This window comes from Rhodoferax sp. P1_F3 (assembly GCF_056405715.1).
Map to the genome: position 1 here is coordinate 109,191 of NZ_JBFUBO010000005.1, position 167,048 is coordinate 276,238.

158 protein-coding genes, 19 tRNA genes and 4 pseudogenes (1 of these 181 only partly in view) are annotated in these 167,048 nt (G+C 60.6%); 119 read left to right on the forward strand and 62 right to left on the reverse strand.

What is annotated here, in order from left to right:
- From rpsE to AC1DZ5_RS10000, 21 genes are all read left to right on the forward strand, one after another.
- Positions 1 to 152, forward strand: partial view of a 30S ribosomal protein S5 gene (gene rpsE, locus AC1DZ5_RS09900; RefSeq protein WP_310340927.1) — the final stretch only. Its footprint begins 373 nt before the window's first position; 152 of the gene's 525 nt are visible here — the last part of the coding sequence; its start codon lies off the left edge, out of view; its stop codon occupies positions 150 to 152.
- A gap of 14 nt (positions 153 to 166) precedes the next feature.
- Positions 167 to 349 (forward strand): 50S ribosomal protein L30, encoded by a 183-nt coding sequence (gene rpmD, locus AC1DZ5_RS09905; protein WP_310340925.1) that lies wholly within the window; start codon positions 167 to 169, stop codon positions 347 to 349.
- A 10-nt stretch (positions 350 to 359) separates the two neighbouring features.
- A complete protein-coding gene (gene rplO / locus AC1DZ5_RS09910; RefSeq protein WP_477888555.1) occupies positions 360 to 791 on the forward strand; it encodes a 50S ribosomal protein L15 in 432 nt (143 codons plus the stop codon).
- A gap of 24 nt (positions 792 to 815) precedes the next feature.
- Positions 816 to 2,126 carry a preprotein translocase subunit SecY gene (gene secY / locus AC1DZ5_RS09915; RefSeq protein ID WP_477888557.1) on the forward strand — a complete coding sequence of 437 codons (1,311 nt, stop codon included), beginning with the start codon at positions 816 to 818 and terminating at the stop codon, positions 2,124 to 2,126.
- A gap of 117 nt (positions 2,127 to 2,243) precedes the next feature.
- Positions 2,244 to 2,357, forward strand: coding sequence for a 50S ribosomal protein L36 (gene rpmJ, locus AC1DZ5_RS09920; RefSeq protein ID WP_012348927.1), 114 nt, complete (start codon positions 2,244 to 2,246; stop codon positions 2,355 to 2,357).
- A gap of 24 nt (positions 2,358 to 2,381) precedes the next feature.
- Positions 2,382 to 2,747: a 30S ribosomal protein S13 gene (gene rpsM / locus AC1DZ5_RS09925; protein ID WP_105259338.1), complete on the forward strand. Its 366-nt coding sequence runs from the start codon at positions 2,382 to 2,384 to the stop codon at positions 2,745 to 2,747.
- A gap of 19 nt (positions 2,748 to 2,766) precedes the next feature.
- Positions 2,767 to 3,171, forward strand: a complete 405-nt coding sequence (gene rpsK, locus AC1DZ5_RS09930; protein ID WP_029706489.1) for a 30S ribosomal protein S11 — start codon at positions 2,767 to 2,769, stop codon at positions 3,169 to 3,171.
- Positions 3,172 to 3,253: 82 nt separating this feature from the next.
- Positions 3,254 to 3,877, forward strand: a complete 624-nt coding sequence (rpsD, locus tag AC1DZ5_RS09935; RefSeq protein WP_310340891.1) for a 30S ribosomal protein S4 — start codon at positions 3,254 to 3,256, stop codon at positions 3,875 to 3,877.
- Positions 3,878 to 3,981: 104 nt separating this feature from the next.
- Positions 3,982 to 4,971 carry a DNA-directed RNA polymerase subunit alpha gene (locus AC1DZ5_RS09940; RefSeq protein WP_310340888.1) on the forward strand — a complete coding sequence of 330 codons (990 nt, stop codon included), beginning with the start codon at positions 3,982 to 3,984 and terminating at the stop codon, positions 4,969 to 4,971.
- A gap of 107 nt (positions 4,972 to 5,078) precedes the next feature.
- A complete protein-coding gene (gene rplQ / locus AC1DZ5_RS09945) occupies positions 5,079 to 5,474 on the forward strand; it encodes a 50S ribosomal protein L17 (RefSeq protein ID WP_477888562.1) in 396 nt (131 codons plus the stop codon).
- 22 nt (positions 5,475 to 5,496) lie between these two features.
- A tRNA-Met gene (locus AC1DZ5_RS09950) sits at positions 5,497 to 5,573 on the forward strand.
- A gap of 128 nt (positions 5,574 to 5,701) precedes the next feature.
- Positions 5,702 to 6,490: a plasmid replication/partition related protein gene (locus tag AC1DZ5_RS09955; RefSeq protein WP_477888564.1), complete on the forward strand. Its 789-nt coding sequence runs from the start codon at positions 5,702 to 5,704 to the stop codon at positions 6,488 to 6,490.
- A 230-nt stretch (positions 6,491 to 6,720) separates the two neighbouring features.
- Positions 6,721 to 7,893, forward strand: coding sequence for an ABC transporter substrate-binding protein (locus AC1DZ5_RS09960; protein WP_477888566.1), 1,173 nt, complete (start codon positions 6,721 to 6,723; stop codon positions 7,891 to 7,893).
- A 106-nt stretch (positions 7,894 to 7,999) separates the two neighbouring features.
- Positions 8,000 to 8,875, forward strand: a complete 876-nt coding sequence (locus AC1DZ5_RS09965) for a branched-chain amino acid ABC transporter permease (RefSeq protein WP_477888568.1) — start codon at positions 8,000 to 8,002, stop codon at positions 8,873 to 8,875.
- Complete coding sequence (locus AC1DZ5_RS09970; RefSeq protein ID WP_477888570.1) at positions 8,872 to 9,849, forward strand: branched-chain amino acid ABC transporter permease; 978 nt, start codon at positions 8,872 to 8,874, stop codon at positions 9,847 to 9,849. The genes AC1DZ5_RS09965 and AC1DZ5_RS09970 overlap by 4 nt, the downstream gene beginning before the upstream one ends.
- On the forward strand, positions 9,846 to 10,649 hold the full coding sequence (locus tag AC1DZ5_RS09975; RefSeq protein WP_477888572.1) for an ABC transporter ATP-binding protein: 804 nt from the start codon (positions 9,846 to 9,848) through the stop codon (positions 10,647 to 10,649). Before AC1DZ5_RS09970 ends, AC1DZ5_RS09975 begins: the two co-directional genes overlap by 4 nt.
- Entirely contained in the window at positions 10,642 to 11,367 is a 726-nt protein-coding gene (locus AC1DZ5_RS09980) for an ABC transporter ATP-binding protein (RefSeq protein WP_477888574.1), read from the forward strand. The genes AC1DZ5_RS09975 and AC1DZ5_RS09980 overlap by 8 nt, the downstream gene beginning before the upstream one ends.
- Positions 11,368 to 11,425: 58 nt before the next feature.
- Complete coding sequence (locus tag AC1DZ5_RS09985; protein WP_477888576.1) at positions 11,426 to 12,406, forward strand: Bug family tripartite tricarboxylate transporter substrate binding protein; 981 nt, start codon at positions 11,426 to 11,428, stop codon at positions 12,404 to 12,406.
- Between the two features lie 23 nt (positions 12,407 to 12,429).
- Positions 12,430 to 13,326, forward strand: a complete 897-nt coding sequence (locus AC1DZ5_RS09990; RefSeq protein ID WP_477888846.1) for an NAD(P)-dependent oxidoreductase — start codon at positions 12,430 to 12,432, stop codon at positions 13,324 to 13,326.
- A 40-nt stretch (positions 13,327 to 13,366) separates the two neighbouring features.
- Positions 13,367 to 14,323 carry an AEC family transporter gene (locus AC1DZ5_RS09995; RefSeq protein WP_477888578.1) on the forward strand — a complete coding sequence of 319 codons (957 nt, stop codon included), beginning with the start codon at positions 13,367 to 13,369 and terminating at the stop codon, positions 14,321 to 14,323.
- A 455-nt stretch (positions 14,324 to 14,778) separates the two neighbouring features.
- On the forward strand, positions 14,779 to 16,872 hold the full coding sequence (locus AC1DZ5_RS10000; protein WP_477888580.1) for a hypothetical protein: 2,094 nt from the start codon (positions 14,779 to 14,781) through the stop codon (positions 16,870 to 16,872).
- A gap of 205 nt (positions 16,873 to 17,077) precedes the next feature.
- Here the strand turns inward: AC1DZ5_RS10000 and AC1DZ5_RS10005 are convergent, their stop codons facing one another.
- The 3 genes from AC1DZ5_RS10005 to AC1DZ5_RS10015 form a co-directional block, all read right to left on the reverse strand.
- Positions 17,078 to 18,004 (reverse strand): Shedu immune nuclease family protein, encoded by a 927-nt coding sequence (locus AC1DZ5_RS10005; protein WP_477888582.1) that lies wholly within the window; start codon positions 18,002 to 18,004, stop codon positions 17,078 to 17,080.
- Positions 18,005 to 18,404: 400 nt separating this feature from the next.
- A complete protein-coding gene (locus AC1DZ5_RS10010; RefSeq protein ID WP_477888584.1) occupies positions 18,405 to 19,406 on the reverse strand; it encodes a Bug family tripartite tricarboxylate transporter substrate binding protein in 1,002 nt (333 codons plus the stop codon).
- Positions 19,407 to 19,512: 106 nt separating this feature from the next.
- Positions 19,513 to 20,430, reverse strand: coding sequence for a LysR family transcriptional regulator (locus tag AC1DZ5_RS10015; protein ID WP_477888586.1), 918 nt, complete (start codon positions 20,428 to 20,430; stop codon positions 19,513 to 19,515).
- A 125-nt stretch (positions 20,431 to 20,555) separates the two neighbouring features.
- Between AC1DZ5_RS10015 and AC1DZ5_RS10020 the strand changes: the two genes are divergently transcribed.
- The 8 genes from AC1DZ5_RS10020 to AC1DZ5_RS10055 all read left to right on the forward strand — a co-directional run bounded on the left by AC1DZ5_RS10020 (position 20,556) and on the right by AC1DZ5_RS10055 (position 26,773).
- A complete protein-coding gene (locus tag AC1DZ5_RS10020) occupies positions 20,556 to 21,266 on the forward strand; it encodes a substrate-binding domain-containing protein (RefSeq protein ID WP_477888589.1) in 711 nt (236 codons plus the stop codon).
- A 31-nt stretch (positions 21,267 to 21,297) separates the two neighbouring features.
- Positions 21,298 to 22,326, forward strand: a complete 1,029-nt coding sequence (locus tag AC1DZ5_RS10025) for an amidohydrolase family protein (RefSeq protein ID WP_477888591.1) — start codon at positions 21,298 to 21,300, stop codon at positions 22,324 to 22,326.
- 2 nt (positions 22,327 to 22,328) lie between these two features.
- The gene (gene ligK / locus AC1DZ5_RS10030; protein WP_477888593.1) at positions 22,329 to 23,012 is read left to right on the forward strand and encodes a 4-carboxy-4-hydroxy-2-oxoadipate aldolase/oxaloacetate decarboxylase; all 684 of its coding nucleotides are present in this window, start codon (positions 22,329 to 22,331) and stop codon (positions 23,010 to 23,012) included.
- A 10-nt stretch (positions 23,013 to 23,022) separates the two neighbouring features.
- Positions 23,023 to 23,949 (forward strand): amidohydrolase family protein, encoded by a 927-nt coding sequence (locus AC1DZ5_RS10035; RefSeq protein ID WP_477888595.1) that lies wholly within the window; start codon positions 23,023 to 23,025, stop codon positions 23,947 to 23,949.
- Between the two features lies 1 nt (position 23,950).
- Positions 23,951 to 24,400: a protocatechuate 4,5-dioxygenase subunit alpha gene (gene ligA, locus AC1DZ5_RS10040; RefSeq protein WP_477888597.1), complete on the forward strand. Its 450-nt coding sequence runs from the start codon at positions 23,951 to 23,953 to the stop codon at positions 24,398 to 24,400.
- Positions 24,401 to 24,405: 5 nt separating this feature from the next.
- The gene (locus tag AC1DZ5_RS10045; RefSeq protein WP_477888599.1) at positions 24,406 to 25,272 is read left to right on the forward strand and encodes a class III extradiol dioxygenase subunit beta; all 867 of its coding nucleotides are present in this window, start codon (positions 24,406 to 24,408) and stop codon (positions 25,270 to 25,272) included.
- A gap of 1 nt (position 25,273) precedes the next feature.
- Entirely contained in the window at positions 25,274 to 26,236 is a 963-nt protein-coding gene (locus tag AC1DZ5_RS10050) for a Gfo/Idh/MocA family oxidoreductase (protein WP_477888601.1), read from the forward strand.
- A 69-nt stretch (positions 26,237 to 26,305) separates the two neighbouring features.
- Positions 26,306 to 26,773: a DUF2721 domain-containing protein gene (locus AC1DZ5_RS10055; protein WP_477888603.1), complete on the forward strand. Its 468-nt coding sequence runs from the start codon at positions 26,306 to 26,308 to the stop codon at positions 26,771 to 26,773.
- Between the two features lie 7 nt (positions 26,774 to 26,780).
- On the opposite strand, the gene AC1DZ5_RS10060 is transcribed toward AC1DZ5_RS10055, so the two are convergent.
- Positions 26,781 to 28,859, reverse strand: a complete 2,079-nt coding sequence (locus AC1DZ5_RS10060) for a molybdopterin-containing oxidoreductase family protein (RefSeq protein WP_477888605.1) — start codon at positions 28,857 to 28,859, stop codon at positions 26,781 to 26,783.
- A gap of 77 nt (positions 28,860 to 28,936) precedes the next feature.
- Here AC1DZ5_RS10060 and AC1DZ5_RS10065 point away from each other — a divergent pair, with 77 nt between their 5' ends.
- Together AC1DZ5_RS10065 and AC1DZ5_RS10070 are read left to right on the forward strand one after the other, a co-directional pair.
- On the forward strand, positions 28,937 to 30,130 hold the full coding sequence (locus AC1DZ5_RS10065; protein WP_477888607.1) for a M20 aminoacylase family protein: 1,194 nt from the start codon (positions 28,937 to 28,939) through the stop codon (positions 30,128 to 30,130).
- Positions 30,131 to 30,169: 39 nt separating this feature from the next.
- Complete coding sequence (locus AC1DZ5_RS10070) at positions 30,170 to 30,781, forward strand: hypothetical protein (RefSeq protein WP_477888609.1); 612 nt, start codon at positions 30,170 to 30,172, stop codon at positions 30,779 to 30,781.
- 8 nt (positions 30,782 to 30,789) lie between these two features.
- On the opposite strand, the gene AC1DZ5_RS10075 is transcribed toward AC1DZ5_RS10070, so the two are convergent.
- From AC1DZ5_RS10075 to AC1DZ5_RS10085, 3 genes and pseudogenes are all read right to left on the reverse strand, one after another.
- Positions 30,790 to 31,569, reverse strand: a complete 780-nt coding sequence (locus AC1DZ5_RS10075) for a type III pantothenate kinase (RefSeq protein ID WP_477888611.1) — start codon at positions 31,567 to 31,569, stop codon at positions 30,790 to 30,792.
- A 45-nt stretch (positions 31,570 to 31,614) separates the two neighbouring features.
- Positions 31,615 to 32,052, reverse strand: coding sequence for a rhodanese-like domain-containing protein (locus AC1DZ5_RS10080; RefSeq protein ID WP_477888848.1), 438 nt, complete (start codon positions 32,050 to 32,052; stop codon positions 31,615 to 31,617).
- A 174-nt stretch (positions 32,053 to 32,226) separates the two neighbouring features.
- A pseudogene (locus AC1DZ5_RS10085) lies at positions 32,227 to 32,727 on the reverse strand (MBL fold metallo-hydrolase); the annotation flags it as partial.
- Positions 32,728 to 32,906: 179 nt separating this feature from the next.
- On the opposite strand from AC1DZ5_RS10085, the gene icmF reads away from it, so the two are divergent.
- Entirely contained in the window at positions 32,907 to 36,200 is a 3,294-nt protein-coding gene (gene icmF, locus AC1DZ5_RS10090; RefSeq protein ID WP_477888613.1) for a fused isobutyryl-CoA mutase/GTPase IcmF, read from the forward strand.
- 15 nt (positions 36,201 to 36,215) lie between these two features.
- On the opposite strand, the gene AC1DZ5_RS10095 is transcribed toward icmF, so the two are convergent.
- Positions 36,216 to 37,088: an arginase family protein gene (locus tag AC1DZ5_RS10095; RefSeq protein WP_477888615.1), complete on the reverse strand. Its 873-nt coding sequence runs from the start codon at positions 37,086 to 37,088 to the stop codon at positions 36,216 to 36,218.
- A 131-nt stretch (positions 37,089 to 37,219) separates the two neighbouring features.
- Between AC1DZ5_RS10095 and AC1DZ5_RS10100 the strand changes: the two genes are divergently transcribed.
- On the forward strand, positions 37,220 to 40,363 hold the full coding sequence (locus AC1DZ5_RS10100) for an EAL domain-containing protein (RefSeq protein WP_477888617.1): 3,144 nt from the start codon (positions 37,220 to 37,222) through the stop codon (positions 40,361 to 40,363).
- Positions 40,364 to 40,383: 20 nt separating this feature from the next.
- On the opposite strand, the gene AC1DZ5_RS10105 is transcribed toward AC1DZ5_RS10100, so the two are convergent.
- The 13 genes from AC1DZ5_RS10105 to AC1DZ5_RS10165 all read right to left on the reverse strand — a co-directional run bounded on the left by AC1DZ5_RS10105 (position 40,384) and on the right by AC1DZ5_RS10165 (position 50,325).
- Positions 40,384 to 41,580: a glycerophosphodiester phosphodiesterase gene (locus AC1DZ5_RS10105; RefSeq protein ID WP_477888619.1), complete on the reverse strand. Its 1,197-nt coding sequence runs from the start codon at positions 41,578 to 41,580 to the stop codon at positions 40,384 to 40,386.
- Between the two features lie 161 nt (positions 41,581 to 41,741).
- A complete protein-coding gene (locus AC1DZ5_RS10110; protein WP_477888621.1) occupies positions 41,742 to 42,605 on the reverse strand; it encodes an alpha/beta hydrolase in 864 nt (287 codons plus the stop codon).
- A 49-nt stretch (positions 42,606 to 42,654) separates the two neighbouring features.
- Positions 42,655 to 42,891, reverse strand: a complete 237-nt coding sequence (locus AC1DZ5_RS10115; protein ID WP_310340801.1) for a hypothetical protein — start codon at positions 42,889 to 42,891, stop codon at positions 42,655 to 42,657.
- Positions 42,892 to 43,009: 118 nt separating this feature from the next.
- Positions 43,010 to 44,404, reverse strand: coding sequence for an ATP-dependent RNA helicase DbpA (gene dbpA, locus AC1DZ5_RS10120; RefSeq protein ID WP_477888624.1), 1,395 nt, complete (start codon positions 44,402 to 44,404; stop codon positions 43,010 to 43,012).
- Positions 44,405 to 44,496: 92 nt separating this feature from the next.
- The gene (locus AC1DZ5_RS10125) at positions 44,497 to 44,856 is read right to left on the reverse strand and encodes a DUF5329 family protein (protein WP_477888626.1); all 360 of its coding nucleotides are present in this window, start codon (positions 44,854 to 44,856) and stop codon (positions 44,497 to 44,499) included.
- A 29-nt stretch (positions 44,857 to 44,885) separates the two neighbouring features.
- The gene (locus tag AC1DZ5_RS10130; protein WP_477888628.1) at positions 44,886 to 45,212 is read right to left on the reverse strand and encodes an EthD family reductase; all 327 of its coding nucleotides are present in this window, start codon (positions 45,210 to 45,212) and stop codon (positions 44,886 to 44,888) included.
- A 197-nt stretch (positions 45,213 to 45,409) separates the two neighbouring features.
- Positions 45,410 to 46,081 carry a hypothetical protein gene (locus AC1DZ5_RS10135; RefSeq protein WP_477888630.1) on the reverse strand — a complete coding sequence of 224 codons (672 nt, stop codon included), beginning with the start codon at positions 46,079 to 46,081 and terminating at the stop codon, positions 45,410 to 45,412.
- A 136-nt stretch (positions 46,082 to 46,217) separates the two neighbouring features.
- Positions 46,218 to 46,445: a hypothetical protein gene (locus AC1DZ5_RS10140; protein WP_477888632.1), complete on the reverse strand. Its 228-nt coding sequence runs from the start codon at positions 46,443 to 46,445 to the stop codon at positions 46,218 to 46,220.
- A 66-nt stretch (positions 46,446 to 46,511) separates the two neighbouring features.
- A complete protein-coding gene (locus AC1DZ5_RS10145; RefSeq protein ID WP_477888634.1) occupies positions 46,512 to 46,832 on the reverse strand; it encodes a hypothetical protein in 321 nt (106 codons plus the stop codon).
- A gap of 525 nt (positions 46,833 to 47,357) precedes the next feature.
- Positions 47,358 to 48,224, reverse strand: a complete 867-nt coding sequence (locus AC1DZ5_RS10150) for a DUF2971 domain-containing protein (RefSeq protein ID WP_477888636.1) — start codon at positions 48,222 to 48,224, stop codon at positions 47,358 to 47,360.
- Positions 48,225 to 48,336: 112 nt separating this feature from the next.
- Complete coding sequence (locus AC1DZ5_RS10155; protein WP_477888638.1) at positions 48,337 to 48,651, reverse strand: hypothetical protein; 315 nt, start codon at positions 48,649 to 48,651, stop codon at positions 48,337 to 48,339.
- 59 nt (positions 48,652 to 48,710) lie between these two features.
- Positions 48,711 to 49,679, reverse strand: coding sequence for a pyridoxamine 5'-phosphate oxidase family protein (locus AC1DZ5_RS10160; RefSeq protein ID WP_477888640.1), 969 nt, complete (start codon positions 49,677 to 49,679; stop codon positions 48,711 to 48,713).
- Between the two features lies 1 nt (position 49,680).
- On the reverse strand, positions 49,681 to 50,325 hold the full coding sequence (locus tag AC1DZ5_RS10165) for a glutathione S-transferase family protein (RefSeq protein WP_477888642.1): 645 nt from the start codon (positions 50,323 to 50,325) through the stop codon (positions 49,681 to 49,683).
- Between the two features lie 108 nt (positions 50,326 to 50,433).
- Here AC1DZ5_RS10165 and AC1DZ5_RS10170 point away from each other — a divergent pair, with 108 nt between their 5' ends.
- Together AC1DZ5_RS10170 and AC1DZ5_RS10175 are read left to right on the forward strand one after the other, a co-directional pair.
- Complete coding sequence (locus AC1DZ5_RS10170; protein WP_477888644.1) at positions 50,434 to 51,324, forward strand: LysR family transcriptional regulator; 891 nt, start codon at positions 50,434 to 50,436, stop codon at positions 51,322 to 51,324.
- 80 nt (positions 51,325 to 51,404) lie between these two features.
- A complete protein-coding gene (locus tag AC1DZ5_RS10175) occupies positions 51,405 to 52,901 on the forward strand; it encodes a M48 family metalloprotease (RefSeq protein ID WP_477888646.1) in 1,497 nt (498 codons plus the stop codon).
- A gap of 6 nt (positions 52,902 to 52,907) precedes the next feature.
- Here the strand turns inward: AC1DZ5_RS10175 and AC1DZ5_RS10180 are convergent, their stop codons facing one another.
- The gene (locus tag AC1DZ5_RS10180; protein ID WP_477888648.1) at positions 52,908 to 53,111 is read right to left on the reverse strand and encodes a putative motility protein; all 204 of its coding nucleotides are present in this window, start codon (positions 53,109 to 53,111) and stop codon (positions 52,908 to 52,910) included.
- A gap of 110 nt (positions 53,112 to 53,221) precedes the next feature.
- Here AC1DZ5_RS10180 and AC1DZ5_RS10185 point away from each other — a divergent pair, with 110 nt between their 5' ends.
- The 3 genes from AC1DZ5_RS10185 (at position 53,222) to AC1DZ5_RS10195 (ending at position 56,386) form a co-directional block, all read left to right on the forward strand.
- Positions 53,222 to 54,364: a M14 family metallopeptidase gene (locus tag AC1DZ5_RS10185; protein ID WP_477888650.1), complete on the forward strand. Its 1,143-nt coding sequence runs from the start codon at positions 53,222 to 53,224 to the stop codon at positions 54,362 to 54,364.
- A gap of 96 nt (positions 54,365 to 54,460) precedes the next feature.
- Positions 54,461 to 55,042: a ferritin-like domain-containing protein gene (locus AC1DZ5_RS10190; protein ID WP_477888652.1), complete on the forward strand. Its 582-nt coding sequence runs from the start codon at positions 54,461 to 54,463 to the stop codon at positions 55,040 to 55,042.
- A gap of 24 nt (positions 55,043 to 55,066) precedes the next feature.
- Complete coding sequence (locus tag AC1DZ5_RS10195) at positions 55,067 to 56,386, forward strand: PQQ-dependent sugar dehydrogenase (protein ID WP_477888654.1); 1,320 nt, start codon at positions 55,067 to 55,069, stop codon at positions 56,384 to 56,386.
- A gap of 9 nt (positions 56,387 to 56,395) precedes the next feature.
- On the opposite strand, the gene AC1DZ5_RS10200 is transcribed toward AC1DZ5_RS10195, so the two are convergent.
- Together AC1DZ5_RS10200 and AC1DZ5_RS10205 are read right to left on the reverse strand one after the other, a co-directional pair.
- The gene (locus AC1DZ5_RS10200; protein WP_477888656.1) at positions 56,396 to 56,923 is read right to left on the reverse strand and encodes a hypothetical protein; all 528 of its coding nucleotides are present in this window, start codon (positions 56,921 to 56,923) and stop codon (positions 56,396 to 56,398) included.
- Positions 56,924 to 57,042: 119 nt separating this feature from the next.
- Complete coding sequence (locus tag AC1DZ5_RS10205; protein WP_477888658.1) at positions 57,043 to 57,486, reverse strand: FKBP-type peptidyl-prolyl cis-trans isomerase; 444 nt, start codon at positions 57,484 to 57,486, stop codon at positions 57,043 to 57,045.
- Positions 57,487 to 57,723: 237 nt separating this feature from the next.
- Here AC1DZ5_RS10205 and AC1DZ5_RS10210 point away from each other — a divergent pair, with 237 nt between their 5' ends.
- Positions 57,724 to 58,299 carry a cytochrome b gene (locus AC1DZ5_RS10210; RefSeq protein WP_477888660.1) on the forward strand — a complete coding sequence of 192 codons (576 nt, stop codon included), beginning with the start codon at positions 57,724 to 57,726 and terminating at the stop codon, positions 58,297 to 58,299.
- A gap of 3 nt (positions 58,300 to 58,302) precedes the next feature.
- Here the strand turns inward: AC1DZ5_RS10210 and AC1DZ5_RS10215 are convergent, their stop codons facing one another.
- From AC1DZ5_RS10215 to AC1DZ5_RS10225, 3 genes are all read right to left on the reverse strand, one after another.
- Positions 58,303 to 58,704: a hypothetical protein gene (locus tag AC1DZ5_RS10215; RefSeq protein WP_477888662.1), complete on the reverse strand. Its 402-nt coding sequence runs from the start codon at positions 58,702 to 58,704 to the stop codon at positions 58,303 to 58,305.
- Between the two features lie 238 nt (positions 58,705 to 58,942).
- Positions 58,943 to 59,584 carry a peptide chain release factor H gene (prfH, locus tag AC1DZ5_RS10220; protein ID WP_477888664.1) on the reverse strand — a complete coding sequence of 214 codons (642 nt, stop codon included), beginning with the start codon at positions 59,582 to 59,584 and terminating at the stop codon, positions 58,943 to 58,945.
- Positions 59,581 to 60,729: an RNA ligase RtcB family protein gene (locus AC1DZ5_RS10225; RefSeq protein WP_477888666.1), complete on the reverse strand. Its 1,149-nt coding sequence runs from the start codon at positions 60,727 to 60,729 to the stop codon at positions 59,581 to 59,583. Before AC1DZ5_RS10225 ends, prfH begins: the two co-directional genes overlap by 4 nt.
- Before the next feature lie 426 nt (positions 60,730 to 61,155).
- Here AC1DZ5_RS10225 and AC1DZ5_RS10230 point away from each other — a divergent pair, with 426 nt between their 5' ends.
- From AC1DZ5_RS10230 to AC1DZ5_RS10245, 4 genes are all read left to right on the forward strand, one after another.
- The gene (locus AC1DZ5_RS10230) at positions 61,156 to 62,505 is read left to right on the forward strand and encodes a vWA domain-containing protein (RefSeq protein WP_477888668.1); all 1,350 of its coding nucleotides are present in this window, start codon (positions 61,156 to 61,158) and stop codon (positions 62,503 to 62,505) included.
- 19 nt (positions 62,506 to 62,524) lie between these two features.
- The gene (locus AC1DZ5_RS10235) at positions 62,525 to 64,168 is read left to right on the forward strand and encodes a sensor histidine kinase (protein WP_477888670.1); all 1,644 of its coding nucleotides are present in this window, start codon (positions 62,525 to 62,527) and stop codon (positions 64,166 to 64,168) included.
- Positions 64,165 to 64,866, forward strand: coding sequence for a response regulator transcription factor (locus AC1DZ5_RS10240; RefSeq protein ID WP_477888672.1), 702 nt, complete (start codon positions 64,165 to 64,167; stop codon positions 64,864 to 64,866). The genes AC1DZ5_RS10235 and AC1DZ5_RS10240 overlap by 4 nt, the downstream gene beginning before the upstream one ends.
- Positions 64,867 to 65,379: 513 nt before the next feature.
- The gene (locus tag AC1DZ5_RS10245) at positions 65,380 to 67,047 is read left to right on the forward strand and encodes a hypothetical protein (RefSeq protein ID WP_477888674.1); all 1,668 of its coding nucleotides are present in this window, start codon (positions 65,380 to 65,382) and stop codon (positions 67,045 to 67,047) included.
- 413 nt (positions 67,048 to 67,460) lie between these two features.
- Here AC1DZ5_RS10245 and AC1DZ5_RS10250 read toward each other — a convergent pair whose 3' ends face one another.
- The 19 genes from AC1DZ5_RS10250 to AC1DZ5_RS10340 all read right to left on the reverse strand — a co-directional run bounded on the left by AC1DZ5_RS10250 (position 67,461) and on the right by AC1DZ5_RS10340 (position 70,234).
- Positions 67,461 to 67,901, reverse strand: a complete 441-nt coding sequence (locus AC1DZ5_RS10250; protein WP_477888676.1) for an HNH endonuclease — start codon at positions 67,899 to 67,901, stop codon at positions 67,461 to 67,463.
- A gap of 240 nt (positions 67,902 to 68,141) precedes the next feature.
- Positions 68,142 to 68,218 (reverse strand) — tRNA-Asp (locus AC1DZ5_RS10255).
- Between the two features lie 18 nt (positions 68,219 to 68,236).
- Positions 68,237 to 68,313: transfer RNA gene (locus AC1DZ5_RS10260), tRNA-Arg, on the reverse strand.
- Between the two features lie 61 nt (positions 68,314 to 68,374).
- A tRNA-Lys gene (locus AC1DZ5_RS10265) sits at positions 68,375 to 68,450 on the reverse strand.
- 418 nt (positions 68,451 to 68,868) lie between these two features.
- Positions 68,869 to 68,954, reverse strand: a tRNA-Leu gene (locus AC1DZ5_RS10270).
- A 6-nt stretch (positions 68,955 to 68,960) separates the two neighbouring features.
- Positions 68,961 to 69,047: transfer RNA gene (locus AC1DZ5_RS10275), tRNA-Ser, on the reverse strand.
- A gap of 6 nt (positions 69,048 to 69,053) precedes the next feature.
- Positions 69,054 to 69,130: transfer RNA gene (locus AC1DZ5_RS10280), tRNA-Thr, on the reverse strand.
- 11 nt (positions 69,131 to 69,141) lie between these two features.
- A tRNA-His gene (locus AC1DZ5_RS10285) sits at positions 69,142 to 69,217 on the reverse strand.
- Positions 69,218 to 69,318: 101 nt separating this feature from the next.
- Positions 69,319 to 69,402, reverse strand: a tRNA-Tyr gene (locus tag AC1DZ5_RS10290).
- A 5-nt stretch (positions 69,403 to 69,407) separates the two neighbouring features.
- A tRNA-Pro gene (locus AC1DZ5_RS10295) sits at positions 69,408 to 69,482 on the reverse strand.
- Between the two features lie 4 nt (positions 69,483 to 69,486).
- Positions 69,487 to 69,562, reverse strand: a tRNA-Asn gene (locus AC1DZ5_RS10300).
- Between the two features lie 7 nt (positions 69,563 to 69,569).
- A tRNA-Arg gene (locus tag AC1DZ5_RS10305) sits at positions 69,570 to 69,647 on the reverse strand.
- Between the two features lie 13 nt (positions 69,648 to 69,660).
- Positions 69,661 to 69,734 (reverse strand) — tRNA-Cys (locus AC1DZ5_RS10310).
- 1 nt (position 69,735) lies between these two features.
- Positions 69,736 to 69,818, reverse strand: a tRNA-Leu gene (locus tag AC1DZ5_RS10315).
- 12 nt (positions 69,819 to 69,830) lie between these two features.
- A tRNA-Gln gene (locus AC1DZ5_RS10320) sits at positions 69,831 to 69,907 on the reverse strand.
- Positions 69,908 to 69,913: 6 nt separating this feature from the next.
- Positions 69,914 to 69,989, reverse strand: a tRNA-Trp gene (locus tag AC1DZ5_RS10325).
- 8 nt (positions 69,990 to 69,997) lie between these two features.
- A tRNA-Glu gene (locus AC1DZ5_RS10330) sits at positions 69,998 to 70,072 on the reverse strand.
- Between the two features lie 4 nt (positions 70,073 to 70,076).
- A tRNA-Met gene (locus AC1DZ5_RS10335) sits at positions 70,077 to 70,154 on the reverse strand.
- 4 nt (positions 70,155 to 70,158) lie between these two features.
- Positions 70,159 to 70,234, reverse strand: a tRNA-Phe gene (locus AC1DZ5_RS10340).
- A 774-nt stretch (positions 70,235 to 71,008) separates the two neighbouring features.
- Here AC1DZ5_RS10340 and AC1DZ5_RS10345 point away from each other — a divergent pair.
- Positions 71,009 to 71,389, forward strand: a complete 381-nt coding sequence (locus AC1DZ5_RS10345; protein ID WP_477888678.1) for a hypothetical protein — start codon at positions 71,009 to 71,011, stop codon at positions 71,387 to 71,389.
- A gap of 274 nt (positions 71,390 to 71,663) precedes the next feature.
- Here AC1DZ5_RS10345 and htpG read toward each other — a convergent pair whose 3' ends face one another.
- Positions 71,664 to 73,646: a molecular chaperone HtpG gene (gene htpG / locus AC1DZ5_RS10350; protein ID WP_477888680.1), complete on the reverse strand. Its 1,983-nt coding sequence runs from the start codon at positions 73,644 to 73,646 to the stop codon at positions 71,664 to 71,666.
- 129 nt (positions 73,647 to 73,775) lie between these two features.
- On the opposite strand from htpG, the gene AC1DZ5_RS10355 reads away from it, so the two are divergent.
- The gene (locus tag AC1DZ5_RS10355) at positions 73,776 to 74,066 is read left to right on the forward strand and encodes a TfoX/Sxy family protein (protein WP_477888682.1); all 291 of its coding nucleotides are present in this window, start codon (positions 73,776 to 73,778) and stop codon (positions 74,064 to 74,066) included.
- An 87-nt stretch (positions 74,067 to 74,153) separates the two neighbouring features.
- Positions 74,154 to 74,348, forward strand: a complete 195-nt coding sequence (locus tag AC1DZ5_RS10360; protein WP_477888684.1) for a hypothetical protein — start codon at positions 74,154 to 74,156, stop codon at positions 74,346 to 74,348.
- On the opposite strand, the gene AC1DZ5_RS10365 is transcribed toward AC1DZ5_RS10360, so the two are convergent.
- On the reverse strand, positions 74,345 to 75,613 hold the full coding sequence (locus tag AC1DZ5_RS10365; RefSeq protein WP_477888686.1) for an esterase/lipase family protein: 1,269 nt from the start codon (positions 75,611 to 75,613) through the stop codon (positions 74,345 to 74,347). The two genes, AC1DZ5_RS10360 and AC1DZ5_RS10365, sit on opposite strands and share 4 nt — an antisense overlap.
- Positions 75,613 to 76,560 carry a pseudouridine synthase gene (locus AC1DZ5_RS10370; protein WP_477888688.1) on the reverse strand — a complete coding sequence of 316 codons (948 nt, stop codon included), beginning with the start codon at positions 76,558 to 76,560 and terminating at the stop codon, positions 75,613 to 75,615. The genes AC1DZ5_RS10365 and AC1DZ5_RS10370 overlap by 1 nt, the downstream gene beginning before the upstream one ends.
- A 170-nt stretch (positions 76,561 to 76,730) precedes the next feature.
- On the opposite strand from AC1DZ5_RS10370, the gene AC1DZ5_RS10375 reads away from it, so the two are divergent.
- Both AC1DZ5_RS10375 and AC1DZ5_RS10380 read left to right on the forward strand, forming a co-directional pair.
- A complete protein-coding gene (locus tag AC1DZ5_RS10375) occupies positions 76,731 to 77,300 on the forward strand; it encodes an NADPH-dependent FMN reductase (RefSeq protein WP_477888690.1) in 570 nt (189 codons plus the stop codon).
- A gap of 5 nt (positions 77,301 to 77,305) precedes the next feature.
- Positions 77,306 to 78,178 carry a transglutaminase-like domain-containing protein gene (locus tag AC1DZ5_RS10380; RefSeq protein ID WP_477888692.1) on the forward strand — a complete coding sequence of 291 codons (873 nt, stop codon included), beginning with the start codon at positions 77,306 to 77,308 and terminating at the stop codon, positions 78,176 to 78,178.
- Positions 78,179 to 78,190: 12 nt separating this feature from the next.
- On the opposite strand, the gene AC1DZ5_RS10385 is transcribed toward AC1DZ5_RS10380, so the two are convergent.
- Positions 78,191 to 78,832 carry an SPOR domain-containing protein gene (locus AC1DZ5_RS10385; protein WP_477888694.1) on the reverse strand — a complete coding sequence of 214 codons (642 nt, stop codon included), beginning with the start codon at positions 78,830 to 78,832 and terminating at the stop codon, positions 78,191 to 78,193.
- Positions 78,833 to 78,998: 166 nt separating this feature from the next.
- Between AC1DZ5_RS10385 and AC1DZ5_RS10390 the strand changes: the two genes are divergently transcribed.
- Positions 78,999 to 80,342, forward strand: coding sequence for a dicarboxylate/amino acid:cation symporter (locus AC1DZ5_RS10390; RefSeq protein ID WP_477888696.1), 1,344 nt, complete (start codon positions 78,999 to 79,001; stop codon positions 80,340 to 80,342).
- 12 nt (positions 80,343 to 80,354) lie between these two features.
- On the opposite strand, the gene AC1DZ5_RS10395 is transcribed toward AC1DZ5_RS10390, so the two are convergent.
- Positions 80,355 to 81,926 (reverse strand): EAL domain-containing protein, encoded by a 1,572-nt coding sequence (locus AC1DZ5_RS10395; protein WP_477888698.1) that lies wholly within the window; start codon positions 81,924 to 81,926, stop codon positions 80,355 to 80,357.
- Between the two features lie 162 nt (positions 81,927 to 82,088).
- Here AC1DZ5_RS10395 and AC1DZ5_RS10400 point away from each other — a divergent pair, with 162 nt between their 5' ends.
- Positions 82,089 to 83,351 carry a protein kinase domain-containing protein gene (locus AC1DZ5_RS10400; protein WP_477888700.1) on the forward strand — a complete coding sequence of 421 codons (1,263 nt, stop codon included), beginning with the start codon at positions 82,089 to 82,091 and terminating at the stop codon, positions 83,349 to 83,351.
- 390 nt (positions 83,352 to 83,741) lie between these two features.
- Here AC1DZ5_RS10400 and AC1DZ5_RS10405 read toward each other — a convergent pair whose 3' ends face one another.
- The 3 genes from AC1DZ5_RS10405 to AC1DZ5_RS10415 form a co-directional block, all read right to left on the reverse strand.
- Positions 83,742 to 84,272 (reverse strand): metal-dependent hydrolase, encoded by a 531-nt coding sequence (locus AC1DZ5_RS10405; protein ID WP_477888702.1) that lies wholly within the window; start codon positions 84,270 to 84,272, stop codon positions 83,742 to 83,744.
- Positions 84,273 to 84,822: 550 nt separating this feature from the next.
- Positions 84,823 to 85,296: a DUF695 domain-containing protein gene (locus AC1DZ5_RS10410; RefSeq protein ID WP_477888704.1), complete on the reverse strand. Its 474-nt coding sequence runs from the start codon at positions 85,294 to 85,296 to the stop codon at positions 84,823 to 84,825.
- A 1,042-nt stretch (positions 85,297 to 86,338) separates the two neighbouring features.
- Positions 86,339 to 87,064, reverse strand: a complete 726-nt coding sequence (locus AC1DZ5_RS10415) for a Crp/Fnr family transcriptional regulator (protein ID WP_477888706.1) — start codon at positions 87,062 to 87,064, stop codon at positions 86,339 to 86,341.
- A 161-nt stretch (positions 87,065 to 87,225) separates the two neighbouring features.
- Between AC1DZ5_RS10415 and AC1DZ5_RS10420 the strand changes: the two genes are divergently transcribed.
- The 8 genes from AC1DZ5_RS10420 to AC1DZ5_RS10455 all read left to right on the forward strand — a co-directional run bounded on the left by AC1DZ5_RS10420 (position 87,226) and on the right by AC1DZ5_RS10455 (position 96,659).
- Complete coding sequence (locus AC1DZ5_RS10420; protein WP_477888708.1) at positions 87,226 to 89,178, forward strand: AMP-dependent synthetase/ligase; 1,953 nt, start codon at positions 87,226 to 87,228, stop codon at positions 89,176 to 89,178.
- Positions 89,175 to 89,957 carry an ABC transporter ATP-binding protein gene (locus AC1DZ5_RS10425; protein WP_477888710.1) on the forward strand — a complete coding sequence of 261 codons (783 nt, stop codon included), beginning with the start codon at positions 89,175 to 89,177 and terminating at the stop codon, positions 89,955 to 89,957. The genes AC1DZ5_RS10420 and AC1DZ5_RS10425 overlap by 4 nt, the downstream gene beginning before the upstream one ends.
- A gap of 12 nt (positions 89,958 to 89,969) precedes the next feature.
- A complete protein-coding gene (locus AC1DZ5_RS10430) occupies positions 89,970 to 90,899 on the forward strand; it encodes a branched-chain amino acid ABC transporter permease (RefSeq protein WP_477888712.1) in 930 nt (309 codons plus the stop codon).
- A 26-nt stretch (positions 90,900 to 90,925) separates the two neighbouring features.
- A complete protein-coding gene (locus tag AC1DZ5_RS10435; RefSeq protein WP_477888714.1) occupies positions 90,926 to 92,002 on the forward strand; it encodes a branched-chain amino acid ABC transporter permease in 1,077 nt (358 codons plus the stop codon).
- Between the two features lie 62 nt (positions 92,003 to 92,064).
- Positions 92,065 to 93,393, forward strand: coding sequence for an ABC transporter substrate-binding protein (locus tag AC1DZ5_RS10440; protein WP_477888716.1), 1,329 nt, complete (start codon positions 92,065 to 92,067; stop codon positions 93,391 to 93,393).
- 134 nt (positions 93,394 to 93,527) lie between these two features.
- Complete coding sequence (locus AC1DZ5_RS10445; protein ID WP_477888718.1) at positions 93,528 to 94,340, forward strand: ABC transporter ATP-binding protein; 813 nt, start codon at positions 93,528 to 93,530, stop codon at positions 94,338 to 94,340.
- Between the two features lie 11 nt (positions 94,341 to 94,351).
- On the forward strand, positions 94,352 to 95,605 hold the full coding sequence (locus AC1DZ5_RS10450; RefSeq protein ID WP_477888720.1) for a phenylacetate--CoA ligase family protein: 1,254 nt from the start codon (positions 94,352 to 94,354) through the stop codon (positions 95,603 to 95,605).
- Between the two features lie 82 nt (positions 95,606 to 95,687).
- A complete protein-coding gene (locus AC1DZ5_RS10455; protein WP_477888722.1) occupies positions 95,688 to 96,659 on the forward strand; it encodes a tripartite tricarboxylate transporter substrate-binding protein in 972 nt (323 codons plus the stop codon).
- Positions 96,660 to 96,698: 39 nt separating this feature from the next.
- Here the strand turns inward: AC1DZ5_RS10455 and AC1DZ5_RS10460 are convergent, their stop codons facing one another.
- Positions 96,699 to 97,034: a DUF1840 domain-containing protein gene (locus tag AC1DZ5_RS10460; RefSeq protein WP_477888723.1), complete on the reverse strand. Its 336-nt coding sequence runs from the start codon at positions 97,032 to 97,034 to the stop codon at positions 96,699 to 96,701.
- Positions 97,035 to 97,108: 74 nt separating this feature from the next.
- On the opposite strand from AC1DZ5_RS10460, the gene AC1DZ5_RS10465 reads away from it, so the two are divergent.
- A complete protein-coding gene (locus AC1DZ5_RS10465; RefSeq protein WP_477888724.1) occupies positions 97,109 to 97,435 on the forward strand; it encodes a polyhydroxyalkanoic acid system family protein in 327 nt (108 codons plus the stop codon).
- 60 nt (positions 97,436 to 97,495) lie between these two features.
- Here AC1DZ5_RS10465 and AC1DZ5_RS10470 read toward each other — a convergent pair whose 3' ends face one another.
- Positions 97,496 to 97,750: an acyl-CoA-binding protein gene (locus AC1DZ5_RS10470; protein ID WP_477888725.1), complete on the reverse strand. Its 255-nt coding sequence runs from the start codon at positions 97,748 to 97,750 to the stop codon at positions 97,496 to 97,498.
- 134 nt (positions 97,751 to 97,884) lie between these two features.
- Here AC1DZ5_RS10470 and AC1DZ5_RS10475 point away from each other — a divergent pair, with 134 nt between their 5' ends.
- Entirely contained in the window at positions 97,885 to 99,438 is a 1,554-nt protein-coding gene (locus AC1DZ5_RS10475) for a wax ester/triacylglycerol synthase family O-acyltransferase (RefSeq protein ID WP_477888726.1), read from the forward strand.
- 25 nt (positions 99,439 to 99,463) lie between these two features.
- On the opposite strand, the gene AC1DZ5_RS10480 is transcribed toward AC1DZ5_RS10475, so the two are convergent.
- The 4 genes from AC1DZ5_RS10480 to AC1DZ5_RS10495 all read right to left on the reverse strand — a co-directional run bounded on the left by AC1DZ5_RS10480 (position 99,464) and on the right by AC1DZ5_RS10495 (position 102,892).
- On the reverse strand, positions 99,464 to 100,237 hold the full coding sequence (locus tag AC1DZ5_RS10480; RefSeq protein ID WP_477888727.1) for a hypothetical protein: 774 nt from the start codon (positions 100,235 to 100,237) through the stop codon (positions 99,464 to 99,466).
- A gap of 11 nt (positions 100,238 to 100,248) precedes the next feature.
- On the reverse strand, positions 100,249 to 100,905 hold the full coding sequence (locus AC1DZ5_RS10485; protein WP_477888728.1) for a TetR/AcrR family transcriptional regulator: 657 nt from the start codon (positions 100,903 to 100,905) through the stop codon (positions 100,249 to 100,251).
- Positions 100,906 to 100,913: 8 nt separating this feature from the next.
- Positions 100,914 to 102,161 carry a patatin-like phospholipase family protein gene (locus tag AC1DZ5_RS10490; protein WP_477888730.1) on the reverse strand — a complete coding sequence of 416 codons (1,248 nt, stop codon included), beginning with the start codon at positions 102,159 to 102,161 and terminating at the stop codon, positions 100,914 to 100,916.
- A 116-nt stretch (positions 102,162 to 102,277) separates the two neighbouring features.
- Positions 102,278 to 102,892, reverse strand: a complete 615-nt coding sequence (locus tag AC1DZ5_RS10495; RefSeq protein WP_477888732.1) for a phasin family protein — start codon at positions 102,890 to 102,892, stop codon at positions 102,278 to 102,280.
- 225 nt (positions 102,893 to 103,117) lie between these two features.
- On the opposite strand from AC1DZ5_RS10495, the gene AC1DZ5_RS10500 reads away from it, so the two are divergent.
- The 59 genes and pseudogenes from AC1DZ5_RS10500 (at position 103,118) to AC1DZ5_RS10790 (ending at position 166,071) form a co-directional block, all read left to right on the forward strand.
- A complete protein-coding gene (locus tag AC1DZ5_RS10500; RefSeq protein ID WP_477888734.1) occupies positions 103,118 to 105,118 on the forward strand; it encodes an SDR family oxidoreductase in 2,001 nt (666 codons plus the stop codon).
- Positions 105,119 to 105,198: 80 nt separating this feature from the next.
- Positions 105,199 to 106,977, forward strand: coding sequence for an ABC transporter ATP-binding protein (locus AC1DZ5_RS10505; protein ID WP_477888735.1), 1,779 nt, complete (start codon positions 105,199 to 105,201; stop codon positions 106,975 to 106,977).
- A gap of 31 nt (positions 106,978 to 107,008) precedes the next feature.
- Entirely contained in the window at positions 107,009 to 108,007 is a 999-nt protein-coding gene (gene pseB / locus AC1DZ5_RS10510) for a UDP-N-acetylglucosamine 4,6-dehydratase (inverting) (protein WP_477888850.1), read from the forward strand.
- A gap of 5 nt (positions 108,008 to 108,012) precedes the next feature.
- Positions 108,013 to 109,173, forward strand: a complete 1,161-nt coding sequence (pseC, locus tag AC1DZ5_RS10515; protein ID WP_477888852.1) for a UDP-4-amino-4,6-dideoxy-N-acetyl-beta-L-altrosamine transaminase — start codon at positions 108,013 to 108,015, stop codon at positions 109,171 to 109,173.
- Positions 109,170 to 109,865 (forward strand): pseudaminic acid cytidylyltransferase, encoded by a 696-nt coding sequence (gene pseF, locus AC1DZ5_RS10520; protein ID WP_477888737.1) that lies wholly within the window; start codon positions 109,170 to 109,172, stop codon positions 109,863 to 109,865. The genes pseC and pseF overlap by 4 nt, the downstream gene beginning before the upstream one ends.
- Entirely contained in the window at positions 109,855 to 110,976 is a 1,122-nt protein-coding gene (gene pseG, locus AC1DZ5_RS10525) for a UDP-2,4-diacetamido-2,4,6-trideoxy-beta-L-altropyranose hydrolase (RefSeq protein WP_477888739.1), read from the forward strand. Before pseF ends, pseG begins: the two co-directional genes overlap by 11 nt.
- Positions 110,951 to 111,601: a formyltransferase family protein gene (locus AC1DZ5_RS10530; RefSeq protein WP_477888741.1), complete on the forward strand. Its 651-nt coding sequence runs from the start codon at positions 110,951 to 110,953 to the stop codon at positions 111,599 to 111,601. Before pseG ends, AC1DZ5_RS10530 begins: the two co-directional genes overlap by 26 nt.
- Positions 111,591 to 112,652, forward strand: a complete 1,062-nt coding sequence (pseI, locus tag AC1DZ5_RS10535) for a pseudaminic acid synthase (protein ID WP_477888743.1) — start codon at positions 111,591 to 111,593, stop codon at positions 112,650 to 112,652. Before AC1DZ5_RS10530 ends, pseI begins: the two co-directional genes overlap by 11 nt.
- A complete protein-coding gene (locus AC1DZ5_RS10540) occupies positions 112,649 to 113,776 on the forward strand; it encodes an N-acetyl sugar amidotransferase (protein WP_477888745.1) in 1,128 nt (375 codons plus the stop codon). Before pseI ends, AC1DZ5_RS10540 begins: the two co-directional genes overlap by 4 nt.
- Entirely contained in the window at positions 113,773 to 114,384 is a 612-nt protein-coding gene (gene hisH, locus AC1DZ5_RS10545) for an imidazole glycerol phosphate synthase subunit HisH (RefSeq protein ID WP_477888747.1), read from the forward strand. The genes AC1DZ5_RS10540 and hisH overlap by 4 nt, the downstream gene beginning before the upstream one ends.
- A complete protein-coding gene (locus tag AC1DZ5_RS10550) occupies positions 114,377 to 115,165 on the forward strand; it encodes a HisA/HisF-related TIM barrel protein (RefSeq protein ID WP_477888749.1) in 789 nt (262 codons plus the stop codon). Before hisH ends, AC1DZ5_RS10550 begins: the two co-directional genes overlap by 8 nt.
- Positions 115,158 to 116,396, forward strand: a complete 1,239-nt coding sequence (locus tag AC1DZ5_RS10555) for an N-acetyl sugar amidotransferase (protein WP_477888751.1) — start codon at positions 115,158 to 115,160, stop codon at positions 116,394 to 116,396. Before AC1DZ5_RS10550 ends, AC1DZ5_RS10555 begins: the two co-directional genes overlap by 8 nt.
- Complete coding sequence (locus AC1DZ5_RS10560) at positions 116,393 to 118,147, forward strand: LIC12162 family transferase (RefSeq protein ID WP_477888753.1); 1,755 nt, start codon at positions 116,393 to 116,395, stop codon at positions 118,145 to 118,147. The genes AC1DZ5_RS10555 and AC1DZ5_RS10560 overlap by 4 nt, the downstream gene beginning before the upstream one ends.
- Positions 118,148 to 118,171: 24 nt before the next feature.
- Positions 118,172 to 119,014 carry an FkbM family methyltransferase gene (locus AC1DZ5_RS10565; RefSeq protein WP_477888755.1) on the forward strand — a complete coding sequence of 281 codons (843 nt, stop codon included), beginning with the start codon at positions 118,172 to 118,174 and terminating at the stop codon, positions 119,012 to 119,014.
- A complete protein-coding gene (locus tag AC1DZ5_RS10570; protein ID WP_477888757.1) occupies positions 119,007 to 120,056 on the forward strand; it encodes a Gfo/Idh/MocA family protein in 1,050 nt (349 codons plus the stop codon). Before AC1DZ5_RS10565 ends, AC1DZ5_RS10570 begins: the two co-directional genes overlap by 8 nt.
- Positions 120,053 to 120,655 (forward strand): SIS domain-containing protein, encoded by a 603-nt coding sequence (locus AC1DZ5_RS10575; protein WP_477888759.1) that lies wholly within the window; start codon positions 120,053 to 120,055, stop codon positions 120,653 to 120,655. Before AC1DZ5_RS10570 ends, AC1DZ5_RS10575 begins: the two co-directional genes overlap by 4 nt.
- Positions 120,656 to 120,662: 7 nt before the next feature.
- On the forward strand, positions 120,663 to 121,388 hold the full coding sequence (locus tag AC1DZ5_RS10580) for an SDR family NAD(P)-dependent oxidoreductase (protein WP_477888761.1): 726 nt from the start codon (positions 120,663 to 120,665) through the stop codon (positions 121,386 to 121,388).
- A complete protein-coding gene (locus tag AC1DZ5_RS10585; protein WP_477888763.1) occupies positions 121,381 to 122,451 on the forward strand; it encodes an AroB-related putative sugar phosphate phospholyase (cyclizing) in 1,071 nt (356 codons plus the stop codon). The genes AC1DZ5_RS10580 and AC1DZ5_RS10585 overlap by 8 nt, the downstream gene beginning before the upstream one ends.
- The gene (locus AC1DZ5_RS10590; RefSeq protein ID WP_477888765.1) at positions 122,448 to 123,416 is read left to right on the forward strand and encodes a phosphoglycerate dehydrogenase; all 969 of its coding nucleotides are present in this window, start codon (positions 122,448 to 122,450) and stop codon (positions 123,414 to 123,416) included. Before AC1DZ5_RS10585 ends, AC1DZ5_RS10590 begins: the two co-directional genes overlap by 4 nt.
- Positions 123,413 to 124,504, forward strand: a complete 1,092-nt coding sequence (locus AC1DZ5_RS10595) for a pyridoxal phosphate-dependent aminotransferase (protein WP_477888767.1) — start codon at positions 123,413 to 123,415, stop codon at positions 124,502 to 124,504. The genes AC1DZ5_RS10590 and AC1DZ5_RS10595 overlap by 4 nt, the downstream gene beginning before the upstream one ends.
- Complete coding sequence (locus tag AC1DZ5_RS10600; RefSeq protein WP_477888769.1) at positions 124,501 to 125,589, forward strand: Gfo/Idh/MocA family protein; 1,089 nt, start codon at positions 124,501 to 124,503, stop codon at positions 125,587 to 125,589. Before AC1DZ5_RS10595 ends, AC1DZ5_RS10600 begins: the two co-directional genes overlap by 4 nt.
- 2 nt (positions 125,590 to 125,591) lie before the next feature.
- Positions 125,592 to 126,287, forward strand: coding sequence for a hypothetical protein (locus AC1DZ5_RS10605; protein ID WP_477888771.1), 696 nt, complete (start codon positions 125,592 to 125,594; stop codon positions 126,285 to 126,287).
- On the forward strand, positions 126,274 to 127,554 hold the full coding sequence (locus AC1DZ5_RS10610) for a hypothetical protein (protein ID WP_477888773.1): 1,281 nt from the start codon (positions 126,274 to 126,276) through the stop codon (positions 127,552 to 127,554). The genes AC1DZ5_RS10605 and AC1DZ5_RS10610 overlap by 14 nt, the downstream gene beginning before the upstream one ends.
- 24 nt (positions 127,555 to 127,578) lie before the next feature.
- Positions 127,579 to 128,352 carry a 3-deoxy-manno-octulosonate cytidylyltransferase gene (locus tag AC1DZ5_RS10615; RefSeq protein WP_477888775.1) on the forward strand — a complete coding sequence of 258 codons (774 nt, stop codon included), beginning with the start codon at positions 127,579 to 127,581 and terminating at the stop codon, positions 128,350 to 128,352.
- A 1-nt stretch (position 128,353) separates the two neighbouring features.
- Positions 128,354 to 129,124, forward strand: coding sequence for a methyltransferase (locus tag AC1DZ5_RS10620; RefSeq protein ID WP_477888777.1), 771 nt, complete (start codon positions 128,354 to 128,356; stop codon positions 129,122 to 129,124).
- A complete protein-coding gene (locus AC1DZ5_RS10625; protein WP_477888779.1) occupies positions 129,121 to 131,016 on the forward strand; it encodes a TIGR04326 family surface carbohydrate biosynthesis protein in 1,896 nt (631 codons plus the stop codon). Before AC1DZ5_RS10620 ends, AC1DZ5_RS10625 begins: the two co-directional genes overlap by 4 nt.
- A 15-nt stretch (positions 131,017 to 131,031) precedes the next feature.
- The gene (gene rfbG, locus AC1DZ5_RS10630) at positions 131,032 to 132,135 is read left to right on the forward strand and encodes a CDP-glucose 4,6-dehydratase (RefSeq protein WP_477888781.1); all 1,104 of its coding nucleotides are present in this window, start codon (positions 131,032 to 131,034) and stop codon (positions 132,133 to 132,135) included.
- Positions 132,123 to 132,551: a dTDP-4-dehydrorhamnose 3,5-epimerase gene (locus AC1DZ5_RS10635; protein ID WP_477888783.1), complete on the forward strand. Its 429-nt coding sequence runs from the start codon at positions 132,123 to 132,125 to the stop codon at positions 132,549 to 132,551. Before rfbG ends, AC1DZ5_RS10635 begins: the two co-directional genes overlap by 13 nt.
- Positions 132,552 to 132,554: 3 nt before the next feature.
- Positions 132,555 to 133,316 (forward strand): glucose-1-phosphate cytidylyltransferase, encoded by a 762-nt coding sequence (gene rfbF / locus AC1DZ5_RS10640; RefSeq protein WP_477888785.1) that lies wholly within the window; start codon positions 132,555 to 132,557, stop codon positions 133,314 to 133,316.
- Positions 133,313 to 134,200: a glycosyltransferase family 2 protein gene (locus AC1DZ5_RS10645; RefSeq protein ID WP_477888787.1), complete on the forward strand. Its 888-nt coding sequence runs from the start codon at positions 133,313 to 133,315 to the stop codon at positions 134,198 to 134,200. Before rfbF ends, AC1DZ5_RS10645 begins: the two co-directional genes overlap by 4 nt.
- Complete coding sequence (locus tag AC1DZ5_RS10650; protein ID WP_477888789.1) at positions 134,197 to 135,282, forward strand: glycosyltransferase family 4 protein; 1,086 nt, start codon at positions 134,197 to 134,199, stop codon at positions 135,280 to 135,282. The genes AC1DZ5_RS10645 and AC1DZ5_RS10650 overlap by 4 nt, the downstream gene beginning before the upstream one ends.
- A complete protein-coding gene (locus AC1DZ5_RS10655; protein ID WP_477888791.1) occupies positions 135,279 to 136,214 on the forward strand; it encodes an NAD-dependent epimerase/dehydratase family protein in 936 nt (311 codons plus the stop codon). The genes AC1DZ5_RS10650 and AC1DZ5_RS10655 overlap by 4 nt, the downstream gene beginning before the upstream one ends.
- A gap of 12 nt (positions 136,215 to 136,226) precedes the next feature.
- Positions 136,227 to 138,170 (forward strand): asparagine synthase (glutamine-hydrolyzing), encoded by a 1,944-nt coding sequence (asnB, locus tag AC1DZ5_RS10660; protein ID WP_477888793.1) that lies wholly within the window; start codon positions 136,227 to 136,229, stop codon positions 138,168 to 138,170.
- A complete protein-coding gene (wecB, locus tag AC1DZ5_RS10665) occupies positions 138,167 to 139,312 on the forward strand; it encodes a non-hydrolyzing UDP-N-acetylglucosamine 2-epimerase (protein WP_477888795.1) in 1,146 nt (381 codons plus the stop codon). Before asnB ends, wecB begins: the two co-directional genes overlap by 4 nt.
- Positions 139,313 to 140,533, forward strand: coding sequence for a UDP-N-acetyl-D-mannosamine dehydrogenase (gene wecC, locus AC1DZ5_RS10670; protein WP_477888797.1), 1,221 nt, complete (start codon positions 139,313 to 139,315; stop codon positions 140,531 to 140,533). It abuts the gene before it with no gap.
- A 17-nt stretch (positions 140,534 to 140,550) separates the two neighbouring features.
- The gene (locus AC1DZ5_RS10675; protein ID WP_477888799.1) at positions 140,551 to 142,704 is read left to right on the forward strand and encodes a bi-domain-containing oxidoreductase; all 2,154 of its coding nucleotides are present in this window, start codon (positions 140,551 to 140,553) and stop codon (positions 142,702 to 142,704) included.
- Positions 142,704 to 144,374 (forward strand): heparinase II/III family protein, encoded by a 1,671-nt coding sequence (locus tag AC1DZ5_RS10680; protein WP_477888801.1) that lies wholly within the window; start codon positions 142,704 to 142,706, stop codon positions 144,372 to 144,374. Before AC1DZ5_RS10675 ends, AC1DZ5_RS10680 begins: the two co-directional genes overlap by 1 nt.
- On the forward strand, positions 144,371 to 145,552 hold the full coding sequence (locus AC1DZ5_RS10685) for a glycosyltransferase family 4 protein (RefSeq protein WP_477888803.1): 1,182 nt from the start codon (positions 144,371 to 144,373) through the stop codon (positions 145,550 to 145,552). Before AC1DZ5_RS10680 ends, AC1DZ5_RS10685 begins: the two co-directional genes overlap by 4 nt.
- Positions 145,549 to 146,502, forward strand: coding sequence for a UDP-glucose 4-epimerase family protein (locus AC1DZ5_RS10690; RefSeq protein WP_477888805.1), 954 nt, complete (start codon positions 145,549 to 145,551; stop codon positions 146,500 to 146,502). The genes AC1DZ5_RS10685 and AC1DZ5_RS10690 overlap by 4 nt, the downstream gene beginning before the upstream one ends.
- On the forward strand, positions 146,499 to 147,059 hold the full coding sequence (locus tag AC1DZ5_RS10695; RefSeq protein ID WP_477888807.1) for a sugar transferase: 561 nt from the start codon (positions 146,499 to 146,501) through the stop codon (positions 147,057 to 147,059). Before AC1DZ5_RS10690 ends, AC1DZ5_RS10695 begins: the two co-directional genes overlap by 4 nt.
- A gap of 41 nt (positions 147,060 to 147,100) precedes the next feature.
- Positions 147,101 to 147,460, forward strand: coding sequence for an H-NS histone family protein (locus AC1DZ5_RS10700; RefSeq protein WP_477888809.1), 360 nt, complete (start codon positions 147,101 to 147,103; stop codon positions 147,458 to 147,460).
- Positions 147,453 to 149,312: a polysaccharide biosynthesis protein gene (locus AC1DZ5_RS10705; protein WP_477888811.1), complete on the forward strand. Its 1,860-nt coding sequence runs from the start codon at positions 147,453 to 147,455 to the stop codon at positions 149,310 to 149,312. The genes AC1DZ5_RS10700 and AC1DZ5_RS10705 overlap by 8 nt, the downstream gene beginning before the upstream one ends.
- A gap of 89 nt (positions 149,313 to 149,401) precedes the next feature.
- A complete protein-coding gene (gene argB / locus AC1DZ5_RS10710) occupies positions 149,402 to 150,301 on the forward strand; it encodes an acetylglutamate kinase (RefSeq protein WP_477888813.1) in 900 nt (299 codons plus the stop codon).
- 60 nt (positions 150,302 to 150,361) lie between these two features.
- The gene (locus tag AC1DZ5_RS10715) at positions 150,362 to 151,048 is read left to right on the forward strand and encodes a response regulator (RefSeq protein ID WP_310340513.1); all 687 of its coding nucleotides are present in this window, start codon (positions 150,362 to 150,364) and stop codon (positions 151,046 to 151,048) included.
- 23 nt (positions 151,049 to 151,071) lie between these two features.
- Complete coding sequence (locus tag AC1DZ5_RS10720; RefSeq protein ID WP_477888855.1) at positions 151,072 to 152,505, forward strand: sensor histidine kinase; 1,434 nt, start codon at positions 151,072 to 151,074, stop codon at positions 152,503 to 152,505.
- 56 nt (positions 152,506 to 152,561) lie between these two features.
- Entirely contained in the window at positions 152,562 to 153,224 is a 663-nt protein-coding gene (gene slmA / locus AC1DZ5_RS10725) for a nucleoid occlusion factor SlmA (protein ID WP_477888816.1), read from the forward strand.
- A 108-nt stretch (positions 153,225 to 153,332) separates the two neighbouring features.
- Positions 153,333 to 154,007 (forward strand): TetR/AcrR family transcriptional regulator, encoded by a 675-nt coding sequence (locus AC1DZ5_RS10730; protein WP_477888818.1) that lies wholly within the window; start codon positions 153,333 to 153,335, stop codon positions 154,005 to 154,007.
- Positions 154,008 to 154,043: 36 nt separating this feature from the next.
- On the forward strand, positions 154,044 to 155,840 hold the full coding sequence (locus AC1DZ5_RS10735; RefSeq protein WP_477888820.1) for an acyl-CoA dehydrogenase C-terminal domain-containing protein: 1,797 nt from the start codon (positions 154,044 to 154,046) through the stop codon (positions 155,838 to 155,840).
- 44 nt (positions 155,841 to 155,884) lie between these two features.
- Entirely contained in the window at positions 155,885 to 156,319 is a 435-nt protein-coding gene (locus AC1DZ5_RS10740) for a DUF2147 domain-containing protein (RefSeq protein WP_477888822.1), read from the forward strand.
- A gap of 18 nt (positions 156,320 to 156,337) precedes the next feature.
- Positions 156,338 to 158,737, forward strand: coding sequence for a 3-hydroxyacyl-CoA dehydrogenase/enoyl-CoA hydratase family protein (locus AC1DZ5_RS10745; protein WP_477888824.1), 2,400 nt, complete (start codon positions 156,338 to 156,340; stop codon positions 158,735 to 158,737).
- Between the two features lies 1 nt (position 158,738).
- On the forward strand, positions 158,739 to 159,233 hold the full coding sequence (locus tag AC1DZ5_RS10750) for a DUF4442 domain-containing protein (RefSeq protein WP_477888826.1): 495 nt from the start codon (positions 158,739 to 158,741) through the stop codon (positions 159,231 to 159,233).
- Positions 159,234 to 159,244: 11 nt separating this feature from the next.
- Positions 159,245 to 160,438 carry an acetyl-CoA C-acyltransferase gene (locus AC1DZ5_RS10755; RefSeq protein WP_477888828.1) on the forward strand — a complete coding sequence of 398 codons (1,194 nt, stop codon included), beginning with the start codon at positions 159,245 to 159,247 and terminating at the stop codon, positions 160,436 to 160,438.
- A gap of 57 nt (positions 160,439 to 160,495) precedes the next feature.
- Positions 160,496 to 161,392 carry an alpha/beta hydrolase family protein gene (locus AC1DZ5_RS10760; protein WP_477888830.1) on the forward strand — a complete coding sequence of 299 codons (897 nt, stop codon included), beginning with the start codon at positions 160,496 to 160,498 and terminating at the stop codon, positions 161,390 to 161,392.
- Positions 161,389 to 162,195: an acyl-CoA thioesterase gene (locus tag AC1DZ5_RS10765; protein WP_477888832.1), complete on the forward strand. Its 807-nt coding sequence runs from the start codon at positions 161,389 to 161,391 to the stop codon at positions 162,193 to 162,195. Before AC1DZ5_RS10760 ends, AC1DZ5_RS10765 begins: the two co-directional genes overlap by 4 nt.
- A 34-nt stretch (positions 162,196 to 162,229) precedes the next feature.
- Complete coding sequence (locus AC1DZ5_RS10770; protein ID WP_477888834.1) at positions 162,230 to 162,994, forward strand: enoyl-CoA hydratase; 765 nt, start codon at positions 162,230 to 162,232, stop codon at positions 162,992 to 162,994.
- 63 nt (positions 162,995 to 163,057) lie between these two features.
- Positions 163,058 to 163,717, forward strand: a complete 660-nt coding sequence (locus tag AC1DZ5_RS10775; protein WP_477888836.1) for a TetR/AcrR family transcriptional regulator — start codon at positions 163,058 to 163,060, stop codon at positions 163,715 to 163,717.
- Positions 163,717 to 164,604, forward strand: a pseudogene (locus AC1DZ5_RS10780) (SDR family oxidoreductase). Before AC1DZ5_RS10775 ends, AC1DZ5_RS10780 begins: the two are co-directional and overlap by 1 nt.
- A gap of 3 nt (positions 164,605 to 164,607) precedes the next feature.
- Positions 164,608 to 165,552 (forward strand): annotated as a pseudogene (locus AC1DZ5_RS10785) (acyl-CoA dehydrogenase family protein).
- A gap of 9 nt (positions 165,553 to 165,561) precedes the next feature.
- Positions 165,562 to 166,071 (forward strand): thioesterase family protein, encoded by a 510-nt coding sequence (locus AC1DZ5_RS10790; protein ID WP_477888838.1) that lies wholly within the window; start codon positions 165,562 to 165,564, stop codon positions 166,069 to 166,071.
- A gap of 67 nt (positions 166,072 to 166,138) precedes the next feature.
- On the opposite strand, the pseudogene AC1DZ5_RS10795 reads toward AC1DZ5_RS10790, so the two are convergent.
- Together AC1DZ5_RS10795 and AC1DZ5_RS10800 are read right to left on the reverse strand one after the other, a co-directional pair.
- Positions 166,139 to 166,252 (reverse strand): annotated as a pseudogene (locus tag AC1DZ5_RS10795) (PEPxxWA-CTERM sorting domain-containing protein); the annotation flags it as partial.
- Positions 166,253 to 166,868: 616 nt separating this feature from the next.
- Positions 166,869 to 167,048: hypothetical protein (locus AC1DZ5_RS10800; RefSeq protein WP_477888840.1), on the reverse strand; the 180-nt coding region annotated here is incomplete at its 5' end.

The window sequence follows — 167,048 nt, forward strand, 5'->3', positions numbered from 1 at the left end:
TGATTGGTATCACTGATATCGTGGCCAAGAGCCACGGATCCAGCAATCCTTACAACATGGTTCGTGCCACGTTGGATGCCCTGTCTGTGTCTACGACACCGTCTCAGGTCGCAGCCAAGCGCGGCAAGACCGTTGAAGAACTCTTCGCTTAATCGAGGATTTCAAGATGACAACACAACAAACCGTGAAAATCCAATTGGTGCGTAGCCCCATTGGAACCAAAGAATCGCATCGCGCCACTGTGCGTGGTCTGGGTCTGCGCAAGCTCAACAGCACCAGTGAGTTGCAAGACACACCGGCTGTGCGCGGAATGATCAACAAGATCAGCTACCTGATCAAAGTGCTCTAAGAGGTTGATGATGGAACTCAATAACATCAAGCCCGCTGACGGTGCTAAGCACGCGAAGCGTCGCGTGGGTCGTGGTATCGGTTCTGGCCTGGGCAAAACTGCTGGCCGTGGACACAAAGGTCAGAAGTCCCGTTCGGGTGGCTACCACAAGGTCGGTTTTGAAGGCGGACAGATGCCTATGCATCGTCGTTTGCCCAAGCGCGGTTTCAAATCGCACTTGCTGAAGTTCAATGCTGAAATCACTTTGACAGCACTGGAAGCTCTGGGTTTGGCAGAAGTCGATCTGTTGACTCTTAAGCAAGCCGGTGCCGTGGGCGAAATCGCCAAAGTGGTGAAAGTTATCAACACCGGAGCTATTGCTAAGGCAGTCAAGCTCACCGGTATTGGTGCAACAGCCGGTGCCAAGGCAGCTATTGAAGCTGCTGGTGGTAGCGTAGCTTAAGTTTTGCGAAGCGAAAGTTAGCACGTGGCAACAAACGCGGCTCAAACAGCAAAGACAGGTAAGTTCGGCGATCTGCGTCGCCGACTTGTGTTCTTGCTGCTCGCTTTGGTGGTGTACCGTTTGGGTGCGCACATCCCGGTGCCTGGCATTGATCCTGCTCAGCTGCAACAGCTGTTCAAAGGTCAGCAAGGCGGCATATTGAGTTTGTTCAATATGTTCTCGGGCGGTGCACTCTCTCGCTTCACGATTTTTGCGCTGGGAATCATGCCGTACATCTCGGCATCGATCATCATGCAGTTGCTCGGTTACGTGCTGCCTGCATTTGAACAGCTGAAAAAAGAAGGTGAAGCTGGGCGTCGTAAGATTACCCAATACACCCGCTATGGCACACTGGGTCTGGCGCTGTTTCAATCGCTGGGCATTGCTATGGCGCTGGAAGCATCGGCTGGTTTGGTGATTGGGCCTGGATTTGGCTTTCGCATGACCACCGTGGTCACGTTGACCGCAGGAACCATGTTTCTGATGTGGTTGGGTGAGCAAATTACCGAGCGTGGTTTGGGCAACGGGATTTCGATCCTGATCTTCGGTGGTATCGCCGCTGGATTGCCGAATGCGGTTGGTGGCTTGCTGGAGCTGGTGCGTACCGGATCCATGAGCATCATCGTGGCCTTGCTGGTGGTGGTCTTGATTGCATTGGTCACTTACTTTGTGGTGTTTGTCGAGCGCGGTCAGCGCAAGATTCTTGTGAATTACGCCAGGCGCCAAGTAGGTAACAAGGTCTATGGTGGCCAGTCTTCGCACTTGCCTCTGAAGTTGAACATGGCAGGTGTGATCCCTCCCATCTTTGCTTCGTCGATCATTCTGTTGCCTGCAACGGTTGCAAATTGGTTCAGCTCTGGTGAGTCGATGCGCTGGTTGAAAGATATCGCCAGCACCTTGAGTCCTGGACAGCCTGTGTATGTGATGCTGTACGCCGCTGCGATTGTGTTCTTCTGCTTCTTCTACACGGCACTGGTATTCAACAGCCGCGAGACTGCAGACAACTTGAAAAAGAGTGGTGCTTTCATCCCCGGGATTCGTCCTGGTGACCAGACGGCCAAATACATCGATAAAATACTGCTCCGCCTGACGTTGGCTGGTGCGATTTACATCACGTTTGTATGTCTCTTGCCCGAGTTTTTGATCTTGAAGTACAACGTCCCGTTTTACTTCGGTGGCACGTCGCTGTTGATTATTGTGGTGGTGACCATGGATTTCATGGCACAAGTTCAGAACTACATGATGTCGCAGCAATACGAGTCACTGCTGAAGAAGGCAAACTTCAAGGCTTCTTGAAGAGAGATGAAGTCGTACGATTAATGTCGTACGTACATGGTGTTTAGAACGAAAGTAACAGCGCATGTTCCGCGCGATTCAAAGTCGGAACGGGGCGAAGAGTTTTAGGAGAGAAATATGAAAGTTTCGGCTTCGGTCAAGAAAATTTGCCGTAACTGCAAAATTATCCGTCGCAAGGGCGTTGTGCGTGTGATCTGTACAGATCCACGTCACAAGCAGCGTCAGGGTTAATTGCAAGAGTTTTAGAGGACGAAAATGGCACGTATCGCTGGCATCAACATTCCGCCGCATCAGCATTCCGAAATTGGCTTGACAGCTATTTTTGGCATCGGTCGCACCCGCGCACGCAAAATTTGCGAAGCTTGTGGCATCGCTTACTCCAAGAAGGTCAAAGACTTGACCGATGGAGACCTGGAAAAAATTCGCGACCAAATCGCGCAATTTACAATCGAAGGTGATTTGCGTCGCGAGACAACCATGAACATCAAGCGTTTGATGGACATTGGCTGCTACCGTGGCTTCCGTCATCGCCGCGGTTTGCCTATGCGCGGTCAGCGCACACGCACCAACGCCCGCACTCGCAAAGGCCCACGTAAGGCTGCTGCGTCCTTGAAGAAATAATAGGGATTGAGATACCACTATGGCAAAAGCTCCCGCCAATAACGCAGCACAACGTGTGCGCAAGAAAGTCCGCAAAAATGTTGCGGACGGTATTGCACACGTGCATGCGTCGTTCAACAACACCATCATTACCATCACCGATCGCCAAGGCAATGCGTTGTCTTGGGCTTCTTCCGGTGGTCAAGGTTTCAAGGGTTCGCGTAAATCCACTCCGTTTGCTGCTCAAGTAGCATCCGAAGTGGCCGGCCGCGCAGCTCTGGAACAAGGTATCAAGAACCTCGACGTCGAGATCAAGGGCCCCGGTCCTGGTCGCGAATCATCGGTTCGTGCCTTGGCAGCACTGGGCATCCGCATCAATATGATTGCTGATGTGACTCCCGTGCCGCACAACGGTTGCCGCCCTCAAAAGCGCCGCCGTATCTAAGTTCTTAACAAGCCCACCGCCGTCAACTTTCGTTGACGGCTCCCGCATTTCTGTGCGGCAGATGACATAAAAGGAAGTTCAAGTGGCACGCTATCTAGGCCCCAAGGCCAAACTCTCCCGCCGCGAAGGCACGGACCTGTTCCTGAAGAGCGCTCGTCGTTCTATCGCTGACAAGGCCAAATTTGATTCCAAACCCGGTCAACATGGCCGCACTTCTGGCGCACGCACTTCCGATTACGGTCTGCAACTGCGTGAAAAGCAGAAGGTCAAACGCATGTACGGCGTGTTGGAGCGTCAGTTCCGCCGTTACTTTGCTGAAGCCGACCGCCGTAAAGGCAACACCGGCGCCAATTTGATGTTCTTGCTGGAATCCCGTCTGGACAATGTGGTGTACCGCATGGGTTTTGGCTCCACACGTGCTGAAGCACGTCAGCTGGTGTCCCACAAAGCGATCACCGTGAACGGCGCCCCCGTGAACATTCCCTCGTACATGGTCAAGGCCGGTGACGTAGTGGGTGTGCGCGACAAGTCCAAGAAGCAGAACCGCATTGTCGAAGCTCTGCAATTGGCACAACAAGTTGGCATGCCAGCTTGGGTGGACGTGAGCATTGACAAAGCTGAAGGTACCTTTAAGTCGGTTCCTGACCGTGACCAATTCGGTGCTGACATCAACGAATCGTTGATCGTCGAACTGTACTCACGCTAATTACAACTGTCGTTGAAATCGTTCCTATATCGCGGGGCACCGCGATATAGGTGCTTCACCAGCCTTACTGACGTAACGAGTCGGGGGTATTGAGAGGAAGTTGCATGCAAAATAATTTGCTGAAGCCCAAGTCCATCAGTGTTGAACAGATCGGTGTAAACCGCGCCAAAGTCGCTCTCGAGCCATTTGAACGTGGCTACGGACACACTCTGGGCAACGCTTTGCGTCGCGTGTTGTTGTCGTCCATGCCTGGATTTGCAGCCACCGAGGTGACGATTGCGGGCGTTCTGCATGAGTACTCGTCGATTGACGGTGTGCAAGAAGATGTGGTCAACATTCTGCTGAATCTGAAGGGTGTGGTTTTCAAACTGCACAACCGTGAAGAAGTGACGTTGAGCCTGCGCAAGGACGTTGAAGGTCTGGTGACGGCCGCCGACATTCAAACGCCCCACGATGTGGAAATCATCAACCCTGACCACGTAATTGCCAATTTGTCGCACGGGGGCAAGCTGGACATGCAAATCAAGGTTGAAAAAGGTCGTGGCTATGTGCCTGGCAGCATGCGCCGTTATGCTGATGAGCCGAACAAGTCCATTGGACGCATCGTTCTGGATGCTTCGTTCTCCCCAGTGAAGCGCGTGAGCTACACCGTGGAAAGCGCGCGCGTTGAACAGCGTACCGACCTGGACAAGCTGGTCGTCGAGATCGAAACCAATGGTGCCGTGTCTGCAGAAGACGCAGTGCGCGCGTCGGCCAAGATCTTGGTGGAACAGTTGGCTGTGTTCGCACAGTTGGAAGGCAGCGAATTGGCTGCGTTCGATTCTCCTGCACCACGTGGCAACACGCAGTTCGATCCAATCTTGCTGCGTCCGGTGGACGAGCTGGAATTGACCGTGCGTTCCGCCAACTGCCTGAAAGCAGAAAACATCTATTACATCGGTGACCTGATTCAGCGCACCGAGAACGAGCTGCTGAAGACCCCTAACCTGGGTCGTAAGTCGCTCAATGAAATCAAGGAAGTGTTGGCCTCTCGCGGTTTGACACTGGGAATGAAGCTAGAAAGCTGGCCTCCTGCCTCCCTGGAAAAGCGCTGATAAGCGCTTTCACCAAAAGCGTTAATTTGAATTGAACCCCGCAGGGGTTCCGTGCCACGGGCAGTACCTGATCCGGCTGCCTGTCTAAAAACTGAAGGAAAACTACCATGCGTCACGGACACGGACTACGTAAACTCAACCGCACAAGCTCTCACCGCTTGGCAATGCTGCGCAATATGATGAACTCGTTGATCGAACACGAAGTCATCAAAACCACGGTCCCCAAGGCCAAGGAACTGCGCCGTGTTGTGGAACCCATGATCACTTTGGCCAAAGAAGCCACTGTGGCCAATCGCCGTCTGGCATTTGACCGTTTGCGTGACCGCGACAGCGTGACCAAGCTGTTCGACGTGCTCGGTCCCCGTTTCAAAGCCCGTCCAGGCGGCTATACCCGCATTCTGAAGATGGGTTACCGCGTGGGTGACAATGCGCCCATGGCTTTGGTCGAGTTGGTGGACCGTGGTGAAGAAGTTGTTGAAACTTCTGCCGCAGTCGAAGCTTAATAGGTTATAATTTAAGTCTTGTCGCGGAGTGGAGCAGCCTGGTAGCTCGTTGGGCTCATAACCCAAAGGTCGTTAGTTCAAATCTAGCCTCCGCAACCAATACAGCAAGCAGCTAATGTTTGCAGCAAACGCCCACTGATGTGGGCGTTTCGCTTTGTGCGACGCCTTTCGCGGGCCACCTGTTGTTGCACGTACTTTCTTCATGTCCCCCTTCTTCTGAATACGCCATGCACATCGTTGTCAATGAAGCCCTGAAAGCCTATATCGATCCGCTGACACCGGAAGAGTATGCGGCGCTGGAGCGCAGCATTTTGGCGGAAGGCTGTCGCGACGCGCTCGTACTGTGGGGTGACGTGCTGGTGGACGGGCACAACCGCTACGGCATTTGCCAGAAACACGGATTGCCCTTCCAGACCTTGCAAAGCAGCCTGTTCCAATCCATGGACGATGTGCACCTCTGGATGATCGATCAGCACTTGGGCCGGCGCAGTGTGTCGGGTTTTCAGCGCGGTGTGTTGGCCTTGCGCAAGCGCGAAATCATCTCTGAGCGCCGCGTCCGCGCATTGGCTGCGGTGTCTGACGCTGATGCGGCGACGAACGAAGGCGCTGTCAGCACTAGCACCGCGCCGCCGGAGCCGCGCCAAAGCCGCGAAGACATTGCCAAGGCCGCCCGCCTGAGCAGCAACCAGGTGGTGATGATCGAAAAGATCCAGAAGCAGGCGGCGCCTGAATTGGTGGCTGCCGTGAAGTCGGGCACCATCTCCATCAACGCCGCCGCCGCTGTGGCCACCTTGCCGGCCGAAGAGCAGGTGGCTGCGGCCACTGCTGGCAAAGACCAGCTCAAGCAAGCCGCCAAGCGCGTGCGCGACGCCAAACGGGCTGCACGGGCCGATCTGTCGGCCGACGCCGATGCCAACCCGACCGACCCCCTGCAGACCTTGCAGCAGCGCGTGGCCGTGCTGGAGGCCGAAAACGCCGACCTGCGCCGGCAATTGGCGCAATTGCAGGGCACCTAAGCGCTAGTGCCCGATTTGCACAGGAACCACGACCGCGTGTGCGGGTGGTGGGCTGCATCACACTGGACGGCGCCTACCGCCCCGAGAAAACTGCAATACCAGCGTAGTTTTTCGATGGGATATTGCAATATGCTATATCAAAGAGTTCGGATTCTCGATTGCACAAGTCCCATTTAGCGGCGATATTGCACCAGTGTGAGATTGCAAAACCCAATAACAGGAGACAGCACATGAACAAGCGTCACTTCCTCCGCGTCACCGCCTTGGCCAGCCTCGCTCTGGTAGCCACCGTGGCCCTCGCGCAGGACAACACCTTCAAGATCGGTCTGATCCTGCCCATGACCGGCCAACAGGCCACCACCGGCCGCCAAATCGAAGCGGCGGCCAAGCTCTACATGGCGCAAAACGGCGACATGGTGGCCGGCAAAAAAGTCCAGCTCATCATCAAGGACGACACCAGCATCCCCGACGTGACCAAGCGCCTGGCGCAAGAGCTGGTGGTGAACGACAAGGTCAACGTGCTGGCTGGTATGGGCATCACGCCTTCCGCCCTGGCCACCGCCGCTATTGCCACCCAGTCCAAGACCCCGCTCGTGGTGATGGCCGCGGCCACCTCCAGCATCACCGAAGCCTCCCCCTATGTGGTGCGCACCAGCTTCACGCTGCCCCAGGCATCGGTGGCATTGGCCGACTGGGCGCCCAAGAACGGCATCAAAAAGGTGGTGACCTTGGTGTCGGATTACGGCCCCGGTATTGATGCAGAGAAGTTCTTCAAGGAACGCCTGACCTTCAATGGCGGGCAGGTGACCGAAGCCCTGCGTGTTCCCCTGCGCAACCCCGACTTCGCGCCCTTCCTGCAGAAGGTGCGTGACCTGAAGCCCGACGCGCTGTTTGTGTTTGTGCCGTCTGGTGCGGGCGCTGCGGTGATGAAGCAGTTCCTGGAGCGCGGCATGGACAAGGCCGGCATCAAGCTCATTGGCACCGGCGACGTGACCGATGACGACCAGTTGAACGACATGGGCGATGGTGCCTTGGGCGTGGTCACCTCGCACCACTATTCCACAGCCCACCCCTCGGCCGTGAACAAGAAGTTTGTCGAAGCTTTCCAGAAAGCCAACAACAACCTGCGCCCCAACTTCATGGCTGTGGGTGGCTACGACGGCATGCGCGTGATCTACGAAGCGCTCAAGGCCACCAAGGGCGCTGGCGGCGGTGACGCCTTGCTGGCCGCCATGAAGGGCCAAATTTTCGAGAGCCCGCGCGGCCCGATGTTCATCGACGCGCAAACCCGCGACGTGGTGCAAAACATCTATCTGCGCAAGGTCGAGAAGAAAGACGGCCAGCTCTACAACATCGAATTCGATGTGATCAAGGACGTGAAGGATCCGGGTAAAAACAAGTAACCCGGCACGCACTCCCAGGCAAAAAAGCGATGGCACTCCCCTCGCTTTTTTGTTGCCCGCGCGCTACCGTAATGCCTCGTTCTGCGAGAGATGGATTGGTAAATTTATGTTGACCCTGCTTTTTGACGGCATCGCCTACGGCATGCTGCTATTCATCCTGGCCGTAGGGCTGGCGGTGACCATGGGCCTGATGAACTTCATCAACTTGGCCCACGGTGCCTTTGCCATGGTGGGCGGCTACATCACCGTGCTGCTCATGCAGCGCCTCAATGTGCCCTTCCTGCTATGCCTGCCAGCGGCCTTTATCGGCGCTGCGTTGCTGGGCGCTGTGCTGGAGCGCACCTTGTACCGCCCGCTGTACCACAAGCCCCACCTGGACCAGGTGTTGTTCTCCATCGGCCTGACCTTCATGGCGGTGGCCGCAGTGGACTACTTTGTGGGCTCCACCCAGCAAATCCTGCAGCTGCCCGAATGGCTCAAGGGCCGCACCGAGCTGGGCGAGGGCGCCTGGATGCTGGGCATGGGCCACTATCGCCTCTTCATCATCGCCGTGTGCGCCGCGCTCACCGTCGCATTGCAATACATCCTCACCAAGACCCGCTTTGGCAGCCGTCTGCGCGCCTCAGTGGACGACCAGCGCGTGGCCGCTGGGTTGGGCATCAATGTGAACGTGGTGTTTCTCTCCACCTTTGCCGTGGGCTCCGGCCTGGCCGGTCTAGGTGGGGCGCTGGGCGCCGACGTGCTGGGCATGGACCCGACCTTTCCCCTCAAGTTCATGATTTACTTTTTGATCGTGGTCGCCGTGGGCGGCACCTCCAGCATCACGGGTCCCTTACTGGCAGCCCTGCTGCTGGGCATTGCCGATGTGGCGGGCAAGTACTACATCCCCAAACTGGGCGCCTTCATCGTCTACAGCCTGATGATTTTGATTCTGGTGTGGCGCCCGCAAGGCCTGTTTGTGCGCAAAGGGGGTAAGGCATGAGCGCCAACATCTTGCTGGCCACACGCCGCTGGCGTTGGTGGGAAGTCGTGCTGTGGGCTGCCGCCCTGGCCTCGCCTTGGCTGCTGTCCACCCACGCGCTCATCATCAACGAGATCGCCGTCGTGGCGCTGTTCGCACTCTCGCTCGACATCATCCTGGGTTACACCGGCATCGTCTCGCTGGGCCACGCCGCCTTCTTTGGCATGGGCGCCTACTCGGCGGCGCTGTTTGCCAAGCTGGTGATGCCCGACCCGCTGGTGGGGCTGGCCGTGGGCGTGGCCACCGCCACCGTGCTGGGCGCTGTGTGCAGCGTGACCATCCTGCGTGGCACCGACCTGACCCGGCTCATGGTCACCCTGGGTGTGGGCCTGATCCTCATGGAGCTGGCCAACAAGCTGGACTGGCTGACGGGTGGTGCCGACGGCCTGCAGGGCGTGGTTATGGGGCCGCTGTTGGGCCGCTTCGAGTTCGACCTGGCGGGCCAAACCGCCGCTTGGTACTCGCTCACCGTGCTGCTCGTCCTGTTTGTACTGGCGCGCCGTTTCGTGGGCTCGCCGTTTGGTGCCACGCTCAAGGCCATCCACGACAACCGCCTGCGCGCCATGGCCATCGGCATTCCCGTGTCGCAGCGCCTGGCCGTGGCCTACACGGTGGCAGCGGGTGCCGCTGGTGCGGCCGGCGCCTTGCTGGCGCAGACCTCGGGCTTTGCCTCGCTGGACGTGTTTGAGTTCCACCGCTCGGCCGATGTGATGCTGGTGCTGGTCATCGGCGGCGTGGGGTGGTTGTACGGTGGTGTGGCTGGCGCGCTGGTCTTCAAGCTGATGCAGGACTTCCTCTCCAACATCACCCCGCAGTACTGGACCTTCTGGATTGGCCTGTTCCTGGTGGTGCTGGTGCTGGTTGGGCGTGAACGCTTGGTGCGGCCTTGGACCTGGTTCTCCCGCAAGAAACCCTCCAGCGGAGGTCACGCATGAGCACGACGATGCAACACGACAACACGGCGAAGACGGTGCTTAGCGCCCAGGGCCTGGTCATGAAATTTGGCGGCATCACCGCCACCAACAACGTCACGCTGGACCTGAAGCAGGGTGCGCGCCACGCACTCATCGGCCCCAACGGTGCGGGCAAGACCACGCTGATCAACCTGCTGACCGGTGTGCTGCAGCCCACATCGGGCCAGATCATCCTGGAAGGCCAGGACATCACCACCCTGGCGCCGCACCAGCGTGTGCGCCGCGGCATGGTGCGCACCTTCCAGATCAACCAGCTGTTTGACACGCTGTCGCCCATGGAGACGCTGGTCATGGTGGTCAGCCAGCACCAAGGCCTGGGTGGCAAGTGGTGGCAGCCGCTGGGCGCATCCAAGCGCGTGACCGAGCGCTGCGAGCAGCTGCTGGAGCAGTTCCACCTGACCAGCGTGATGGCGCAGGAAACCCGGGTGCTGGCCTACGGCAAGCGCCGCCTGCTGGAGATTGCCATTGCACTGGCCTGCGAGCCCCGCGTGCTGCTGCTGGACGAACCCGTGGCCGGTGTGCCGGCCGGTGAGCGCGAAGAGCTGCTGCAAACCGTGGCGGCCCTGCCCGCCGATGTGTCCATCCTTTTGATTGAACATGACATGGATCTGGTCTTCAGCTTTGCCAAGCGCATGACGGTGCTGGTCAACGGCACGGTGCTCACCGAGGGCGACCCGGAGCAGATTGCCAACGACCCGCAGGTCAAGGCGGTGTACCTGGGCCACGCCGAAGGTGAACTCGAAGGAGCCAGCCATGGTTGAGCTGCTTAAAGTCGAGAACCTGTCGGCTGGCTACGGCGAAGCCGTGGTGCTGCATGGCGTGTCCGTCAGCATCAACGAAGGCGAAACCCTGGCGCTGCTGGGGCGCAACGGCACCGGCAAGACCACCTTCATGAATACCCTGGCCGGCGCCACGCGCCAGCACGGTGGCACCATCGCCTTGGGCGGTATGGCGCTGCACAAGCTACCGCAGCACGAGCGTGCCGCCGCCGGCATTGGCTGGGTGCCACAAGAGCGCAACATCTTCAAGTCGCTCACGGTGGATGAGAACCTGACTGCGGTAGCACGCCCCGCGCGGGCGGGCCGCAAGGCGGCCATGTGGACGCCACAGCGCGTGTACGAGCTATTCCCGCGCCTAGCCGAGCGCAAGACCAACCTGGGCACGCAACTGTCGGGTGGAGAGCAGCAGATGCTGGCCGTGGGTCGCGCGCTGGTGCTCAACCCAACGCTGCTGCTGCTGGACGAACCCTGCGAAGGCCTGGCGCCCATCATCGTGCAGGAGCTGCTGCGAGCGATTCGCCGCATCACGCGCGAAGAGGGCCTGAGCGCCATCATCGTAGAGCAGCACCCGCAGGCAATTTTGGCGATCAGTGACACGGCGGCCGTGCTGGACCGCGGCACGGTGGTGTACAGCGGCACGGCCAAGGGGCTGCAGGAACAGCCAGCGCTCTTGGACAAGCTGCTGGGCGTAGCCCGGTAGCACTATGAATTTGATAGCTGGTGGCGCAATGTTTACGGGGGCTACAGGCCTAAAACTTATGAAAACCATGAACCAACTACTTTCATCTGTACTGGCAACGGTGCTGGCTGGCGTGCTGGGTGCGGCCCCCGCGCTGGCCGACACCTTTCCGTCCAAGCCCATCCGCCTGGTGGTTCCGTTTGGGGCCGGTGGCGTAGCCGACCTGACTGCGCGCACCGTGGCGCAGAAGATGTCCGAGTCGCTGGGCCAACCCATCGTGGTAGACAACAAGCCCGGCGCCGGTGGCGTGGTGGCGGGTGACGCCGTGGCCAAGGCCGAGCCCGATGGCTACACGCTGCTGCTGATGTCCAACGGCACCGCGGTGAGCGCGGGCCTGTTCAAGAGCTTGCCGTTTGACGCGCAGCGCGACTTTGCGCCCATCTCCACCATGGGCTACTTCGATCTGGCCGTGCTGGCCTCGCCCAATGCTCCCTACAAGACCATGGCCGACCTGCTGACCTATGCCAAGGCCAACCCCGGCAAGCTGAACGTGGGCACGGTCAACATCGGCAGCACGCAAAACTTGGCCGCCGAGCTGCTCAAGACCCGTGCGGGTGTGGACTTTCTGGTGGTGCCCTTCAACGGCACCCCCGCATTGACCACCGCGCTGCGCGGCGGGCAGATCGACGTAGCGGTGGAAATTCTGGGCCCCATGATGGGCCAGGTGCAGTCCAAGGCCATCCGCGCGCTGGCGGTGCTGAGCGACACGCGCGCCAGCCAGTTGCCCGATGTGCCCACGCTGATGCAAAGCGGCGTGAAGGACTTCGACGTTTCCTCTTGGAACGCACTGGCCGCCCCGGCCAAGACGCCCAAGGACGTGATCGCCCGCCTGAACAAAGAAGTGCAGGCTGCCGTGAATTCGCCCGATGTGAAGAAGAAGCTGTACGAGTTGAACGTGGAAGCCCGTGGCTCCACACCCGAGAAGCTGGGTGAACTGCTGGCCAGCGAGATCAAGCGCTGGGGTGACGTGATCGCCAAGGCTGGCGTACCCAAACTCTAGAGCCAGGGAACAACGCCGTGGCCTTGTCGTTGCAGCATTTGGGGCTGGTGGGCTATGGCGAAGTGGGGCACACCTTTGCCACCGGGCTGCGCTCGCATTTTCAGTCCACCCAGGTGTGGGACCTGAAGTTGGCCCCCGGTACGCCCACGCGCGACGCCCTGCACGCGCAGGCACTGGCGGCGCAACTCAACCCCGTAGATTCATTGCAGGCGGTGTGCGCGCAGAGCGATGTGCTCATGTCCGCGGTCACCGCCTCCAACACGCTGGCCGTGGCGCAGGCCGCAGCCGCGCATTTGCGCCCTGGCACCGTGTTTCTGGACCTTAACTCTGCGTCGCCCGGCACCAAGCAGCAGGCGGCCCAGGTGATCGAGGCCGCCGGTGGCCGCTATGTGGAGGCGGGTGTGATGACTTCGGTGCCGCCCTATGGCATCCGCGTGCCCCTGTTGCTGGGTGGTGCATGGGCGGCCGAGTTGGCGCAGGTGCTGAACGCCATGGGCATGGACGCCAAGGCCGTGGCGCCCGAGATTGGCGTGGCCTCGGCCATCAAGATGTGCCGCAGCGTAATGATCAAGGGCCTGGAGGCGCTGGTGATCGAGAGCTATAGCACCGCGCGCGCCTACGGTGTGGAAGACCATGTGCTGCCCACGCTGGCCGAGACCTTCCCCAGCATTGACTGGGAGACGCAGGGCGCCTACTTTTTCAGCCGCGTGGTGCAGCACGGCCGGCGCCGCGCTGAGGAAATGCGCGAGTGCGCCCGCACCGTGCGCGAAGCTGGCTTTGCGCCCACCATGGCCAGCGCGATTGCCGAGAAACACCAGTGGGTGGCCGACCAGGCCCATGCGGGCGTGTTTTCCGACGTGGCCAAGGGCGCGGCGTGGCAAGACTATGCTGACGCCCTGCTGGCCGCGCGCAAAGTCTGACGGGCACACTCCCTCTTTCCTTATTCTTCTTTAGGTTCCGATGCTCGATATCCTGGCCATCACCGGCCCCATCTACTTGTGCATCGCCGCAGGTTTTCTTGCGACCCGTTTTGGTGTCTTCAGCAAGGCCGACATGCGGGTGCTGGGCAAGTTTGTGCTGAACTTTGCCTTGCCCGCGCTGCTGTTTAGCGCCGTGTCACAGCGCCCGCTGCGCGAGGTTATGCACACGGACTATCTGCTGGCCTATGGCTTGGGCTCGTGCACCATGCTGCTGGGCGGTTACGCCTGGGCGCGCTGGGTGGACAAGGGTGAGAAAACCTACCGCGCCTACTTCGCCATGGGCATGTGCTGCTCCAACAGCGGCTACGTGGGCTACCCCGTGGTCTCGCTCACGCTGGGGGCCATCGCACCCGTAGCGCTGGCGCTGAACATGGTGGTGGAGAACTTGGTGAAGTTGCCCATCCTCATGTCGCTGGCCGACGCCAGTGAAGCCAGTTCCGAGGGTCACCGTCGCAGCGTCTGGCGTGTGCTGGGGGATACGCTACTGGGCCTGCTGCGCACGCCCATGTTGGTGGCCATCCTGGCAGGCTTTGTCTGCTCAATGCTGGAGTGGCATTTGCCCGGCCCGTTTGGCCGCACCGTTACGCTGTTTTCGCAGGCCACCACGGCGGTAGCGCTGTTTGTCATTGGTGGCGCGCTGGTGGGTTTGCGCATGCAGGGCAAGCGCCGCGTGGTCGGCAAGATCGTGATCGGCAAGCTGCTGCTGCACCCGCTGTGCGTGTTCGTCGCGCTCATGTGGGTTGTGCCCATCAGCGACCCACAGTTGCGCACCGCGGCACTGCTGTTTGCCGCCATGCCCATGCTGGGTATCTACCCCATCCTGGCGCAACGCCATGGCCATGAGGACGTGAGTGCTGCAGCCCTTCTGGCGACAACCATCGCTTCGTTCTTCACACTAAATATTCTGCTGTGGGTGTTGAAGCACTACCCGTTGTGAGTTTTTAGACCAGTGATTGCGGTCGCTCGATCCTGTGCTGGTAGACCATGCTCTAAGAGAGCACCTGGTTATTGGCGCACCACCTCTGTGCTTGCTTTGGACCAGAAGAAGTCGTTGAGGAATGTCAGCTATCAGGCCCACCCGTTCTCAATTTCGGTCTCAATACCCCCCGGATGGGGGATACACAATCACAAATTTCTCAGTTATCTTGCTATTTGAAAGATGTACCGTCACTCAGTTGTCAACTTCGACAGAAGCGCTCAGACCTGCATACCGACTTCAGGGAAACCAAATGGCCAGAATATCGAGCACGCTAAACTTTATGGAGCATGTTTTGCTCTATACATTGCGTTAAGCCGCTATGAGCGAAGCTCTATCGGTCCTGTCAATTGAACTGGGGGCGAAGTCGATCTCAAGACTCGAGGTTGCCCGTGATGCGGAATGGCATTTGTGTCATGGGTGAGTTCAAAAAACGAGCTCGCCTTGATATGAAAGCGGAAGGACACATCCCGGGGCCTTTGCAAAAAAAATTCACGCCGCAGCGATGGGAGAAAGCGTTCAAAGAATGCGGCGATCCTGATGATGAGGACCTTGGCCTCTACGTGGCGGCTCTTGCAATTCACGAGAAGCTCTCAGCTATCCGAGCTAACCTAAAGGTCTCGATTTCAGAGGAGCTGACTCCCACAACCAAGCTGCGCTGCTTTGTGGCCGCGGCCAACCACAGTACTCTGCTGGCGTCGAAGAAGGCCAAAGAGGCCATAGCGAAAGCTGCTGAGGAGCGCGCGAAGCGTTCGCTCAAAGGCTTTTCGCTCGAGGAACTCACAGCGGTCAAGCTTACCTTGCTCGGTGGCGCACAAGCATCGCCTGACGCGGTCGTTGAGAGCTTGGTCGATGGGATTGAGATGCCAGTGGGTTTCGTCCTGAGTTCCTCGCCAGACCTAGCGGGGAATCCGAACCTGAAGCAGGTTCGTTGGGTAGATATCGCCATCGAGCTGAATCTCGGAATCTTCTACCGTTTCGCTGAAGACGTTTGGGACGATTGCTTGTGGAACGGGTATAAGTTGCTTGATCAGGACAAGAGACGGTTCTTCTACCCGACTCAGCCTGCCTATCAAAAAGCGCACGTCATGGGAATTGCTAGACGCCGCTCGCTCGCGATGGCGTTCTCAGTAGTCGCGCGTCAGTTTCAGCTCCAGATGGCTGCCGCTGGACTGGCAGTCGATGGCATTCGCGAGGTACGAGAAATTGAGAAAGTAGGTAAGCGCCAGGTGCTGAAGGTGTCAAAGCCTAGAGAACTCACGGAAGCGCAAGACCAACTGATGGCCCTTAGAGCGTATGCTTCCGAGCCCTACTACTCGGAGTTGCTCCAGGAACAGGCGCCGAATCTAAATGGCCTCACCTTGAACGACGTGCTTGCCGCCTGGACGGTTATCTCGAGGGCGTCCAAGCTGCTAATGGAAGCTCTGGATGCCAAAGCCGGCGACGGGAAGGATGACGCACCTCCACAAAGTTGGTTGCCCCAATATGCACCTACCCTTCAGGTCGATGCTCTAGTCGCAGGCCTTCGAGCTGCCGCTGGATTCGGCCCTCAGGCAGCTAGGAGCTTGATTGACTTCCTTACCTACCGAGGCGGACGTGACCGCGAAATCTGGTCACAGCCACTTGTACCGGTGGGCCCATCTACCGTCGCACCAGTCTTCGCAGCCATTTTTGAACCGAATTTGCGTCGCTTGGTAGACATCTGGATGCGCCAGGCCGGAATCGATATGTCAAAGCGAGGTGAAGCGTTTGAAGCGCACATTCGCGCTGTTGTGCAGCAAGCAATCAGCGAATCGAAGCTCCTAAGTGGTCATGCGACGTCCATTTCTGAGGACTATACGTTCACGCCTTCTGGCCAAGGTGGCGTGCAGTTCGATCTGCTGTTCATCCTCGGGACCACGATATTTGTCGTAGAGGCGAAATGCGTTCTTGAGCCCACTGAAGCCAAGGGCGTGGCAATGCACCGCAAAACGGTTATGGAAGCCGCTGACCAAGCGCTCCTGCGCGCGCAGGTGCTCGATGCAAACCGACCCGCGTTCATCGCCGATATGAAGCGGCGCTTCGACATGGTCGTGCCAGATGACTTTAGTCCAGTGCCACTGGTTCTCGTCAGCACGGCCACGCATGTCGGGGTACCAGCGAAAGGCGTCGCCGTTATCGACGAATTCATTCTGGAGCGCTATCTGGCAGGAGAATTGGAGGACTTGGCCGTCCAGGGTTTTGGTTTTGAGGTCGTGGACAGGGCAAAGATCCTGTTCTACACCGATGCCAAGGAAGCAGAGACACGCGCAGCCAAGTACTTCGCGAATCCACCGCAGATGCGCCGTTTCGTTCAAGGTGTAGGAGCGGAGCTCACCCCCCTCCCGGCAGTAGCTGAAGGAGATTGGGAAGGAGCGGTGGTGAGCTTGTCGTGCCACCCAGAAGGCGCGCTTCCGGCTTTCGCCGGGGCCAATGCAGCGGAACTTGGCGGGGGCGCATTGACGGCCCCGAAGCAAGCAACTGAAACATGACACTTTGCATCCAGCGCGCGATTGAACGTTACTCTTTTCCGCTGCCGCCTAGATTGGCCTAGATGTGGAAATCATTTAATGGCTGCATCGGTCCCTAGTTTTAGGTGATGATGACCACTTTGAAGCTCGCATTGGGGCGATCCACCATTGGTTCACAAATACATATGGAATCAGGGGCGATTCTGGGGGAGGATGATTGTCTACTTCAGCTCGAGACTGCGACGATGTGCTTCGCGCGCTCGAATAACTCGTCGAAAGTCAAAATTTCTGGGGTCGTTAGGCTACGTCTAAAGAGCTCAAATGATGAAAACTTATCCTCGTTGATATCCACCTTGCCTTGGAACTCAGAGAGCGAACCGATCAGCAGGAAGGAACGCGGTCTGTAGAGATACAGCCTCTCTCCCGTCCGCTCTCCGGAACTGTGTTTGGGTTCCAGTCTTTCGGTCAATGAATACAGCGCTTTCTGTACGCTCCGCTGCAACTGAGCAATAGCACCTGTCACCTCATCTGACACCTGCCAAGCCTCCGGTCGATAGGGGTCGGCGACCTTTTTCAACAAAGACGTTCTGTGGGTTTTGATTTCACCGAACGACAAACTGCTTACTAGACCCTGCGACTTCAGCAAGGCATCAACCCGTTTGCCGGATGTGGCAATGTCGTATCCTTTGACCACCTGCTCTAGCTTTTGTCCTTCCAGCGGAGAGTTGAGCACGTAGTTGAGACCGTATCCAAGAATCCATGTATTGGTCTCGACGAAGTCCTGCCAGACATCTTCCGGCCGAGCATTTTCCTTTAGATCCTTTTGGCGGTTATCGAAGTAGGTGTCGTTGGTAAGAAGTTTCTCGAAATCCACTAGTGCAAGTTTGCGGCGGTGCAACTCGGTGATGTCTTCAGCTTGAACCTGCGTCAGACGCAGCGCTTGCCCGAGCTTCGGTTCGGCGACAAGCCGCTCGACAACAGAGAGTAGTTCGTCCTTATCCAGTTGGGCCAACGTCCCGCCTTGGCGGAGGAAGTGAGCGACCGCTGTAAGCCCGACATCCTCCAAAGCGAGATACGCAGATTCAGCGCGCTCGAACGCCACGCGCATGTCAACCTGCCTTTGCTCTTCCCACTTGTCGTTCATTCCACCCATGCGCTCGCTCTCCAAATTTCACTGTCTAACTCATTTTGAGTGCTCCTCCAAGTATGTCGGAAATGGCCCCGGCGCGCTGGCTTATCGCCTCCCCCCCTCGCTGATACGTTCATGTCTAGGACACGCGGCTTACCTAGACCATTGAACGATGGCTGCCGAGCGCGGGATTTCGGAAATGCGAGAGTCTGCAGCCGCTGCATTACTGCCTTCCAACAATTAGAGAGGCCATCAACTGGAAACGACCGTTTTCGAGCGCTGATCCTGACCAATTGGACTGCCGCTTTTGGGTCGGGTACCGCCGTTGTCATCGCCTCCCTCAGGCAAGACCTGATATTTAATAAGCGCATGGCAACGAGATGCCACTGGCACCTGAAGTCGCCCGCAATTCAGTGCAATCCGCTCAATCCGCCTTCACCCGCCCATTGCTCAGCACCGGTTTCCACCGCGCGATTTCCCGCACGATGAGCTTGCCAAAGTTCGCCGGCGTGTCGGGCGTGGCGATCGCGCCTTCGGTGTTCAGCCGGGTCTTTAGTTCCGCGCTGTTTAGCGCCAAGTTGATTTGGGTGTTGAGCTTGGCCACGATGTCGGCAGGTGTGCCGGCCGGGGCCACCACGCCGTACCACTGGTCGGCCTCAAAACCGGCAAAACCGGATTCGGCCACCGTGGGTACGTCGGGCAGGGCGTCCATGCGCTTGGGGCTGGAGACGGCCAGCGCCCGCATCTGCCCAGCCTTGACTTGATTGATGACGGCGGGTGCGCCGGTGAACAGCACCTGGATTTGCCCGCCCACCAGATCTGTGACCGCTGGTGCCGTGCCGCGGTAGGGAATGTGCAGTAGCGAGGTGTTGGTTTGCAGCTTGAAGTATTCGGTGGCCAGGTTGGCCGCACTGCCGTTGCCGCCTGAGCAGTAGTTCAGTTGCCCGGGTTTGGCTTTGGCCAGTGCCACCAGTTCCTTCACGTTCTTGGCGGGCACGCTGGGGTGCACCACTAGTACATTGGGCACGCGCGCCACCCAAGCTACGGGCGCAAAGCTCTTGATCGGGTCGTAGGGCAGGTTGGGGTAGAGCGAGGGGTTCACCGCCAATGTGCCGATGTGGCCCATGAGTAGGGTGTAGCCGTCGGCCGCGGCCTTGGCCACCTTGTCCGCGCCGATGGAGCCGCCCGCACCGGGCACGTTGTCAATCACCACGGGTTGGCCCCAGGCCTCGTTGAGCTTTTGGCCTATGGCGCGCGCCAGGATGTCCGTGGAGCCGCCGGGCGTGAAGGGCACGACCAGGCGAATCGGCTTGTTGGGGTAGCTGGCCGCCACACCCTGTGCGCCTGCCATTTGGGCATGAAATAGGCCGCTAGCCCCCGTCAATATTGCGCAGGCAGCTATGAATTTGTGAGTGTTTTTGGACATGCCCCAGTCTCCGTCGTCGGTGTGTTTGGGGCCAGTGTGCGGGGCGGTGCCAGCGCGGGCAAGTCCGCCCCGGCCATACCAGCTATGCCAAAAACAGCGTGGCTGGCTAGCGGTGAATGGCCTTGAGCACTACCTGGCTCACCACGTCCATGGCCTTGCGCTGCGTTTGCGTGGTGGGGCGGCGGGCCGACCACACCAGCATCAGCTGGCTCATGATGCGCGGGCTGTGGATGGCCTGCACGGTAAAGGTTTCGGGGTTGTCGAAGTTGCTCAGCGTGTAGCTGGGTAGCACGGCATGGCCCATGCCTTCCTTCACCAGGTTCAGGATGGCGTTCAGGCCATCCACTTCCAGCAGCACGTCGGGCCGGCGGCCAATGGCCATCATCTCGCCCTCGATGAGGATGCGAAACGCGTTGGGCCGGCTGGGCAGGATCAGCGGCAGGTCGGCCACTTCCTTGAGGCTGATGGCCGGCGCCGCCTTGGTCTTCTTGCCACCGGCGCCGGGCTGCGGGTTGTGCGAGATCAGCGATAGCTCGTCCTCGTCCAGCGTGCTCATCTCCAGCTCGGTACTCTGGCCGGGGTTGTAGAGCACCGCCATGTCCAGGTTGCCCAGGCGCAGGCCTTCGTGCATCTGCACCGAAAAGCCCTCGGTCAGCGTCAGCTGGGCCTGCGGCAAGTGCTCGCGAAACGCCAGCACCAGCGGCACCGTGATGAGCTTGGACAGGCTGGGCGGCAGTCCGATGGAGACCCGCCCGGCCAGCGCACCGCGGGCCGCGCCCAACTCTTCGCGTGTGAGCTGCACCTGGTGCAGGATGCCGCGCCCGTGCTCTAGCAGCAGCTTGCCGGCCTCGGTGGGCACTGCGCCGCGGCCGTTGCGCGTCAGCAGGTTTTGCCGCAGCTCCACCTCCAGCAGGCGAATCTGCCGGCTCAGGGCCGGCTGGGCCACGTCCAGCGAGATGGAGGCGCGCGTAAAGCTGCCCAACTCGGCCACCCGCACAAAGTACTCCAGCTGTTTCAGGTCCATGGCGGCTTTCCAAATTGGGGATGTGGCATCAGCGAATAGCTGCTCGCTGATTATGCCAATTTGAGATAGCTGCTAGTGGGGTGTTTGCCTTATCAAACCCCCGGCCGCAGACCAGAATAGCCACCATGCCAAGCCCTACGTCCTCCCTGCCCGTCACCTTGCGCGGCATCTCGTCCATGGCCACGCGCCAGCTGCTGGCCGAGCTAGCTGCGGCCTATACCGATCGCACCGGCATCGCCATCGCGATTGAGTCGGTGGGTGGCGTGGATGCAGCCAAACGCGTGCAGGCGGGTGAGCCATTCGACGTGGTGTTTTTGGCGTCAGATGCCATCGACAAGCTAGTTGCCGCAGGCCGCGTGCTGGCCGCCAGCAAGGTGGACCTGGTGCACTCCGGCGTAGCTGTGGCCGTGCGTGCTGGCACAGCTACGCCCGACATCGCGTCTGAAGACGCGGTGCGCCATGCCGTGCTGGCTGCCCCTAGCCTCAGCTATTCCACCGGCCCCAGCGGCGTGGCCTTGGCCCAACTGTTCGAGCGCTGGGGCATTGTCGACGCGATCCAGAGCCGCATCGTGCAAGCACCGCCCGGCGTGCCCGTGGGCACGCTGGTCGCCCGCGGCGAAGTGGCCTTGGGCTTTCAACAACTCAGCGAGCTGATTCATGTGGACGGCATTGCCATCGTCGGCGCGCTGCCCGCCGCCATCCAGATCACCACCACGTTTTCAGCCGGTGTTTGCAGCAGTTCCACACATGCAGATGCGGTGCGCGATCTGCTGGCCTTCATGGCCTCGGCAGACGCTGCAGAGGCCAAACAGCGCCAGGGTATGGAACCTGCCTGAGCACCACACACAAGATTCAAGGAGACGCCCCATGATCATCGACTGCCACGGCCACTACACCACCGCGCCCAAGGCGCTGGAGAACTGGCGCAACGCGCAGATTGCCAACCTCAACACGCCCGAGCTGGGCCCCAAGGTAGCCGACCTCAAGATCAGCGACGACGAGCTGCGTGAGACCATTGAGCAGAACCAGCTGCGCCTGATGAAGGAGCGCGGCTCCGACCTCACTATCTTCAGCCCGCGTGCCAGCTTCATGGCCCACCACATTGGTGACTTCAATGTCTCCAGCACCTGGGCCGCCATCTGCAACGAGCTGTGCTTCCGCGTGAGCGAGCTGTTTCCCGACCACTTCATCCCCGCGGCCATGCTGCCGCAAAGCCCGGGTGTGGACCCCGCCACCTGCATCCCCGAACTGGTGAAGTGTGTGGAGCAGTACGGCAACGTGGGCATCAACCTGAACCCGGACCCCAGCGGTGGCCATTGGAATTCGCCGCCCTTGAGCGACAAGCAGTGGTTCCCCATCTACGAGAAGATGGTGGAGTACGACATCCCCGCGATGATCCACGTCAGCACCAGTTGCAACGCCTGCTTCCACACCACCGGCGCCCATTACCTGAACGCCGACACCACGGCCTTCATGCAGTGCCTGACCAGCGACCTGTTCAAGCAGTTCCCCACACTCAAGTTCCTCATCCCCCACGGCGGCGGCGCCGTGCCCTACCACTGGGGCCGTTTCCGTGGCCTGGCGCAAGAACTGAAGAAGCCGCTGCTGGAAGAGCATTTGCTGAACAACATCTACTTCGACACCTGCGTCTACCACCAGCCGGGCATTGATTTGCTCAACACCGTGATTCCGGTTAAGAACGTGTTGTTCGCGTCCGAGATGATTGGCGCGGTGCGCGGTATCGACCCGCAAACCGGCAACTATTACGACGACACCAAGCGCTATATCGAAGCATCAAAGATTTTGAGTGCCGATGACCGCCACCAAATCTACGAAGGCAATGCGCGCCGCGTGTTTCCGCGCCTGGATGCCGCATTGAAAAAGAAGGGGAAATAAGCATGTACGAACTCGGCGTTGTCTACCGCAACATCACCCGCGCTGACCGCTTGGCCACGGACGGCCTGGCCGCGCTGGGATCTGCCACCGTGCACGAAGCCATGGGCCGCGTGGGTCTGCTCAAGCCCTATATACGCCCCATCTATAGCGGGCAGCAAGTGTCTGGCACGGCTGTCACCGTGCTGCTGCAACCCGGCGACAACTGGATGATGCATGTGGCGGCGGAGCAGATCCAGCCCGGCGATATCGTCGTGGCCACGGTCACCGCCGAGTGCACCGACGGTTTTTTTGGCGACCTGCTGGCCACCTCCTTCCAGGCCCGTGGCGCCCGCGCGCTCGTCATCGACGGCGGTGTGCGCGACGTGAAAGAGCTGCAGCGCATGGGCTTTCCGGTGTGGAGCAAGGCCATCAGCAGCAAGGGCACGATCAAGGCAACCCTGGGTTCGGTGAACATTCCCATCGTCTGCGCCGGCATGCTGGTCACGCCAGGCGACGTGATCGTGGCGGACGACGATGGCGTGGTCTGCGTGCCCGCCGCACGTGCCGCCGCCACGCTGGAAGCCGCACAAAAGCGGGAGAGCTTTGAAGGCGAAAAACGCGCGAAGTTGGCCGCGGGCGTGCTGGGGCTGGACATGTACAAGATGCGCGAGCCGCTGGCGGCCGCAGGCTTGAAGTACATCGATTGAGGGCGCAGCAATGAGCAAACCCACTTCAGGTGATTTCACCAAGACCGCTGGCTGGATGGACTGGTATACCGGCCCGGCCAAACCTCAATTCAAGCTGCCCGCAGGCGCGGTGGATGCGCACTGCCATGTGTTTGGCCCTGGTGCGGAATTTCCTTATGCGCCCGAGCGCAAGTACACACCGTGTGATGCCTCCAAGCACCAGCTGTTCGCGCTGCGTGACCACTTGGGTTTTGAGAAAAACGTCATCGTGCAAGCCACCTGCCACGGCGCCGACAACCGCGCCATGGTGGATGCATTGCTGCACAGCAATGGCAAGGCGCGCGGCGTGGCCACGGTCAAGCGCAGCGTGACGGACGAAGAAATTCAGGCCATGCACGATGCCGGTGTGCGCGGTGTGCGTTTCAACTTCGTCAAGCGCTTGGTGGACTTCACGCCCAAGGACGAGTTGATGGAGATTGCGGGCCGCATCGCCAAGTGGGGCTGGCATGTGGTGATCTACTTCGAGGCGGTGGACCTGCCCGAGCTGTGGGACTTCTTCACCGCGCTGCCCACCACGGTGGTGGTGGACCACATGGGCCGCCCGGATGTGTCGCTGCCAGTGGATGGTCCGCAGTTCGCGCTGTTTGAAAAATTCATGCGCGAGCACCAGAATGTGTGGAGCAAGGTGAGCTGCCCCGAACGCCTAAGCGTGACTGGCCCCAAGGCCTTGAACGGCGAACAGAATGCCTACCGCGATGTGATCCCGTTTGCCCGGCGCATCGTCGAGCAGTTCCCCGACCGTGTGCTCTGGGGCACCGACTGGCCACACCCGAATCTGAAAGACCACATGCCCGACGATGGCCTGCTGGTGGACTTTATTCCCCACATCGCGCCCACTGCCGAACTACAACGCAAGCTGCTGGTGGATAACCCCAACCGCCTGTACTGGAAAGACTGATATGTCCCTAGACAAACCCTACCAGGACATTCCTGGCACCACGATTTTTGATGCCGAACAAAGCCGCAAGGGCTACTGGCTCAACCAGTTCTGCATGTCGCTCATGAAGGCTGAAAACCGCGAACGTTTCAAAGCCAACCAGCGCGCTTACCTGGACGAGTGGGCGATGTCGGAGGAGCAAAAGCAATCGGTGCTGGACATGGACTTGAACCGCGCGATCAGCCTGGGCGGCAACATTTATTTCCTGGCCAAGATTGGCGCCACGCATGGCCGCAGCTTCCAGCAGATGGCGGGCAGCATGACCGGCATGACCGAAGAGGAATACCGCGCCATGATGATTGGTGGTGGCCGTTCGGTAGAGGGCAATCGCAAACTCGGTGAAGACGGCACGGCCCAGCCGCACCGCCAACCCCAAGGCCAACATTCCGCCGCTGGTGGCAAGAAAGACTGAACCCCATGGCCAAAATTACCGCCTCTGTATTCACCTCGCATGTGCCCGCCATTGGCGCGGCCATGGACCTGGGCAAGACCCAGGAAGACTATTGGAAGCCCCTGTTCGCGGGCTACGACTATTCCAAGCAGTGGATGAAGGACAACACGCCAGATGTGATCTTTCTGGTCTTCAACGACCACGCCACGGCTTTCAGCCTGGACATGATTCCCACTTTCGCCATTGGCACCGCAGCGGAATACGTCCCGGCCGATGAAGGCTTTGGCCCCCGCCCAGTGCCCAAGGTACAAGGCCACCCGGACCTGGCCGCGCACATTGCGCACTCGGTGATCCAGCAGGACTTTGACCTCACCATCGTCAACAAGATGGATGTGGACCACGGCCTGACCGTGCCGCTATCGCTGATGTGCGGCCAAAAAGACCCGGTGAAAGATGCCTGGCCCTGCCCCGTGATTCCGTTTGCGGTGAACGTGGTGCAGTACCCGGTGCCCAGCGGCCAGCGCTGTTTCAACCTCGGCAAGGCGATTCGCAAAGCTGTAGAGAGCTATGACGAAGACATCAACGTGCACATCTGGGGCACCGGTGGCATGAGTCACCAGCTGCAGGGCGCGCGTGCTGGTCTGATCAACCGCGAGTGGGACAACGCCTGGCTGGACCAGATGATTGCCGACCCCGCTGCCTGTGCGGCTACACCGCATATCGACTACGTGCGCGAAGCGGGCAGTGAAGGCATTGAGCTGGTGATGTGGCTGATCGCGCGCGGCGCCATGGCTGATGTGGCCGGCGGTCCCAAGCCCACGGTCAAGCACCGCTTCTACCATGTGCCTGCCAGCAACACTGCGGTGGGACATTTGATTTTGGAGAACAACTGACATGACAAAAACGATCAAAGTTGCCTTGGCCGGCGCCGGCGCCTTCGGCATCAAGCACCTGGACGGCATCAAGAACATTGACGCTGTCGAGGTTGTCTCTCTGATCAGCCGGGATCTCGACAAAACAAAAGAGGTCGCTGCGAAGTACGGCATTGGCCACGTCACCACCGAGCTGGCGGACAGCCTGGCGCTGCCCGACGTGGATGCCGTCATCCTCTGCACCCCCACGCAGATGCACGCCGAGCAAACCATCGCCTGCCTGAAGGCCGGAAAGCACGTGCAGGTGGAAATCCCCCTGGCCGACAGTTGGGCCGGTGCCGATGCCGTGGTGACCGAACAGAAGAAGAGCGGCCTGGTCGCCATGTGCGGCCACACGCGCCGCTTCAACCCCAGCCACCAGTATGTGAATGAGCAGATCACGGCAGGCAAATTCAACATCCAGCAGATGGATGTGCAGACCTACTTCTTCCGCCGCACCAACACCAACGCTCTAGGCCAGGCCCGCAGCTGGACCGACCACCTGCTGTGGCACCACGCCGCCCACACGGTGGATCTGTTTGCCTACCAGGCGAACAGCCCCATCGTGCAGGCCAACGCCATCCAGGGCCCCATCCATCCGGTGTTGGGCATTGCCATGGACATGAGTATCCAGCTGCGTGCCGCCAACGGCGCCATCTGCACCTTGTCCTTGAGCTTCAACAACGACGGCCCCCTGGGCACCTACTTCCGCTACATCGGCGACACCGCCACTTACCTGGCCCGCTACGACGACCTGTTCACCGGCAAGGAAGAAAAGATTGACGTGAGCCAGGTGGCCGTCAGCATGAACGGCATCGAGCTGCAGGACCGCGAGTTCTTCTCCGCCATCCGCGAAGGCCGCGAACCCAATTCCAGCGTGGGCCGCGTGCTGGACTGCTACCGTGTGCTGCACCAGTTGGAGCAGCAGCTGGCGCAACAGGGCTAAACGCAGACCTACAATGCAACGCCATGCGGGTATTTGCCTGCATGGCGTTTTTCATTGAGGTGTGCATACATGGCTTTCCCCCTGGACCCAGACACGGTTTCCCACGGCATCCAGCTCTCGGTGGCTCCCGTGTTTCTGCTCACCGCGGTGTCGGGCATGATTGGTGCGGTGGCCGGCCGCCTGGCGCGCATCATCGACCGCGCACGCACGGTGGAGCAGCACATCAAGCACCAGACCCACCCCGAGGAAACCGATGCCAACTACTCCGAGTTGGCCGAGCTGCGCACCCGGGGCCTGCTGGCCAATGCCTGCATCGCTTTGCTCACGCTGTGCGGCATCCTGATCGGGATCACCATCATGGTGCTGTTCCTGGGCGAGACGATTGACTTCCCCGGGTTGCGCATTTCCATCTTCACGTTCTTGGGCGGTGTGGGCTGCTTCTTGCTGGCGCTGCTGTGCTTCATGGCCGAAACGCTGATCGCCACGCGCCTGCTGAACTTTGGGAAGAAGGGCGCGCTGCCACAACAGCGGCCATGACAGTGGGCTAGATGCGCTGCACTTCCACCGCGCAGTCGTAGAAGGTGGGCGCCCGGCCCATGTCGGTCAGGCGTTGGCTGGTCAACTCGTTCACATTGGTGCCGTCGCGTCCCAGCTTGCGCCACCACACCCCCAGCCCATTCACCACACCGGGTCGCGCCCGGTCCGACACGCGGGCCACGCATTCGTAGGCACCGCGCGCGTTGAACACGCGCACTACTGCGCCGTCATCAATCTGGCGTACCGCAGCGTCGCTGGCGTGGATTTCCACCAGCGGCTCGCCTTCGATGTCGCGCAGGCTTTTCACGTTCACAAAGGTGGAGTTGAGGAAGTTGCGTGCGGGCGGCGAGATCATGGCCAGCGGGTAGCGCGCATCGGCGCCGGCGGGTTCATAGTTGGGTACAAAGTCGGGTAGGCCATCCTGCCCTTGGCGGGCTAGGCGTTCGCTGAAGAATTCGCACTTGCCGCTGGGCGTGGGGAAGTTGCCTTCGGCAAACGGGGCCTCGGGCACGGGTAGCGGTGCAAAGCCACGGGTGAGCAAAGATTCAAAGTCCACCTTGTCGCCAAAGGCGGTGCGACACAGGCTCTCGTCACTCTCCTCAAATACCGCCTCGGTGTAGCCCATGTGGCGCGCCAGGTCGCGAAAAAAATGGGTATTGGTACGGGCCTCGCCCAGCGGGGCGATGGAGGGGCGGTTTAGCAGGATGTCGGTGTGGCCATAGCTGCTGTGCACATCCCAGTGCTCCAGCTGGGTGGTGGCGGGCAGCACATAGTCGGCGTAGTCGGCCGTGTCGGTGCGGAAGTGTTCCAGCACCACGGTGAACAGGTCTTCGCGCGCAAAGCCCTGCACCACCTTGGTGGAGTCTGGGGCCACGGCCACGGGGTTGCTGTTGTAGACGATGACCGCCTCCACGGCGGGACCAAAGGCCTCGCTGGCAGGGCGTAGCAGGTCGTCGCCAATGGTGCTCATGTTGATGGTGCGCGGCATGCGGCCCGCCAGCAGCTCCGGGCGCTCCAGTGCGGCTTGCTGCACCGGGGCATGGCCCGAGCTGGAGAGCAGCACGCCGCCGGCGCGGTGGTGCCAGGCGCCAATGAGTGCGGGCAGGCAGGCAATGGCACGCACGGCATTGCCACCGCCACGGGTGCGCTGCAGCCCATAGTTCATGCGGATGGCGGCAGGCTTGCCCTGTTTGCCGGCTTCGCCATAGTCACGCGCCAGCGACACCACTTGCTCGGTGGTGATCCCACACACCGCCGCTACCCGCTCGGGCGGCCACTCCAGCGCACGGGTACGCAGGGCGTCCCAGCCCAGCGTGTGCTGGGCAATGTAGTCGTGGTCCAGCCAGTCGTGGGTGATGAGCTGGTGCATCAGCCCCAGCGCCAGTGCGGCATCGGTTCCGGGCAACAGGGCGATGTGCTCGTGGCATTTTTCCGCGGTCTCGGTGCGGCGTGGGTCGATGCAGATCACCTTGGCGCCGTTGCGCTTGGCAGTTTGCACATGGCGCCAGAAATGCACATTGCTGCCAATCGAGTTACTGCCCCAGATCAGGATGAGTTGCGACTCGGCAAAGAACTCGACACGCATGCCCACCTTGTTGCCCAGGGTCTGGTTCAGGGCTTCAGCCCCGGCAGATGCGCAGATGGTGCGGTCCAGGCGCGAGGCGCCCAGCTTGTTGAAGAAGCGGGCCGCCATGCCCTCGCCCTGCACACGGCCCATGGTGCCCGCGTAGCTGTAGGGCAGGATGGCCTCGGCACTGCGGCCACCGCGGTTTGCAATCTGGCCCAGGCGCTGCGCAATGTCAGCCAGCGCGGCCTCCCAGCTCACGGGCTCAAACTGGTCGCTGCCCTTGGGGCCTACGCGGCGCAGCGGTTGCAGCACGCGCTCGGGGTGGTAGGTGCGTTCGGTGTAGCGCGACACCTTGGTGCACAGCGCGCCATTGGTGGCGGGGTGGTCGGCATTACCTTGTACCTTGATGGCAATGCCACCCTGCACGGTGACCACCATGGAGCAGGTGTCGGGGCAGTCGTGGGGGCAGGCGCCCAAGACCTTGGTTTCGGGGGCGGAAGTGGAAATCTCGGGGTGCATGGCTCTACTTTAGCGAGTCTGCTCTGGGCATGCCGCGAGAGCGGTGCACAATTCATCTCCTTGCTGGAGTTTTCACCATGAAGCTGCTCGATCCGATTGTTGCCAACACCCCCCAAATTGCTGCCTTGCGCCGTGATTTGCATGCCCATCCCGAGTTGTGTTTTGAGGAGGCGCGCACCGCCGATCTGGTCGCCGCCAAGCTGACCGAATGGGGCATCCCCGTCCACCGCGGGCTTGGCACTACGGGCGTGGTGGGTATCGTGAAGGCGGGTACCAGCAGCCGCGCGCTGGCGCTGCGGGCCGACATGGATGCGCTGCCCATGCAGGAGTTCAACACCTTTGCCCACACCAGCCAGCACCCCGGCAAGATGCACGCCTGCGGCCATGATGGCCACACCGCCATGCTGTTGGGCGCGGCCCAGTACCTGGCCCAGAACCGCCACTTTGATGGCACGGTGTACCTGGTGTTCCAGCCTGCCGAAGAGGGCGGCGGCGGTGCGCGCGAGATGATCAAGGACGGCCTGTTTGAGCAGTTCCCGGTAGAGGCCGTGTTTGGCATGCACAACTGGCCCGGCATGCGCGCCGGCACCTTTGCCGCCAGCTCAGGGCCGGTCATGGCGTCCAGCAACGAATTCAAGATCACCATCACCGGCAAGGGCGGCCACGCCGCCATGCCACACAACGCCATCGACCCCGTGGTGGTGGCCTGCCAGATGGTGCAGGGCTTCCAGACCATCATCAGCCGCAACATGAAGCCCATCGACGCGGGCGTGATCTCGGTCACCATGATCCATGCCGGAGAAGCCACCAACGTGATCCCCGACCATTGCGAGATGCAGGGCACGGTGCGCACCTTCACGATCGAGGTGCTGGACATGATCGAGCAGCGCATGCGTGACCTGGCCCAGCACACCAGTGCGGCCTTTGGCACCACCTGCGCGTTTGAGTTTGTGCGCAACTACCCGCCCACCATCAACGCACCCAAGGAAGCGGAATTTGCGCGCAAGGTGATGGCCAGCATCGTGGGTGAAGAGAATGTGCTGGTGCAAGAGCCCACTATGGGCGCCGAAGACTTTGCCTACATGCTGCAGGCCAAACCGGGCTGCTACAGCTTCATTGCCAATGGTGATGGTGCCCACCGCGACATGGGCCATGGCGGCGGACCTTGCATGTTGCACAACCCGAGCTACGATTTCAATGATGAATTGCTGCCCTTGGGTGCTACCTACTGGGTGCGGCTGGCCGAACAATGGCTCGCGCCGCAGCCTTGATTTACGTATGATGAACACAAAACGTAACGGGAGGTCAGTATGACCAATTGGAGTGAACTCAGCCCCCGAGAGCATCCGCCTGGTCTGCCCCGTGCGACCCAACGACAGTTGCAGCCGGGCGTGACCCGCTACACCTTTGTCCACGACGATCTGGAGATTGACGATCCCTCGCTGGACATCAGCGGTCGGCACTTTGTGTCACCGCGCGAGTACGGCTTCAGCATTCGCGGCTTTCAGGGCGGCAAGACCGCCTGGGCGCGGGACTTTGCCAACGGCACCATGCTGGTGGTCAATGCAGATGGCCAGTCTCACGTGTTGTCGCCGCGCGGCCCCTCAAGGGTGTTGTTTGTGGCCCGTGATGGCACTTTGCTGCAAGACAGCGGCGCGGCATCGCTGGCGCCGCCGCGCGCCCCTGATCTAGCGACCGTTCGCTTAACGCTGGTCGCTACCGTGGATTTGCAGGGGGAGTCGCCAGAGGCGGCGCGCGCCTTGCTCATGCGCATGGTGGACCGGGCTGTGTTGGCAGGTGCCTTGCCTGGCGAGCCCGATGTGCGCGTGGTGGAGCATGCGTTCGAGGGCAGTGCCGTATTGACCGTGGACAGCAGCCCAAGCTCCACCCACACCGACTTCTCGCAGTTGTTGGACCTCTAGGCCCGGCGCTAGGCCTGCACGGCAGGCTGGTAGCGGCCTTGGGCCATCTGCAGCAGACCATCAAAAATCAGGTTGTCCACCAGCTCGAACGGCCGTGTCATGCTGGGCGCCATCTTCCAGCCCGCGCCACCGGTCATGACGCACTTGGGCTCTGCGCCGCAGTGGGCGCTCACGTGTTGCACCATGCGCTCCACCGCGCCAGCAATGGCGTAGGTGCCGCCGCTGGTCAGCGCATCGCTGGTGTTGGTGGGAAATTCACGCACCTCGCCCGTGGGCACGTGCAGGCCGGCGGTGCCTGATTCGAGTGCGCGCAGCATGATGCCGTGGCCCGGCAGGATCAGCCCGCCCAGAAATTTTCCCTCGGCATCGATCGCCTCCACGGTCACCGCGGTGCCCACCATCACCACCACCATGGGGCGGGCTGCGCCCTGTGCCAGCATGCGGTGGTAGGCGCCAATCATCGCCACCCAGCGGTCGGCACCCAGACGGGTGGGGTGGTCGTAGCCATTGCGCAGGCCGGCTTCCCCCTCGCTGGAGACTACCCACTGCGGGATGACATCCCAGGCGTCCATCTGCTCCTGCACGCGGCGCTTGACCGCGTCACCGGCCACCACGCAGCCCAGCACATGGCGGGGTGCACCCAAGCTGCGCCAGGCACCGTCCCCCAGCTTGTCGATGTTTTCCAGAAACTCGGCGCCCTGGGCCAACAGGGCCGCGCCGGGCTGTGGGCTGGCGTACTGGGCCCACTTGAGGCGGGTGTTGCCGATATCCAGCGCAAGAAATGTCATGGTTTTGTTTTTGTCGAGTTGTCTCTGGGCGGTATTGTGCGGGCTTTAGCCTTGCCGCCAGGGCAGGCCGCGCAATCGCCAACCTCCGCGGTGGCCGCGCTGGGCGTTGGCGTCGGGGTCGCCCTCAAAACCTTCGAGGATGTTGTAGGCCTCCAGGCCCAGCTCGGTGGCGCGTTTGGCCGCAGCAACCGAGCGCACGCCGCTGCGGCACAGCAACACCACTTTCTTGCCGGCGGGCACCGCGGCCTGCAGGCCTGCGTCAAACTGCGGATTCATCGCCATGCCGGGCCACTGCTTCCAGGCCAGGGCCACGGCACCGGGCACAAAGCCCACCCATTCGCGTTCGGCATCGGTACGCACGTCTACCAGCACGGCCTCGCCCGCCTGCCACCAGGCGCAGGCCAGCTCAGCACTCACATCACCTGCATACCCGGCGGCGGCCTGGGCCGCGGTGGCGCCAGCGCTGCCTGCGTCGTGGCGCACGCCCGAGCTCAGGTTGGCGGGCACGGCCTCGTCAATGCGGCGCGGGCGTGGCAGGTTCAGGCTGTCCATGGTGGCCACGAATTCGGCCAGCGTCTTGCCGGCCACGCGGGCATTGCTGGTTTTCTCGGTGCCAATGGTGGTGCGCGTGCGACCTTGGTAATCGTGCGCGGGCCAGACCGTGGTGGCATCCGGCAGCGCAAACAGCACGGTGGTCAGGCTGCGGTACAGGTCTTCGGCGCTGCCGGACTGGAAATCGGTGCGGCCGCAACCGCCAATCAGCAGGGTGTCGCCAGTGAACACATGGTCGCGCCAGGTGAAGCTCATGCTGCCGCTGGTGTGGCCCGGTGTGTGCAGCGCACGGATAGATTCGGCGCCAAAGCTCAGCGTGTCGCCATCGTTCAGCTGCACAGCCGCGGTGCCAATGCCGCAGCCGGCCGGTGCGGCGGTGCGGGCACCCGTGTGCTCGGTCAGCAGGGCCGCGCTGGTGATGTGGTCGGCGTGGGCATGGGTCTCCACCGCCCATTGCAGCTTGAGGCCGTACTGGCGCAGTGTGGCCAGGTCACGCTCCAGCTGCTCGTCCACCGGGTCCACGATCAACGCGTCGCGGCTGACCTCGTCAAACAGGATGTAGGTGTAGGTGCTGGACGCTGGGTCGAAGAGCTGGACGGGTTGCATAGCGGGGTGGGTCAGAGGACAGGTAGCGAGGTGCTACCTGCTTCGCGCCACTGTACTGGATTTGGCGGGTCTAACGGGGACCGGGTAAATGCGTAAGCCTGGGTTGGGGGAAGTGGTTTACAGTTGACGTTTACGTAAACGTCAATTCATCGCTTTCTGCCCTTTTTTGTGAGTGCCTCATGACCGATCTGTCCGCTGACTTCAAGGCCCTGGCCAACTACCGCCCCACGCACAAGGTGCGTTTCGTCACCGCGGCCAGCCTGTTTGACGGGCATGACGCCGCCATCAACATCATGCGGCGCATCCTGCAAGGCATGGGTGCTGAAGTCATCCACCTGGGCCACAACCGCAGCGTGGACGAGGTGGTGACCGCTGCGCTGCAGGAAGACGTGCAGGGCATCGCCATCAGCTCCTACCAGGGCGGCCATGTGGAGTACTTCAAGTACATGGTGGACTTGCTCAAGGCGCGGGGGGGGGCGCACATCCAGGTGTTTGGCGGCGGTGGCGGGGTTATCGTGCCGGCCGAGATCCGCGAGCTGCATGCTTACGGCGTGGCCCGCATCTACAGCCCTGAAGACGGCCAGCGCATGGGCCTTGCCGGCATGATTGGCGAGATGGTGATGCGCTGCGACAAGGACATCACCACGCTGGCGCCCACCGATCTCACCGCTATCCAGGGCCACACCGAGGCCAGCTGGCGCGCCTTGTCCCAGTTGCTCACCGCCATCGAGGCTTCCAAGGTAAATCAGGCGCTAGCCCAGGAGATACGTGCGCAAGCAGCTACTAAAATGATAGCGGTAGTGGGCATTACCGGAACCGGTGGCGCCGGCAAGTCCAGCCTGACCGACGAGCTGATCCGACGTCTGCGGCTGGACCAGAACGACAGCCTGCGTGTGGCGGTCATCTCGATTGATCCGTCGCGTCGCAAGAGCGGTGGTGCGCTGTTGGGTGACCGCATCCGCATGAATGCCATCAGCCCTTGGCAGCAAGGTAGCCGCGTCTTCATGCGCAGCCTGGCCACGCGCGATTTTGGCTCCGAGATCAGCGCCGCCCTGCCCGACGTGATTGCCGCCTGCAAGGTGGCGGGGTTCGACCTGGTGGTGGTGGAAACCTCGGGCATTGGCCAGGGCGATGCGGCCATCGCACCGCTGGTGGACGTACCCGTGTATGTGATGACGCCGGAGTTCGGCGCGGCCAGCCAGCTGGAGAAAATCGACATGCTGGACTTTGCCGAGTTTGTGGCCATCAACAAGTTCGACCGCAAGGGCGCCAGCGATGCGCTGCGCGATGTGTCCAAGCAAGTGCAGCGCAACAAGGAAGCCTGGACCACGCCCGCTGACCAGATGCCCGTGTTCGGCACCATGGCCGCGCGTTTCAATGACGACGGTGTGACCGCGTTGTACCAAGCGCTGCTGCCGCGCCTGCAGGCCTTGGGCGTGCCGCTGAAAGACGGCATGCTGCCCAAGGTAACGGTGCGCCACAGCAGCAACCAGACCCCGGTGGTGCCCGCCGCACGCACGCGCTATCTGGCCGAGATCAGCGACACGGTGCGAGGCTACAAAAAGCGGGCGCGCGAGCAGGCCAAGCTGGCGCGCGAAATCCAGCAGCTGCAGGCGGTGGCCGTCATGCTTAAGGTGGACAAGCCCGACCGTGCGCCCGCCGCCGAGGCGGCGCTGGACCTGGCCGGCCAGCGCAAGGCGCGACAGGACCGCGATGCACGGCAACTGTTGCAGCAGTGGCCCGAGATGCAAAAGGCCTACGCGGGCGATGAGTACGTGGTGAAGATTCGCGACAAGGAAATCCGCACCGCGCTCACCACCAAGAGCCTGAGCGGCACGACCATCCGCAAGGTGGCGCTACCCCAATACGAGGACCACGGTGAAATCCTGAAGTGGTTGATGCTGGACAACGTGCCCGGCAGCTACCCCTACACCGCTGGCACCTTTGCCTTCAAGCGCGAGGGCGAAGACCCCACGCGCATGTTCGCAGGCGAGGGCGATGCCTTCCGCACCAACACCCGCTTCAAGCTGCTAAGCAGCGGCATGGCCGCCAAGCGGCTGAGTACCGCGTTTGACTCGGTCACGCTCTACGGCAACGACCCCGACCCGCGACCCGACATCTACGGCAAGGTGGGCAACAGCGGCGTGAGCATCGCCACGCTGGACGACATGAAGGTGCTGTATGGTGGCTTTGACCTGTGCAGCCCGTCCACGAGCGTGTCCATGACCATCAACGGGCCTGCGCCTTCGATACTCGCCATGTTCATGAACACGGCCATCGACCAAAACATCGAAAAATTCCAGGCCGATAACGGCCGGCAGCCTACAGACACCGAGGTCGCCAAGATCCGCGAATGGGTGCTGGCCAATGTGCGCGGCACCGTGCAGGCTGACATTTTGAAAGAAGACCAGGGCCAGAACACCTGCATCTTCAGCACCGAGTTTTCACTGAAGGTGATGGGCGACATTGCCGAGTACTTTGTGCACCACGACGTGCGCAACTTCTACAGTGTGTCCATTTCCGGGTACCACATTGCCGAGGCCGGAGCCAACCCCATCAGCCAGCTCGCGTTCACCCTGTCCAACGGTTTCACGTTTGTCGAAGCGTACCTTGCCCGCGGCATGCACATCGACGACTTCGCGCCCAACCTAAGCTTCTTCTTCAGCAACGGCATGGACCCCGAATACACCGTGATGGGCCGCGTGGCGCGCCGCATCTGGGCGGTGGCCATGAAGGAGAAATACGGTGCGAATGAACGTTCGCAAAAGCTGAAGTACCACATCCAGACCAGCGGCCGCAGCCTGCACGCGCAAGAGATCCAGTTCAACGACATTCGGACCACGCTGCAGGCACTGATCGCCATCTACGACAACTGCAACAGCCTGCACACCAACGCGTTTGACGAGGCCATCACCACGCCTACCGAAGACAGCGTGCGCCGCGCCATGGCCATACAGCTCATCATCAACCGCGAGTGGGGCCTGGCCAAAAACGAGAACCCGTCACAGGGCGCCTTCATCATTGAAGAGCTGACCGAACTGGTGGAAGAGGCCGTGCTCAAGGAGTTTGAAAGCATTGCCGAGCGTGGCGGTGTGTTGGGTGCCATGGAAACCGGCTACCAGCGCGGCAAGATTCAGGACGAGAGCATGCATTACGAGATGCTCAAGCACACCGGCGAGCTGCCCATCATCGGCGTCAACACCTTCCGCAACCCACATGGCGACCAGGTGATGGAGAAGCTGGAGCTGGCCCGCAGCACGGACGAAGAAAAGCAGAATCAGCTCAAACGCCTGGCCGACTTCCACGCCCGCCATGCGGACGCTGCCCCCGCCATGCTGAAGAAGCTGCAGCAGGCTGTGATCGACAACCAGAACGTGTTCAACGTGTTGATGGACGCCGTGCGCGTCTGCTCGCTGGGCCAAATCACCAGCGCGTTGTTTGAAGTGGGTGGGCAGTACCGGCGCAATATGTAGCGCGGCCCTCAGCCCTTATACGCCGGGGCAGATCTTCGCCAGCAACGGCCCCAGCGCGTCGATAAGGGGTTCGGGCGACGCCTCGGCGTCGGTCTGCGGCCAGCGGGCCTGAAACTCGGCAATCTCCAGGCCCACGACGGGGTTCTTTGCCAGGGTGGACATGGCCTCGTGCAAGTCCGCCAGCGTCAAGCCACCGGGGACCCGATACTCCGTCGGCACGATGTCGGGTTCCAGCACGTCGCAGTCCAGGTGCACATACACCGGGCTGCGTCCGATGGCGGCGGCCAGTCGCGCTGCCAAGCCCTTCCCCGGTGCCACCAAGCGCAGCGCGCCGCTGTCGATCAGGGCTTGCTCCGCGGGGTCGATGTCGCGTGCCCCTACTAACACCACCTGAGCCAGTTGCAGATCGCCCGACAGGCCCGTGTCCCACAGCCCGGCCGCACCCGTCAGCACCAAGCCGCCGAGGTAGCCCGATGTGGAGTTGGACGGCAGGTTGCTGTCCGCATGGGCGTCGAACCAGACGATGCGTGCCTCCGGATGGTGGCGCGCCACCACGGGCAAGGTGGCCACGGCGGCGGCGCATCGGCCCAGCGTGGTGATGGGGGTGGCACCACGCTGCAGGGCGTGGTCCAGCGCCTGGGCCAGGGCGTGCAGCTCCTCGCGCGCAGCGTCCAGTTCCACGTCCCACCGGGCGGCCAGTGGCGTGCGGGGGGTGCCCAACACGTGGGGCTGCAGTGCCAGCCGTTGGGCCAGGGCGTGGCCCATACGCTGCGACCCGGCCATGCCCAGCGGGTTGCGGTCGGCCACCCGCCCCTGGAACACGGTGAGGCAGGCCGCTGCGGCCGAGGTAAGGGGGGCTGGTAGGTGTGCTTGTGAGGGGGCGGGCATGTAGGATTCCTGTGGAGGCCCGGGGATTATCCGGCGGGCTTGCGCCAAGTTGGTGCGCTTATTGCTAGCCCTGGGGGGAGCCCGAAACCCCGCAACGGCGCGGGGCTGCGTGGCTGTTAGGCACACACACCATGTTGTCAAAAATTCCGCTGTGGCTGGGGCGCTTGAGCGTGGGGCGCAAGCTCACCCTCATTTACCTGTTGGACCTGACCGCGGTGATCTACGTCTCGGGCATCCTGATCCACGAGAAGTACCTGGCCATCGACTTTGCGCGCAAGGAAATTGTGGGTGCCAGCTATACCGAGGTGGTGCGCCGCAATCTGATGGGCGTGTTCATCGTGCCGACACCGGCACCTGCGCTGCAGGACTTTGAGGCCATCCGCGCCCAGCACGATGCCGAGCTGAATACTACGGATCCCTCGCAGCGCCTGCAGACCTTGCTGGCCGGCAACGCCGGCACGCGCGAGAAAACCCAGCTGCTGGCCCAGGGTCGCGACCTGCTCACTGTCGTGGGCAACCAGTCCAACCTGATCCTGGACCCGGACCTGGACAGCTACTACGTCATGTCGCTCACAGTGCTGCGCTTTCCCGAGTTGCTGCAGGTGCTGTTTGACACCCGCGACTTCATGCGCAACTGGGGCCAGAACCAGCGCGGCGCCAACCCCACGGCACAGCTGCTGACCCTGGTGGGCCGGCTGGATGCGGTGCTGCAGGGTATGGAGTCGGACTACGCGCAGGCTTGGCTGGCGGGCTCGCCCCAGCTGAAAGGCGCGCTACTGGAAACCCGGCAAAGCCTGCTGCAGGCCGGGCGGGCCTTTGCCGTCACGGTGCAGGCCACGGCACAAGAAAAACCCACGGCGGCCCAGGTGGCCGAGCTGGACCAGGCCTACCAGCAGGCGCTGTCCGCCCTGAACGATGCCTGGCGTGTGGGCGTGGAGCAGTTGCAGGTGCTGCTGGATGCCCGCGTGGACGGGCTGTTCCACCGCATGTGGCTGCACCTGGGCACTGCCTTTTTGCTGCTGGGCTGCATCTTGAGCCTGGTGTACCTGGTGGCCAGCCAGATTGCGCGTCCGCTGCAGGCTCTGGCCCGTGTGGCCGACGAGGTGCGGCGCACCGCCGACTACGCCCACCGCGCCAGCTGGCACAGCCGCGACGAGATTGGCCAACTCTTTACCGCCTTCAACGGCATGCTGGCCCAGCTGGACCGAGACCGCCTGGCCCAGCAGGAGCTAGCGGCCAGCGCCCGCGCGGCCGCAGCGCAGCTGGAGCTGGTGGAGGCCTTCCCGATGCCCATGGTGGTGACGTCCGTGCCCGACCACGAGGTGCTGCACGCCAATGCACCGGCCCAGCCTTGGCTGGGTGGGCAGACCCTGGACCCCTGGCGCACCGGACTGGAGGCGAGCGTGCGTGGCCGCTTCTTCCAGCGCCTGGCCGACTTTGGGGTGGTGGACGAATTCGAGGTGCGCTGGCTGGGCGGCACCATGCCGTCCTGGGCCGTGCTGTCCGCGCGGCGGCTCAAGTTTCAGGGGCGTGATGCCATCCTCACCGCGTTTGCCCCCATCAACAAACTCAAGGTGATGGAGCAGCGCCTGGAGTTGTGGGCCAAGGTGTTTGAGGCGTCCAGCGAGAGCATCATCATCATGGACGAGTCGCGCAAGATCATCAGCGTGAACCGGGCCTTCTGCCGCAGCACGGCGTTCGACTTCTACGAGGTGATAGGGCATGACCTCTCACTGGTGATGGACAGCCCCCAGGACATGCTGTGGTCCGACCTGGAAGACAAAGACGCCTGGCAGGGCGAGGTGCACATCCGCAAGCAGTCGGGCGACACCTACCCGGCATGGCTCATGGTGTCGGCCGTGCACAAGAACGCCACCAGCGGCGAGGTGGTGAACTACATCGGCATTTCCATCGACATCACCGACCGCAAGGCCAAGGAGGAGCGCATCCGCTTCCTGGCGCAGCACGACGTGCTGACCGAGCTGCCCAACCGCTCCCTGTGCCAGCAGCGCCTGGGCGAGGCGCTGGCCCAGGCACGCGTGACCGGCGAGCAGGTGGCCGTGCTGTTCATCGACCTGGACCGCTTCAAGCTCATCAACGACACGCTGGGTCACCACATTGGCGATGGCCTGCTGCGCACCGTGGCGCGGCGTTTGACGAATGCGGTGCGCGCCGACGACACCGTGAGCCGCCTGGGCGGTGATGAGTTTGTGGTGATCTTGCGCCACGTGGTGAGCTACGAGGAACTGGCCGCCATGGTGAACCAGCGGTTGATTCCCGCCATTCGCCAGAGCGCGCTGGTGGACGGCAATGAGCTGACCGTGTCCTGCAGCGTAGGCGTGGCGTTGTACCCGGGCGATGCGACCGACCAGGACGAGCTGATGCGCCGTGCCGACGCCGCCATGTACGAGGCCAAGTCCGCCGGGCGCGACACCGCGCGCTTTTTCTCACCCGAGACTGACCAGCGCGTGCTGGCGCGCCAAACCATGGAAGGCCAGCTGCGCCAGGCGCTGGCGAATGACGAGTTCAGCCTGCACTTTCAGCCGCGCCTGAACGCACGCACGCGCCGCGTGCAGGGCGCGGAAGCCTTGCTGCGCTGGAACAACCCCATGCTGGGCCAGGTGGCGCCCGGGCACTTTATCCACCTGGCAGAAGAGACCGGGCTCATCAAGCCGATTGGCCTGTGGGTGCTGCGCGAGGCCTGCGCCCAGTGGATGGCGCTGGAGGCGCAGGGCGTGTGCAAGGGGCTGGAACTGTCGGTCAACCTCTCGGTGGCGCAGCTGTCCGATCCTGAATTGGTGGGGCAGCTGGAGTTGGTGCTGCGCGCCAGCGGCATACCGCCGCACCAGCTGGAGCTGGAACTGACGGAATCGCAGTTGATGGACAACCCTGGGGCCGCGCAGGCCCAGGTGTCGGCGCTCAAGGCATTGGGTGTGCAAATCGCCATTGACGACTTTGGCACGGGCTATTCCAGCCTGGCCTACCTCAAGCGCTTTGAGATCGACAAGCTCAAGGTGGACCAGTCGTTTGTGCAGAGCATGCTGGACGACAGCGCCGATGCGGCCATCGTGCATGCCGTGATCGCGCTGGGCCACACCCTAGGCCTGAAAGTGGTGGCCGAGGGCGTGGAGAACCTGCCCACCGCCCAGACACTGACCGCGCTGGGCTGCGACGAGCTGCAGGGCTACTGCTTCAGCCGGCCGCAGCCGATCGACGAGTTTGTCGCCTGGCTGCAAGGCCAGGACGACCCACCTAACCGCCGGCGCGGTCGCTAGGCTGCTAAGCCCGCGAAGGCTTATTGCGCCAGCGCTTTGCGCGCGGCCAGGGCTGTGTCGGTGAAGTCGGTGAACACACCGTCCACACCGGTTTTGTAGAACGCGGTGTATTCGGCAGCCGGGTTCTTCTGGTAGTCGGCCGCCAGGCGGCGCGACTCGTTGCGGAAGGTGAAGGGGTGCACAAACAGCCCGGCCTTGTGCGCATCGGCCACCAGGCGCGTGGCGGGCTGGCTGGTGGCGTCGGCGTCGTTGACTTTGCCGTCGCCGTTCACGTCCACGGGCTTACCATCGGCGCCGATAGTGCCTTTGGTGCTGATGATGTAGCGCTTCCAGGGGCCAATGCCATCGGCATAGGTCTTGATCTCGGCCAGGCCTTCAGGTGTCACCATCACATCAAAGTTGCGCTTGTCACCCATGATGGTCCAGTCGTAGGGGCGGTCGCTGGGCAGGGCGAAGGTCACGGCACCCGTGCGCAGGTCCACGTTGTCACCGTCAATCAATTGCACCATCTTGGTCTGCAGGCCCTTGCTCTTCATGTACTTCAGGCTGCTGGGTTCAAACGACTGCACAAAAATGGGTGCGCTCTTGCTGTTCCAGCCGGCCTTGGTGATCAGCGCGATCAGCTGGTCTTCCATGGGCAGGCCCAGGGCAGCAAAGTAGCTGGGGTTCTTGGTTTCGGGGTAGATGGCGATGGTGCGGCCGGTCTTGGCGGACTGGGCCTTGGCCAAGTCGATCACCTCTTGCAGCGTGGGCACCTTGAACTGGCCGTTGAACTGCTGGGGGCGCTCCGCGTCGGTGGAGATGGCGCCCAGGGTCTTGATCTCGGCCAGCGTGAAGTCGTCGCTGAACCAGCCGGTTTGCGTTTCACCGTCCACCTGGATCGTCTTCTTGCGCGATGCAAATTCGGGGTGCTTGGCCACATCGGTGCTCATGGCCAGGTTGGGGTCGTGGCGGGTGATGAGCTGGCGGTCCTTGGTGACCACAATGTCCATTTCGATCACGTCCGCACCCAGCTCAATGGCGCGGGTGTAGGCCTCCAGCGTTTCTTCGGGCAGGTAGCCGGAAGCGCCACGGTGTGCAATCACCAGGGGCAACTGGCCATCCAGCGTGGGCAGGCCACTGCGCTGGCCGGGCGCGGTGCCACAGGCGGACAGACCCAGGGCCAAGAGCAGCGCGGCGCTGGCAGCAGGGTGAAGGCGAAACGGGATCGAAGGCATGCACTACTCCTAGGTAAAGAAGCGGCCGATGCTAGCCATCGATTGTGAAAGTTTCGTGTCAATCCGTTGACGGACGCGTGTTCCGCCTAGACCTGAGTTGCTCCTGTTTTAGGAGCTGCTTGCGCATATTCCACGGGGGCTAGAGCCCCATTTTGTATGTATCAGGTGCGCAACTGCAGGTGCAACCATTGCGCCATCGGGCTGTCGCTGCTCTCCAGCTCGTGCACGATGGTGAAGTGGTCCGCACCCGGCACGGCGCGCAGCTCGGTCGGGTTGCCCAGGGCCTGCGCCGCCGCGTGGTACAGCGCGGACTGGCGTGCAAACTCGCTGCTCTCGGCCCCGCCCCAGGTCACCCAGGTGGGTGTGGGGCAGGCGCGCACATTGGCCGCGGGGGAATAGTGGCGCACCGTGTGTTCGTCCAGCTGGATCATGGGCTGCAGGTAGCTGTAGCGCAATGGTTGCAGGTCGTGCAGGCCGCTGATTAGCACCGCCGCTTTGAGCGGGTCGCGCGGCAGGCCGTAGTCGGTGTCCCACGCGGTTTCCAGGCACATGGCGCTCAGGTGGCCGCCGGCCGAGTGGCCGCCCACGGCCACGCGCGTGGGGTCACCGCCGTACTGGGCGATGTTGCGCAGCGTCCAGGCCACGGCGGCGCGGCACTGGCGCGTGATCTCGGCAATGGTGACAAAGGGGCACAGCGCGTAGTTCACCACCACGGTGGTGATGCCCAGCGGCTGCAGTCCCAGCGCCACGCCGCTGAACTCCTTGGACGACATGGCGCGCCAGTAGCCGCCGTGGATGAAGACGAACACGGGCGCGTTGGGGGCGTCGGCCGGAAAGATGTCCAGCGTCTCGTGCACCGTGGGGCCAAACGGAATGTCGAGGTGGTTCTTCAGCGTGCTGCGCGCCTTGCTGGCCTGCGCCACAAAGTGTTTGCCTGGTGCGGAGGCGTCGGCGAGCGCAATGGAGGGGTTGTACTGCGCATCGATCTGCGCCTGGGTGTCAAAGTCGCGGTAGAGCTTGGGCATGGGGCTTAGGGATAGAAATAAGCCCCATGGTAGCCGCGCAAATGCAGTTTCAGTTCAGCAGGTAGGCGTCGGCCTGGGCTTCCAGGTCTTCGGCGTCGATGGCGGCGTCATAGGCCGCGCGGTTGGCCAGTGCTTCCTTGGTATAGGGAATCAGGGGCTTGTCCAGCGGGCGCAGCTTGTGGCGGCGCAGGCCACGCAGCTGCTGGGAGCGTTCCATGGTCTGCAAAACCAGTTCAGGCTCCATCATCAGGCTGAAGGGGTTGAGGGCGGTGGTGGTGTCGTTCATGGCAGTTCTCCGGTGGGTTCCTTGCGCTGTGCAATGACACTGGCGCTTGGATGAACTGTAGTCACAGTCCCCGTGAACTGGAGTCCGACACGCGCTGTAAAGCGTGTAGGAAAAAACCTTACAACAATCTCGCCCGCACGCTCTTGCCCTTGACCTTGCCGGCGTTAAGTTTGGCGCAGGCTTCGTTGGCAATGCTGCGTTCCACGGCCACAAAGGTACAGTACTCGGTGACGGCAATTTTGCCAATCTGCTCGCGGGTGTAGGCCGGGCCGCCGTCCAGGCTGGTCAGTGCGCCCAGCACGTCGCCGGGACGAATTTTCTCCTTGCGGCCACCGGCAATCTGCACCGTTACCATGGGCGGCAGCAGGCGGCCCAATTTCCCGTTTTCTCCCGTGGGCGCCAGCTCATCGCGCTTGAACCAGACCGACGGCGCGTTCTGGTACTGCTCGATCTTGCCGACCGATCCCATCTCGTTCATGGACACCAGGCTTACCGCCAGGCCGGACTGTCCCGCGCGGCCAGTGCGGCCCACGCGGTGCACATGCACCTCCGCGTCGGGCGTGATGTCCACGTTGATGACCAGGTCCAGCTCTTTCACGTCCAGCCCGCGCGAGGCCACGTCGGTCGCCACCAGCACCGAGCAACTGCGGTTGGCAAACTGCGCCAGCACCTGGTCGCGGTCGCGCTGCTCCAGGTCGCCATGCAGGGCCTGCGCCACAAAGCCCTGGCCCTGCAGCAGCGTCACCAGCTCGTTGCACTGCTGGCGCGTGTTGCAAAAGGCAATGGTGCTGACGGGGCGGAAGTGGTTGAGCAGCAGGCCCACGGTGTCCAGCCGATTGCTCCGTTCCACCTCGTAAAAGCGCTGTTCGATGGTGTTTTCAGCCGCGGGAGCCTTCACCGTGATTTGTTGCGGGTCGCGCATGAACTGCTGGGCCAGCTTGGCAATGCCCTCGGGGTAGGTGGCCGAGAACAGCAGGGTTTGGCGTTCCTTGGGCGTTTGCTTGACCACGGTGGCAATGTCCTCGAAGAAGCCCATGTCCAGCATGCGGTCGGCCTCGTCCAGCACCAGGGTGTTCAGGTTCTCCAGCGAGAGGTATTCGCGCTCCAGCAGGTCCATGATGCGGCCCGGCGTGCCGACCACGATGTGTGCGCCGTTTTCCAGGCTGGCGCGCTGGCCGCGCGTGGCCACGCCACCGCACAGCGTCACCACCTTGATGTTTTCTTCGGCGCGCGCCAGCCGGCGAATCTCCACCGTCACCTGGTCCGCCAGCTCGCGCGTGGGGCACAGCACCATGGCCTGCACGGCAAACCAGCGCGGGTTCAGCTTGGCCAGCAGGGCCAGCGCAAAGGCCGCCGTCTTGCCACTGCCGGTCTTGGCCTGGGCAATCAGGTCTTGCCCAGCCAGTGCTACGGGCAGGCTGGCAGCCTGGATGGGCGTCATGGACTCGTAGCCCAGTTGCTGCAGGTTGGCGAGGGTGGTGGGGGAGAGGGGGAGAGAGGAGAAAGCGGTCATCCCCCGATTATCGGGGCTGGGGTGTGCGGTCGGTTGGCTGGTGGCTCTAGGTGCTATTGTTTTAATAGCTGATCGCGCATATTCCACGTGGGCTAGGGGCCTGTTTCCTGTATAAATAGCCTTGCTGAGGTGAATCTCGCGTGGCTTTCATGGTTTGCCTGCTGCATGCGAAGCTCGAATAAGCATGAGCTGCTTTTGGAAGCAGCCAACTCAATGAACTGCTCGGTGCTTTGAATGCCGTTCTTGCTTTCGATGTATTCGAGTTTGCGCAGGATGTGGTCTTTGGCGTCGGAGGCGCTGTACCAGGATCCATTGCGATCGAATTGGCAGCCAGAAGATTGAAGCCGTGCCATCAACGCGTCGACTTCGGCGCGAATTGGCGCAGGCGTTGGAGACGCATGGGCAAGGCCGGTCAAGAGTCCTAAGGCTAATGTTGCGATGATCTTTTTCATGTCGACGCTGTACGGTTATCGAACCTTGGTCAGACTTCCGAACGCTCTACAACCACCTCACTGAACTGCAGCACAGGTTGTATATCCGTGTAATTGGCTATGTCGCCCCTGATCTCCTGCGCGTGCGGGCCGCGGGCAGCCTGGAAAGCTTCGACAGAAGTGCAGATGAAGTCGCACTTGGCCACGTAAACAGGGTCAGTGCCCGGAGCACCGCCTGCGATGCCCTTGTCCACCGTGTAGTACAGACATGCAGCGCCGAGCCGCTGTTTCACCATTGGCATATGCCTCTCGCGGTAGTAAGCATGGTCGAATCGCGCGCCTGCGGCGTACGGGTACATGACACTGACTTTGATCATCGGGTTTTCTCCTGTTAACGCATGGTAATTGAGCGCCGCAGCCTGTGACGATGACAACGGGCGCTTGTGCCGGGTAGCTGAGGCGCCTGCAGACTGCTTGCGGACATTCTCTGCGCTCCGAAGCAGTCGTTAACGTCTGAATACACCGGCCTGCATGGCTGTTTGCGCAGGTCCGGTGGATTGATGCGTTAGCAGTTTCACCGCTCCTCCCAATGCACTGGGAGGTCCAAAATTTCGTTGTCCTTCCAGGCTGTGACAACGCCAGAAACAAATGTGCCTTTATTGTTCTTGGCGATGTTTAGCGAACTGACGTGGAGACGATAGCCTGGGCCGACCTGCTGCTCAGCTATGGACTTCGCGCGGTCCGCCGATTCACCGCTTAGTAAGAGGGCGATGAAGGTGCCCATGACAATGACCAACCCAACGCCTGCTGCTGCGGGAATGCGCATGTCACGTTGTTTTCTCCCAGCGCTGGCACGGGCGGCTATGACTGGCTCGCGCCCAAGTTCCCTAATTAGCCAAACAAAGAGGCCTAGAACGAACGCCATAAATGTGAACTTAGCAAATGACGTACCCGGATTAAGGCGGAACTGTGTGAGCGTAAGGGCGAAGGGCTGCATGAAGGGCCATGCAATCAGCAATGCAACGAAAGCTGCAAGCATAAAAACAGCGAACCACCGAACTAACGAAGCCGCCCGAAGACTGCCACGCAGCAGAAAGATGCCAGCGAATACCGCAAATATGTTGAAGCTCGACGAATACGAAATGCGGTTGGCAATGCAGTAAATCATCACCGCAATGTCGATCAAGCCGACTACCAACAAGACAGCGCCGACGCGCTTGAGAATAGGAGTGTGCTGTGTATCCATAAGACTGCAAGCGAATAACGTATAGAAATGTCATTGGAGCGTATCAGACTGATACCCAACCGTTAGAAGAATGTATTCGGCCACAGCCCTTGACGCCAACAGACTGAAAGCGGTCGTCTGAAGGTGCTTACCAGGCCTAGTCCTGAAAATCCCACGGAATCTCTTTTTTAAATATGGCAATTGCTTCCTCAATGAGATTGAGGGGCGCTTCGCCCTTGAAAAGCGTTACTGTTCTTGTCTTCTTTGTGTCATCCCTAAAGACTTCCAAAACCATCTCGCCGTCAATCTGGAGTTCAATGCCGATGCCATCACGATCACCCACATCACTTGCAATTGTCCAAGACGACTTTTGAGCTTCGGTCATTAGCAGAATTTCCTCTTTCATTTGAAGGTTGGAACCACGACCCGCTTCCGCCGTGAAATGGCTGAGTCAGAGACATGAAGTGCTATGCCCTTCTGCATCCTTGCCGTGGAGCGCGTAGAAATGTCGCGCCGCCTTTAGACCTTCTTGAGTGCAGGTTTCGCAGATGGGAGAGCCGCGCATACCTACAAAAGTTGGAATCATCGCGCAGTATCCACAGGGCAGTTCGCTAAGGCTTTGGACATCGGCGAACCGCGATGCAATGTAGGCCAGGCAGTTCTCGCAGGCGTAGCCATCAACGCCGTGGGAGGTGGGTCCACCGCAATTTGTGAGCCGCAGTGAGCAATGCCGCATCGCAGATTCTTCAAATGTGACCTTGTGACGTTTCATATGTGCCTATCCGGCGCTAAACGGAGTCGGTTACAGCACAAAGATAGAGAGCACGGCGATTCGACGTTCAAGCTACACCGCCTGAAGTAAGTTCAAATCGAAGTTCGATTTTCGCAATGAGTTCTTGCTCACGTTGCGATAGACCGCATGTGCAATTGGCTAGGTCAAGAACTTCTGGCCCAGTAGCATCAACTGCCGGGCAGTCAGGATCGTGCTCAGCGTAGGAATCAAGAAAAGTTCGCAACTCGCTTATCAAAGGGTCTTCTTGCTTATTCATTCCGCTTTATATTCAATTTTTAGGTGGCCTGCAAACCACTGCTAGACGGCGGCTATCGCAGCGAAGCCGAGGCGTCTACAGACTGATTGCGGTCTTTCGCACTACTCCAAATCAGACCTTAACACCCGCGTTTAAGGGGCGGCAAGCCGCGGAGCAGGTTGACGTCCCTTTGAACAACCAGTTGGGCCATTTTTCGTTAGTACTTATTTGATTGCAATGCACTTGATGTTTCAATCCGTGGCTCACCACTACCACTCTCTGTACGGAATATGACTGTTGTGGGTTACGTTGCTCAGACTAGTGTTGCTCAGGAACATGCTCAAGGAAGAGTGCGAAAGTTCTTCATGCTGAGAGGGGCCCAATGTAATGCTGTCAAAGTACGGTCGTGGCTCTTGCATGGGAATCTCTACGTAGGGCACGAGCAATGACGCGCCGGGTCGAAACTTGACGAGGGGAGATACGTAGCTTGGGAAGTACTCGGAGATGAGTCTCCATTCCTTCTCTTCGGCGAAGGCCTCGTGCTTGAGCAGCGCGAGAACCTGCAGTACATCTCCACGAAAACGCTCTAGAAAATAAAAGTACTCCGTTCCCCTCGGATTTGGCGGTCCCGGAATCGGCCTCTCGTTTCTAAATGTTGTTAGCAGCTTGGCAAACAAGCTGGACAGAATGGCTTGTTGATCGACGTTCCCGTAGACGCATTTAGCAATACGAAATTGAACTCCTGCAATGCGCCGTAGCGTGGTGGGTGAGAATTCGATACTGACGCCCCTCCCGTGAGGTGTGTAGCTGCGCCATTGGCTCAGCAGGGATCGTTCCTCAGAGAGCGAGAAGACAAAGAGGCAGTATTGGTTGCGATAGAAGCTTCGCGTCCAAGATTGAAATTGCTCTGCAAACTCAAATTCTTGCTGAGTCAGGTTGCCAAAAACAAGATTAGGCTCGATAGCAGATTGCAATAGGTCGCAAGCATGAGTGATCTCTTTGGAGTCATTCAAGTAGTAGACATGACTTGCCCAAAGTGAACATGAGCGATCAATCCCTACGAGAGACTCAATGCCCGTGTAGTGATAGAGCGGGCGCTCCAGTGGCGCCGCGAAGAAGTCGTCGAGTTGGCGCATCAGTGTGTCCTGTGAGGCCTAACGAATAATGAATGAAAAAGTCATCGAAATCTTACAAACCGAGCCATGCCGCCAGATGACCGCTTCCGCCGCGTAACGGAAGTGCAGAAGCTCAATCCTGCCAGTGTCCCAGAGGCCCCGCGAACATTCCCAATGGTGCCTGTGCGAAAGCCTTCGCCTTCTCAATCGCATCCTCAAGCCCATGCTTCTCTGCATCCATTTCCTGGAGTCGTTGGTAGGCGGCATCCCGGCCCTTCGCATCCACATCACGTTCCTGCAGTGTCAGCTTGATCGTCTGTTTTTCCGATTGGATGGCGGCCAGGCGTTCGTACAAAGGCTGGAGTCCCGCTTCCACGGGTTGGAGCGACGCGGCGTCAGCCTGGCCCGTGCACAGTGCCACAGTTACGGCGATCAGTCGGAGATTCATGAGCTGGGTTGTAGGTTGCGTTGCGCTGATTCTGGCGCATTGGGCGCTCAAGGCCAATCCTAGTTCCAACTTCCCGTAGCCTCCAGCACCGGCGATAGCTGCGCCTCACCCCACCGCAACGGCAACGCCGCATCAATACGCACCATGCTGCGCACCTGCAGTCGCAGCAACCGCTGCGCGCCCACAAAGCTGTCCAACAGCGCGCCGTCCCAAATGATCTCGGCGTCTACCGCCAGGTGCAGCAAGTCGCCGGTGGCGTAGTCCACCACCAGCAGGCCGGCGCGCGGGTTCACGGCCAGGTTGCCCAGCGTGTTGAAGAAGAAGTTGCCGATGAAGTCGGGCACAGTCAGCGTGTTGCCGTCCACCCGCACAAAGCCGGGTTTACCGCCGCGGTGCGAAACATCCACGCCGTGGGCGGGGCCGCGCTGTTCTAGGTCGGTGCCGGTGTAGGCGGTGGCGATGAAGAAGGTGTCGGTCTGCGTCAGCATCTGGCGTGCAGCCGCGTCCAGGCCTGCGGCGCGGTGTACCACGGGGGGCATGTGGGCCCCGGGCGCCTGATACAGCGGTTCGCGGGCCTGGATGTACTTGGGGCAGTTGCCAAAGCTTTGCTGCACCTGCACCGCAAAGCCGTGGTCGCGCAGCTTGGTCACCACGCCGTTCATGCGGTTGCGCCGGCGCGTGTGCGGTTCAATGCCCAGCAGGCCAATGCGTGCGCCTGGGCGCAGGTTGGCATGCAGCGGGTCGGCCGCCAGCGGCAGGGCTTGTACGGTCAGGGTCTTGTCGTCGGGTGAGGCCACAAACCCCGGTGGCGCGGCCAGCACAGAGGCACAAGGCTGGCCGTCGGCATCCACCGAGCCCACCACGATGAGGGGCAGCTGGGTAAAGAAGCTGCGGTGCTGGTCCGGCATGTGGTCGCGCATGACCACGTTGCCCACGGCGGCCAGCCGCTCGCGCACACCCAGGCGCGCTTGCACGGCCTGTTCGCCCGCGTGAAAGGCCCGTTCAAGGGTGGGCGTGCGCGGGTCCATCTCAGGCGACCTGTTGCAGGGGTGTCTTCACCATGGGCACAAAGCCGGGCAGCGCCTCGATGCGCGCCAGCCAGGCGCGCACCTGGGGGTAGGCGTCCAGCGCCACACGGCCTTCGGGCGCGTGGGCCGTGTAGCTGTAGTTGGCAAGGTCGGCCAGCGTGGGGCGTTCGCCCGCCAGGTAGTTGGTGTGCTGCAGCGTGGCCTCCATCACGGCCAGCAGGCCGTGGGCGCGCTGGATGACTTCTTCTGCCGGAGTGGGGCGTTTGAAAACCGCGATGGCCCGTGCCGTTGCAGCACCTGACGCCAACGGCCCGGCGGCCACCGAGAGCCAGCGCTGCACGGCTGCCGCCTGCACCGGGTCGCGTGGCAGCCAGGCCTCGGGGTTGGGCGCGTAGCGGCTGGCCAGGTAGACCAGGATGGCGTTGGAATCAGTCAGCGTCACGTCTCCGTCTTGAATGACCGGCACCTGCCCAAACGGGTTCAGCTGCAAAAACGCCGGGGCCTTGTGGGCGCCACCGCCCAGGTTCACCTCCACCAGCTCCACAGGTAGGCCCAGCAGCGACAAAAACAGCTCCACCCGGTGGCAGTGGCCCGAAAGGACCATGCGGTGCAGGCGAATGGGAGTGGTGGGGCGTGGAGCTGTCATGGGGGGCTTTCAAAAAAGAAGAAGACAGCGCCATTGTGTTTATTGCCTTGAAATTGATAAATGGCGACAACTGGATTTGACTCATCCGATATCCGGTTTAATACAGGCATGGACAGACTCAAAGCGATGCAAGCGTTCGTGCAGATTGCCGAGGCGGGAAGCCTGACGGCCGCCGCGCGCGCGCTGGAGTCGTCGCTGCCCGCCATGGTGCGCACCTTGGCGGCGCTGGAGGCACACCTGGGCGTGCGCCTGGTGCACCGCACTACGCGGCGCATGTCGCTCACCGAGGAGGGCAAGCACTACCTGGAAAGCTGCCGCCAACTGCTGGGCGCTGTGCAGGAGGCCGAGGCCGCGCTGGTGGCCGACGTCAGCGAGCCCACGGGCCAGCTGCACATCACGGCGCCGGTGATGTTTGGCCAGCTGCACATCACACCCGCCGTCATGCGCTTTGTGCAGCGCTTCCCGCAGGTGCAGTGCAATGTGGTGCTGGCGGACCGCGTGGTGAACCTGCTGGAAGAGGGGCTAGACCTGGGCATCCGCATCGGCATGCTGGAAGACTCGTCGCTGGTGGCGCAGCCTTTGGGGACCCTGCGCCGCGTGGTGGTGGCCAGCCCGCAGTACCTGGCCCAAGTGGGGCGGCCCACACACCCGCGTGATCTGCTGCAGGCCAACTGCATACGCTTTCTGGGCGCCAGCGGCCCGTGGTGGACCTTCCATGCGCAGGGCAAGGCCTTCACCGTGCCGGTCACTGGCAACCTCACCTTCAACCACAATGCCCCCGTGCTGGACGCCTGCCTGGCCGGCATGGGCTTTGGCCTGTTCATCTCGTACCAGGTGGCGCCGCATCTGGCGCAGGGCACGCTTCAGCTGGTGCTGGAAGACTTTGAGCCGCCGCCCCGCCCAATCCACGTGGTGTACCCGCATGCCCGGCTGCTGCCGGCCCGCACGCGGGCTTTCATCGATTTCATCAAGCTGGACTTGAAAGGGCTGGCGCCCTGAAGGCACGGCCCACCGTATTGCACCGCACGGATCAGCCCCGTCAGACCTCTAAGATCTCCCCTTGTTAGAAAGGGAATGCCATGAAACAAAAAATCTCCAGCGCCGTGCTTGCGGCGTTCATGCTCACCAGCTGCGGCACCGCCACCGTCAACCCCGTCACCGGCCAGACCGAGCGCTCGGTGATGAGCGAAGAGGACGAAGTGGCCGAGGGCGCCAAGGGCCATGCAGAAGTGATGAAGGAATACGGCGCCTATGCCAACCCCGCGGTGCAGGCCTATGTGAATGCGCTGGGCCAGAAGCTGGCCGCGCAAAGCCACCGCAGCCAGTTGCAGTGGCACTTCACCGTGCTGGACAGCCCCGAGATCAACGCCTTTGCGCTGCCCGGCGGCTACGTGTATGTGACGCGCGGCATCATGGCCTACCTGGACAGCGAAGCCGACCTGGCCGGTGTGATGGGCCATGAGATTGGCCACGTGACCGCACGCCACGGCGCTCAGCGCGCCACACGCCAGCAGACGGCGGGCCTGGGCGTGTTTGCGGCCACGGTGTTGGGCGCGGTGTTGGAAGGGCAGGGCTTTGGCGGCGCCGGGCAACTGGCCAGCCAGGCCTCGCAAACCGTGGCGGCGGGCTACATCGCGTCCTACGGGCGCGACCAGGAATTGCAGGCCGACGGCCTGGGCGCCGAATACCTGTCGCGCATCCACTACGACCCGCGCAACATGGTGGACGTGATCACCGTGCTGAAGAACCAGGAACGCTTTGCCGCCGACCAGGCCAAGGCCGAAGGCCGCCCGGTGCCCAGCGGCAGCGACTGGCTGGCCTCTCACCCCAGCAACGACCAGCGCCTGCAAACCATCACCGCGCTGGCGGCGCAGTACAAGAGCGATGCGGGTTACGGCGACGAGGGCCGCACCCGCTACCTGAAGGCGCTCTCGGGCATGACCTTTGGCGATAGCGCCAGCCAGGGGCTGGTGCGTGGGCGCAATTTTTACCATGCGCCCCTGGACTTTGCGGTCACCGCGCCCGTGGGCTGGTACATCCAGAACGACAACGAGCAGCTGGCCCTGCTGAACACCGCGCGCGATGCCGCCGTGATCGTGCGCCTAGTGCCACCACAGGCGGGCAAGACGCACACCGAGGTGATCCGCAACGTGCTCAAGCCCACCCAGGGCAAGGTGGAAACCACCACCCTCAACGGCCTGCCCGCCACGCGCTTTGCTGGTACGCGCACTGCCAGCAACGGCCAGTCCCAGGCGCTGGAAGCCACGCTGGTCACCGGCCCCAGCGACCGGATTTATCTGCTGCAAACCAGTGCCAAAGATGCTAACGCCCTGCAGCGCGCCCGTGCCCAGGTGCGCGAGGTGGAGGGCAGCTTTCGGGCCCTCACGGCGCAAGACCGGGCCGCCGCCCGGCCCTGGGGACTGAAGACGGTGCCTTACCCCAAGGGCGGTTTTGCGGAGCTGGCCAAAACATCCCCCATTGCCCGGCCGGAGCAGCAGCTGCGCCTGATCAATGGCTTCTATGGCGGCGGTGAGCCCGCTGTGGGGCAGTTGGTGAAGGTGGTGGACAGCCAGTAAAGCGGCTCAGGCGAAGGTATTGAGCTTGGTGCCTACGCTGCCGCTGGTCGCCAGGGGCGGCATTTGGGGCAGGGCCTGCAGCAGGGTGGCCGCTGACACCGCCTGCATGTCCAGCGCCTTTTTCAGCACCAGGATGTTTACGGCATCCGCCGTGCTGCCTTGGGCGGCGGCGCTGGCGGCTTGCACGGCGGGGGTGCTGGCAATGTTCATGAGAACTCCGGAAATGCAAAGAGCGGTGGATGGTTATCGGCTGCGGGCCGCCCCAACTTGAGGGCGACTTCTACAATGGTCTGACTCCCTGGACCCAACCGCACTGCCCCATGCCCTCCCTCCATATCTCCACCCAGTTTGACTCCGGCGCCATCGACGTGGTGCGCCTGGACAGTCCGCAGGACATCCAGCTGCGCATCCGCAAGGACAGCGCATCCGACTTTGCCCAGTGGTTCCACTTCTGCCTGCATGGCGCGGCCTACCAGCCGGTCACGCTGCGGTTTCTGAACGCATCGGAATGCGCCTACCCCAAGGGCTGGGAGGGCTACCAGGTGCTGGCCAGCCACGACCGCCAGCACTGGAGCCGCATCGACACCCAGTACGACGGCAAGGAGATGACTGCGCGCCTGACGCCCATGGCACAGGCGGTGTATTTCGCCTACTTCGAACCCTATTCGTACGAGCAGCACCTGGACTTGCTGGGCTCGGTCGGCGCCTCGCCCTGGGTGCAGCTGCAGCGCCTGGGCAGCACGGTGCAGGGGCGCGACATGACGCTCTTGCGCATCACCGATGAAGCAGGCGCCACGCCGCTGGAAGACAAAAAGAAGGTCTGGGTGATCGCCCGCCAGCACCCCGGTGAAAGCATGGCCGAGTGGTTTGTGGAAGGTATGCTGGAACGCCTGCTGGACGGTGACGACGCGGTGGCCCGCGTGCTGCTGGACCGCTGTGTGTTTTACGTGGTGCCGAATATGAACCCTGACGGTGCGGTGCTGGGCAACCTGCGCACCAACGCTGCCGGCGCCAACCTGAACCGCGAGTGGGCTGCTCCCACGGCCGACAAATCGCCCGAAGTGCTGCTGGTGCGCCAGGCCATGCTGGACACGGGGGTGGACCTGTGCCTGGACGTGCATGGCGACGAAGGCCTGCCCTACAACTTTGTCGTGGGCTCCGAGGGCACGCCCGGTTACAGCCCACGCGTGGCCGAGCTGGAAGACGCTTTCAAGGCCGTGTGGCTGGCCAGCTGCCCGGATTTTCAGGACGCGGTGAACTACGGCAAAGTGGCGCCAGGCCAGGCCAATATGACGCTGGCCACCAACTGGATCGCCCAGCAGTTCGGCTGCCTGGCCCTGACCATCGAGATGCCTTTTAAAGACAACGCCAACCTGCCCGACGTGCTGAACGGCTGGAGCGGCGAGCGCTCCCGCAAGCTGGGCGCCAGCGTGCTGCAGCCGCTGTTGCAGGTGGGTTTCTAGCGCCGCGTGTGCGACACCGCACAGTACAAGGCCGCCGCCGGCCCCATGCTGAAGACTTTCCTAGGAACGCTAGGGCTACGTCTTGGAGGTGTTGCAATGAGAAAGTCTGATGAAATCGATGTAGGTGCACTGCGTGAGCGCGCGCGCCTTCACATGGAGCAAGGTGCGGTGACCGAGGGCTACACCGCCGACCGTCCCGTGGTGCTGAAAATGCTCAACAGCGCGCTGGCTACCGAGCTGGTGTGCGTACTGCGCTACCGGCGCCACCACTTCATGGCGCGTGGTATCCATTCGCAGGCTGTGGCGACTGAGTTTTTGGCCCATGCCAACGAAGAGCTAAGCCATGCAGACCAGTTGGCCGAGCGCATTGTGCAGCTGGGCGGTGAGCCCGACTTTGCCCCCGACACGCTGCTGGAGCGCAGCCACGCCGAGTACCGGGAGGGCGCTACGCTGGCGGACATGATCCGCGAAAACCTGGTGGCCGAGCGCATCGCCATTGACAGCTACCGCCACTTCATTGGCTACCTGGGCAACCAGGACCCCACTACGCGACGCCTGCTGGAAGCCATTTTGGCGGTGGAAGAAGAACACGCCGATGACCTGTCCGACCTGCTGCAGCATGTGCCGACTGTCCCACCTCCGGTACAGCAGACGCTGGGCCTGCACGCCATCATCTAGTAGCCCATCACCAGACCTACCGCCATGCGCTGCGCCCTGGTCGCCATGGTGTGTGTTGTGGGTGCCGCCCTGGTCGCGTGCGGTGAGACCGCCACTTTGCCGGTGTCTGCCGGAACCGGGCCCCACCCCACACTGCCGCCGCCTGTCCCTACGCTGATACCAACTGTGAACACCGCATTGGCGGTGGGCTGGGCGCCGGGGCAAATGCCCGAGTCTGTGGCAGGAACCCAGGTGCAGGCGTTTGCCAGCGGGCTGGACCATCCGCGCTGGCTGTATGTGTTGCCCAATGGCGATGTGCTGGTGGCCGAGAGCAATGCGCCCGCCAAGCCCGATGCCCACCCCACGTTGCGCGAGAGGATCATGGGGCTGGTGATGCGCCGTGCCGGGGCTGGCGTGCCCAGCGCCAACCGCATCACCCTGTTGCGCGATACCGATGGCGATGGCGTGGCCGATACCCGCACCGTCTTTATCGACGCGCTGCACTCCCCGTTTGGCATGGCGCTGGTGGGCAACACCCTGTATGTGGCCAACACCGATGCGGTGCTGCGCTTTCCCTACGCGCCTGGGGACCTGCAGATCACGGTGCCGGGCGAGAAACTGCTGGACCTGCCCGCAGGGCCCATCAACCACCACTGGACCAAGAACCTCATCCCCAGCGCCAATGGCCAGCGGCTGTACGTGACCGTGGGGTCCAACAGCAACGTGGCCGAGAGCGGCATGGAGGTGGAGGCCGAGCGCGCAGCCATCTGGATGGTGGACCTGCCGGGCGGCGCGCACCGCGTGTTTGCTGCGGGCCTGCGTAACCCTAATGGCCTGGCCTGGGAGCCCAGCACAGGCGCCTTGTGGACCGTGGTCAATGAGCGCGATGAAATTGGCAGCGACCTGGTGCCCGACTACCTGACGCAGGTGGACGACGGAGCCTTCTATGGCTGGCCCTACAGCTACTACGGGCAGGTGGACAGCCGGGTCACGCCACCGCGCCCCGACCTGGTGGCCAGTGCCCGCCTGCCGGACTACGCGCTGGGCCCCCACACGGCGTCGCTGGGGCTGGCGTCTGCCCAGGGCAACCAGTTGTCCGCCGGGTTTGCGCAGGGCATGTTCATTGGCCAGCATGGCTCGTGGAACCGCCGCCCGCACAGCGGCTACAAGGTAATTTTTGTGCCCTTTGACAAGGGCGTGCCATCCGGCCCGCCCCAGGACGTGTTGACCGGTTTTCTGACCGACGACGGCCATGCGCGCGGGCGCCCGGTGGGCGTTGCACTGGACACCCACGGTGCCCTGCTGGTGGCCGACGATGTGGGCAACGTGGTGTGGCGCGTCAGCCGGACCGCAGGGCCCCACTGAGCGCGCGATTTACGCTGGCTGCGACAGGGCGGCCTGGCCTTGGCCCAATAGTGATTGGCTGATCTCTGTGGATGCCTTGGTCCGTTCCGTTTCGCCCTGGGTATGCACCACCAGCACCACGCTGCCGGATTTGATGGCATCCATCACCAGCTCTGAAAATCGGCCCTCTTTGCTGGCAGTGCCGGCCACCGCCCCCACAATGCCGCCCACGCTGGCAAACCACCCCAGCATGGCCAGTGGTGCAATCAGCGGGCTGGCCACAAACAGGGTGATATTGGCCGCCCACAGCAGGGCGGTGCCCACGGCACCCACGCCGGTTCCCACCGCTGTGCCAATGGCACCGTCCACCACCATGTGTTTGAGAATCTCGTCGCTGCCCTCAGTCGCAGATGGGGTGGGCATGTCCTGCAGTATCTCGATGCGGTCTGCAGAAAACCCCAGGCCGACTAGGCGGGCCTGCACGCGCATCGCTTCTTCCCGGGTGGTGTAGAGGGCGGACACCCGATGGTCCGCGCCAGGGTGGGTAGTTGTGTTCATGGGGCACTCCAATCAAAAAATGGGCCGACCCCGGCAGGCACTTGCCCGTGGAGTTCGGCCCATTCTGGAAGGAGTGCTGCTAGGCGTCGGTGCGCCGGCCCACGCACTGCGCGTGTGGCTTACTTGCCGTTGATGCCGAGCAGTTCCACTTCAAACACCAGCGTTGCATTGGGGGGCACCACGCCACCCGCACCGCGCTCGCCATAGGCAATTTGCGGTGGGCAGGTCAGCTTGGCCTTGCCGCCAATCTTTATGCGCTGCACGCCTTCGGTCCAGCACTTGATCACGCCGTTCAGCGGAAACTCGATCGGCTCGCCGCGCTTGTATGAGCTATCGAACTCACGGCCATCGGGGAAGGTGCCGCGGTAGTGCACTTTCACCTTGTCGGTGGCGCTGGGGCTGGCGCCGCTGCCGTCCTTCAGCGAGCGGTACACCAGCCCGGTGCTGCTGACCACGGCGCCGTCTTCCTTGGCGGCGGCCGCGGTGGTGGCGTTTTGCGCCCAAGTGAGAGAGCTGGTGGCCAGGGCCAAAGCCAGGGCGGTGTGTCGCAAAAAGGTGTTCATGTCAGTCAGTGTTGAAGAGTTCATCCAGCTGGCATTGTGTCAGCCTGCGGCCTGCCATCGTTCAGCGCCGCACGCCGTACCACAGCTCGTGCCGGTTCGAGGGCGTTTCCGGTGTTGGCAAGGGGTTGCGCAACTCGATCACCGTGCGTTCATTCAGCCTGGCCTTGCGGACGCGCTCGCCCCAGTCTTAATCGGCGCTTAATCTGGCGGGGCTACATTGGTCTTTTTGGAGGATCCATGCGTATTTCAGAACCTCTGCGCTATGACGCTGTCAGTCGCGCTTTTCACTGGCTCACAGCCATCGCGGTCGTCGCGGCTTTCATCCTGGGGCCTGAACACTTCGGCCGCCAAATGCGTGATGGCCTAGACCCCGCGACCCGATGGGACATCGTGTGGCACGAGTCGCTGGGCCTCTTGGTGTTCTTTATGACACTGCTGCGTTTGCTCTGGATGGCTGCACGCCCCGCGGCGCCCCAGTTTGAAATGGCAGCGTGGATGCAGTGGGCATCCAAGGGCGCGCATCTGGGTTTGTGGGTGCTCATGCTGGCGACACCGTTTACCGCAGTGCTTGCGCTAGGAACCGAAGGGCATCCCCTGACCCTGCTAGGCGGCGTTCGTATTAGCGAGCTGCCATGGACTCAGGCAATCCCCTTGGTGGATACCGTGGACTGGGGCGACGTGCACCAGTTCTTTGGCGACGCCATCCTCTGGCTGGCTGGCCTGCATGCCGTGGCCGCCATCTACCACCACGTGGTGCTCAAAGACGACGTGCTCGCCGCCATGGCGCCCGTTCTGCGCCGCAAAAATCGCTGAAACCTACCGGGCTTGGCGCCGCATGCACAAGGTGCCAATCGCCAGCGCCGAGCCCGCCAGCACTTCAAACCAGATCGTCAGGTTGGTGGCCAGGGTGTGCTCGGAGCACAGGGCCAGCGTGTAGTGCAGCAGGCCGTCGAACCCGCAGGCGCCGTAAGCCATGAGCAGCAGCGCCCCCAGCGCATGCAGCCCCAAGCGGCTCACGATGAGCCCCGCCACCCCCAGGCTGCTGACCGCCAGCCAAGCCCAATACACCGTCTCCCGCGTGATGAAGGCGGGCATGTTGGGGTAGATCGCAATGAACTCCGCGTTGTGCGCAAAGTGCGTCAGGCTGGCGATGAAGTACACCACCAGCAGCAGCCAGACGGGTTTGGGGATGTGGGGGGCGGTGAGGGGTAGGGGCATTTTTATCTAATCTGTGCAGGGTCATTGCTCCAACGAGACGGTTCTTGAAGCATTGCGGGGTGGCATCCGAGATACTCGTGCATGGTTGGAATTTGGCGATTGAGCAGACACAGAATTGTCGTTGCTACATGCAAAAGCCCCACCAGTTTTGCAACGGTGGGGCTTATGTTTGGCACGAATTGCTACTAATTCAGTAGCTGCTAGCGCATATTCCACAGGGCTAGAGGCTGATTTCGTACTAATTGTTCAGCTGTACCTCCACAAACCTGTCGCCCTTGAATACCCGTCCCGCATTGCCCCGCGCCACTCCGTAGTGCTGTAGCCACCGCGCATTGCGGGCGGCGGTGGCTTCCTCGGTTGCCGCACTGGCCAGCTTGTGCGCCAACAGTGCGCGGGCCAGGCGTTTGTTGGCATGCTGGCTGCGCTCGGTCTGCACCTTCACGCTCAGGCCGGTGGGCACGTGCGTGGCGCGCACGGCAGAGTCAGTCTTGTTCACGTGCTGGCCACCGGGGCCGCTGGCACGCAGGGTTTCAAAGCGCAGGTCTTTGTCCTGCAGTGCTTCACTGGCGTTTGGCGCATCGGGCTCAAACACCTCCGCACCTATGAACCAGTTCTTGCGCTTGTGCCCTGCCCGGTAGGGGCTGGGGCAGCTCCACTGCACGCTGCCGCGCCAGCGCAGCGCCACGGCATGGGCCGCGTCGCCTTCCAGCGCCAGCAGCACAGACCGCAGGTTGCCCAATCTGTCACCGGGCACCTCCTCCAGCAGCTCGGCGCTGACGTCTATGTCGGCACATTCCCGCAGCAAGACCTGCAAAGCCTTGCGCACGGCCAGGCAGCATTCTTCCGGGCCGGTGTTGGCTGTCAGTTGTAGCAAGATCATTCGCAGCACTCCCCACGGGTTTTGTAGGTCAGCACCGGCTTGGTCCGCGCCAACAGTTCCACCAACCCGGCGCCCACCAGCGCTTGCACCACGCTGTCGATGCCCTTGTACGCCTGCGGTGCCTCTTCGTAGATGAGCTGCTTGTCGTTGCAGATCACGCGGCTGCCCAGTGCGGTGCGGCCCATCTGCGTGGGAGTCATCAGCTTGAACAAGCGGTCTTTGCAGGCCGAGCGAATCCACTTGCGCCCCGCGCCATGTGCCAGCGACAGCAGCGTGTCGTGGCACAGGCGCGTGGGGCGCACCAGGTAGCTGTAGTCCCCGCGCGAGCCGGGTATCAGCACCGCACCTTGGTCCGATGGCGTGGCGCCCTTGCGGTGCAGCCAGCCCATCTGGCCATGGATGCTGGTGCTGGCCACAAAGTTGTGGTGCACGTCCAGCACACAGCGGCCATCGGCGCGCACATTGGCCAGCAGCCGCTGCGCCACCAGTTGGCGGTTGCAGCGCGCGTAGCGCAGAGCCGCATCGTGCTGCGCCAGATAGTCAGCAGCCTCTGCCGTGTCGGCCTGCAAACCGCGGTGGCCAAAGGCATCCACGTGCTGGCGCAGGATGCGTTCACCCAAACCGCGCGAGCCGCTGTGCACCAACAGCAGCAGGTACTGCTTGTCGATGCCGAGTGCGGCCAGCGCTTCGGGGTCGTGCACCGTGTCTACTTGCTGAAACTCTGCAAAGTGGTTACCACCGCCAATGGTGCCCAGCGAGGCCCCGTGGCCACTGTGTTGCACATCACAGCGCGCCATGGCTTGCGTCACCGCCGCGGTGTCCTCCATGGGGCTATCGATGTTGCTCACGCGCTTTTCCAGCTTGTCGAGCTTGATGGCGCTGGCGCGCAAGTCGGTTTGCCACAGCGCCATGCCGCAGCCAATGTCATTGCCCACCAAAGCGGGGTAGAACTGTTGTGTTGAGAAAAATGCGGCCCCTACTGGATAGCCGCGCCCAGGGTGCAAGTCGGGCATGCCTGCGACGCGTTGCATGCCCTCCAGTTGCGATGTGGTGATGAGCTGCGCGATGGCAGCGTCTTCCATCCACGTAGCGTCAGACGCGACCACACAGGCGCGGTCCGACACGTGTTTGACAAAATTGCCCATTAAAAATCCAGATTCAAAAATCGTTGAAACCGGACCGGGACAGACGCGCGCCGTTGGCACGCTAAAAAAGGCGGGAGAGGCTTAGTTGATAAGCCCCGCCACCGCTGACCCAGCCCACAGGGAGGTCGTGTTCTTTTGCATGTTGTTCTCCTGGTAGGTGGATGAAAGGGTGGGGAGTGCAGTGGTTGCGCGCTGGCTGGATGCCACGGCGAAAACTGCAGGGCGCGACTTTAACGGGAGACGCGGTGTGTGGCAAATGGGCGATGCATTGCTGATGCGTTTATGCGACAGCGCATCTCTTGCAATGGGCTCGCAATACAAACTTTTTACAAATTTCTCAAACTAATCTCACCAGCCATATGCGCATTTTCAAGAAACTGGATTGGCAAATTTCGCACTTACCATCCAATCCTAAGGGGTCTTGAAATGAAAGAAATACTGAGTCGACTGTGCGGCGTGCTGCTGGTGCCTTTGGGCCTAGCGGTGGCATCGGGCGTGCAGGCCAAGTCTATTGACTTTGAAGCACGCTTGGGCACGCCAGTGGTGCAGGCTGGGCGTGCGCAAACTACCTTTCTTAAAGTGGCCTTGACGGGCTTTGAGTTGCAGGCGCAGGGCGATCGACCGCTGGCCAACGTTGCCATCGTCATCGATAAGTCGGGTTCTATGGGCGGGGATCGCATCGAGCGCGCCAAAGAGGCCGCCATCATGGCGGTAAACACCTTGCAGTCCAACGACATCGTCTCCGTGGTGGCCTTTGACAACACGGTGGAAGTGGTCACCCCCGCCACCAAGGTGTCGGACAAAGAGCGCATTGCGCGGGCCATTCGCGGCATCTATGTCAATGGTGGAACGGGCTTGTTTGCCGGTGTGAGCAAAGGCGCCGCAGAGGTGCGCAAGTTTCTGGACAAGAACCGTGTCAACCGTGTCATCTTGCTCTCCGACGGCCAGGCCAACATAGGCCCAAGTTCTCCTGCCGAGTTGGGGCAGCTGGGTGCCGCGCTGGCGCGCCAGGGCATGAGCGTGACCACCATCGGCTTGGGCCGCGACTACAACGAAGACTTGATGACCCAGCTCGCCTCTTACAGTGATGGCAACCACATGTTTGTGGACAACTCACGCGATCTGGCGAGCATCTTTCAGCGCGAGTTTGGTGACGTGGGCTCTGTCGTCGCGCAAGAGGTGGAGGTGACCATTCGTCTCAAACCCGGCATCCGCCCCATTCGCATTCTGGGCCGTGAAGGTGAAATTGCCGATGGCGTGGTGCGCTTGCGCATGAGCCAGCTCTATAGCCAGCAAGAAAAATACGTGGTGCTGGAGGTGGCGGTACCCGCCCGCAAGGCCGGACAAACCATGGACCTGGCCGATGTGGATGTGTCATACCTGAACATGCAGAGCAAATCCACCGAACGCATGAACCGCTCGGTGAACGTCAGCTTTTCCGATTCTGAACAAGCCGTGGCCAGCGCGACCGACAAGAAAACCATGATCTCTGCGGTGCAACAAGTCGCCAACGAAAAGAGCAAAAACGCCCTGCGTTTGCGTGACGAAGGCAAGATAGAAGAAGCCAAAAAGGTCTTGGAAGAAAATAGTAACTACTTGAGCCAGAATGCCGCCAGTCTGGGAAGCGCGGGCGCCCCAGCTCCCGCGTTGCAGGAAATGGAGGCAAGTACCAAAGAGCAAGCCTCCAAGATGGAGTCAAAGGACAGCGCCGAGTGGAAGGCGTCTCGCAAGTCCATCAAGGCTGATCAATACAAGCTGGAAAAACAGCAAAAGTAGCAAAAAAGTAGGAGTAGGTTTGCAAAAGAAGATTGCCGTCATTCTGTTGTTGATTGTGCTGCTGCCAGTGGGGCTGCTTGCATGGCTGGGCCTGCGCATGGCCAACAACGAACAACGGGTGGCGGCAGCGCAGGTGCAAGAACTGGTGCAGTCCCAACTGGGCAACGTGGACGACACCATCAACGCCTACTTCCGCGCGCTGCAAGACGACTGGGTGATTCGCCTCCGAGCGCAGCCGCTCGACACCCAGGCGCTTGCCGCGCTGCCCCAGGAACTGGGTGTGGTGCAGCAAGCGTTTGTGATTGGTGCTGACGGCAAGCGTGTCTATCCCTCACCCACTGCCGCCCTGACTGAGTCAGAAAAACAGTTTGTCCAGCGCACAGCAGCCCTTTGGGACAACCCCGGGTTGCTTACCCAGGGGGCATCGATTGGTGGTGCGGTGGGAAGCGCAAATGCAAATAGTCTTGTGTCCAAACGCTATGGCGCAAGCGCAGCCAGCGCCGATGCGGGGCCTGCGCAGTGGGGCTGGTACACATGGCACTGGAATGCAGAGTTGCACCACATCTTTTGGCTGCGCGATGCGCAGAACCGCCTGGTGGGGGTGGAGCTAGCGCCCGTGGCGCTGGTGGCAGACATCATTGCACTGCTGCCCTCTACCAGTGCGGATGGCTCCCAGGCCAAGAGCAGCACCCGTCTGGTTAATGGCAATGGGCAGGTGGTGTACGAGTGGGGAAGCTACCAGCCCGCCAGTGGCGAAAAGAGTTTGGCCATGCGCCCACTGAGCCACCCCTTGGGCACCTGGAAGCTGGAATACTTTGGCCCCGCGCTGGCCACAGCGGGCGTGGTGAATACGTGGGGCCTGGTGGCCGGCTTGCTGGGGTTGGCCCTTGCGTTGGTAGGCTTGGCCCTGTACCTGTACCGCGAACACACGCGCGAAATGCGCCTGGCCCAACAGCGGGTCAACTTTGTGAACCAGGTGTCGCATGAGCTAAAAACTCCCCTAACCAACATCCGCCTGTATGCAGAGCTGATGGAAGATGAGTTGGACCCTGTGGTGGACGAGCAGGCGGCAGGCGGTAGCAAAGCGCACCGGTACCTGGGCATCATCACCGCCGAGAGCCAACGCCTCTCGCGCTTGATTGCCAACGTGCTCCGCTTGGGGCAACTCCAAAAAGCACAGTTCACGCTGGCCTTGCAACAAGGCGTGGTGGACGAGGTAGTAGCGCGCTGCATTGCCGCATTCCGCCCCGCGCTGGAGGCCAAATCCATCACCGTGCAATGCACAGCGCAGGCGCCGCGCGTGGTCATGTTGGACGCGCAGGCGCTGGAGCAAATTTTGAACAACCTCTTGAGTAACGCCGAGAAATATGCCGCCAGCGGTGGCGCAATTTATATAGAGACCACCCAAACCCAAGGCGTGAGCACCATCGACGTGCGCGACTTGGGCCCAGGCATCCCTGCCAGTGAGTGCGAGCGGGTGTTTGAGCCTTTCTACCGCATCAGCTCCAAGCTGACCGATGGCGTGGCTGGCACCGGCATTGGGCTGGACATTGCCCGCCAGTTGGCCCGCCAGCACGGGGGCGACGTCACCTTGCAAGCTGCGCAGGCCGGCGCGCACTTTCGCGTAACCCTGCGCACCGAGTTTGTGGAGCAGACGCCATGAAAGTATTGATCGCTGAAGACGACCTGCACATTGGCGAGGGCCTGCGCGACGTGGTGGAGGCCGAAGGCTACACCCCCATGCTGGCCAGCGATGGGGAGCAGGCACTGGCACTGTTTCATGCGCAGCGGCCGCAACTGGTGCTGCTGGACATCATGATGCCCAAGCGCGACGGCTACACCGTTTGCCGCGAGATACGGCGCGTGGACAACGACGTGCCCGTGATCTTCATCAGCGCCAAGTCCGAAGAGATAGACCGCGTGCTGGGCCTGGAGCTGGGGGCCGATGACTACATCATGAAACCCTTTGGCGTGCGCGAGGTGGTGGCCCGCATCCGCGCAGTAACGCGCCGCACACTGGCGCGCACGCCCACGCCAGAGCTTGCGACAGATACCGTGCGCATTGGCGACTTGGAGCTGTACCCATCGCAACTGCGCGCCCGCCGGGACGACACGCAAATAGACCTGAGCCTGCGCGACGTCAAAATCTTGCAGCACTTGCTGCAACACAAAGGCAAAGTGGTGGACCGCGACAGCCTGTTTAACCACTGCTGGGGGCGAGACTACTTCCCCAACAGCCGCACACTAGACCAACACATCTCCAAGCTGCGCAAACTCATTGAGCGCGACCCCAAAGCCCCCGCCATCATTGCCACCGTGCATGGAGTGGGCTACCGGTATGACGAGCCGGGGGCTTCTTGAGTTGATGGTTGCTATTGTTTGTATAGCTGCTTGCGAAATATCCACGGGGGCTAGAGGCGGATTTTACTCTGTAGGTTCTGCGAATGGAGTTGGGGCTGTACGACTTAAGCAGGAGGGCTTAAGAGGTAAAAACTCTGCACCACCTAATGTGCGTTTGTGCCAGCTCGTTTTTGTGCTGGGTGGGGTGGCTGTAGTCGACCCGAAGCGGACTTCTGGCATCTCGGATTTATGACGTGGTAGCTGACTTTCGAAGAGGGTTCAATGGACGGGTACGATTGACAGCCGGAATGCAGCGAGTCCAGTCGGTCGTGGCCAAATGATGAACTAGCGGTCTCGGCCACATTGCGGTCGCTGGACATTCATGCGCGGTCTGGCGGATCTCAGATTCAAGGGAAGTTCCGGCGAGTTCCTCGGCGTGGCAGGACTCGGGGACGAATGGCGCAGAGGACAACGACAATAATCGGCCGCGGATCGAAAACTTCCCCGGTATCTACGACCCCAGAGAGGATGCTGATGAGGGAATATTCCGAAGAAGAGATCCAGGATCTTACGGATCGCGTGTTCCTAGCGAGGGAGCAGCTTCAGGCAGGGAAAGTGCACTTTGCAGCGCACCTCGCTGACGATTTCTTTCGCAGCTTCGAAGCAATACGGCTACGCGCGGACGGCAAGGTCGATCCTCGCACCGTGGACGGTCGCATCCGGTCCTTTACGCTTGCAATGGTCGCCATGCGTCAGCGAGAGGACGCCAAGAAGGCCGTGAGCCTCGCCGACATCCAGTCAGCGTATTTTGACTTTCTGTTCCAGCAGTTCGGTGCCTTCTACGAACCGATGATCAAGGCCGGAGGCAATCCCGGTCAAGCTGGGCGATTGATCTCCAACGATCCTAAGCTGGTGGAGAGCTTCATCAAAGGGCTGCCAGAACTCGCTCAGGTCGTCAGGGAGTTCTGGAATTCCATCGCAGATGCTGCGGCGTATCACCTACAAGACGGCACACAGCTGAAGGCGACATTCGCTGGTGATCTGTTCCCGCCATATTGGGAGAACGCCGTTTCGACGGCAGGCCTCTATGTAGACACCATCGTGCTGCCCTGCCCGATCATGCGTATAGCCCCGCTTCTCCATGTGATGCCGCCGAAGGAATTCGTCAGCATCCTCGTTAAGCATACGTTCACTGCAATGGGCTATCGCGAGCTTGCGACAGCTGACATCGCTCCCCCTCTAGCCTTGGTTGTGCCCAACCCCTCGGACTTTGAAGACGATGGCAGGTCCGCCCTTGTGGCGGAATGCGAGCCGCTTACCTGCAAGCATGCGGGCTACCTGTTCGGACGGCAGTTCGAGTCGGTGGAGGACTTGCAGGAGTTCTGCGGGAACCTCCCCACCGTGGAAAGCGTGCTGGCGGAGTTGAAAGGGAAAGATCGGCTGATCTTCGACACAGAGTGGGGAAGCGAACCCAAGGCCCAGCTTGAACATGCGATGAAGGATGCGCTATTCCCGGGACTGGATCCGAAGGTTGCTGGGAATCACGTCTTCAAGGCGTGTCTTGGCCGAATGCCGCAGGCTGTGGCTGCGCAACGGAATGCACGGCATTTCGGAGGCACACCGCTGATCAACGCGGAAACGTCATGGCTGCACTACACCTGGATGCTGGAGTACGAGGGCGCTCCTGTTCGCGGAGACGAGAAGGACCGCACTAGCATGCATGTAGTCAGGGCTTTGATGAGTGAAACAGGGAAAAACTTGGAATGGCTGGGCAACGTTCCCCCTGAAACCATTCTGCAGATCCGCAAGCAAGGACTTGCTGAAGAGGTTCGGGCGATCCTTGGGCACGGCGTGTCTGACCTTGTCGGCATCAACCCCGACAACTATTTCAGAACTGCCGATCAAGTGGTCGAGAACCTTGAGCAGGCGTTTCGCGCCCACCAAAAAGCAATTGCCGAGGCGAGGCTCAAGAAGCTCAAGCTGTTTGGCGTTGATGTGACCCAGTGCGTGGCAACAGGAGGACTGGCGGTGGCGGCTGCCCTAACTGGCAGCGTTGCACTAGGGGTGGCGTCCGGTATCGCCGGCAGCGCTGGATTTGCCAATCTCAAGGACATCAAGACCAAGTTCACCAATATCGTGGCCGAGGACCGGGCTAGAAAGTTCTCTCCCACTGGCCTCCTGTTCCGCCATGTCCGTAGATAGGACTCGTCACCCTTGTCCATGCTCTAAAGCTAGATGGGAGACTGTTTTACTTAGACCGGTTTCTCTTGACTTATCAACTGAGAGTGAGTGCGTTATTCAAAGATCACAGATCTTGGCTAAAAGTTTGCACCATTGATCGACCGTACACCTTTGGCTCACCGCCGATGAAGGCGTTCAACTCATTCGACCGGCTTCGAAACAGCATGATGTACGGCCGTGCACAGACGGCAGCTTTGGTCGAAAGTAGTCGGTCGTGACGATCAACCGCTCGCAGCGGAAGCTGAATTTTCAGCCCCGGCAGAGTGCGCCAGGACGAAGCGTGAAAGTTGCCTCGCCAAAGCCGTCATTGGCTAATGGCGGCACTTGGCCCATTGTGTATTCCCAGGTAGGCCCCCACTATTGCGGGAGAGCCATCAGATCAGTCGCGATCCCTTGGGCACCCTGGCCAGCAACCACTGCATCACGTCAGCCCGAATGTGCCTTGAAGACAAAATGAAGTCCTCGTAAAGACTGGGCACATAGGGTGTGTAAAGCAAGGCCATTCCCGCTTCGTGTGGAAAACGATCTGCCTTGAGGTTGTTGCAGCCACGGCAGGCACTGACCACCGACTGCCAGTTGTCCTGGCCACCACGCGACCGGGGGTGAATGTGCTCACGAGTCAAATCCTCGTGTTTGAACACTGCTCCGCAGTACGCGCAGACATGCCTGTCGCGGGCAAATAGCTTGCGATTGGTCAGGGTCGGAGTGACATCGAACAGGTTGACACTGGCGCATCCCTTGACGGCAATGATGGGGGCCAGATCAATGCGTGACTGCACGCCGCTGGTGGCGTTGACGCCGCCCCGCAGGGTCATACAGGTTTCGCCCACTGTCCAAACCACGTCATCAGTGGCGTAATAGCCAGCCGCACGTTCCGGACTCACCCAGGACTGTGGGACACCTTGCACGTCAAGTTGGAGGATTCTGTTTTGATTCACGATTGCACCTGTGACCGTTTGTGGCCATTTCCTTTCTGAAATCTTGTGATCCCAAGAGGTGTCATGTGTGTGGTACCCACAACAGGAATTGACCCGGTGTCTGAGGTATGGGGAAGGTGGCGACCCGTGGGGGATTCGAACCCCCGACGGCCTCCTAGACAGGGAGGTGCTCTACCAGGCTGAGCTAACGGGCCAAAAATGGATTTTGCGAATGGAGTCCCTGGCCAGGCTCAAACTGGCGACCTCAACCTTCGGAGGGTTGCGCTCTATCCGATTGAGCTACGGGGACGCGATGGATTTCAAATTGCAAAACGCATTCCGAAACCATTGGCTTTGGAATTCACTTTGCGTGGTGGGCGTTCCGAGGTTCGAACTCGGCACCATCCGGTTAAAAGCCGGGTGCTCTACCAAATGAGCTAAACGCCCTTCATTAACTTTCTCCAGGCGACGCAACGCCTTGTTTGTCTTCGCGTGTGCGCCAGCCTTCTTGAATTTGGCCGCCGCGACGAAAGGGTTGCGCGGGGCCGAAGGTTTTCGTGTCTTCGATTTCATGGAAGCTCCTGGTGTATTGGTGAGGTATGAGCTTCGGCCGCACAGCTCCAATGAGCCGGCGCCGATACTCAACAGCCTGTCTTGCACAGGCTTGTCGGGTTGCGTCCGATGCCCCCCTCGCGGCTATCTTGTCTGGGGGACCGCGTCTATGGCCATGGGCTCAGCTTCCACGCCGCCTATCGGTGGCGACTGCAGTTGCTGCACGGCATAGTTCCTGGCTTTGTGGTCTACGGGGCCAGGTCGACCCGTGCATGCAACGCCATGACCAGCAGGCGTTGCAATTCTTGACATTTGGTACCCAAGGCCGGGTTTGAACCGGCACGCCGCAATGGCAGCAGATTTTGAGTCTGCCGTGTCTTCCGATTCCACCACTCGGGCATTGCTTGGCGGAAGGTATCAGGATCGAACTGATGGACCCCTTGCGGAGCCACGGCTTAGCAAGCCGCTGCATTGCCACTCTGCCAACCTTCCAACGTGTGGTGCCCAAGGAGACGTTTCGAACGCTCGACCTACCGCTTACAAGGCGGTTGCTCTTCCTGCTGAGCTACATGGGCAAACATGGTGTTGGGGTGACTGATGGGATTCGAACCCACGCATACCGCGGTCACAGCGCGGGACCTTTACCACTTGGCTACAGTCACCACTAAATAGGGATCGGGCAACGGTGCGTCTTCCCCGCGCGGCACCAGATGCCGCTCGCACTGATGACCCGTCGGCGTCCCGGCAGATCCGTTGCTCGAATTGGTGGACGCTGCTGGATTCGAACCAGCGTGCAGTTACGAGCGGATTTACAGTCCGCCACCTTCGGCCTCTCGGTCAAACGTCCAAAATTGGTCCGTGATGGGTGAATCGAACACCCGACGTCCTGCTCCCAAAGCAGGCGACATGCCACTTGCCTAATCACGGAAATTGGCTCCCCAGGCTGGTCTCGAACCAACGACATCCGCATTAACAGTGCGGCGCTCTACCAACTGAGCTACTGGGAATTGAAATTGGAGCGCCCAGCACGATTCGAACGTGCGACCCCTTGCTTCGTAGGCAAGTGCTCTGGTCCAGCTGAGCTATGGGCGCGAAATTGGATAACTGGAATGCGCGACTGGAATCGAACCAGCCTATTTCGGGTTGCAGCCGAACGCCAGGCCACTTGGCTACGCGCATATGGTCCCCCAGGCGAGATTCGAACTCGCAAGAGCCCTGCTTCTAAGGCAGGTAGGTGTGCCGGTTTCCATTAGCCACCGGGGGTAAAACTGAATCTGGCAGAGGGTGGACGATTCGAACGTCCGAATGTCGCGGTCAAAGCGCGATGCCGTAGGCCACTTGGCTAACCCCCCATGTGATGGCATCCCGAGAAGGCTTCGAACCCTCAACCTCTGGTTTTGGAGACCAGCGCTCTGCCCATTGAGCTATCGAGATACTGAAACTGGTATCGCATAGGGGATTCGAACCCCTCTTCGCAGGATGAAAGCCTGCTGACCTCACCAGAAGTCGAATGCGACAGGATGGTTGCAGGGGCCAGATTTGAACTGGCGATCTCAAGGTTATGAGCCTTGCGAGTTAACCGGGCTTCTCTACCCTGCGAATGTGGTGGATCGGGAAGGGTTTGAACCTTCGACGCCTGCGCCTTCAACGCAGCGCTCTACCCACTGAGCTACCAATCCAAAAACCTATTTCGACAATGCTCACAACGCACCACCCGCGTACGTTGCACCAACCACCCCGTGCGAGGCGCTGGCACATCAGGCCGAGTTCCGTGCATGGGTTGCCCCATGCCGAGCAGGAACTGCGCAACGGCCTTGTTTGCAAACACTGTCGAAATAGGTCGAGGACGCACACGCATTACCCATCAGGCAGACCTAACGGATCCCCGCAACTATTTCACTGGCACCGGCACAACCTTGCATGCGCAAAGTTGCGTTGGTCCCGATACCAGACATGACACCAACTTGTTAAAGATCACTTGCCACTGCGTCGATGCGCTGTTGGCATGGCCACATGGAGTGGCCCAGAAAGAAAAAAACCCGGTTCTCTTGCGAGAAACCGGGTTGCTTGTAGGCAAACGGGAGTTAGCTACACGCTACCTCCGCCCGGTTGGAACGAATTCTCAAAATCACTCCCGACGGAAGTGGTTTTGGCAATTGCGCTCGTTGAATGATTCAGGGACCATGTGCCCAGTCGTTGCTCTCGCTGATATGTGGGCAAGCCACAGGGATTCGAAGCGCGCAGGACCGCACCGCAGCCAATGGGGCTGTGTGTGAGGTGGGGTGCGGTTCTTGCGATCACGATGGTCTCTTTTGCGGTTGGTTTCGAAAAATGGGTTTCAGGTTAAACGCATGCACTTTTGCCTGCGATGGGATGAAGTGTAAATGTTTTTTACTTTTCGGCGCAAGTGAAAAGTAAAACTTTTTTACTGTTGTTGTAAAATTGCAAATCTCATGATCGCAAACATTCGACTCCGCAACCTTCTCTCCCTGCACCAGGTTTTTGTGCAGGAGCGTGTTTCAAAGGGGGAACCGCTTGCTGGTTTGGAGGGTGGCTTTGCCACATCGCTGGAAGTCTCGCTGAGCATGTGGAGCCAGATCAAGTCTGGCCGGACGGTGGGCGACAAGCTAGCACGACAGTTTGAATCGAAGCGATCAAAGCCTGCAGGATGGTTGGATCAAGAGCACCCAGAGACGGCCGCAGACCCCGCTGAAGAGAAGTTCATTGCCATGTGCCGCGTTGCCTGGACGAATGCGGACCGTGCTGGGCGAGCCGAGCTCAAGCGAATAATCGGTGCGACCAAAGACAACACCTCGAAGATGCAGGCCTCTTGAGTGGAAAATGCCAGATATCAGACAAGAAGGCTAAGCCATCACCCACTGGCGTGGTAGCGCTAAGGGCCGACGAGCATTGCTTGAAAGCAGTCACACGCCAATGGGCGCACTTGGGCCACTTCAGCCGCTCTCTCTCCCATAGCCCCAACAAAAAGCCCCGCCAGTCTTGCGACTGCGGGGCTTTCTTTATGAGTCATTTGCTACGAATTCGGTAGCTGCTTGCGCATATTCCACGCGGGCTAGAGGCCGATTTAACCTCTAAACCCCTCGCGCATCACACCAGCAAGGCATTCACCCGCTTCACATACGCTGCCGGGTCCGCAGGCAGTCCGCCTTCGGCCAGCAGGGCCTGGTCAAACAGGATGTGGGCCAGGTCGTTGAAGTGCACCGAGCCGTCCAGCTTTTTCACCAGCGCGTGTTCGGCGTTCACTTCCAGCACGGGCTTCACTTCGGGCGCGGCCTGGCCAGCTTGTTTCAGCATGCGGGCCAGTTGGGTGCTCATGCCGTGGTCTTGCACCACCAGGCAGGCGGGGCTGTCGACCAGGCGGGTGGTCACGCGCACGTCTTCGGCCTTGTCCTTCAGTGCTTCCTTCAGCTTGGCCAGCAGGGGCTTGAAGGCTTCGGCGGCCTCTTCGGCGGCCTTCTTCTCGGCTTCGTCTTGCAGGCTGCCCAGGTCTACGGCGCCCTTGGCGACGGATTGCATGGGGGTGCCGTCGAAGTCGTGCAGGTAGTTCAGCGCCCACTCGTCCACGCGGTCGGTCATCAAGAGCACTTCGATGCCCTTCTTCTTGAACACTTCGAGTTGCGGGCTGTTCTTGGCGGCGGCCGCGTTGTCGGCGGTGATGTAGTAGATGGCCTCTTGGCCTTCTTTCATGCGCGCCTTGTAGTCGGCCAGCGACACGCTCACGCTGTCGGTGGTGCTGGATGCAAAGCGCAGCAGCTTGGACAGGCGCTCCTTGTTGGCAAAGTCTTCGCCCAGGCCTTCTTTCAGCACCGCGCCAAACTCTGCGTAGAACTTGCTGTACTTGCCGACGTTGGCTTTGTCTTCTTCAGACACCACATCGGTCACGCCATCAGCGCCCGCTTCGGGCAACTTGTCGTGTTTGGCCAAATCTTCCAGCATGCCCAAGACGCGCTTGGTGCAGCCTTCGCGGATGGCCTTCACGTCGCGGCTCTCTTGCAGCAGCTCGCGGCTCACGTTCAGGGGCAGATCGGCAGAGTCCACCACGCCCTTCACAAAGCGCAGGTAGGTGGGGAGCAGGGCTTCGGCGTCGTCCATGATGAACACGCGCTTGACGTACAGCTTCACACCGGCGGACTTTTCGCGGTTGTACAGGTCCATCGGCGCCTTGCCGGGGATGTACAGCAGCTGGGTGTATTCGGTGCTGCCTTCCACGCGGTTGTGCGTGTGGGCCAGCGGCGCTTCAAAGTCGTGGCTGATCTGTTTGTAGAAGTCGTCGTACTGCTCTTGGCTGATGTCCTTCTTGGCGCGCGACCAGATGGCGTTGGCCTTGTTCACCGTTTCCCATTCGCCGGTCTTGACCATGGCGCCGGGCTGGCGGCCACCGTTTTCGTCAGACGGGTTGATCAGCTCGCCGTCTTTCCACTCTTCCTTTTCCATCTGGATGGGCAGGCTGATGTGGTCGGAGTACTTGTTGATGATGCCCTTGACCTTCCAGGCCTGGGCGTAGTCTTGTGCATCGTCGCGCAGGTGCAGGATGACGCTGGTGCCGCGTGCTTCGCGGGTGATGCTTTCCACCTCAAACGCACCGCCACCGCTGGCGCCACCGTCGCTGACCCAGCGTACGGCTTGGTCAGCGGGCAGGCCGGCACGGCGCGATTCCACGGTGATCTTGTCGGCCACGATGAAGCCGGAGTAGAAGCCCACGCCGAACTGGCCGATCAGGTTGCTGTCCGCCTTCTGGTCGCCGGTCAGCTTGGAAACAAAGTCCTTGGTACCGCTCTTGGCAATGGTGCCCAGGTTGTCGATGGCTTCTTGTTGGCTCAGACCAATGCCGTTGTCGGTGATGGTCAGCGTCTTGGCGTCCTTGTCAAAGGTGACCTTGACCTTCAGTTCGGCGTCGTTTTCGTACAGGCCGCTGTTGTTGATGGCCTCAAAACGCAGCTTGTCGCAGGCGTCCGACGCGTTGGAGATCAGCTCGCGCAGAAAAATCTCTTTGTTGGAGTACAGCGAGTGGGTCACCAGGTGCAGTAGCTGCGCCACTTCGGCCTGGAAATTCATGGTTTGCTTGGTCATAGATAGGTCTCTGAGTCTCAATAAAACGGTTCGCGCGCCAGTCAGGCGGTCCCTATGGCGCGAGCAACCTTCAATTATGGGCGAGGCCGGGAGTTTTCAAGACGGGGGTGTTTTGGCTACATTGGCCCTATGCAAATAGCTGGCTCGATTGCAACGCTACCCAACCTAGGCCCCAAGTCCCAACAGATGCTGGCGCGGGCGGGCATTCACACCCTGGCTGACTTGCAGTCGTTGGGGGCCGTGGCAGCTTATGTGCAGACCAAGCGTTCCGGAGCCCGTGTCAGCCTGAACCTGCTGTGGGCGCTGGAGGGCGCTATTTCCGGTCTGCATTGGCAAGACGTGGCCCGTGACCACCGCACCAGCCTGCTGCTGGCGCTGGAAGATTGCGAACGGGGCGCCAATACGGCTAAAGGCGAGTAGCGCTGAGGGGCTTGCCGCCAAGTCTTCCCTTGCGTGGGCGTTGGCGCTACATTGCCCAAAAATGCATGCAGGGAAGAAACCAACACTATGAAACCGGACCAGCCTTCCAGTCGCAAGCCCTTTGACGGCTTGCTGGACCCTTTGCCCGTGCCCGATGTGACCGAGAGCGATACCGACACGGCCTGGGGTCTGTGGGAGGCCAGTGTGGACGGATTGGTGGAGGGCTATGAGCCCACCCTGCCCGCGGGCCTGGACGGCGAACCACTACCCGACAAACGCTAAATAGACACCGCACCTGGCGTCAGCCAGGCCAGCAACTGCGTGGTCACCTCGGGCCGGTGCAGCAGTTCCATATGGTTCATGCGGTAGGCAATGCACTGGTTCGGCTTGGCAAACACCAGGGTGCGCTTGGCATCATTGTGCAGGCCCAGCGCGCTGCGCAGCGGCACCAGGCCATCGCCCAGCAGCCGGTCGGCCAGCGCGCCGCGCTGGCTGGCAGTGGTGGCGGCCAGGGTGTAGCAGGTCACGCCCTCGGGCAGTGGCACGGGCACCCGGCGGTCCGGCCCGCGCTGAAAACGGTTGCGACCCTGCCAGTCTTGCGGGCTGACAAAGCCATAACGCAGGTCGGTGATGCCGGCGCTGCGCAACTGACCCAGCTTGGCAAACGGGCGCGAATAGGGCGTGGCGCCCAGAATCACGTCCACCCAGTTGCCCGCACGTTCCAGTGGCGCGCCATGGTGCGGGGTGCCCAGAAAAACGATGTTCTTCAACACCTGCAGCCACGCAGGTCGGTTCTCGCGCACCTGCTGCACCGCGCTGCGCGTGATCAAGCCCCCCATGCTGTGCGTCAGCACGGTGATCTCGGTCACCGGCACGGGCCAGTGGGCCACCAGTTGGTCCAGCTCTGCTGCCAGCGCCGCGCCGTTGTCGGAGGTATGCAGGCCGCTGTTGTAGCGCACGTACACCGGGGTGTAGCCCAGCGCGGCCAGGGCGGTGGCGTGGCTGCGCACTTCACCACTCGCCGTGGTGTGGGTCCACTGCAGGTCATTCATGCACAGGCCGTGGAGGATGAGCAGCAGCTTGCCGCCGACCGTGGCGGCCGCGGGTAGCGTGGCTGGCTTGGTCCAGTCCAGCGCCTGGCCCGCGTGGCGTAATTGCATGCGGGTGGCCAGCGGGTTGCCACTGGTGGCCAAGCGGTCGCCCAGCACGCCGTTGAGCGCGGCCAGCACGGCCTCGCGCCGTGGGGTCTCGGGCGATGCGGCATCGGCCGCGTCCAGCAGCGGCTGCAGCCGGCCCAAGATGGCCTCGGCGCCGCTTCCCACCAGCTGGGTCACGCCCTGCACGGTTTGGTAAATCAGGCCCGTCAGGCCGCGCGTGGTGCCGGCCGTTTTGCCGCCCGGCACGCCCATGCTGCCCCAGACCGACTGGTGCACACCCTCGGCCATGCGGGCCACGCCACGGGTGGCCTGGGTGGCCAGTTGCACCACGCCGCGCAGGTCAGTTGCGCGAAAGTGCTGCAGTGCCTTGGGGCGGGGGGGCAAGGCCATCAGAACTTTTCGTGCGGCTGCAGGTAGCGCCACTGGCCCACGGGCAGGTTGCCCAGCATGACCTTGCCCACACGCACGCGCTTGAGGCCCACCACGCGCAGGCCCACCAGCTCGCACATGCGGCGGATCTGGCGCTTCTTGCCCTCGGTCAGCACAAAGCGCAGTTGCTCGGGGTTTTGCCACTCCACTTTGGCGGGCTTCAGGGCCTGGTCGTCCAGGCGCAGGCCGTGGCGCAGCAGGCGCAGCTTCTCAGGCGGAAACACGCTTTGCACATCGCTGCTCACCGGGTCGTCGTCGTCAATGCGGCTGAGCTGCTGTACTTTGCCACCATACGTGGCAGCAGGCGAGTTGGCCGCCGCGCTGTTGGCCACGCCGGTATAGACCACGCGCACCAAATATTCCTTTTCCATCACCGAGTCTTCGCCAATCAGCTGGCGCGCCACGCGGCCGTCTTGCGTCAGCACCAAGAGGCCGGTGGAATCAATGTCCAACCGGCCGGCCGGTACCAGGCTTTTGAGCTGGCTGCCGTGGAAGAAGAAGCGGGCGTTGTCCTCGGCCCAGCGGTTTTGCGGCTGGATGAGGGTGATGGCGGGCTCGTGCCCGTCTTCGGCCTGGCCGCTGACGATGCCAATGGGCTTGTTCAGCAGGATGGTGACCTGGTTGGCCTGCTGGCCCTGGGCCTGTTTGTCGATCTCGATGCGCACGCCGGGCAGCACCTGCATGCCCATTTCGGCCACCTTGCCGTTCACTTTGACCCAGCCTTTGCCAATCCACTCATCGGCTTCGCGGCGCGAGGCCATGCCCAGCTCGGCCATGCGTTTGTTCAGGCGCACGGTGCCGCCTGCACCCTGGGCGGCGGTGTTGGTCTGGCCCGCGGGAATGGCGGCGCGCGCCGGTGGTGGCGCGGCGCGGCGGAAGGTGGGGGCGGGCGGTTTTTGGTCGGTCATGGGTGCTATGTTTTTAGGAGCTGCTTGCGCATATTTTACGGGGGCTGGGTGCCAATTTGTTTCCTAAATTGCCGCCACGGCCAACGACAGGGCTAGTGGCCGTTCTGTGCGCTTGCGAACGGTGACGGGCTGCTGGGAAGCGCAGCATGGGTGTTTTGAGGAGTAAACCCATGAGCCTTTACCGTATCGCCGTGTTGGTCGGCAGTCTTCGCCGTGACTCTTTCAACCGCAAGCTGGCCAGCGCCGTGGCCTTGCTGGCGCCCCCTGAATTTACGTTCCAGCAGCTGGCCCTGGACGACCTGCCGCTCTACAACCAGGACGATGACGGCAACCAGGCCGCCTCCGTCAAGCGGCTCAAGGACGACATCAAGAGCGCCAACGGGCTGCTGTTTGTCACACCGGAGTACAACCGATCCATCCCCGGCGTGCTGAAGAACGCGATTGACCATGCCTCGCGCCCCTACGGCCAGAGCGCGTGGGCCGGCAAGCCAGCCGGTGTCCTGGGCATCTCTGTCGGGGCCATCGGCACGGCGCTGGCGCAGCAGCACCTGCGCAACATCCTGGCCTACCTGGATGTGCCCACCATGGGCCAGCCCGAGGCGTTTCTGCACGCCAAGGACGACTTCTTTGACAGCGACGGCAAGATTGGCCACGCCAGCCTGGAGTTCATGCAGGACTGGATGGACCGCTATGTCGTCTGGGTGAAGAAGCAAGCCGACGAACAACCCACCAATGGGTAGCCGCCATGCTGCTGTCTCTGGAACTTGGCTCCTACTCCCCGGCAGGTGAGGCGAACACCGGGCTGCAGATTCGTGTGGGCTTTGAGATGGAGTACCGGTGCCCCGCGCCCACGCCCATGCTGCTGGCGCTCAGCATCCACTACACGCGTGCCGGCGACCTGATCATTCCAGACCTGCTGCAGACTGAGCCCCCTGTGCCGGTGGACACCTACCGCGACGCGTTTGGCAACTGGTGCAGCCGCATCGTCGCGCCGCAGGGGCGCCTGGTGCTGCGCACGGATGCCCTGGTGCACGATACGGGCCTGCCCGACGTGGTGGTACCAACGGTGCAACAGGTGCCGGTGGAGCAACTGCCCGAGGCGGTGCTGGTGTACCTGATGGGCAGCCGCTACTGCGAAACGGATCAACTGTCGGATCTGGCTTGGCTGAAGTTTGGCAGCGGCCCCACGGGCTGGGCGCGGGTGCAGGCCATTTGCGACTTTGTCCACCAGCACATCGAGTTTGGCTACCACCACGCGCGGCGCACCCGCACCGCGCTGGAGGCCTACCGCGAAGGCCAGGGCGTGTGCCGGGATTACGCCCATCTGGCCATTGCGCTGTGCCGCTGCATGAACATCCCGGCACGCTACTGCACGGGGTATCTAGGGGATATTCGCTGCCAGGCCGCGCCAGGGCCCATGGACTTCGCGGCCTGGTTCGAGGCCTATCTGGGCGGCTACTGGTACACCTTCGATGCGCGCAACAACACGCCCCGCATCGGGCGCGTGCTGATGGCGCGGGGCCGCGACGCCTGTGACGTGGCGCTGGTCAACACCTTTGGCCCCAACACGCTGCAGCGCTTTACGGTCTTGGCCGAAGAAGTCACGCCCGGTCTGTGAGCGGCGGTGCGCTCAATGCTCGAAGACGATGGCGTCCAGCTGCATGGCGTGGATCTTGGTGGCCGCGGTCTCGGCCAGGGCGCGGTTGCTGAAGGGGCCCACGCGCACACGGGTCAGCTTGCCCTTTTTGGTTTGCAGGTCTTGGGTGAACACGGGCAGTTGCGCCTCCGCCAGCTTTTGCGATGCGTTGCTGGCGTTAGTGGGTACCGCAAACAGGCCCACATTGATATAGAAGGCATGTTCCAGGCCACCAGAGGGGGCGGTTTTGATGGCCTTGGCGCCCTTGGCCCCTTTTGCACCCTTGGTAGCCTTGGCAGGCGCTGTCGCAGCGGCAGTGGGCGCAGGCGGCGGCGATGCAGGGGCCATGGCCGCCACCGGGGTTGTCTCGGTTTGCGCCGGCACCACCACGGGGTTCACTACGACTTCTTGCCGTGCCTCCTGCGGCGCGGTCTCGACAAACTGGGGCGGCGCCACCTGCGTCTTGCTGGCGTCAGTCTCGGCCGGGGTGCTGGCCTGGGCCGGTGCGGGGTCGGGTGACAGCGTCCACGATTTGGGCCAGATTGAGCAACCCGACAGCAGCGCCATACAGGCCAGGGCCAGCAGGCCGTTGCGCACGCGCTGGGTGCTGTTCAAAGAGGTCAACAGAGGGTGCATGGGCAGCTGCTTTCTGGATAAGGCGGATACGCAAAATGTAGCGCAAGCCCGGGGCGTCTAGGGTTAACCCTACTGATGAACGCCACAGTTGGCTGCGCGGCCCCCAAACCGTATCGTTCGGGCCTTCCCTGATCGTCTCCACCACCCCCTTCCAAAGGCCCCGGCCATGTCCAAGACTGCTGTGCGCAAGCCCATCTACAAATCCCTCTACGCCCAGGTGCTGTTTGCCGTCACCGTGGGGGTGTTGCTGGGGCATTTCTACCCGCAAGTGGGGGCCGATATGAAGCCGCTGGGCGATGGCTTTATCAAGCTCATCAAGATGATCATTGCGCCCATCATCTTCTGCACCGTGGTGATTGGCATCGCCGGCATGGAAGACATGAAAAAGGTGGGCAAGACCGGTGGCCTGGCCCTGCTGTACTTTGAGGTGGTGTCCACGCTGGCGCTCATCATTGGCCTGGTGGTGGTGAACGTGCTGCAGCCCGGCGCGGGCATGCATGTGGACCCGACCACGCTGGACACCAAGGGCATCGCCGCCTACACCGGCCCCGGCAAGATGCAGGGCACGGTGGACTTTCTGCTCAACGTCATTCCCACCTCGGTGGTGGATGCGTTTGCCAAGGGCGAGATCTTGCAGGTGCTGCTGTTCTCGGTGTTGTTTGGGTTTGCGCTGCACAAGTTTGGCGGCCGCGGCACCATGGTGTTTGACTTCATCGAGAAGACCTCGCACGTGCTGTTCGACATCGTGGGCATCGTCATGAAAGTGGCTCCCATCGGCGCCTTTGGTGCCATGGCCTTCACCATCGGCAAGTACGGCGTGGACTCGTTGTTCTCGCTGGGCAAGCTCATGGGCGCGTTCTACCTGACATGCCTGTTCTTCGTCTTTGGCGTGCTGGGCATTGTGGCCAAGCTGCATGGCTTCAGCGTGTTCAAGTTTGTGCGCTACATCAAGGAAGAGCTGCTCATCGTGCTGGGTACCTCGTCGTCTGAATCGGTGCTGCCGCGCATGATGGAAAAGCTGGAGAACCTGGGCGCTCGCAAATCGGTGGTGGGCCTGGTCATTCCCACCGGCTACTCGTTCAACCTGGACGGCACCTCCATCTACCTGACCATGGCCGCCATGTTCATCGCCCAGGCCACCGACACCCCCATGACGCTGACCCAGCAGATCACTCTGCTGGCGGTGCTGCTGCTCACCTCCAAGGGCGCGGCCGGCATCACCGGTAGCGGTTTTATCGTGCTGGCGGCCACGCTGTCTGCCGTGGGCGGTGTGCCCGTGGCGGGTTTGGCGCTGATTCTGGGTATTGACCGTTTCATGAGTGAAGCCCGTGCGCTGACCAACCTGGTGGGCAACGGCGTGGCCACGCTGGTGGTGGCCAAGTGGACGGGTGATCTGGACATGCAGCGCCTGCACGCCGGCCTGAACCACCCCACCGCACAGGAAGCCCAAGACCCCGAAGCCATCCTGGACCAGCGCGTGGATCACATGGCGGTGCCTGCCAAGCACTGATCCGCCAGGGCGCTAGCCTGCCTCAGGCTGCCTTTGGCGTGCGAGTTCTTGGGCCAGTTGTTTCATGCCCATGGGCCTGGCATACAACCAACCCTGGCCAAACTGCACCCCATGGGCCCGCAAATAGTCGGCCTGCTCCTGGGTCTCAATGCCCTCGGCAATCATCTGCAACCCGAGTGACTTGGCCATTTCGATGATGTGCCCGATCACATGGCTGGTAACGGCTTGTTGACCAATGGTGCCGACAAAGCACTTGTCGATCTTCAGGCAATCCAGCTCCATCTCGGTCAGGTAGGACAGGCTGGAGTAGCCCGTGCCGAAGTCGTCGATGGACACGGAATGCCCTTGCGCACGCAGGGCTTCGACGGCCTTGCGCGTTTGCTCCGCATGCAGGAATACGCGCTCCGTTGCCTCTACATGCAGGCAGTGAGGATGTACCTGCATTTTTGCAGCCGCCGTACGCAGGCGCTCAACCATCGCAGGATTGCAAAAATCCTGGGCCGATAAATTCAGGGCTACATGGAAATTGGGGTAAGTGCGCAGCAATTCGCCAGCGTCTGCTTCCACCAGCTCGATTACGCGCTCGGTCACCCGTTCGATAAAGTGGTATCGCTCTGCCACCGGAATGAAGACATCTGGGCTTACAAATTCCCCGCTGGACTTCTGCCAGCGCAGCAGCGCCTCCACACCGATCCATGCGCCTGAGTGGAGGTCCACGATGGGCTGGTACACCAGAAACAATTCCTTGTGTTTCAAAGCGTGGCGCAGCGCGGCAGGTATGGCACCCTGCAAGCGGACCAGCTGGGCAACCACCGCAGCCAAAATGATGGCGGTCCCAATGCCAATAGGCAACATGAACCACAGCACGCGCTTCCAATCGTCGTCAATCTCGCTGCCAGGGATGGCCACATACGCGGCGTAGTCGAACCGCTCGGAACGTTTCCAGGCGACCACGCGAGAGCCATCGAAGAAAGAGGTCTCGTACGAGTCGCCGATGCGAGGGAACCAATCCGGGTTGAACCGCCCTTTGTGGAAAAGCTCTTTCTTGCGCCCCACACCCAGCAAACCGTAAGTCAGATTGTCATGGTCGGGGACTGCGTCCACCACCGTCCCCTCATGAATCAAGGCGGCAAAGCCGGTTTTGGGGTCCGATGTAATGACCAGGCGTGAACCAGGGAGCAGGGGGTGCTCCACCTCGGTCCAAATGTTGTAACCGCCACTGCTGACGTAGCTTCGTGGCCCGATGACGTACCCGTCCCGCCCAAACGATGAGCACACCATGTGTTCGTTTTCAACGTAGCCCACGTCCAGCAGCAGATTCGACTGAATCACCAGCTTGCGCATCAGGTTCAGGTTGTGTTCAGAGCAGGGGTCGCCTGCCGGGGCAGCATCGAGTTCCGTGAACACCACTTTCAGCTGGTCGCTGACCTTGTGTGCGTGGTTCAAAATCTCGGCCGCAATGGCGCTAGCCCGCTCCCGCTGATGCTCCAGGCTCTTGTGCTCGGCCAGTACGATGGCCACCACGATCGGCAGCATCACTGCCACCAAGCCAGCACCGTACAAAGCAGCGAGTCTCAGCTTCATGGGTCGCATGCAGTGCCCTTCGGGTGTGGTTTCAACGATTCTAGATTTTAAATTCCCTGCGGTGCTCCGCAGGCGGGCGGCCACCTGTTTGGTTACATCCGCGCATGCGAATGGAATGTGCAAGCGATATAGTTAACCCATTCCCCTTTATGAGGTGCAGGTTTGAAGATCCTTGTGGTGGAAGACGAGGTCGGCATCCGCGGCAATCTGGTCATGTTGCTGCGCATGGAAGGCTTCGAACTCGTAGAGGCCGCCAATGGCGAAATGGGCCTGGCCCTGGCACGCCAGGAGATGCCCGACCTGATTCTGTCCGACGTAATGATGCCCGAGCTGGATGGCTACGGCTTTCTGGAAGCCCTGCGCGCCGACCCGCAAACGGCGGCCATTCCCTTCATTTTTCTCACCGCGCGCTCGGACAAAGCCGACCGCCGCCGCGGCATGAACCTGGGTGCGGACGACTACCTGGGCAAACCCTTCACGCGCGACGAGGTGCTGGAGGCCGTGCACGCCCGCATCAAGCGCGTGCAGGCGATGGAAAAAACCAATCCCAGCGCACCCGACACCAGCCCGGAGGCAGGGCCCACGCCCATCAAGGGCTACAAAATCCTGCGCAGGCTGGGTGCGGGCGGCATGTCGGAGGTGCTGCTGGCCGTGCGCGAGGCCGATGGCCTGGAGGTGGCGCTGAAGCTGCTGGACACGCGCCAGCACCAGGACGCCATGCTGCTGCAGCGCTTCATTCAGGAATACGCGCTGCTGGAGCAGATCAACCACCCCAACGTGGCGCGCATTTTTGACCATGGCTTTACCGACGAGCACGCCTTCATCACCATGGAGTATTTCGCCCATGGCGACATCAAGCGTCGCATTGCGGCCGGGCTGTCACCGTTCGAATCGCTCGCCATCGCGCTGCAGGTGGCGTTTGCGCTGTCGCAAATCCACGCGCTGGGCATCGTGCACCGCGACGTGAAGCCCGACAACCTGATGCTGCGCGCCGACGGCAGCGTGGCGCTGATCGACTTTGGCGTGGCCAAGCACATGGGCGACGAGCTGGAGAAAACGCAGCAGGGCGACATCGTCGGCTCGCCCTACTACCTGAGCCCCGAGCAGGCCAGCGGCCGCCCGGTCAGCCCGGCCAGTGACATCTACAGCCTGGGCGCCATTTTTTTCGAGATGGTGACCGGCAAACGCCCCTATGTGGCCGACCACATGGAGGCGCTGCTTTACAAGCATGTGCACGCCCCCATCCCGCGCTTCGAGCCCAAGTTTGCCGAGTTCCAGCTGCTGCTGGACAAGATGATGCACAAGGACCCCACCCAGCGCTTCCCCAGCGCCCAGGCCCTGGCCGACTTCATCGCCAGCGGCTGGCCCACGGTCATCCGGCTGATGGAAGCCAAGTCATTGCCGCATGGGGCGAAGCCGGTTTAATGCTATTGAATTGGTAGCTGCTGGCGCAATGGATACGGGGGCTAGGGGCTGGTTTTGTTCTTAACTTCCGGTTGCAGGCGACTACCTCGCGCAAGGCAGTCGGCGTGGCCCGCGTTCTCCGGCTCAGCTCGCGGGCTGACTTTTTGGGTTCGCTTGCGGGGCTGCGTTAACGATGTGGTGGGTGAGCCTGTTCTGTGGCAACCGCGAATCGAGCCTGCGCCCGCGGGCCTCACCACCTGCCTTGAGTGGAAGTGCAGGTACTTGCAAGTTTCAGACTGACTGTGGACATTCGCTGCGCTCCGAAGCAGTCGTTAGTGTTGGCGCCGTCCGGCACGCTGCAAGCGCTGCGAAGAGGCAACCTGCTGCTGCGCGTTCGCGACTAGCAATCCGTTAAGCCGCATTTCGCCGCCTAACTGCGTAGCCCAAAGCTGCGACGCCTGCCGCCGGCAACCAGACCCAGCGGAGCTCGGAGGCAAGTACGGCCAACCCTGCTTCACCGACGAAGCGGCGTAGGTTTAGCGTGGAAACCTCGATGACCTGTACCGGCCAAAAGAAGCGCTCTTCAGAGAACGGCCAAAACAGTGCAATTCCATGTCCACCAGTTGTGAGCATATCGAGCAAGCCGTGGGATGTGCAGGCGACGAAGACGAATGCAAATGCATGTAGTTGTCGTGACCTCAGGCGATTGGCGAAGACCACGGCCACCATTGCGAGCGCAACGGCAAAAGCCAACGAATGGGTGAAGCCTCGGTGTCCAAGCTCGTGGGAGTAGGCGATGCCAAGGCGAAACCCGAGCACATCCAAGTCCGGAATGACCGAAGCGAACACACCAGCTGCAAGTAGCCGACTACTCACGTTGGCAGGACCCAGTGCAATAGCCAATCCAAGTGGAACGGCTGGATGAGAGAGGATCGTGGGCATATTGAATGCGGCTTAACGTTGGCGCTGCCCGGCGGGCAACATTTGCCGCGAAGCGGCCTTCTGTGATTGCCCATCCGTGCCGAGCAACCAGGTAATGCGGTTCATGCGAAAAATCCTACGATGGAGCCAACGGCGCACACTAGCGCAAGGATGGTCCAGAGCCAAACTGTCTGACTTAGATCTCCTAGGCCATAGCGAGAATTCCAATTCTTCCGCCTTTCTTGCTCTTGCAAGGATATGCCGTCGACGCTTTGTCCCAACACTTTTGCTGTGACTGAATAGGGCACGTCTGCTGCAGGCACTGCGATTTTCCACGCGTCGTAGGCAAGCCAGGCGAAGACTATGGCGGCAGAAAGGAGGAGCCAATTCATATGAGCTATAACGAAAATTAATCGATTCCGCAGTCTATCGCGCCGAAACCTAGGCGCCTGCAGACTGACTGCGGTCATTTGCTACGCTCCGAAGCGGCTGTTAACGTTGGCGCTGTAAGGCGCGCAGCATGCGCCGCGAAGCGGCAACCTGCTGCTGCGAGTCCGCGACGAGCAACTTGTTAGCCATCAATCTCGATGCACTCCCTAATTCCTCGCCAGTACTTCCAAGTTGGGTCATCGTCATGCAGAATTTTGATTGGATAGCGAGGTTGACCAGAGAGTGCATCATTTAAGTCAAGCATGAATTTTTCATAGCTTTTCGCGTAGTAGCACCACTCCGAAACACCACCCCCTTTAATAACGTGAACAAGTATGCTGTTGCACTGGAAATTGTCCAGTCTATCGAGTAGCTCCCCAAACTCCTGTAGTTGTTCTCTCACGCTCTTTTCGGGTGGCCCTTGGTCAGCGTACTCCCATTCAATGACGATGGATCTTGAGAAGTCCGTGGTAGTCAAACCACTGGGGATTTCGTCCCGAACCTGCCAGGATTTCAAACCATCGTCTTCCTCTGTAAAGGTGAGCGTCCAATCCGACTTTTCTGTGCTTTGCATTTCATCCATCTCCTGATGGCTAACGTTGGCGTTGGGCGTCATTGCTCAAGCGCAGTAGTTGCTGCAGTCGCGGCAGCAAGTACTCGACCCATAACTCTAGATCATCGACGGAGTAGTAGGACAACCAAATGTCAACGCCGGGCTTCCACGCCTCAGGATTCGCCTTCTGAAGATCAGCGATTGCGCGTTGCCAGTGCTCGCCTTGATACCCGGGCTGTCTAGCCCACTCATAGACAGGATCTGATGGCGGTGGCATGGGTACTAGCGCGGCAAGCCTTTGGGCAATATCGAAGCCAATCGCTCTATCGACCTCGCTCAAACTGCCGAGGACTCTTTCCCCGGCAGACAGGTCGACCTCTGCGGTTGCCTGCTGCACCAGGTTGAGAGTGAAACTACTGCCAGAGAACCGGCTGCCCCATGAACTGACTTGAATCCACAGGCACCAGAAGCCGGACGCGCCGGGTCTAACGAACGCACAGGAATGGCCTGCCCTCTTCTTCCACCCGTTTCCGAGAAACCAAGGACTCAGTCGCCGTTTCAAAGCGGCGTGAACGACTTTGCTGGTTGCGTACGCTGCTGTGCTCATGACGCCCAACGTAATGTCTGCCGCAAACCCTGCGGGATATTCTGGCGGCTGCGGGATAAGCTAGGCGTAAATTGCGCTGGAAAGCCGCTGGCAGTAACAATTTCAGTAAAACTCATGTGCGTTTTTACATGTATAAAAATCCGACAAACCCCGCTCTTTGTAAGGATTGGAGTGAGTCACTGATTCACGATTTTTACGTTTCGGAACCAGCTTGAACATCCCCCAATCGGGTGATTTTGTGAACGTCGGCTTCCGCCGCAAACACGTCACTTGGGTAGGTGGTCCGGGTGTCCGTTCGCAGGCCCTCATTCGCGGTTGCCACAGAGCCAGCGCACCAACCCACTCCTTCACGACACAAAGCAAGCAAACCAAAAACAGCCACCCGCGAGCAAGGCCAGAGAACGGATACCCGGGCCGCCCGCCCAGTAGCGCAAAACCCGCCGCCACCCAACCAAGCCACTACAAAAATAATAGCTACTGGCGCAATATCTACAAGGGCTAGGCAGTGATTTGACGCGTAAACACCCGCGACCGCAGCGCCTGCAGGTCCAGCACCCGCAGCCCGCCGTATTCCACACGAATGAAGGCTTGCGCCTCCAGCGCGTTCAGCGCCTCGTTCACACGCTGGCGTGACAGGCCCACCAAGTAGGCCAGCTCCTGCTGGGTGATGCGCAGCACCTCGCCCACGCCGGGGTACAGCACGGGGTTGAACAACGAGGCCAGGCTGCGCGCCACGCGGATGTCGGGGTTGGTCATGCGGTCGATCTCGCGGGCGGCGATGAACTGGCCCAGACGCTCGTTCAACTGGTTCATCACAAAGCGGTTGAAGCCGATGGAGTGGTCCAGCAGCCAGTGGAAGGTGTCCACATGCAGGCCCGCCACCAGGCTCTTGCGCAGCGCCTGGATGTTGTAGCGGTAGGTCTCGCGCTTCAGCGCTGTGCCTTCGCCAAACCAGCCACCCGGTGGCACGCCGGTGAAGGTCATGGTCTGGCCCTCGGCGTTGTCGGCGCTCATCTTCAGCAGGCCGTCCACCACGCCAAACCAATACGTCACCGGGCGGCCCATGCGGCACAGGTATTCGCCCGGTGCGGCCTCGGCAATGCGCAGGTCGTCCACGGCGCGCTGGCGCTCGTCGGGCAGCAGCACTTGCAGCCACGGAATGGCGGCCAGCTCGCCCTCGGTAAGGGGGCGGCGGCGCTGGTGCAGGCTGGCATCGGGGGTCATGGGCGGGCCTTGTAAGTTGCCAATAAGTGAAGGGAAAACACCTACCGAGAAATGTGCAAATTGTCGTCCAAACGACAACTTGGCGTCAAACTCGGTCCTACCATTCGGCCCATACCAAGCCCGCGCCGCACAGGCGACCGGCCATAACGAGGTGACACGCAATGGGTACGCACACGACATTTCCGCAATTGCTGCTGCAGCACGCCAGCCAGCGCCCGCAGGCGCCAGCCATGCGTGAAAAGGAATACGGCATCTGGCAGGCGCTGACCTGGTCGGGCCTGGCGCAGATGGTGGAACAGATTGCCGCGGGCTTGCACCAGGCCGGGCTGCGGCGCGACGACCACATGGTGGTGGTGGGCGCCAACCGCCCCCGGTTGTACGCCACCATGCTGGCCGCGCAAAGTCTGGGCGCCGTGCCGATTCCGCTGTACCAGGACGCGGCCGCGCCCGAATGCGTGTTCCCCATCAACAATGCCGACGTGCGCTTTGCCTTTGCCGAAGACCAGGAGCAGGTGGACAAGCTGCTGGAAGTGCGCACCCAATGCCCGCAGCTGGCCCACATCTACTTTGATGACCCGCGCGGCCTGCGCCACTACGACGAGCCTGGCTTGGAGGCGTTGGACGCACTGCAGGACAGTGGCCGCACCTTTGCCGCCGCGCAACCGAATTTCTTCAAGAGCGAGATTGCCAAGATCGCGCACACCGATGTGGCGGCGATGTTCTTCACCTCTGGCACCACGGGCAACCCCAAGGGCGTGGTGCACACGCATGATTCGCTGCTGAACCGCGCCCGTGCCGGTGCCGAGTTCGACCGGCTGACGGGCGATGAAGAGGTGCTGGCCTATTTGCCACCGGCCTGGATTGGGCAAAACATCTTCAGTTACGCGCAGTGGCTGTCTTGCGGCTATGTGGTGAACTGCCCCGAAAGCAGCGCCACCGCCACCATAGACCTGAAAGAGATTGGCCCCACCTACTACTTTGCGCCGCCGCGCATTTTTGAAGGCCTGCTGACCAGCGTGATGATCCGCATGGAAGACGCGGGTGCCCTCAAGCGCGGCATGTTCCATTACTTCATGGGCGTGGCCAAAAAGGTGGGTCCCGCGCTGATGGACGGCCTGCCCGTGTCGGCCACCGACCGTGCGCTGTATGCGCTGGGCAATGTGCTGGTCTATGGCCCGCTGCGCAACACGTTGGGCTTTAGTCGCGTGCGTGTGGCCTACACCGCGGGTGAGGCCATTGGCCCGGACCTGTTCACCTTCTACCGTTCCATCGGCATCAACCTCAAGCAGCTTTACGGCTCTACCGAGACTGCCGTGTTTGTGTGCCTGCAGCCCGACAACCAGGCCCGCGCCGACACCGTGGGCGTGCCCTGCGAGGGCGTGGAGATCAAGGTGGCGGACAACGGCGAGATCTTGATCAAGTCGCCCGGCCTGTTCACCGCGTACTACAAGAACCCGGCCGCCACTGCTGAGGTGCTGACGGCCGACGGCTGGTACCACTCCAGCGATGCGGGCTTCATCGACGCGCAGGGCCACCTGAAGATCATCGACCGCGTGAAAGACGTGGGCCGCATCAAAGGCGGCGCGTTTGACGCCGCCATGTTTGCGCCCAAGTATGTGGAGAACAAGCTGAAGTTCTTCCAGCACATCAAAGAGGTGGTGGCCTATGGCGATGGCCGCGACCAGGTGTGCGTGCTCATCAATATCGACTTTGACGCCGTGGGCAACTGGGCCGAGCGCCGCAACCTGCCCTATGCGGGCTACACCGACTTGGCGCAAAAGCCCGAGGTCTACCAGCTCATCAAGGAATGTGTGGAAAAGGTGAACGCCGACCTGAGTGCCGACGCACTCTTGGCCGGTAGCCAGGTGAGCCGCTTTCTGGTGCTGCACAAGGAGCTGGACGCCGACGACGGTGAACTGACGCGGACCAACAAGGTGCGCCGCGGCTTCATTGCCGACAAATACGACGTGCTGGTGGACGCGCTGTACAGCGGAAAGACCAGCCAGTTCATTGAAACCCAGGTCAAGTTTGAAGACGGGCGCACCGGCAGCGTGAGCGCCACGCTGCGCATTGACGACGCAAAAACATTCGCACCCGTGAAGGCAGCGGCATGAGCAAGAAAATAGGCGACGTCATTCTGGACGTGAACAACATCTCGCTGCGTTTTGGTGGCGTGAAGGCGCTGACCGACATCAGCTTCAATGTGCGCGAGCATGAGATCCGCGCCATCATCGGCCCCAACGGCGCGGGCAAGAGTTCGATGCTGAACTGCATCAACGGCGTGTACGCGCCGCAAGACGGTGCCATCACCTTCCGCGGCCAGACCTTCAAGCACATGAACAGCCACCAGGTGGCCAGCATGGGTGTGGCGCGCACCTTCCAGAACCTGGCGCTTTTCAAGGGCATGAGCGTGCTGGACAACATCATGTCCGGCCGCAACCTGAAGATCAAAAGCAACATCCTGCTGCAGGCACTGCGCATTGGCCCGGCGGAGCGTGAAGAGATCCAGCACCGCGAGGCGGTGGAACGCATCATCGACTTTCTGGAAATCCAGGCCTTCCGCAAAACACCGGTGGGCCAGCTGCCCTACGGCCTGCAAAAGCGGGTGGACCTGGGCCGCGCCCTGGCCATGGAGCCGCAGGTGCTGCTGCTGGACGAACCCATGGCCGGCATGAACGTGGAAGAGAAGCAGGATATGTGCCGCTTTGTGCTGGACGTGAACGACGAGTTTGGCACCACGGTGGTGTTGATCGAGCACGACATGGGCGTGGTGATGGACATCAGCGACCGCGTGGTGGTGCTGGACTATGGCAAGAAGATTGGCGATGGCACGCCCGACGAGGTGCGCAACAACCCCGACGTCATCAGCGCCTACCTCGGCACCAGCCACTAAGGATTTCTCACCATGGCTTTCTTTCTCGAAACCTTACTCGGCGGGCTCATGGCGGGCATGCTGTATTCCCTCGTAGCGCTGGGCTTTGTGCTGATCTTCAAGGCGTCTGGCGTGTTCAACTTTGCGCAGGGCGCCATGGTGCTGTTTGCGGCCCTGGCCATGGCGCGTTTTGCGGAATGGATTCCGCTGTACCTCGGCATTGCCAACCCCATCGCCGCCAATGTACTGGCTTTTGGTGGTGCGGGCGTGGTGATGTTTGTGGTGGCCTGGATCATCGAGCGCCTGGTGCTGCGCCACCTGGTGAACCAGGAAGGCACCACGCTCTTGATGGCCACCCTGGGCATCACCTACTTCATGGAAGGCCTGGGCCAGACCCTGTTTGGCAGCAGCATCTACAAGATCGACATCGGCATGCCCAAAGACCCGGTGATGATTTTGGAGAGCACGTTTGAAGGCGGCATCCTGATCAACAAAGAAGACCTGTACGCCGCACTGATCGCCGCCGCACTGGTGGCGCTGCTCAGCGTGTTCTTCCAGAAGACCGCCACGGGCCGCGCGCTGCGCGCCGTGGCCGACGACCACCAGGCCGCCCAATCCATTGGCATTCCGCTGAACCGCATCTGGGTCATCGTCTGGTGCGTGGCCGGCGTGGTGGCGCTGGTGGCCGGAATGATCTGGGGCAGCAAGCTGGGCGTGCAGTTTTCGCTGACCACGGTGGCGCTACGTGCGCTGCCGGTCGTCATCCTGGGTGGCCTCACGTCGGTGCCCGGCGCCATTGTGGGCGGGCTGATTATTGGGGTGGGCGAGAAGCTGTCCGAGGTCTACCTGGGCCCGTTTGTGGGTGGCGGTATCGAGATCTGGTTTGCCTATGTGCTGGCGCTGGGCTTCTTGCTGATCCGGCCGCAGGGCCTGTTCGGCGAAAAAATCATCGACCGCGTTTGAGACCGTTACAACGATAAGAGACAACCATGTTCTACAGAGAAAACGGCCAATTCAAAACCACCTACCGCGCGGACCAGCAGATCCTGCCTATCGCGCAAGACCGCTGGTTCATGCTGGCGCTGCTGCTGGTGGCGTTTGTGGCAGTGCCCATGGGGGCCAGCGACTACCTATTCCGCGCCATCCTGATTCCCTTCTTGATCTTCTCGCTGGCGGCGGTGGGTGTGAACATTTTGGTGGGCTTCTGCGGACAAATTTCACTGGGCTCGGGCGCCTTCATGGCAGTGGGGGCCTACGCGGCCTACAACTTCTTTGTGCGCATTGAGGGCATGCCGCTGCTGGTGGCGCTGCTGCTGGGCGGTGTGAGCTCCATGCTGTTTGGCATGGTGTTTGGTTTGCCCAGCTTGCGGGTCAAGGGCCTGTACTTGGCGGTGGCCACACTGGCCGCGCAGTTTTTTGCGGACTGGATGTTTTTGCGCATCCAATGGTTCACCAACAACTCACCGTCGGGCTCGGTGTCGGTGTCCAACCTGCAGGTGTTTGGCTTCTCGCTGGAAAGCCCGGTGGCCAAGTACCTGTTTTGTCTCTCGCTCTTGGCAGTCATTGCGCTGCTGGCCAAAAACCTGGTGCGCGGCGCCGTGGGCCGCGAGTGGATGGCGATTCGCGACATGGACGTGGCCGCTGCCGTCATCGGCATTCGCCCCATGTACGCCAAGCTGAGCGCGTTTGCGGTCAGCTCCTTCATCGTGGGCGTGGCTGGTGCCTTGTGGGGCTTTATTTACCTGGGTGCCTGGGAGCCTGCGGCCTTCTCGGTGGACCAGTCGTTCAAGCTGCTGTTCATGGTCATCATCGGCGGCATGGGTTCCATCATGGGCAGCTTCTTTGGCGCGGCCTTCATCGTGGTGCTGCCTATCTTTCTGAGCCAGTTCCTACCTGCGCTGGCAGGTAGCGTGGGCATCAACATTTCCACCGCCGGTGTCTCGCATGCCGAGCTCATGGTGTTTGGCGGGCTCATCGTCTGGTTCCTCATCGTGGAGCCGCATGGCCTGGCCAAGCTCTGGTCCATCGGTAAACAGAAATTGCGTTTGTGGCCTTTCCCCCACTGAGAGGGGCGGGTCAGGTGCCGTGTTTTCCCCGTGCTTCAACCATTTAATTACAGGAGAGACAAATGAAGCTTTCTAAACTTGTACTTGCAAGCGCCATCGTGGCCGCCGGTGCCACTGTCTTGCTGGCGGGCAATGCCCAGGCCCAGTCCAAAGAGCAGTTCATCCCGGTGCTGTCCTACCGCACCGGGCCTTACGCGCCCAACGGTGTGCCATGGGCCAACGGCTATGTGGACTACCTCAAGCTGGTGAATGCGCGCGGCGGCGTCAACGGCGTGAAGCTGTCCTTTGAAGAATGCGAAACCGGCTACGACACCGCGCGTAGCGTGGAGTGCTACGAACGCCTGAAGAGCAAGGGGGCATCGTTTGTACAGCCCCTGTCTACCGGCGCCACATTTGCCATTACCGAGAAGGCCCCGGCCGACAAGATCTCGGTGGTGACCGTGGGCTACGGCCGCAGCGAGAGCGCGGACGGCTCGGTGTTCAAGTGGAACTTCCCCATCGCCGGCACCTACTGGGTGGCGGCCGACGCCATCATGCAGGCCATCGCCAAAAAGGAAGGCGGCTTTGACAAGCTCAAGGGCAAGAAGATTTCGCTGGTTTACCACGACAGCCCGTTTGGAAAAGAGCCCATTCCGCTGCTGCAAGAGCGCGCGGCCATGCACGGCTTCACGCTCACGCTGCTGCCCGTGACGGCGCCCGGCGTGGAGCAAAAAGCCACCTGGCTGCAGGTGCGCCAGAACCGACCTGACTACGTGGTGCTGTGGGGCTGGGGCATCATGAACAGCACCGCCATCAAGGAAGCGCAAGCCACGGGTTACCCGCGCGAAAAGATGTACGGCGTGTGGTGGGCCGGTGCTGAGCCCGACGTGAAAGACGTGGCCGAAGGCGCCAAGGGCTACAACGCAGTGACCATGCAGCACGGCGCCGAGCCGCAGTCCAAGCTGGTCAAAGACGTGATGTCCATGGTGCATGACAAGGGCCAGGGTACCGGACCCAAAGAAGAAGTGGGCCAGGTGCTGTACATGCGCGGTGCCATGAGCGCCATGCTGGGCGTGGAAGGCATTCGTGCAGCACAAGAGCGCTATGGCAAGGGCAAGGTCATGTCGGGCGAGCAAGTGCGCTGGGGCCTGGAAAACCTGAACCTGACCCAGCCCAAGCTGGATGCCCTGGGCTTTGCTGGCGTGATGCGGCCCATCAGCACCTCGTGTGCCGACCACATGGGCGCCTCGTGGGCCCGCATCCACACCTGGGATGGCAGCAAGTGGCAGTTCACCTCCGACTGGCTGCAGGGCGATGAGCAAATCATCAAGCCCCTGGTCAAGAGCACAGCCGCCAAGTACGCCACCGAGAAGAAGCTGACACCGCGCACACCGGCGGATTGCCAGTCTTGAGTGAGGTAGCAGGCCGGGAAGCGGGGCACTCTGCTCCGCGAATGTCCCCCGGCCTGCGGCCTCCTCCTTGATTTCGCTGCACAGAGAACCCCGCCTCCCGGCCTGCCTGCAGGGATTGCAAAGAAAGTATGGTCATGAGTGAACCTCAAAACATTGTTCTCAACGTGAATGGCATCGAGGTCATTTACAACCACGTCATTCTGGTGCTCAAGGGCGTGTCGCTGCAGGTGCCCGAGGGTGGCATCGTGGCCATCTTGGGCGGAAATGGCGCGGGCAAGACCACCACGTTGCGTGCGGTCTCTAATCTGCTGGCCGGTGAGCGCGGCGCGGTCACCAAAGGCAGCATCGAGCTGCGTGGTGAGCGCATCGAAAACCTGAGCCCGGCCGACCTGGTGCAGCGCGGCGTGGTGCAGGTGATGGAGGGGCGGCACTGCTTTGCCCACCTGACGATTGAAGAAAACCTGCTGACCGGCGGCTACACCCGCAAGAGCAAGGCCGAGGTGGCGGCGAACCTGGAGAAGGTCTACACCTACTTTCCGCGCCTCAAAACCCGGCGTGCCAGCCAGGCCGCATACACCTCAGGCGGCGAGCAGCAGATGTGCGCCATCGGCCGCGCACTCATGGCCAATCCCAGCATGGTGTTGCTGGACGAACCGTCCATGGGGCTGGCACCGCAGATTGTGGAAGAGGTGTTCGAGATCGTGAAAGACCTGAACACCAAAGAGCGCGTCACCTTTTTGCTGGCCGAGCAGAACACCAATATGGCGCTCAAGTACGCAGACTATGGCTACATCATGGAAAGCGGCCGCGTGGTGATGGACGGCGCAGCGGAGGACCTGCGGACCAATGAGGACGTGAAAGAGTTCTACTTAGGCGTGGGTGGCGGCGAGCGCAAGAGCTTTAAAGATGTCAAAAGCTACAAGCGCCGCAAGCGTTGGTTGGCGTAAGGAGCATCACCATGACCACGACCTACGATGCTCTGGAAACCCGTTCCCCCGACGCCCGCGAGGCCGCGCTCATGGAGGCGCTGCCGGCCCAGGTGGCCTATGCCCAGCGCCAGGCTCCGGCCTTTGCCCGTATTCTGGATGGCGTGGACGCCACCCAGGTGGTAGACCGTGCCGCGCTGGCCATGCTGCCGGTGACGCGCAAGTCCGAGCTGCAGGCGCTGCAGCAGGCCACGCGTGCTGAGGGCGGCAGCGTGTTTGGTGGCTTCAGTGCGCTGGCATTTGGTGCGGCCATGCCGCGCGTATTTGCCAGCCCGGGCCCGATCTACGAGCCCGAGGGCACAGGCAAGGACTACTGGCGCATGGCGCGCGCCATTTATGCGGCGGGCTTTCGGCCCGGTGAGCTGATCCACAACAGCTTCAGCTACCACTTTGTGCCGGCGGGCTCGATGATGGAAACCGGTGCCCATGCACTGGGCTGCACCGTGTTCCCCGGTGGCACCGGCCAGACCGAGCAGCAGGTGCAGGCCATGCGCGAGCTGCAACCTGCGGGCTACATCGGAACTCCCAGTTTTTTGAAAATCATTCTGGAAAAGGCCACCGAGATGGGCGTGACCATTCCCAGCGTGACCAAGGCCATGTTTGGCGGTGAGGCATTTCCGCCGAGTCTGCGCGACTGGTTTCTGGTGCGGGGCGTAGACGGCTACCAGTGCTACGCCACGGCCGACCTGGGGCTGATTGCTTACGAGACCACAGCGCGTGAGGGCCTGGTGTTGGACGAGGGCGTGATTGTCGAAATCGTGCGCCCCGGCACCGGCGACCCGGTGGCAGAGGGAGAGGTGGGCGAGGTGGTGGTCACCACGCTGAGCGCCGGCTACCCGCTGGTGCGCTTTGGCACCGGGGATCTGTCGGCCGTGCTGGCGGGGCCGTGCCCCACAGGCCGTACCAACACCCGGATCAAGGGCTGGATGGGCCGGGCCGACCAGACCACCAAGGTGCGCGGCATGTTTGTGCACCCCAAGCAGGTGGACGAGATTGCCAAGCGCTTTTCCGAGGTGGGGCGCGTGCGCCTGGTGGTGAGTGGCGAGATGGCCAACGACGCCATGACCCTGCTGGTGGAGGTGCCGGGCCAGCCCGACGGCTTGGCCGGCCGCGTGGGCGAGGCCATCCGCGATGTGACCAAGCTGCGAGGCGATGTGCAGTTGGTGGCACCGGGCGCACTGCCCAACGACGGCAAGGTGATCGAGGACGCGCGCAGCTACCGTTAAAAAACTGGGGGCTAAGTAGTTTCCGCCATGCCTGGTCCCCAAAGCCGGGCTAGACTTTGTAATCTTTAACTGGAGCTTGACCATGAAAAAACTACTTGTCGTTGCTGCGGCCGCCTTGGCCGTGTGCGCCCATGCCCAGACCTACCCCTCCAAGCCCATCACCATCGTGGTGCCGTTTGCCGCCGGTGGCCCCACCGACCGCGTGGCGCGTGACCTGGCAGAGGCGCTGCGCAAGCCCCTGGGCGGCGTGAGCATCATTGTGGACAACTCGGCTGGCGCCGGCAGCTCCATCGGCTCCAACAAGGTGGCCAAGGCAGCTCCAGACGGTTACACCCTGCTGCTCAACCACATTGCCATGGCCACTATGCCCACGCTGGTGCGCAACATGCCGTTCAAGGTGGACAGCGATTTTGAGTATCTGGGCTTGATCAACGAAGTGCCCATGACCCTGATCGGCAAGGCCGACCACCCGGCCAAGAGTTTCAAGGACCTGACCGGCTGGATTGCCCAGAACAAGGGCAAGATCAACCTGGGCAACGCAGGCATTGGCTCTGCCTCGCACCTGTGCGGTCTGCTGTTCCAGAACGCGGTGGCCACCGACATGACCACGGTGCCCTACAAAGGCACCGCGCCGGCCATGACCGATTTGATCGGCGGCCAGATCGACCTGATGTGTGACCAAACTACCAATACTACGCAGCAGATTGAAGGCAAGAAGGTTGTTGCCTACGCGGTGACCACGCCCAAGCGCTTGACCACCCCCGCGCTGAAGGACCTCCCCACGTTGCAGGAGTCTGGCTTGAAGGGTTTTGAAGTCACCATCTGGCACGGCCTGTATGCGCCGGCTGGCACACCTTCCGATGTACTGGCCAAAGTGAATGCGGCGCTCAAGGTGGCGCTGAAGGATGCCGACTTTCTGAAGAAGGAAGAGGCTCTGGGCGCTGTGGTGGTGACCGACAAGCGCGTGGAGCCGGCCGAGCACAAGAAGTTTGTGGCCGCAGAAATCGCCAAATGGAGCCCCATCATCAAGGCTGCGGGCGTGTACGCCGACTGACATCCAGGCGTCTGCTGCACCCTGAATCGTCTGGCGGGCTTAGGCTCCCCAGACGATTTCTTTTTGGGCTTTGGCGCTGCGCTGCAGCATGTCCAGCAGTGGTGCGGCGCGCTGGCGCAGCGATACGCCGCCGGTGGCGGTGTGGGTCTCGTCGCCGCGGTCTTGCGCCTCCATCGCGGTTTGAGCGCGCTGGGCTTCTTCGGTGGCGATGGCGGCCTCCAGCGCGGCTTTGGCGGCGGGCATTTCCTCGGGCAGCAGGATTCCCTTGGCCGGTGCGCCTTCTTCAAACTTGCCCCAGATCTGCAGAATCTGGCGGCCATTGGGCTCCAGCATGATGACGTCGCTGGTGGCTTTGGATTTGAATTTGTAGAGCATGGTGTGGGTGCCGTGGTTTTATGATGCAATGAACAGCGAACCCCAACAGCATACCGACCCCGAGGAGTACCACCGTGGCTGACCTTCATATCGTTCGTGAACATGCGTTGGGCCTGGCCGCAGCGCGCAAGATTGCCTTCACATGGGCCGAGCAGGTCGAGGAGGAGTTCGGCATGGATTGCACTTATGCCGAAGGCAAGACCGAGGACGAGGTGGGCTTCAAGCGCTCGGGCGTGAACGGCACGCTGCAGGTGACGGCCGACCGCTTTGAGTTGAACGCCAAGCTGGGGTTCTTGTTGGGCGCGTTCAAGGACAAGATCGAGGCCGAGATCGTCAAGAACCTGGACCAGTTGCTGGCTCCAAAAGCTGCCAAGGCCAAAGCGCCGGCGAAAAAAAAGTAGCGTAAACGCTACTTTTTTGATAGCTGCTCGCGCAGCGTTTACGGGGGGCTAGGGGCTGATTTAGCTCAAAGACTCGATGAGGTCGATGTACTGTTGCATCGCATCGGCATTGGCCGTGCCCTTGAAGCCATTCCAGGCGTCCCACTTGGCGCGGCCCACCATGTCGGCAAAGCCGGGCTTCTTCTCGGCGTTGTCGCCGGCGGTGGCTTGCTTGTAGAGCGCGTAGATCTTCAGCAGGGTGCCGTTGTCAGGGCGCTCGCTGAGGTTTTTGGAATTGGCTACAGCGGCTTCGAAAGTGGCTTGCAGGTCGGCCATGGTGTTCTCCGGTGAAGGGGCAATGGGGTCTAGGGTGCACACCCGAGTGTTCTGGGTGCTTGTCCCATATCTTACGGTGCGTTTTCACTGCAGAATAGGCAAGCACCCCCAACCCCGTTTAGCCCGGAGATTTCATGGTCACCAGAGTTCTTGCCAAAGATGTTGCCCAAAAGGCCAAACGCCAGACCCAAAAGGCTGCGCGCGTGGTGCAAAAGAATGTGACCGATGCCGTGATCGGCACGCTGGGCCTGCAGGGGGAGCGCATGAGCAAGGTGGACACCGCCTGGCTGCGCATGGATTCGGCCTCCAACCTGATGATGATCCTGGGCGTGTGGGTGATCCACCCGAAGCTCAAGTACGAAGACCTGGCCCAGCGCATTGAAGAGCGCCTGTTAAAGTACCCGCGCTTTGTGCAGTGCGCGGTGGAAGACGCTGCCGGCGCCACCTGGGTGAAGGACACCGCGTTTGACCTGCGCAACCATCTGCTGCGCGAGACCCTACCCAAGAAGCCCAAGGGCCGCGAGCAGGAAGCCCTGCAGGACCGTCTGGCGCAGCTGACCATGGAGCCATTGAGTCGGCACCGCCCGCTGTGGCAGTTCCATCTGGTGGAAGACTACAAGGGCGGTTCGGCCCTGATGGTGCGCATCCACCACTGCATTGCCGACGGCATCGCGCTGATCTCCGTCACCCAGTCGCTGGTGGACGGTGGTGCACCCCCGCCCGTGCGCAGGCCGCGCGAGGCCCATGCCGAGGGCATGGAAGGTGCTGAGGCCTGGATTGCCGACGCACTGCTCAAGCCGCTGACCAATATGACGGTGAAGGCGCTGGGCGCCGCGGGCGAGGGCGCCGCACGCTCCATGGGCCTGCTGATGGAGCCGCAAAAGGGCATGGAGCAGGGCATGCATTCATCGGTGGACGCCGCCAAGATGGCCTACCAGGTGGTGACCGACCTGGCCTCGCTGGCGCTGATGCCTGATGACTCGCCCACCCGCCTCAAGGGCACACCCGGCAGTTCCAAGCGCGTGGCCTGGTGCCCGCCGATTCCGCTAGAAGAGGTAAAGGCGGTGGGCAAGGCGCTGAACTGTTCCATCAACGATGTGCTGTTGAGCTGCGTGGCAGGTGCCTTGGGCGAGTACCTCAAGGAACATGGTGATGCGGTGGCCGGCAAGGAGATACGCGCCATGGTGCCGGTGAACCTGCGGCCCATGGAAAACGCCTACAAGCTGGGCAACCAGTTTGGCCTGGCGCCGCTGGTGCTGCCGGTGGGCATGGACAACCCCGTGGAGCGGGTGTATGAGGTGCGCACCCGCATGCGCGGGCTTAAGGGCAGCATGCAGCCGCTGTTGGCGTTTGGCCTGCTGGCGGTGGCGGGTTTGTTGATCAAACCAGCTCAGGATGCGCTGCTGAATCTGTTTTCCAAAAAGACCACGGCCGTAATGACCAACGTGCCGGGCCCGCGCGAGAAGCTCAAGATCTGCGGCTCTACCATTGAGGAAACGCTGTTCTGGGTGCCCCAGAGCGGCTCCGTGGGGCTGGGCGTATCCATCCTGAGCTACGGCGGTGGTGTGCAGTTTGGGGTGGTGTCGGATTCCAAGCTGTGCCCGGATCCGCAGAAGATCATCGACCAGTTTGAGCCCGAGTTTGCCAAGCTGTCGATGCTGACGCTGATGCTGCCCTGGGGCGAGTAAGCACGGGTCTGGGCTGAACGCTGCCTCAGGCAGTCAGTTCGGCCTTGACCAGGGCCACGCCCAGGTGGCCCATCGCATCCAGCGGGGCCAGCGCCGCGGCTTTTTCATAGAGTCGGTGGGCTTCGTCCTGCTTGGCATCGCCATCCAGCATGACCAGGGCCCTGGCGTACTCGGTGAGCGCAATGGCGGAGTTCGGCAGGCGCTCCAGACCCTGTGCAAACAGGGCGAGGCTGGTGTCTTTCTTGGCGCCATAGGTCATGCTGCCGATCAAGGGCCCCACCTTGTCGATGACTTCCGCATGGAAGGTGCCCAGCGCAATGCAGGCATCCGCATGTGCGGGTTCTAGCGCAATGGCGGTTTCCAGTGATGTCTTGACCTTGCCGCCCAGCCCTTGGGCCAGCGCCTTGGCCACGCTCACGCCCTGGGTATAGCGGCCCAGCGCATAACCGTGCAGGTAGTGGGCGTTGGCATGTTGGGGGTGTGCGGCGGCGTGGGCTGCGGTGCGCTGGGCAATGTCCCAGAACAGGTCTTGCCGCACTTTTTCGCGCGGCTCCAGGTAGTCGGCGTGGATCAGTCTGGCTTTGTTGGCCACGGTGAGGCCATTGGGGCCCAATTTTTCACCTGCCTCGGCCGCCGCCTCAAACTCGCCGCGGTGGAACAGCACCCAGGCGTCCAGCACGCGCGGGTCTTGGGGCAGGGGTTCCCGGTTTCCGGCATGCAGGCGGTGCCACTGTGCCGTCACGGTGGCGGCGTCAAACGGGTAGCTGGCGGTGTGGGGAAAGGGCGTCCAGGCGGGCATGGCGGGGGCCCTCAGGGGCTGGTGTAGGCACCGGCCAAGTGCAGCAAGTGGGTGCGCTGCTGCGCCTCCAGGTAGGGCACCAGCAGGTTCAGCACATGGTGGGCACCGCGCATCAGCGCGGCCTGGGCGCTGGCAGGCTCCAGCGCGTTGCGCGGGTCGCGCACGTATTCGAAGCTGAGCCAGTAGGTCAGCACCACCACCATGCTGGTCGCGGTGGGCTCCATCTCGCGCGAGTCCATGCGCAGCGCGCCGGAGCGCGCCATGCTTTCCAGCAGGGCGCGGATGGAGCGGGTTTTGTTCTTCAGCACACTCTGGAAATGTGTTTCCAGGCGGCGGTTTTTGCTCAGCAGATCGTTCAGGTCACGGTACAAAAAGCGGTACTGCCAGATCAGCTCGAACAGCGTGTGCATGAAGAACCAGGCGTCTTCCACGTCGCGCACGTTGTCGCTGGCGTTGAGCACTTCGTTCAGCGAGCGCTCATAGCGGTCAAACAGCGAGTTGATGAGCTCGTCCTTGGCCGGGTAGTGGTAGTACAGATTGCCGGGGCTGATGCCCAGTTCGGCTGAAATCAGCGTGGTGGAAACATTGGGCTCGCCAAAGCGGTTGAATAGCTCCAGCGTGACTTCCAGAATGCGTTCTGCGGTGCGGCGGGGAGCTTTTTTGACCATGGGGAGCCTCAGTGCAGTGCAGGGGTGGCAGGCTGGGCCACGAGGGCACCCAGGTCGCTCATGATTTCTTGCAAGCTGGCAATGGCTTGGCCCAGCTCGGTGGGCGGTTTTTTGGGCACGCACAGATGGCGTTTGGGGTCGTCCAATACATCGTGCTTGAGCGTGATGCCATGGCGTGCCAGCTTGGCCGACAGGCCCGTCTTGCGGGAGCGCAACATCTGACGAGTCTGCTGGTAGGCATGCTCGGCCAGATGGCGACGTTGTGCGTAGCTGAAGGTGTTGGCCAGGTAGAGCTCGGGGTCGCGGTGGTCGGGCTCAATCCACACGATGTCGGTGTTGGGGTAGGCGTGGGCGTAGTGCTTCATACCCAGCTCCATGCGGGAGTGGATCATGGAGCGGAAGGTCTGACTCAGCACGGCGGGCAGGCCGCCATCCACGATGCGTGGAATCTTGCGTTTCTCGGTGGGCATGCCGCGCAGCATGACCTTGTCGAACTGCGGGGCTGTGGCGTTAAACGGAACCAGCGGGTTCAGGCAGATCATCAGGTCCACGCCATCGTCCAGTGCTACCGAGGCGTGCATGGTTTTCTTCAGCGCACCGTCCACGTAGTACTGATCGTCAATTTCCACGGGTGGAAACAGTCCTGGCAGCGCCGAGCTGGCTTGCACGGCGCGCGAGATGGGCACGTGGTCAAAGCCTGGGCGACCAAACGGGGCAGCTTCGGCGCTATCGAGGTTGGTGGCCACCAGCGTGAGCTTGGTTTTGAGTTCGCGAAAGTCGTTGGTGCGGCCGGGTTGGCTGAACAGGCGGGCCAACTGCGTGTCTACTTGCCGGTTGGAGAAAATGCCGGTAGGCAGGCCGGGTCCCATATCTTCCAATGCCCGCAGCAGGGATGTCCTGCCGCTCAGCACGCGCCAAGCCACTTGCAGCGCCAGGCCCGGCAGCATGATCCCGCGGCGAACGAACTCGCTGTAGGCGGGTTCCATAAGCCAGGAAGGGTCGAAGGTCTCGGAAGGTGTGCTGTCGTTCTCGATGAACGAGGCGCACATTTCGCGCGGCGTCATGCCGTTGGCCAGGGCGGCCACGATGAAGCCGCCGGCTGAAACGCCCACATAGTGGTCGAGCTGATTGAAGTCCAGACCGTCCAGCGATTCTTCCAGCGCGCACATGGCGCCGACCTCGTAAATGGCCCCCAGTGGCCCCCCGCCTGCCAATGCCAGCGCAATTTTCGGAGGGGTCTTTTTTCGAACGGTCATAGTCTTAAAGTGTAGATGCCGGGGCATCCGCTTTTTGTTGCATTGCAGCAGGGCGTGACGGGCACAAAAAAGGGCGCCGGGGCGCCCTTTTCAGGAGAGGGAAAGCCGCATTCAGCTTAGGCTGCGGGTGCGTCCACGACGGGCGACTCGGTGGCCTTGCTAGCAGGCGCATCACGTTTGACGGTAGCCTTCTTGGTGGGTGCTACGGTTTTCTTGGCAGGGGCCTTTGCAGCCTTCTTCGCGGGAGCAGAGGCGGCTTTCTTGGCTGCTGGCTTTTTGGCGGCCTTGGCGATAGGGGCTTTCACTGCGGCAGGGGCTTTGGTCGAGAGCTTTTGCACAGCCTTGTTCAGGTCGTCGATGCGGGCGATCAGGGCGCTTACGTCTTTGGCTGACGGCACGCCCAGCTTGTTCAGGGCCTTGGCCACACGTTCTTCGAAGATGTTTTCCAGCTTGTCCCATTGGCCAGAGGCCTTGCTGGAGATGTCGGTGGCCATGGTGGACATCTTGGCGGTGGCTTCGGAAATCTTTTCTTCGGCGGCGGCCTGGGTCTTGCGCTGGATGCTCACGCCTTCCTTGACCAGGGATTCAAAGGCCTTGCTGCCTTCAGCTTGGGCACGGGTGAAGGCGCCCAGACCCGCCTGCCAGATTTGCTGTGCAGAGTCTTTGACCGAACCCGACAGGTGAATGCCAGCGGCTTTGGCGGGTTGTTTTTTTTGCAGTTTTTTGACCATGAGTGACTCCTGAAGGGGACGGTGGGTGTGGGTGCTGCTCCAATAAATGGAGCAAGCAGTGCAGGGCTGACTCTAAAGCCAGTTGGCCTCGGTTTGTAGATGGGCTCTACTAACGGCGTGCACAGGCTGCAATCACAATCGTCCTTCGCAGGTTTCGTTGCGGGTTTACGATGAAGGGGATGTCCCGCAAAGTCGGTCAGAATGTCTCGATTCTTTGGAGTGTGTATGCAGTACTTTGTTACCGGAGCCACGGGCTTTATCGGCAAACGCCTTGTCAAGAAACTGCTGGAGCGCAAAGGCGCTGTGGTGCACTTTCTGATCCGCAAAGAGAGCGAAGGCAAGGTCGACGATCTGCGACGGTTTTGGGGTCTGACAGATGCGAAGAGCGCCGCCCGCGCGCTGCCGGTCTTTGGTGATCTGACCGCCAAGAAGCTGGGCGTGGCTGGTGACGCGGTCAAGAACTTGAAGGGCCAAGTGGACCATTTCTACCACCTGGCTGCGGTGTACGACCTGGGTGCTGACGAAGAAAGCCAGACCGCCGTCAACATTGAAGGCACGCGCAACACCATCGAGTTTGCCAAAGCGATTGACGCCGGGCATTTCCACCATGTGTCTTCGATTGCCGCCGCCGGCTTGTACGAAGGCGTGTTCCGCGAGGACATGTTTGAAGAAGCGGAGAACTACGACCACCCCTATTTCATGACCAAGCACGAGAGTGAAAAAATCGTGCGCAAGGACTGCAAGGTACCGTGGTCGGTGTACCGCCCTGCCATGGTGGTGGGCGACAGCCAGACCGGCGAGATGGACAAGATCGACGGCCCGTACTACTTCTTCAAGCTGATCCAGCGCATGCGCCAGCTGTTGCCGCCCTGGATGCCGGCCATTGGCCTGGAAGGCGGACGCATCAACATCGTGCCGGTGGACTTCGTGGTGGACGCGCTGGACGCCATCAGTCACAAGGCCGGGATCGTTAAGAAGTGCTACCACCTGGTGGATCCTGTGGGCTACCGCGTGGGCGATGTGCTGGACATCTTCAGCAAGGCAGCCCACGCGCCCAAGATGAATGTGTTTGTGAATGCAGCGTTGCTGGGCTTCATTCCTCGCAGCGTGACCAAGAGCCTGATGGCACTGGCACCTGTGCGCCGCGTGCGTAACGCCGTCCTGAAAGACCTGGGGCTGCCCGAGGACATGTTCACCTTCGTGAATTACCCCACGCGCTTTGACTGCCGGGACACCTTGGCCATGCTGAAAGGCAGCGGCGTGGAGTGTCCCAACCTCAAGGACTACGCCTGGCGCCTGTGGGATTACTGGGAGCGTCATCTCGACCCCGATCTGCACATCGACCGAAGCTTGCGCGGCACCGTGGGTGGCAAGGTAGTGTTGATCACCGGTGGGTCCTCGGGGATCGGCCTGGCTGCAGCCCACAAGTTTGCCGAAGCGGGTGCCACCACGATCATTTGTGGCCGCGATGTAGACAAGCTCGATGAGGCCTGCAAGGAGGCGAAAGCCAAGGGTTACAACTTTGTGGCGTACCCGGCCGACATTGCGGACATGACCGATTGCGACCGCTTTGTGCAGGTGTTGATTGATAACCACGGTGGCGTGGATTTCCTGATCAACAACGCCGGCCGCTCGATCCGCCGTGCCATTGAATCGAGCTACGACCGTTTCCACGACTACGAACGCACCATGCAGCTCAATTACTTCGGCTGCCTGCGCGTGACCATGGGCCTGTTGCCCTGCATGGTGGCCAAGAAGAAGGGACATGTGGTCAACATCAGCTCCATCGGCGTGCTGACCAATGCCCCGCGCTTCAGCGCCTACGTGGCGTCCAAAGCCGCACTGGACGCCTGGACCCGCTGCGCGTCCAGCGAGTTTGCCGATCAGGGCATCAGCTTCACCACCATCAACATGCCGCTGGTGCGCACCCCCATGATCGCCCCCACGGGCATCTACAACAACGTGCCCACGCTGTCACCCGAGCAAGCCGCCGATATGGTGGCAGACGCTTGCATCAGCAAGCCCGTGCGCATCGCCACCCGCCTGGGTATCACCGGCCAAGTGCTGCACGCACTGGTGCCCCGCATCGCCCAGATCGCCATGAACACCAGCTTCCGCATGTTCCCCGACTCATCGGCCGCCAAGGGCGCCAAGCCTGGGGAGAAGCAGAAGCTGTCGCCGGAGGCGATTGCTATGCAGCAGATGATGCGGGGGATACATTTTTAGACGATGCCCTTTCTCTTAGGTTGGTAGGTCTGTTACTCATCAATGTCTACAATTGGGCTAACAGGTCACACAGGCTATAAATGCCAGAAACACAACCCCTTTTTGTTTTGCTCAAGCGCTTGTGGCGCTACATCTCAGCCAAACGACGGAAACAGTTCGCTGCATTATTAGTCTTAATGGTGCTGTCTTCGTTTGCTGAGATTGTAAGCATTGGCGCGGTCATACCATTTTTGGGGGTATTGACGCACCCTCAGGGGGTTTTTGAATATCCTCTATTGCAACCTTTAATTCAATTCTTTGATATTGGTGGTCCGGAACAGTTACTCTTGCCTTTGACGGTAGCGTTTTCAATTGCTGCATTGTTGGCTGGAGGGATGCGTTTATTGTTTGTTTGGGCAAGTACGCGTTTAACATTTGCTGCCGGGGCTGATATGAGTAGCAGTATTTATGAGCGTACTCTATACCAACCTTACACTGTACATGTATCGCGCAACAGCAGTGAGGTTATTTCTGGAATAACCCATAAGGCTAATGAAATTATTTACAGTGTTATGACGCCGGTACTTGTCATAATCAGTTCAATAATTACATTGAGTGCGATATTGTTGGCATTGATCTCGATTGACCCTTTTATTTCTTTGGTTGCATTTGGCGGATTTGGTGGTATTTACGCTGTAATAATAAGAATTTCGCGTAGTCGCTTGGCTGTTAATAGTCGTCGAATAGCCAATGAATCCACTCAAGTGATTAAATCCTTGCAAGAGGGGTTGGGTGGTATTCGTGATGTGTTGATTGATGGTACGCAACCGATATATTGTCAAATATACCGAACCTCGGACTTGTCGCTGAGGCGTGCGCAAGGTAGTAGTCAATTCATTGGCATTTTTCCGCGCTACGGAATTGAAGCGCTGGGAATGATATTTATTGCTATTTTGGCGTATGGGTTAGCCCGAAAACAGGGCGGCGTCGCCAATGCTATTCCTGTTATGGGCGCTTTGGCGTTAGGTGCTCAACGAATGCTGCCTATGTTGCAGCAGGCATATGGAAATTGGACTGCTATGAGAGCTGGCCAAGCTACTTTTCAGGATGTTTTGAGCTTGTTGGACCAGCCGCTACCGGACTATGTTTCTGAGCCTTGGCCGCAGAGTATCCCATTTGAACATAGCGTTGTGTTGAAAGATGTATCTTTTCGGTATGACTCGGAGGGGCCCTGGGTACTTCAAAATATTGATTTTGTTTTAAGTAAAGGGGCACGTATTGGATTGATAGGCACCACAGGTAGTGGTAAGAGTACTCTTTTGGACATAGCAATGGGGTTACTGTCGCCAACAAAGGGGACTCTAAAGGTGGATGGTGTTTCGATCGATAAATCCAATTTACGGGGCTGGCAGGCGCATATTGCACATGTACCGCAAGTGATATATTTGGCAGACATCTCTATTGCGGAAAATATTGCCTTCGGTATTTCGGTCGATCGAATTGATATGGATAGGGTACGTGAAGCAGCTCGACAAGCACAAATGGACGCAGTGATTGAGGGTTGGCCTGAACAGTATCAAACGAGGGTTGGTGAGCGTGGTGTCCGTCTGTCCGGTGGCCAGCGTCAACGTATTGGCATTGCGCGTGCACTATATAAACGTGCTGACGTTATTGTCTTTGACGAAGCTACCAGTGCTCTGGATAATGATACTGAGTTGGCTGTAATGCAGGCTATTGAGTCGCTGGGCGAGGACTTGACTGTGATAATGATTGCGCACAGACTGTCTACGCTTAAAAAATGCACTGCTGTAGTTGAATTGAGTGCTGGAAAAATTGCGCGTAGTGGTACTTACCAAAGTATTGTTGCGCAAGCCGCCTAACTCAAAAATAAATACTCATCTCAAAAAAACAATGCTCAGTAATTCATCTATTCTCATAACAGGTGGCACGGGTTCGTTTGGACATACTTTTGTTCCGCTTACGCTTGCTAAATATAACCCACGGCGATTGGTTGTTTATTCTCGCGATGAAATGAAGCAGTGGGAGATGGCTAAGCTTTACGGCAATGACAGTCGGGTGCGTTTTTTTATTGGTGACGTGCGTGACAAGGAGCGTCTTGCACGGGCACTGCATGGTGTCGACTATGTGGTTCACGCGGCAGCGACCAAAATTGTGCCCACTGCAGAATACAACCCCTTTGAATGTGTCAAGACCAATGTCTTTGGCGCCATGAACCTGATCGATGCCTGCATTGACCAAGGCGTCAAGCGCGTAGTGGCCTTGTCGACCGACAAGGCCAGCAGCCCCGCTAATCTGTATGGAGCAACCAAGCTCACTTCGGACAAGCTGTTTATTGCAGGCAACTCATATTCCGGCGAAGGGGATACGCGGTTTGCGGTGGTTCGCTACGGCAATGTCATGGGTTCACGGGGGTCGGTGATTCCCTTTTTTCTGACGCTCGCGAACAAGGGCGTGCTTCCCATTACTGATGAACGGATGACTCGTTTCATGATCACGCTGGAAGAAGGGGTGGATCTGGTATGGCATGCGTTCGAGGACATGGTTGGGGGCGAGATCTACGTCAAGAAGATACCTTCCATGCGCATGACAGACGTGGCCAAGGCAGTTGCCCCAGATGCGCGCCAAGAAATTGTCGGTATCCGCCCCGGTGAAAAACTGCACGAGCAGATGATCGGTTTGGAGGATGCCCCGCACACCTACGAATACCGTCAGCATTTCAAGATACTCCCTGCTATCAACAACTGGAGCCAGGATCCGGTGCGCATTGGGGATGGGCAGTCGGTTGCTCCTGAATTTACATATTCGTCCGACAACAACACCGAGTGGATGAGCCCGGAGACGTTGCGCGCGTGGATTGTGTCCAACCGCGAGAAAATTGGGAAAATTTGAAGCACATGATCCCTTATGGTCGTCAGGATATTAATCAGGCGGATATTGACGCCGTCACGGAAGTGTTGCGCTCAGACTTTTTGACGCAAGGCCAAGCTGTTCCTGCTTTCGAAGAGGCAGTCGCCAAGTATTGCGGCGGGCAACATGCTGTGGCGGTAAACAGCGCTACCAGCGCGCTGCACATTGCTTGCCTGGCGCTGGGTGTTGGGCCCGGTGATCTGGTGTGGACCACGCCCATCACTTTTGTGGCAAGCGCCAACTGCGCCCTTTATTGCGGCGCGGATGTTGATTTTGTTGATATTGACCTGCGGACCTACAACATGTGCCCGCAACGGCTGGCCGAAAAACTCGCCCGAGCCAAAGCCGTGGGCCGATTGCCCAAAGTGGTTATCCCTGTACATTTGTGTGGTCAGTCGTGTGATATGCAAGCCATCCACGCCTTGGGGCTTCAGTATGGCTTCAAGATTGTGGAAGATGCTTCGCATGCGATCGGCGGCCGCTATCGGGATGTGCCTGTCGGGTCCTGCAGCTATAGTGACATCACGGTCTTCAGCTTCCACCCTGTCAAGATCATCACCACCGCCGAAGGCGGAATGGCCGTCACAAATGACACCCGTTTGAACCAGCGCATGCGTCTGCTGCGCAGCCACGGCATCACGCGTGATGTGCATGACATGACGCATGCTTCCGATGGTCCCTGGTACTACCAGCAGGTTGAGCTGGGCTACAACTACCGCCTGACCGACCTCCAGGCCGCGCTGGGACTGAGCCAGATGCGCCGGCTGGATGCCTTTGTCAGCCAGCGACACCGCCTGGTGGAGCGCTACGAGCGGCTGCTGAAGGATTTGCCGGTAGTCACGCCTTGGCAGCTTCCGGAGTCGTACTCCGGTTTGCATCTGTATGTGGTTCGCCTTGATCTGGATCGAATTACCCGATCGCATCGCGCGGTTTTCGAAAGCTTACGTGCCGATGGTGTTGGGGTGAATTTGCATTACATACCGGTGTACACCCAGCCCTATTACGCTCGGCGCGGTTTTGTGCCGGGCTATTGCCCCAACGCGGAGCTCTACTACGCAACGGCCATCAGCCTGCCGCTGTACCCCGGACTCACGGAGTCCATGCAGGACCACGTGGTCGCGGCGCTGGGCAAGGCATTGACTCGATGAGGCTTGCCGTCATTCCTGCCCGTGGCGGCAGCAAGCGCATCCCCCGCAAGAACATCAAGTCCTTTTGTGGTAAACCCATGATCGCCTGGTCGATCCAGGTCGCATTGGAGTCTCTGCTGTTTGACCGTGTGGTGGTGTCCACAGACGACCCGGAAATCGCTGAGATTGCAAGGCAATGGGGAGCAGAAGTCCCATTCACGCGTCCGCCTGAGCTTTCGGATGACCATGCTGGGACAACGCCGGTGATTGCGCATGCTGTCCGTTGGTTTATCGACCAAGGGCTTTCCCCTGACTTGGTGTGCTGCCTCTATGCCACGGCCCCCTTTTTGCATATTTCCGATTTGCGTGCGGGCCTAGCGCTGCTGGAGTCGGGGGCGTGGTCGTACGCGTTCTCTGCCACTAACTACGCCGCACCGATTTTTCGCTCCTTTCAACGCACACTGTCTGGTGGCGTGGAGATGTTTTTCCCGGACCGGTTCAGTGTTAGATCGCAGGACCTGCCCGAAGCCCTGCATGATGCTGGCCAGTTCTATTGGGGCAGGACATCGGCCTGGTTGGACTCTCTGCGAATCTTTGATCACCACTCTGCTCCGTTGATGGTGCCGCGCTGGCGGGTGCAGGATATTGATACCGTTGATGATTGGCTGCGCGCAGAAATCCTGGCTCCCCAGATTTTTGGCCATGAACGCTGAGCGCGACGCTTGCCGTGTTGCCTTTCGGGTGGACGCATCCACCCGGATTGGTACGGGCCATTTCATGCGCTGTCTGACGTTGGCGGATGCCTTGTGCCAGCGCGGTGCGACGGTGCACTTCGTGGCACGGCATTTGCCGCAATACCTTGAAGCCATGCTCATGGAGCGGAAACTGGGGTTCATGCGGATTGGGTCCTCTGAAGATCCGGCTGCAGCGGGTGGTTTGGCGCACGCTGTGTGGCTGGGCACCACACAGGATGTTGATGCAGCACAGTCCCGGAGTGCGCTGAACGGCGATTTTTGGGATTGGCTGATCGTGGACCACTACGCACTGGATGCGGCATGGGAACGTGCCTTGCGTCCGTTGGTGGGGAAAATAGCGGTCATTGACGACATTGCGGACCGCGCCCATGATTGCGACGTGCTCATAGACCAGAACTTTCGTGAAGATGCTTCTGCGCGATACAGCCGGCTAGTGCCGGCAAACTGTCAGTTATTACTAGGCCCTGAATACGCAATGTTGCGCAGTGAGTTTTCCCGTCTGCGACAACAGGCTAAGCCCCGCACCGGCGGGGTCGGGCGGATACTTGTTTTCTTTGGTGGTGTGGATGCGGCAAACATGACCAGTTTTGGGATACAAGCGCTGGCCCTGGCCAAGCTTGATGGCATAGAAGTGGATGTAGTGGTAGGGGCACACCACCCGTGCTTGCCTGGAGTGCGCACACTGTGTGGTGAGTTCGAGTATCGCTGTCATGTTCAGACGGACAAGATGGCCGAAATGATGCTGGCTGCTGACCTGGCCATCGGAGCCGCTGGCTCCGCATCCTGGGAGCGTTGTTGCCTGGGCTTGCCTTCGCTGCTGTTTTCTTTGGCTGACAATCAGATCGGCATTGCGCAAGCGATTGAACTGCTGGGGGCAGGGAAGTATGTCGGTGGCGTCGGGGCCATCAACTTACAGCAATTTGCACAGATGGTTGCAAGTATCTGCAGCAAGCCGGAATTGCTCTTGGGGCTGTCAAGCAAGGCATATGCAGTGACGGATGGGGGCGGGGTACTCAGGGTATGTTCACAGTTAGGATTCAACCATGAAGATATCCGTTCTCTGCACTGATCCGAAGCATCCAGTTGTTCCACGCCTTTCCGAGTGGTCATTGCTGACCGGTCAGCGTGGGCATGAAGTAACACTTTGCCATCGTCGTAGTGAGCTGTCCGCCGGGGATATATTGTTTTTGGTATCTTGTGCGGAACTGATTCCGGCGTTTGTCCGTTCGACCTATAAAGCCGCATTAGTCGTGCATGCCAGTGATCTGCCGTCGGGCAGAGGGTGGTCTCCGCATATCTGGTCGATCCTCCATGGTGCCAGCGAAATTACGGTGAGCCTGCTGGAGGCCGAGGATCCTGTGGACAGCGGGCCGGTGTGGTTCAAGAAGAAGTTCCAACTGCTGGGACACGAGTTGCTGGGGGAAATCAATGAGAAGCTGTTTGGTATTGAGCTGGAGCTGATGACCCAGGCGGTTGATGAGTTCCGGACTGTCGTGCCTCAAGCCCAGCCTGAAGATGGGGTAAGCTATTTCCGCCGTAGAGCGCCGGACGATAGCCGCTTAGACCCGCATCGGACCATTGCCGATCAATTCGAGCTAATGCGCGTGGCGGACCCAGCCAGATACCCCAATTTTTTTGAATTTCGTGGAGAGAAGTACTTTCTGACGATCAGGAAAGCAGACCATGTCGACTAACAAGAACATAACAATTGCCAATCTATCTATCGGTGCGGCATGCCGGCCCTTTGTCATCGCGGAGATGTCCGGGAACCACAACCAGTCCTTGGAGCGTGCCCTTGAAATCGTGACCGCCGCGGCCAAGGCCGGTGCACATGGTCTGAAAATCCAGACCTATACGCCGGATACGATGACCCTGGATCTGGACGAACGGGAATTTCATATTGACGATCCCAAAAGCCTGTGGAAGGGCTCGTCGCTGTACAAGCTGTATGGCCAGGCCTATACCCCCTGGGAGTGGCACAAACCCATTTTCGACCGTGCCATCGCGCTGGGCATGATCCCGTTCAGTACCCCGTTTGACGACACGGCCATCGACTTTCTGGAGAGCCTGAATGTCCCCTGCTACAAAATCGCTTCGTTTGAAAACACGGATTTGCCGCTAATCCGCCGTGTCGCGGCTACCGGCAAGCCGCTGATCATTTCCACGGGCATGGCCACTGTTGCCGAACTCGATGAAACCGTGCGGGCCGCCCGCGATGCGGGGTGCAAGGACCTTATCCTATTGAAGTGCACCAGCACCTACCCCGCCACGGCGAGCAATACCAATATATTGACGATCCCCCACTTGCGGGAGCTGTTCGATTGCGAGGTCGGCTTGTCCGACCACACCATGGGGGTTGGCGTATCGGTTGCCAGTGTCGCCCTGGGGGCCACGGTCATAGAAAAGCACTTCACCTTGAGCCGTGCCGAAGGCGGCGTGGATAGCACTTTTTCCATGGAGCCAGCGGAAATGGCGCAATTGGTGGTTGAGACCGAGCGCGCATGGCAGGCCTTGGGAGGCGTCTCTTACGGGCCGACAGAGGCCGAAAAGAAGTCCATCCAATTCCGCCGCTCACTGTATGTAGTGCGTAACCTGAAGGCGGGAGATGTGCTGACACGCGACAACGTGCGGGCCATTCGTCCGGGCCTGGGGCTGCCGACGAAATACATGGACCAACTCTTGGGCCGGGTCGTTAGGCGTGATGTCGTGCGCGGTACGGCCCTGGCCTGGGATGTATTGCAATGAAATATTGCAAGCGCTGTCTGCAGCCTGATACCAGGCCCAACACCATTTTCAGGGAAAACGGCATATGCCCCGCTTGCAGTTATTTCGAAGCACTACAAGCCGTGGACTGGCAGGAGCGGTATGAAATACTGCGCGACCTGCTTGCCAACTTCAAGCGCAAAAAGGGCCAATACCACGATTGCATCATTGGCGTCAGTGGCGGCAAAGACAGTACGCGCCAAGCCCTTTACTTGCGCGACAAGTTGGGGATTAATCCGCTGCTGGTGTGTCTGAGCTACCCGCCAGAGCAGGTGACTGAACGTGGGGTCGACAATCTATCGAATTTGATTGAGCTGGGCTTTGACGTGGTGGTCAGTGCGCCCGCGCCTCAAACATGGATGAAGCTGAAGCAGAAGGGCTTTGAGCGATTTACCAACTCCTTTCGGTCCACGGAACTGGCCTTGTTTTCAACGGTGCCGCAAATTGCGATCAAGTATGGCATTCGCCTGATTCTGTGGGGTGAAAACCCTGGCCTGCAGTTGGGCGACATGAAGACATTGGGCAAGACTGGGTACGACGGCAACAATCTGCGCCATATGAACACGCTCTCCAGTGGCCTGGACTGGATGCTGGACAGTGGCTATTTGCGGCGTGAGCTGATTCCCTATATCTATCCCGATGTGGCCGAGTTCGAGCGGCACGATTTGCAGATCATTTATCTGGGGTGGTTCCTGGGGGACTGGTCCCTGGTCAACAATGCTGCTTACTCCTGCACCACGGGGCTCGAAATCCGCGAGGATGGCGTCGAAAAGACGGGTGATCTGTATGGCGTCACTGCGCTGGACGAGGACTTCACGCCTGTGAATCAGATGATCAAGTACTACAAGTTCGGCTTTGGTCGGGTCACGGATTACGTGAACGAGGAAATTCGCCTGGGCCGGATCAGCCGCTCCCGGGGTATCGAATTGGTGGAGCAGTACGACGACGCGCAAGATGCGGAATATATCCAGCGATATTGCGACTACCTGTCCATTTCCGTTGCTGATTTTTGGAAAAAGATCCACACCTCAGTGAATTGGGAACTATTCCAGATCCATGCCAACGGGCGCATAGAGCGCAAGTACAAGGTGGGCGTCGGACTATGAATACCTTGATCATCGGGATCGTGGACTACGGCATGGGCAACCACGCCTCCGTCGTCCACTGCATGCGGGAGCTGGGGTTTCGCGTGCGCGTGAGCAAAGTTCCGGCCGAACTGGATAAAGTGGATGTCTTGATTCTTCCTGGCGTCGGGGCATTTCCCATGGCCATGCGGGCTTTGCGCGAAAGAGGCCTGGAGGCCTATCTGCGGGAACAAGGGCGCAATCAGCGCCCCATCATCGGCATCTGCCTGGGTATGCAGTTGCTGGCCGGGGCATCCAGTGAGTATGAGTACACCAAGGGGCTGGATTTGATCCCAGGTGAGTTCGTGCCCTTTCAGGGGGGTGCGTGGCATATCGGCTGGAACGATATCGCCTGCGCCCCGTCCGATAGCTTGCTGGCACCCAGTGACAAGGCCTGCTTCTATTTCAACCACTCCTTTCTTTTTCAAGGTGAAGCGCGTTACCAGGCGGCCACCACGCTGCATGGGCAGCAGTTTGCCAGCATCATTCGCAACGGGGCCGCGATTGGCCTGCAGTTCCATCCTGAAAAAAGCCAGAAGGCTGGGCATGTCCTGTTGCACAACCTGATCACGGGAATGCCCCATGCTTAAGAAACGCATTGTCGGTGTCGTCACTGTTAAGGATGGTTGGGCCGTCCAATCGTTCTCGTATCGCCGATACTTGCCCTTGGGGCGCCCTGAGTGGTTGGTGGAAAATCTGGATCGCTGGGGCGCGGATGAAATCTTGCTGCAATGTATAGACCGGAGTTCTGCTGGCGCTGGCCCGGACTTCGAATTGCTGGACAAGGTGGCCCGCTTAGGCTTGAGTACGCCGCTGATCTATAGCGGTGGCGTCAGCACCCGGGATGAAGGCATTGCAGTGATTCAGCGCGGAGCCGACCGGATCGCCGTGGATGCTTTGCTGCGAGACGGGTTCCCGGTTGTTGAAGAGCTGGCGCAGGTGCTAGGTGCGCAGGCCCTGATCGCATCGCTTCCCATGGCGTGCAGGGCGGGAAACGCGGAATGGTTTGATTACCGCTCCAAAACATACGCGCCTTTGGAGCCCGCATTTGCTGCTGCGCTGGAGCGGGGCGCGGTGTCGGAGATATTGCTGACCGACTGCGCGCACGAGGGCATACCCGCCGGGTTTGACGAGGCGCTGGCGGACTGGGTGCCTTTCAAGAACATTCCGTTGATTCTTTTCGGGGGAATCAGTGAGGTGGGGCAAATACAGTCCTTGCTGAAGAGAGACAAGGTAGTTGCTGCGGCGATCGGAAACTTCCTGAGCTACCAGGAGCACGGCATTCAAAAAATCAAAAGCGGTTTGCAGGCCCGCTCAATCCGTCCACCGGCGTATCACGCCATAGAAGACTCGTCCGACTACGATGGCTGACATTCAATTTTGCAAGCGCTGCCTGTATGGCAGCACACATCCGCTTGGCCTGACGCTCGATGAAGAAGGTATCTGCTCGGGCTGCCGCGTGCACGAAGAGAAAGATGCGCTGGATTGGGGTGTGCGTTGGGATAAATTGAAGGCCTTGGTCGATCCCTACCGGGACGTTAGCGGTTCCAACTACGACTGCATAGTGCCAGTGAGTGGGGGGCAGGATGCCTACTTCATCCTGCATCTGGTCAAGGAGCGGTTGGGGCTCAATCCTTTGCTGGTCACTTACAACAAGTACTACAACACTCCGCTCGGTATTCGCAATCTGGCGAACCTGAGGATTCGCTTCAATTGCGACATCATCTACCAAAACGTCAATCCGATTTCCGTCAAGAACATCGTCCGCACCAGTCTGCGCAAGGTCGGTAGTATGTATTGGCCGATATTGGCTGGACAAACGGTGTTTCCGGTGCAGACTGCGGTCAGATACAAAGTGCCGCTGATCATCTGGGGCGCGCACCAGGGCCTGGAACAGGTCGGTATGTTTTCTCATCTGCACGAGGTGGAGATGACGCGTCGCTACCGCAAGGACCATGACCTGATGGGCTATGAGGCGGATGACCTGCTCTCTGTTTTTGACACGCTCAGGCAACAGGACATCTGGCAATTCCGTTATCCGGAAGATGACGAATTGAACGCCGTGGGCGTGCGTGGCGTCTACTTGGGAAACTACGTGCGCTGGGACCCCAAGGCGCAGCATGAGCAGATGATTCGTGAAAAGGCCTATCAGACTTCCAGTTTCCAACGCACGTTTGACTGCTATGACTATGTGGACTGCTTCAACTACATGGATGTGCATGACATGCTGAAGCTGTACAAGCACGGCTATTCCAAAGTCACCGATCATGCGACCCGAGAGATCCGCCATGGGCGCCTTACCCGGGATCAGGGGTTGGCCTATGTGAGGCGTTATGAGCGCAAGGAGATGCAATACGCTGCCGAATTCTGCGAATGGATCAACATGACGCCGCGCGCGTTGCAGTTCTTGATGGATCGACACCGCAATCCAAAATTCTGGAATGAGCGTGAACCCGGCCAGTGGGAGTTCAAGGGATGGAGTAGCCTGCAGCAGGTCGCGGCAGGCGAAGGCACGGTTTCGGGAATCGAATTTACGGCAAACGATCGGTTGGAGCGCAAGAAAACTGTCGAATACGTGACGTATGGCAGGGGCTACCCGTGAGCTTGCATTTGATTGTCACGGCGGATGAGTCTACCTGGCGGTTGGATCGCCCGGCGCTTTTTTTGGGCGAGTGGTGCAAAGTGTACGCAAGACGTGATGTGTGGGGCGGGATGGATGCGTCAACACTTCGCCATATCTGGATGGACCCCGATCGCTTCGAAGGGGGCTATCGCTATATGGAGTCTTTGTATGAAAGACTTCTGCCTGCGGTGGCGGCGCAGCTCAACTCCATCCATGGCGTCAACCATGGTATTCGGTATTGGCGCATTTTGATTGGTCCCTGGCTTGCCACTTTCATGCATGTCGTTTACGAGCGCTGGAGCATGATCACGCACGCGCTGGAGACGCACGACATCAGTTCATTTGCGGCGCATGTCGATGAAGCTTTGGCGTACGTCCCGAAAGGGATGAGTGATTTTCACGACAGTGTGGCTAACGATGATTGGAACGGTTTTCTGTATCTGGAGATACTCAAACATAAAAAGGTCCTGCATCACATGGACGTTCAAGTGGTCCCTTTGCACCCATCGGGTGCCGCTTCGCAGATGGCGTGTGCAGAGGATGTGAAGATGAGTTGCATGGCGGCTTTGAAAAGAAAGCTGTGCCAGCTGGCGGTGGGTAAAAACGATGTTTTCATGATATCGACCTACGTCCCATTTGAAAGACTGGTTGTTTTGCAGCTCCGCTTGGGGCAGTTTCCTTTTCGCTGGGAGCGCGTGCTTTCGAGAAGTGCAGCTCCAGCCGGATCGGCTAGGGCTTGGCATATATCCATGCCTTCTGAAAATTCCTTTGAGAGTTTTTTAATGCAGATGGTCCCTCGGCAGATGCCCGTCATCTTTCTGGAGGGGTATGAAGAATTGGTGAAGCTGGTTTCTGCCGTACCTTGGCCCAAGAGCCCGAGAGCCATCTTCACCAGCAATTCGCTGTGGTCAGATGAACTGGTCAAGGCCTACGCCGCTTCCAGAGCCGATGAGGGAAGTCGGTTGGTATACGGGCAGCACGGGGGCTTATACGGGGTTGGAATATTTAGTTGGGCCGAGAAGCACGAGACAGATATTGCGGACCGTTACCTCACGTGGGGATGGGGTGGCCAGTCCGGAAGTCGCAAGTTTTTGCCCGTGGGGTACTTCAAACGGAAACTGAAGACCCCGGTAAAGCACAGGGCAGACGGGGACTTGGTATTGGTTTGCTACGAATACCCCAGGTATACCCATCGCTTCGAGTCTGAAACGATGGTGATGCTTGGGGGGTATATTGACAATTGCCTTGAGTTCGGTCGTCGCCTGTCTCCAGTGGTACGAGATAGCTTGCTGATCAGGTTGACACCGCGTGAGTCGGGTTGGTACCAAGCGGAGCGATGGAAAAATAACTTTCCGTCCGTGCGTGTTGACAAAGGCACAAAAAAAATGGACTCGCTGGTTGAATCGTCGCGGCTGATGGTCTATACCTATAATTCCACTGGCTACATGGAGGCGTTTGTGTCAAATGTCCCCTGTATCATGTTTTGGGATCCTGTCATGAGCAGGGTGCGCCCAGATGCAGCACATGACTTTGATGAATTGAAGCGGGTAGGCATTCTGCACGACACGCCGCAAAGTGCTGCAGCCCACGTCGATGCCATCTGGACGCATGTCCCTGCATGGTGGAATTCAAACGCTGTTCAGGTGGCACTGCAAAAATTCATCCAAGCCTACTGCAAACAGTCCTCCACGGTTGACGAAGAAATACGGGATGCACTGCTTTCCGCCTGATGTGCGGAACCTGAGATCAATAGAATGAAAAACACACTAAAAATACTGTTGGAAAAATTTGTAAACCTGTTTGCCGGAACGGTCGTGGGCAGATATGTTTACCCCTTGTTTTCCCAAGCTGCAGTGGCTCGCGTGCTGAATGCACCAGGCGATTCGAAGTTGCGCTTTCATGTGCCGAACGCAGTCAACAGATACCGAGTCCAGACGTTCCTCACCAAGGAGCCGGAAACGCTGGAGTGGTTGGACAGGATCCCACGAGGAAGTGTCGTATGGGATATCGGTGCGAATGTGGGTCTTTATACCTGTTATGCGGCAGGTGTACGCGGATGCCGTGTTTTCGCGTTTGAGCCATCCGTGCTCAATTTGGAATTGCTTGCGCGCAACATCCACGTCAATGCGCTCAGCGATCGGGTGACCATTGTGCCCCTGCCCTTGGCAGACAAATTGTGCTTTAGTACCTTGAATATGTCGTCCATGGAATGGGGCGGTGCGAAGTCCACTTTCAAGGAGTCGTATGGTCATGATGGTAAGCAGATGATTGCCGTTTTCAAGGTGCCCACCATTGGCTTGTCCATGGTGGATGCCGTCGAGCTGTTGAACGTGCCACGGCCGGACTACATCAAGATGGACGTGGATGGGATCGAGCATCTGATCCTTGGCGCAGGCGGCGATGTCTTGCGAGGCGCCAAGGAAATTCTGGTTGAAATCAATGACGAATTCCGTGAGCAGGCAGATTTGGCGCGTCAGTATCTGTTGGATGCAGGCTTCAAGCTGTTTGAAAAGCGCCATGCGTCGGAGTTCGATGATTCCCTGTCGAGCGCTTCGACTACTTTCAATCAAATTTGGATAAGGTCTGCCAATGAGTAAGTTGCGGGTGGGGATCGCCGGGTATGGTGTAGTTGGAAAGCGACGCCACGATTGCATCCGGAAGCGGTCAGACATGCAGGTGGTTGCGGTCTGTGACCGTGTTTTTGCTGGCAACGGCCAGCTTGCTGACGGTGTGCGCAGCTACAGCAGTTACCAGGACATTCTGGGTGAGGAGCTGAATGTGCTCTTTGTCTGCTTGACCAACGATATTGCAGCGGATGTGACCATTGCTGCTCTGGAGCGCGGGCTACACGTCTTCTGCGAGAAACCGCCTGGCCGCGATGTGGCCGATATCGAGCGGGTGATCCGCTGCGAAACTGCGCACGCGGGGCTCAAGTTGATGTATGGCTTCAATCACCGTTATCACGATTCGGTGGTCGAAGCGCTGCGCATCGTGCGGTCTGGTGACATGGGCAAGGTCATAAGCATGCGCGGCGTGTACGGCAAATCCAAGCTGATCACCTTCAATCAGCCTGACTGGCGTGTGCGGCGTGAGGTCGCAGGAGGTGGAGTACTGCTTGACCAAGGTATCCACATGGTGGATCTGATGCGACTTTTTGCCGGCGAGTTCACCGAAGTGCACAGCTTCATTTCGAACGGCCATTGGGGCTACGACGTGGAAGACAATGCCTACGCACTGATGCGCACCTCCGGTGGCGTCGTAGCGATGCTCAATTCTTCTGCAACCCAGTGGCGTCATCGATTCAATTTGGATATCACCTTGGACCGCGGCAGCGTGATTCTGGGGGGCATTCTTTCGAGCTCCAAGAGCTATGGCGCAGAGACCTTGACCGTGGTGCGGGCTGACCCGGACCAGGACAACGGCGACCCGTTGGAGCAGCTCACCCGCTATAACCGGGACCCTTCGTGGGACGAGGAGATTAGTCGGTTTGCAGATTGCGTTCTGCAGGGGGCGCCAGTTGGTAGCGGTTCCTCTTCAGACGCATTGAATACAATGAAGCTTGTGTACAGTATTTACTATGCAGACCCGCTGTGGCGGGCGCGTTATGCCATTGCCAACCCCGATGCAGCGACCCTATGAACAATATTGACCGAATTTTTTCCCGCAACGCGGCGACCTTTACGCGCTCCTATTTTGAATACTTGGGTGAAGTGTTGCGCGGCATAGACCCGGATGCGGTCGCTCGGCTGGCGCAGACCTTGCTGGATGCGCGTGAACGTGGCGCAACGGTATATTTCATCGGCAATGGCGGCAGTGCTGCCACCTCGAGCCACTTTGCCAATGACCTGTCGATTGGCACTAACTCTTACGACAAGCCGTTTCGTGTGGTCAGCCTGACCGATAACCAGGCCATCATCACTGCGATCGGCAATGACTTTGGTTACGAAGACATTTTTGTGCGCCAGCTGCAGGTATTGGCACGTCCGGGCGATGTGGTGATTGGCGTTTCTGCTTCCGGCAATTCGCCGAACTTGGTTAAGGCGTTTGAATACGCCAGCAGCCGTGGCATCAAGACTGTTGCCATCACCGCCTTTGACGGTGGCAAGCTCAAGGCGATGGCTGACGATGGCGTTCATGTGCCTACCGCTCCCAAGGAGTACGGCCCCGCCGAGGACGCACACATGGTGCTGGACCATCTGTTGGGTGCCTATCTGATGCGCATGGTGAAAAGTGACTGAGAACTCGGTGATTGCCGCAGATACCGGCCAACCCAAACGGATACTCATCACTGGCGCCACGCGAGGGATAGGCAAAGCCATCGCACAGGAATACCGTCGAGCAGGCGCCTATCTGATCGGTGTGGGCACATCGGCGATGGGCGATATGGATTGGGTGGATGAATACATCGTTAGCGATTTTTCCCGGATCGAGACCATTGAAGACTGCGCTAGGCAGCTTCGCGTGCTGCAGGTGGATGTCCTGATCAATAACGCAGGCATTAACAAGAACCAGCCTTTCGAAGAGATTTCTGCGCACGATTTTCTGCAAATCCAGCAGATTAATGTCGTTGCCCCCCTCATGTTGTGCCAGGCCGTGCTGCCCGGCATGCGGCAGCGCCGGTGGGGACGCATCGTTAACATTTCCTCCATATGGGGCAAGATCAGCAAGGCGCACAGGGCGTCGTATTCCACCAGCAAATTTGCGCTGGACGGCCTGACAGCCGCACTGGCTGCTGAAGTGGCCGCGGACGGTATTCTGGCCAACTGTGTTGCCCCGGGCTTTACCGATACCGAGCTGACGCAGCGCATGCTGGGGCCGCAGGGCATCCGCGAGCTGGTGGCGCAGGTACCGCTGGGGCGGCTGGCTTCGGTCGAGGAAATTGCGCGCCTGGTCTGCTGGCTGGGCAGCGAGCAAAATTCCTATGTCTCGGGTCAGAACATCGCGATTGATGGAGGGTTCACCCGTGTTTGAGCCACTTCGCATCCAGTCGCACAAAGGTTTGTACAGTGCGGAATTCCTCACGGATGACTGGAGCGTGCTGGCCAATGCTGTGACTGCAGGCGCACATTTTCTGATCGACGCCCGGATGGCGCAGCTGTACCGTGATCAGTTGGCCCCTGTGCTGCAATGCCCCACTACCATCTTCATCGATGCCACGGAAAACGCCAAAAGCTACGAGCAGGTCGGCAAAGTGATAGAGCAACTGGTTGCCAACGGGGTGCGCCGACAGCACAAGCTGGTGGCCATCGGCGGCGGCATCGTTCAGGACATCACCTGCTTCATTTCCAGCACACTGTTACGCGGTGTTCCATGGGAGTTTTTCCCTACTACATTGTTGTCCCAGGCAGATTCCTGCATAGGCTCGAAAAGCTCGATCAACCTGGGCGAGGTGAAGAACATCCTGGGTACCTTCAATCCGCCGCAACGGGTGGTGATCCTGACCGCCTTTCTGAAGACGCTGGACCTGCGCGACATGCGCTCCGGCATTGGCGAAATGCTCAAGGTCCATACCATTGCAGGGCCCGCCGCCTATGACGAAATTGCTGCTAGCTACGACGCGCTGCTTGTAGATCAGAGGGTGCTGCTGGGGTTTGTGCGCAAGGCCTTGCTGATCAAACAGCGTTACATCGAGGAAGATGAGTTTGACCGCGGCATCCGCAATATTTTCAATTATGGGCACAGCTTTGGTCACGCCATCGAGTCAGCAACAGGGCATGTCATCCCCCACGGGATCGCGGTGACGATAGGCATGGATATTGCCAACTTCGTGGCCACGCGGCGCGGTTTGCTGGGCGCTGGGCATTTCGAGCGCATGCACCCGGTGCTACAGAAGAATTACGCAGTCTTCCAGCGCACGCCCATGCCGCTGGACAGGTTGCTGGCTGCGTTGGGCAAAGACAAAAAAAATACCTCGAACCAACTGGGTCTTATCCTGCCAGTCGGTGACAGTGCACAGGTTGAGCGTGTTTTCGTGACACCGGATGATGCTTTTCGCGCCGACCTGCAAGCCTATTTTGATGAGGTACTTGCATGAACGAAACCGACCAAGTGGGCGTCTGCTCGCGATCTTTTTCCGCCAACCCTGTGCTGCGTGCTGAGTTGCTGAGCCGATACAAGAAGGTCAAGTTTAATGACGCGGGCCGCTCCTTGGCCGGTGACAGCCTGGTAGATTTCCTTGCCGATTGCGACAAAGCCATTACGGCGCTGGAAACCGTGGATGTGTCGGTGCTCAGTCGCTTGCCCCGCCTGAAAGTCATTGGCAAATATGGTGTTGGTTTGGACATGATTGACAAGGTAGCCATGCATCGCATGGGCAAACGTCTGGGGTGGACAGGTGGCGTTAACAAGCGCTCTGTGTCCGAACTCGTAATCGCATTTGCCATCTCTCTATTGCGCCACGTGCCGATTGTGAATCAGGAGGTGCGTTCAGGCGTCTGGCGCCAGACCACCGGGGGGTTGTTGACTGGCCGCGTGGTCGGTGTGATCGGCTGCGGGCATGTCGGTAAGGACCTGATCAAATTGTTGCGCGCCTTTGACTGCACAGTGCTGGCGCACGACATTCTGGAGTTTTCGGATTTTTACCGCGACCATCAGGTCACGCCGACTAGCCTCGAGGCGCTTCTGCAGCGGTCGGATATCGTTACCCTGCATGTCCCGCTGGACGATAGTACGCGGGACATGTTGTCGGCCCAGCGCTTGGCCCTGATGAAACCCGACGCGGTACTCATCAATCTGGCGCGTGGTGGTCTCGTGGACGAGACAGCGCTCAAGCACATGCTGCAAAACCGTCAACTACTGGCCGCCGCATTCGACGTGTTTACCCAGGAGCCGCCGCAGGATGCCGAGTTGCTCGGCCTGTCCAATTTCTTGGCAACGCCGCATATTGGCGGTAGCGCACGCGAAGCGATCCTCGCAATGGGGCGCTCTGCCATTGCTGGGCTGGATGAGCACTTCCCGCTGGATGCCACGGGTCGCATGCTCCCCGGAGGTGCGGCATGACCATACGGCCGCGCCGGGCGCTGCTCAACCCGGATCTGGTGCGTCCGCATGCGCTGGACTCGGTGCCTCGAGATCTTCGTGCAATCTGGTTGGACAAAAACGAAAATCTGGATCCCGAACTGCTGGCGCTAACCCACGAGCTGCTGGGCCAGATTTCGCCGGCCGCGCTGACTAACTACCCGGAAGCCGGGCAGTTGTACCGCCGCTTGGGGCAATGGCTGGGCGTGGACCCGCAATGCCTTTTGCTGACACCTGGCAGTGACGGCGCAATCCGGCTGGCGTTCGAAGCATTTGTTGAAACTGGCGACAGTGTGGTGCACACTTATCCGACATTTGCCATGTATCCGGTGTACTGCCAGATGTTTGGCGCCAAGGCAAATGCGATCGGTTATGTCGATGGCGCCGATGGCCCGCAACTGGATGTGCAGGCCTTGTTTGCCGCCATCCGCCGCGAGCGCCCCAAGCTGGTCTGTCTGCCCAATCCCGACAGTCCTACCGGAACGGTGCAAAGTGCGCAAGTGCTGGCGGAACTTCTGCGTGAATGCGAACTGGCCGGCAGCGTGCTGCTGATCGACGAGGCTTATCACCCGTTCTATGCCTGGACGGCGGTACCGTGGATTGCACAGTCCCCTAATCTGGTGGTGGCCCGGACTTTTGCCAAGGCATGGGGTGTGGCCGGCTTGCGCATCGGTTACTTGGTGACCCAGCCGGCAACTGCCGCGCTGCTGCACAAATTGCGGCCTATGTATGAGGTCAGCACGCTGGCCACCGAATTCATGGAGCGCATGCTGGACCATGTGCCGGCCATGCAGCAATCGGTAGAGCGCACGCTGCACGGCAAGGCCGAATTTGCGCAGCGGCTGGAACGCTTGGGGCTGCGGGTGCTCCGGACCCATGGCAACTTCCTGCATGTGCACTTTGGCGACCATGCGAAACAAGTGCATGCTGCTCTGCGTGGCCATGTGCTGTACCGGGAAAGTTTTTCGGTGCCAGGTTTGATTGGCTTCAGCCGCTTCAGCATGGCGCCCCCGGCCGTGCTTGCGCCTGTCATCGAACGTATTGAGCGTGTCTTGGGAGAGCTGTTGTGAGCACTGTACGGGTTGGAATCATCGGCTGCGGCCGCATCTCGGGTCACCATTGCCGGTCCATTTTCAAGACGGTCGGTTCGGAACTGGTGGCGGTGTGCGACCTGGATATTGCAAAAGCCAACGTTTATCGCGACGAATTTGGTGTGCCGGCATATGACAACTACCACCGCATGCTGCGGGAGCATCCCGGCATCAATATGGTGGCTATCGTGACGCCTTCGGGCATGCATTTTGAGCACGCGCTGGAAGTGATGCAGCGTTATGGCAAGCACGTCATCGTGGAAAAGCCGACCTTCATGAAGCCGTCCCAGGTGCGGCAGGCGTATGAGGTAGCGAAGCAGGCCGGTGTGCGCATTTTTCCGGTATTTCAGAATCGCCACAATCTGGCAGTGCAACGCGTGCTGCGGGGCCTGCGTGACGGAGAGCTGGGTGCGCTGCGTTCGGCTGCGGTGCGTGTGCGCTGGTGTCGTCCGCAACGCTATTACGATCTGGCGCCATGGCGCGGCACCTACGCCATGGATGGCGGTTGCCTGACCAATCAGGGCGTGCACCATATCGACCTGCTACGCAAGCTCGGCGGTGAGGTGCTGCGGGTGTGTTCTACCCACCGAACATTGGGAGCGCAAATCGAGGTGGAGGACACCGCCACCGCCGTGTTTGAATTTGCCAGCGGTGCCATCGGCAGCCTAGAAATCACCACCGCGGCGCGCCCGATGGACTACGAAGCCAGCTTGTCGCTGGTATGCGAGAACGGGCTGGCGCAGATAGGCGGTATTGCCGTCAATGAATTGCAGGTCTATACCCCCGAGCCCGCAGCCTGCGCCGCCAGCTCGGAAGACTTTTCCGGCAATGTATACGGCAATGGCCACCAGCAGATGTACAGCGACATCGTCGCGGCATTGTCCGGTGGCACGCCTTATTCTGCCGAGTACGAGGACGTGCTGGCATCGATGAAGCTGCTAAATGCCTTCTACCGCTCGGACGAATGCGCCGGCTGGGTGCAGGTCAATGAGGGCGAGGAAAGCACTCGGTTGGGGCGTTCGGACGATGCGCTTGCGGGGCTGTACCGAAGCGTCGGCGACTGATGATGCGCCGCTCGCGTTCCATGCAGCAGCGCCTGCGCACCATGGGCGCCGTGCTGCTGGTCGCTGCGCTTGCGGGTGTGGGTTTTTATGGCTGGAGGCAGTACCGGCTAGGGCAGTTGCAAGGATATGAGGCGGCGCTGGAAGTACCGTTGACTGCGCGTGCTGACATCATGCCGTTGTATTCCCTGTCACCGTTTCGGGGCATCGAGATTGAGTTTCCCGTGGCCGAAGTCGCCGAACGCTATGTGTTGCGCGTCTGGGTCTACAAGGATCAAAACCCTGCTCAGGCCGAACGCGAGTTGAAGCAATTTCTCGGGGCTTTCTATGCGAGCTCGCAGACGCGCATTGACATGCGCCTATCTTCCATGGAGGTTGAGCTCAGCGCCCTGCAGGCAGAACAACGTGCCAAGATCTTTGAGGCAAACTATCTGCAGCGCAACTATGCGTCATTGCGTGCCCAGCGTGTTGAGCAACTGTATGAGGAGGCCAGGGCTTTGGGAGCCGTCATGGAGTCCAAGCGGCATGCGTTGATGGCCGCGCAGGGCATCCACAGCGTAACGGTGCAGTCATTTACCACGTTCGCACCGCGTGCCAGGGGCATGGTCATGGCTTTGCAGAGTCTGCTCGTAGCCCTGTTTGTCGTGTTGTTGCAGGTTCTGTGGCTGCAGCGGAAAACCCCGCCCCATGCAGCGTTGTGACCGACTCGTCGTCGGTGGGCAGTTGGCATTGCTGGCAGGTCTTGCTGTACTGCCCCACCAGGCCTTGCTGCATTCGCTCTTCAAGCTCACGCTGTTTGGCAAGAACCTCTGGCTGATCCTGTCTCTGGGTATGGCTGTTGCCGGCATGTCTGTTGTCGTCGTACGGGCGGGGGGGGCGCKGGGACGCCACCTACTATTGCTATGCGCCATGCTATGGATGGCTGGCATATGGGCGGGGCTGTACTGGCCGGATGCGGGTGTTGCCGAGGTAGTGGTCAATACCCGGCCGCTTTTCCTGTTCCCGTTCGCTCTGTTGACCGGGCTTGCGACGTCCCGTGACGCGCGATTCCAGCGATGGTTCTTGTACCTAGTTCTGCTGCAGGGAGTGGTGCAGGCGCTGGTCGGGCTGTTGCATGTCTACGTGTTTCCGCAGGTGGTGACTGGTACCGGCGCCTATTTACGTGGGCTGGTCTACTTCGTGACCGAGGAATGGCCATTGTTCACCAGTCGGGAAGCCGGAACGCTGGGAAACCCGTCGGCCTATGCCGAGATGATCAGTGTAGCTGCGTTCGCGGCCTGCTACCTCCTGGCCTTACGGACAATGTGTCCGGTGACGTTGCCGATATTGGGTGGCTGCCTGGGACTGTGGCTTCTGCTTGTGACGGCAGTGATCCCTTCGCTGTCCCGGGTGGCGATGGTGTACGTGTCTGTACCTTTTCTCGTGTTGCTGGTCAAGCAGATAGCCACGGCAAAATCGGAGACCCGTCGCCTGTTGCTGGTGCTGGTTGGGGCAGTGCTGGGGGTCATGGCGCTGGTGGTGGTGGTGGTGCGCTATCCCCAGTTGCTGGACCGTTACCGCGTGGAGGGCATGTATAGCAGGACGCAGAAGAATGTGCTGCTGGCGGAAGCGCTGTGTTTCAACTGGACATATTTCTTCTTCGGCGTGCCCGCTGAATTGCTCAGAAGCTTACGCAGCCCCGAGGGCATAGGTTTTGGCGACAACTCCTACCTGCGTCTGGCCGGCGCTACGGGGGTCCCGCTGTTTTGCGCATGGCTTGTATTGAGCTTGCGCATCTGGCTGCAAGCCGGACTGGGTCGCATGGAACATCCCTCTTGGCAATGGCTGCACATGGCATTGCTTAGTTATCTGCTCGTGCTGCTCTATCTCGGTGACGTATTATTTAACGATGGCTGGCTATTGATGTGCGCAATGCTGCTGGCTGCCCGCCCACCGGGAGGCGCGGCAACGGATGGGTTGACCCGCTAAGATTTCACTGAAAGGAATTCACATATGACCAAGATTTATGGGATCGTACCTGCGCGCATGGCCGCCTCGCGTTTCCCCGGCAAACCCATGTTTCCCATCCTAGGGCGCCCTATGGTGGAGCACGTGCTTCTGCGCGCTGCCATGTATACGGGCTGGTCCCAACTCACGCTGGCGACATGCGACGACGAGATCGCCAGCTTCGCGGCTTCCAAGGGCATTTCCTGCACCATGACCGGCTCGCATCACGCGCGCGCGCTGGACCGGGTCGCCGAAGCCGTTCAGCGGCTTGGAGAGCCTGTAGGCGATCAGGACATCGTGGTGTGTGTGCAAGGGGATGAACCCATGATGCGCCCCGATATGATTGATACGGTCATCGAGCCGTTGCTCAAAGATGCGAGCAAGGCGGGAACCATTCTGGCCATGCATGTTGTGGACAAGGATATCTGGCTGAACCCGGATACCGTCAAACTGATCCACAACGCTGCCGGCGAGGTCTTGTACACCTCGCGTGCCCCACTGCCGTATTGCAAGGGTGAGTTTTCGGCAGACTTGATGGCGCGCCGCATTTACGGCATTTTTGCGTTCCGCTGGAAATACTTGCGGATGTTCACCGAACACCCGGAAACCCGGCTGGAGCGCCTGGAAGCCTGCGACAGCAATCGCATTCTGGACATGGGCTTCCGCCAGCACATCGCCCCGTATCCGAACATCCAGTCCTATTCCGTGGACAGTCCGAGCGACATTCAGTTGGTTGAAAAATACATGCAGGGCGATGCGCTTTGGGAAAGCTACAAGTAGTATGAGCAGCCCGCAACGCAACATCGAATACCAGACCGCCTGGCTGTCCGAGTACTTTTCTGCCCACCGCATCCGATGGGACCAGTTCTATGCTTCGGAGCGTGCGCTTCTGGAGGCCGTGAATCCGGCACCCGACAGCACCATCCTGGATGTGGGCTGCGGTTGTGGCGGCCTTGGCTTGGCGTTGAAGGAGCGCTTCGGTATCAACCGGTATCAAGGCGTTGAGATCAATGCCGCCGCCGCCGAAGCGGCGCGCCGGATGAACCCGCAGGCGCAGATCCACCAAGGTGATGTGTTGAAGATTGACTCGGAGCAGCTGGCCGGCAAGCAGTATGACGTGGTGTTCTCACTCAGTTGCATCGACTGGAATGTGCAGTTTGAGGACATGCTGCAGGTGGTCTGGTCTCATGTGGCACCCGGCGGGCATATGGTGGCGACCTTCCGGTTGACGGATGGCCCGGGCTGCAAGGATTTTGAACGTTCGCACCAGTACATGAATGCCGACGGCCTGATGCAGGGCGAACGTGCGGCTTATGTTGTGTCTAACGCAAAAGAGTTGTGGGGGCAGCTTGGCCATCTTGGTCCACAGAGTATGCGGGCGCACGGATACTGGGGGGTGCCATCGGCGACGGCGGTCACGCCCTACAGTCGCTTGTGTTTTGTCGCTCTGGCGCTGCGCAAGCGTTTGCCGGCGGCGGCGATGGGCCCGATCGACATGCAGCTGCAATTGCCGGATGACATTGTTCGCACATTGAGGGGCGAGATTCGGTGAAATCGGTCGGGCTGATCTGGGACTTGCCCGCTGCGCCACCGTCCTGGGATGGTCAGGTCTTTCACTGGCGTTCCACGGAGGTGTCGCAAGGGTTGATCTCGATACCTGCCCACCTGGAATTGCATGGTGACAGGCTACGCAAGACTTATCTCGCTTTTGTTCATGAGCTCGGCACGCTGCCGGTGGCGGGTCTGCCGGTTCGCCGGCATCTGCAGGACGGGGCGGGCAACAATTTCTGGTGGATGGGCCTGCTGGCTGAAAAAAGCCCGTTCAAGACTCCCGAAATCTACCAAGCACTGCGTCTGCTGGCGCTACAGGATTTCTTGCGCGAGACCCCTCCCCAAGCCTTGGTATTGCGCAGCGCAGACCGCATTCTTGCCCAAGCCGTACGGGTTTTGTGCGCCCAGTACCAGATTGTGTTCTTGTATGAGCCGCAGGTCGCTCAGGAGCGACGGCAGCCACTCCGAATAGCGCTCAAGAAACGTGTGCCGGAATGGCTGCAGGCTCCGTTGGCGGTATGCGCCTATCTGGTGCGGCGTTGGCCGCTGCGCCAGATGCGGCCGTTGCACTGGAATTCTGGCGAAAACGCGTTTCTGTTTTGCTCCTATTTTGCGCACCTTGACGGAAATGCGGCAAAGGCCGGGCAGTTTCAATCCCGGCAATGGGGCCCCTTGCCGAATGTGTTGGCAGACAGCGGATTGCAGCTCAACTGGCTTCAGAATTTCTGGCCAGGAGAGGCTGCGCCGGACGCACGCGCCGGTGTGGAACTGGCGCGCCGGTTTAATGGCGCGGATCCGGGCCTTGGGGTGCACGGGTTTGTGGATTCCTACGTGGGGGTACGCGTGCTACTGCGTTCGCTGCGCAGTTGGCTGTTTCTGCTGTCGCGCGCCTGGGTGCTCCGTGGCATGGCTGTGCGGCTACAGGTGCATCACATGCCAGCCTTTTTATGGCCTGTGCTGCGCGCCGCGTGGTCGAGCTCACTGGTCGGCCGCGTTGCTTTCGCCAATTGCCTGAATGTCCACTTGTTTGACGCTGCGTTGAGCGACATCCCGCAACAGCAGCGCGGACTCTATCTTTTTGAGAATCAGGCTTGGGAAAAGGCCTTTCTGGCGGCGTGGCGCAGACACGGGCACGGTCACATCACGGGGGTCGTGCACGCCACTGTGCCATTTTGGCATCTGTACTATGCCGAAGATCCACGCAGCTTCCAAGAAGCGGGATCAGACTGCATGCCCATGCCGGATCGCGTGGCAGTCAATGGTGAAGGCGCCAGGGCTGCACTGCTGGCCCAAGGTTATGGCGCTAGCCGGCTGAGCCCGGTGGAAGCATTGCGCTATTTGGGCCTGGCGCGGACCAAAGCGGTCCCTGCGGCCGATGAGGGGGGGGCGCGGGAAACCCGGGTTTTGATCGTCGGGGACATGGAGCCGGACGGCCTGCGCAATTTGTTGCAGGCGGTATGCCAGGCCAAGGAGCTGCTGCCGCCTAGCTATCGCTTTGCGTTCAAGCCGCACCCGGCCTACCTCGTGGACCCGGTGCAAATGGCTAGCGTCGATATTCCTGTGGTCGGCGGGAATTTGCCCGAGCTGCTGCTGCGCTGTGATTGCGTGATCGCCGGGAACAGTACTTCGGCCTGCGTGGATGCATTTCTTGCGGGTAAACCAGTGATAATTGGGCACTCAGGGCAGTACCTCAATCTGAGCCCACTCAGGGGGCAGCCCGGGGTCGTATTTTTCGAGTCTTCACAGCAACTGCTGGCTGTCTTGGGGGCCAGCAACCCGTACAACCAACGCATGCACGGGGGTGAGGAGTATTTCTACCTGGATGGCGACCTAAAGCGATGGAGAAATCTGCTGGGGCTATCTGTTGCCGCTGCAACGGGGGGCAATGAATAGGAAGGAATGGGATAGATGAACTCGTATCTGAATAAGGTGTTTGAAGGGCGGTGCGTTCTCGTCACGGGGCACACTGGCTTCAAAGGCAGCTGGCTGACTGCTTGGTTGACTACGCTGGGGGCCCGGGTGGTGGGCCTTGCGCTGGACCCGCCGACCGAGCCGTCCCACTTCAAGGCTGCGCGCATGGCCGACAGCGTGCAGGACCTGCGCGCGGATGTGCGGGATGTCGGATCGGTACGGGAAGTGGTGGCCCAGGTGCAGCCGGACTTTGTGTTCCACCTGGCTGCACAGGCATTGGTGCGCCGTTCATACGACGATCCGCTGGAAACTTGGCAGACCAATGTCATGGGTACCCTGCATGTGTTGGAAGCGCTGCGTACGTTGGACAAGCCCTGTGCAGCAGTGCTCATCACCAGCGACAAATGCTATGACAATGTGGAATGGGTCTGGGGCTACCGCGAGACCGACGCACTGGGCGGGCCGGACCCGTACAGTGCATCCAAAGGGGCTGCCGAGCTGGTCATACGCTCGCATGTGAAGTCTTTTTTTTCGGCCTCCAGCAGCAAGGTGCGCATTGCATCTGCGCGCGCTGGCAACGTGATCGGCGGCGGCGACTGGGCCTCTGACCGCATCGTGCCCGATTGCGTGCGCGCTTGGTCACGGGGTGATGTGGCCCAGCTGCGTAATCCGGGAGCGACCCGGCCCTGGCAGCATGTGCTGGAGCCCTTGGGCGGGTATCTTGCACTTGCGGCCGCGCTGGCACAGCAGCCGGTTCTTCACGGGGAATCGTTCAATTTCGGCCCTCCTGCACAGCAGAACCACAGCGTACTCCTGCTTGTGGAGCAAATGGCCCGCTACTGGAACCAAGTGCGTTGGGAGGATGTCTCCCGATCAGTGAAAGGGCCCTACGAATCAGGGTTGCTCAAGCTCAACTGCGACAAGGCCCTTCACCAACTGCAATGGCATGCTGCCATGGGCTTCGAAGATACTGTGCGCATGACTGCGCAGTGGTACGGTGCGTATTACCGCGAGCCGTCTAGGATTGCCGAAGTTACCGCACGGCAAGTGCAGGAATACTGTGAAATCGCAAGGCTGCAGGGGCTACCATGGGCGCAGTAACAAGTGATGTTCAGGTCACGCCGCTGAAACGGGTCGAGGTGGCGGGCGGTGACGTCCTGCACGCCATGAGGCAGAGCGATACAGGCTTCGCTGGTTTTGGTGAGGCATATTTTTCCTGGGTTAATCCGGGGATTGTCAAGGCTTGGAAGCGCCACCTGCGCATGACCATGAACCTGCTGGTTCCGGTTGGTAGCGTGCGCTTTGTGCTCTGGAATGGCCAGCCTGGGTCGTTCCGTGAGGAAGTGATCGGGCTCGAGTCCCGCTATGTACGGTTGACCATTCCGCCGGGCTTCTGGTTTGGATTCCAGGGCAGGTCGGAGGCACCGAGTCTGGTATTGAATCTGGCAAACATCGAGCACGACCCACTGGAGGTGGAGCGTTTGGGGATCGATGCGGTTAACTACGATTGGAATTGAAACATGAAAGTGGTCCTGTTGGCGGGCGGATTTGGAACACGTCTCTCGGAATATACCGACGTCATCCCAAAGCCCATGGTGCCGGTTGGCGGCAAGCCCATCCTGTGGCACATCATGAAGATTTTTGCACATTTCGGGCACAAGGATTTTTATGTTGCATTGGGCTACAAGGCCGCGATCATCAAGGAGTATTTCCTGAACTATCGGGCATTGAATGCGGACTTCACGGTCAATCTTGCCACTGGTGTAGTTGCGCCGCATCAGGTCGATCCGGTGGATTGGCATGTGACGCTGGTACATACTGGCGACGCTTCCATGACCGGTGGGCGTGTCAAGCGCATGCGTGAGTATGTCGGCAATGAGACCTTTATGCTGACCTATGGCGACGGTGTAGCTAATGTCGATATAGACGCGCTGCTCCGCTTCCACCGCCAGCACGGCAAGATGGTGACGGTCACCGCGGTGCGCCCTGCGGCCCGCTTTGGTGAACTTGGTATCGTGGAGGACCGGGTCGATTCCTTCAAGGAAAAGCCGCAGATGCACGAAGGCTGGATCAACGGTGGCTTCTTCGTGATCGAGCCCCGTTTCCTGGACCTCATCGAAGGCGACAGCACGCTGCTGGAGCGGGAGCCGCTGGAAACCGCCGCGCGCAAGGGTGAACTCATGGCCTACAAACATGATGGCTTCTGGCATTGCATGGACACCAAGCGTGATCACGATCTGCTGGAGTCGCTATGGCGCGAGGGAGCGCCCTGGCTGCCGTGAGCCCTGCGTTCATCTCTGTCGTCATGCCCTCGTACAACCATGGGCATCTGATTGCACGCGCCATCGATTCGGTACTGGCCCAGGGTCACCCGCATTGGGAACTGATCATTGTGGACAACCATTCCACCGACAATACGAAGCAACTGGTAGAAGGCTACAACGATCCGCGTATTCAGTTTTTGCAGATTCACAACCAAGGCATCATCGCAGCCTCCCGCAACATGGGCGTAGGGCAGGCCAGGGGAGAGTGGGTCGCCTTTCTAGATTCGGACGACTGGTGGACTCCAGACAAGCTCGAGACTTGCGTGCCGCAGCTGCAGTCCAGTGTCGATGTTTTGTACCACGACCTTACGCTGGTCGGTTCTGGCAGAAGTCTGTTGCGACGCCGGAAAATCCATTGTTGGCAGACGACGCGGCCGGTATTGCCAGACCTGCTAGTGCGTGGCAATGCGCTGGCGACCTCCGCTGTCATGGTTCGGCGGGCGCTGTTGCTGCAAGTGGCTGACCGGATCGAATCCCGCGAATTCAGTGCTGCGGCGGACTATGCCTGCTGGCTGAACTTGGCCCAGCTGACCGACAGCTTCCTGTACCTGCCCCAGGTGCTGGGCTTCTACTTGGTGCATGGTCAGGGCGTTTCCCGACGTGACATGTCAGAGCCCATGGCCCGGGCATGCGCGCCTTTTGTGCATGTGCTTGGTCCTGACCAGCTACGTATCCACCAATCTTGGTTGCGTTATGCGCGGGGGCGGCATCTATTCGCCAGCGGCCATCGCGCGGCGGCGGTGCCTGAGTTGCTGTTCGCTGCATCGGCATCCCGTTCCATCGAAATTCGGCTGAAATCGCTCGCGATGCTAGTCTTGTCCCACCTCGGGCGTAAGGCATGAATGTCAGCCTGCGCAGTCCCCGTTCCCTGGTGTTCGCCAGCCTGCCACCGCCAGTCGGCGGAGTGGCGTCCATTGTCCAGATGCTGCATGCCAACCTCTCCGGTCGTGAGGACATACTGTTTGCGGCGCCGTTGTCCAAAACGGATGGGCTGGCGGGTACCCTGCGGCCATTGCGCAACCTGCTTCGGATCGGTCGTTCCGCGCTGTGCATCGCACGTGGCGGTCGGGTGTTGATGTTTTCCAGTGCTGGGCTTTCCTTTTACGAAAAGCTGCTGTGGAGCGCCTTTGTCCTGCTGCTGGGGCGCAAACCAGTGCTGGCCATGGTCGACGGCAACTTCCCGGCATTCTGGCAACGCCAGCGGCCGTCGCTGCAAGCCTTGGCTCGTAGCAGCATGGCGCACCCGGCGATGCGGCTGGGCGCGCAGTCCCAGACCTGGCTTAATTTCTACCGAGGGATTTTTTCACAGACAGATGTCAAGGTTTTTGCCGCTACTGTGGCGCCTGGTTTTTGGCGGCCAGCACCGCCGGTGCAGCGCGATGCGATGCGGGTGATTTATGTCGGCTGGATGATTCCCGAGAAGGGCATTGTGGACCTGCTCGATGCGTTTGCCGAGGTGGTGTCCAGACAGCCCGACGCGCGCTTGCGCCTGGTGGGCCCATTGTTTGACCAGCAGGCCTTCTGGTGCCATGAACTGACGCGCCGGCAACTGGCGGACAAGGTGGAAATGGTCGGTCCGATCACGGACCGCAGGGTGCTCATGCATGAACTACGGAGTGCCGCCTTGTTTGTTCTACCGTCCCACGCCGAAGGACTGCCGGTTGCTTTGCTGGAAGCCATGGCTTTGGGCGTGCCCTGTATTGCATCGGACGTAGGCGCGATTGCCGATGTGTTGGACCAGGGGCGTGCCGGTAGTTTGGTGCCGGTGCGCTCACCTGACAAACTGGCGGCAGAAATCATTCGTCTGCTGTCGGATCCGGTGGCACGTGAGCGACTGGCGGTGGCGGCGTTTGACCGAGCCTCTACCTACTACGGCACGGAGGCATTCGTGGCCTCCTATCTGCGACTGCTGGATCTGCCATGAACCGGCTTCACGCAAAGGTTGTCGCGATCGTCGGAGTCGGCTTTATCGGCCACCATCTGGTGCGCGCCTTTCTGGCCCAAGGGTACCGGGTTCAGGTGCTCGACCGCAATCCCTGCCCGCCCGAGTTCCAGGATGCGGTGCTTTGGACCATTGGCGACTTCCATGACCTAGTCGCACTGACCACGGCTCTCTCGGGCGCCGCGCTGGCCTACCATCTGGTCTCTAGTACGGTGCCGGGCGACCTGCATGTGGATGTGGCTCGGGAGCTGCATGACAACGTAGTGGGTTCACTGAATTTTGCGGAAGTATGTTCGCAGGTCGGTGTAACCCGAATGGTTTTTGCGTCCTCGGCCTCGGTGTATGGCGTGCAGAACCACTTTCCCATAAACGAGAGTGCTGCCACCGATCCCATCAGCGCCCACGGTGTGCACAAACTGGCGGTGGAAAAATTTCTCCTCATGGCGCAACGCGAGCGCGGTCTTGAGGTTCGCCTCCTGAGGTTGGCCAACCCTTATGGACCGGGTCAGAGTCTGCAGGGACGTCAGGGCTTCGTAGCCATCGCCATCGGCTGTTTGCTGAACCGCCAGGCCCTGACGCTGCGTGACGCGGGCACCATGGTGCGTGACTTTATTTACGTCAGCGATATGGCCGAGGCCATGCTGCGTGGCGGCGTGCGCGACGGGCTCCCCGCCATCATCAATTTGGGAGCGGGTCAGGGACACTCCCTGCGTCAGGTGGTTGATACCGTGCAGGAACTTACCGGCCAGACGCTGTCCGTGGTGCAGGCGTCGGCGCGCGCGGTGGATATTCCCCTTAGTGTGATGGACATCACATTGGCCCGGCAGGTACTGGATTTTGAGCCCATGACCAGCATTGCCGATGGCATTGCAAAAACCCTGCGCCATCACGGCCTGCGGGTGCGTTCGAACTGAGGGAATTGGCTTATGTGCGGCATCGCAGGTTATTCGGGTTCGGTAGAGGTCGCAGACCTGGGCGCGGCCATGCGGGCCATGGCCCATCGCGGGCCGGACGATTCCGGGCAGTACTACTCGGCCGATGGTAGGACCGGTTTGGGCTTTGTCCGCCTCGCCATCCGCGACCTCAGTGCCGCCGGCCACCAGCCGATGCTGGCGAATGACGGTGCCGTGGCGTTGGTCTTCAACGGTGAAATCTACAACTTCCGCGAACTGCGCGTTGAGCTAGAGGCCAAGGGTTACGTCTTTCGTGGTCACTCCGATACGGAGGTGCTGCTCAACTTGTACCTAGAAGAAGGCGACGCCATGCTGTCCCGCCTCAACGGTATCTTTGCCATTGGTGTCTGGGATGGCCGCAGCCAATCCTTGCTCCTGGCGCGTGACGCTCTGGGTGTCAAACCGTTGTACTTCGCGCAGACTGCGAATGCCATTGCCTTTGCCAGCGAAATCAAGAGTCTGCTTCAGTTCGTGCCATCGGTGCATGTTCTTGACCCAGTTTCACTACATAACTACATGAGTTTCCTGTGGTGTCCTGGCGAAGGTACCCCGTTGCAAGGGGTCCGCAAGCTGCTGCCTGGCGAGGCAATGCGGATTCAGGCTGGCGTTGCGGTGGCGCGCTGGACCTGGTACCGGTTGCCGCTGATGCGGGGCGATGGAGTGCCGGTGGTGGACGAACAAGAGGCTATGCAAGGCACGGTCTTTCATCTGCGTCAGGCGGTGCAGCGCCAGATGGTTGCCGACGTTCCAGTCGGAGCCTTTCTGTCTGGTGGGCTGGACTCTAGTGCTGTGGTGGCCTTTGCGCGGGAACAGAATCCTGACATCCAGTGCTACTCGATCGATGTCCAGGGTGCCCAGGACGAGGGCTTTGCCGATGATCTGCCCTATGCGCGTCGGGTGGCGCAGCATCTGGGCGTGCCGTTGCATGTGGTACAGGTTGATCCGGCTACCATGGCGCAGGATCTGCAGGCCATGGTGATTCAGCTCGACGAACCACTGGCCGATCCTGCCGCACTGAATGTTCGCTACATCAGCGCGCTGGCGCGCCGGCATGGCATCAAGGTGCTACTGTCCGGCACCGCCGGCGACGACCTGTTTACTGGCTATCGCCGACACCGTGCGGTGCAGGCCGAGCGCTACTGGGCGTGGTTGCCGCGACCGGCGCGTGCCGCGCTGCAATCCTTGGCGGCAGGGCTGAACCAGCAGACGGCGCTGAGTCGGCGCATTTCCAAGGCACTGGCTGGTGCTTCGTTGGACGGCGATGCCCGGCTGGTAGAGTACTTCCGTTGGATCCGCGAGGCCGACCTGCAAGCACTCTATAGCGCCGAATTCCGGCAGGCGCTGGGCGGAAGGCTGGCGGCAAGCACCATGCTGGACTTTCTCAACGGCATGCCCGCCTCGGCACCACCACTGGATCGCATGCTGGCGCTGGAGCAACGCTTCTTTCTGGCTGATCACAACCTCAACTACACCGACAAGATGTCGATGGCAGAGGGCCTGGAGGTGCGGGTACCATTTCTGGATTTGGACTTGGTGCAGTTTTCCGCCCGTTTGCCAGTTGGCCTGAAGCAGCGAGGTGCACAGGGGAAATGGATTTTCAAGCGCGCCATGGAGCCGTACCTGCCGCATGACGTCATCTACCGCCCCAAGTCAGGCTTCGGTGTGCCGTTGCGCCGCTGGATGCGCCATGATCTGCGCGGGATGGTGGGAGACTTGTTGTCGGCTGACAGCCTGAAACGCCGTGGCATATTTGATCCCACTGCGGTGGCGCGGCTGCTGCAGGCCAACGACGCCGGTACCGTTGATGCCAACTACACGCTGCTGTCCATGGTCTGTATCGAAATCTGGTGCCGTCATTTCCTGGATCGGCACACGGCCGCCCCGGCAAACGCCGACCGAATCATGGACAACGCATGAACCCCAGGAAAAAGGTACTGCTGGTATTTGGAACCCGGCCCGAAGCGATCAAGATGGCACCGCTGTGTCATGCACTGGCTGCCTGTCCCGATGCATTCGAACTGACCGTCTGCGTCTCGGCCCAGCACCGCCAGATGCTCGACCAGGTTCTGCGGGTGTTTGAGATCAAGCCCGACATTGATTTGGACCTGATGCGCGCGGGACAGGATCTGTTTGACGTCACCGGCGCCGTATTGCTGGGGATGCGCAAGGTGCTGCTCAGCGTTGCGCCTGACATGGTGCTGGTGCATGGGGACACTACCACCGCGATGGCTACTGCCATGGCTGGTTTTTACCAAGGCGTTCCGGTGGGCCACGTCGAGGCTGGCCTGCGCACCTATAACCTGCAGGCACCGTTCCCAGAAGAGTTCAATCGCCAGGTGATTGGCAAGGTCGCCAGTCTCCACTTCGCACCGACCGAATTGAGCCGACAGAACCTGCTGCGCGAAGGCGCGCGCGCAGAACAGGTGTTGGTGACGGGCAATACCGTGATCGACGCCTTGCAGTGGGTGCTGGCCCGCATCGCCGCCGACCCGGAGCGGCGCCAGAATGTCCAGCAGGCCATTGATTCGGTGCTGCCGTTCCCCTGGCAGAGCAGCCGTTATGTATTGATTACTGGCCACCGGCGCGAGAATTTTGGCGACGGGTTCCTGCAGATCTGCCAGGCGCTGGCCGACCTAGCCGACGCCAATTCGCAAGTACATTTCGTGTATCCGGTGCACCTCAATCCCAACGTCCAGCAACCGGTCATGGCCATGCTTTCGGGCCGGACCAACGTGCATCTGATCGCACCGCTGGACTATGAGCCGTTCGCCAGTCTGCTGCAACATTGCTCCATGGTGCTGACAGACAGTGGTGGCATCCAAGAGGAGGCGCCTAGTCTGGGCAAGCCGGTGCTGGTCATGCGCGATGTGACCGAGCGCCCCGAAGCGGTGGACTCGGGTACCGTGCGCCTAGTGGGCGCCAACCGGGCACGGATAATCAGCCATGTGCAGGAATTGCTGGACGACCCGCAAAGTTACCAGTCGATGGCGCACGCCCATAACCCTTACGGAGATGGACAGGCCTGCGCGCGCATCATCGACATGCTGAGGAAAATATAAATGCGGAAACGGACCATTTGTGTTGTGGGCTTGGGCTATATAGGCTTGCCAACGGCCGCCTTGCTGGCCAGCCATGGCCATGATGTGGTGGGTGTCGATGTCAGTCAGTATGCGGTCGATACGATCAACTCGGGGCGCATCCACATCGTCGAGCCCGACCTGGACGCATTCGTACGCTCGGCCGTGGCCGCCGGCACCCTGCGTGCCTACACCACGCCGCGTAGCGCCGACGTCTACATGATCTGCGTGCCCACGCCCTTTCATGAAGGTCCGGGCATTCCACAGCCCAACATCGATTACGTGCTGGCCGCGACGCGCAGTATTGCGCCCTATGTCAAGGCTGGTGACCTCGTCATCTTGGAGTCGACCTCTCCAGTAGGTACGACCCGCAAAATGGCTGACGTGTTGCGCGAAGCTGGCGTTGATGTCGATGGGATCCATATGGCTTACTGCCCGGAGCGGGTCCTGCCTGGCAAGATCATGACGGAGCTGGTCGAAAACGACCGCGTGGTGGGCGGACTGACTGTGGCGGCCTCGCAGGCGGTTAGCGGTTTCTACTGTGGATTCGTAAAGGGGGAGGTGTTGGTGACTGACGCCGCCAGCGCCGAGATGTGCAAGCTGACCGAAAACAGTTTTCGCGACGTCAACATCGCCTTTGCCAATGAGCTCTCCATGCTCTGCGCCAATTCCGGCATTGATGTCTGGAAACTGATACAGCTGGCCAACCACCATCCGCGCGTCAACATCTTGCAACCGGGGGCAGGCGTCGGTGGTCACTGCATTGCGGTCGATCCCTGGTTCATCGTCGCCAGTGACCCGGACAATGCCCGGCTGATCCGCACCGCGCGCGACGTCAACAACCGTAAGACAGAATGGGTCGTAGACCAAATCAAGGTGGCCGTGGCAGATGCCATGGCACATCGCGGGCGCCGGCCGCGCATAGCCTGCCTGGGGTTGGCCTTCAAGCCGGATATCGATGACCTGCGTGAATCGCCGGCTTTGCATATCGCGATGACCTTGCATGCCCAGTCCTATGATGTGGTGGCGGTTGAGCCCAACATCACCAGCCATGACAGCCTGCCGCTGCTTGAGCTGGACGAAGCCTTGGACAGTGCTGATGTGCTGGTGGTACTGGTCAAGCACAAATCCTTCACGCAGCCTGCAGTCAGGGACCGGTTGCGCGCCAGCGGCGCCCTGGACTACTGCGGGGCAATGTTCTGATTCTGGCGGGACGCACATTGAAACAAGTACTGCAAAACATGGCCAACGGGGTGACCTCGGTGGTCGAGGCGCCTGCCCCGGAGAGTAAGGCCGGTCATTTGCTCATACATACCCGTTGCAGCCTGATCTCAGCCGGTACCGAGCGGATGCTGGTCGATTTTGGGCGTGCCTCCTACCTGGACAAGGCGCGCAAGCAGCCCGAAAAAGTCCAGATGGTGCTGGGAAAAATCAGGACCGACGGCTTGCTGACGACGCTGGAGGCGGTGCAGTCCAAGCTGGCGCAGCCACTGCCCTTGGGCTACTGCAACGTGGGCGTGGTGGCCGAGGTGGGCATGGGTGCGGAACACTTTTCCGTCGGCGACCGGGTGGTCTCGAACGGCCCGCATGCCGATCTGGTGCGAGTGCCGAAAAACCTGTGTGTTCGCATTCCGGACGCGGTTAACGATGAGTCAGCTGTCTTTGTGGTGCTGGCTAGCATCGGGTTGCAGGGCATCCGGCTGGCGCAGCCCACGCTGGGCGAAGCCTTTGTGGTCACTGGCGTTGGTCTGATCGGGCTGCTTACCGTGCAGCTGTTGCGGGCGCAGGGCTGCCGCGTGCTGGCGATTGATTTTGATGAAACCAAGCTCGTGCTGGCGCGTAGCTTTGGCGCAGTGACCTGCAATCCTGGCCTTGGTGAAGACCCGGTAGCGGCTGGCATGGCGTTCAGCAGGGGTCAGGGTGTAGATGGCGTCATCATCACCGCCTCGACCAAGGAATCCACGCCCGTTACCCAGGCGGCCCGCATGTCGCGCAAGCGGGGCCGCATCGTGTTGGTCGGAGTCACCGGGCTGGAGTTGCAGCGCGCTGATTTTTATGAGAAGGAGCTGTCGTTCCAGGTGTCCTGCTCATACGGGCCGGGTCGCTATGACCCGCAGTACGAAGCCCAGGGCAATGATTATCCGCTGGGCTTTGTGCGCTGGACTGAGCAACGCAACTTCGAGGCCGTGCTCGACATGCTGGCGTCAGGACAACTCCAGGTTGCATCGCTGATTTCCCACCGGTTTGCCTTTGAAGACGCGCCGGCTGCTTACGAGGCACTGGCCGCCGGTGGCGGTGGTTTGGGCATGCTGTTGCAATACAACTCGCCGACCGCGCAACGGGATGTCCGCTCCGTCACCCTAAATCCGGCGGCCCGTTTTGAGACTGGCCGACCGGTGCTGGGAATGGTCGGCGCCGGAAACTATGCCTCGCGCGTCCTCATCCCTGCTTTCAAGAGTGCGGGCGCTCAGTTTCACACCGTGGTGTCATCGACTGGCATCAGCGGGGTGATTCATGGCGAGCGTGCCGACTTTGTACAAGCTTCAACAGATGTTGCGGCTATGCTAGCAGAACCGGCAATGGATGCCGTAGTCCTCGTGACTCGCCATGACAGCCACGCTCAGCTTAGTCTGGACGCACTGCGCGCCGGCAAGCATGTGTTTGTGGAGAAACCGCTCGCGTTGCACCCGTCGGAAGTGGACGACTTGCAGACTGCCTACGGCCGGGCAATGGAGCAGGGGGCTGGCCGGCAGCTGATGGTGGGCTTCAACCGGCGTTTCGCGCCCCAGGTCCGCAAGATGAAGGCGCTGCTGGCCACTGTCTCGCAGCCAAAATCCTTCATCATCACGGTCAATGCTGGTGCCATTCCCTCCAGCCACTGGACCCAGGACGATGCCATAGGTGGCGGCCGCATCATTGGCGAGGCATGCCACTTTATTGACCTGATGCGCCACCTTGCCGGCGCGCCCATCGTCTCGATGCAGGCGCGTTGCATGGGTGAGGCCGCTGGGGTGGAGGTGACGCAGGACAAGGCATCCATCACTCTGGGATTTGCCGATGGTTCGTTCGGCACCATCCTGTATCTGGCCAATGGTGCGTCCAGTTTTGCGAAAGAACGCGTCGAGGTGTTTGTTGCGCAGCGGATATTGCAGCTGGACAACTTCCGCAAGCTCAAGGGCTTTGGTTGGACTGGGTTCAGTTCCATGAACCTGTGGCGCCAGGATAAGGGGCAGCGTGACTGTGCCGCGGCCTTTTTGCAAGCAGTTCAGACCGGTGTGCCGGCGATACCGGTCGATGAGATTTTTGAAGTAGCCCGGGTCACCCTGCGCGTCGCGGACCTGTTGCGGCACCAGGACAGCGCCGGCACGAATTGATGTGTAAGTGGCTGCTGCTCTACTGGCATACGCTGCGCTACCTGCGCTGGCAGCAGTTTGTCTACCGACTGAAATATGCGCTGTCGCGACCGGCGCCGCACGCGGTGGGTGCGCAGCCGGTACGTGCCTGGGCTACCGCCGCTGCCAGTTCCTGGCCAGCCTGGATGCCTGCCTGCCTGCGCAACGACGGGACGTTGCTCTTTCTCAATGAGCCGGGCCTGCCCAACGCGGTGAATCCTTGGAACGATCCGGCCCGCTCCAAACTATGGCTCTATAACCTGCATTACTTTGATGATGTCGGTGCCATCGGTGCCAGAGACCGACGTGCGGACCATGTGCAGTGGGTTCAACGTTGGATTGCACAGAACCGGCCCGGCCAGGGCAATGGCTGGGAGCCGTATCCGACCTCGCTGCGCATCGTCAACTGGATCAAATGGTGGTCATCCTGCTCCGATGCGATCCCTGCGGACTGGTGCGCCAGCCTGGCCGACCAAGCGCAGGCACTGCACCAGCGGCTGGAGTGGCATATCCTGGGCAACCATCTGTTCGCCAATGCCAAGGCTCTAGTCTTCGCCGGTGCTTGGTTCCAGGGTGAGCGGGCAGAGCGCTGGTTGGCGGACGGGCTGGCGATTCTGGAGCAGGAAATCCCAGAACAGTTCCTTGCGGACGGGGCTCATTTCGAGTTGTCGCCGATGTACCACGCCACCATGAGCTGGGACTTGTGCGATCTGCTGCTGCTGGCACGCCAGAGTGGGCTGCCGGGGCTGGCTGCCTGTGTGCCGCGCTGGAGCCGGGTGCTCGAGCGGGCGATATTGTGGTTGCAGGCGATGACGCATCCGGACGGTGAACCGGCCTTTTTCAACGACAGTGCCATGGGTATTGCACCGCGGTATGCCGACCTGCTGCGCTATGCCTGCCGGGTCTGCGACGCTGTGAAGCCTGCAGCCACTGCCAGCTTGCCTAAGGTTTGGTATGGCCGAGAGAGCGGTTACTGCCGTTTAGCCATGGGACCCGGCGTGGCAATGCTGGATGTGGCGCGGGTCGGTCCGGACTACCTGCCTGGCCACGCCCATGCCGACACTCTGAGCTTCGAACTCAGCTTGTATGGCCATCGCTTGTTGGTCAATTCGGGCACATCGGTTTACGGAGAGGGCCCGGAGCGCCTGCGTCAGCGAGGAACCGCGGCCCACAACACGGTAGTGATCGACGGAGTCGATTCATCTGAGGTCTGGTGTGGATTTCGGGTGGCACGCCGGGCCCGGCCGCTGCAGGTTCTGGTTGAGCCTGGCGCCTCGTTTGTTCGGGTGTCCGCCGAGCACGATGGCTACCGGCGGCTTCCAGGGCGCAACCTGCACCGACGTCGCTGGACTATGGATGCAGCGGGCCTGCAGGTGGTGGACACTGTGGAAGGGCATTACACCAGCGCCAGTGCCTTCTTTCATTTGCATCCTGCGGTGCAGGTTGAACCGGCAACCCGGGACGCCAATACACTGATGTTGCGTGGTGCCGATGGTCGGCGCATTCGCGTTGCCGTTGAGGGCGGAGCATTGGCTATTCGGACCTCGACCTGGCATCCCGGCTTTGGTCGCAGCGAGGCCAGCCATTGCCTGGCTGTACAGTTCGCGGGCAACACTATCAGCACGACAATTGAGTGGGACAACGCGGTTTGAAAATACTGGTATTGAGTTTTTATTTCACACCGGACCTTTGCGCCGGGGCCTTCCGCGCTGAGGCGTTGGTGCGGGCCCTGGTACAGAGGTTTCCTCATGCGCAACTGGATGTGATCAGTACCCTGCCTAATCGCTACCAGAGCTTTTCGGCTGAGGCGCCAGAGACTGAGCAGCGGCTCGGACTCCGGATTACCCGCATTGCACTGCCGTCGCACAGCAGCGGCATGCGTGATCAGTCTCGGGCTTTTCTACGCTATTACCGTGAAACTCTGCGGATGACCCGGTCAGAAACCTATGACCTAGTGATCGGTACCTCGTCACGGCTGATGACTGCGGTTTTGGCTACCAAGATGGCACGTCAAAAAAGCGCACTGCTGTATCTGGATATTCGCGACATATTTGTCGACACTATTGGCGATGTATTGCAGCCGGTGCTGGCGGCTGTCGCCAAGCCCTTGTTTTCCATATTGGAGAGATGGGCTTTTAGCGCAGCTGACAGGATCAACCTAGTATCGCTTGGGTTTGAATCCTACTTTCGCACACGCTATCCGCGACAAAAACTTTCTTTTTTTTCCAATGGCATTGATGCCGAATTTATGCCGCCGATTGCCGCGCCGGATGCGGTGGGCAGTACCGGCGAAATAACCATTTTGTATGCAGGAAATATTGGCGAGGGTCAGGGCCTGCACCATATTCTCCCTGAACTGGCCTTGCTGATGCAGGGGCGGGCTCGGTTCCGGGTTATTGGCGACGGCGGCCGCATTGATGCGCTGCGTCAGGCGCTGGCGGCGCGACGGGTCGGCAATGTGGAATTGCTAGCGCCCGTGCGCCGTGATGCCTTGATTCAGGAATATCTTGCCGCCGATGTGCTGTTCTTGCACCTGAATGACTACGACGCATTTCGCAAGGTCCTGCCGTCCAAGATATTTGAATATGCGGCACTCGGGAAGCCCGTCTGGGCCGGCGTAGCGGGCTATGCGGCGGAGTTTCTGGCGCAGGAGGTCCATAACGCGGTAGTTTTTCCTCCGTGTGATGCGGTAACTGCAATGCGGGTATTCGAACAGCTCACACTGGGCACCGCATTGCGCCCTGCCTTTTTGCAGAAATTTTCCCGCGACAACATCATGCGGGACATGGCTGCGGGCATTGATCAGTTGCTGCAGGAGCGGTTTGCATGAAGATTCTGGTCACCGGCGCCAGCGGCTTTGTCGGCCGGGAGTTGGTGCGTCGGCTGGTGCAGCCAGGCCGCGACCATTTAGTGCTGGCCGCAGTGCGCAGCGCGGTCTGTGAAGTGCCGACGACAGTACAGGTGTGCACCATCCCCGCAATAGATGGTGCGACCGATTGGTCCGCACTCTGTGCCGTTTGCGATTGCGTGGTGCACTTGGCGGCGCGGGTGCATGTCATGCAGGACGCGGCGGCAGACCCGTTGGCTGAATTTCGCCGCGTCAACGTGGACGGGACACTGAACCTGGCTCGCCAAGCTGCGGCCGCAGGCGTGCGACGGTTTGTCTTTGTCAGTTCAATCAAGGTCAACGGCGAGTCCACGCTAGCGGGAAGGCCTTTCACCGCGGCGGATGCGCCGGCCCCCGGCGATCCTTACGGTCAATCCAAGCTGGAAGCTGAGCTTGCACTGCGGCGGCTTGCCGAAGTCACCGGGATGGAGTTTGTCATCATTCGCCCGCCACTGGTGTATGGTCCCGGAGTGCGTGCAAACTTCGCAGCGTTGATGGGGGCAGTCACCCGGGGTATTCCGTTGCCACTGGGGGCGATCCAGAATCGTCGCAGCTTGGTTGCACTTGCCAATTTGGTAGACCTGATTTCTGTTTGCTTGACCCATCCTCAGGCGAAAAACCAGCTTTTCCTGGTCAGTGATGGTGAGGATGTGTCCACCCCGGAATTGATCCGCCGCATGGCGCAGGCACTTGGTCGACCAGCGCGTCTGCTGCCAGTTCCGCCATGTCTTCTGAGGCTGGGGGCCGTGCTGTTTGGGCGCGGAGAGACCGTACGCCGACTGGGCGAATCCCTGCAGGTTGACATTGAATACACCCGGAACCAACTGCAGTGGACGCCACCTTTGACCCTGGATCAGGGGCTGCTATCGCTTGCGCAGGGAGAAAAGCATTGAAACGCCTATTTGATTTGCTGCTGGCGCTCGTGCTTGCAGCGCTGCTGGCGCTGCTATTTGTGCTGGTTGCGCTGGCTGTGCGATTGACTTCGCGTGGCCCTGTACTGTACTGGTCGGACAGGGTGGGTCGGGACAATATCCTGTTCCGGATGCCAAAATTCAGGAGCATGCGCGTCGGCACGCCGGCACTAGCTACCCATTTGCTCAGCGATGCCCGCAACTATTTGACACCCATTGGTAGTTTTTTGCGCAAAAGCAGTTTTGATGAACTTCCTCAGTTATGGAGCATTCTCCGAGGGGATATGAGTTTTGTGGGTCCTCGTCCTGCCTTGTTTAATCAACATGACTTGATTGAATTACGTACCCAATACGACGTGCATATGCTTGTGCCTGGTTTGACGGGGTGGGCGCAGATTAATGGCAGGGATGAACTTCCTATTCCAGAGAAAGTCGCTTTGGATGTAGAGTATTTACATCGTCAATCGCTACTTTGGGATATAAAAATTATCTTCCTAACTGCCATAAAGGTATTTCGACAAGACGGCGTTTCACATTAAACTGAAAATCAATGGCAACTAATTTATTGATGGAGAAAAATATGTCCAATTTGATCGATATCCAAACTCAAATCGAAAAGCTGCAAAAACAGGCCAACGAAATCAAGTCCAAGGAATTCAGCAGCACGGTGCAGGAAATCCTAGCCAAAATGCAGGCCTTCGGCATTACCGTCAAAGATTTGCAAACGGCCAAGCCTGCCAAGGTGGGGAAAACCGGGCGCAAAGCCAAAGTTGGCGCTGAAAAAACTCCCAAGGTGCCTAAAAAGGCCGCGGCTGCTGTCGCACCCAAGTTCCGCGGCCCCAACGGTGAAACTTGGTCTGGCCGTGGCCTGACTCCTAAGTGGCTGGCAGCCTTGATCGCTCAAGGTCAATCCAAGGAATCGTTCGCGATCAATGCATAGCCGTGTGCTGGCTTGGCCGCGTACGGCCAAGCGATTGGTCGTCATCGCTCTTGATGTCGTGTTGGCGATTTTTGCGACTTGGGTTGCTTATTCGCTTCGTTTGGATGGCCTGCATCGGCCTGCCGAAGCACAGTGGTGGGTCTATGCGATAGCACCAGTCCTTGCCATTCCCATCTTTATCCGTTTTGGTCTTTATCGGGCCATCTTTCGGTACACCGGTCAGGTTGCATTGGTTGCAACGGGCAAGGCTGTCGGCTTGTATGCCCTGGTATTGTCCGCATTGTTGATGTGGCATCAGTGGCCCATGGTGCCGCGCAGCTTGGGGCTCTTGCAGCCTTTGGTTTTTCTTGTTTTGGTCGGGGCAAGCCGCGCTTTTGCGCGTTTCTGGTTGGCAGAATTAGATGCAAAGTCTCGCGGTGTTTCGGGGCGTTTGCTGATCTATGGTGCAGGAGATGCCGGTGCGCAGACTGCGGCCGCGTTGGGGGTCGCTCGCCAATATGAGCTCATTGGTTTTGCAGACGATGATGTGTCCATGGCGGGGCGCAGTCTCAATGGTTTGCCAGTCCATTCTGGTCAGCAATTGGCGCAGTTGGTCGAGAGCAAGCGTATCACCGACATTCTCCTCGCCATGCCCAATGCCACCCGCGAGCGGCGCAACCAGATCATTGAGTCCTTGCAAGGGCTGCCGGTTCATGTGCGCACGCTACCCAGCATGGCGGATCTCGCCAGCGGTAAGGTCACGGTCCAAGACATCCACGAATTGGATATTGAAGATCTGCTGGGGCGTGAGCCTGTGCAGCCCAATGTGGATCTGCTGGCCAAAGACCTGGCTGGCCAGGTGGTTTTGGTCTCCGGCGCCGGCGGCAGCATCGGCGGTGAGTTGACCCGCCAGATCGCCTTGCAGCAACCGCGTCAGCTCCTGCTACTGGACCATAACGAATTCGGCCTCTATGCCATCCACCAAGAGCTGGAAGCCATTTGCGCTGCCCAGCAATTACAAGTTGAGCTGATCCCGCTGCTGGGCAGTGTGACGAATCCCGAGCGCCTGCGCGCTGTCTGCGAAACCTACCGCCCGGTGACCGTGTACCACGCCGCCGCCTACAAGCATGTGCCTATGGTGGAAGACAACCCGGGCGAAGGCGTGCGCAACAACGTGTTCGGCACGCTGAACCTGGCGCAAGCCGCGGCGGCGAGTGGTACCAAGCGCTTCGTGCTGATTAGCACTGACAAGGCGGTCCGCCCCACCAATGTGATGGGCGCCACCAAGCGTGTGGCCGAGTTGGTATTGCAGGCGCTGGCCGATGCCAACACGGGCACCTGCTTTTCCATGGTCCGTTTTGGCAATGTGTTGGGATCCAGCGGCAGCGTGGTGCCTCTGTTCCGCAAGCAGCTCGCTGCGGGCGGCCCGTTGACTGTGACCCATGAAGAAGTCACACGCTATTTCATGACCATCCCCGAAGCCGCGCAGCTGGTGTTGCAGGCCGGCGCGATGGGGCAGGGCGGCGATGTGTTCGTGCTGGACATGGGGCAGCCCGTCAAGATCATGGACCTGGCGCGGCGCATGGTGCAGCTCTCGGGCCTGTCCGTGCGCGATGCCGCGCACCCCACGGGCGATATCGAGATTGCGGTCATCGGACTACGCACCGGTGAGAAGCTATACGAAGAGTTGCTGATCGGCGACAACCCTCAGCCTACAGCCCATACACGCATCATGAAGGCGCATGAGCCTTTCATGCCCTGGGCGGCGCTGCAGCAAGAGCTGCAGGTGCTGGAGGCAGCAGCGAATGCCAATGACGCGGCCGCCATCAAAGCCTTCATGTCCCAGCACGTGCTGGGCTACCAGCCCGCCTGACCGCTCTGCCGTAGGGATGCCGCAAGGATATTTCCCGGCAATGCGGCACAATTTGCGTTTCGCCCCTCGATTCACTACTGACCCTGCCCATGTCTGACTCCAGCGCACCGTCTCCCATTGCCCCCTTTGACAAGGCCCAGATCCTGGCCCAGGCCTTGCCCTATATCCGCAAGTTCCACGGCAAGACCATGGTTATCAAGTACGGTGGCAACGCCATGACCGATCCGGCGCTGCAGAAAGCCTTTGCCGAAGACGTGGTGTTGCTGAAGCTGGTAGGTATCAATCCGGTGGTGGTGCACGGCGGCGGCCCGCAGATCGAGAACGCGCTCAAGCGCCTGGGCATGCAAGGCCAGTTCATCCAGGGCATGCGTGTGACCGACGGCCCCACCATGGAAGTGGTGGAGTGGGTGCTGGGTGGCGAGGTGCAACAGGACATTGTGGGCCTGATCAACCAGGCCGGTGGCAAGGCCGTGGGCCTGACCGGGCGCGACGGCGCCATGATCCGCGCGCGCAAGCTCAAGATGCTGGACAACACCGACCCCAGCAAGGAACACGATGTAGGCCAGGTCGGCGACATCGTCAGCGTGGACCCCAGCGTGGTCAAGGCGCTGCAGGATGATGCCTTCATCCCCGTCATCAGCCCCATTGGCTTTGGCGAGCACAACGAAAGCTACAACATCAATGCCGACGTGGTGGCTGCCAAGCTGGCGACCGTGCTGCAGGCCGAGAAACTCATGATGCTCACTAACATCAGTGGTGTGCTCGACAAGGCCGGCCAACTCATGACCGACCTGACCGCCAAGCGCATTGACGAGCTGTTTGCCGACGGCACCATCAGCGGTGGCATGCTTCCCAAAATTGCTGGCGCGCTGGATGCCGCCAAGAGCGGCGTCAACTCGGTGCACATCATCGACGGGCGCGTGCCGCACGTGCTGTTGCTCGAAATCCTGACTGACCAGGCCTTCGGCACCATGATTCGTTCGCACTGATTGCTATTGAATCAATAGCTGCTTGCGCAATATCTACGGGGGCTAGAGGCCTGAATCGCTATGAGACTGCTGCTGGTGGAAGACGATGTGATGGTGGCCAGCGGCATCAAGCTGGGCCTCTCAGACGCTGGCTATGCGGTGGACTGGGTGGGTAGCGCCGAGCGCGCCTTGGAGGTCACCCAGGCGGAGTCGTTTGACGTGGCGGTGGTCGACATCGGCCTGCCGTTGATGGACGGCCTGGCGCTCACGCAGGCGCTGCGCAAGAACGGCCACAGCATGCCGGTGCTCATCCTCACCGCGCGCGACGCGCTGCAAGACCGTGTGCAGGGCCTGGACATGGGGGCTGATGACTACATGGTCAAGCCCTTTGAGTTGCCTGAGCTGCTGGCCCGCCTGCGCGCGCTGTTGCGCCGTTCGCAGGCTGCCACCTCCGCCACGCTGAGCTTTGGCCCGCTGGAACTGGACACCGCCCAGCGGCAGGCCTGTATCCGCAGTGCGGCGGGCGCGGCCCAGCCCATTGAGCTGGGTCCCCGTGAATGGACGGTGATGGAGTACCTGCTGCTGCAGGCCCCCAAACCGGCCAACAAGGACAAGCTGCTGCAAGCCCTGACCGGCTGGGACAAGGAGATCACGCCCAACGCGGTCGAGGTCTATATCTCCCGCCTGCGCGGCAAGCTGGAGCCGCATGGCATCGCGCTGCGCTCCATCCGCGGCTTTGGCTACCGGCTGGAATTGCTGGCGGCTTGACCTAGCGCCCCATGGTCAGCGGTATGTCCTCCGGCCTGCAGCGGCGCCTGCTGCTCTTGCTGCTCTTGCCCTTACTGCTGCTGGCAGCGCTCAATACCTGGTTTGACTTCCGTTCGGCCGACAGCGCCGCGTTACAACAGGACCGGCAGTTGCTGAACCTGGTGCCGCTGCTGGCCGACTCGGTGGTTGCGCGCGGCGAGACCGAGATGGCCCCGCCCGTACTGCTGACGGCCCCACCGGTGGACGAGTTTCTTAGTGCGCGGCCAGGCATGTCGGCCTTCGCCGTCGTCGGTCTGGACGGCCGCGTGAAGGTGGGCGACGACTGGCTCACCGGCCTGCCCCCCACCACCAAGGAGCCCGAGTTTTCCAGCGAGGAGTACGAGGGAATCACCTATCGCATCGTCAGCCAACGCGTGCAAACCGTGGCCGGGGAGCTGGTGGTGCGTCTGGCCGACGGTTCCGATCCGCGCCAGCAATGGCTGCGCCTGCTGGCGCTGAAGGTGCTGCTGCCCAACCTGGTGTTGGCCGTGGCCGGCTTCTTCGCCGTCAACTGGGCGGTGCGTACCGCACTGCGGCCGCTGCTGGAGCTGAAGGATGCGGTGGAGCGTCGTTCGCCGCGCGACCTGTCCGCGCTGGACCCCGATGCCTCGCCCGACGAGGTCCGGCCCCTGGTGCTGTCGCTGAACCGCTTGTTCGGCCTGGTCAATGCCCAGGCCGAGAGTCAGGCCCGCTTTGTGGCCGATGCGGCCCACCAGCTGCGCACACCACTGGCCGGGCTGCAGGCGCAGGTGGAAGCCTGGGCGCAAGCCGTCAGCAGTGGGAGAAGTGTACAAAATAGCCCACTGGCCCCCGTCAATACTGCGCCAGTCACTATCACTTTAGGAGCGGATCAGGTGCTGCGCTTGCGCCAGGCAGCGCGCCGCACCTCCCAACTGGCGAACCAGCTGCTGGCGCTGTCGCGCGCGGACTCGCGCAGTGCCCAAGGTCAGCCCATGCAGCGCGTGGACCTCAAACAGCTGTGCGAGGTGGTGCTGGAAGCCCAGCTCGAGGCCGCCATGCGCAAGGACATCGACTTTGGTCTGGACGCGGCCCCTGCCCACGTGACAGGCCAGGAATGGTTGCTGCGCGAACTACTGGTCAACCTCGTGGACAACGCGTTGAAGTACACGCCCCAAGGTGGCCGCGTCACGCTGCGCTGCGGCGTGCGTGCCGCCGCCGTGCCCGGAGCCACGCCCCAGCCGTTTCTAGAGGTGGAGGACGACGGTCCCGGTATCCCGCAGGCCGAGCAGCGCCGTGTACTGGAGCGCTTCTACCGCGTGCCCGGCACCGCGGTGGAGGGCAATGGCTTGGGCCTGGCGATTGCCGATGAAATTGCCCGCGTGCACCGCAGCCCGCTGCAGCTGGGCAGTGGGGCCGCTGGCCGGGGCTTGCGCGTGTGGCTGAGCTTGCCGGCCTAGCCGCGCGCACCACCTGCCCTGTGCGAGAATCATTCGACCCAACCGCCTGACCCACCATGCCCGACGCATTCGCCCCCTCTGCCGACGCTGCCGATTCCGAGCACCAGAGCGCAGGCCGCAAGCGCCCCAAACCGGGCGAACGCCGGGTGCAAATTTTGCAAACCCTGGCCACCATGCTGGAGCAGCCCGGTGGCGAACGCATCACCACCGCCGCGCTGGCCGCGCGGCTGGAGGTGAGCGAGGCCGCGCTGTACCGCCACTTCGCCAGCAAGGCGCAGATGTTCGAAGGGCTCATCGATTTCATTGAAAGCACCGTGTTCTCGCTGATCACCCAGATCGTGGAGCGCGAACCGCTGGCCTCGGATGCGGGCAACCCCGGCGCGCGGCAGGCCGCACGCATCGCCACCATGCTGGTGCAGTTTGCCGAAAAGAACCCCGGCATGGCCCGCGTCATGGTGGGCGATGCGCTGGTGTTGGAAAACGAACGCTTGCAGCAGCGCATGAACCAGTTGTTTGACAAGGTGGAGGCCGCGCTCAAGCAGTGTCTGCGTGACAGCCCTGTCGCCCAGGCCTCGGCCACCCCCACGGTGGACGCACAGGTGCGCGCTGCCGCCGTCACCGCCTTTGTGGCGGGCCGCCTGCAGCGCTACACCCGCTCGGGTTTCAAGCGACTGCCCTCAGAGCACCTCGAGCCCGCCTTGCAAGTCATGCTGGGGTAAACCCGTAGTCTTGCTAGAAGAAGCCCTCTAGAAGACGAGGGTTATGAGGGGGGATGGTGGAAATGCTGCAAAATAGCACGATCGTTCTATTTTGTGGTCTGCCTATCCATGTCTTCCGTGTCGGTTTCCAGCAAACCCCGCAGCGCCTCTGATGCGCCGGCCAAGCGCGCGCCTTCCAAGCGGGCCATGCAAAAAGGGCAGCAAACCAAAGCCGCCATCGTCGAGGCGGCGCTTGGCCTGTCCACCCAAATTGGCCTCGAAGGCCTGAGCATCGGTGTGCTGGCCGAGGTCACGCAGATGAGCAAGTCCGGCGTGTTTGCCCACTTTGGTTCGCGTGAAGAACTTCAGATTTCCGTTATTCGCGAATACTTCGGCCGCTTTGAGCAAGAAGTGTTCTATCCCGCGTTGCATGCTGAACGCGGTCTGCCCCGGGTGGAGGCGCTGTTCCACAACTGGATGAAGCGCGTGGCCGTGGAAATCCAGTCGGGCTGCATCTTCATCAGCGGTGCCGTTGAGTTTGACGACCGGCCTGGTCCGGTGCGCGATGCACTGGCCACCTCAGTGCAAACCTGGCTCAGTGCCCTCTACCGCGCCGTGGTGCTGGCCAAACAGTGTGGCCACTTGCACGCCAATGCCGACGAACACCAGATGGCTTTCGAGATCCACGGCCTGATTTTGGCCCTGCACTACGAAGCCCGTTTTCTCAAAAACCCCGGCTCGATCGAGCGCGCCAACCAGGGTTTCGCCAACATTCTGGCGCGCTACGGCGCCAAACCTTTCTAACCCCCATTTTTGTCAGTTATCCAAGGAGAAAGCACCATGCCAACTTACACCCCTCCGCTGCGCGACATGCAGTTTGTGATGCACGAAGTGCTCAACGTCGTTGACGACCTGAAACAAATTCCGCGCCACGCCGATGTGGATGCGGACACCATCAACGCAGTGCTGGAAGAGGGCGGCAAGTTCGCCTCTGAAGTGATTTTTCCTTTGAACATCTCGGGTGATGCCGAAGGCTGCACGCTGGATACCAAGACCCATGCGGTGACCACACCCAAGGGCTTTAAGGAAGCCTACAAGACGTATGTTGACGGAGGATGGGCGGCACTGGGCTGTGACCCCGAGTTCGGCGGCCAGGGCTTGCCGCTGATCGTTAACGGCATGTTCTATGAAATGCTCAACAGCGCCAACCAAGCCTGGACCATGTACCCCGGCCTGACGCACGGCGCCTACCACGCGCTGCACACCTACGGTACGCCCGAGCAGCAGCAGACCTACCTGCACAAGATGACCAGCGGCGAGTGGACCGGCACCATGTGCTTGACCGAACCCCATTGCGGTACCGATCTGGGCCTGATGCGCACCAAGGCCGAGCCCCAGGCCGACGGCACCTACAAGATCACCGGCAACAAGATCTTCATCAGCGCCGGTGAACACGACATGGCCGACAACATCATCCATCTGGTGCTGGCCCGCCTGCCCGATGCGCCTCCCGGGATCAAGGGCGTGAGCTTGTTTGTGGTGCCCAAGTTCAATGTGAACAAGGACGGCAGCCTGGGTTCGCGCAACGGAATCTACTGCGGCGGCCTGGAACACAAGATGGGCATCAAGTCCAACGCGACGGCGCAGATCGTCATGGAAGATGCCATCGGCACCATGATTGGCCAGCCCAACAAGGGCATGCAAGGCATGTTCGTGATGATGAACTCGGCCCGCTTGGGCGTGGGCAACCAGTCCCTGGGTCTGACCGAAGTGGCGTACCAAAACGCGCTGGCCTATGCCAAGGACCGCATCCAGATGCGCTCCCTGACCGGCCCCAAGGCCAAGGACAAGCCCGCTGATCCGATCATCGTGCATCCCGATGTGCGCAAGATGCTGCTGACTGCCAAGGCCTATGCCGAAGGCGGCCGCATGCTGCAGGCCTACTGTGCGATGTTGTTGGAAAAGGAGCACTACCACACCGATGAAAAAGTACGCAAGGATTCCGGCGAGTTGTTGGCCATGCTCACCCCCATCGCTAAGGCCTTTTTGACCGACAACGGCCACATCTCCACCAACGCCTGCATGCAGGTGTTTGGTGGCCACGGTTTCATCAAGGAATGGGGCATGGAGCAGTACGTGCGCGACAACCGCATCAACATGATCTACGAAGGCACCAACACCATCCAATCGCTGGACCTGCTGGGCCGTAAGATCTTGGGCAACAACGGCGCCACGCTGAAGAAGTTCGGCAAGCTGGTGGGCAAGCTGGTGGAAGAAGAAGGCACCAACGAGAAGATGTCCGAGTTCATCACCCCCGTCGCCATCCTGGGTGACCAGATGACCAAGTTCACCACCGAGATCGGTTTCAAGGGCTTCCAGAACCCCGACGAAGTGGGCGCCGCTGCGGTGGACTACCTGCGCGTGGCCGGCCATCTGGTGTTTGGCTACTTCTTCGCTCGCATGGCGCAAGTCGCTCTGCGTGAAATCGCGGCCGGCAATACCGATCCGTTCTACGTGGCCAAGTTGCAAACCGCACGCTTCTACTTTGCCAAGCTGTTCCCCGAGACCGCAACGCTAATGCGCACGGCGCGCGCCGGCTCCAAGGTCCTGATGGACACCGACGCTGTCTTTGCGTGAACCATGCCAAAGTGCAATCCGTCCGTAAAACAAAGGAGACAACCATGATTCGAGCAATAGCGGTAGCCGCTCTGGGTATGAGCGCTTTTTCAGCGATGGCACAGATGACCCCCGTGGGGTTATGGCGAACCATTGATGACAAGGATGGATCTGCCAAGTCGGAGATCCGCATCGTCGAGAACAACGGCGTGGTCTCTGGTCGCATTGAAAAAGTGATGGACCCCAAAGCCAAGTCTGATGAGCTGTGCGTTGAATGCAAAGACGACCGCAAGGACCAGCCCATGGTGGGGCTGGAGTTGATCCGTGGGTTGAAGAAGGCTGAGGGCAAAGACGTGTGGGAAGGCGGCACCATCGTGGAGCCATCCACCGGCAAGGTCTACAAGATGACCATGACCCCCATCGACGGCGGCAAGAAGATCGAAATGCGCGGCTACATCGGTTTCTTCTACCGCACGCAAACCTGGATTCGCGTCCAGTAACTCTTTTCAGGAATTCCTATGTCCCGCTTCCAAGTGAAAAAAGTCGCCGTGCTCGGCGCAGGCGTGATGGGTGCGCAAATTGCAGCCCACCTCGTCAACGTCAAGGTGCCCGTGGTGCTGTTCGACCTGCCTGCCAAGGACGGTCCCAAGAACGGCATCGTCACCAAGGCCATCGACAACCTCAAGAAGCTCAAGCCCGCTCCCCTGGGCGTGGCAGATGATGCAGCGCTGATCGGCCAGGCCAACTACGAAGAGCATCTGGAGCAGCTGCGCGATTGCGACCTCATCATCGAGGCCATCGCCGAGCGCATGGACTGGAAGCTGGACCTCTACAAGAAGATCGCTCCGTTCATTGGCCCCAATACCATCGTGGCGTCCAACACCTCGGGCTTGTCCATCACCAAACTGAGCGAGGCCCTGCCAGAGGAAATCAAACCCCGCTTCTGCGGCATCCACTTCTTCAACCCCCCGCGCTACATGGCGCTGGTGGAGCTGATCAACACCCCCACCACCCAAGCCTCTTATCTGGACGCGCTGGAAGGCTTTGTCACCAGCAACCTCGGCAAGGGCGTGGTGCGTGCCAAAGATTCCCCCAACTTCATTGCCAACCGTGTCGGTATCGCCGGCATGCTGACGACCATGAAGGAAGTAGAAAACTTCGGTCTCACGTTTGATGTCGTGGACGACCTGACTGGCAAAAAGCTGGGTCGCGCGTCCAGCGGCACCTTCCGCACGGCGGACGTCGTGGGCCTGGACACCATGGCCCACGTGATCAAAACGCTGCAGGACACGCTGAGCATTGAGACCGATCCTTTCTACGAGAGCTTTGCGACCCCCGCGGTGCTCAAGACCTTGCTGCAAATGGGCAACCTGGGCCAGAAGACCAAGGCTGGGTTCTTCAAAAAGGTGGGCCGCGATGTGTCGCGTTTCGACCTGGAGAGCAAAGAGTACGTGCCTGCCGGTCAGAAGGCTGATGAGGTGTATGGCCGCATGCTCAAGAAGCCTGCCGCCGAGCGCCTGAAACTGCTGCGCAATGCAGAGGGCAAGGAAGGCCAGTTCCTCTGGGCCATCCTGCGCAACAGCTTCCACTACGCTGCCATCCACCTGGCTTCCATTGCCGACAACGCACGCGATGTAGACTTCTGCATGCGCTGGGGCTTCGGCATGAAGCAAGGACCGTTCGAGCTTTGGCAGGAGGCCGGTTGGCTCGAAGTGGCCAAGATGGTGCAAGAAGACATTGATGCAGGCAAGGCGCTGTGCAAGGCGCCGCTGCCCGACTGGGTCTTCAAGGGCCCGGTGGCCGACGCCGGTGGCGTGCACACGCCCGCGGGCTCGTGGAACCCGTCCACGGGCACCTTTGTGCCCGTGCGCCAGCTGCCCGTGTACGAACGCCAGCATTTCCCCGAGAGCGTGCTGGGTGCCAACGCACCCAAGGCCGAGACTGCGGGCAAGACCGTGTTCGAAGACGAATCCATTCGCCTCTGGACGCTGGATGACGAGGTGTTGATCGCCAGCATCAAGACCAAGATGCACGCCATCGGCGGCGGTGTTATTGAAGGCCTGCTGCAAGCGCAAGAGCTGGCCGAGAAAGACTACCAGGGCCTGGTGATCTGGTCGCCCGACGACATGTTCTCCGCCGGCGCTGATCTGCAAGGCATGATGCCCGCCTTCATCATGGGCGGTGCCAAGGCCATCGAAGGCGCTGAGGCCGAGCTGCAAAACGCCATGCTCAAGCTGCGTTACTCCAACGTGCCCGTGGTCTCCGCCATTCGCGGTCTGGCCCTGGGTGGCGGTTGTGAGCTGGCGGTGTACTCCAGCAGGCGCGTAGCCGCCATGGAAAGCTACATCGGTCTGGTCGAAGTGGGCGTGGGCCTGGTGCCCGGCGCTGGTGGGCTGACCTACATCGCCCGTCGTGCAGCCGAAAACATGGCGCTCAGCACCTCCAAGGATGTGCTGCCCTTCCTCACTGAAGGCTTCACCGCCGCGGCCATGGCCAAGGTTGGCACCAGTGCGCTGGAAAGCCGCAAGCTGGGCTACCTGCTGGACAGCGACATCGTGGTGCCCCACAAGGACGAGCTGCTGTTTGTGGCCATCAATGAAGCCAAGGCGTTGTTCACAGGCGGCTACCGCGCGCCGCACAAGCGCAGCTTCCCCGTGGCCGGCCGCAGTGGTATCGCCACCATCCGTGCGCAGCTGGTCAACATGCGCGACGGTGGTTTCATCAGCGCACACGATTTCCATATCGGCCTGCTGATTGCCGAAGTGGTGTGTGGCGGGCAGGTGGATGCGGGCACCCTGGTGACCGAGGAATACCTGATGGCCATGGAGCGCAAGGCCTTCTGTGGCCTGCTGACGCACCCCAAGACGCAGGAACGCATCATGGGCATGATGTCCACCGGCAAGCCGGTGCGCAACTAAGATGGCCCAGCCCAACCGCCTTGCCCGTTCGGTCGCCAAGTTGGACCGCGTGCCCGCCGCACTGCGCCCCTGGCTGCGCAACAAGGTCTTGGGTCGAGCGGTGCCCTTTACAGGCACGGCCGGGCTGGACTTTGCGCACATGGCGCCCGAGCGTGTGGAGATTGCGGTGGCCAATGTGCGCCGGGTGCAGAACCACATCCAGGGCGTGCACGCAGCCGCCATGGCGCTGCTGGCCGAAACAGCCACGGGCATGGTGGTGGGCATGAATGTGCGTGACGACTGCCTGCCCCTGGCCAAGACCATGCGCATCGACTTCAAACGCCGTTCCCAGGGCGCCATGCGCGCTGTGGCCACGCTGTCCGACGCGCAACGCTTGCAGATGCAGCAAAGCGACAAGGGCGAAGTCAGCGTGGCCGTGCAGGTCAGCGACGAATCGGGCGAGCAGCCCATCCAGTGTGAATTCATCTGGGCGTGGATACCCACCCCGAAAAAATAAGGAGTTTCCCCATGAAACAAGTCCAAGACGCTTACATCGTTGCCGCCACGCGCACGCCCATCGGGCGTTCCGGCCGCGGTTTCTTCCGCAACACCCGCCCCGACGAGTTGCTGGTCGCGGCCCTGCGCAGCGCCATGCTGCAAGTCCCCACGCTGGACCCCAAGGCCATTGAAGACGCCATCATCGGCTGCTCCTTCCCCGAAGGCGAGCAGGGCATGAACATGGCCCGCGTGGCCGTGGGTCTGGCCTTTGACCACCCCGTGGGCGGCATCACCGTCAACCGCTTCTGTGCTTCCGGCATCTCCGCCATCCAGATGGCCGCCGACCGCATCCGCGTCGGAGAAGCCGATGTGCTGATCGCCGGCGGCGCCGAGTCCATGAGCATGGTTCCCATGGGTGGCAACAAGACCTCGTTCAATCCCGCAGTGTTTGAGCGTGATGAAAACATCGGCATCGCCTACGGCATGGGTCTGACCGCCGAGAAGGTGGCCCAGCAGTGGAAGGTGACGCGCGAGATGCAGGATGCGTTTGCGCTGGAATCTCACTTGCGTGCCATCAAGGCCCAGCAGGCCGGTGAATTCACTAATGAGATTACGCCCATCGATGTGATCGAACGCACGCCCAATCTGGCGACCGGTGAAGTGTCGACGCGCACCCGCACCGTGAGCCTGGACGAAGGCCCCCGCCCGGACACCTCGATCGAAGGCCTGGCCAAGCTCAAGCCCGTGTTCGCAGCGCGTGGCAGCGTCACCGCGGGCAACAGCTCGCAGACCAGCGATGGCGCCGGCGCGCTGATCCTGGCCAGCGAAAAGGCCGTCAAGCAGTTTGGCCTGACACCACTGGCCCGTTTTGTGAGTTTTGCCGCGCGCGGTGTGCCGCCCGAAATCATGGGCATTGGCCCCATCGAGGCGATTCCTGCGGCGCTGCGCTACGCCGGCTTGAAGCATGAAGACATTGACTGGTTTGAATTGAACGAAGCCTTCGCAGCCCAATCGCTGGCGGTTATCAACACCCTGGGCCTGGACGCGTCCAAGGTCAACCCCATGGGCGGTGCCATTGCGCTGGGCCACCCGCTGGGCGCCACCGGCGCCATCCGTGCGGCTACCGTCATCCACGCGCTGCGCCGCCACAACCTGAAGTACGGCATGGTCACGATGTGCGTGGGCACCGGGCAAGGGGCCGCCGGAATTTTCGAACGCGTCTGACACGCTGCTCCACAAGGCCACCGCGGGTGGCCTTTTTTATTCTTTCAGGAGACCACGATGGCCACGACTTCTTCTGTATCGCAAACCCTGCTGGCTGCCGATGGCACGCCGCTGTCCTTGCGCACCTATGCGGCCCAAGGCACGCTGCGCGGCAGCGTGGTGATTGGCGGCGCCATGGGCGTGCGGCAAGACTATTACGCACCGTTTGCCCAGTGGCTGGCGGCCCAGGGCTGGCAAGTCACCAGCTTTGACTACCGTGGCATGGGCGATTCGCTCCCGCCCGGCGGGCTCAAGGGTTTTCAGGCTGACCTGCATGACTGGGCGCGCGACTACGAAGCCATCATCGCCCACGCCAAGGCCGCCGTGCCCACGCTGCCTCTGTACCTGCTGGGCCACAGCCTGGGCGCGCAGCTGCCGGGGCTGCTGCGTAACGCCCACCAGGTGAGTGGCTTGCTCAGCGTGGCCGCCGGCAGTGGCTACTGGCGTGAGAACGCGCCCCAGCTCAAGCGCATCGTGCCGTACTTCTGGTTCATTCTGGTGCCGCTGGCCACGCGCCTGTTTGGCTACTTCCCGGGCAAGCGCCTGCGCAAGGTCGGTGATCTGCCCAAGGGCGTGATCCTGCAATGGCGCAAGTGGTGCCTGAACCCGCGCTACAGCGTGGGCGCCGAGGGCGCGGCAGCGCTGCACAGCTATGCCCAGGTGCAGTTCCCGGTGGTGGCGTTGTCCATCACCGACGACGAACTCATGACGCTGCGCGGCACCCACAGCCTGATCAACCTGTACGCCAATGCACCGCGCGAGGTGCACAGCATCGCGCCGGCCGATTTGTCGGTGCGCCGCCTGGGCCACTTTGGCCCGTTCCGCGCCGAACACCAGTCGCTGCTGTGGCCGCGCCTGGAGCAATGGCTCAGCGGTTTTGCCACTTCGGCCACTCCCACTCCCGCATCGGTATGACTACCCACCCGTTTGACGAAGCGGTAGCGCTACAGCGCCAGACCGACGGCAGCTGGTTGGGCCACACCCATCCGGCCTATGCCAACATGGTGGGCCCGTTTGGTGGCATCACCGCAGCCCAGGCGCTAAGCGCCGTGCTGCGTCACCCCGACCGCCTGGGCGACCCGGTGTCGCTCACCGTGAACTTCTGCGCGGCGGTGGCCGATGGCCACTTTGTCGTGCAGGCACGCGCGGTACGCACCAACCGCTCCACCCAGCACTGGGTGATCGAGCTGCAGCAGGATGGCCAGGCCGTGCTCACGGCTACAGCTGTGACCGCGGTGCGGCGCGAGACCTGGAGCCTGGACGAGGAGCCCATGCCCGCCTGCCCAGCACCCGAAGACGTGCCCTTGCCCAGCGTGCGTGCGCCCATGGAATTTGTGCGGCGCTTTGAGTCACGCCCCATCACCGGCGGCCTGCCCGAGGTGTGGGATGGCCGCGGTGACAGCAGCCTGTCGCAGCTCTGGGTGCGCGACCAGCCACCGCGCCCGCTGGACTTTGCCTCGCTGGCGTCGATTTCCGACATCTTCTTTCCGCGCGTGTTCATCCGCCGCTCCACCCATGTGCCGGTGGGCACCGTGTCCATGACCGTGTACTTCCATGCCAGCGCCGAGCAACTGGCGCAGACCGGCAATGGCTATCTGCTGGGCCAGGCGCGGGCGCAGGCGTTTCGCAACGGCTTCTTCGACCAGAGCAGCCAGCTCTGGAACCAGGCCGGTGTGCTGCTGGTGACCACGCACCAAATCGTCTACTACAAACAGTGATCCAATCGCGTATTCCTTTCCACAGAGACCGACCATGCAAGACATCCTGATCGACACCGCCGACGGCATTACCACCATCACCCTGAACCGGGTGGAAAAGAAAAATTCGTTCACCCAGGTCATGTACGCCACCTGCGCCGATGCGCTGGACGCCGCGCGCGACGACGCGGCTGTGCGTGTGGTGGTGTTCCAGGGCGATGTGACCGTGTTCAGCGCAGGCAATGACATTGGCGATTTTTTGAGTACCGCCCCCAAGTCCGACGACGCACCCGTGTTCCGCTTCTTGCGCGCACTGGCCGCCTTTCCCAAGCCCATCGTGGCGGCCGTGTGTGGCCCGGCCGTGGGCATTGGCACCACCATGCTGTTCCATTGCGACCTGGTGTACGCGGGTGACAACGCCGCCTTCTCCATGCCGTTTGTGAACTTGGGACTGTGCCCCGAGGCGGCTTCCAGCTTGCTGGTGCCGCAGATGATGGGCTACCACCGTGCGGCCGAAGCGCTGCTGATGGGTGAACCTTTCATGGCGGAGGCCGCGCTTGAAGTGGGTCTGGCCAACCGCGTGGTGCCGCCCACGGAGGCCAATGGCATTGCCCAGGCGCAAGCGCGCAAGCTAGCTGCCAAACCCCTGACCTCGCTGGTGGAAACCAAGCGCTTGCTCAAGAAGGGCCAGATGGCCCAGGTGCTGGAGCGCATTGACGAAGAGGCCCTGAGCTTCGGTCGCTTGCTGCAGGCCCCCGCGGCCAAAGAAGCCTTCTCCGCCTTCATGGAAAAGCGTAAGCCGGACTTCAGCCAAGTCTGACAACACTTATTTTTACCAAGCAAACGCTTGTTAAAAATATAAAGCCTTGGTAAGGTCGGAGGCATGACGCCCCCCGATCTTGTTGTCACCGATATCGATGTTCCCAAGCGCCCGCGTGGCCGCCCACGCAAGACCGTGGACGAGCGCGATGACGGCAATCGCCGACACGAGTTGCTCAAGGCAGCAGCCCAGCTGTTTCGCCGCAAGGGCTTTGCGGCCACCACCACGCGTGACATTGCCGCTGCTGCCGGCATGCAAAGCGGCTCGCCCTTCTACCACTTCAAAAGCAAAGACGCGCTGCTGTTCGCCGTGATGGAGGAGGGCATGCACACAGCGCTGGCCAACCAGCACGCCGCCATCAGTCAGCCCGGCTATGCCGAGCAGCCACCGGCCGCGCAGCTGGCCGCACTGGTGCATACGCACTTTGCCGGGTTATTAGGGCCTGGCAATGACTTTGTGCCGGTGATGCTGTACGAATGGCGCTCGCTCAACAGCCGCCAGCGCAAGCTGCTGGCCCAGCTGATTGCCGATTACGAAGCCCTGTGGATGCCGGTGTTGGACGCTCTGCAAGCCAATGGCCAGCTTAAGGCGCCCGTCAAGCTCGCACGCCTGTTGATGCTGGGGGCGCTGAACTGGTCGGTGCAATGGTTTGATGCCAAGAAGGGCGCGTCCGTCGAAGAGCTGGGTGATGCCGCCATGGCCTTGTTTTTGAAGGAGTCCTGATGTCGTACGGTTCCGTGTTTGCGCCCGGTTTGTTCGCGGGCAAGGTGGTGGTGGTGACGGGCGGTGGTTCCGGCATTGGCCGCTGTGTGGCACATGAGCTGGCGGCCCTGGGCGCCACCGTGGCGTTGATTGGCCGCAAGCCCGAGAAGCTGGAGAAGGTGGCCGCCGAGATTGCCGAAGACGGCGGCCAGACCAGCCAGCATGTGTGCGACATCCGCCAGGAAGAGGCGGTGCAGCAAGCGGTGGCTGCCATCGTGGCCCAGCATGGGCGCATCGACGGCCTGGTGAACAACGCAGGCGGACAGTACATGACGCCGCTGGAGTCCATCAGCGCCAAGGGCTGGGAAGCGGTGATCAACACCAATCTGACCGGCGGCTTTCTGATGGCACGGGAGTGCTTCAGCCAGAGTATGGCCAATCACGGCGGCGCCATCGTCAACATCGTGGCCGACATGTGGGGCTCCATGCCAGGCATGGGCCACAGTGGTGCGGCACGTGCAGGCATGGTCAGCTTCACCGAGACCGCGGCCACCGAATGGGCGGGCCGTGGGGTGCGCGTGAATGCGGTGGCGCCGGGCTACATCGCCTCCAGCGGCATGGACCACTATCCCGCGGAGATGGGCCCCATGCTGCGCGAGATGGCCAAGACCGTGCCTCTGGGCCGATTTGGTACCGAGGCCGAGACGGCTGCGGGCATTGTGTTCCTGCTGAGCCCCGCAGCCGCCTTCATCAGTGGCAGCACGCTGCGTATTGACGGCGCACGGCCCCAGGTGCGCATGGGCTAGCCCATGCGTGTGGCCGACGAGAAGGCCCAGGCGCGCGATGCCATCAAACCTTTCAACGGGTTTCACCGCGCCAGCACGCCCAAAGTGTTTTCCGGCAGCTGAGTGATGCAGACCGCCAACCCTGGGCCGGACTACGTTGCACCGGAAGACATCGCCGCCGTCGAAAACGCGGCACGCCGCTTCATCCTGACGGAGGTGGCTGCCCACCTGAATGACTGGGAGGAGGCCGGCGAGTTTCTGCGCAGCCTCTACCTGCGTGCAGCCAATCTGGGCTGGCTGGGCCTGGGCTATCCCGAGGCGCTCGGTGGTACGCCCGCACCGTGGGCGCTGCGCAATGCCTTGACCCTGGCTCTGGCCCGCACGGGCGGCAGCGGTGGTTTGATGGCCAGCCTGTTCAGTCACAACATTGGCCTGCCACCCGTGCTGCGCCATGGCTCCGCTGCGCTACAACAACAGGTGGTTCCCGATGTGCTGGCCGGCAAGAAGATTGCCGCACTGGCCATCACCGAACCCGGCGGCGGCACCGATGTGTCCGCCCTCAAAACCACAGCGCGGCAGGATGGCGACGCCTATGTGGTGGATGGTGAGAAAGTTTCATCACCTCCGGCATGCGCGCCGACTGGATCACGGTGGCCGTGCGCACCAACCTGAAGAACAAAGGCCCGATGGGAATCTCCATGCTGATGGTCCCGGGTGACGCCATGGGCTTGTCGCGTAGCCCCCTGAAGAAGATGGGCTGGTTATGTTCCGACACCGCACATCTGCGCTTTGACGGCGTGCGCGTGCCGGCCGCCAATCTTGTGGGCGAGGAGGGTGCGGGCTTCAAGATGATCCTCACCAACTTCAATGGCGAGCGCCTGTCCATGGCCGCCATGGCGCTGGGTTTTTCCGAATGCTGTTACGACGAGGCCTTGGCTTGGGCGCAGCAGCGCAAAACCTTTGCGTGGTACCGCGTGCGAGCGCATCTACCGCGAGGTCAAGGTCATGATGATTGGCGGCGGTGCCGAAGAGATCATGAAAGAGTTGGCCAGCCGTCAACTCGGCCTGTGAAAATGCCCTATGCCCAAAACACCTGTGCCCACCACTTCCGTTGACAGTCCAGACGCCCCGGTGGTGTTTGAAGCGGAGTTCATCGAAGGCCTGCGCCACATCTTCGAGCACAGCATCGCTTTCAACCAGGTGCTGGGTCTGAAGATTGCCAGCATCACGCCCCAGCGTGTGGTGGCCCACATCGCGATGAAACCGGAGCTGGTGGGCCACTACAGCTTCAACCGCATCCACGGCGGTGTCATCAGCGCGGGGCTGGACGCCATGGGCGGCCTGGCCGTGATGGCCGCCATTGGTGCGCGCCATATGGACGAGGCACCGCCGCAGCGCCTACACCGCTTTGCCAAGCTGGGCACCATCGACCTGCGAGTGGACTACCTGCGCCCCGGCATTGGTGACAGCTTTGAACTGCGCGCCGAAGTCATGCGCCTGGGCTCGCGCGTGGCCTCCACGCGTATGGAGTTTCTGGGCGCGGATGGCAAGCTGCTGTCTACCGGGGCAGCGGCTTATATCGTTTCTTGAAGCACTGCTGGGAAAATGCAAAACGGGAGCCGAAGCTCCCGTTTTTTTACACGTGGTTAGTGTGTGATCAGGCTTGCTTGGCTTTGCGGCGACGCACCATCGCGCCGATGCAACCCAGACCTGCCAGCAACAAGGCGTAGGTTTCGGGCTCAGGCACTGCGGCCGTCAGCGTCAGGTTGTCCACGCTCAAGTGGCTGCCGGTGTCGACCAATTGCAGTCGCGCAATATTGTTCCAGGTGCCAAAGTTCACAGTGCCGGTAACGCTGGCATTGAGGTTGGTGGTGAACAGAACGTTGTTGGACGTATCGAAAGCGGTCAGTGCACCCACGGCGCCGCTGCTGGCGTAGCTGATGTCCAGGCTATTCAAGTTGAAGAGGCCCGACGCGAAGGTGAAGTTGACCGTGTTTCCGGCAAAGCCGGTGGGGTCCAGGTGCAACTGTCCCGCAGAGGGCCAGCCCCAAAAGCTTCCCGAGGTCGGCGTCGCAGTGATGCCATCTTCGGTGTAGCTGGCCAAAGCGGTAATGCTGCCGGTCAGGCCTGAGAAGGTGTTGGTATTGGCTTGTGCGACAGATGCGGACAGCATGGCGGCGGCAATGCCGGTTGTCGTCAAAAGTTTCTTTAGTTTCATGGGTGACTCCACTGGTTGAGGGGCGGGCGAATACTTGCCCCGCGGGCATTCTGGTTTTGTGCACCAAGACTGGGCAATAGCCCGTTTGGATTCATCTGCCGCATTGAAGCCCTGAGGGATACAGGTGGTAACAATTGATGCGCGCGGGCCCCATACGTGTGCCGGATCTTCAACATCCCCAAAAGAAAAAGCCATCTTCCGGGCAATGCCAGTCAGTTAAGCCGTACGTGATCTGAAGGGCTGTAAAAAGGGAGCGTGTTTCACGTTCCCTTTTTCTTTGATGAGCCTGCTGCAAAACACATTGGACGAAACTCTGGCGGCTTTGCCCGTCAGCGGGATGAGGGAGCTG

Bases quoted from the DNA above. Each gene is read 5' to 3' on its own strand.
- AC1DZ5_RS10365 (WP_477888686.1), bottom strand. From the start codon at position 75,613: ATGGCCTTGCCCCCCCGCCCCAAGGCACTGCAGCACTTTCGCGCAACT.
- AC1DZ5_RS10150 (WP_477888636.1), bottom strand. From the start codon at position 48,224: ATGCGCCAACTCGACGACTTCTTCGCGGCGCCACTGGAGCGCCCGCTC.
- AC1DZ5_RS10145 (WP_477888634.1), bottom strand. From the start codon at position 46,832: ATGAAACGTCACAAGGTCACATTTGAAGAATCTGCGATGCGGCATTGC.
- AC1DZ5_RS10635 (WP_477888783.1), top strand. From the start codon at position 132,123: ATGGGCGCAGTAACAAGTGATGTTCAGGTCACGCCGCTGAAACGGGTC.
- AC1DZ5_RS10455 (WP_477888722.1), top strand. From the start codon at position 95,688: ATGAAAAAACTACTTGTCGTTGCTGCGGCCGCCTTGGCCGTGTGCGCC.
- AC1DZ5_RS10385 (WP_477888694.1), bottom strand. From the start codon at position 78,832: ATGCACCCTCTGTTGACCTCTTTGAACAGCACCCAGCGCGTGCGCAAC.
- AC1DZ5_RS10025 (WP_477888591.1), top strand. From the start codon at position 21,298: ATGATCATCGACTGCCACGGCCACTACACCACCGCGCCCAAGGCGCTG.
- AC1DZ5_RS09960 (WP_477888566.1), top strand. From the start codon at position 6,721: ATGAACAAGCGTCACTTCCTCCGCGTCACCGCCTTGGCCAGCCTCGCT.
- AC1DZ5_RS10760 (WP_477888830.1), top strand. From the start codon at position 160,496: ATGGCCACGACTTCTTCTGTATCGCAAACCCTGCTGGCTGCCGATGGC.
- ligA (WP_477888597.1), top strand. From the start codon at position 23,951: ATGTCCCTAGACAAACCCTACCAGGACATTCCTGGCACCACGATTTTT.
- AC1DZ5_RS10125 (WP_477888626.1), bottom strand. From the start codon at position 44,856: ATGAAAAAGATCATCGCAACATTAGCCTTAGGACTCTTGACCGGCCTT.
- asnB (WP_477888793.1), top strand. From the start codon at position 136,227: ATGTGCGGCATCGCAGGTTATTCGGGTTCGGTAGAGGTCGCAGACCTG.
- AC1DZ5_RS10175 (WP_477888646.1), top strand. From the start codon at position 51,405: ATGAAACAAAAAATCTCCAGCGCCGTGCTTGCGGCGTTCATGCTCACC.
- prfH (WP_477888664.1), bottom strand. From the start codon at position 59,584: ATGATCTTGCTACAACTGACAGCCAACACCGGCCCGGAAGAATGCTGC.
- AC1DZ5_RS10170 (WP_477888644.1), top strand. From the start codon at position 50,434: ATGGACAGACTCAAAGCGATGCAAGCGTTCGTGCAGATTGCCGAGGCG.
- AC1DZ5_RS10005 (WP_477888582.1), bottom strand. From the start codon at position 18,004: ATGGGTGGAATGAACGACAAGTGGGAAGAGCAAAGGCAGGTTGACATG.
- AC1DZ5_RS10360 (WP_477888684.1), top strand. From the start codon at position 74,154: ATGAAACCGGACCAGCCTTCCAGTCGCAAGCCCTTTGACGGCTTGCTG.
- hisH (WP_477888747.1), top strand. From the start codon at position 113,773: ATGAATACCTTGATCATCGGGATCGTGGACTACGGCATGGGCAACCAC.
- ligK (WP_477888593.1), top strand. From the start codon at position 22,329: ATGTACGAACTCGGCGTTGTCTACCGCAACATCACCCGCGCTGACCGC.
- AC1DZ5_RS10790 (WP_477888838.1), top strand. From the start codon at position 165,562: ATGCCCAAAACACCTGTGCCCACCACTTCCGTTGACAGTCCAGACGCC.
- AC1DZ5_RS10475 (WP_477888726.1), top strand. From the start codon at position 97,885: ATGGTCACCAGAGTTCTTGCCAAAGATGTTGCCCAAAAGGCCAAACGC.
- AC1DZ5_RS10680 (WP_477888801.1), top strand. From the start codon at position 142,704: ATGTGTAAGTGGCTGCTGCTCTACTGGCATACGCTGCGCTACCTGCGC.
- AC1DZ5_RS10050 (WP_477888601.1), top strand. From the start codon at position 25,274: ATGACAAAAACGATCAAAGTTGCCTTGGCCGGCGCCGGCGCCTTCGGC.
- AC1DZ5_RS10540 (WP_477888745.1), top strand. From the start codon at position 112,649: ATGAAATATTGCAAGCGCTGTCTGCAGCCTGATACCAGGCCCAACACC.
- AC1DZ5_RS10575 (WP_477888759.1), top strand. From the start codon at position 120,053: ATGAACAATATTGACCGAATTTTTTCCCGCAACGCGGCGACCTTTACG.
- AC1DZ5_RS10775 (WP_477888836.1), top strand. From the start codon at position 163,058: ATGACGCCCCCCGATCTTGTTGTCACCGATATCGATGTTCCCAAGCGC.
- AC1DZ5_RS10000 (WP_477888580.1), top strand. From the start codon at position 14,779: ATGGGTGAGTTCAAAAAACGAGCTCGCCTTGATATGAAAGCGGAAGGA.
- AC1DZ5_RS10445 (WP_477888718.1), top strand. From the start codon at position 93,528: ATGAGTGAACCTCAAAACATTGTTCTCAACGTGAATGGCATCGAGGTC.
- AC1DZ5_RS10605 (WP_477888771.1), top strand. From the start codon at position 125,592: ATGCGCCGCTCGCGTTCCATGCAGCAGCGCCTGCGCACCATGGGCGCC.
- pseI (WP_477888743.1), top strand. From the start codon at position 111,591: ATGTCGACTAACAAGAACATAACAATTGCCAATCTATCTATCGGTGCG.
- AC1DZ5_RS10555 (WP_477888751.1), top strand. From the start codon at position 115,158: ATGGCTGACATTCAATTTTGCAAGCGCTGCCTGTATGGCAGCACACAT.
- rpsK (WP_029706489.1), top strand. From the start codon at position 2,767: ATGGCAAAAGCTCCCGCCAATAACGCAGCACAACGTGTGCGCAAGAAA.
- AC1DZ5_RS10505 (WP_477888735.1), top strand. From the start codon at position 105,199: ATGCCAGAAACACAACCCCTTTTTGTTTTGCTCAAGCGCTTGTGGCGC.
- AC1DZ5_RS09980 (WP_477888574.1), top strand. From the start codon at position 10,642: ATGGTTGAGCTGCTTAAAGTCGAGAACCTGTCGGCTGGCTACGGCGAA.
- AC1DZ5_RS10755 (WP_477888828.1), top strand. From the start codon at position 159,245: ATGAAACAAGTCCAAGACGCTTACATCGTTGCCGCCACGCGCACGCCC.
- rpmD (WP_310340925.1), top strand. From the start codon at position 167: ATGACAACACAACAAACCGTGAAAATCCAATTGGTGCGTAGCCCCATT.
- AC1DZ5_RS10355 (WP_477888682.1), top strand. From the start codon at position 73,776: ATGCAAATAGCTGGCTCGATTGCAACGCTACCCAACCTAGGCCCCAAG.
- AC1DZ5_RS09955 (WP_477888564.1), top strand. From the start codon at position 5,702: ATGCACATCGTTGTCAATGAAGCCCTGAAAGCCTATATCGATCCGCTG.
- AC1DZ5_RS10020 (WP_477888589.1), top strand. From the start codon at position 20,556: ATGCCAAGCCCTACGTCCTCCCTGCCCGTCACCTTGCGCGGCATCTCG.
- AC1DZ5_RS10750 (WP_477888826.1), top strand. From the start codon at position 158,739: ATGGCCCAGCCCAACCGCCTTGCCCGTTCGGTCGCCAAGTTGGACCGC.
- AC1DZ5_RS10485 (WP_477888728.1), bottom strand. From the start codon at position 100,905: ATGGTCAAAAAAGCTCCCCGCCGCACCGCAGAACGCATTCTGGAAGTC.
- AC1DZ5_RS10180 (WP_477888648.1), bottom strand. From the start codon at position 53,111: ATGAACATTGCCAGCACCCCCGCCGTGCAAGCCGCCAGCGCCGCCGCC.
- AC1DZ5_RS10105 (WP_477888619.1), bottom strand. From the start codon at position 41,580: ATGCCTTCGATCCCGTTTCGCCTTCACCCTGCTGCCAGCGCCGCGCTG.
- AC1DZ5_RS10405 (WP_477888702.1), bottom strand. From the start codon at position 84,272: ATGCCCACGATCCTCTCTCATCCAGCCGTTCCACTTGGATTGGCTATT.
- AC1DZ5_RS09940 (WP_310340888.1), top strand. From the start codon at position 3,982: ATGCAAAATAATTTGCTGAAGCCCAAGTCCATCAGTGTTGAACAGATC.
- rpsM (WP_105259338.1), top strand. From the start codon at position 2,382: ATGGCACGTATCGCTGGCATCAACATTCCGCCGCATCAGCATTCCGAA.
- AC1DZ5_RS10480 (WP_477888727.1), bottom strand. From the start codon at position 100,237: ATGCCCGCCTGGACGCCCTTTCCCCACACCGCCAGCTACCCGTTTGAC.
- dbpA (WP_477888624.1), bottom strand. From the start codon at position 44,404: ATGACCGCTTTCTCCTCTCTCCCCCTCTCCCCCACCACCCTCGCCAAC.
- AC1DZ5_RS10565 (WP_477888755.1), top strand. From the start codon at position 118,172: ATGAAAAACACACTAAAAATACTGTTGGAAAAATTTGTAAACCTGTTT.
- AC1DZ5_RS10185 (WP_477888650.1), top strand. From the start codon at position 53,222: ATGCCCTCCCTCCATATCTCCACCCAGTTTGACTCCGGCGCCATCGAC.
- AC1DZ5_RS10380 (WP_477888692.1), top strand. From the start codon at position 77,306: ATGCTGCTGTCTCTGGAACTTGGCTCCTACTCCCCGGCAGGTGAGGCG.
- AC1DZ5_RS10390 (WP_477888696.1), top strand. From the start codon at position 78,999: ATGTCCAAGACTGCTGTGCGCAAGCCCATCTACAAATCCCTCTACGCC.
- AC1DZ5_RS10375 (WP_477888690.1), top strand. From the start codon at position 76,731: ATGAGCCTTTACCGTATCGCCGTGTTGGTCGGCAGTCTTCGCCGTGAC.
- AC1DZ5_RS09995 (WP_477888578.1), top strand. From the start codon at position 13,367: ATGCTCGATATCCTGGCCATCACCGGCCCCATCTACTTGTGCATCGCC.
- AC1DZ5_RS10075 (WP_477888611.1), bottom strand. From the start codon at position 31,569: ATGACATTTCTTGCGCTGGATATCGGCAACACCCGCCTCAAGTGGGCC.
- AC1DZ5_RS10115 (WP_310340801.1), bottom strand. From the start codon at position 42,891: ATGAACGACACCACCACCGCCCTCAACCCCTTCAGCCTGATGATGGAG.
- AC1DZ5_RS10435 (WP_477888714.1), top strand. From the start codon at position 90,926: ATGTTCTACAGAGAAAACGGCCAATTCAAAACCACCTACCGCGCGGAC.
- rfbG (WP_477888781.1), top strand. From the start codon at position 131,032: ATGAACTCGTATCTGAATAAGGTGTTTGAAGGGCGGTGCGTTCTCGTC.
- AC1DZ5_RS10550 (WP_477888749.1), top strand. From the start codon at position 114,377: ATGCTTAAGAAACGCATTGTCGGTGTCGTCACTGTTAAGGATGGTTGG.
- AC1DZ5_RS10370 (WP_477888688.1), bottom strand. From the start codon at position 76,560: ATGACCGACCAAAAACCGCCCGCCCCCACCTTCCGCCGCGCCGCGCCA.
- AC1DZ5_RS10045 (WP_477888599.1), top strand. From the start codon at position 24,406: ATGGCCAAAATTACCGCCTCTGTATTCACCTCGCATGTGCCCGCCATT.
- pseC (WP_477888852.1), top strand. From the start codon at position 108,013: ATGATCCCTTATGGTCGTCAGGATATTAATCAGGCGGATATTGACGCC.
- AC1DZ5_RS10495 (WP_477888732.1), bottom strand. From the start codon at position 102,892: ATGGTCAAAAAACTGCAAAAAAAACAACCCGCCAAAGCCGCTGGCATT.
- AC1DZ5_RS10130 (WP_477888628.1), bottom strand. From the start codon at position 45,212: ATGATCAAAGTCAGTGTCATGTACCCGTACGCCGCAGGCGCGCGATTC.
- AC1DZ5_RS10765 (WP_477888832.1), top strand. From the start codon at position 161,389: ATGACTACCCACCCGTTTGACGAAGCGGTAGCGCTACAGCGCCAGACC.
- AC1DZ5_RS10430 (WP_477888712.1), top strand. From the start codon at position 89,970: ATGGCTTTCTTTCTCGAAACCTTACTCGGCGGGCTCATGGCGGGCATG.
- AC1DZ5_RS10440 (WP_477888716.1), top strand. From the start codon at position 92,065: ATGAAGCTTTCTAAACTTGTACTTGCAAGCGCCATCGTGGCCGCCGGT.
- AC1DZ5_RS10490 (WP_477888730.1), bottom strand. From the start codon at position 102,161: ATGACCGTTCGAAAAAAGACCCCTCCGAAAATTGCGCTGGCATTGGCA.
- AC1DZ5_RS10735 (WP_477888820.1), top strand. From the start codon at position 154,044: ATGCCAACTTACACCCCTCCGCTGCGCGACATGCAGTTTGTGATGCAC.
- AC1DZ5_RS10195 (WP_477888654.1), top strand. From the start codon at position 55,067: ATGCGCTGCGCCCTGGTCGCCATGGTGTGTGTTGTGGGTGCCGCCCTG.
- AC1DZ5_RS10010 (WP_477888584.1), bottom strand. From the start codon at position 19,406: ATGTCCAAAAACACTCACAAATTCATAGCTGCCTGCGCAATATTGACG.
- wecC (WP_477888797.1), top strand. From the start codon at position 139,313: ATGCGGAAACGGACCATTTGTGTTGTGGGCTTGGGCTATATAGGCTTG.
- AC1DZ5_RS10615 (WP_477888775.1), top strand. From the start codon at position 127,579: ATGACCAAGATTTATGGGATCGTACCTGCGCGCATGGCCGCCTCGCGT.
- AC1DZ5_RS10110 (WP_477888621.1), bottom strand. From the start codon at position 42,605: ATGCCCAAGCTCTACCGCGACTTTGACACCCAGGCGCAGATCGATGCG.
- AC1DZ5_RS10190 (WP_477888652.1), top strand. From the start codon at position 54,461: ATGAGAAAGTCTGATGAAATCGATGTAGGTGCACTGCGTGAGCGCGCG.
- AC1DZ5_RS10135 (WP_477888630.1), bottom strand. From the start codon at position 46,081: ATGGATACACAGCACACTCCTATTCTCAAGCGCGTCGGCGCTGTCTTG.
- AC1DZ5_RS10205 (WP_477888658.1), bottom strand. From the start codon at position 57,486: ATGAACACCTTTTTGCGACACACCGCCCTGGCTTTGGCCCTGGCCACC.
- AC1DZ5_RS10715 (WP_310340513.1), top strand. From the start codon at position 150,362: ATGAGACTGCTGCTGGTGGAAGACGATGTGATGGTGGCCAGCGGCATC.
- AC1DZ5_RS09970 (WP_477888570.1), top strand. From the start codon at position 8,872: ATGAGCGCCAACATCTTGCTGGCCACACGCCGCTGGCGTTGGTGGGAA.
- AC1DZ5_RS10015 (WP_477888586.1), bottom strand. From the start codon at position 20,430: ATGGACCTGAAACAGCTGGAGTACTTTGTGCGGGTGGCCGAGTTGGGC.
- AC1DZ5_RS10700 (WP_477888809.1), top strand. From the start codon at position 147,101: ATGTCCAATTTGATCGATATCCAAACTCAAATCGAAAAGCTGCAAAAA.
- AC1DZ5_RS10155 (WP_477888638.1), bottom strand. From the start codon at position 48,651: ATGAATCTCCGACTGATCGCCGTAACTGTGGCACTGTGCACGGGCCAG.
- AC1DZ5_RS10770 (WP_477888834.1), top strand. From the start codon at position 162,230: ATGCAAGACATCCTGATCGACACCGCCGACGGCATTACCACCATCACC.
- AC1DZ5_RS10345 (WP_477888678.1), top strand. From the start codon at position 71,009: ATGATCGCAAACATTCGACTCCGCAACCTTCTCTCCCTGCACCAGGTT.
- AC1DZ5_RS10595 (WP_477888767.1), top strand. From the start codon at position 123,413: ATGACCATACGGCCGCGCCGGGCGCTGCTCAACCCGGATCTGGTGCGT.
- AC1DZ5_RS10215 (WP_477888662.1), bottom strand. From the start codon at position 58,704: ATGCCCCTACCCCTCACCGCCCCCCACATCCCCAAACCCGTCTGGCTG.
- AC1DZ5_RS10160 (WP_477888640.1), bottom strand. From the start codon at position 49,679: ATGGACCCGCGCACGCCCACCCTTGAACGGGCCTTTCACGCGGGCGAA.
- AC1DZ5_RS10165 (WP_477888642.1), bottom strand. From the start codon at position 50,325: ATGACAGCTCCACGCCCCACCACTCCCATTCGCCTGCACCGCATGGTC.
- AC1DZ5_RS10415 (WP_477888706.1), bottom strand. From the start codon at position 87,064: ATGACCCCCGATGCCAGCCTGCACCAGCGCCGCCGCCCCCTTACCGAG.
- AC1DZ5_RS10655 (WP_477888791.1), top strand. From the start codon at position 135,279: ATGAACCGGCTTCACGCAAAGGTTGTCGCGATCGTCGGAGTCGGCTTT.
- AC1DZ5_RS10225 (WP_477888666.1), bottom strand. From the start codon at position 60,729: ATGGGCAATTTTGTCAAACACGTGTCGGACCGCGCCTGTGTGGTCGCG.
- AC1DZ5_RS09965 (WP_477888568.1), top strand. From the start codon at position 8,000: ATGTTGACCCTGCTTTTTGACGGCATCGCCTACGGCATGCTGCTATTC.
- AC1DZ5_RS10410 (WP_477888704.1), bottom strand. From the start codon at position 85,296: ATGACGCCCAACGCCAACGTTAGCCATCAGGAGATGGATGAAATGCAA.
- pseF (WP_477888737.1), top strand. From the start codon at position 109,170: ATGAGGCTTGCCGTCATTCCTGCCCGTGGCGGCAGCAAGCGCATCCCC.
- AC1DZ5_RS10035 (WP_477888595.1), top strand. From the start codon at position 23,023: ATGAGCAAACCCACTTCAGGTGATTTCACCAAGACCGCTGGCTGGATG.
- pseB (WP_477888850.1), top strand. From the start codon at position 107,009: ATGCTCAGTAATTCATCTATTCTCATAACAGGTGGCACGGGTTCGTTT.
- AC1DZ5_RS10140 (WP_477888632.1), bottom strand. From the start codon at position 46,445: ATGACCGAAGCTCAAAAGTCGTCTTGGACAATTGCAAGTGATGTGGGT.
- AC1DZ5_RS10720 (WP_477888855.1), top strand. From the start codon at position 151,072: ATGTCCTCCGGCCTGCAGCGGCGCCTGCTGCTCTTGCTGCTCTTGCCC.
- rfbF (WP_477888785.1), top strand. From the start codon at position 132,555: ATGAAAGTGGTCCTGTTGGCGGGCGGATTTGGAACACGTCTCTCGGAA.
- pseG (WP_477888739.1), top strand. From the start codon at position 109,855: ATGAACGCTGAGCGCGACGCTTGCCGTGTTGCCTTTCGGGTGGACGCA.
- rplQ (WP_477888562.1), top strand. From the start codon at position 5,079: ATGCGTCACGGACACGGACTACGTAAACTCAACCGCACAAGCTCTCAC.
- AC1DZ5_RS10425 (WP_477888710.1), top strand. From the start codon at position 89,175: ATGAGCAAGAAAATAGGCGACGTCATTCTGGACGTGAACAACATCTCG.
- wecB (WP_477888795.1), top strand. From the start codon at position 138,167: ATGAACCCCAGGAAAAAGGTACTGCTGGTATTTGGAACCCGGCCCGAA.
- AC1DZ5_RS10200 (WP_477888656.1), bottom strand. From the start codon at position 56,923: ATGAACACAACTACCCACCCTGGCGCGGACCATCGGGTGTCCGCCCTC.
- AC1DZ5_RS10210 (WP_477888660.1), top strand. From the start codon at position 57,724: ATGCGTATTTCAGAACCTCTGCGCTATGACGCTGTCAGTCGCGCTTTT.
- AC1DZ5_RS10245 (WP_477888674.1), top strand. From the start codon at position 65,380: ATGAGGGAATATTCCGAAGAAGAGATCCAGGATCTTACGGATCGCGTG.
- AC1DZ5_RS10420 (WP_477888708.1), top strand. From the start codon at position 87,226: ATGGGTACGCACACGACATTTCCGCAATTGCTGCTGCAGCACGCCAGC.
- rpmJ (WP_012348927.1), top strand. From the start codon at position 2,244: ATGAAAGTTTCGGCTTCGGTCAAGAAAATTTGCCGTAACTGCAAAATT.
- AC1DZ5_RS10620 (WP_477888777.1), top strand. From the start codon at position 128,354: ATGAGCAGCCCGCAACGCAACATCGAATACCAGACCGCCTGGCTGTCC.
- AC1DZ5_RS10470 (WP_477888725.1), bottom strand. From the start codon at position 97,750: ATGGCCGACCTGCAAGCCACTTTCGAAGCCGCTGTAGCCAATTCCAAA.
- AC1DZ5_RS10240 (WP_477888672.1), top strand. From the start codon at position 64,165: ATGAAAGTATTGATCGCTGAAGACGACCTGCACATTGGCGAGGGCCTG.
- AC1DZ5_RS10095 (WP_477888615.1), bottom strand. From the start codon at position 37,088: ATGCCCGCCCCCTCACAAGCACACCTACCAGCCCCCCTTACCTCGGCC.
- AC1DZ5_RS10070 (WP_477888609.1), top strand. From the start codon at position 30,170: ATGACCAATTGGAGTGAACTCAGCCCCCGAGAGCATCCGCCTGGTCTG.
- AC1DZ5_RS10055 (WP_477888603.1), top strand. From the start codon at position 26,306: ATGGCTTTCCCCCTGGACCCAGACACGGTTTCCCACGGCATCCAGCTC.
- AC1DZ5_RS10450 (WP_477888720.1), top strand. From the start codon at position 94,352: ATGACCACGACCTACGATGCTCTGGAAACCCGTTCCCCCGACGCCCGC.
- AC1DZ5_RS10650 (WP_477888789.1), top strand. From the start codon at position 134,197: ATGAATGTCAGCCTGCGCAGTCCCCGTTCCCTGGTGTTCGCCAGCCTG.
- AC1DZ5_RS10530 (WP_477888741.1), top strand. From the start codon at position 110,951: ATGAAGATATCCGTTCTCTGCACTGATCCGAAGCATCCAGTTGTTCCA.
- AC1DZ5_RS10500 (WP_477888734.1), top strand. From the start codon at position 103,118: ATGCAGTACTTTGTTACCGGAGCCACGGGCTTTATCGGCAAACGCCTT.
- AC1DZ5_RS10395 (WP_477888698.1), bottom strand. From the start codon at position 81,926: ATGAAGCTGAGACTCGCTGCTTTGTACGGTGCTGGCTTGGTGGCAGTG.
- AC1DZ5_RS10730 (WP_477888818.1), top strand. From the start codon at position 153,333: ATGTCTTCCGTGTCGGTTTCCAGCAAACCCCGCAGCGCCTCTGATGCG.
- AC1DZ5_RS09975 (WP_477888572.1), top strand. From the start codon at position 9,846: ATGAGCACGACGATGCAACACGACAACACGGCGAAGACGGTGCTTAGC.
- AC1DZ5_RS10230 (WP_477888668.1), top strand. From the start codon at position 61,156: ATGAAAGAAATACTGAGTCGACTGTGCGGCGTGCTGCTGGTGCCTTTG.
- AC1DZ5_RS10570 (WP_477888757.1), top strand. From the start codon at position 119,007: ATGAGTAAGTTGCGGGTGGGGATCGCCGGGTATGGTGTAGTTGGAAAG.
- slmA (WP_477888816.1), top strand. From the start codon at position 152,562: ATGCCCGACGCATTCGCCCCCTCTGCCGACGCTGCCGATTCCGAGCAC.
- icmF (WP_477888613.1), top strand. From the start codon at position 32,907: ATGACCGATCTGTCCGCTGACTTCAAGGCCCTGGCCAACTACCGCCCC.
- AC1DZ5_RS10250 (WP_477888676.1), bottom strand. From the start codon at position 67,901: ATGACCCTGCGGGGCGGCGTCAACGCCACCAGCGGCGTGCAGTCACGC.
- AC1DZ5_RS10065 (WP_477888607.1), top strand. From the start codon at position 28,937: ATGAAGCTGCTCGATCCGATTGTTGCCAACACCCCCCAAATTGCTGCC.
- AC1DZ5_RS10740 (WP_477888822.1), top strand. From the start codon at position 155,885: ATGATTCGAGCAATAGCGGTAGCCGCTCTGGGTATGAGCGCTTTTTCA.
- AC1DZ5_RS09985 (WP_477888576.1), top strand. From the start codon at position 11,426: ATGAAAACCATGAACCAACTACTTTCATCTGTACTGGCAACGGTGCTG.
- AC1DZ5_RS10060 (WP_477888605.1), bottom strand. From the start codon at position 28,859: ATGCACCCCGAGATTTCCACTTCCGCCCCCGAAACCAAGGTCTTGGGC.
- htpG (WP_477888680.1), bottom strand. From the start codon at position 73,646: ATGACCAAGCAAACCATGAATTTCCAGGCCGAAGTGGCGCAGCTACTG.
- AC1DZ5_RS10590 (WP_477888765.1), top strand. From the start codon at position 122,448: ATGAACGAAACCGACCAAGTGGGCGTCTGCTCGCGATCTTTTTCCGCC.
- AC1DZ5_RS10460 (WP_477888723.1), bottom strand. From the start codon at position 97,034: ATGCTCTACAAATTCAAATCCAAAGCCACCAGCGACGTCATCATGCTG.
- AC1DZ5_RS10690 (WP_477888805.1), top strand. From the start codon at position 145,549: ATGAAGATTCTGGTCACCGGCGCCAGCGGCTTTGTCGGCCGGGAGTTG.
- AC1DZ5_RS10705 (WP_477888811.1), top strand. From the start codon at position 147,453: ATGCATAGCCGTGTGCTGGCTTGGCCGCGTACGGCCAAGCGATTGGTC.
- rplO (WP_477888555.1), top strand. From the start codon at position 360: ATGGAACTCAATAACATCAAGCCCGCTGACGGTGCTAAGCACGCGAAG.
- AC1DZ5_RS10100 (WP_477888617.1), top strand. From the start codon at position 37,220: ATGTTGTCAAAAATTCCGCTGTGGCTGGGGCGCTTGAGCGTGGGGCGC.
- argB (WP_477888813.1), top strand. From the start codon at position 149,402: ATGTCTGACTCCAGCGCACCGTCTCCCATTGCCCCCTTTGACAAGGCC.
- AC1DZ5_RS10745 (WP_477888824.1), top strand. From the start codon at position 156,338: ATGTCCCGCTTCCAAGTGAAAAAAGTCGCCGTGCTCGGCGCAGGCGTG.